The sequence below is a fragment of the Streptomyces sp. NBC_00271 genome (assembly GCF_036178845.1).
In the GTDB taxonomy this organism is placed as follows: Bacteria; Actinomycetota; Actinomycetes; order Streptomycetales; family Streptomycetaceae; genus Streptomyces.
Genome location: NZ_CP108070.1, coordinates 2,863,166 through 3,093,350, shown reverse-complemented (window position 1 = coordinate 3,093,350; position 230,185 = coordinate 2,863,166). Strand labels below are relative to the sequence as shown.

The following is a 230,185-nucleotide window of genomic DNA, read 5'->3' as shown; positions in this document are numbered from 1 at the left end:
GAGATCCGCATCCTCGACGAGCCGTCCTCGCCGCCCGAGATCGAGCTGCGGGACCTCTCCGAGGGGCTGGTGCAGCCAGCGGCCGAGGATCCCGAGGTGGTCGTCGAGGTCGGGCCGGGCGGGCGCTGGGTCGCGGAGTACTACCCGCACGACAGTGCGGATGAGCTGTCGGAGGGCGGGCTGCGTATCACCTTGCGGACCCCCGACCCCGCGTCGCTGCGACGGCTGGCGCTGCGCCTGGGCCGGGACGGCCGGATCGTGTCGCCGCCGGAGCTGGCGGACAGCGCCCGTGAGGCGGCTCGGGAGGCACTCGCGGCCTACGACGGGCTCGAGGGAGATCAGGACGGACCGTACGACAGGCAGGAGCAGGGGCTTTGACCACGTCGGCGATGTCGGGCGCGTCAGGGAATGCCGGTACCTCGCGGAGGGCCGGCGGGTCGGTGAAGGCGGGCGGCGCGGAGCGCGCCGGTGTGTCCTCGGGCGCGGCGGAGATGACGGTCGTCACCGCGTTCGCCGGTATGCGCAGAGTCGCCGACGTGCTGTTCAAGGCCGGCTGCCCCGACTGCCGGGCCGCTCTGGAGCTCAGGGCGAACGCCCTGCTGCTGGCCATCGGCGCCACCAGCCGCACCACGTTCTACTCCTTCACCTGCACCGAGTGCGGCTCGTCCGTCCGCAAGCCCGCGGGCGAGCGCATCGTCGAACTCCTCACCGGTGGCGGGGTGCGCACACTCCGCCTGCACTCCACGACTTAGGCTCGACCTCATGTTCTGGCCGATGTTCGCGATCGCTGTGGGTTTTCTTGGAATCGCCGTTCTCGGCGTCCTCGCTGTCCGTGTCTTCGTGGAAGCGGAACGTCTGGGGAAGCAGGTGACGGACTCCGCGCGCCGGATCAACCAGGCGGCCGACGACCTGGAGCGGGCGGCCGTCGGGGTCGCGCGCTCTGTGGATGCCGTATGACCTTCCGGGGATCCTGGTATGAGTCCGTCGAGGTATACGCAATGAGGCGTTTGAGCCTGTCGACTTGCCAGTGAGGGCGGGTACGCTTCTGATCGTGGTCCGGAGAACGAGGCGCGGGCCGCGAACTGGGAGTACGCACAGGGATTGCCCCGCGTTCACCCCTGAGCGTTACGATCGCTGCCATCACGATCGGTCGGACACATGTCCGACCGATCGGACAGCACCCCGACCCAGCCGCCTCGGTGAGAAGGTAAAGACTTATGTTCGGAAGGCTCGGCGCTCCCGAGATCATTCTCATCCTCGTCGTCATCATCCTGCTGTTCGGCGCGAAGAAGCTTCCGGACATGGCGCGCTCCCTCGGCAAGTCCGCGCGCATCCTGAAGAGCGAGGCCAAGGCGATGAAGGACGAGGGCAGCACCCCCGCCCCGGCCGGTCCGCCCAGCACCGACGAGCAGACCCCGGCTCAGCGCACGATCCAGGCCGCGCCCGGCGATGTGACCAGCTCCCGCCCGGTCACCGAGCCGACGGACACGACCAAGCGCTGACGCAGGGCCGGACGCCTCCGGTCCACCGCACGAGATGAGGACGTGGGTTGCCCAAGTCTGCCCGCAAGAAGGAGAAGGATCCCGAGGGACGGATGCCCCTCGCGGAGCACCTTCGTGAGCTCCGCAACCGGCTCGCGAAGGCGATGCTGGCCATCGTCATCGTCACGGTCGTGGCCGCCTTCTACTACAACGACATCATCAACTTCTTCACCAAGCCGGTGCTGGACTCGGTCGGGTGTCCGTCGGACTTCGCCGAGCTGGCGAAGATGCCCAAGGGCGGGCAGTGCGCGCAGATCACGATCAACGGTCTGCTCGCCCCGTTCACCCTGGCGTTGAAGGTCTCGTTGATGGCCGGCGTCGCGCTCGCCTCGCCGGTGTGGCTCTACCAACTGTGGGCGTTCGTCGCGCCCGGTCTGCACCAGAACGAGAAGAAGTACGCGTACGCGTTCGTCGGGACGGGCGTTCCGCTCTTCTTCGCCGGTGGTTTCTTCGCCTACAAGGTGCTGCCCACCACCGCGAAGGTGCTGATCGACTTCACGCCGGACGGTGTGAACAACCTGCTGCCGCTGGACGATCTGCTCGACCTCGTCACGCGCATGGTGGTCGTCTTCGGCCTCTCCTTCGAGCTGCCGCTGCTGCTGGTCATGCTCAACCTCACCGGCATCCTGACCGGCAAGCGCATGCTCGGCTGGTGGCGCGCCATGATCATGGGCATCACGGTCTTCGCGGCCGTCGCCACGCCGAGCACCGACCCGCTGACGATGCTGGCGCTCGCGGTACCGATCTGGGTCCTGTACTTCGGCGCCGTCGTCTTCTCGCTGATGAACGACCGGCGCAAGCGGCGCCGCGAGGCCGAGGGTCCGGCGGACGACGAGGCCTCCGACCTGGACCTCACGCCCGAGGACATCGGCGAGGTCGAGAGCGTGTCGTCCAGTCGCGCGCTGCCCGGGCAGTCGAGCACGGACCGGGTCAACGGTTATGACGACGTGACCTGACGAAGCCCCGGGATCTCGTAGGGTCAGGGCCGTGACCAGCGAGATCACCCTTTTCGTCAACCCCACCGCGGGACGCGGCCGGGGCGCCCACGCGGCGCAGCCGGCCGCTTTCGCCTTGCGGGCGGCGGGATTCTCCGTCCGTACGGTCCTCGGGGAGAACGCCGAGGACGCCCTCACACGCGCGCGTGCGGCCGTCGAGGGCGGCACCGGCGCCCTGATAGCCGTCGGGGGCGACGGCATGGCGAACCTCGCCCTCCAGGCCGTCGCCGGCACCCGCACCCCGCTCGGCCTGGTCGCCGCCGGCACCGGGAACGACTTCGCCCGCGCCCTCGGACTTCCGGTGCGCGACCCGGCGGCCGCGGGACGGCTGATCGCCGAGTCCCTCAAGGGAGCGCGGCTGCGCGACATCGACCTGGGCCGGGTGAACGGCACCTGGTTCGCCACCGTCCTCGCCTCCGGCTTCGACTCCCGGGTCAACGATCGCGGCAATCGCATGCGGTGGCCGGTCGGCCGCTTCAAGTACGACCTCGCCATGCTCGCCGAACTGGCCGCCCTCAGGCCCCTCCCGTACCGGATCACCCTGGACGACGGTGAGGTCCGGGAGATCGGGGCAACCCTCGTGGCGGTCGGCAACGGATCGTCGTATGGCGGCGGGATGAGGATCTGCGCGGACGCCGACCTGGAGGACGGGCTGTTCGACGTCACGGTCGTCGGGGAGTGCAGCCGTACGACCCTGCTCAAGGTGTTCCCCAGGGTCTACCGGGGCACCCACCTCGACCACCCCGTCGTCACCGTGTACCGGGCCGCCAAGGTCGAGCTCGTCGCAGAGGGTGTCACCGCGTACGCGGACGGGGAGCCGCTGGGGCCGCTGCCGCTCACGGCGGAGTGCGTGCCCGCTGCGGTGCGCGTGGCAATTCCCTGAGCTGCGGGAATCCGGGGTTTGAGATAAACAGATCCGGATATTGATCGTCATGTTGTCAGTGGCTGCCGGTAGTCTCGAAAGCACGATGACAGAGGACCTCTCACCGGCCGAGCGGTATGCGGCAGCACGGAAGCGCGCTGTCGAGCAGGCCACCGCGCTCGCCTCCTTCCGCGAGATGTACGACTTCGGCCTCGACCCCTACCAGATCGAGGCCTGCCAGGCGCTCGAAGCGGGCAAGGGTGTGCTCGTGGCCGCGCCCACCGGCTCGGGCAAGACGGTTGTCGGCGAGTTCGCCGTCCACCTCGCCCTCCAGCAGGGCAAGAAGTGCTTCTACACCACGCCGATCAAGGCGCTCTCGAACCAGAAGTACGCCGATCTGTGCCGCCGTTACGGCGCGGACAAGGTCGGCCTGCTCACCGGCGACAACAGCGTCAACTCCGATGCCCCGGTGGTCGTCATGACCACCGAGGTGCTGCGCAACATGCTGTACGCGGGCTCCCAGACCCTCCTCGGCCTCGGCTATGTGGTCATGGACGAGGTGCACTACCTGTCCGACCGCTTCCGTGGCGCCGTCTGGGAGGAAGTGATCATCCACCTCCCCGAGTCGGTGACCCTGGTGTCACTCTCGGCGACCGTGTCGAACGCGGAGGAGTTCGGCGACTGGCTGGACACCGTGCGCGGCCACACCGAGGTGATCGTCTCCGAGCACCGGCCCGTCCCGCTGTTCCAGCACGTGCTGGCCGGGCGCCGGATGTACGACCTCTTCGAGGAGGGTGAGGGCAACAAGAAGGCGGTCAACCCCGACCTCACCCGCCTGGCCCGGATGGAGGCCAGCCGTCCGTCGTTCCAGGACCGCAGACGCGGCCGCGCCATGCGCGAGGCCGACCGCGAGCGCGAGCGCCGGCAGCGCTCACGCATCTGGACACCGGGCCGCCCCGAGGTCATCGAACGGCTCGACGCCGAGAGCCTGCTGCCCGCGATCACGTTCATCTTCAGCCGCGCCGCCTGCGAGGCCGCCGTCCAGCAGTGCCTGTACGCGGGCCTCAGGCTCAACGACGAGGAGGCGCGCGCGAAGGTCCGCGAGATCGTCGAGGAGCGCACCGCGTCCATCCCCTCCGAGGACCTGCACGTCCTGGGCTACTACGAGTGGCTGGAGGGCCTGGAGCGCGGCATCGCGGCCCACCACGCGGGCATGCTGCCCACGTTCAAGGAAGTCGTCGAGGAACTCTTCGTACGCGGCCTGGTGAAGGCCGTGTTCGCGACCGAGACCCTGGCACTGGGCATCAACATGCCCGCCCGCTCGGTGGTGTTGGAGAAGCTCGTCAAGTGGAACGGCGAGCAGCACGCCGACATCACACCCGGCGAGTACACCCAGCTCACCGGTCGTGCCGGGCGTCGCGGCATCGATGTCGAGGGCCACGCCGTCGTGCTGTGGCAGCGCGGCTTCAGCCCCGACCACCTGGCGGGACTCGCGGGCACCCGTACCTATCCGCTGCGCTCCAGCTTCAAGCCGTCGTACAACATGGCCGTGAACCTGGTCGAGCAGTTCGGCCGGCACCGCTCGCGCGAGCTGCTGGAGACGTCCTTCGCGCAGTTCCAGGCCGACAAGTCGGTCGTCGGGATCTCCCGGCAGGTGCAGCGCAACGAAGAGGGTCTTGAGGGCTACAAGGAGTCCATGACCTGCCACCTCGGGGACTTCGACGAGTACGCGCGACTGCGCCGCGAACTCAAGGACCGCGAGACGGAGCTCGCCAAGCAGGGCGCGGCGCAGCGGCGCGCCGAGGCGGCCGTGGCGCTGGAGAAGCTCAAGCCCGGCGACATCATCCATGTCCCGACCGGCAAGTTCGCGGGCCTGGCGCTGGTCCTCGACCCGGGGCTGCCCGCGGGCCGGTCCAACGGCCACCGCGGCTTCGAGCACCACGACGGACCGCGCCCGCTGGTCCTCACCGCCGAGCGCCAGGTGAAGCGACTGGCCTCGATGGACTTCCCGGTGCCGGTCGAGGCGCTGGAGCGGATGCGCATCCCGAAGTCCTTCAACCCGCGCTCCCCGCAGTCCCGGCGCGACCTCGCCTCCGCGCTGCGCACCAAGGCCGGGCACATCGTCCCCGACCGGCTGCGCAAGCGTCGTTCCGAGGCGGCCGACGACCGTGAGATCGCCCGGCTGCGCACCGCGATCCGCGCCCACCCCTGTCACGGGTGCAACGACCGTGAGGACCACGCCCGTTGGGCCGAGCGCTACCACCGGCTGCTGCGCGACACCAAGCAGTTGGAGAACCGCATCGAGGGCCGGACGAACACCATCGCCCGCACCTTCGACCGGATCGTCGCCCTCCTCACCGAGCTGGACTACCTGCGCGGCGACGAGGCCACGGAGCACGGCAGACGGCTGGCCCGGCTGTACGGCGAACTCGACCTGCTGGCCAGCGAATGCCTGCGCGCCGGGGTCTGGGAAGGTCTCGACCCGGCCGAACTCGCGGCCTGCGTCTCGGCGTTGGTGTACGAGTCGCGGGTCGGTGACGACGCGATGGCACCGAAGCTGCCGTCCGGCAAGGCCAAGGCGGCGCTCGGCGAGATGGTCCGCATCTGGGGCCGTCTCGACGCGCTGGAGGAGGACTTCCGGATCACCCAGTCCGAGGGCGTGGGCCAGCGCGAGCCGGACCTCGGCTTCGCCTGGGCGGCCTACGAGTGGGCTTCCGGCAAAGGCCTCGACGAGGTGCTGCGCGAGGCGGAGATGCCGGCTGGTGACTTCGTCCGCTGGTGCAAGCAGGTCATCGACGTGCTGGGCCAGATCTCGGCCGCCGCGCCGGTCTCCGGCGGTGAGAGGTCGACGGTCGCGAAGAACGCGCGCAAGGCGGTCGACGGTCTGCTGCGCGGAGTGGTCGCCTACTCGTCGGTGGGCTGAGCCGAGCCGGTGGCCCGGGTGCTCGTGGTGCGCCGCCTCCCCGCCGGGGGCGGCGCGCCTTCTTGTCAGCCCCAGCTCGGTGAGGACTCGTGCGGCCCCTCATGAGGCACAGGGCGGCCGGTGTGGGCGTCCAGGAGGATACGGTCGCCGAGCGGGCGTGTCAGCGTCACCGTCACCCGCGCGCGGATCATCTCACTGGTGCAGGGACCTTTCCGTACTCCGAGGACGGACGCGGAAAGCACCACGTCGGTCCCGGTCTCCAGCACGTGCACGGCGGGGCCGGAGTCGCAGGCTCCGTGGTCGGCCAGGACCGTGACGGACCGGCCACCGTCGGCCACCTCGACGAGTCGGTCGAGCGGGACCAGGGTGTCGGCGGGGACATCCCGGCTCGGCCCGATCGGTGACTCGGGGAGCTTCGAGGGGCCGACGGCAGCGCGCTTGAGCGGAGTGTCGTAGCCCTCCAGGGTGAACAGCCAGGCCGGAACGGTCGCCGGGCCGCGGCTGGTGGCCAGGGTCATCTGGCCCGGCTTCGCCTCGGTCACGGTCAGGTGCGGGCCGTCGTTCCCGCCGCGCGCCACCCTCTCGTACGCCGCGCGCGCCTCCATCAGCGGCAGGGTGAGGGAGGCTCCGCTCTTCCACCTCACCTCCCCGTCCCTCCGCGGGAGTGCCGGAAGGGTGCCGCGCAGCACGAAGTTCTGGGTGGTGAAGGCCCGCTGGTCGGCTTTGTCGCGCAGGCCGCCCTCGGGCAGCTGGACCGCGTCCGCCATCGGGTAGTAGCCCTTGTGCCACTGCCGAGCGGCCTCGGACCCGTCCCAGGCGTCGGCGACCTGTCGGGCGCGGTTCTTCGCCTGCGGTTCCTGACCGGTGCCGGGGGCCTTCACCCCGTTGCCGACGGCCTTTTCGCTGCCGCACCCCGTGACGGCACCGGCTCCGGCGGTCAGGAGGGCGAGGGTGACGAGCAGATGGGCGATGCGGGTGGTCTTGGACTGCATGGGTCCCCCCGGGGGCCGGCGCTGACGAACGGAAGGCGAGGTGCGGCGCGAAGCTCGTGCCACGCCTGTGACGCCCCGGCCCCGGGGCACGTTCGGCCCGCGTCCGCTTTCACGATGCCTGTTGCCGCATCGTGACGCGTCGGCCTTCCGGCCCGACCACGGCCGTGTGGTCAGGCGCGGGTCCGGAGGTAGCCGCGCCAGCCGCTGTACTCCGTGATGTCCTCGGCGCCTTCGAGCGCCGCGGGCTCGCACAGGAAGCCGGGCACGTGGGTGCCGTCGGCCAGTTCGACGCGGCCCAGTGCCATCGGCCGGGGCAGGTCGGCGAGCAGTCGGCCGAGGCCCGCCGCGGGCAGTCGCCACACCTCGGCCTCGATGCGGGCTCCGGCGCCCTCGCCGACGTGGACCAGGCCCGGCTTGGGCGGGGTGGTGGACAGTGCGTGCAGACGGTAGGCGGGTGCCGTCGTGGTCGTACGTTCCCACTCCGCGCCCAGGGACAGGAGCTGGAGGTTCAGCGGCTGGCCGGACAGGTGGGCGCCGACCACCGCGATCCGCACGTCCGGCTGGAGCAGCGCGGCGATCCGGGCGAGGCGTTCGTCGGTGAACGCCGGACCGATCAGCATCACGCCGAAGGGCAGAGCGGCGGGCGTGAGACCGGCCGGGACGGCGACCGCCGCCAGGTCGAAGAGGTTCGTGGAGTTGGTGAAGCGGCCCAGCCGGGCGTTGGTGCCGAGCGGGTCGGCGGCGACCTCCGCGAGGGTGGGGTGGCCCGGTGCGGTCGGCAGCAACAGGGCGTCCGCGTCGCCGAGTTCGGCGAGGGCCCGGGTGCGCAGGGCCGCCAGCCGGGCCTGGTCGGCGAAGAGCTGGTGGGCCGGGATGTCCCGGGCGCGGGTGATGATCCCGGCGACGGTCGGGTCGAGCCCCGCACCTCCCTCGCTGATCAATTTGTCGATAAAGCTCCCCACCGCCGTGTAGCGCTCGGCGACGAACGCGCCCTCGTAGAGCATCGCCGCCGCCTCGGTGAACGGGGTGAGGTCGAGCGTGCGCACCTCGGCCCCGGCCGCGACGAGCTGCTCCACGGCGGCCTCGTACGCCTCGGCCCAGCCCTCGTCGAGTTCACCGAGCTGTGCCGTCGGAGGGACGGCGACGCGCCACGGGCCGGGGGCCCGCTGGGGGAGTGCGGGGAGTTCGCGTCCGGCGGGGGACGCCAGGTGCGCGAGGGCCTGCTCGGCCTCCGGGAGCGTACGGGCGAAGACGGTCACGCAGTCGAGCGAGGCGCAGGCCGGGACGACACCGGTGGCCGGGACCAGGCCGCGGGTGGGCTTGAGGCCGACGATGCCGTTGAAGGCGGCGGGGACGCGTCCGGAGCCGGCCGTGTCGGTGCCGAGGGCGAGGTCGACGATGCCGAGGGCCACGGCCACGGCCGATCCCGAGCTGGAGCCGCCGCTGATCCTGGCCGGGTCCAGGGCGCCTCGTACGGCGCCGTGCGGGGAGCGGGTGCCGACCAGGCCGGTGGCGAACTGGTCGAGGTTCGTGGTGCCGAGGACGAGTGCGCCGGCTGCGCGGAGGCGGGCGACCGCGGGGGCGTCGCACTCCGGGGTGTACGCGTAGGCCGGGCAGCCTGCGGTGGTCTTCAGGCCGGCCACGTCGATGTTGCCCTTCGCGGCGAGGAGCTTGCCGGCGAGGGGGAGGTGTTCGCCTGCGGCGAGGCGGGCGTCGATGGCCTGCGCCTCCTTCTCGACCTCCGGCTGGGGGCGGAGGTCGATCCAGACCTCGGGGCGGTCGACTGCCTCGATGCGGGCGTAGGCCGACTGGACTCGGGTCAGGACGGACATGGGTTGCTCCTTGTTCTACGGCTGCCGGCCGGTGGGTGGCCTGTGCCCACCCGTTCCGCCCCTTGCGGAACGCCTGCCCACAGGCCACGGGCGTGTTTTCAGCTCACCGGTGCCAGGACCACCAGTGCTGTGCCCGCTTCCACCTGGGCGCCGGGCTTGGTGAGGACTTGTTGGACCACTCCGTCGATCGGGGCGGGCACCCTGGACTCCATTTTCATCGCCTCCAGCGCCAGCAGGGGCTGGCCTGTCGTCACCCGGTCGCCCGGCTTGACGTTCAGCTGCCATACGGAGGCCGCGAACTCGGCCTCGATCAGGCGGCCACCCGAGGGGACGATCACCTCGGCCGCAGGCGCCACGGGCGCGGACGCGGCGTCCGCGCGGTCGAACTCGCCCGCCGCCTCCCAGGCGTCCCGCTCCGCGGAGAACGCGGCGCCCTGCCCGGCCCGGAACTCCGCGATGGAAGCGGAGTGGGTGGCGAGGAAGGCCTCGTACTCGGCGAGTGAGAAGACGCCCTCCTCGATCCGGGGCACGAAACGGCCCGAGACGATGTCGGCGCGCAGGTCGAGGAGTTCGTCGGGCTCGACGGCGTACCACTTGATGCGGTCGAAGAAGCGCAGCAGCCAGGGCGAGCCCGGCTCGAACGCGCCGCGCTGCTGCCACCCCGACCACACCTGGGTCGTACGGCCCACGAACTGGTAACCGCCGGGGCCCTCCATGCCGTAAACGCACAGGTAGGCGCCGCCGATGCCGACCGAGTTCTCGGCGGTCCAGGTGCGCGCCGGGTTGTACTTGGTGGTCACCAGGCGGTGGCGCGGGTCCAGCGGGGTGGCCACCGGTGCGCCGAGGTAGACGTCGCCCAGGCCCAGGACGAGGTACTCCGCGTCGAACACCGTGCGGTACACGTCGTCCACCGAGTCCAGGCCGTTCACGCGGCGGATGAACTCGATGTTCCACGGGCACCAGGGCGCGTCGTCGCGGACGCCCGCCATGTAGCGGGCGATCGCCTCGCGGGTCGCGGGGTCGTCCCAGGAGAGAGGGAGGTGCACCGTGCGGGAGGGGACGACGAGCTGGTCGCTCGGAGGGAGCGTGCGGACCGTCTCCCGCACCATGGCGAGGAGTTCGCGTTGCGGAAGCCTGCCGGGGTCCGTCTGGATCTGCAGGGAGCGGATGCCGGGGGTCAGGTCCGTGACGCCGTCGAGCGCGGCCTCGGCCACGGCTTCCATCAGGGCGTGGACCCTCATGCGCAGCGCCAGGTCCAGTTGCATGGGCCCGAATTCGACCAGCAGGTTGTCATCGCCGCTGCGGCGGTACGTCACGTCGCCGTCCCGCGCGAGCACCCCGCCGTCCACGATCGCGGGCCGCCGCGAGCCGTCGTCGGCCAGCGGTGCGAAGCGCACGGTGTCACCGGGGCGGAACTGGCCGAGCTTCCAGCGCTCCGTGCTGACGACCGTCGCCGGGCAGACGAAGCCGCCCAGCGAGGGGCCGTCCGGGCCGAGCAGCACCGGCATGTCGCCGGTGTAGTCGACGGCGCCCACGGAGTACGGCGTGTCATGGATGTTGGACGGGTGCAGGCCCGCCTCACCGCCGTCCGTGCGCGCCCAGCGGGGCTTGGGGCCGACCAGCCGTACGCCCGTGCGCGCCGAGTTGAAGTGGACCTTCCAGTCGGCGGCGTAGAAGTCGTGGATGTCGTCCTCGGTGAAGAACTCCGGTGCGGCGTGCGGGCCTTCGAGCGCGCCGACCCGCCAGGTGGAGGAGAACCCGGGGCGGTTGCCGACCGGTACCGGCGCCCCGTGATCCGTCGCCGAGCCGCCGTGCAGCACGTCGCCCGTGCGCAGGGCGCGGCCTCCGTGCCCGCCGAACCGGCCCAGCGTGAACGTGGACGCGCTGCCGAGGAACGCCGGTACGTCCAGGCCCCCGCCCGCGAAGAGCACGTAGGTGCGCAGGCCGTGTTCGGTGGGCGAGCCGACCTCCAGCAGGGCCCCCGCCGGTACCGTCACCGGCTCCCACTGCGCGACCGTCGCACCGTCCACGGTGACCCGCGCCGGTGCGCCCGTGACGCACACCGTCGTGGCATGGGTGAAGCGCAGCGTCGGCCCCTGGAGGGTGCACTCCAGACCGGGCGCCCCCTCGTGGTTGCCGAGGGCGCGGTTGCCGAGCCGGAAGGAGAGGTCGTCCATCGGACCGCACGGGGGCACGCCCACCTGCCAGTAGCCGGTGCGGCCCGGCCAGTCCTGGACCGTGGTGAGGGTCCCGCCGGAGACGACCTCGATGCGCTGCGTGGGATCGCTGACGTCGGCCAGCGTCGCCGTCGAGTGCGTCGCCCGCCGGAAGGACGGTTCGGCGAGCGCGGCCCGCACCAGCCCCAGGTTCGTCTCGATACCGTCCACCCGGGTCCTGGCCAGCGCCTCGTCGAGGCGTTCCAGCGCGTGCGCCCGGTCCGGGCCGTACGCGATGACCTTCGCGAGCATCGGGTCGTACGACGTGGTCACCTCGGTGCCCGTCTCCACCCAGCCGTCGACGCGGACGCCGCCGGGGAACTCGACCCGCGTCAGCAGGCCCGCGCTCGGCCGGTGGTCGCGCGAGGGGTCCTCGGCGTACACCCGGGCCTCGACGGCGTGACCGCGCGGCGCCCCCGGATCGCGTACGACCTCCGACTCCCCGCGCGCGAGCCGCAGCATCCACGCGACGAGGTCGACGCCGTAGATCTCCTCGGTGACCGGATGCTCCACCTGGAGGCGGGTGTTGACCTCCAGGAAGTAGGCCTCCTCGCGGGCGGCGTCGTAGACGAACTCGACGGTTCCGGCCGAGCGGTATCCGACAGCGGCACACAAGTCTCGTGCGGCAGAGGCGAGTCGGGCGCGGACGGAGGGCGGCAGGCCCGGTGCCGGGGCCTCCTCCAGCACCTTCTGGTTGCGACGCTGGAGCGAGCAGTCCCGGTCGCCGAAGGTGACGACCCGGCCCCGGCCGTCACCGAAGACCTGTACCTCGACATGGCGGGCGTGCTCCACCAGCCGCTCCAGGAAGACCCCGGCGGAGGAGAAGGAGGCGGCGGCGACGCGCTGTACCCGCTCCCACGCCTCGGTCAGTTCATCGGCGGAGCGGCATGCCGACATACCGATGCCGCCGCCCCCGCCGGTGGCCTTCAGCATGACGGGATAGCCGATGCGGGTAGCCGCCTCCAGAGCCTCGGTGAGACCGGGGAGAAGTCCCGTGCCCGGCGCCAACGGCACCCCGGCCGCCTCCGCCGCCGCCCGCGCCGTGTGCTTCGCCCCGAACAGCTCGAGCTGCTCCGGCGTCGGACCCACGAACACGATCCCGGCGTCCTCGCAGCGCCGCGCGAAGGCCGCGTCCTCGGACAGGAAGCCGTACCCGGGGTGGATCGCCCCGGCCCCGGTGTCCTTGGCCGCCTTCAGGACGAGGTCGGCGTCGAGATACGACTCCTTCGCGGGCGCGGGCCCCAGCCGTACCGCCTCGTCGGCGAGCCGGACGTGGGGTGTGCCACGGTCGGCGTCGGAGTACACGGCGACCGTGCGCAGGCCGAGTTCGCGGGCCGTGCGGATGATCCGTACCGCGATCTCGCCGCGGTTGGCGATCAGCAGGGTGTCGAAGGTCATCCCGTCGCCCCGCTCGCCTCGATGGTCATCTCCACCGCGGTCGGCTCGAAGCCGTTGCAGGGATTGTTGATCTGGGGGCAGTTGGAGACCAGCACGAGGACGTCGCACTCGGCGCGCAGGGTCAGCGTGAGCCCCGGGGCCGAGATGCCGTCGACGATGCCGAGGGTGCCGTCCTTCTCGACCGGCACGTTCATGTACCAGTTGATGTTCGAGACGAGATCGCGTTTACCGAGGCCGTACTTGGCGCCCTCCGCGAGGAAGTTGTCCACGCAGGCGTGCTGGGACCAGGTGTGGTGGCCGTACCGCAGGGTGTTCGACTCCTTGGAGCAGGCGCCGCCGACCGTGTCGTGCCGGCCGACCTCGTCCGCGACCACGGTCATCAGCGGGGTGTGCTCATTGGACATCAGCACGCTGCCGGTGGTGAGGAAGAGGTTGCCCTGCGCGTGGATCGTGTCGGGCGCGCTGTAGCGGACGGCCGTGTCGTGGGCGTCGTACACCAGGAAGTCGACGGCCTGGTTGCCGTGCAGGTCGGTGACGGTGAGCGTCTGTGCGGTGCGGACGACGGCGGACCAGGCGGCCCGGGCCGGAACCACGGTCTTCATGCGATCCCCCTCGCGGCAAGGAACTCGGCGGTGTTCAGGAAGGCGCGGCGGCCCTCGGGCGTGGCCTCCCACAGCGGGTCGCCGGGCGCGGTCGCGGCCGCGCGCCAGGCGAGGACCTCCAGGGGAGTGCTGACGTACTCCGTACGGGGGTCGGCGGGGTGCGGCACGTTCGCGATCAGCACGGTCACGTCCTGTTCGGCGCGGAGCGTCACGCTGCCGCCGGGGCCCGCCGAACCGGTGAAGTCCAGCGAGCCGTCGTCACGGACCTCCACGCCCTGGAAGAAGGAGAGCGAGGGCGGCAGGTCGCGGGGTTCGAGGCCGTTCTTGGCGGCGGCCAGCTTGAACAGTTCGCGGCCGGCGGGGGAGGCGGACTGCGGGGTTCCGTCGCCGTAGCGCTGGGTGTTGCGTACGAGGGTGGAGGTGCCGCAGAGCGTGTCGTGGCGGCCCGAGGTGTCGGCGACCAGGGAGGCGAGGACGCGGCCCTGGTCGGAGAGGAGCAGCTGCCCCTCGCCGAGGTAGGCGTTCCACTGGACCTTGACCGTGTCCGCCACGTTCAGGCGTTCCCAGGGGCGATCGGCGGCGTACAGGAGCAGGTGTGCGCAGGCGTCGCCCCCGAGGTCGGTGAGCCTGAGTTCCGTGCCGCGGGCCAGCACCTTGTGCGTGTAGTTGCCGGCCGCCACCGTCTCCGCCCACACCAGGTGGCCCGCCTCGCAGGGGGGCTCGGGCCAGGCGCTCGCCGGTACGACGGGCATGGCCTCCGTGCGGGAGCCCTCTTGTGCCCGGGCGTGGGCACGGGCTCCGTAAGTGGTCGCTGTCGCCATCGCGAGTCCTCCGGCTCCTGGGTGATTTCTGTCGCTCGACAGAAATTAGGGGTGGGGAGGGTCGGAGCCGTGTCCCGAGTGTTGCCGGACGGTTACCGACCCCTCACCGGACGCTCCGCGGGTTTGGCGGTACGGGGCGCTCCGCGGGTTCGAGGGTGCGGGTTGGGTGTGGCTGGGCGCGCAGTTCCTCGCGCCCCTGGTGGGTGGGGGCGTTGTGGGTTTGGAGGGGCGGGTTGTGTGGGGCTGGGCGCGCAGTTCCCCGCGCCCCTGGTGGGCGGGGCGCCGTTCCTTGTCCCGCTCGGGGGTGGTCCCGTGTGCGAGGATCGAACGCATGGGAAGTGGTGGTGGGCGACGGGTCGGGCGGCCCCGGGCTGCGCAGCGGCCGGACAGCGGGCTGTCGCCGCGGGACGAACTACTCGACGCCGCCGCCGAGTTGTTCACGACGCGCGGGTACGCCGCGACGACCACCCGCGCCGTCGCCGAGCGGGCCGGGATGCGCCAGGCGTCGATGTACCACTACGTCTCCGGCAAGGAGGAGCTGCTCGCCGAGCTCCTGGAGTCGACCGTCACACCCTCGCTCGCCTTCGCCCGGGAGCTCCTCGCCGACGACGCGACCCCGCCCGAGAACCGGCTGTGGGAGTTGTGCCGCACCGACGTGGAGCTGCTCTGCGGAGGCCCGCACAACCTGGGCGGGCTGTATCTGCTGCCCGAGGTGCGCGCCGAGCGCTTCGCCGGCTTCCATGCCGTACGGGCCGAGTTGAAGGACACCTACCGGCAGTTGCTGGCCGCGACCACGGCGGGTGGCGTGCTCGTCAAGAGTGAACTCGACCTGCGGACGGATCTGCTGTTCGGTCTCATCGAAGGGGTGATCCTCGTGCACCGGTCCGACCCCGAGCGGCCCGTGTCCGCCTTCGCCGAAGCAACCGCCGACGCGGCGCTGCGGATCGCCGGAATCTGACGTACCGCGCTGTGGAGGCGCGGTTTTCGCATGCCCGTACGCCGCTACTCACCGTGTGCGAACGAAGCCTGAGCGTGTAAATGGGCGAGAGTACTCCTGTCGTGCGGGCGATTTCAGGCGGTTGCTGAATATGACACGGCGATGATCCGGTCGGACTAAGCTCGCCCGCAGCGCGCCGAGTTGAGATGTAATCGTGCGCTTGTTCCCAAAAGTTCCGAAGATTCGGTTTGACCACGCAGTTTCCCCACGAACTCCCCCCTACCCCAGCCGATCTGTCTCAGAGGGCATACATGGTGAGTGTTCAATCGCCTCCCGGTGGCCGTGAACTTCCCTACGCGCGCGTGCTGTTGCTGCCGGCCATACTGATGGCCGCGGTGACCGGGGCCGCCGTCGCCTTGGTGACGGGCCCGGCCCGGGCCGCCGTCGGCTGGTGCGGCGGCATCGCGACGCTGCTGGTGATCGCGGTCGCCGCCGAAGCCGTACGCCGTGGCCGCGTCATCCGTGCCGTGCGCGCCGAACTGGCCCGCCGTACCGCGTACCTGGAACAACGCATCGCCGCCCACGATCAGGACATCGTGCGTTTCCACCACGAAGTCCTGCCCGCCGCGATCCGGCGCATGAACCGCGGCATGAACCCCGACTCTGTGGCGCTCCGCTTCGGCGTCGACGACCCCAGCCTGCCGCAGATCTCCGAGGTGGAACGGGACCTGCTGAGCACCTTCCTCCAGTTGTTGGACACCGAGAAGCTGCTGCTCGACTCCTCGCACCGTTCCTTCGTCAACATCGCCCGCCGCGTGCAGGCGATCGTCCACCAGCAGAACAAGGAACTCCGCGAGATGGAGGAGGACCACGGGCGCAACCCCGAGGTCTTCGACGACCTGCTGCGCATCGACCACGGCACCGCGCTGATCGGCCGCCTCGCCGACTCCATCGCGGTGCTCGGCGGCGGCCGCCCGGGCCGCAACTGGCCCAAGCCCGTGCCGTTGTTCAGCGTGATGCGCGGCGCGATGTCCCGGATCCTCGAGTACCGGCGCATCGAGCTGCACTCGATCGCCGACGTCAACGTCAACGGCATCCACGTCGAACCGGTCATCCACGCGGTCGCCGAACTCCTCGACAACGCGACGCGCTATTCGCCGCCGAACAGCAAGGTGCACCTGACCGCCCTCAAGGTGCAGACCGGTGTCGCCATCGAGATCGAGGACTCCGGCGTCAGCTTCAGCGACGAGGCCCGCGGCAAGATGGAGGAACTGCTCCGGCAGGCCGCGGCCGGCACCGACCTCCAGGTTCTCGGCGAGGCCCCCCGGCTCGGCATCTCCGTCGTCGGCCGGCTCTCGAACATGTACGACATGGCGATCGCGCTCCGGCAGTCCGCGTACGGCGGTGTCCGCGCGGTCGTCGTGGTGCCGAGCAACATGCTCACCAAGGACCCCGCAGCCTCCCTCGCCCACGGCATCGGCGCGAACTCCACCGCGACCATGGACACCGACGGGGTCGAGGGGCCCGACCGCAAGCCGAAGAAGCGCCGCCCGACCACCGGACCCCGCCTCCCCGAGCAGGACGACGGGTACAGGGACGACGACGCCCCCCTGGTCACCGAGTGGACGCCCAACGGCCTGCCGCAGCGGCGCAGCCGGGTCAAGATCCCGCTCAGGGAGCGGTACGCCGAGGCCGCCCGGATCGCCGCCGAGGAGGAGGCGGCGGCCGCGGCCGCTTCCGCGGCGCCTTCCTGGGGCACCGCGCCCGCCGCCCCGAAGCAGGAGCAGGAGAAGAAGGAGAAGGAGAAGGAGAAGCCACCGGGGCATTGGGTCGAGGCCTTCTGGGAGGGCCTCAAGCGTGACCCGGACCCCAACGCGTCCACCAGGAAGAACCAGGCGGCCGCGGAGGCCGACGACGAGGGGGACCTCAAGTGATCCATCAGCGGGACAACTTCGACTGGATGCTCAGGGATCTCGCTGACGGCGTACCCGGCATCCAGCAGATCGTGGTGCTCTCCGCCGACGGACTGCGCATCGCACGCTACGGCGGCAACCCGGACGCCGCCGACCGCGTCGCCGCGGCCTGCGCGGGCCTGCAGAGCCTGGCCGCGGCGGTCGCGAGCGAGGTTCCCAGCAGCGACGGCACGATGAAGATGGTCCTCATCGAGATCGACGGAGGCTACTTCTATCTGATGTCCGCCGGGGCCAACGCCTATCTCGCGGTCCTCGCCAACCAGATCGCGGAGCCCGGCCTCATGAGCAACCGCATGAGCGACCTCGTCGCCCGGATCGGCGCCCATCTGACCAGTCCGCCGAGGCGCAACGGGCAGACCGTATGACTCCTCCGCAACGCCGACGGCGATACCCCAAGGAAGAGTTCACCGAGCCTCCCCGGGAGCGGCCTCCCCAAGAGGGTGAGGAAGACGGTGAGGAAGAGGACCCCAAGAATCCCGGGCGCCTGTATCTGCTCACCGGTGGGGGCGAGGCGGGCGAGCGGGCCGATCTGGACCTGGTCACCTTGATCGTGGCGCGCGCCGACGCGCCGACACCCACCACCCAGCCGGAGCAGTCGGTGCTGCTCCGGCTCTGCCAGACCCCGCTGTCCGTGGCCGAGCTCTCGGCCTATCTCAATCTGCCGTTCAGCGTGGTGACCGTCCTGCTCACCGAGCTGCTGGCGGCAGAACTGGTACAGGCACGCGCCCCGATCGTTCGCTCGGCGCTCCCCGACCGTTCCCTCCTCGAAGCGGTGATGCATGGACTTCAAAAGCTCTGAGACGATCACCGGCCCGCGCGCCGAGGACCATCTGCCGCACACGGCGCAAGCCGCCGTGAAGATCGTGATCGTGGGCGGGTTCGGAGTCGGCAAGACGACCATGGTGGGTGCCGTCAGCGAGATCAAACCGCTGACCACCGAGGAGACCATGACGCAGGCCGGCATCGGCATCGACGACAACTACGGCTCGGAGACCAAGACCGCGACCACCGTCGCCATGGACTTCGGCCGCATCAGCATCACGGAGCGGCTGGTGCTCTACCTCTTCGGCACCCCCGGCCAGGAGCGCTTCTGGTTCCTGTGGAACGGCCTCTTCGAAGGCGCGCTCGGCGCGGTCGTGCTGATCGACACCCGACGGCTGGAAGTCAGTTTCGACGTGATCGGCCGTCTGGAGGAGCGCGGTGTGCCCTTCGTCGTCGCCATGAACACCTTCCCGGACGCGCCCAGCTATCCGATCGAGGACCTGCGCGCCGCGCTCGACCTGTCGGAGGACATCCCGATCGTGCAGTGCGACGCGCGCCGCCGGGCCTCCAGCCGGGACGTCCTGATGACGCTGATGCACTTCCTGTACTCGCTCACGATGAGCCAGGCACACACCTGATGCCCGCGGCGGCCGCCATTCCCGTCCCAAGACAGCGGACCACCCCCAAGACAGCGGACCACCCCCAAGAACCCGGACACCCCCAAGACACCGGATCCACTTCAGTTTCGGAGCGATCACCGTGACGTCTGAATCCCACATCCCGGCCGGTACGGACGACCGTACGCTCGCCCCGCCGCCGGGCTGTCCCGCCCACGGCCTCGGTCCCGGCGGACTGCACCGGCTGTACGGCCCCGAGGCGGACGACCTGGGAGACCTGTACGAGAAACTCCGTCAGGAGCACGGCGCGGTCGCCCCCGTCCTGCTCCACAACGACGTGCCGATCTGGGTGGTGCTCGGCCACGCCGAGAACCTGCACCTGGTGAGCACCCCCACACACTTCTCCCGGGACAGCCGGCTGTGGAGGGCCGTCCAGGACGGCACGGCCGGCCCCGACCACCCCCTCGCGCCGCACATCGCCTGGCAGCCCATCTGTTCGCACGCCGAGGGCGACGAACACCTGCGGCTGCGCGGCGCGGTCATGGGTGCCATGTCGACCATCAACCACCGCACCATCCGGCGGCACATCAACCGCGCGACCCAACTGCTCGTCAACCGGTTCTGTGAGAAGGGCCGGGCCGACCTGGTCAGCCAGTTCGCCGAGCACCTGCCGATGGCCGTGCTGTGCGAGATCCTCGGCATGCCCGACGAGTACGACGACCGGCTGGTGCAGGCCACCCGCGACCTGCTCAGGGGCACCGAGACCGCGATCGCCAGCAACGAGTACGTCATGAACATCCTGATCCGGCACACCGCCCGGCGCCGGGCCGAGACCACCGGGGACTTCACCAGCGTCCTGATCAACCACCCGGCCCAGCTCACCGACGACGAGGTCTCCCAGCATCTGCGCCTGGTGCTGCTCGCCGCGTACGAGGCCACGGCCAACCTGCTCGCCAACGTGCTGCGCGTGGTGCTCACCGACCCGCGCTTCCGCGCCCAGCTGAACGGCGGGCAGATGACGGTGCCCCAGGCGGTCGAGCAGTCGCTGTGGGACGAGCCGCCGTTCAGCGCGGTCCTCGGCTACTTCGCCAAGCAGGACACGGAGGTGGGCGGTCGGGAGATCCGTCGGGGCGACGGTCTGATCCTGGGGATCGCACCGGGCAACATCGACCCCAAGGTGCGTCCCGACCTCAAGGCCAACATGATGGGCAACCGCGCCCACCTCGCCTTCGGCGGCGGCCCCCACGAGTGCCCGGGCCAGGACATCGGCCGTGCCATCGCGGACGTCGGGGTCGAGGCACTGCTGATCCGGCTGCCCGATGTCGAACTCGAGGGCGACGAGGACGAGTTGCGCTGGCGCTCGTCGATGTCCTCGCGCCACCTGGTGGAGCTTCCGGTGTACTTCGCGCCGCAGGCGCCCCAGGACGTCGAGGATGTGCCCTCCATCAACCCCGTCCCGCGGCAGCGGCCGAGCCTGGAGGTCACGACGGACGAGCCGGTCGCGGCGCCCGCCCCGGCACCCGTGGCATCGCCCGACCTGTCGGCGGCACCGGAACCCGTGCGCCGACTCGGCGCCTGGCAGCGCTTCCTGCGCTGGTGGCGGGGCTACTGATCCCGGCCGTCGACGATCACGCCTCCTGTGCCCAGTCGTCGTACGAGGACCAGGCCCGCAGTGCCCGCCCGCTGACGAACCGGTGCGCGCGTCCCGTGACCGGATCGGTGAACTCCAGTACCCGCGCGAGCAGTTGGAGCGGTCGCCGGAAGTCGCCGGCCGGCACGGGGCCGGTCACCACCGGGTAGAGCGGATCGCCGAGGATCGGCACGCCCAACGCGTTCATGTGCACCCGCAGTTGATGGGTCTGCCCGGTGCGCGGCAGCAGACGATAGCACCCCAGTCCGTCGCGGTGGTCGGTGAGTTCGACCTCCGTGAGGGCGTTCGGCTCGCCCGCCACCTCGCGCGCGGCCAGCACCCCGCGCTCCTTCACGATCCGGCTGGTGACCGTCCGCGGCAGCGCGAGCCCCGCGTCGTACGGGGCCACCGCCTCGTACTCCTTGCGGACCAGCCGGTCGCGGAACAGCGTCTGGTAGGCGCCGCGCTCCTCGGGCCGCACGGTGAACAGCACGAGCCCGGCGGTGAGGCGGTCCAGCCGATGCGCGGCGCCGATCGCCGGCAGGCCGAGCTCCCGCCGCAGCCGGGCCAGCGCGGTCTCGGCGACATGGCCCCCGCGCGGGGTCGTGGCGAGGAAGTGCGGCTTGTCGGCGACGACGATGTGCTCGTCGCGGTACACCACGTCGAGGGCGAACGGCACCGGTTCCTCGTCGGGCAGCTCCCGGTGGAACCACACGAACATCCCCGGCTCGTACGCCGCGTCGGGCGCCACCGGACGCCCGTCGGCGCCGACGATCAGCCCGTCCCCGAGCATCCCGTCGATCACCCCGGCCCCCGCCGCGAGCCGCTCCACCAGATGCTCCCGCACGGTGGCCCACCCCCCGTCCCGCGGGAGCCTGATCCGCACGGGGTCGACTCCCTCGCGCTGCGGGAGGGGGGAGGGCGGGATCCGGGGTCTGCGTCTCACCTGGTCAAGCGTACGAGGCTCGGGCGGGGGAGAGGTTCAGGCGTACGAGGCCGGGACCGCCTCGGGAGTCTCGGCCACCGGTGTCCGCGCCCGGTAGGCCCGGTAGGCGGCGCCCGCGACCAGCGTCAGGCCCAGGAACAGCACCGTGAACCACTGGAAGTACCAGTGCCCGCCGGCCGGGTCGTACACCGCCGCGCGCGGCCAGGCGAGGTTGACGGTCATGAAGAGGCCGTAGACGAGGGCGATCGCGTTGACGGGGAGGCCCCAGCGGCCCAGCGAGAAGAGCGGGGCACCCCTCTCGTCGGTGCCGTCGGCGGTGAACTGCCCGCGCAGCCGGCGCACCAGCAGCGGACCGGTCACCATCGCGTACGCCAGGTACAGCATCACGATGCAGGTGGTGCCGATCGCCAGGAAGGCGTCGGGGGAGGCGAAGTTGAGCAGCAGCAGAGCGGCGGCGAGGACGCCGACGACCAGGGCGGGGGCGCTCGGCATGCCGGTGCGCGGGTTGACCGCGCGGAGGCGGCGGGAGAAGGGGAGCTGGTGGTCGCGGGCCATCGAGAAGAGCATGCGGCAGGCTGCGGTCTGGATCGCCAGGGTCGCCACCGCGATGGCCACCACGACGTCGGCGAGCAGCGCGCGGCCGACCCCGTCGCCGAGGCTGCTGGTCAGGACATAGCTCAGACCGTCGACGCCGAGACGGCCGTCGGTGAGGCTGGGGGCGGCGAGCAGTCCGCCGAGCACGATCAGCCCGCCGAGCAGACCCGCGGCGCCGAGCGCGGTGAGGATCGTGCGGGGTGCGGTGCGGCGCGGGTGGTGGGTCTCCTCGCTCATCTCGCCGGCGCTGTCGAAGCCGATCATGACGTACGCGGCCATGAACGAGCCCACCATCAGCGCCCCGAACAGGCCGGTGCTGCCCTGGCCGGTGTGGAAGGTGATGCCGGGGGAGCGCTCGGAGTGGGTGAGCAGGAGCACGATGATCAGGACGGCGCCGATGATCTCGGCGGTGACACCGATCCGGTTGATCATCGACATCACACGGTTGTCGATGAGGTTCACCAGTGTGGTCAGCACGAGGAGGATCACGCCGAGGACCGCCGCGTTGGCCGCGCCGTCGGGGCTGGTGGGGGCCGGATCGCTGCCGACCAGCTGGAAGCCGGACCAGATCGCGGGCAGCACCATCTGCAGCGCGAGCGCCGCCGCCGCGACCACCACGATCTGTCCGATCACCATGATCCAGCCGGCGAACCAGCCGAAGGAGAGGTTCGACAGGCGCGAGGACCACTGGTAGATCGCGCCCGAGATCGGATAGCGCGCGGCCAGCTCCGCGAAGCAGGCGGCGACCGCCAACTGGCCCACCAGCACGGCCGGCCAGGTCCAGAAGAAGACGGGGCCGCCGAACGCGTACCCGAAGGCGAAGAACTGGAAGACGGTCGTCAGGACGGAGATGAAGGAGAAGCCGGCGGCGAACGAGGCGTACCGGCCGAGGCTGCGGTGCAGCTCCTGGCGGTAGCCGAACTCGGCCAGGGAGCGGTCGCCGGAGGACTCCGGAGGGTCGGGGCGTACGTCGGAGGGGGCGGTGGTGGTCACGGCGGCACCTGCCTTCGGCGCGGAAGGGTGGGCGGGGTGGGTGTGCTGGACGGCGTGAGTCGGATTCCTGTCGGGTGACAGAAATTAGGGAGTGCCTGTTTCCCTCGCGTGACACGGCCGTGTCGGGGTCGGGCCTAAGTCCTCACGCCCTTGCGGCCCGCGGGGAATCGCGATACATCGTGTGTATTGACGCTCGCGTCGCACACGCGATATGTTCGTCCACGGATATTCGGAGACGAGGTGAGGTCATCATGGCGACGAAACGCCGGAAGCTGAGCAATCCGCTGGCGCTCGCGGTCATGGTGCTGCTCACCGAGAAGCCGATGCATCCGTACGAGATCGCCCAGACCCTGCGCCGACGGGGCAAGGACACCAGCCTGAAGATCAAATATGGCTCGCTCTACACCGTCGTGCAGAACCTGGAGAAGCACGGCTTCGTCGAGGTCGCGGAGGTGCAGCGACAGGGCAACCGCCCCGAGCGCACGCTGTACGGCATCACGGACGCCGGACGTGCGGAGGCCACGGAGTGGCTGTCGGACCTGCTCGCCGTCCCGGCGGAGGAGTATCCGATCTTCGAGGCCGCGCTCTCACTGATGGGTGTGCTCCATCCCGACGAGGTGGCACGCCTGTTGGGGGAGCGGCTCACCATGCTGGAGGTGCGGGCCGCGAGTCTGCGCGGCGGTCTGGAGAAGCTCTACGAGACGCTGCCCCGGCTCTTCCTGATCGAGTCCGAGTTCAAGCTGCACATGATCGAGGCGGAGGCCGAATGGGTCCGCGGCTTCCTGGCGGAGGTCACGGCGGGCACGTTCCCGGGCGTCAAGGAGTGGCGGTCCTTCAGCGAGACGGGGGAGATCCCCGAGGAGTACCTGCAGCTGGAAGCCGGTGAGGCCGAAAGGCCGTAGCCGAACAGAGAGAAGACCCCGGCAGCGCTGTTGCAGCAGCCCCGCCGGGGTCTCGAACCCCGAACCGAACCCGCCGTGAGGCAGCTCCGGGCCGTCGAGGTGCGGCACACCCAGGATAGCCCGGCGCTCTTCACGCGGATCGGCTCGGCACACCCACCCGAGATCACCGCTCACACAGGAGAGCAGTCGTCATGAGTACCCGTGCGCCCGCGGTCGAGGCGCGTCAGCTGATCAAGACCTACCCGGGTGACGTCACCGCGCTCAGCGGCATGGACGTCACCGTCGAGACCGGCACCGTCTTCGGCCTGCTCGGCCCGAACGGCGCCGGCAAGTCCACCACCGTCAAGATCCTCACCACCCTGGCCCGTCCCGACTCGGGCACCGCCACCGTGGCCGGGCACGACGTGCTGCGCCATCCGGACCGGGTGCGCCGCGCGATCGGCGTGGTCGCCCAGAACTCCGGCGCCGACCCGGTGGCCACCGGCCGGGAGAACCTCCAACTCCAGGGCAGGCTCTACAGCTTGAAGGGCGCCGGCTTGAACCGCCGGGTGGACGAACTGCTCGACCGCTTCAAGCTCGCCGACGCGGCGCGGCGCCCGGTCAAGGGCTACTCGGGCGGCATGCGGCGCCGGCTCGACGTGGCGCTCGGTCTCGTCCACCGCCCCGAGGTGCTCTTCCTCGACGAGCCCACCACCGGACTCGACCCCGAGGCGCGCACCGCGATGTGGGACGAGATCGCCCGCCTCGCCGGCGACGAGGGGCTGACCATCCTGCTCACCACGCACTACCTGGAGGAGGCCGACCGGCTCGCCGAGCGCATCGCGATCGTCGACCGCGGGCGTGTCGTGGTCGAGGGCACCCCGGACGCCCTGAAGGGCGAACTCCGCGGTGACGCCGTCCACGTGGAACTGCGCGAAGCCTTGGGAGACGCCGGTCGTACGCTGCTGAACGGCGCCCTCACCGGGCTGCCGGGCGTGCACGAGGCGCTGTTCGACGGCCGCCGTGTCAGTGTCCGCGCCGATGACGGGGCCGCCGCCATGCCCGCCCTGCTCGGGGTGCTGGAGCGGGCCGGGGTCGGGGTCGCCGCCGCGACCGTCGCCCGCCCGTCGCTCGACGACGTCTACCTCCGCTACGCGGGCCGCCGTTACGCGGAGGCCGAAGCGGAAGGCGCCGAGAACCTCGTCCTCGCCGGAGGTGTCCGATGAGCACCGCCGTCTCCCAGACCTGGTACATGACCCAGCGTCAGCTGATGGTGTTCGCACGGCAGCCCGCCTACGCGATCATCACCCTGATCCAGCCGGTGATCTGGCTGTTCCTGTTCGGCAACCTCTTCAAGAAGGTCGTCGAACTCGGAGGCTTCGGCACCACCTCGTATCTGGACTACCTCGTCCCGGGCGTGGTCGTGATGAGCGCGCTCAGCTCCAACATGTGGGCGGGCATGGGCACGCTCGACGAGATCCAGCGCGGCACGCTCAACCGCTTCCTGACCACGCCCGTCAGCCGGGCCGCCCTGATGAACGGCAACGTCGTCAACAACGGCCTGATCACCGCGCTGCAGTCGGTCATCATCGTGCTGCTCGGCCTGCTGGGCGGCGCGGACTACCCGGGCGGCATCGGCGGTATCGCGATCCTGATCGTCGCCTCGGTCCTGCTCGGCACGATCTTCGGAGCGCTGTCCAACGCGCTGGGCATGCTGGTCAGGGAGCGGGAGTCGATCATCGGCATCAACACGTTCCTGCTGCTGCCGCTGACCTTCCTCTCCTCGGCCTTCATGGCCCCGTCCCAGATGCCCGGCTGGATGCGGCACATCGCCGACTTCAATCCGCTCAACTGGGCGATGGTGGCGGGACGTTCGGCGATGTCCGAGCATCCCGACTGGGGTGTCGTGCTCGGCCGCTCGGGCGCGCTGCTCGCACTGGCCGTGGTGGCGGTGTGGCTGTCGATCCGTACGTTCAGGTCCTACCAGCGTTCCGTGTGACCCGAGAGGCCGGGAGTCAGGAGGCGGCCGACGCGGTCGCCTCCTGCTCCGCCTCCACCTGTGCGTTCCAGTCCCTCTTGGAGGCCTGCCAGCCGTCCTCGTTGTGCCCAAGGCGCCAGTAGCCGGAGATCGACAGGTCCTCGCGCGGGATCTCACGCTCGACCCGCAGCAGCCGGCGCAGCTCCTTCACGAAGCCCGCCTCGCCGTGCACGAACGCGTGCACCCGGCCCGCCGGGAAGTCGAGGGCGCGGACGGCCTCCACCAGGGCCTCGCCGAGCGGCCGGTCGCCGCGGTGCAGCCAGACGACCTCCACGTCGGAGTCGATCTTCTGCTCCTCCTCACGCCCGGAGATCTCCACGAAGGCGCGGGCCACGGCGCCCTCCGGCAGTGCCTCCAGGGCGGCACTGATCGCGGGCAGCGCGCTCTCGTCACCGGCGAGCAGATGCCAGTCGGCGCCCGCGTCGGGCGCGTAGGCGCCACCCGGACCCATGAAGCGCACGACCTCGCCCGGTTGGACGTGCGCCGCCCACGGCCCGGCCAGGCCCTCGTCGCCGTGCACCACGAAGTCGAGTGTCAGCTCGCGCAGTTCGGGGTCCCAGGCACGCACGGTGTATGTCCGGGTCACCGGCCATTGCTCGCGCGGGAGTTCCTCGCGGATCCGCTCCACGTCGAAGGGCTCGGGGTAGGTGACACCCTCCGGGGCGAACAGCAACTTCACATAGTGGTCGGTGCTGGTGCCCGCGGTGAACTCGGCGAGGCCCTCGCCGCCCAGCACGACACGCTGCATGTGGGGGGTCAACCGCTCGGTCCGCACGACGTGCGCGGAGTGGGGCTTCCTGGACCTGCGTGCCGGACGCTCTGCCATGACGGCCTCCTCGTTCACTCGCTTAGGCTTACCTAAGTTAGCATCTCTCCCCTAGTTAACACCCCCCGTGTGAGAAGCCCATGAGCCCCCCACGCCAGGGCTTGAGTCGCGCGGTAGCCGGGGTTGAGTCCCACTCTGCAAGTAAGGCTACCCTAATTTGAGAATGTCACTCTTCTGAGTGAGGGCATGACTTCCGCCCGCTTCCGTTCACTCGCCGAGCGTGGTGAGCAACCGCTGCAGCGACCCGCCCAGACCCCAGCGCGCGGCCAGTCCCTCCAGCGCGGCCGGGTCGCGCGGCGCGTGCGGCAACGCCGTGTCGACGTCCGGCAGGGGAACGTCACCGGCGACCCGTACGACCTTGGGCGCGACCGCGACGTACGGCCGTGACTCGTCGAGCCGCTTGCGCTGAGAAGGTGTCAGCTTCGCCTTCGGATCGTCGACCGCCGCCATGATTCCGGCCAGGTCGCCGAACTGGTCGAGCAGCTTGGCCGCCGTCTTCTCACCGATCCCCGGCACCCCCGGCAGACCGTCGCTCGGGTCGCCGCGCAGCAGCGCCAGATCCGCGTAACCGCTGCCGTCGACCCCGTACTTCTCACGCAGCCAGGTCTCGTCGGTGAGCTGGAGCGTGCCCACACCCTTGAGGGGATACAGGACGCGCACCCCCCGCTTGTCGTCGACGAGTTGGTAGAGGTCGCGGTCGCCGGTGACGATGTCGACCGGGCCCTCGGCGCGACCGGTGAAGGTGCCGATCACATCGTCCGCCTCGTACCCCTCGACCCCCACGCGGGCGATGCCCAGCGCGTCGAGGACCTCCTCGATGACCGGCACCTGCGGGGAGAGCGTGTCCGGCACCTCCTCCTCGTCCGGCCGGCCTGCCTCGGTCTCCACGGCGACGCGATGCGCCTTGTACGAGGGGATCAGGTCGACCCGCCACTGCGGGCGCCAGTCCGCGTCCATGCAGGCCACCAGAGCGTCGGGGCGGTGGTCCCTGACCAGCCGGTCGATGAAGTCGAGCAGCCCGCGCACGGCGTTCACGGGCGTGCCGTCCGGGGCCTTCACCGAGTCGGGGACCCCGAAGTAGGCCCGGAAGTACAGGGAAGCGGTGTCGAGCAGCATCAGGCGTCTGGTCACGCCTCGCATCATGCCGTACGCCACTGACAGTGACCTGGACCACTCGTGTGTTTGCTCCGTGTAAGCGTGGGCAGGCGCGGCACCGGGACAACCCCGTTGCTTTTTCAACTGTCCGATCGAGAGGCACCCGTGTCATCCAGGCTTGAGGCCGAGCATTTGTACAAGGTGTTCGGGAGACGACCCGACGCCGCGGTGGAGCGACTCCGTCAGGGAGCCGACCGTGAGGAACTGCGCGCCGACGGCGCGACCGCCGCGGTGATCGACGTGTCCTTCACGGTGGAACCCGGCCAGATCTTCGTCGTCATGGGCCTGTCCGGATCCGGCAAGTCCACCCTCCTGCGCATGCTCAACGGACTCCTGGAGCCCACCGCGGGCCAGGTGCGCTTCGACGGCCAGGACCTGACCGCGCTCAGCGCCCGCGCGCTGCGCGAGGTCCGCTCGAAGAAGATCAGCATGGTCTTCCAGCACTTCGCGCTCTTCCCGCACCGCAGCGTCCTGGAGAACGCGGCCTACGGCCTGGAGGTCCAGGGCGTGCCGAGCGCCGAGCGCAAGGAACGCGCCTCCAGGGCCCTGGAGCTGGCCGGGCTGGCCGGCTGGGAGAAGTCCTGGCCCGACGAGCTGTCCGGAGGTATGCAGCAGCGCGTCGGCCTCGCCCGCGCGCTCGCCACCGACGCCGATCTGCTGCTGATGGACGAGTCGTTCAGCGCGCTGGATCCGCTGATCCGCCGCGACATGCAGGACCAGCTGATCGAACTCCAGAAGAAGCTCAAGAAGACCATCGTCTTCATCACCCACGACCTCAACGAGGCGATGCGCCTCGGCGACCGGATCGCCGTCATGCGCGACGGCCGCATCGTCCAGACCGGCACCGCCGAGGACATCCTCGTGCGTCCCGCGAACGACTACGTCGCCTCCTTCACCCAGGACGTCGACCGCTCCCGGGTCCTGACCGCCGGGGCCGTCATGGACACCGACGTACGCGGCGACGAGGCGGACTGCGACTGCGAGACCGCCACGCCCGGCACCCCCTTCGTGGACCTCTGCGCGATCAGCGCCCGCCTCACGCACCCGGTGGCGGTGCTCGACGAGCGGCGCGCACTCGTGGGCGTCGTCCACCGGCAGCGCCTCGTCGCGTTCCTCGGCGACGAGCAGGGGACCCCCGCACGCTGTGCCAGTCCTCGGGACGAGGCGGTGACGGCCGGTGCCTAGGATTCCCTTCGGCGACTGGGTCAACAGCGCCGTCGACTGGCTGCTGAACCACATGGCGTGGCTCTTCGACTTCTTCAAGACCGTCTTCCAGGGCACGTACGACGGTATCGACGCCGTCCTCCAGGCCCCCCAACCGCTCCTCCTCGCGGGCATCTTCGCGGTGATCGCGTTCTGGCTGCGCGGCACCTCCGCCGGTGTCCTCACCTTCGTGGGATTCGCGTTCATCGACTCCCTCGAACTGTGGGAGGACGCGATGGTGACCCTCTCGCTGGTCCTCGTCGCCACGCTCATCGCGCTCGTCGTCTCGGTACCCGTGGGCATCTGGGCGGCGCGCTCCGACCGGGTCAGCGGCATCGTCCGCCCGGTGCTGGACTTCATGCAGACGCTGCCCGCGATGATCTACCTCATCCCGGCGATCCTGTTCTTCGGCACCGGCGCCCCGGCCGGCATCGTGGCCACCCTGATCTTCGCGCTGGCCCCCGGCGTCCGCATGACCGAGCTGGGCATCCGGCAGGTCGACAAGGACCTCGTCGAGGCCGCCGACGCGTTCGGCACCACGCCCCGCGACACCCTGCTGCGCATCCAGCTGCCGCTCGCGCTGCCCACGGTGATGGCGGGCGTCAACCAGGTCATCATGCTGGGCCTGTCCATGGCCGCCATCGCGGGCATGGTCGGCACCGGCGGCCTCGGCGGCGACGTCAACGAGGCCATCGGGCAGCTGAACGTCGGCCTCGGCTCCGAGGCGGGCGTCGCCATCGTCATCCTGGCGATCTACCTGGACCGCATGACCAGCGCCCTGGGCACCCAGGTCTCCCCGCTCGGCCGCCGCGCCGCCGCCAAACTGCGCGCCGCGCAGGGCCTGAAGATCTGGTCCTACCGCCCCCGCGCGGCCGTCGCCGTCATCGGTGTCGTCGTGCTCGCGCTGGTCGCGGGCGGCATGGGCATGTTCGGCGGGACCGACTCGACGTCCACCGCGGCCGACGGTCAGAACGTCGGCCAGGGCAAGAAGATCACCATCGGCTACATCCCGTGGGACGAGGGCGTCGCCTCCACCTTCCTGTGGAAGGAGATCCTCGAGGAGCGCGGCTTCCAGGTCGACGCCAAGCAGTTCGACGCGGGCCCGCTGTACACCTCCCTCTCCCAGGGCGACATCGACTTCGAGACGGACTCCTGGCTGCCGACCACCCACGAGCAGTACTGGAAGAAGTACGGCAGCAAGCTCGACGACCTGGGCTCCTGGTTCGGCCCCACCTCGCTGGAGCTGAGCGTCCCCTCGTACATGAAGGGCGTCGACTCCCTGGCGGACCTCAAGGGCAAGGCCGGCACCTTCGGTGGCAAGATCACCGGCATCGAGTCCAGCGCCGGAATGATGGGCCTGCTCAAGAGCAAGGTCCTGAAGGACTACGGCCTCGACAAGGAGTACAAGGTCGTCGACAGCTCCACGCCCGCGATGCTGGCCGAGCTGAAGCGCGCGTACGCCAAGAAGGAGCCGATCGTCGTCACCCTTTGGTCGCCGCACTGGGCCTACAGCGACTACGACTTGAAGAAGCTCAAGGACCCGAAGGGCGCCTGGGGCAAGGGCGACGGCGTGCACACCCTCTCCCGCAAGGGCTTCGCGCAGGACAACCCGGTCGTCGGGCAGTGGCTGAAGAACTTCAGGATGACGGAGAAGCAGCTCACCGGTCTCGAGGCCGAGATCAACAAGGTGGGCAAGGGCAAGCAGCAGGACGCGGTGCGCGCCTGGCTGAAGCGGAACCCCGGAGTCGTCGACAAGCTGGCCCCGGTGAAGAACTCCGCGGCCGCTGCCGAGACGAAGCGTCCGCTGGACGTGGCCTGGTTCCCCTGGGACGAGGACGTCGCCGTCAGCTACCTCTGGAAGAACGTCCTGGCGCGGCGCGGCTACACGCTGAACCTCAAGCAGATGGACGTCGGCCCCGTCTACACCGGCCTCGCGTCCGGCGACCTGGACCTCAACTTCGACGCCTGGCTGCCGTACGCCCAGTCGAACTACTGGGACCAGCACAAGAACGACCTGAGAGACCTGGGCACCTGGTACCGGCCGACCTCGCTGGAGATCGCCGTGCCCTCGTACGTGAAGGACGTCAAGTCCCTCGCGGACCTCAAGGGCAAGGCCGGCACCTTTCGCGGCCGCATCATCGGCATCGAGCCGGGCACCGGCGAGATGAACCTCCTGAAGACGAAGGTGCTTCCGGGCTACGGGCTGGACAAGGAGTACAAGGTCGTCGACGGCTCCACGCCCGCGATGCTGGCTGAGCTGAAGCGCGCCTACGCCAAGAAGCAGCCCGTCGCCGTCGTCCTGTGGTCCCCGCACTGGGCGTACAGCGAGTACCAGCTCACCAAGCTCGCCGACGACAAGAAGCTCTTCGGCGAGGGGAACACGATCCGGACCATCTCCAGCAAGAAGTTCCCCGAGCAGTACCCGCAGCTCACCAAGTGGATCAAGAACTTCAGGATGAGTGAGTCCGAGCTCGGCACCCTGGAGAGCGAGATCAAGCAGCGCGGCCAGGGTCATGAGGAGGCGGCCGTCGCCGCATGGCTGACGGAGCACCCGGACGTGGTGGAGCGGATGACGCCGCAGTAGCCGCGAGGACGTTCGGCGAGGGGTGGCCGTCGGTCACGCGGGTGTCGGGACCCGTGTGACCGACGGCCACCCCTTTCGGCGTTCCCGGAGCCCCCTGTTCCGGCCCGCACTCGCGACCGACGACAGCAGTGGCTACGTACTGGCGTACGAGAAGGATCCGGACAACCACATCGCCGTACGCGGCCGAGCCGATCCGGCCGCCCTCCCGCCCGGGAACGCCGCCGAGGCGTTCGACGCGCCGCGCCCCCAGTCGCGCTGCGCCGAGGTACTCCGGACATCACCTCCGTGCCCGACGGCACGGTCGAGCTCACCGGTCACCACGGGGCATGCCGCGCCACCGACCGTGAACTCCGCGCCCCCCTCAAGGACTTCACGACCTGGCACGCAAGCCTGGACCGGCGGCCGGACCGCGCCCTGGAGTCCTGGGGCGTGCGCGGCGACATCGGTGACCGCTCGCTCTTCCAACTAGGCCCGGACAGAATGAATTTGACGGAAAGTCAGCAATGCCGTCGGGCTTCGGGAGGTGACGGACGTACGCCTATGATCCGACGACCGGGCGGGCTGATCGGCTGACCATCCGCACCCACGGCGGCAGTCACGCCCGCGCCGATCCCTCCCTCGCTCCGCTCATCGGTCCGGAGGGGCATCCGGCCCTGCTGGTCAGCCTTTTCGTCCCGCGGGACGGCGTGGCGTTGGGGGAGCCAGGGTGACTCGTCTGTTGGCGCGAATTGTGGCCCTCACCCTCCTCCGATGTGTCAGCGATGTGACGGGTGCATGAAACGGTTTGCCGAACATGCGTAGGGTGCAAACAACTCATCAGAAGTTGTGCGCCGAAGCAGCAGCCTGAGCGGCCGCCGAAGCGACAGACCGAAGCAGTGGACCGACGACGCGTGGGAGGGAGCCGGAGCAATGGGTGACCACAAAGAACAACCCCTTCGGGTGGGTGCGGCCGTCCGGCGGCGGCGCCGGGCACTGGAGCTCACGCTCGCCGTCGTGGCCGAGCGCAGCGGCCTGTCGGTGCCCTTCCTCAGCCAGGTCGAGAACGAACGGGCCCGGCCCAGCCAGAGCTCCCTGGAGAGGGTCGCCGACGCCCTGGGGACCACCGCCGTCGAACTGCTCGCGGCGGCCGACCCGGCGTGCAGTGTCGATGTCGTGCGCGCCGACTCGGGCGCCGAGTTCACTCCCGAAGCCCATATGCGCCCCCTGGTGCGCGGTCACCACCAGTTGCACGCCACGGAGTTCACCGGTGACCACGAGGAGGGCCGCGAACTCCAGCACCGCAACGACAAGTTGATGTACGTCGCCGACGGGGCCGTCGAGGTCGAGGCGGAGGGCCGCGCCCACCGCCTGGGGCGCGGCGACACGCTGTACCTCACCGGTGGGGTGCGCCACCGGTGGAGGGCGACCGTGCGGGACACCCGGGTGGTCGTGGTCGAGGTCGCCGACCACATCGAGGCGGTGGAGGACCGCCAGACCTTCGGCAGGCGCTGAGCCGTTCCCGCGCGGGCCGCGACGATCGCGAGCGGCCACGATCGCGGGCCGCTGCGATACTGGGTGCCATGCCGCCCAAGACCTCCCGTCATGTCTAGCGGGGCCGCCGGAGTGCGTGTCGTGTCCCTCGTGCCCTCACTCACCGAGGCCGTGGCCGCCACCGTCCCCGGTGTCCTGGTCGGCGCGACCGACTGGTGCAGCCGTCCGCCGGACCTCGACGTCGTGCGCGTGGGCGGCACCAAGAACCCCGCGGTCGACAGGATCGTACGGCTCGCCCCGGACCTGGTGATCGCCAACGAGGAGGAGAACCGCGAGCCCGATCTGACGGCCTTGCGGGAGGCGGGGATCGAGGTGCTGGTCACGGAGGTCCGCGAGGTGCCGGGAGCCTTCCGCGAGCTGGCGCGAGTGCTGGGAGCGTGCGGCGCGCGGACCCGCCCCCGCTGGCTGGACGAGGCGGAGGCCGCATGGGCGCGACCCCCCGTTCCCGACCGCCGTACGACCGCGATCGTGCCGATCTGGCGGCGCCCCTGGATGGTCCTAGGCCGGGACACCTTCGCCGGGGACGTCCTGGCGCGCCTGGGCGTCGACAACGCGTACGCCCACCACGCCGACCGCTACCCCCGCGTCCCGCTCCCCGAACTCCGGGCGGCCGCCGCCGATCTCGTGGTCCTGCCCGACGAGCCGTACCGCTTCACCGCCGACGACGGTCCCGAGGCGTTCGAGGGCGTGCCCTGCGTGCTCGTCGACGGCCGCCTGCTGACCTGGTACGGGCCGTCGCTGGCGCAGGCGCCGAGCCTGCTCAGCGCGGCGTTGCGAGCAGGGCCCGCGGACGCTCGATGTCGATGAGGCAGCGGCAGGACGCCAACCTTCGGCCAGGTCGGACTACTGGTTGATGCGGCTCATGTCGGCGTACCGGTCGCCGACCGGCGCCGCCACCTCGGACAGCTGCTCCAGCTGTTCGGCCGAGAGCACCAGCTCGTCCGCCGCCACGTTCTTCTCCAGGTTGGCGACCCGGCGCGTGCCGGGAATGGGCGCGATGTCGTCGCCCTGCGCGAGCAGCCACGCGAGCGCGACCTGAGCGGGCGTTGCGCCGAGCTGCTTGGCGACGTCGTCCACCTGCTCCACGATCCGGATGTTCGCCTCCAGGTTGTCCCCTTCGAAGCGCGGGTTGGACCGGCGCCAGTCGTCGGCGTCGAGTTGGTCGAGCGAGCGGATCGTGCCGGTGAGGAAGCCGCGGCCGAGCGGCGAGTAGGGCACGAAGCCGATGCCGAGCTCGCGCACGGTGGGGAGCACTTCGGCCTCGGGGTCGCGTGTCCACAGCGAGTACTCGGTCTGCAGGGCGGTCACCGGGTGCACGGCGTGCGCGCGCCGGATGGTGGCGGGCGCCGCCTCCGACAGCCCGTAGTGGCGGATCTTGCCTTCCTCGATCAGCTCGGAGAGCGTCCCGACCGTGTCCTCGATGGGCGTCTGCGGGTCTATCCGGTGCTGGTAGTAGAGGTCGATGTAGTCGGTGTTCAGGCGTCGCAGCGAGCCCTCGACCGCCCGCCGCACGTTCTCGGGGGTGCCGTTCAGTCCGAGGACCGGCTGCCCGTTCTCCTCGGGCACGAGGTGGTCGATCTGGCCGAACTTGGTGGCGATGACCACCTCGTCGCGGTGGCCGGCGAACGCCTTGGCCAGCAGTTCCTCGTTCGTGTAGGGACCGTAGATCTCGGCGGTGTCGAAATAGGTGATGCCCAGCTCCATGGCGCGGTGGATCGTGGCGATCGCCCCGGAGTCGTCGGTGCCGGCGCCGGTGTAGCCCCCGGACATGCCCATGCAGCCGAGGCCCAGACGCGAGACCTCGAGCCCCTCGCCTCCCAGGGTGATCTTCTTCATGCGGATGGCGTTTCCTGATAGAGACTGATCTTGTAGCCGATGGCGGTGAGCCGTGCGCCTGCCGCCACGTGGCATATCCGCCGTCGAGTGGGCGAACGCGGCGGGCCGGGTTCACAGGCGCACGATGACCAGGGCGGTGTCGTCGGTGGCGTCACCGGGTGGGGTGAGGTCGGTGAGTACGGCGTCGGCGAGGGTTTCGGGGTCGTCTGCCTGGTGGCGGCCCAGGGAGTCGGCGAGCCGGGCGAGACCCATGTCGATGTCTTCGCCGCGGCGTTCGATCAGACCGTCGGTGTAGAGCACGAGGACGGCGCCCTCGCGGAAGGCCGCGACAGCCTGGATCCGGGGGCCGTGTTGAGGACGGGCGGCCAGGGGTGGGTCGGTGGCCTGGTCCAGGAACTCGACGGTCCCGTCCCCATGCAGGAGCGCTGGTGGGGGGTGGCCGGCGCTGCTGTAGGTGATGGTGTGGTTCTCCCAGTCGATGAATGCCGTGGCCACGGTGGTGTTCTCGGCGCCGTCGACGGTGCGGGCGTACAGCCCGAGGACTTCCAGGGCGCGGGCGGGGCCTTCGGGGACGAGAGAGGCGGCGGTGAGGGCGCTGCGCAGTTGTCCCATGACGCCGGCCGCGTACAGGCCGTGGCCGACGACGTCGCCGACGGCGACGGCGATGCGATCGCCGGGCAGGTCGACCAGGTCGTACCAGTCGCCGGCCACATTCAGCGCTTCGGCGGCGGGCCGGTAGCGAACGGCCGCCGGGTGCCGGCCGACCGGGCGAGGAGCGGGCAGCATGGCTTCTTGCAAGGTCAGCGCGACTTCACGGGCGCGGATGAGTTCGGTGACGTCCTCCACCCGGTGCAGCAGCATCGTCACCCGCCCATCAGTTCCGAATACGGGAATGTTGGTCATGTTGAAATACCGCTCGTGCCATACCCCGGGCTGGTCGGGGTCCTCGCTGTCGTAGCGCTGCAGCGCCACGATGCTGCGCTCACCGGTGGCCGCCGCCCGGCGCAGTGACGCGAGAACTCTGAGCAGGAGAGGCTCGGCGGGGTCCTTGTCGGGGCGGTCCTCGGGCAGGAAGCGACCGACCAATTGCTCGCGGGGCAGGCCCCGCAGACGCAGGAACTCCGCGTTGGCGTCCGCGAAGATCAGCTGCGGAGTCACCAGCGCCACCGCCCCGGGAAGGGCCTGGAACACCGCCGCGTAGTCGACCGCCGGTTCAGCCATGGGTTTCCTGCTCACCGCGTCTCTGTCTGCCTTTTCACGATACGAGCAGGGAGTCACGGCTCGCACCAGGAGATCGCCGCGCTCCCACGCCGTCGGTGCGCCTTGTGTACGGGTCACGCCGGGTGGAAGGCCGTCCCTTGCCCGCCACCCGGCACCGGAACGCTTCCGCTCGGAGCGTGCCGGGGACACGGGGCTCAGGACGCGGGGGCCTCGATGGCGGCGGCGAGGGCGCTGAGCACCTGCCTGAGCTGCGCGACGGCTTCGGTGTCATCGGCCGGGTGGGTCTCGGCGAAGCGGGTCACCGATCCGGGTATCGCGAGTGTGGCGTCCTCCAGGGTCGTGGCGCCCGCGATACCGGCGGACTTGCGGGCGTCGTCCTGGGCCCACACGCCGCCGTACTGACCGAAGGCGGTGCCGACGACGGCGGTCGGCGTACCCGCCAGGGCGCCGGCGCCGAACGGGCGGGACAGCCAGTCGATGGCGTTCTTCAGCACGGCGGGCATGGTGCCGTTGTACTCGGGGGTGACGAGCAGGAACGCGTCGGCGCGCGCGGCGGTCTCGCGCAGGCGGGTGGCGGCGGCGGGACGCCGCTCGTCGGTGTCGATGTCCTCGTTGTAGAAGGGCACCTCGGCCAGGCCCTCGTAGAGGGTGACCTCGACGCCGTCGGGGGCGTGTTTGACGGCGGCCTCGGCGAGCTGACGGTTGTGCGAGCCGGAGCGCAGGCTGCCGACGAGGGCGAGGACTTGGACGTGGCCGGACATGGGTTCTCCAGATATGGACGTGCCGACGGAACTGATGCGTACTGGGGGAGGTGTGGATCTTGGTCCGCGGTGGCGAGCGGCGCTACTCGCGCATGGTCAGGCCGCCGTCCACCGACAGGATCTGGCCGGTGATCCAGCTGGACTCCGCGGACAGGAGGAAGACGATCATGGAGGCGAGGTCCTCGGGCTCACCGAGCCTCGGCAGCGCGGTCTTCTCCGACAGGGCCTCGCGGACCTCGGGGGGCGTCCGGCGCGGACGTTCTCCGTGAGGACGACCCCGGGGGCGACGGCGTTGGCCCGGATGTTCTTTCGGCCCCACGCATGGGCGGTGTGGCGGGTGAGCGCATGCAGGGCGATCTTGGACGAGGCGTACGCGGTGAGCCACGCCTCCCGCTGCCACGCCGCCAGGGAGGAGACGTTGACGATCGAGCCGCCGCCCGCGGCGACCAGGGCCGGCAGGCTTTCGCGGATCACGAGCCCGGTGCCGGTGACGTTGATGCGCATCATGTCGGCCCACACGTCGGGGTCCATGGTGTCGACGCCCTGGTCGCGGGCCATGAGGTCCGCGCTGACGGCGGCGGCGACATTGGCGACGCCGTCGAGTCGGCCGAACCGGTCAGTGGTCCGGGCGACCAGGGAGGCGATGGAGCCCTCGTCCCGAAGGTCGAACTGGACCGTGAGCAGCCGATCGGCCGCTTCCGATGACTGCTCGCGGATCCGCGCGAGCTTCTCGGCGCTGGTACCGGCCGCGGTCACGCGGGCGCCTTCGGCCAGCAGTCGCCGCACGGTGACCGCGCCGATGCCCGATCCGCCGCCGGTGACGATGAAGACCTTGTCCTTGAGCCCTTCCACGGCTGGACACATCCTTTCGGCTTGTGAGGAAGCGGCGTTGGAGCGGCAGGTGGGAACAGTGCCGGAGGCGATGCGGCGGGAATACGCCTGACGTGCCCGGTGGTTGCCGCGCTGTGCGCAGAACGACCGCTTCGACCAGTGCGTTGATGCCTGGTGCGCAGCCCACTGTGCAGGAGCGCGACAAGGGTTACAAAAGGCATGTTTATGTTCCTGAGGAACATCGGAAGGGCGTTTTGGTGAGCAACGATGAGGGCCGGGCGGCTTCCACCGGCGCGTCGCGGGTGAACGTACTGCGCCTCTCGGGCCCGTGTGAGCGCTGGGACGAACGGGACGCGGACTTCATCCGCGAGATCCTCGACCTGGTGGGCGACAAGTGGAGCATGCTGGTCATCGGCGCCCTGGCCGTCCGCGACGCTCGCTACTCGGACCTCGACACCGAGATCCCCGCCATCTCCCGGCGCATGCTCACCCTCACCCTCAAGCGCCTTCAGCGCAGCGGGCTGGTCGACCGCACCGCCTACGCGGAGGTGCCGCCCCGCGTCGAGTATTCCCTCACCGGTCTCGGCTCCTCCCTGCTCTCCGCCATCGAGCCCCTGGCTGCCTGGTCCGCCGGACAGCGCACCGAGATCCGACGCCACCAGGACGCGTACGACAGCGGAGTTGCTTCTACCTAGGTGTTGCGAGCAGTTCGCCGCTGACCAGGCCACGCGCGGTGCGGGCGGCGGCCACGCACCAGGCGGCCACGAGAAGCGCGAACAGGGCGACCGCGAACCAGTCGAACGCGACCAGCCCGGTGTGCCGGGCCAGGCCCTCGGCGCCGGTGACGCAGGTCCCCACCGGGAAGGTGAACGCCCACCAGGTCATCGCGAACCCCATGCCCTGTCGGCGGGCCCGCGCCACCAGCGCGCCTGCGAGGCCCAGCCACAGCAGTGCGAAGCCCAGCACGGGGACGCCGTAGAGGACGGCGAGCATCCCGAAACCCTGGTCGTAGGGGACGGGCACGACGCCCGGTGCGAAGTCCGCGAACTTGCCGACCGCGGTCGTGGACTGGCCGAGCGGACCGAGCACGAGGAACAGCGTCGGAGTGAGCGCGAGCGGCAGCGGTCCCGCGGTGATGAGCCGGGTGAAGATCACCGGCAGCATCACGAAGGTGGCCAGCAGGCTCAGCCCGAACAGCGCGAAGCACCCGAGAAGCAGGGTCTCCCGGGGCTGGCCCGGGGGCAGGTGGGGCACGAGGAGTGGTCCGAGGGCGGCCGACACCATGGGCGCGACGAGGGGGAGCAGCCAGACGGGCGTGGCCTGGTCGGCGCGGATGCGGTGGCGTACGACCATCAGGTACGGGATGGCCAGGGCGGCGGCGAGTCCGACGGCCGTGCCGGCGGTGAACAGTACGGCGTCCACGGCGACCGCCGCCCGCGTCCCGATCCAGTACCGGCCGACGACGAGCGCGCCGCCGCCCACGGCCAGCAGGGCCATCGCCAGGCAGCCGTAGAAGGGGGCCATCGCCGGGTCGAGGAGGTGGGCGCGGGCCTGGTCGCGGTGGTACGTCCAGTGCAGGGCGCGGGCGCCGAGCAGGGTCACGAGCATGAGGGCCGAGAGGGCCCAGACAGCCGTGCAGAGGGTTCGCAGGCCCGGGACGTCGCCGGGGAGTCCGGCGCCCGCCGTCGCCACGATCGCGGTGCCCATGACGGAGGCGTACCAGTTCGGGCCGAGGTACCGGACAACGGTGACGCGTCGGCGTCCGACTTCGGCGGCGGGGGTCGACAGGAGGGGCTGGGCTGCGGTGACCATGCGTCCACGGTCGCGCGCCCGTCGGGTCCCCACCAGGGAGTACGGGTCTATGGGGGCATAAGCTGGCTTTATGGGTGTGAGTGCTGAGGGATCGACGGAGGGTGGCCGGTCGGGGCAACCGGAACCGGTCGCGGTCGGGATCGCGCATCGGGTGCCCGACCTCGGGGCGCTGGAACTGCTGCTCGCGGTGGCGCGGCTCGGGAGTCTCGGGCGGGCGGCGCGGGAGCTGGGCATCACCCAGCCCGCGGCCAGCAGCCGGATCCGTTCCATGGAACGGCAGCTGGGCGTCGCGCTCGTCGACCGCTCGCCCCGGGGCTCGCGGCTCACCGACGCCGGCGCGCTGGTCACGGACTGGGCGCGGCGGGTCGTGGAGGCGGCAGAGGCGTTCGACGCGGGGGCGCAGGCGTTGCGGGACCGGCGGGACTCTCGGCTCAGGGTGGCGGCGAGCATGACCATCGCCGAGTATCTGCTGCCGGGGTGGCTGCTCGCGCTGCGCGCGCAGCGGCCGGACACGGCGGTGTCGCTTCTCGCCGGGAACTCGACGGCGGTGGCGGAACGTCTCCTCGCGGGCGAGGCGGACCTCGGCTTCGTGGAGGGACTGTCCGTGCCGCCCGCCCTCGACTCGACGGTCATCGCGCACGACCGGCTGATCGTGGTGACGGCGCCGGGGCATCCGTGGGCCCGGCGTCGCGCGCCGCTCGCGGGGGCGGAGCTGGCCGCGACGCCGTTGATCCTCCGGGAGGAGGGGTCGGGTACGCGGCAGGTGCTCGACTCGGCGTTGGGTGGGTTGGCGCGGCCGTTGATCGAGCTGTCCTCGACCACGGCGGTGAAGGCGGCGGCGGTGAGTGGGGCGGGGCCCGCCGTCCTGAGCGAGCTGGCCCTCGGTGAGGAGTTGTCGACGCATCGCCTGGTGAGCATCCCGCTGTCCGACGTCCAGCTCCGCCGGGCCCTTAGGGCGGTATGGCCCACGGGCCACCGCCCCACGGGCCCGGCACGGGAACTGCTCTCACTGACACGAGGCTTGTAGGCCACAGCCACGGGTGAGTGTGTCGGGTGCGGGTGGGTGGGGGCTGGTCGCGCAGTTCCCCGCGCCCCTAAAAGCCTTCAGCCCGTCCGGCGTTTGAGGACGAGGCCGTTCAGGCCGACGCGGGGGTCTGGGGGTGCAGCCCCCAGGGACGGGACGGGTAGGGGCGGCGGGGGCGGAGAAATCGGTGGCGGTCGGGGCAGGGGCCCCGCAGGATGCGGGGCATGACTGCGACCGCTCCGCCCGCCGCGGGCCCCCGCACACCCTGGGAAGAACTCCCGCGCACGCTCCGGGACGCCGTCGCGGACGTGCTCGGCGCGCCGGTGCGGACGGCCGTCACGCAGCAGGGCGGCTTCTCACCCGGTGCCGCCGCCCGCGTGACCACCACGGACCACCGCAGTGCGTTCGTGAAGGCGGTCAGCGCAGAGACGAACCCCGACAGCCCCACCCTGCACCGAACGGAGGCGAGGAACGCCTCCGCACTCCCGCCGAACACCCCGGCCCCCAGGCTCCTCGGCACCTACGACGACGGCACCTGGGTCGCCCTCGTCTTCGAGGACGTGGCGGGCCGACAGCCCCATGTGCCTTGGCGGGAAGGTGAGTTCAGACGCGTGCTCGACGCCGTCGAGGAGTTGGGGCGGGCCCTGACGCCGGCACCGTTCGACGCCCCGACCGCAGCGCAGTCCCTGGCCCACGCCTTCCAGGGGTGGCGGCAGCTCATCGACTCCGGGGACACCGGGGGCGAGGGCCTCGACCCGTGGATCGCGGCGCACCTGCACGAACTGGCCGAACTCTCCGCCCCGTGGACCGAGTTCGCCACCGGCGAGACCCTCGCGCACGGTGACCTGCGCGCGGACAACGTCCTGCTCACGGAGGGCGGCGGGGTCGTCTTCGTCGACTGGCCGCACGCCGTGCGTGCCGCCCCGTGGTTCGACCTGCTGCTGATGCTCCCGTGCGTCCGCGCCCAGGGCGGCCCCGACCCGGAAGAGGTGTTCACCGCTCACCCACTGGGCCGCGACGCTGACCCGGAAGGCGTCACCGCCACCCTGGCGGCCCTCGCCGGTTTCTTCGTCCAGCAGTCCCGGCAGCCACCGCCCCCGGGTCTGCCGACCCTGCGCGCCTTCCAGCACGCCCAGGGCGCCGCCGCCCTCGCCTGGCTCAGGAAGCGGCTCGCACCAACGCTCGCATGACCCTCAGGTCCACGCCCATCTCGGGATGCCACTGCACACCCAACACCCAGCGGGAAGAGGGGAGTTCGATCGCCTCCACCGTTCCGTCGAGCGCGTGCGCCGAGGCCGTCAGTCCCTCTCCGAGACGTTCGACCGCCTGGTGGTGATACGTCGGCACGGCGCATGTCTCCGGCGCGACATCCCCGTACAGACTCCCCGCCACCGGCGTCACCTCGTGGCGCCCGAAGACCCCGACGTCCTTCACATGCCCGTCGATGTGCTGGACGAGCGTGCCGCCGAGGGCGACGTTGAGGAGCTGCATGCCCCGGCAGATGCCGAGAAGCGGGGTGCCGGCCGCCAGCGCGGCGTCGATCAGGGCGAGTTCCCAGGCGTCGCGGGCCGCGGCCGGGGGTCCGGTCCGCGGGGAGCGCTCGGCGCCGTAGTGGACCGGGTCGACATCGGGGCCGCCCGCGATCACGAGGCCGTCGAGACGGGCGACGGTCGACGCGGCGTGGGAGGGGTCGTCCGGCGGCAGCATCGCGGCGAGACCCCCCGCCGCCTGGACGAGCCGCGGATAGCCGGCCGGCAGCAGAGCGGCCTCCAGCTCCCACACCCCCCACCGAGCCCCGGCCTCCAGATACGTACTCACGCCGATCAGCGGTCTGCCCACGCCGCTCACACCGTCCACGCCGCCCGCACCGTCCGTACCTCCCACGCCGCGCTCCCTACGGATTCAATGGAATGCAGTCATACCTTTGAAGCCTTTGTACGGTACCGGCAGAGGGCTCACGCCAGGAACCCCCTCAGGAGCGCCGCCGTCCCCGCGCAGTGCTCCCGCATCATCTCCCGAGCCCCGTCCGCGTCCCCGTCGAGCACCGCCTCGACCAGCGCGGTGTGCTGGCGCTGCGAGTGCTCCAAGTTGCGCACCAGGAGCGGGATGCAGTCGAGCAGGTCGTTCACGGAGGCGCGGACGGCCGCGTACTGGGCCGTCAGGGACGGCGAACCGCTCAGCTCGGCGAGGGTGAGGTGGAGCAGGGTGTCCAGGCGCCGGTAGTCCGCCAGCGGCGCCTCGTGCGTGCGGGCCAGCGCCTCGCGCAGTCGCTCCGCCTGCTCCGGGGAGAGCCCGTGCGTCGCGCACAGCCCCGCCGCCCCCACCTCCAGCACCTCACGGAAGCGCAGGACGTCCTCGATGTCGACCTCGGCGAACCGGCGCCGCAGCTCGTCCTCGCCGGGGGTCTCGGCCCTCGGCACCACGAACGTGCCGCCGTAGCGTCCGCGCCGCGACTCGACCAGACCCTGGTCCTGGAGCACCTTCAGCACCTCGCGCAGCGTCACCCGGCTGATCCCCAGCCGCTCCGCCAGCTCCCGCTCCGCGGGCAGCCGTCCACCGCCCGGCACCAGCCCCAGCCTGACCACCTGGAGGATCTGCTCCAGTGCCTCCTCGAAACCGTTGCCCGCCCGCACCGGCCGCAGCACCGGCGTCAGTCGGTCGTCCACACCACCGTCGGCCTCCGCCCGCGTCATCTGGTCGTGCCCCCTTCCCAAGCAATGGTTCTCCGCAATACCTTATGGCTCTCGGCTGACCCAAGGAGGCTTTTCCGGTGGCAGACCGCACACCCCCGCTCGCCGTCGAGGAGCTGCACGCCCTCGTCGCGGGCGGCGAGATCGACACCGTCGTCCTGGCCTTCCCCGACATGCAGGGGCGGCTCCAGGGCAAGCGGTTCGCCGCGCGCTTCTTCCTCGACGAGGTCCTCGAGCACGGCACGGAGGGCTGCAACTACCTCCTCGCCGTCGACACCGAGATGAACACGGTCGACGGGTACGCCATGTCCTCCTGGGACCGGGGCTACGGCGACTTCGCCATGCGCCCCGATCTCAGCACCCTACGGCGGGTGCCGTGGAACGAGGGCACCGCCCTGCTCGTCGCCGACCTCGTCTGGAACGACGGCTCCCCGGTGGTGGCCGCGCCCCGCCAGATCCTGCGCCGCCAGCTCGACCGCCTCGCCGCACTCGGCTACACCGCCCAGGTCGGCACCGAGCTCGAGTTCATCGTCTTCAAGGACACCTACGAGCAGGCCTGGGACGCGAGCTACAAGGGGCTCACCCCGGCCAATCAGTACAACATCGACTACTCGGTCCTCGGGACCGGGCGCATCGAGCCGCTGCTGCGCCGCATCCGCAACGAGATGCAGGCCGCGGGGCTGACCGTCGAGTCCGCCAAGGGCGAGTGCAACCCCGGCCAGCACGAGATCGCCTTCAAGTACGACGAGGCCCTCGTCACCTGCGACCAGCACGCCATCTACAAGACCGGCGCCAAGGAGATCGCCTCCCAGGAGGGCGTCTCGCTCACCTTCATGGCGAAGTACAACGAGCGCGAGGGCAACTCCTGTCACATCCACCTCTCGCTCACGGACGCGGACGGCGCGAACGTGATGGCCGGCTCGGCGCAGGACCCGGGCGGCATGTCCGAGGTCATGCGGCACTTCCTCGCCGGGCAGCTGGCCGCCCTGCGCGACTTCTCGCTCCTCTACGCGCCCAACATCAACTCCTACAAGCGCTTCCAGCCCGGCTCCTTCGCGCCGACCGCCGTCGCCTGGGGACATGACAACCGCACCTGTTCGCTCCGCGTCGTCGGTCACGGGCGCTCGATGCGCTTCGAGAACCGGCTGCCCGGCGGTGACGTCAATCCGCACCTGGCCGTCGCCGGGCTCGTCGCGGCCGGCCTGTACGGCATCGAACAGAAGCTGGAGCTGCCGGAGCCGTGCGCGGGCAACGCGTACACCGCCGAGTACGCGCATGTGCCCACCACCCTGCGCGAGGCCGCCGAGCTCTGGGAGAACAGCCCCATCGCCAAGGCCGCCTTCGGTGACGAGGTGGTCGCGCACTACCGCAACATGGCCCGCGTCGAGCTGGAGGCCTTCGACGCCGCGGTGACCGACTGGGAGCTGCGCCGCTCCTTCGAACGCATGTGAGAGGTCCTTCCTTGTCGAACGAGCTCGATCTCCAGGTACTCAACCCGGCCACCGAAGAGGTCCTCGCCACCGTCCCGGCCGCCACCGCGGCCGACGTGGACGCCGCCGTCGTACGCGCCGTGCGGGCCCAGGCGACGTGGGCGGCCCTCCCGCCCGCCGACCGCGCCCGCCTGCTGCGCCGCTTCGCGGCCGTCGTCGACGAACACCTGGAGGAACTCGCCCGGCTGGAGGTGCGCGAGGCCGGGCACACGGTCGGCAACGCGCGCTGGGAGGCGGGCAACGTCCGAGACCTGCTCGACTACGCGGCCGGGGGAGTGGAGCGGCTCACCGGCCGCCAGATCCCGGTTCCGGGCGGCCTCGACGTGACCATCCTCGAACCGCTCGGCGTCGTGGGCGTCATCGCGCCCTGGAACTTCCCGATGCCGATCGCCGCCTGGGGCACCGCCCCGGCGCTCGCGGCCGGGAACGCCGTCATCCTCAAGCCCGCCGAGACGACCCCCCTGACGGCGCTCCGGCTGGCCGAGCTGGCTCTGGAGGCCGGTCTGCCCGAGGGGCTCTTCCAGGTGCTCCCCGGCCACGGCCCGGTCGCGGGCAACGCGCTCGTCGAGCACCCCGGCGTCGCGAAGATCGTGTTCACCGGGTCAACGGCCGTGGGCAAACAGGTGTTGGCGAAGGGCTCGGCCCTGCTCAAGCGCGTCACCCTCGAACTGGGCGGCAAGAGCCCCAACATCGTCTTCGCCGACGCCGACATCGAGGCCGCCGCGGCCGCTGCGCCCATGTCCTTCCTCGACAACTCCGGCCAGGACTGCTGCGCCCGCACCCGCATCCTCGTCCAGCGCTCCGTCTACGACCGCTTCGTCGACCTTCTCGCCCCGGCGATCGAGTCCGTCGTCGTCGGCGACCCCGCCGACGAGCAGACGCAGATGGGCCCGCTGATCTCCCGGGTGCAGCTGGAGCGCGTGCGCTCGTACGTCCCCGCCGACACCCCCGGTATCCGCGGCAAGGCCCCCGAGGGCCCGGGCTTCTGGTTCCCGCCCACCGTCCTCACCGGTGTCGAGCCCCACGCGCGTGTGGCCGTCGAGGAGGTCTTCGGCCCCGTCGCCGTCGTCCTGCCCTTCGAGGACGAGGCGGACGCGATCCGGCTCGCCAACGCCACCGAGTACGGCCTCTCCGGCTCCATCTGGACCCGTGACGTCGGCCGCGCCCTGCGCGTCTCGGGGGCCGTCCGCGCCGGCAACCTGTCCGTCAACTCCCACTCCAGCGTCCGCTACTGGACCCCCTTCGGCGGCTTCAAGCAGTCGGGGATCGGTCGCGAACTCGGCCCGGACGCGCTCACCGCCTTCACCGAGACCAAGAACGTCTTCATCAGCACGGAGGGCCCCGCACAGTGACCGAAGTCACCGCAGGCACCGCAGGCACCGAAGCCACCGCGGACGCCGAAGGAATCATCTGCCGCCGCCTCGTCGGCCGTACCGCCGTCATCACCGGCGCCGGCAGCGGCATCGGTCTCGCCACCGCCCGTCGGCTCGCCTCCGAGGGTGCCCACGTCGTCTGCGGCGACGTCGACGACGCCCGCGGCAAGGCCGCCGCCGACGAGGTCGGCGGGATCTTCGTCAAGGTCGACGTCACCGACCCCGAGCAGGTCGAGGCGCTCTTCAAGACGGCGTTCGACACCTACGGCTCCGTCGACATCGCCTTCAACAACGCGGGCATCTCGCCGCCCGACGACGACTCCATCCTGGAAACCGGCCTGGAGGCCTGGAAGCGCGTCCAGGAGGTCAACCTCACCTCCGTCTACCTGTGCTGCAAGGCCGCGATCCCCTACATGCGGCGCCAGGGCAAGGGCTCCATCATCAACACGGCGTCCTTCGTGGCCCGGATGGGCGCGGCCACCTCGCAGATCTCGTACACGGCCTCCAAGGGCGGTGTGCTGGCCATGTCCCGTGAACTGGGCGTCCAGTTCGCCCGCGAGGGCATCCGCGTCAACGCCCTGTGCCCGGGACCGGTCAACACCCCGCTGCTCCAGGAACTCTTCGCCAAGGACCCCGAGCGTGCCGCACGCCGGCTCGTCCACATCCCCGTCGGCCGGTTCGCCGAGGCCGAGGAGATCGCCGCGGCGGTCGCCTTCCTCGCCAGCGACGACTCCTCCTTCGTGAACGCCTCCGACTTCCTGGTGGACGGGGGGATCTCGGGCGCGTACGTCACGCCCCTGTAGATCACCCCGGTATATGCACGTTCCATGCGATATCGATCCGTTCGTGCCTCTTTCGCGTGGACCCTGGTCGCGGCCGCCACCCTGGCGGCCGCGCCAACCGCCTCCTCCGGCACCCGCCCCGACTGCCCTCGGCTTTCCGCGCGTTGGTACGGCGACAACCGCGCCCACCTGCAACAGGTGATCGACGAGCGAGGCACCTGCGCCGGGCCGAACCCCTCGGCGGGCCGCCCGGTCGCCGCCTTCGACTGGGACAACACCGTCACCAAGAACGACGTCACCGACGCCACCCTCGCCTGGGCCCTGGGACACGACAAGATCCTGCGCCCCGTGCGCTGGCGGGACACCAGCCAGTGGCTCACGGACACGGCGGACCGGGCACTGACCGCCGCCTGCGGCACCACCACACCCGCGGGCGCACCCCTCCCCACCTCGACCGAGCCCCGCTGCGCCGACGAGATCCTCGAGATCCGCGAGAACGGCCGGACCATGAGCGGCGCCGCCGCCTTCGCCGGTACCTGGAACCACCGGCGCACCGTCCCCCAGTACGCCTGGGTGCCCCAGCTCTTCGCCGGACGCACCGTCGCCGAGCTGACCTCGTACGCCCGCAGCGCCCGTGCGCAGGCACTCGCCGCGCCCCTCGGCTCGACGCGGACCCTGGGCACGCACACCGTCCCGGCGTACGTCCGCTACTACGACCAGCAGCGCGAGCTGATCCGTACCCTCCAGAGGGCCGGATTCGACGTCTACGTCGTCTCCGCGGGCGCCGAACCGGTCACCGAGGTCTGGTCGCGGGGAGTCGGCATCGACGCCCGGCACACGATCGCCATCCGGTCGGTCCTCGACCGGCGCGGCCGGATCACCACCCGGAACGAGGGCTGCGGCGGCGTACCCGCGACCCGGGGCGAGGCCATCCCGTACATCGACGGCAAGCGCTGCTGGATCAACCAGGAGATCTACGGCGTCCACGGCGCCGCGGCCTGGCGGCGGCAGAACCCACGCCACCGCACCGCGCTCGCGGCCGGCGACGCCGACACCGATGTGACCTTCGTCGGGGACGCCACCGGAGCCCACCTCGTCCTCAACCGCAACAAGAGCGAACTCATGTGCCGCGCGTACGACGACGCCGACGGCCGCTGGGTGATCAACCCGATGTTCATCGGGCCACTGCCGCGCAGGCCCGAGCCGTACCCGTGCGCGGCGAGCGCCTACAACGCGACCGGCGGCGGCGGGGAACCCGTCCTCAGGGACGACGGTTCGGTCGTACCCGACCAGAAGGACACCGTCTACGGAACACCCGTGTACTGACGTTCGGGGCGCGCCCTAGAGTGCCGGAATGAGCATGACGCCTCCGCCCGGCTGGTACCGCGACCCCGCGTACCCGCTCGTCGAGCGCTGGTGGGACGGCACCGCCTGGACGGACCACCGGCGAGGACCCGAGGCACCCCAGGTGCCCCTGGCACCGCCGCGACCCGTCGGCGGCGGCTCGGGACGTGCCAAGGCCGTGGCGCTCGTCACCGCCGGAGTCGTCCTGGTCACCTCGATCGTCACGGGCGCCTTCGTGCTCGGCCGGGAGGGCGGCGGGGGCACCGCGGCCACACGGACCACCCCGCCCACCGCACCCGCACAGACCACCGGCTCCCCGGCCGATCCGTCCTCCGGCGACCCGTCCGTCGTCGTGGACGAGCTCAACGGCATCACGCTGCCGCTGTTCGACGGCTGGGTCCGTGCCCATGACGTCGCCGAGGACGACGTCATGATGACCACCCCCGGCACCTACGACTGCCCGGGCGACCCCGGCCTGTGCCGGCACGGGCGGGTCGTCTCGCGCACCGTCACCGCGAACGACGAGAGGTCCCCGAAGGCCCTCGCCGAGCAGGACATCGCGGACGCCGCGAGCAGCGCGTACGACCGCGATCTCCTCGACAACCGGCCCTTCCACGGCGTCACGTCCCACCGGCAGCTGCGGGCGAGCCCGGTCGCCGTCGCGGGCAGCGTCGGATACCTCGTGCGCTGGCAGGTGAAGACGGGGGTGGGACCCGGCGGTTACGTCGAATCGCTGGCGTTCCCCTCCGGCGTGGGCTCACGGGCCCTCGTCATCGTCCGCTTCGTGTTCGACGCGGGTGCGGACGGGCCGCCGCTCACCGACATGGACCGGATCACCGAGGGAATCCGGCCGGTGAGCGCGCGGTGAGCCCCGCTACAGGAAGGTGTGGCCCTCTCCCCGGTACGTCGGGACGGTCGCCGTCACCGTGTCGCCTTCGACCAGGTGCAGCGCGTCGAACCGCTCGCACAGTTCCCCGGCCTTCGCGTGCCGGAACCACACCTTGTCGCCGATGAGCAGGTCGTCCGCCGGAGCGCCGAGCAGCGGCGTCTGCACCTCGCCGGGGCCCTCCTGGGGGTCGTAGCGCAGCCCCTCCGGCAGGTAGGGGACCGGCAGCCGGTCGGGGCCCGGGGCGCCCGAGGCCGGGTAGCCGCCGCCGAGCACCGTGACGACCCCGACACCCGGCCTGCGTACCACCGGCTGCGCGAAGAGCGCGGCCGGACGCCCGCTGAACGACGTGTAGTTGTCGAACAGCCGAGGAACGTACAGCCCGGAGCCCGCCGCGATCTCGGTGACCGCGTCCTCGGCGGCCGTGTGCTGCACACTGCCCGTCCCGCCGCCGTTGACGTACTCGAGGTCCGGCTCCACGGCCCGTACGGCACGGACCACCTCGGCGCGCCGCCGCGCGAGTTCCTTACGGGCGGTGGCCTGCATGAGCCTGACCGCACGCGACCGGAAGGGCCGCCCCGCGACGGCGTCACCGACACCCGCGACATGCCCCTCGTACGCCATGATCCCCACCAGCTTGAACCCGGGCCGGCGGACCACGGCGCGGGCCAGGTCGGCGACCTGGGCGGGCGAGTGCAGCGGCGAGCGCAGCGCCCCGACCCGCACCCGGCCGCCGAGCAGCTTGAGGGAGGTGTCCAACTCCAGGCACACGCGCACCACTTCGGTGCCGTCCCGGCGGGCCTCGTCGATCAGGTGGAGCTGGGCGGGGTCGTCGACCATGACGGTGACGGCGGCGGCGAGCTTGGGGTCGGAGGTCAGCTCGGCGAAGCCCCGGGTGTCCGCCGAGGGGTAGGCGAGCAGGATGTCGTCGAAGCCGGAACGGGCCAGCCAGATCGACTCGGCCAGGGTGAAGGACATGATCCCCGCGAAACCGTCCCGCTCCAGGACGCGCTCGAGCAGGGTGCGGCAGCGCACCGACTTGCTGGCGACCCGGATCGGCTTGCCGCCTGCCCTGTGGACGAGGTCGTCCGCGTTCGCGTCGAAGGCCTCCAGATCCACGATCGCGAGAGGGGCGTCGAGAGGAGCTGTGGCCCGGTCGTAGCGGGCCCGGTCTGCGGCGCGGGCAGTCATGACCGAAGCCTGCCAGACTCGATTACCGCAGGGTAGGGGGACGTTCCGGGCAGAAGCCCCGGGCGCGCGGACTGGTTCCCTCCCTGCCCACGTCAACCCGTAGAGTGACGCGCACGCAGGGAGGAACGACCTTGTCCGGGCGGGTCGTGCCCGGGATGACGGTCCGTCGGCACGGGTATGGGTGCTCGTGACGGGTGAGTCGCCGAGGTGGTTTCTTCCGTACACGTGAGCGGCCCGGCGGATTCCGGGCCGGGTCGGTAGCCCGGGTACGAGGAAACGGGGGGTGCATGAGCACGGAAGCGCGCCGCGCCTCCATCCCGCCGCGCCCGGCCACCCCACCCCGCCCGGCACAGCCGCCGGGAGAGTCCCCCGAGGGGACGGTCTCCCCCGAGGCGGCAGCGTCTCCCGCGCAGGACACCCCACCGCCTCCCACGCAGGGCCGCACCGGCTCCAGGCCCTCCCGCCCGGCGACCCCACCACGGCCCGCACAGTCTCCGGCGAGCGGGGAGGACGTTCCCTCCTGGTCGGCGACCCCGCCCCGGCCTGAACGGTCTGCGAGGAGCGAGGGCGGTGTGCCGTCCCGTGCGGTGACCGCACCGAGGCCCGAGACGTCTCCCGGGCGTGGGAATCCGGTGCCCCCGCAGAGGCCCGAAGCGCCGTCCGCGGGGGGCGTCACGCCGCCGCGTCCGGCGACCCCGCCACGACCCGAGCAGTCCCCCGCGGGTGGGGACGCGGTGCCGCCCCGCCCGAAGTACCTGCCCTCGGGCGCCACTTGGCGGCCGCGTCCGGCCGAGCCGCCCGTGGGTGGCGAGCCCTGGTCGCTGCCGAGCCCGCAGGAACCGCCCGCGGCCACCGCCCCGGTGCCCCGCCGGACGGACCCGTCCGTGGTGGGCGAGCCCTGGACACTCCCCGACTCCGGGGACCTGCCCCCGACCGGCGCCCCGCGCCGCCCGGCGGAGCGGCCCACCACGGCTGACACCCCCGCCGCGCGCGCACCCCGGCAGAGCCGCCCGTCCCCGGCGGACGACACCATGACGCCGCCCCGTGCGGGTGCCGCCTCCCCGTCACCCGGTTCGTCCACCGCCGGGACACCGCGGTCGGGCGGTGAGTCCCGTACCCGGTTGTCGCCCGACGCTGCCGGGGCGTCCCGCGCGGGCGGTGGTTCCCGGCGGCCGGAGTCGGCCGGTTCCCCCGCGGACGCGGTCTCGCGCTCAGGTGAGCCGTCCGACGCCGTCGGCGATGTCATGGCGCGCCCGGACGGCGGCGGTACCCGGGCGGGGCGCCCCTTCCGGCTCTCGCACGACCCGAAACCGTCGGCGGGGTCGTCCTCCGCCGGTGCGGCGTCGCCACCGGCGCCGGGTGCCACCGGCACCCCCGAGCCCCCGCGCCACGAGCCGACGCACCCCCGCTTCCCCGGCCGGCGCACCACCCCCGCGTCCCCGCCCCCGCCGCCGGCCTCCGCCCGCTTTCCCGACGCCCCGCCGGCCGGTCGGCACCCCGGCGTGCCGCACCCCGGCCCGACCCGGCGGACCCCCGTACCCGAGGAGGGGATCACGGAGACGACCACGCGGCTGCGCCCCATCCCCGCGGAGCGGCCCGTCGCACCGTCCGCCCCCGTGAGCCCGGCCCCTGGCACGGCACGCCCGTACGTGTCGTTCGCGGAGCCCGAGACCTACGACGACACCACGCGCCCGCGCCACGTCGGCGCGCGCACTCGGCCCCGGGCGGCGGCGGCCGCGGCCTGCGTCGTGCTGGGCCTCGGCCTCATCGGTGGCGCGGCGGCCGGAAGCTGGCTGACCGGCGGCGGCACGGGCGCGGACGGTGCGCACAGCGCCTTCGTCGCGGCCGGAAGCCTGTGGCACAGCGTGCCCGTGGACCAGCTCTTCCCGCCCACCGTGCAGGGCCAGGGTGCGGGCCCCGGCGGCGCCGACCGCACCTGGACCCGACTGGCCGTCGCCCCGGACAGCGGCTGCGCGAACGCCTTCGATCCGCTTCTGAGCAAGGCGCTCGCCCCGGCAGGCTGTCTGCGGCTGCTGCGGGCCACGTACACGGACGCGACCCGCAGCCAGGTCACCACCGTGGGCCTGCTGTTCACCAAGGCGGACCCGGCGGCCATGACCGCGCTGAAGAACCGTTTCCAGCAGGAAGGCCTCGACCGGCGCACCGATCTGATGCCCAGTCCGTACGCTGCCAAGGGCACCGTCGCCGCCGGGTTCGGCGACGCCCAGCGCGCGTCCTGGACGGTGTCGGTGCTCACCGACGCGCCCGTCGTCGTCTACGCCGTCTCCGGCTTCGCCGACGGCCGTATCATCACCGCCCCGCAGCCCGCCGCGGACGCCATCAAGCCCGCTGCGACCACGGCCCCGGCCCAGGCGGGCCTGGGCCACGACGCACAGGGCCTCGCCGACCGCATCGAGCGCAGCCTGCGCAAGACCGTCGGCTCGGCCACGGAGAAGCCGTCATGATCCGCAGGGCCAGCACCAGCGGGGCCACCACCAGCGGGGCCACCAATGCGGCCGCCCGTAAGGCATCCCGCAGGGCCACCCGGAGGGCCGGAGCCCTGAGCGTCCTGCTGGCCGCCTCCCTCGCCCTGCTCCCGTCCACCGCCGCGCACGCCGACGGCATACGTGCCCAGCAGTGGGCCCTCGACGCGATGCACACCCAGCAGGCCTGGCGCACCACGAAGGGCCAGGGCATCACGGTCGCGGTCCTCGACACGGGCGTCGACGACCAGCATCCGGACCTGGTCGGCAACGTCCTGACCGGAAAGGACATGGTCGGCTTCGGGGCGCAGCGCGGTGACCGCGCATGGGCCCGGCACGGTACCGCGATGGCCGGGATCATCGCCGGTCACGGGCACGGCGTCGGCAACGGCGACGGAGTCCTGGGCATCGCCCCCGAGGCGAAGATCCTCCCCGTCCGCGTCATCCTCGAAGACGGCGACTCGGCCCGTACGAGGGCCCGCAACACCCGTGGCAACGCCCTCGCCGAGGGCATCCGCTGGGCCACCGACCAGGGCGCCGACGTCATCAACCTCTCCCTCGGCGACGACTCCAAGTCCGCCCATCCCGAGCCCGCCGAGGACGCCGCAGTCCAGTACGCCCTGAAGAAGGGCGCGGTCGTTGTCGCCTCGGCAGGCAACGGCGGTGAGAAGGGCGACCACATCTCGTACCCGGCGGCCTACCCGGGCGTGATCGCGGCCACGGCCGTCGACCAGAACGGCACCCGCGCCTCGTTCTCCACCCGCCGCTGGTACGCCACCGTCAGCGCCCCCGGCGTCGACGTCGTCATCGCCGACCCGGACGACAAGTACTACGAGGGCTGGGGCACCAGCGCCGCCTCCGCGTTCGTCTCCGGCGCGGTCGCGCTCATCAAGGCGGCCCACCCGGACCTGTCCCCGGCGCAGATCAAGAAGCTCCTGGAGGACACCGCCCGCAACGCCCCCAGCGGCGGCCGCGACGACTCCCGCGGCTTCGGCTTCATCGACCCCGCGGCGGCCATCGAGGCTGCAGGCCGCCTCAAGCCGGACAGCACGCACGCGGCGGCGTACGGCAAGAAGTACTTCGGTACGGGCCCCGACGCCGCCCCGGACGACAACCAGCCGTCTGGCTGGGTGGGCCCGGCGGCGGGCGGCGCGGGCGTGGTCCTGCTGGCCGCGTCGGTGATCCTGTGGCGAGGCCGCAGGTTCTCAGCGCAGGACGCATCGGGCGACGTGCCCCTTTAGGGCGCGGGGCTGTGACATGTGCGGCTCCGCCGCGTGGGTGCGCCCAGCCACAACGCATCCGCACCCGAACGGACACCCCCGCACCTTTACGGACCCTCAGAACTCACGCGGAGCCGAACGCGGCCACGGCGGCCTTCGCCGCCGCCTCCACCACCGAGATCCCCTTGGCCTTGGTCGTGTTGCCGTTGGACAGCGCCGCCACCAGGTACTGGTCCCCGTCGACAGTGACCCGGCCGATGCTGTTGATGTCCCACAGCCCGGTCGAACTCCGCGCCAGCCACCCGTTCTTGAGGGCCCACTGCGTGCCGTCGGCCGCCGCCGACACCCCCCAGTGCTGATCGGCGGCGATCTCGCCCATCAGCCCCTGGAGATATGTGCGCGAGGCCTCGCTGAGTTCGGAGTCGTCCCCGAACACCTGCTGGAGCAGGGTGAGCTGGTCGGCCGCCGTGGTCTGGGTCAGCCCCCACAGCGCACCGTCCCCGCCGGAGGTACCGGTCAGCCCGAACCGCTCGTTCGCGGCGTCGAGACCGTCCGCCTGCCCGATGATGTCCCACAGCGTGGACGCGGACGCGTTGTCGCTGTTCGTGATCATCTCGGTGGCGTACGTCTTCTCCGCCGCCGTCAGATGCCGGTCCGCGTCCTGCGCCTGGAGCAGCAGCGTCGCGAGGATGTCGACCTTGACGATGCTGGCCGTGTCGAAGGCCCCCTGGCCGTAGGCGGCGCCCTCGCCGGAGTCGAGGTCGAACACCGCGACCGAGACCGCTGCGCCGTTTTCCAGCGCCACGGCCTTCATCGTCTTGGCGAGCAGGGCGTCCCGCTCCACCGTGGGCTCCGTCACAGGTTCCACCGATGCCTCCTGGCTGGGGGACGACGACGCGGCCGACGCCGAGGACGACGTACCCGACGATGCCGAGGGGGAGGATACGAGGCTCCCGCGGTCGTGCGCCTGTGCCTTCACGTACACGGCACCCACCGCCGTACCGCCCACGAGGACGGCGGAAGCCACCACGGTGTAGACGACGGTCCTGCGTCCGGAGCGGCGGATGCGACGCCGACGAGCTCTGTGAGGGGCCATCCCGCGATGCTCGGGGCGGTGCCTGTGCCCGGCGTTAGACGCATGTTAGAGGTGTGTCAGCGAATGCTGAGAATCCCGTGAAAGCTGTCACCGCCAGGTTTCAGGGCCCGCACAAGCCCAGCAGCATCCCCCCGATAGGGTCGGGGACCGTGGCGAACAAGAACATTCCCGACTCCGGCTTCCCCGACGACGACGGCTCGGCCGATCCCCGGCTGAGTGCGGCACTCGCGGCCTGGGCCGAGGACCGCACCGCCGTGGGGCCGGTCCTGGAGGCGCTCAAGGGCGCCCGGCTCCTCGTGCCCGTCGTGGCCGTACTCGGTGAGGTCGAGGAGGACGAGAACGGGCTGCGTCACGAGAAGACCAGCGACATGGCGGTGCCCACCCTGAAGGCGGGCCACCGCACGGCGCTGCCCGCCTTCACCTCCACCGAGTCGCTGGCCCGCTGGGACCCGGCGGCCCGCCCCGTAGCCGTACCCCTGCACCAGGCCCTGCAGGCCGCCGCGCACGAGAAGGCCGACACGGTCGTCCTCGATCTGGCCGGTCCGGTGCCGTACGAACTGACCGGCTCGGCGCTGCTCGCCCTCGCCGAGGGGCGTACGACGGCGGACCCGCTCGCCGATCCCGCCGTGGTCGAGGCGGTACGCGCCGCCGTGGCCGCCGAGCCCGCCGTACTCCGCGCCCACCTGGGCCCCGGCCAGGCCGACGGCACGCTCGCGCTGGTACTGGACCCGACCGCGGCCCCGGCCGAAGCCGCCCGCGCGCTCGCCGGGCGGCTCGCCGCCGACGAAACGCTGAGGGCCCGCCTGGTGCGCGGTCTCGACCTGGCACTGCTGCCGGCCGGGACGACGCCACCGGGCGAGCCCTTGTACGTACGTCAGTAGAAAGCGGGAGCGGGAGAAAGCGGGAGAGGAACCAAGGCCTCTCCGGCGGATCAGGCTCTAGCCGTAGATCGGGCCCGTGTACTTCTCGCCCGGGCCCTGGCCCGGCTCGTCCGGGACGATCGACGCCTCGCGGAACGCCAGCTGCAGCGACTTCAGGCCGTCGCGCAGCGGGGACGCGTGGAAGGAGCTGATCTCGGTCGCGCTCGCGTCGAGCAGTCCGGCCAGCGCGTGGATCAGCTTGCGCGCCTCGTCGAGGTCCTTGTACTTGTCGCCCTCCTCGGTCAGACCGAGCTTCACGGCGGCGGCGCTCATCAGGTTGACGGCGACCGTCACGAGGACCTCGACCGCGGGGACCTCGGCGATGTCGCGGGTCATGCTGTCGAAGTCGGGGTTCTGGGGAGGGGTGTCACTCATGTCCCACACGATAGGCCCCGGCACGCAGGCACCCGTCCGCGGGAGCGCGGAGGCGCTCGGTTAGCGCGGGCCCGGGGGAGCTGCTAACCTTGTGTAACGACCGGCCGGATGCGCCCAGACATATGTCAGCGTGCTCGGCCCACAAGTGGAGGCTCCGATCTCCCACCCGACCGTCCTCAGGGATGGCGGGTCACCCGGTCAGGCGGCCACCACCGTTCCGTACGGACGGTGGAGTCGCCCGAATGTGCGCCCCGCGGTTCACCGCGGCGGTGCTCCGGTATTCCATGGAGCCCCGCCTGTGTACCGTCCGGGGCATTTTTCATGCCCCGCGGTGGTTGGTCCAATGTCATCAGAGACATACGCGGCTGTCCGCCAGACCGCCGTGTGGTGCTACCGAGGAGGATCCATCAGCACCGAGCCCCGCATTAACGACCGGATTCGCGTTCCCGAGGTGCGACTTGTCGGTCCCAGCGGCGAGCAGGTCGGGATTGTTCCGCTTGCCAAGGCGCTGGAGCTTGCGCAGGAGTACGACCTCGACCTGGTCGAGGTGGCGGCGAGCGCGCGTCCGCCGGTCTGCAAGCTCATGGACTACGGGAAGTTCAAGTACGAGTCGGCCATGAAGGCCCGTGAGGCGCGCAAGAACCAGGCGCACACGGTCATCAAGGAAATGAAGCTCCGGCCGAAGATCGACCCGCACGACTATGACACCAAAAAGGGTCACGTCGTCCGGTTCCTCAAGCAGGGCGACAAGGTCAAGATCACGATCATGTTCCGCGGTCGCGAGCAGTCCCGGCCGGAGCTCGGCTACCGACTGCTGCAGCGTCTGGCTTCGGACGTCGAGGACCTCGGGTTCGTCGAGTCGAACCCGAAGCAGGACGGCCGAAACATGATCATGGTGCTCGGTCCGCACAAGAAGAAGACCGAGGCGATGGCCGAGGCCCGTGAGGCCCAGGCGGCTCGTAAGGCGGAAGCGAAGGCCAACCCCGGTCGCTCGCAGAACGCCGCCGACGGTGAGATCGCCGAGGGTGAGTTCGCCGAGGGCGAGACCTCCGAGGCCGAGACCGCCGAGGCCCCGGCCGAGGCTTCCGCCGAGGCCTGATCCCAGGGCGAAGGCTCCGGGGAGTCCGGGACGACAGTCCATGGAGTCCACGGGACGTGAGTCCGGGGATGTCAATCGATACATACATGACGTTCCACTGTGCCCGGTTTAACGACCGGGCATCGGAACGCCACTGACGAGGAGAGAACGGCGCTATGCCGAAGAACAAGTCGCACAGCGGTGCCAGCAAGCGCTTCAAGATCACCGGCTCCGGCAAGGTGCTCCGTGAGCGTGCCGGCAAGCGCCACCTGCTCGAGCACAAGTCGTCGCGCCTGACGCGCCGCCTCACCGGCAACGCCGAGATGGCCCCGGGCGACGCCAAGAAGATCAAGAAGCTTCTCGGCAAGTGACGTCGGGCGCGCACCGCGCGCCTGATCTCCGACCGGGACCCAATCGATTTCGGGCCGTGTGACGACAGCCACGGCCCCGCTACAAGGAGTTAAAAAGTGGCACGCGTCAAGCGGGCAGTCAACGCCCACAAGAAGCGCCGGGCGATCCTCGAGGCGGCCTCCGGCTACCGCGGTCAGCGTTCGCGCCTGTACCGCAAGGCCAAGGAGCAGGTCACCCACTCGCTGGTCTACAACTACAACGACCGCAAGAAGCGCAAGGGCGACTTCCGTCAGCTGTGGATCCAGCGCATCAACGCCGCTGCCCGCGCCAACGGCATCACGTACAACCGCTTCATCCAGGGTCTGAAGGCCGCGAACATCGAGGTCGACCGCAAGATCCTGGCCGAGCTGGCCGTGAACGACGCCGGTGCGTTCGCCGCGCTCGTCGAGGTCGCGCAGAAGGCGCTGCCGTCGGACGTCAACGCGCCGAAGGCCGCGTGACGCTCGCGCTCGCCTGAGCCGTACGTCGCTGTGGACCCGCTTGCCTCACGGCTTGCGGGTCCCGGTGCGTTTGGGCTCCGCCGGCCTGTCGAGACACGCTGCGCGTGGGCGAAGTCGGTTCCGCACCGCCGGATTCCGCCGTCGCGGCTGAGCGCCGCGGCGGCGGGGGAAACGCCCGCGGCGCCGTACGGCACGTCGGCTGTGGTCGAATCCCCGCCCGGATCGACACCGAACGCCCCGCAAGACGTGCCGTGCCCGGTGCCCCCACCGGGGACACAAGGCCCACACGCAACACCGAAGCCTTCCGGCGGCCGATCGGCCCCGGGTCTGGCGGCGGGGCTCCGTCCCGGCCGACGCCTGGCCTCCGGCGGGGACGCCCAGCCGGTCGGCTCGGGTCTGGTGACGAGGTTTCGTCTCGGACGCGGTCTCCGGCGGGGATGTCCAGCTGGTTGGTCCCGGGTCTGGTGCGGGCCTCCGTCTCGGTGGGCGCCTGGCCTTCGGCGGGATGCCCAGCCGGTCGGCCCCGGGCCCGGCGGCGGGGCTCCGTCTCGGCGGACGCGGCCTTCGGCGGGAGCATCCAGCTGGTTGGTCCCGGGTCTGGTGCGGGCCTCCGTTTCGGCGGGCGCCTGGCGTTCGGCGGGATGTCCAGCCGGTCGGCCCCGGGCCCGGCGGCGGGATTTCGTCTCGGCGGACGCGGCCTTCGGCGGGACGCCCAGCTGGTTGGTCCCGGGTCTGGTGGCGGGCCTCCGTTTCGGCGGGCGCCTGGCCTTCGGCGGGATGCCCAGCCGGTCGGTCCCGGGCCCGGCGGTGGGGCTTCGTTCTGGTGGACGTGATGTGCCGGGGCGGCGTCTTCCGTCGAAGCTCTGTCGGACCGACCGTCCGGCCCCGCCAGGACCGCGGTCACCGGACGCCGACCCGGCCCCGGCCGCAGTCGGCATGGACACGCAGATCCCGTTCTCGTCGTCTACTTCGAGGGGACCCGGCCCCGCCCCGCCCCACCCCAAGCCGACCGACCCTCCGTAACCCCCTGAGGTGACCCCATGCCCGCCGACCCCGAGCTGATCTCCCCGCGCTCGCCGCGCGTAGCCGCCGCGCGGCGGCTCGCCCGGCGGAACTTCCGCGGCAAGGAGCGGTTGTTCCTCGCCGAGGGACCGCAGGCCGTGCGCGAGGCGGCGGCGCACCGCGTCGACGGGGCGGCCACGCTCGTCGAACTGTTCGCGACCGTCGAGGCCGCGGAGCGCTACGCCGACATCGTCGGGGACGCCCGGGCCGCCGGAGCCCGGGTGCACCTCGCCGACGAGGAGGTGATCGCCGACATCTCGACCACCGTCACTCCGCAGGGGCTCGTCGGGGTCTGCCGGTTCCTCGACACCCCGTTCGAGGAGATCCTCGCGGCCCGTCCCAAGCTCGTCGCCGTACTCGCGCACGTCCGCGACCCCGGGAACGCCGGCACGGTGCTGCGGTGCGCCGACGCCGCCGGCGCCGAAGCCGTCGTACTCACCGACGCGTCCGTCGACCTGTACAACCCCAAGGCCGTACGGGCCTCGGTCGGTTCCCTCTTTCACCTGCCGGTGGCCGTCGGTGTGCCCGTGGAGGCAGCCGTGCAGGGCCTCAAGGGCGCCGGCGTACGGATCCTCGCCGCCGACGGAGCGGGCGAGGACGACCTCGACGACGAGCTCGACAAGGGGACCATGGGCGGCCCCACCGCCTGGGTGTTCGGCAACGAGGCCTGGGGGCTCCCGGAGGAGACGCGCGCGCTGGCGGATGCCGTCGTGCGCGTACCGATCCACGGAAAGGCCGAGAGTCTGAACCTCGCGACGGCCGCCGCCGTATGTCTCTACGCGTCCGCCCGTGCACAGCGCGCCTCCGGAGGGTGCCGCTCCGTCACCGACAGCTAGTAGGGTGACGGGCTCGGGGGCCCACTGCGCCAGACGAGAGGTGGGGTACGGGGATGGGTGTCGGCACGAGCGGTGCGAAGAGCGCGCCGCGCGCACGGGACGTGCGCGACACACCCGCGCCCCCGCGCGCCGATCAGCACGACGATCGACTCGATGCCGATCATGACGTCGATCACGGTGCCGGTCTCGGGTCGGAACCGGGGGACGAACTCGGTATCGACCCCGACGACCTGCCCGACGGACTCGTCATCGCCGACGAGAACGGCCGGGTCATCCGCTTCAACGCCGCCGCCGCCCGCATCACCGCCGTCCCCGCCGCCGCCGCCCTCGGACGCCACCTGGAGTCCGCCCTTCCCCTGGAGGACCTCGAAGGCCGTCGCTGGTGGCAGCTGACCGACCCGTACGGCGGCCTCGCGATCCGCGTCGGACAGCCCGAGCGGAATCTGCTGCTCCCCGGGGGGCGCGAGGTGCTCGTCACCGCGCGCTACGTACGCACCGCGCCCACCGGGCCCGTCCGCCGCGTCGTCGTCTCGCTGCGCGACACCGAGGCCCGCCGCCGCACCGAGCGCAGTCACGCCGAGCTGATCGCCACGGTCGCCCACGAGCTGCGCTCCCCGCTCACCTCGGTCAAGGGCTTCACCGCGACCCTGCTCGCCAAGTGGGAACGCTTCACCGACGACCAGAAGAAACTCATGCTGGAGACCGTCGACGCCGACGCCAACCGGGTCACCCGGCTCATCGCCGAGCTGCTCGACATCTCCCGCATCGACTCCGGCCGACTGGAGGTGCGCCGCCAGCCCGTCGACATCGGCGCCGCCGTCGGCCGCCACATCCAGGCGTACGTCACCTCGGGCCAGCCCGCCGACCGCTTCCTGCTGCGCATCGAACAGCCCCTGCCGCCCCTGTGGGCCGACCCTGACAAGATCGACCAGGTGCTGAGCAACCTGCTCGAAAACGCGGTGCGACACGGCGAGGGAACCGTCACTATTGACGTCACGCCCTCGGCGTCCCCGCGCGAGCGTGAGGACGGCGAGAACGCGGCCACGTCGGTCACCGTGAGCGACGAGGGCACCGGCATCCCGGAGGAGTCCATGAACCGCGTCTTCACCCGCTTCTGGCGGGGCAGCAAGCGCGGCGGCACGGGCCTCGGGCTGTACATCGTCAAGGGCATCGTCGAGGCCCACGGCGGCACCATCACGGTCGGCCGCGCCCCCGGCGGCGGCGCCGAGTTCCGATTTACGTTGCCCGTGGGCACCCCGGCGTACCTGCTGTAACGCCGACGAGGCCCCACGGGCGCAGTCGTACCGGAGCCACCCCTCGGACTGCGCGTCCGAGGTCGGCTCCCACCCCGTTAGACTCGGCCTTTGGCACCTTTGCGTCCCCGTTTCAGGGACCATGCGTCCCCCGAGTCGGGACGGGGACCATCCGCCAGCCAACGGAAGCACGGGAAGAGATGTCGGCACCGAATAAGTCGTACGACCCTGTAGAGGTCGAGGCCTTGAAACCGGAAGAGATCGAGCGCATGCGGGACGAGGCGCTCGCCGCCTTCGCCGCCGCCGGTGACCTCGACGCGCTCCAGGAGGCCAAGGTCGCCCACACCGGCGGCACCTCGCCGCTGGCCCTCGCCAACCGCGAGATCGGCGCCCTGCCCCCGCATGCCAAGGCAGCCGCGGGCAAGCTGGTCGGCCAGGCGCGAGGCGCGGTGAACAAGGCCCTCGGCGCCCGCCAGGCCGAGCTGGAGGCCGAGCGTGACGCCCGGGTGCTGGTCGAGGAGGCGGTGGACGTCACGCTGCCGTACGACCGCGTACCGGCGGGCGCCCGCCACCCGCTGACCACCATGATGGAGCGCGTCGCCGACGTCTTCGTGTCCATGGGATACGAGATCGCCGAGGGCCCCGAGGTCGAGGCGGAGTGGTTCAACTTCGACGCCCTGAACTTCACGCCCGACCACCCGGCCCGGCAGATGCAGGACACCTTCTTCGTCGAGGGGCCGACGGGCGACCACGGCGAGTCCGGTGTCGTGCTGCGCACCCACACCTCGCCCGTGCAGGCCCGCGCCATGCTCGACCGCGAGCCGCCGGTCTACGTCGTCTGCCCCGGCCGGGTGTTCCGCACGGACGAGCTGGACGCCACGCACACCCCGGTCTTCCACCAGATCGAGCTCCTCGCCGTCGACGAGGGCCTGACCATGGCCGACCTCAAGGGCACCCTCGACCACATGGTCCAGTCGCTCTTCGGCGCCGACATGAAGACTCGGCTGCGCCCGAACTACTTCCCCTTCACCGAGCCGTCCGCCGAGATGGACATGCTCTGCTACGTCTGCAAGGGCGAGTCCGTCGGCAACCCCGACCGCCCCTGCCGGACCTGCTCCTCCGAGGGCTGGATCGAGCTGGGCGGCTGCGGCATGGTCAACCCGCGGGTGCTGGTCGCCTGTGGCGTCGACCCGGAGAAGTACAGCGGATTCGCCTTCGGGTTCGGCATCGAGCGGATGCTGATGTTCCGCCACAACGTCGAAGACATGCGAGACATGGTCGAGGGTGACGTCCGGTTCACCCGGCCGTTCGGGATGGAGATCTGATGCGGGTCCCGCTTTCTTGGCTGCGGGAGTACGTCGACCTGCCGGCGACGGAGACCGGCCGCGACGTCCAGGCCAAGCTCATTTCGGCAGGCCTCGAGGTCGAGACCGTCGAGCAGCTCGGCGCCGACCTCAAGGGTCCCCTGGTCGTCGGCCAGGTGCAGTCCATCGAGGAGCTGGAGGGCTTCAAGAAGCCCATCCGCTTCTGCCTCGTCGACGTCGGCACCGCCAACGGCACGGGTGAGCTCCAGGAGATCGTCTGCGGCGCCCGCAACTTCGCCGTCGGTGACAAGGTCGTCGTGGTCCTGCCCGGCGCCGTGCTGCCCGGCAACTTCGCGATCGCCGCGCGCCAGACGTACGGCAAGACCTCGCACGGCATGATCTGCTCCGGTGACGAGCTGGGCATGGGCGACGACGGCAGCGGCGGCATCATCGTCCTGCCGCCGGAGATCGAGGTGGGCACCGACGCGATCGAGCTGCTCCAGCTCGTCGACGAGGTCCTCGACATCGCCGTCACGCCCGACCGCGGCTACGCCCTGTCGATGCGTGGCGTGGCCCGCGAGGCCGCCATCGCCTACGGCCTGCCGCTGATGGACCCCGCGCTGCTCGACGTACCGGCCCCGAACGCGTTCGGCTACCCGGTGCGGGTCTCCGACCCGATGGGCTGCGACCGCTTCACCGCGCGGACGGTGACGGGCCTCGACCCCGAGACCCTCTCGCCGATCTGGCTGCGCCGCCGCCTCCAGAAGGCGGGCATGCGCCCGATCTCGCTCGCCGTCGACATCACCAACTACGTGATGCTGGAGCTCGGCCAGCCCCTGCACGCGTACGACCGCACCCGCGTCCAGGGTGCGATCGGTGTGCGCCGGGCCGAGCAGGGCGAGAAGCTCACCACCCTCGACGGCGTCACGCGCACGCTGGACGCCGAGGACCTGGTCATCACCGACGACCGCGGCGCCATCGGCCTCGCGGGCGTCATGGGCGGCGCGAACACGGAGATCGACGACACCGAGGGCACCACCACCGAGGTCGTCATCGAGGCCGCGCACTTCGAGGCGCTCTCGATCGCCCGCACCGCCCGCCGTCACAAGCTGGCCTCCGAGGCGTCCAAGCGCTTCGAGCGCGGCGTCGACCCGCAGGCCGCCTCCGCCGCCGCGCAGCGCACGGTCGACCTCCTCGTCCTCCTCGCCGGCGGCACCGCCGACGCCGGGGTCACCGAGGTCATCGCACCCTCCGCGCCGCACAGCATCACCATCCCGGCGAACCACCCGGACAAGGTGGCCGGTGTCGACTACGGCCGCGAGACCGTCGTCCGCCGCCTCCAGCAGGTCGGCTGCGACGTCTACGGGCAGGACGAGCTGATCGTCACCGTGCCGTCCTGGCGGCCCGACCTGACGGACCCGAACGACCTGGCCGAAGAGGTCATCCGGCTCGAGGGCTACGAGAACCTGCCCTCGACCCTGCCGAAGCCCCCCGCGGGCCTGGGTCTGACCGGCCGGCAGCGGCTGCACCGTCGGATCGGCCGCGCGCTGGCCGGCGCCGGATACGTCGAGGCGCTGAACTACCCGTTCATCGGCGAGCACGTCTTCGACCAGCTCGGCCTCGCCGCCGACGACCCGAAGCGCAAGGTCGTCAAGCTGGTCAACCCGCTCTCCGACGAGGAGCCCGCGCTCCGTACGACGCTGCTGCCTGGCCTGCTGCACGCCCTGCGCCGCAACGACGGCCGCGGCAGCCACGACCTGGCGCTCTTCGAGACCGGACTCGTCTTCCAGCCGCAGGACGAACTGCGCGTCGCGGGCCGCCTGCCCGTCGACCGCCGTCCCACCGACGAGGAGATCGCGTCCCTCACGGCCGCGCTCCCCGTCCAGCCCCAGCACGCCGCCGTCGTCCTCGCGGGCGCCCGCGAGCAGGCCGGCTGGTGGGGCAAGGGCCGCCCGGCCGACTGGGCCGACGCGATCGAGGCCGCGCGCTCGCTGGCCCGCGAGGCGGGGACCGAACTCCTCGTCCGCTCCGGCCAGTACGGGCCGTGGCACCCGGGTCGCTGCGCCGAACTGGCCGTCGTCGTCGACGGCCAGGAGAAGGTCATCGGGTACGCCGGTGAGCTGCACCCCGGCGTCCTGAAGACCCTGGGTCTGCCCGCGCGCACCTGTGCGATGGAGCTCGACCTGGACGCGCTGGAGCAGGCGAGCGCGGGCCTCCCCAAGGGCCCGAAGATCTCGACCTTCCCGGTCGCCACCCAGGACGTCGCTCTGGTCGTCGACAAGACCGTCCCGCACGTGGACGTCGAGGCGGCGCTGCGCGAGGGCGCGGGTGAACTCCTGGAGTCCATCCGGCTGTTCGACGTCTACGAGAACAGTGAGCAGCTCGGAGAGGGCAAGAAGTCCCTGGCCTACGCGCTGCGGTTCCGCGCCGACGACCGCACGCTGACCGTCGACGAGGCCTCCGCGGCGCGTGACGTGGCCGTGGCGCTCGCCGCTGAGCGCACGGGGGCGGTGTTGCGGAGCTAGCTCCGTTGGGAGTGCCGGGGAACTGCGGGTTGTCCTTCGGCCGCGCGTATGTCGTGGCTGGGCGCGCAGTTCCCCGCGCCCCTTTCGGGGTGCTTCCCCCCGGCCGACCTGCATAAATGCAGGTCTCCGAAGCTGTGTCACTCATTCGGGTGGCAAGTCGGGGCGATCTGGCCCGATCGGGGCATGCGGTCGACAGAATCGGACCGGCCTCTTGGAGGTCGTCTGCGCTGTCAGGGCCTATTGGGGGGCCAATCGGCATGATCCGTATCAAGGCTGGGGCTCCCCGCAGGGCGACGTCCCGGACGAATTCGCGGGGGTCGGCCCGAGTGGGCCTCCGGGCGCGACCCAGGGGGAGCGGTCTGCGGGCCGGGCTCGTCCGGGCGGTGAGCCGGGGCAGACCGCGTGTGCGACTGGACCGGACGGTCCATGGTGGCGGTCCGCTGGACGGTCTCGACCGGACGGTGCGCCGGGCCGAGCGACGGACCCTGCGGCGGGTACTGAGCCTGGGGCTGCCCACCGCCTGGGGCGCGATCGCCATCACGTACAAAATGACCTGCCCGCTCGCCCAGCGGCACGGCATCGAGGCGCGGATCGTCACCAGCGCCGTCTTCTTCGCCGTCGGCACCGGGCTGATCCTCCACGTCAGACGGGCGCTGCTGCGGGAGCTGAGGCAGATCCGCAAGGTCGCGGGCGCCGCCCAGAGCGTGCTGCTGCGACCGCTGCCTCCACGCATCGACGGTCTCAGCATCGCCGCCGCCCAGCTCTCCGCCGACCATGGCGCGAACATCGGCGGCGACCTGTACGAGGTGATCGCCACCGAGCACGGTGTACGGGTCGTCATGGGCGACGTGCGCGGACACGGCCTCGGCGCCATCGGAACCGTCGCCGCCGTTCTCGGCAGCTTCCGCGAGGCCGCGCACGACGAACCCGAACTCGCCTGTGTGCTCCGGCGGCTGGAACGCGCCCTGGCCCGGCATCTGCGCGAGCGGGCGCGCGCCGAACACCCCTCGGCGGGCCCGGCACCCGACAGCCCGGTCGCCGAGGAGTTCGTCACCGTACTGCTCCTGGAGATCCGCCGTGACGGCGAGGTGTACGCCCTCAACTGCGGTCACCCGTCGCCGTACCGACTCGGCACCGGTCGCGTGGAACCACTCACGGGAGCCGAACCGCTGCCCCCGCTCGGCCCGTTCCCGCTCCCCGCCGAACTGGCGGCCGACCGGTGCGGCCGACTCCTCCCCGGCGAGGCACTGTTCCTGCACACCGACGGCGTGGAGGACGCCCGCGACCCCCACGGCCGCTTCTTCCCCCTGCCCGCCACGCTCGCCGAGGCCGTCCGTACCCAGCCCGTCTCCCCGCAGACCGTGCTGAGGGCGGTCTTCACCCGCCTGCTGCGCCACACCGGTGGCAGACCGGCGGACGACGTGGCCGTACTGATCCTCCGCAACGACCGCAGCCGAGTCCCGACACAGCACGGCTGCACCGTTGCCCGCCACATCGGGTGAACGCCGGCTCTCGCCGCGACCTGACAAGGCCGGGGAGCCGAGCCGCCGCATGGTACGAGGGGGAGCCGGCGGCTCGGCCGGCCTCTTGCGAGGCATTTCAGTCAACCGGCAAGGAACTCTGCGCGACAGCGTGCACACGATACGGATACGGGCATTCGGTTCACACCCCGTGTGAACGGGGACCCACAAGCACAGGGGACGGATTACTCTGACCGCACTGTCGCCACCGAGCCACCCGGGGGCCCGAATGCAGCCCAACACTCTGCTCGACGCGATACTCGACGAGGCCGGCATCTCGCACGCCGGACTCGCCGCGCATGTCAACCAGGCGGGGAGGGCACGCGGCCTCGCGCTCAGATACGAACACACGGCCGTGGCACGGTGGTTGAAAGGGCAACGCCCGCGCGGCCAGGTGCCCGACCTGATCTGCGAAGTGCTCGCGGGGCGCCTGCACCGGCCCGTCACCCTGGACGACATCGGCCTCGGCGTGCCCGGCGAGCCGTCCGCCCCGCACGGCACCTCGCTCTCCGGTTTCGTGGAGCGCGCCACCGCCCTGTGGCGCTCCGACGAACAGCAGCGCCCGCACCTCCTCGGCGCCCCGGCCGTCACCGGAACGCCCGCCGTGATGCCCGTGTGGGAGTGGGAGAACCCGCCCGAGGACGTAGACGTCTCACGCGGCGGCCGCCACCACGTGAGCATGGCCGACATCGAGATGCTGCGCGCGGCCCGCGCCCACTACGAGCAGATGTACCGCAAGGCGGGCGGGGTGGCGACCCGCAGCCGGATCGTCGGTTTCCTCAACGCGGAGACCGCGCCCCTGCTGCGCGGCAGCTACCCCGACGCCACCGGCCGCCAACTCCACCGTGCGACGGGCGGCCTCGTCGCCATCGCGGGGATCTGCGCCTACGACTCCGACGCGCACGGGCTCGCCCAGCGCTACTTCCACCAGGCGCTGCGGCTGGCGAAGGCCAGCGGGGACCGGGGTCTTGGGGCGTACGTCATAGCGCTGCTGGTCAACCAGGCGCTGTTCATGCGCGAGCACCGGCAGGCCGTCGCCTTCGCGGAGGCCGCGCTGCGCGCCGCCGGGCGGCACATCACCCCGGCGCTCGCCTCGGACCTCTACGCCATGCAGGCGAAGGCGTACGCACACCTCGGCGACGGCAGCAGCGCGCTGTCCTGCATCCGGCGTGCCGAACAGGCCGCCGAGCGCATCCGGCGCGGCTACGAACCGGACGAGACCGGCTATGTCCAGCCCGGTCTGGTCAACGTTCAGGTGGCGGAGGCACTGCTGAGCCTCGGTGACCTGGTGGCCGCCGCGGCGCACGCCGAGGCGGCCGTGGACACTCCGGCGCACGACCGGGGGCGCGTGCACCGTCTCGCGATGCTCAGTCAGATCGAGCTGCGGCAGGGGAATGCCGACAAGGCGGTGGCCACCGCCGTCCAAATGGCCGAGCAGGCCCGGGGAATGGAGTCCCAGCGGCTGCGCGACAGACTGCGCGCGGTACGCGACCACCTGGTGCGCAGCGGCTGTGCGGGCACGGCCGAGGCCGCCGAACTCATCGACGGAGCACTGCGCGTACCGCTGTAGACCATCAAGTCCCGCCGCCGCACCGTGCACTGTGCGCTGCTGTGCGCCTGCTGTCAGGACGCTCCTGCTGCGATATTGCCATCTACTCGGCGGAAGGTGGCAGAACCGTGCAGTGGACGAAACAGAACGAACAAACTGTGTACGCAAACCGCTGGTTCAGCGTCAATCTCGCAGATGTCGAGCTGCCGGACGGTCGGCATCTCGATCACTTCTTGATACGGCTGCGTCCCGTGGCCGTGGCCACGGTGGTGAACGAGGCCAATGAGGTGCTGCTCCTGTGGCGGCACCGCTTCATCACCGACAGCTGGGGCTGGGAACTCGCGGCGGGCGTCGTCGAGGACGGCGAGGACATCGCCGTCGCGGCGGCCCGCGAACTCGAGGAGGAGACCGGCTGGCGACCGGGACCCCTGCGCCATCTGATGAGCGTCGAGCCCTCCAACGGGCTCACCGACGCCCGGCACCACATCTTCTGGGCCGACGAAGGCGCGTACATCGGACACCCCGTGGACGACTTCGAGTCCGACCGTCGGGAATGGGTTCCCCTCAAGCTCGTCCCCGACATGGTCGCCCGCGGCGAGGTCCCGGCCGCCAATATGGCTGCCGCGCTACTCCTCCTGCATCACCTCAGGCTCGGGCAGGACGCCTTGCCCCGATCCATCCCCCCACGGCGTCCTGAGCGTTAGGGCCTGTCGTTTGGATCAGGCCTGGGCCGCGGGGTCTGGCACGCACATCTGCGGCGTTGTCGTCGGTCGTCATGGCTCCGCCATGACTCCCTCCTCCGCCTTGCAGCTGCACGCACCAGACCCCGCTCACCGGCACTGATCAGGCGACGTCTCTTGAAACGACCTGATCCAAACGACAGGCCCTAGCGCCCGAGGGCCTGCCAGACCGCCACGGCGAGTGCGCCCACGGCCGTGAGGGCCGCGATCGCGGGCAGTGGCCAGCGGGTGTGTTCCAGGGCGACGACCCGTGCGCTCAGGTCGTCGAGCTCTTTGGCGGTCTGTTCGGCGCGGTGACTGAGCAGGGCATGCCCTCCCTCGACGCGTGCGTATGCCACGTCGAGGCGACGGCGTAACTCTGCGAGTTCCCCATGGACCACGGGATGCTCCGGGTCGGCGGTCACGGGTCCGCTCCTTTCCGTAGTCGTCACATCCCTTGGATGCGCACGGAAAGTCAACTCGCCTGGTGGACACGTGGGGAGCGTGTGCGAGGGGCATATGCGAGCCCGGCGCGCACACGGCGTGTGAATGGCGCGGGCCCGGCGCCGAGAGGGGTGCCGGGCCCGCGTGCGCCTGAGTTTCACCGTACGTAATCAGGTGACGGTGCATCACTTGCCGGCGACGGGGGGCGTCGGCGCGTAGAGCGCTTCGTGCAGGGTTGCCGTGGTCTGGGCGACCGCCTGCTTGTTGGCCTGCGTGTCACGCAGCGCGTTCAGCATCATGAAGTCGTGGGTGACTCCGCTGTAGTGCGACGAGGTCACCTGCACCCCTGCCGACCTCAGCTTCGCGGCGTAGGAGTTGGCCCCGTCCAGCAGCGCGTCGGAGTCGGTGATCACCAGGGCCGGCGGCAGACCGCGCAGCTGTTCGACGGTTGCCTTGAGGGGTGAGGCCAGCGGGTTGGAGCGGTCGGCGACCTTCGGTGCGTAAGCGTTCCAGAACCACTTCATGGCGGGGCGGGCGAGCCAGCAGTTCTCCGCGTATCGGTAGTACGACGCCGTGTCGAAGTTGGCGTCGGTGACCGGGTAGAGCATGACCTGCTGGCGGAAGTGCGGGCCACCGCGCTGCTTGGCCATCAGCGTGACCGCGGCGGTCATGTCGCCACCGACGGAGTCACCGGCGACGGCCAGTCGGCCGGCGTCCAGGCTGATCTCGGCGCCGTGGGCGCCGACCCACTTGGCGACGGTGTAGGCCTGCTCGACCGGGACCGGGAACTGGGCCTCGGGAGAAGGCGTGTAGTCGACGAACACGACCTCGGCGCGGGCGCCGTCGGCGAGTGCGCGGACGAGGCGCTCGTGGGTCTTGAAGTTGCCGAGCACCCAGCCGCCGCCGTGGATGTAGACGATGCCGGGCAGCGTCCCCTTGACGCCCGCGGGGCGCACGATGTGCACGTTGACCGGGCCGGTAGGGCCGCCCGGCACGGTGCGCTGGGTGATCTGCGCGGGCCGCATCGGGACGGGGCCCGCCTGGAGCTTGTTCAGCACGTCCCGGGCGGCCGGGTACGACAGGTCGTACAGCGGCTTGCCGCCGGCGGCCGCGAGCTGGTCCAGGAATTCCTGGTCGATCGTCTCCAGCTTCTGCGGCGGGTTGCCGCACGCCACGTACTTGGCGTCCTTGGCCACCGCCGCCATGTCGCGGTCGGCACCGGAGACGGCACCGTCACGGGCGGTGCCGCAGGCGCTCATCGTGGTGGCTGTCGCGGTCAGGAGTGCTACCACGGCGACGTGGCGCAGGCGGCGGCCCTTGGGCAAGCTGCGTATCGCTCTCATGTCTGCGGATTCCCTACGTGAAGGAGTTGCCCCCTCCGTAACTGTGGCGGCACCGTGCGGCCCACACCACCAGCGTTGGGCCAGACGGGGACGCAACCGCGTCCCGCGCAGGACACCAGTCCGAAGATGGCAGCCCGCCACAGGCTCCTGATCCTGCCCGGGCGGATCCTGCATCTCACCGAGGAGGAGGCATCGCATGACGTGGCGTCGCGCCTTGCGCTCAGTGACGCGTCATTCCACGTAGGCACGGGTTCGGGTGTCCCAGCGCGGGCGGGCCAGGACCCACGGCGTAGGGCGGAGTTGGCCTGGCCGTCGCCGCCGCGGTCGAGTGTGCGGCGCGGGGTCTTGCCGGACGGCGCTTCGACGGGGCTGGCGCCGCACAACACCACGTCGCCCGCGAGATCTACCAGGCCCTCATCACACCCAGTGGGCGCTGTTCCGGGTGAACTCGCCCTTGAACAGCGCCACTTGGCGGCGTTGCCGCACTCGCTAGTACGTGTAGAAGCCCGAGCCGGACTTCCGGCCGAGCCGGCCGGCGTCGACCATGCGCTGGAGCAGCGGGGGAGCGGCGTACAGCGGCTCCTTGTACTCCTCGTACATCGAATAGGCGACCGAGGCCACCGTGTCCAGGCCGATCAGGTCGGAGAGCTTGAGCGGGCCCATCGGGTGGGCGCAGCCCAGCTCCATGCCGTTGTCGATGTCCTCGCGGCTGGCGATGCCCGACTCGAACATCCGGATCGCGGAGAGCAGATACGGGATCAGCAGCGCGTTGACGACGAACCCGGAGCGGTCCTGGGCGCGGATCGCGTGCTTGCCGAGGGCCTTCTCGGCGAACAGCTGAGCCCGGCCGAGGGTGCCCTCGGAGGTGGTCAGCGCCGGGATCAGCTCGACGAGCTGCTGCACCGGCGCCGGGTTGAAGAAGTGGATGCCGACGACCTGGTCGGGGCGCGAGGTGGCGACCGCGAGGCGCACCAGCGGGATCGAGGAGGTGTTGGAGGCGAGGATCGCGTCCTGCCGGGTCACCACCTGGTCGAGCACCTGGAAGATCTCGGTCTTCACCTGCTCGTTCTCGACGACCGCCTCGATCACCAGATCGCGGTCGGCGAACTCGCCGAGGTCGGTGGTGAAGCTGAGCCGCTCCTGGGTGGCGGTGAGCTCGTCCGCGGAGATCTTTCCGCGCTCGGCGGCCTTGGCGAGGGAGTTGAACAGCCGGGTACGGCCGATCTCCAGGGCCTCACCGGTGGTCTCGGCGACCTTGACGTCGAGACCGGCGCGGGCGCAGACCTCGGCGATGCCCGCTCCCATCTGGCCGCAGCCCACCACTCCGACGCGTTCGATGTCGGTCACATCGTCCCCTTCGCTGATCTACGGCTGTCGCAGGGCCCCCGTTGTTCGGTGCCTGCTCCGATCGTGCACGTCCCGTGCACGTTACTCCGAAGTATCGATGATCGATCGCCCGGGTGGGGCATGCTGGCCGAGGACACGATCCGTGACCGGACGGATCCGGAGCGTGGAGGAGCGGGGCGCGGTGGGGCGGCTGACGGCGGGGACGGCAGGGACGGGGCGGGGGTCACGGCGGGCGTTCACCGTGGCGGCGATGGCGACGCTGGCGGGTCTTGTCACGACGGGGGAGCCGGGTCGCGGCTCGGCGGGGGACTCGGCTGCCGTACCCCGTTCCGGCGGAACCCGGGGGCCCGGTCGGCCACGGACGGACTCCGAGCTGCGGGGCATGTGGCTGGCGACCGTCATCAACCGCGACTGGCCCTCGCGGGCCGGCCTGTCCGTCGCCCGGCAGCGCGCCGAACTCCTCGCCCACCTCGACCGGGCCGTCGACCGCCGCCTGAACGCCGTGTTCTTCCAGGTCCGCCCCACGGCCGACGCGTTCTGGCCCTCGTCGTACGAGCCGTGGTCGCAGTACCTCACCGGCGTCCAGGGCAAGGACCCCGGCTGGGACCCGCTCGGCACGGCGGTGCGGGAGGCCCATGCGCGCGGCCTCGAACTGCACGCCTGGTTCAACCCGTACCGCGTCGCGAACCACACCGACCCCGGCAGACTCGTGGCGAACCACCCGGCCCGCAAGCACCCCGACTGGGTCGTCCGCCATGCCGGCAGGCTCTACTACAACCCCGGGCTGCCCGAGGTCCGCGCCTTCGTCCAGGACGCGATGCTCGACGCGGTGCGGTCGTACGAGATCGACGCCGTGCACTGGGACGACTACTTCTACCCGTACCCGGCCGAGGGCCAGGTCTTCGACGACGACGCCGCGTACCGGACGCACGGCGCGGGCTTCGCGGACCGGGCCGCCTGGCGGCGCGACAACATCGACAGACTGGTGCGCGAGACGGCCACCCGCATCCCGCTGATCCGGCCCGGTACCCGCTTCGGCATCAGCCCGTTCGGAGTGTGGCGCAACAGTGCGACCGACCCGCGGGGCTCGGACACCAGGGCCGCCGTGCAGACGTACGACGATCTGCACGCCGACACCAGGAAATGGGTCCGCGAGCGGTGGATCGACTACGTCGTCCCGCAGGTCTACTGGAACCTCGGCTTCGCCGCCGCCGACTACGCGCGCCTCGTGCCCTGGTGGGCCGCGGTCACACAGGGCACGGGCGTGCAGCTGTACATCGGGGAAGCGCTCTACAAGGCCGGTGACCCCGCGCAGCCCGCGGCCTGGCAGGACCCGGCCGAACTCTCCCGGCACCTCACCTTCGCGCGCGAACACACCCAAGTGCGCGGACACGTCTTCTTCTCCGCCAAGGAGGTCGACGGCGACCGCGTCGGAGCGATGGCGCGGGTCGTGGCCGACCACTACCAGCGGCCGACGCGACCCGCGCGCTGAATCTCTGCCCGAATGTCTACAACGGGTCCTCGTGCCCGAATGTCTACAGCGGGTCCTTGTGACGGATTTCCGAGTCGGGGCCCGGCGAGCAGACCGCCTCGTGCCCGTCCGTGAAGCGCACGCGGTACGGGGGCGTGCCCTCCGTTCCTATTACTTCGGTGATCTCCGCGACCTTGTCGTGCTGTCCGACAACCCTGCCGTGCTGCACGAGCTTGTCGCCCACGTCTGCATGCATCTGAAGGGTCTCCTCGTCATCTGCGGGAGTAACGGTCCTGGGGCTCAGCCCCGCGCTCGCTGGGTGAGCGCGATGCAGATCAGCACGGCCGCGGCCGTCAGCGGCGCGGCCGGCGTGAGCTGCTCGCCGAGGAGCAGTACCGACCACACCAGTGTGAGCAGCGGCTGCGCCAGCTGCAACTGGCTGGCCTTGGGAATTCCGATCGCCGCCATCCCGCGGTACCAGACGACCAGACCCAGGAACTGCGATCCGGCGGCCACCCACAGCAGCCCCGCCAGGCTGTGCGCCGACAGGTGGACCGGCTCGTACGACAGCGCCGCCAGCGCGCCCGGCACCGACAGCGGCAGACACAGGACCAGCGCCCAGCCGATGACCTGCCACCCCGGCATGGTCCGGGCGAGCCGGCCGCCCTCGGTGTAGCCGGCCGCGCAGATCAGCAGCGCCCCGAAGAGATAGGCGTCCGCGCTGCTCAGCGCCCCACCGCTCTGCTGCACGGTGAACGCGATCACGGCGGCCGCTCCCGCGAGGGCGGCGCCCCAGAAGGTCCGCGAGGGCCGCGCGCCGGTCCGCAGCGCCGACAGCAGCGCGGTCGTCAGCGGCAGCAGCCCGACGACCACGGCCGCGTGGGCGGTGGTGGACGTCTGCAGTGCGAGCGTCGTCAGCAGGGGGAAGCCGAGCACGACACCGGCGGCCACCACGGCGAGCCCCGCCCAGTGCCGGCGGGCCGGTACGGGCACGCGCAGCGCCAGCAGACAGCTCCCGGCGATGACGGCGGCGAGGACGCTGCGCACGGCCACCAGCGACCAGGGGCCGAAGCCCTCCAGGCCCCAGGCGGTGGCGGGGAAGGTGAGGGAGAAGGCGGTGACGCCGAGCGCGGCCTGGAGGGTGCCGGAACGGCGGTCCGCCTGGGGCACCTGCTCGGGCGTCCTGGGCGTGTTGACCGCTATCCCGATCTGGGCAATAGCGCTACTCTGTGCTCTCATGCAAGAGCGTAGCAGTGTCGGAGATCTGGCGAATCAGCTGCGACAGGAGCTGGACCGCTACTCACCCGGTGGAAAGCTGCCGTCGAGCCGGGCGCTCGTCGAGCGGTTCCGGGTGAGCCCGGTGACGGTGTCGCGGGCACTGGCTCAGCTCGCCGCCGAGGGGCTGCTGGTGACCCGGCCGGGCGCCGGCGCGTTCCGCGCGCACCCGCGTACGTCCGCCGTGCCCGCCGGGGACACCTCTTGGCAGGAGGTCACGCTGAGCGCGGACGCCGCGACGGAACTCGTCCCGCGCACGGTGGACGCCTCCGGGGTCCTCGCCTCGCTCGCCGCCCCGCCGCCCGGCGTCGTCGAGTTCAACGGCGGCTATCTGCACCCCTCGCTCCAGCCCGAGCGGGCCATGGGAGCGGCCCTGTCGCGGGCGGGTCGGCGTCCCGGCGCCTGGTCGCGGCCGCCGATGGAGGGGCTGACGGAGCTGCGCGAGTGGTTCGCGCGGGGGATCGGCGGTGCGATCACCGCCGCGGAGGTGCTCGTCACGGCGGGCGGCCAGTCCGCGCTGACCACCGCGCTCAAGGCCCTCGCCCCGCCGGGGGCACCGGTCCTGGTCGAGTCGCCCACGTACCCGGGCATGCTGGCGATCGCCCGTGCGGCGGGCCTGCGGCCGGTACCCGTACCGGTCGACGCGGACGGGGTGAAACCGGACCTGCTCGCCGACGCCTTCAAGGCGACCGGCGCCCGGGTGTTCGTCTGCCAGCCGCTGTTCCAGAACCCGACCGGCGCCGTGCTCGCCCCCGAGCGGCGCGCCGAGGTGGTGCGGATCGCGCGCGAGGCGGGCGCGTTCGTCATCGAGGACGACTTCGTACGACGTCTGGTGCACGAGGACGCGGGGCCCCTGCCGCGTCCGCTGGCCGCGGAGGATCCCGACGGGGTCGTCGTGCACGTCTCCTCCCTGACCAAGGCGACCTCGCCGAGCTTCCGGGTCAGTGCGCTGGCCGCGCGCGGTCCGGTCCTCGAGCGACTGCGTGCCATTCAGGTCGTGGACACCTTCTTCGTGCCGCGTCCCCTTCAGGAGGCCGCGCTCGAACTGGTCGGCTCGCCCGCCTGGCCCCGTCATCTGCGGGCCGTGTCCGCCGAGTTGAGGAACCGCCGCGACACGATGACGACCGCGCTCCGGCTGACGCTCCCCGAACTCGCCCTGCCCCACATCCCCTCCGGCGGCTACCACCTGTGGCTCCGCCTGCCCGACGGCGCCGACGAGTCCGCCCTGGTCTCAGCGGCCCTCCGCGAGGGCGTGGCCGTCGCCCCCGGCCGTCCCTACTTCAGCGCGGAGCCCCCTGCGGGGCACGTCCGGTTGAGTTTCGCGGCGGTCGGGGGGACGGGGGAGATCACGGAGGGGGTACGACGGCTGAGGGCGGCGTGCGACGGGGTGCTGCGGTGACTGGCGCCGGCACGGATGCGTTGACACCCAAGAGTGTGAGTGGTTGAGTACTCACATGAGGAACGAACGCCCCCGCCAGCTGTCCACCGCCGAGGAACGCCGCGAGACGGTGCTGCGCACCGCCATCGGCGCCTTCGCGGCGCGTGGCTACTGGGGCACCACCACGACCGAGGTGGCGAAGGCGGCCGGCATCTCGCAGGCGTACGTCTACCGCTTGTTCCCGAACAAGGAGCTGCTGTTCACGGCGGTGGTCGAGCACTGCTTCGTGCTGGTCCGGGCGAGTCTGGAGCGGGCGGCGGCCGAGGCGAAGGGCAGCTCCGCAGAGGTGGTGCTGGAGGCCATGGGGGACGCCTACGCGCGGCTGATCAGCGACAACGACCTGATGCTGATTCAGCTGCACGCCCAGGCCGCGGCCGTTTCCGAGCCGGCTGTACGTGAGGTGGTCCGGCAGGGCTACGCCCGGCTGGTGGAGTACGTCCGGGGTGCCTCCGGCGGCACCGAGGGGCAGGTCCAGGAGTTCTTCGCCCGCGGCATGCTGTGCCACCTCATCGTCTCCATGGTGGCCGACGAGGTGGATGCCCCCTGGATCCGAACGCTGGCCGCGGGCATCACGCACTACTGACGCCCGGCGTGGCTGATCGATCTGCGGCTGCTGCGCGGTCGTGCTGACGCCCGGCGCGGTCGAGCGGCCGGGCCTGTCGGCGGGGCACGCGGCCCCGCCATTTTTTGGGCGTCAAGTGTGAGTGGTTGACCACACAAGGAGGATGTCATGAGGATCACGGACACCACCCGCGGCCCCGGAGCGGCGCTCGCGGCTCTGGCGGGGGCGCAGTTCACCGTCATGCTCGCCACCTCGATCGTGAACGTGGCCCTGCCGCAGATCCGCGCCGGCGTCGGGCTGTCGGACAGCGGCACGACGTGGGTGGTCAACGCCTACGGCCTGGCCTTCGGCGCGCTGCTGCTGGCCGGCGGGAGGGCGGCCGATCTGATCGGCCGGCGCCGGGTGCTGCTGGCGGGGCTCGCGGTGTTCGGGGCCGCCTCGCTGGCGGCCGGGCTGGCCGCCTCGTCCTCGGTGTTGATCGTGGCCCGTGCGGTGCAGGGCCTGGGCGCGGCGGCGACGGCCCCGGCGGCGCTGGCCCTGGTGATGGACCTGTTCCCGCCAGGACCCGGGCGGGGGAGGGCACTTGGCGTGTGGGGCGCGGTGTCCGGCGCGGGGGGCGCGGCCGGAGTCCTGCTCGGTGGTGTCCTCACCCAGGCGTGGGGCTGGCAGTGGATCTTCTTCGCCGTCGCCATCGGCACGTTCCTGGTGCTGGTCGGCGCCGCCGTCAGCGTGCCGCGGGCCCCGGTCGCCGGCAGCGGCCGGTTCGACCTGCCCGGCACCGCCACCGTCACCCTCGCGCTGACCGCCCTGGTGTGGGGCCTGACCACCGCCCGCCGTGAGGGCTGGACGGACACCGCCGTCCTCGGGGCCTTCGCCGTCACCGCCGTACTGGGGGCCGCGTTCGTCCTGGTCGAGCGCCGCCACCCGAATCCGCTGTTGCCACCGCGCCTGTTCCGCGCCGGTCGCGTCACCGTCGGCAACGGGCTGATGGCGCTGCTGGGCTCGGTGTGGATGGCCCTCTTCTTCTTCCTTCCGCTCTACCAGCAGCAGGTCCTCGGCTCCAGCCCCCTGGTCACCGGCCTGGGTCAACTCCCGCTCGCGGCGGCCAACATGCTCGGCTCCACCCTTGCCCCGCGGATCTCCCGCCGGGTCGGCGCCACCGCCACGCTGACCGGCGCACTGCTGACCGAGGCGGCCGGGCTGCTGTGGCTGTCCCGGATCGGCGCCCACGGCAGCTACCTCGCCGATGTCCTGGGCCCCAGCATCCTCATCGGGCTGGGCCTGAGCATCGCCTTCGTCCAGCTCACCGCCCTGTCCGTGGAGGGCGTCGCGCGGCAGGACGCCGGGCTGGCCGGCGGCCTGGTGAACACCTCCCGGCAGGTCGGCGGCGCGATCGGCCTCGCCGTCCTGGCCACCCTCGCCGGCACCACCACCGCCCAGGCGGCCGCCCACCATCCGCATCTGGAAGCGCTCACGGCCGGCTACCGCGGCGCCTTCGGCACCTCCGCCGCCGTCCTGGCCGCGGCCGCCGTCCTCGCCGCCCTCCTGACCCGAGGAGGCCGCACCCCGGACGGGGAAACCCCGGCCACCGCCGACCCCGACCCGTCCGCCATCTGTACCCGCTGACCCATCGTCAGATCCATCGAGAGGAAGAAACGCCATGTTCACCATCGACGAGACCGCCCCCGTCGTCGTCCGCCTGTCCACCACGATCGACGCCCCGCTGGAGCGCGTCTGGGCCCTGCACACCGACATCGACGCCTGGCCGAGCTGGAACGCGGACGTCGACCGGGCCGAGCTCGACGGCCCTCTGCTGCCGGGCAACTCCTTCAGCTGGAAGACCCACGGCCTGGACATCACCTCCACGATCCGGGAGATCGTCCCCGGCGAGCGCCTGGTCTGGGGCGGCCCGGCGGGCGGCATCGAGGGCGTCCACGTGTGGACCTTCGGACAGACCGGCAGTCAGGTCACCGTCCACACCGAGGAGTCCTGGAGCGGCGCCCCCGTCGACGCTGCCGCCACGGAACTCGGCCAGGCCCTGCACGAGTCCCTGACCGCCTGGCTCGCCGCTCTCAAGGCCCGCGCCGAGCGGACCGGCTGACACCACTTCGTCCCCGCCCAGCCATCACCACCGATCCGAGAAGCGAGGTTCCTGCCATGACCAGCACCGACAAGCCCTACCTGATCGGCCACTACGCCCCGGCCGTCGACGAGATCACCGCCACCAAGCTGACCGTCGAGGGCTCCCTGCCGCCGGAGCTGACCGGCCGGCTGATCCGCAACAGCCACAACCCCAAGCCCGGCGTCACCCCCGCCCACTGGTTCAAGGGCAGCGGCATGGTCCACGGCATCCGGCTGCGCGAGGGCCGCGCCGAGTGGTACCGCAACCGCTGGGTGCGCACCCCCGCCCTGGACGGCGCCCCCTACATGACCGAGCACGGCCCGGACCTGACGGCCAGCGCCGCGGGCACCCACGTCATCGAGCACGCCGGACGCCTGCTGGCGCTGTGCGAGGCGAACGTCCCCTTCGAGCTCACCCGGGACCTCGACACGCTCGGCGCCCATGACTTCGACGGCAAGCTGCGCGGTGCGATGACCGCGCACCCGAAGACCGACCCGGTCACCGGGGAGCTGCACTTCTTCGGCTCCTCGCCGTTTCCGCCGTACCTGATGTACTACGTGGCCGACACCGAGGGACACATCACCCACAGCGCCGAGGTGCCGGGGGCGACCGCCTCCCTCAAGCACGACTTCGCCGTCACCCGCCACCACGTGGTCTTCGTCGAGGGCACCGTCACTTTCGACCCCGCCGAGCACTCCGGCATCCCCTACGGCTGGAACGACGCGCAGCCGGCGCGGATCGGCGTCATGCCCCGCGGTCCGCAGGGCGCGGCGAAGATCCGCTGGTTCTCCATCGAGCCGGGCAACATGCTGCACGCCGCCAACGCCTACGAGGACGCCCAGGGCCGCATCGTCCTCGAGGGACCGACCGTGGACCGGGAGGGCTTCCAGCTCTCCTGGAACTGGTGGGTCGGCGCTCCCGGCCGCGGCACCGAGCCCAACACCCGCTCCTACAACCGCCGATGGGTCGTCGACCTGGCCGCCGGCAGCGTCGACGAGCAGATCATCGACGACCTCGCCGTCGAATTCCCCACCCTCAACGAGGACTTCCTCGGCGCCGAGCACCGCTACCAGTACGCGGTCTCCTTCCCCGACCAGCACGGCTACGGCGGCTACGGCATCGTCAAGCACGACCGCACCACCGGCGCCCGCCGCGTCCACCGGGCCGGCGACGCCCGCCTGCCCAGCGAGGCGGTGTTCGTCCCCGCCGCGGGCGCCACCCGCGAGGACGACGGCTACCTGCTCACCGTCGTCTCCGACCTCAAGCAGGACGCCTCCCAGCTTCTGGTCCTGGACGCCTCAGGCCTCGACCGGATCGCGACGGTCCACCTCCCACGCCGGGTGACCGGCGGCATCCACGGCTCCTGGATCCCCGACACCGACCTCGACACCTCCGCCGGCTGACCGCCAGTGGCCCCCGGGGGATCGCCCCGGGGGCCCGGCCCCGCACCCTCCGATGGGGCCGCTTCGGCAAGCACACTCCGCCAAGCCTGCGTATACCTTGCGTAACGCCTCTTGACCTGCGGAGTCCCGCACTCCACGATCGCCGCATGCATCTTCGGGTCACTTTCGTCGCCGCCGCTCGCAGCTCCTCGCTGCTGGCCGAACGCTTCGAGGACGACCGGCCGCTGGATCAGGCCGACTGGGACGAAGTGCAGCGCGCCGCCCCGGAACTGGTGCCACTGGCGGCGGCCGAGCTGCGCTACTGCTCGCCGACCCCGCGCAGCCGCGCCACGGGCGACGCCCTCGGGTACGCGCCGCTGGCGCAACCCGCGCTGCGCGACTGCGACATGGGTCGCTGGCGCGGCTTCACGCTGGGTGAGGCGATGGCCCGCGAGCCGTCGGCGGTCGACGCCTGGCTCGCCGATCCGCGCTCCGCCCCGCACGGCGGCGAGTCCCTGACCTCGTTCATCTCCCGCGTCGGCGGCTGGCTCGACACCCGCCCGGCGGACGACGGCAGCCGGATCGTCGCGGTGGCCGAACCGTCGGTGGTGCGGGCCGCGCTCGTCTACGCGCTCAAGGCCCAGCCCTCGACGTACTGGAACATCGACGTCCGCCCCCTGTCGACGATCACCCTCACCGGCGTCAACGGCCGCTGGAACCTGCGCCTGGAAGGCGTGCCGCAGCACGCCTAGGGCAGCCGTGTGTAGTCGGTCGTGAGGACCAGGTCCTTGGCGGGGCCGCCCACCCGCCACACCGTGCGCCAGCGGTTCTCGTCCCGCACCGTGAACTCACCCCGGTAGAGGTCCGCCGCGCACGGGTGGTCGGCGACGTACCGGCCGGTGCTCAGGTCCAGGTCGTGGAAGGGGCGGCCGTCGGAGAACTGGACGAGGGCCGTCGCCGGGCTCGGCCCCGGCAGGAACCGCAGCGTCCGTTCGGCGGGCCGGGGCGTGCCCTGCCACACGAACGTGCCGGATTCCTGGTGCAGAAGTCCCTGTGGAGCTCCAGGGTCCTCCAGCGGGCCGAAAACCGTCGTCCCTGTGAACCGCCCCTCCGCACCGCTCGCGAGATCCCGCACCGAGCGCTCCACCCGCCAGCTCCCGCCCAGGTGGGCGAGCACGTCCGTCACTGGCCAGAACTCGCCCATACCGTTCCGCTCTCCGTCCCGTGCGATGCTGCGCGACCCATTGACGCGCTCTGACCCCCTCTCTATCTTGCCGTTCGAAGTGTTGACCATTGTCCGAAATTCCGAACAATTCAAGACCTCGAACAACTCAACACCACAGAGCCGCGGAGTATCCATGCCACGCACCCGCACCCGTTGGAGACTCGGACTCACGGCCACCGCACTCCTGGTGGCCTCAGCCGTCGTTCCCGGGCCCGCCCACGCCACCGACGTCACCGACTACGCGATCACCGTCGACCCGAAGGGCTCGGGCGCGAAGATCGACGACACCATGTACGGCGTCTTCTTCGAGGACATCAACCGCGCCGCGGACGGCGGACTGTACGCGGAGCTCGTACAGAACCGGTCGTTCGAGTACAGCACCGCCGACAACAGGTCCTATACGCCGCTCACCTCCTGGGCCACCACGGGCACCGCGACGACCGTGGACGACGGCGGCCGCCTCGACGCCCGCAACCGCACCTACCTCGCCCTGGGCGCAGGCTCCTCGGTCACCAACTCCGGTTACAACACCGGGATCAGGGTCGAGAGCGGCAAGACGTACGACTTCTCGGTCTGGGCCCGCGCGGACGCGAGGACGCCGCTCACCGTGACCCTGCACGACGCCGACGGCGCGCTCGCCGAGGCCCGGCAGGTCACCGCGCGCGGCGGCTGGGCCAAGTACCGGGCCAGGTTCACCGCCACCCGCGACAGCACCACCGGGCGCCTCACCGTCGCCGCCGACGCTCCCGTCGCGCTCGACATGATCTCGCTGATCCCCCGGGACACGTACAAAGGCCACGGCCTGCGCAAGGACCTCGCCGAGAAGATCGCCGCCCTGCACCCCGGCTTCGTGCGCTTCCCCGGCGGCTGTTTGGTCAACACCGGCAGCATGCAGGGCTACGACGAGGCCTCGGGCTATCAGCGCCGGCGCTCGTACCAGTGGAAGGACACCATCGGCCCGGTCGAGCAGCGCGCCACCAACTCCAACTTCTGGGGCTACAACCAGAGTTACGGGCTCGGCTACTACGAGTACTTCCAGTTCGCCGAGGACATCGGCGCGATGCCGCTGCCCGTGGTGCCCGCGCTCGTCACCGGCTGCGGCCAGAACAAGGCCACCGACGACGACGCGCTCCTCAAGCGCCACATCCAGGACACCCTCGACCTCATCGAGTTCGCCAACGGGCCGGTGAACAGCGAATGGGGCAGGAAGCGGGCGGCGATGGGCCACCCGAAGCCCTTCCACCTCACCCACCTCGAAGTCGGCAACGAGGAGAACCTCCCCGACGAGTTCTTCGCCCGCTTCAAGCAGTTCCGCGCCGCCGTCCAGGCCAAGTACCCGAACATCGAGGTGATCTCGAACGCCGGACCCGACGACTCCGGCACCACCTTCGACACCGCCTGGAAGCTCAACAAGGAAGCCGACGTCGACATGGTCGACGAGCACTACTACAACAGCACCCAGTGGTTCCTGCAGAACAACGACCGCTACGACTCCTACGACAGGAACGGCCCCAAGGTCTTCCTCGGCGAGTACGCCTCCGGTGGCAACACCTTCAAGAACGCCCTCGCCGAGGCCGCGTACATGACCGGTCTTGAGCGCAACGCGGACGTCGTCAAGCTCGCCTCCTACGCCCCGCTGCTCGCCAATGAGGACTACGTGCAGTGGCGGCCCGACATGATCTGGTTCAACAACCACGCCTCGTGGGGCTCGGCCGACTACGAGGTGCAGAAGCTGTTCATGAACAACGTCGGCGACCGGGTGGTGCCGTCGACGGCCACCACCACGCCCTCGCTGAGCGCGCCCCTCTCCGGCGCCGTCGGCCTGTCGACCTGGGCGACCACGGCGGCGTACGACGATGTGTCGGTGACGGGCGCCGACGGCACCATGCTGCTCAGCGACGACTTCAGCGGTGACGCCTCGCGGTGGACCCACACGGGCGGCGGGAACTGGAGCCTCCAGGACGGGCAGTACGTGCAGACCGACGTGGGCGCCGAGAACACCATGGTGTCGGCGGGCGACCCGGCCTGGCACGACTACGACCTGCGGGTGAAGGCCACCAAGAAGTCCGGCAAGGAGGGCTTCCTCGCCGCCTTCGGCGTCAAGGACACCGGCAACTACTACTGGTGGAACCTCGGCGGCTGGAACAACACCACCACCGCCGTCGAACAGGCCGTGGACGGCGGCAAGTCGACCCTGATCTCCAAGCCCGGCACGATCGAGACGGGCAAGACGTACGACGTCGACATCAAGGTCCGCGGCAGGCAGGTGACCCTCTACCTGGACGGCCAGGAGTGGGGGAGCTTCAAGGACGACAAGCCCGCGGAGCCGTTCCGTCAGGTCGTCACGCGGGACGCGAGGACCGGCGACCTGATCGTCAAGGTCGTCAACGCGCAGGCGGCGGACGCCCGTACCGCGATCGACCTGGGCGGGGCGAAGGCGGGCCGCAAGGCCGCCGTCACCACCCTCCAGGCCGCGCCGGAGGCGGTGAACTCGGAGACGGTGACCGCGGTCGCCCCCGTGCGGTCCACCTTCGACGGCGTCGCCGACAAGTTCACCTACACCTTCCCGGCGAACTCCGTGACCTTCCTGCGGATCAGGCAGCGGTAGCCGGAGGCGTGGGCTGCTGTCCGGCGGGCAGCAGCCCACGCTCGGCGAAGACCTTCTTCGCGACCAGGCTCGCGTTCATCGCCTTCGGTATGCCGCAGTAGACGGCCGAGTGCAGCAGCGACTCCACGATCTCGTCCGGAGAAAGACCCACGTTCAGCGCCGCGTTGACGTGCACCTCCAACTGGACCTCACAGCCGCCGAGCGCGGTGAGCATGCCGAGCGTCACCAACTGGCGGTCGCGCGGGGTGAGTCCGGGCCGGTCGTAGATGTCGCCGAAGGCCCAGGAGACGATCTGGTGGCCGAGTTCGGGATTGATGTCGCCGAGCGCGTCGACGACGCGCTGTCCGGCTTCGCCGTCGACGCGCTTGAGGACCTCCAGGCCGTGCTCGAAGCGCTCCTCGCGCGTGGTGGCGGTGTTCGTGAGCGTCATGAGAGTTCGTCCGATCCCGGCTGGTCGAGCAGCCGTTCGTAGTGATCGATCTTGTCGTCGAGGGAGGCCGCGTTGCGGCGCAGCGCCCGGATACGGTCCGCGAGGTCGGCGCGGTGCTCCCGGAGCATCGCGAGCCGGTCGGGAACCGTTGCGTCGCCGCGCGCCCGCAACTCGGCGAACCGCTGCATGTCCGCGATCGACATGCCCGTCTCGCGCAGCCGGATGAGGAACTCCAGCCAGGCCAGGTCGGCCGCCTCGTAGCGCCGCTGGTTCCCGGTGGTCCGGCCGACCCGTTGGATCAGGCCGGCCTTCTCGTAGTAGCGCAGCGTGTCGTGCGAGAGTCCGGTGCGCTCGACGACCTGGGCGATCGTGAGCGTCGGCTGCTGCGGGAGGGGCTGTTCGCCGGTCATGGAGAAACCGTAGAACCTGGAGTGTGCTCCAGGTCAAGCTTCATCTGTCGGACAGTCCTGGGCTTCATCCGCCGGGCCAGTCCCGGGCTTCATTCGCCGGGCCGTCCTGGACAGGAGCCGGCGGCGTTTCGGCCCGGGTCAGGCCCCGGTCAGGAACGGCGGCGGGGCTTGCCCCGCTTGGCGCCGCCCTTGCCGCCTCCGGAACCGCCGCCGCGGGGGTTCCGGCCGGTCGTCGACTTGCCGGACGACTTGCCCGCGGCGGGCTTGCGCCGTGCGCCGCCGCCCGTCTCGGGACGCTTGGCCTTCGTCGGGGCCGCGGGCGCCGCCGGGGCCTGGGCGCGTCCCCGTGTGCTGTTGACGGTCCGGCCGCGGACGATCCCGATGAAGTCCTCGACCAGGTCGGTGGTCGCGTCCTGTGGCCAGGACAGCGCGACGCGTGACTCCGGTGCGTCCGAGACCGGCCGGTAGGTGAGGTCCTTGCGGTGGTGCAGGCGGGCGAGGGACTGGGGGACGACGAGGAGCCCGATGCCCGCCGCCACGAGTTCGACGGCGTCCTCGGTGGTGGGGGGGCGTTCGAACGCGGGCTGCCCCGGCGGACGCTCCCAGTCGAGGGTGTCGTCGAGGGGGTGCAGCACGATCTCGTCGGCGAGGTCCTCGGCGGTCACCTCGTCGACCGCCGCCACGATGTGGTCCTTGGGGACCACGACCACCGTCGTCTCGGTGTAGAGGGGGATCGCGCTGAGGTCCTCCCGGTCGACCGGCAGCCGGACGAATCCGGCGTCGGCGCCGCGCCCCCGCAGCACGTCGAACGCCTCGGCGGTGGAGACCGCGACGAGGGTGAGGGGGATGTCGGGCAGCCGCTCGTTCCAGATCCGCACCCACTTCGTGGGCGTCACTCCCGGGACATAGGCGAGCCGGAACGAAGGGGGTACTTCCGAGCCTGTCACCTCGCCAGGCTATCGGTCGTGGTCGGAGGTCGCGCACACGCTCGATACCCTGGACGCATGACGTCGCACCAGACCACCCAGACCATGAAGCCCGCCACCGCGGCGAAGAAGCTGGGTGTGTACCTCGAGGCCACCCCCGCCGAGTTCCAGGAGGGCGTCGTCTCGCGCGCCGAGCTGAACGCCCTGCAGGCCGATCCGCCCGCGTGGCTCCAGGAGCTGCGGCGCACCGGCCCGCACCCCCGGCCCGTGGTCGCCGCGCGGCTGGGCATCTCCATCGCCGGGCTCGCCCGCGGCGGGGTCACCGAGGCCCTCACCACGGAGCAGATCGACGCCCTGAAGCAGGAGGACCCGGGATGGCTGCGCCGGGAGCGCGCCACCCAGGCCGAGGTCCGCAAGGAAGAGGTCCGCATCAAGGAGAAGCGCGCGGAGCAGAATCAGGAGCGCGCCGCCCAGCCCCGCACCTCCCGCCCCTGACCCCGCCCCCCACGCGCGTCCACCGCCCGGCGCCACCCACCGCTCACTGTCCCGCCACCGACCCGAACGCGTCGTCCGCCCGCACCCCGCTCTCGCTGAGTCGTCGAGCTCCGCGTCAGGACCGGGCGAGGACGCAGAACTCGTGGCCCTCCGGGTCGGCCAGGCAGGTCCACGGGACGTCGCCCTGGCCGAGGTCGAGGTCGGTGGCGCCGAGGGCCCGCAGCCGGGCCACCTCCGCCTCTTGATCGTCACCGGGGTACGGCAGCAGGTCGATATGGACGCGGTCCGGCACGGTCTTCACGCCGGGCGTGCGGAGGAACTCGAGATACGGGCCGACACCCTTGGCGGAGCGCAACACCGCGTGCTCGTCGGTCACCTCGTGCAGGGTCCAGTCCATCGCCTCACCCCAGAACCGGGCCATGGCCCGCGGATCCTCGCAGTCGACCACCACCGCGGCGATCGGCCCGGTGTCCCGGTAGCTCTCCCGAGGCTCCAGCACACAGAACTCGTTGCCTTCCGGGTCGGCGAGGACCGTCCACGGCACATCGCCCTGGCCCACGTGGGCGGGCGTCGCACCGAGAGCCTTCAGGCGCGCGACCAACTCCGCCTGATGGGCCGCGGAGGTGGTGGCGAGATCGAGGTGCACACGGTTCTTTGTCGTTGTCTTGGGTTCCGGGACGGTCACGACGTCGATGCAGACGGCGACCGGGTCCGGCCAGACGAAGCCGCCGAGGGGTTCGACGTTGGTCACGCCGGGTCCCTCGCTGGAAACACCCCAGCCGAGCGCCTCCGCCCAGAACCGGCCGACCGCCGAGTCGTCAAGAGCCTTTATGTTCACCTGAACAGGTCGCAGCGCCATGTCGGCGATCTTAATACGGCTGGATTGCATAAACGTGCAGCGAAACGTATAGTCATGCCATCTAGGAGGAGGGTTCCATGGTGGTACGCGCAGCAGTGGCGGGAGCGAGTGGGTACGCGGGCGGCGAAGCCCTGCGTCTGCTCCTGGCGCACCCCGAGGTCGAGATCGGCGCCCTGACCGGCAACTCCAACGCGGGCCAGCGCCTCGGCGCACTGCAGCCGCACCTGCTGCCGCTGGCCGACCGAGTCCTCCAGGAGACCACTCCGGACGTCCTCGCCGGCCACGACGTCGTCTTCCTCGCGCTGCCCCACGGGCAGTCCGCCGCCGTCGCCGAGCAGCTCGGCCCCGACGTCCTCGTCGTCGACATGGGCGCCGACTTCCGGCTCAAGGACCCGGCGGACTGGGAGAAGTTCTACGGCTCCGCGCACGCCGGCACCTGGCCGTACGGCCTTCCCGAACTGCCGGGCGCCCGCGCCGCGCTGGAGGGGTCCAAGCGCATCGCGGTGCCCGGTTGCTACCCGACGGCCGTCTCCCTCGCCCTCTTCCCGGCGTACGCGGCCGCACTCGCCGAACCCGAGGCCGTGATCGTCGCCGCGTCCGGGACCTCCGGCGCGGGCAAGGCGGCCAAGCCCCATCTGCTCGCCAGCGAGGTCATGGGCTCCATGTCCCCGTACGGAGTCGGTGGCGTCCACCGGCACACCCCCGAGATGATCCAGAACCTCGGTGCGGCGGCGGGGGAGCCGGTCACCGTCTCCTTCACACCCACGCTCGCGCCGATGCCCCGGGGCATCCTCGCCACGTGCAGCGCGAAGGCGCGTGAAGGGGTCACCGGTGAGTCCCTGCGCGCCGCGTACGAGAAGGCGTTCGCCGACGAACCCTTCGTCCACCTGCTGCCCGAGGGACAGTGGCCCGCCACCGCGTCCGTCTACGGTTCCAACGCCGTTCAGGTCCAGGTCGCGTACGACGCAGCGACGCACCGCATCATCGCGATCAGCGCCATCGACAACCTGACCAAGGGCACGGCCGGCGGGGCCGTGCAGAGCATGAACATCGCCCTCGGGCTTCCCGAGGAAGCGGGTCTTTCCACGATCGGAGTCGCACCGTGAGCGTCACCGCTGCCAAGGGCTTCACCGCCTCCGGCATCGCAGCAGGCATCAAGGAGAACGGCAACCCGGACCTGGCCCTCGTGGTCAACAACGGGCCCCGCCTCGCCGCCGCGGGCGTCTTCACCTCCAACCGTGTGAAGGCCGCGCCGGTCCTGTGGTCCGAGCAGGTCCTCAAGGGCGGTCAGGTCTCCGCCGTGATCCTCAATTCGGGCGGTGCCAACGCCTGCACGGGCCCCAAGGGCTTCCAGGACACGCACGCGACCGCCGAGAAGGTCGCCGAGGTCCTCGACGTCAACGCCGGCGAGGTCGCCGTCGCGTCGACCGGGCTCATCGGCGTACTCCTGCCGATGGACAAGCTGCTGCCCGGGGTCGAGTCGGCCGCCGCCCAACTCTCCGCGCACGGCGGCGAGAAGGCCGCCATCGCCATCAAGACCACCGACACCGTGCACAAGACCTCGGTGCACACGGGCGACGGCTGGACCGTCGGCGGCATGGCCAAGGGCGCGGGCATGCTCGCCCCCGGCCTGGCCACCATGCTCGTCGTGCTGACGACGGACGCGGACCTCGACTCCGAGACCCTCGACAGGGCACTGCGCGCCGCCACCCGCACCACCTTCGACCGCGTCGACTCCGACGGCTGCATGTCGACCAACGACACGGTGCTGCTGCTCGCCTCCGGCGCCTCCGCGGTCACCCCCGAGTACACGGAGTTCGCCGAGGCCGTACGCGCGGTCTGTGACGATCTCGGGCAGCAGCTCATCCGGGACGCCGAGGGCGCCAGCAAGGACATCAAGATCGAGGTCGTGAACGCCGCGAGCGAGGACGACGCCGTCGAGGTGGGCCGCTCCATCGCCCGCAACAACCTCCTCAAGTGCGCGATCCACGGCGAGGACCCCAACTGGGGACGCGTGCTGTCCGCGATCGGCACGACCGACGCCGCCTTCGAGCCCGACCAGCTCAACGTCGCCATCAACGGCGTCTGGGTCTGCAAGAACGGCGGCGTCGGCGAGGACCGCGAGCTCGTCGACATGCGCTACCGCGAGGTCCACATCGTCGCCGACCTCGCCGCGGGCTCCCAGACCGCCACGATCTGGACCAACGACCTCACCGCGGACTACGTCCACGAGAACAGCGCCTACTCCTCATGAGCAATGTGACGCGGAAACACACCGCACTGCCCAAGGCCCGGATCCTCATCGAGGCACTCCCGTGGCTGACCCGCCACAACGGCAAGACGGTCGTCATCAAGTTCGGCGGAAACGCCATGGTGAACGAGGAGCTGAAGGCCGCCTTCGCCCAGGACGTGGTGTTCCTGCGGCAGGCCGGCCTCAAGCCCGTCGTCGTGCACGGCGGCGGCCCGCAGATCAGCGCCGCCCTCGACCGGCACGGCATCATCAGCGAGTTCAAGGCGGGCCTGCGCGTCACCACCGAGGACGCCATGGACGTCGTACGCATGGTCCTGGCCGGTCAGGTGCAGCGCGAGCTGGTCGGACTGCTCAACCAGCACGGGCCGCTCGCCGTCGGCATGACCGGCGAGGACGCGCACACCATCACCGCCACCAAGCACCAGCCCGAGATCGACGGGGAGTTGGTCGACATCGGACGGGTGGGCGAGATCACCGCGATCGACACGGGCGCGATCGAGGCACTGCTCGCCGACGGCCGGATCCCGGTCGTCTCCTCGATCGCCCGGAGCCAGGACGACGGACATGTCTACAACGTCAATGCTGATACGGCGGCTGCGGCTCTCGCTGCGGCACTGGGCGCCGAAACCCTCATGGTCCTCACGGACGTCGAGGGCCTCTACGAGGACTGGCCCGACAGCGACGAGGTGATCAGCCGCCTGACCGCCTCCGAACTGGAGAAGCTGCTGCCCGAGCTGGCCAGTGGCATGGTGCCGAAGATGGAGGGCTGTCTGCACGCCGTGCGCAACGGCGTCACCACGGCCCGCGTCATCGACGGCCGGGTCCAGCACTCGATCCTGCTGGAGATCTTCACCGACGAGGGGATCGGCACGATGGTCGTGCCGGACGCACGGCCCGATGAACAGGGGGACGCCGAATGACCGGGACCAACGCGGAGCTCACCCAGCGCTGGCAGGGCGCGCTCATGGACAACTACGGCACCCCGCGGCTGCCGCTCGTCCGCGGCGAGGGCACCCGGCTGTGGGACGCGGACGGCAAGGAGTACCTCGACTTCGTCGGCGGTATCGCGGTCAACGCGCTCGGCCACGCCCACCCGGCGATCGTCGAGGCCGTGAGCCGGCAGATCGCCTCCCTCGGCCATGTCTCCAACCTCTTCGTCGCCGAGCCGCCCGTCGCGCTCGCCGAACGGCTGCTCCAGCTCTTCGGCCGCGAGGGTCGGGTCTACTTCTGCAACTCGGGCGCCGAGGCCAACGAGGGCGCCTTCAAGATCGGCCGGCTCACCGGCCGGGGCCACATGGTGGCGACCCACGGCGGCTTCCACGGCCGCACCATGGGCGCCCTCGCGCTCACCGGCCAGCCCGGCAAGCAGGAGCCGTTCCTGCCGCTGCCCGGTGACGTCACGCACGTGCCCTACGGTGACGCGCAGGCGCTGGCCGCGGCGGTCACCGAGGACACCGCCCTGGTGATCATCGAGCCGATCCAGGGCGAGAACGGCGTGGTCGTACCCCCGCCCGGCTACCTCAAGGCCGCCCGCGCGATCACGGCCGCCACCGGCAGCCTCCTCGTCCTCGACGAGGTGCAGACCGGCATCGGCCGCACCGGACCCTGGTTCGCCTACCAGGACCACGAAGGTGTCCTGCCGGACGTCGTCACCCTCGCCAAGGGCCTCGGCGGCGGACTGCCGCTCGGCGCGACCGTCGCCTTCGGCCGGGCCGCCGAGCTGCTGAAGCCCGGCCACCACGGTTCGACCTTCGGCGGCAACCCGGTCGTCTGCGCCGCCGCACTCGCCGTCCTCGACACGATCGCCGCCGAGGGGCTCCTCGAGAACGTGAAGGCCGCGAGCGAGAAACTGCGGGGCGGAATCGAGTCACTCGGCAACCCGTTGATCGACCATGTCCGGGGTGCGGGCCTGCTCCTGGGTATCGTGCTCACCGAGCCGCTCGCGCCCCAGGTGCAGCAGGCGGCTCAGGACGCCGGTCTCCTGGTCAACGCGCCCGCCCCCGATGTCGTACGGCTGATGCCCCCGCTGAACCTGAGCGACGACGAGGTGGACGCGTTCCTCCAGTCCCTTCCCGGTGTCCTCGACGCTGTAGCCAACGGGGACGGACGAGCCAAAGAATGAGACGACGACGATGAGTCAGGCGCAGGATCACGAGCACGTCGGGCCTGCCGTGCCGCAGACCCGCACCGCACGCCACCGCCGGATCGTGGACATCCTCAACCGGCAACCGGTGCGCTCCCAGAGCCAGTTGGCGAAGCTCCTCGCCGACGACGGGCTGAGCGTCACGCAGGCGACGCTCTCCCGGGACCTGGACGAGCTGAACGCGGTGAAGATCCGCAACAACGACGGCGACCTCATCTACGCGGTGCCGAGCGAGGGCGGTTTCCGCACCCCGCGCGCGCCGCTGGGGGAGTCGGCGAAGGAGGAGCGGATGCGGCGGCTCTCGGCGGAGCTGCTGATCTCCGCGGAGGCGTCCGCGAACCTCGTGGTTCTCCGTACCCCGCCGGGGGCGGCGCAGTTCCTCGCCTCCGCCATCGACCAGGCCGAGCTGCAGGACATTCTCGGGACGATCGCGGGTGACGACACGTTGCTGTTGATCAGTCGTGATCCGACGGGTGGGCAGGCGCTGGCCGATCATTTGCTGCGGTTGGCTCAGAACAATCATTGAGCTGTACGACGGTGGAGGCGCACCCCCGGTTGGGGCGCGCCTCCACCGTCGTCTTTCGGGTGCGGGTTGTCTGTGGTTGCTCGCGCAGTTCCTCGCGCCCCTGAAAGCCGAACCTCACCCCAGACGTTGAGCCAAGCCCCCGGTGCATCTGACCTCGTCACCCGCCGTGATCAGTAAGGCCTCGATGTCGGGGAGGGACTCCAGCCAGGTCAGGGCCTCTCGGGAGCCCATCGCGAAGGCCGCTGTCGCCCAGGCGTCCACCCAGGTCAGGCGGGGGCCCACCACCGTCACGGCGACCAGGTCGGTGACCGCGGAGCGGCCGGTGCGGGGGTCGACGATGTGCGCGCCGCGCTCGGCGGTGCCGGAGGTGGCCACCGACAGTTCGTCGACACCGGCCGCGGAGACCACGGCCGCGAGTGAACCGGGACGCAGCGGGTCCGAGACGCCGACCCGCCACGGGCGGTGCGTGCCGGGCGCGCCGAGCAGCTGGACGTCGCCGCCGCCGTTCACGCTGACTCCGGTCGCGCCGGCCGCCGCGAGGCGACGGGCCACGCGCTCGGTCGACCAGCCCTTCACGATCCCCGTCGGGTCGAGCCGACCCTCGTACGTCGAGCTGAACCAGCCGTCGCTGACCCGTTCCGCCTCGGCGCACAGGTCGAGCACCTCGGCGACCTCCGGATCGCACTCCTCGACCGTCAGCTCCCCGCGCGCCAGGCGCGAGATCTGGCTGTCCTCCCGATAGGTGCTGAACACCTCGTCCACCCGGTGGAGTTGGGCGACCGCCTCCTCCAACGCGGTCCGCACGGCCGCGGGTTCGCCGCCGCGCACGTCGAAGGAGAAGACGGTGCCCATGACCTCTTCCGCGTGCCGCAGGGCGGGCGGCTCCTGGTCCGGGTCAGCCACCGGCCTTGTCCAGGGCCGACTGCAGGGACTGCTTGTAACCGTTGCTGGTGTAGGTGGCACCGGAGACGGCGTCGATGTTCGCGTTCCCGGCCGCGACCGCCTCCTGGTTGAGTTTGGGCACGGCCAGCGCGGTCTTCTGGTCGCTCAGCCCGCCCTTGGGCGCCTGCACGGCCTCGGACTTGGTGATCTTCCCGCCGCTGACGGTGATACGGACCTGGACCGCCCCGTACTGGGTCTGGGCGACGCTTCCGGTGACCGTCTTGGCCTGTGCGGCGGGCGCCTTGGACGCCGAGGAGCCGGTGGAGCCCGCGCCCCCGGACCCGGTCGATCCCGCGGCTCCCGAGGAACCGCTGCCGCTCGCCTTGGCCTTGTCGAGGGCCGACTGCAGCGACTTCTTGTATCCGGCGCTCGTGTAGCTGGCACCCGACACCGCGTCGATGTTGGCGCTGCCCGCGGCGACGGCCTCCTGGTTCAGCTTGGGCACGGAGGCGTTGCTGACCTCGGTGCTGCGTCCGCCGCTGGGAATCTGGACGACCTCGGACTTGGTGATCTTTCCGCCGCTGACGGTGATACGGACCTGAACGGGCCCGTACTGGGTCTGCGCGACGTCGCCGGTGACCGTCTGGGCCCCCGTGGACGACTGCTGCGCGCTGCCGCCCTGGGGCGACTCCTGTCCCGCCACCGACTGCTGGGGCGCGGCACCCTGTGCCGACGCGGACGCCGGATCGGAGGCGGGCTTCAGCGACAGCAGCAGGACGATTCCGGACACGGTGGCGGCGCCGGCCAGTACGACACGCCGCAAAGGGTGACTCTTCTTCATCGCTCCTGACTCCCGTCGCTCACATCTCGAACGACTCGTGATGGATGCGGCGGGCGGGAACCCCCGCGCCGCGCAGTGCTTCGTAGACCTGCTGCGCGAAGCCGGGCGGCCCGCACATGAAGACGTCGTGGCGGTCGATGTCCGGCAGCTTGCGGCTCAGCGTCTCCGCCGAGATGTCCGGACGCTCGCCCTCAGGGCTGTTCACCGCGTACATCAGCCGGGCCCCGCGCTCCTCGGCGATCGCCGCCAGCTCGTCCCACAGGGCCAGGTCCTGGGTGGTGTTGGCCCGGTAGAGCAGCGTCAGGTCGCCCGCCGCGCCGGGCAGCGTCTCGAACAGCGCCCGCATCGGCGTGATGCCGACCCCGCCCGCCACCAGCAGCACCTTGCCGCGGCTGCGCTTGCCCGCCGTGAGCGCCCCGTACGGGCCCTCGGCCCAGACCCGGGTGCCGGGCTGCAGGTCGCGCAGCGCCGAGCTGTGGTCGCCGATCGCCTTCACCGTAATGCGCAGCATGTTGGGGCGGGGCGCCGCCGACAGCGAGTACGGGTGCGAGCTGAGCCGCATGCCCGGCGCCAGGAAGCGCCAGCGGAAGAACTGCCCGGCCTCGGCACCCATGCGGTGCAGCTTGCGCCCGCTGATCAGCACCGAGACGATCCCGGGGGTCTCCTCGATCACGGCCTCGACCCGCATCCGGTGCTTCAGGTTCAGCCGGATCGGCGAGAGGATGCGGTACCAGATCACCAGGGCCGTCACCGACCCGTACAGCCCGTACCAGACCGTCTTGGCGGTCGGCTCGACGGCGAACTCGTTGCCCGTGGACAGCTGGTGCCAGAACGTCAGGAAGACGGCGGCGTAGGTGAGCAGGTGGATGTGGTACCAGGTGTCGTAGCCCATCCTGCGGCGCACCGGGCCCATGGAGAGCAGGCCGATCAGGAACAGCAGACCGGTGCCGATCGCCGCCTTGCCCATGTCGGGCAGCTGGTTGATCGAGTCGATGGTCTGCTGGACGATGTCGCCGAAGCTCTTGCCCGCCTGCAGCGCGTAGCCCCACATGATCAGCACGAGGTGCGCCAGCACCAGACAGATCGTGTACCGGCCGCTCATGGCGTGCCAGCGCGCCACCCGGTCCGAGCCCACCCGGCGCTCCAGGGCGGGCACCCGGGCCATCTGCAGCACCACCAGCGCCATCAGATACCCCGCGAGCAGCCCGGTGATCCGGCCCGCGTTGAGGATCTTGCTGTTGTCGTCGGCGATGGACGGGGTGTTGCTCCACCACAGCCAGATGACCCCGGCCGCGCCCGCCCCGACGGCGAGCAGCAGTGGGACGGCGGGGGAGCGTCGTGGGCGAATACGGCGCAGGGTCTGGCGCCGCGCGGCGCGGCCACCGGCGATCGTGGACACGGTTCCTCCGTGGTCGTCCGTGGGGACGGGGCTAGGGGAGAGGCCCCTGGCCCAGAGATACGGCGCTCGACGGCCGTGCGTTCAGAGGCCTGCCGAGTCCAATGCCGATTGGAGGGACTGCCGGTATCCGTCGCTGGTGTACGTGGCCCCCGAGACGGAGTCGATCCGGGCGCTCTGCGCGGCCAGCGCCTCCCTCCTGAGCTGGGGAAGGGCGTAACTGTTGATCTCCTGGTCCCGTGGGTTGTCCGAGGGATAGGAGACCGCGGTCACATCGGTGATCTTGCCGTTCTTCAGCGTGACGCGTACCTGGACGGGGCCCCAGCGGGTCTGGATCGTGTCACCGGTGACGGTCTTGGTGCCGGTGCTCTTCGTGCTCCCGGACGAGCCTTCCGAGGAGCTTCCGGAGGTACTTCCCGACGACGGCGACTGTGACTGTGACTGTCCTGCGGACGACGTCGCCTGCGCCACGGTCGGCGCCGTGTGCGGCTTCAGCGACAGCAGCAGGACGAAACCGGTGACGGTGGTGGCGGCCGCCAGCGTCACCCGGCGCAGCGGACGGTGCTTCTTCAGGGCGTGCACGGTGACCTCACAGCTCGAACGACTCGTGGTGGATACGGCGGTCGGGGACCCCGGCCGCGCGCAGCGCCCCGTACAGGTCCCGCGCCATGGCGGGCGGACCGCACAGATAGACGTCGTGCCCGGCGAGATCGGGCACGGAGGCCCGCAGGGAATCGGCGGTGAACCGCGGACGTGTCCCGTCGGCGCCGTTGACCGCGTACAGGACGCGCGCCCCGCGCCACCGGGCTATCGCCTCCAGTTCGGCGCCGAGCGCGAGGTCCTCGGCCGTGCTCGCCCGGTAGAGCAGCGTCACGTCGCCGGGTCCGCCGGGCAGCGTCTCGAACAGGGCGCGCAGCGGTGTGATGCCGACGCCGCCGGCGATCAGCAGCGCCTTGCGTCCGGAGTGCCGCTCGGCGGTCAGCGCGCCGTAGGGGCCCTCCGCCCACACCCGGGTGCCGGGCCGCAGCAGCCCCACGGCGGCACTGTGGTCGCCGAGCGCCTTCACGGTGATCCGCATCCGGTCGGGGTGCGGCGGCGCCGACAGCGAGTACGGCGTCGAGGTCCACCGCATCCCGTCCGCGAGGAACCGCCAGCGGAAGAACTGCCCGGCCTCGGCGCCGAGCTCGTCCAGCCGTTCCCCGTGCACGACGACGGAGAAGACCCCGGGCGCCTCGCGGTGCACGGACTCCACGCGCAGCTGGTGCCGCAGGTTGAGCCGCACCGGGACGAGCAGCCGGAACCACACCACCAGCGCTGCCGTGCCCAGGTAGAGCACGTACCAGGCGGCCTGGGCGGCGGAGTTGCCGACGAAGTCCGAGCCCAGCGCGAGCTGGTGGAAGAAGGTGAGGAACACGGCCACGTACGTGAGCAGGTGCAGGTAGTACCAGAACTCGTGGCTGATCCGGCGGCGGGCCGCGCGCGCCGAGGTGATCCCGACCGCGAAGAGGATGAGCGTGCCGGTCGTGGCCTTGAGCATGTCCGGGTAGTCGAACACCACGCTCAGCGTCTCGTGCACGATGCCCGCCCCGTCCTGGGCGGCGTACCCGAACAGGATCAGCGTGACGTGCGCCACCAGCAGGCTGACCGTGTACCGGCCGGCCATGGCGTGCCAGCGGGCCACCCGGTCGGAGCCGATCCGTCGCTCCAGCAGGGGCACCCGGGCCATCAGCGCCACGAGCACCGCGCAGCTGTAGCCGCACAGCAGCCCGGCGATTCGCCCGGCGTCCGTCAGCCACCCGGCGAGGCCCACCACGGACCGCGTGTCGTACCACCACAGGGCGACGACCGCGCCGGCCCCGGCCCACAGCAGGGCCAGCAGGGGCCCGGCGGGCGAGGGGCGCGGTCGTCCGCGTCCGCGTGACGGGCGAGGGACCGCTGTCCGCTCGTACACCGTAGTCATATGTCCGTCCTTCCGGCTGTCCGGGAGGAAACTGTGCTTCGGCAACTTCTGAGCAGCCTCTGAACGGGCGCCCCCGTCGCGGATTCACAGGAAACGCAGAGCCGCGCGCGCGGCCCACTCAGAGGAAACTCAGAGGCGGGAGGGGCGCCGCCGGCTCCGGCGAGGGGCGATCCTGGAAGACGACATGAACACTCCCCGCTCCCGAGGCACCGGCCTGCCCGCGCTCACCCGCCCCGACGGCACCCCCGTCCGCGTCCTGGTCGTCGACGACGATCCCGACCTGGCCGAGGTCCTCTCCGGCGCGCTGCGCTACGAGGGCTGGGAGGTCCGGACGGCGGGCGACGGGGCCTCGGCCGTCACCGAGGCACGCGAGCTGATGCCGGACGCCGTCGTCCTCGACGTGATGCTCCCGGACACCGACGGCTTCGCCGTGCTGCGCACCCTGCACACCGTGCACCCCGAGGTCTGTGTGCTCTTCCTCACCGCGCGGGACGCCGTCGAGGACCGCATCGCGGGCATCACCGCGGGCGGCGACGACTACGTGACCAAGCCGTTCAGCCTGGAGGAGGTCGTCGCCCGGCTGCGCGGCCTGCTGCGCCGCGCGGGCATGGCCCGACAGCTGGACGAGGGCCCGCGCCTGACCGTCGGCGACCTCGTGATGGACGAGGAGGCCCGCGAGGTGACCCGGGGCGGCGAGCTGGTCGAGCTGTCGCCGACCGAGTTCGAACTGCTGCGCTTCCTGATGCGCAACCCGCGCCGGGTGCTCAGCAAGGCGCAGATCCTCGACCGCGTCTGGTCCTACGACTTCGGCGGTCAGGCCCATGTCGTGGAGCTGTACATCTCGTACCTGCGCAAAAAGGTGGACGCGGGCCGCCAGCCCATGATCCACACGGTGCGGGGCGCCGGGTACGTGATCAAACCGGTGGCCGGACGATGAGCCGGCGCCGATGGTCACGGGCGCGGGCGGTCATAAGCCGGCTGCCGTTCGCGCGCACGATGCGGGCCCGCCTCACCGCCGGGCTCCTGGTGCTGCTCGCCGTCAGCTGCGCCGCCGTCGGCGTGGCCGCGGTGTACGAACTGAACGGCTTCCTCACCGGCCGCGTCGACCAGCAGCTGCACGACGTGGGGGTACGGTTCCCCGCGAGCCTGGAGCACAGCACCGTCAAGCCGTCGGACCATGACGGCGACGAGCACGGCGACACCCGGCGGCAGAGCACCGGCACCTTCGGCGCGCGGCTGGTCGGCCGGGACGTCACCAACGCGGCGGTCGTGCCCTCCGGCCAGAACGTCACCGACCTGAACGTGTCCCTGACCACCTCCGACCGGCAGACCCTGGCCGGCATCCCCACCGACGGCCGCGCCCACACCGTCTGCCTGTCGGCACTCGGCCACTACCGCGTGCTGGCGGCGCGCGGACTGGACGGCGACGTCCTGGTCACCGGGCTGCCGATGGAACCGGTCACGGCCGCCGTGCACCGCCTGGAACTGGTCGCCGGCGGTGTCTTCGGCCTCGCCCTCGTGGTCGCCGGAGTCGCCGGCGCCCTGTGGGTGCGCTGGTCGCTGCGCCCACTGAGCCGGGTCGCCGAGACCGCGACCCGGGTCAGCGAGCTGCCGCTCGCCAGCGGTGAGGTGGCGCTGCCGCCGCGCGCGCCGGAGCAGGACCCACGCAGCGAGGTGGGCCGCCTCGCCAGTGCCTTCAATCGGATGCTCGGCCATGTCGAGGACGCCCTGACCAAGCGGCACGCGAGCGAGGAACGGCTGCGCAGCTTCGCGGCCGACGCCAGCCATGAGCTGCGCACGCCGGTCGCCTCGGTCCGCGGCCACGCCGAGCTGGCGCTGCTGCACCCGGACCCGGTGCCGCCCAAGGTCACCCGGGCCCTCGAACGCATCGCCGCCGAGTCGGCGCGCATGGGCGAGATGGTCGACGACCTGCTCCTGCTCGCCCGCCTCGACGCGGGCCGCCCGTTGGAGCGCCTTCCCGTCGACCTCACCCACCTCGTCCTCGACTCGGTCACCGACGCCCGCGCCGCGGGGCCCGACCACCGCTGGACGCTGGAACTCCCGGAGGAACCGGTCACGGTGACGGGCGACGCCCACCGCCTCCAACAGGTGTTGGCCAACCTGTTGGCCAACGCCCGTTGGCACACGCCCGTCGGCACCAAGGTCACGGTGTCCCTGGAGACCGACGCCGAAACGGCCGTCCTGACGGTCCACGACGACGGCCCGGGAGTTCCGGAGGACGTCCAGCCCGGCGTCTTCGAACGCTTCACCAGAGCCGACCGCCGTCGCACCGGTGGAGCGGGCGGTGGCGCGGGGCTCGGGCTGTCCATCGTGGCGGCCGTGGTGGAGGCCCACGGCGGCACGGTCGAGCTGGAGAGCCGTCCGGGGGCGACGACGTTCACGGTCCGTCTCCCAGGCACTCGTCTTTCCGGGCAACGGTGACGGAGGCGCACCTAGTAACGAGTGATCGCCATATCCCCCCTCGCCGTCCCGATCGCGATACGCGGCCCCCGCGCGGGATCGACCCACGCCAGAACCCGCCGCATCGCATCCTCCGACACCGACACACAACCAGCCGTCGCCCCGGCCCCGTCGGCATGCAGGAAGATTCCCGCCCCGCGCCCCCGCACGGGCCGCTCGTAGTTGAACCCCACGACCAGCGCGTACGCGTACTGCGTCGTGTACGCGATCAGATGCTCGGACTCGGACGCACGGCAGTCGGCCGGCCGCGGCTCGGTCCACCGGTTGTAGGAGCGGGAGTCGTCGTCCTGGCACCACCAGGACTCCTCCCGCACCCGCCGGTAGGGAACCGCGGTGCCGCCCGGCGCGGCCTTGATCCCGAAGGCGAACGGAAGGTCGTACAGCCCCGTGGGTGTCGTGTTCGATCCCTGCTTGCGTGAGCCCCCCTCCGCCAGCCCCTTCGCCCCGAAGCGCGCCGCCGCCGAACCGGCCTTCACCCAGCGCCCGCCCCGCCGGTCCCACCAGGTGAGCGTGCCCGAGGTCGAGTCCCCGCGGGGCGCCTGAGCCGTGATCAGCTGGCTGCCGCCGCCGGTGTCCGCCAGCTGCTCGGGGAGGGTGGGCGGATCGCTCGGGGCCAGGGCGAGCAGGGACGCGGACGCGAGGGCGGCGGCTGCGAGGCGCATGGCTCAGACCGTACGGGGAGGCAGCGGGAGCGGCAGCCCGGGCAGGCCGTTCAGGCTCGTCGCCACGTGGTCCTTCTTGGTGAAGTACTCGCTCAGCGAGGCGTCGTCCTCGCGCGCGAAGCGCTTGCCGTGCAGATCGCGGTCCGCTTCGTACGACATGAAGGGCACCGCGTAGCCGCAGGTGTCCCGGACGAGTTCGGCGGTCACGACGATGATCGCGCGCAGGCCGTGCGGGGTCGGGTCGATGCCCGGGAAGTGCGTGAGCAGTTCCTCGAAGCGGGGATCGTCGCGGAAGACGGGCTCGCCGTGGCCGTGCACCCGGACGATGTTCGGCGGCCCCTGGAAGGCGCACCACATGAGGGTGATCCGGCCGTTCTCCCGGAGATGGGCGATCGTCTCCGCGTTGCTGCCGGCGAAGTCCAGGTAGGCGACGGTGAGTTCGTCGAGGACGACGAACGAGCCCGTGAGGCCCTTGGGGGAGAGGTTGACCGTGCCGTCCCCGGACAGGGGGGCGGTCGCGGTGAAGAAGAGGGGCTGCGCCTCGATGAACGAACGAAGCCTGCCGTCTATGCGTTCATAAGTCTTTCCCATGTCTAATGATTATTGGGCAAGACCATTCGCGTGTCTAAGGAATTCACCCGTCCGGGGCATGGGTTCACGTGGCGGACGGATCCGTGGCCGCCGCGCCCCGGTCGGCAGACGGGGCGTGGCGGCCACGGAAGACGTCACTTGTTGAGCGTGCAGGTCGCGAGGGAGTCCAGACCCGTGGGCTTGGCCGCGGTGCGGCCGATGGAGATGGCGATGCGGTCGATGGTCGACTTCCGCTTGTCCGCGAGGGGGCCGAGGATCGCGTTCTGCACGAAGTTCGGTCCGCCCTGGCCGACGGTGTTCGCCAGTCGGGTGTTCGCCTCGGTGATCTGGGTGTTCAGGAGCGTCAGGTTGCGGGTGACCTCGGCCTGCGCGGAGGCCGGGATCGCGGGCAGCTTCGACGCGACGTCCGGGCAGGTGATGGTGCCGGCGGCGGTGGTGCTGCCGGTGTTGCCCGCGGCGCCCGTGTTTCCGGTGTTCCCCGTGTTTCCGGCCTGCTGGGTGGCCGTCGCGCTCGGGGCCGCGGTGGCCGCGCCGCCGCCCGCGTTCGCGCCGTTCGCGTTCAGGGTGCAGGGCGCGAGCGAGTCGAGACCCGCGGGCTTGGCCGCGGTGCGGCCGATCGCGGTGGCGATGCGGTTGATCGTCGCCACCCGCTTGTCCTTGAGGGGGCCGAGGATCGCGTTCTGGACGAAGTTGGGGCCGCCCTGGCCGACGGTGTCGACGAGCCGCTTGTTGGCCTCGGCGATCTGGGTGTCCAGGAGGGTGAGGTTGCGAGTGACCTCGGCCTGCGCGGAGGCGGGGATCGCGGGCAGGCTCGGCGCGACGGCCGGGCAGTTCACGGTGCCCGGGGAGGTCGCGGCCTTGGTGGTGGCGTTCGTGCTGCTCTTGGACGTCTCCCCGGCCAAGGCGTTGCCGGCGATCACGGCTCCGGAGAGCACCACCGCGGCGGTGCCGCCGATCATCAGGACGCGGCGCTTGTTGTACTTCGGAAGGGCCCTGGACATGCGGAAGCCTCACTCGGTTCGGGGGTGGGGGACCGTCCGGTGGTCGTCCGGGCGGTCCGTTGCTCGTCGCGCCTCGGTCTGCGAAGACCTCGGCGGCAAAACCTCTGTGTACGAAAACCTCGGTGTACGAAAACGCGGCGCCTGCGTTCGGGAAGAGGTACGAGAAAGCGCGTTCCGTCGTTCAAACACCCTCAGACATTTTCGATCAGGGTTCCCCATGACCCTTCGAAGGGGACCCGTGATTGACGAATCATGCAGAGTGCTGCATACTCATGCATATCAGCGAATGCAGTGTGAGGAGAAACCCGTGACCGAGCGCGTCGTACTCGCCTACTCGGGCGGTCTGGACACCTCCGTCGCCATCGGCTGGATCGCCGAGGAGACGGGCGCCGAGGTCATCGCCGTCGCGGTCGACGTCGGTCAGGGCGGCGAGGACCTGGACGTCATCCGCAAGCGCGCCCTCGCCTGCGGTGCCGTCGAGGCCGAGGTCGCGGACGCCAAGGACGAGTTCGCCGAGGAGTACTGCCTCCCGGCGATCAAGGCCAACGCCCTCTACATGGACCGCTATCCGCTGGTGTCGGCCCTCTCCCGGCCGACCATCGTCAAGCACCTCGTCGCCGCCGCCCAGAAGCACGGCGCCACCACGGTCGCCCACGGCTGCACCGGCAAGGGCAACGACCAGGTGCGGTTCGAGGCCGGCATCGTCGCCCTCGCCCCCGACCTCAAGTGCATCGCCCCGGTCCGCGACTACGCGATGACCCGTGACAAGGCGATCGCCTTCTGCGAGCAGAAGAACCTCCCGATCGCCACCACCAAGAAGTCCCCGTACTCCATCGATCAGAACGTCTTCGGGCGCGCGGTCGAGACGGGCTTCCTCGAGGACATCTGGAACGCGCCGATCGAGGACATCTACGAGTACACCTCGAACCCGGCCGAGGCCCGCGACGCCGACGAGGTCGTCATCTCCTTCAAGGAGGGCGTCCCGGTCGCCGTCGACGGCAGGCCCGTCACCGTCCTGCAGGCCATCCAGCAGCTCAACGTGCGCGCCGGCGCCCAGGGCATCGGCCGGATCGACATGGTCGAGGACCGGCTCGTGGGCATCAAGTCCCGCGAGGTGTACGAGGCCCCGGGCGCGATCGCGCTCATCACGGCCCACCAGGAGCTGGAGAACGTCACCGTCGAGCGTGAACTCGCCCGCTACAAGCGGCAGGTCGAGCAGCGCTGGGGCGAACTGGTCTACGACGGCCAGTGGTTCTCCCCGCTCAAGCGCGCCCTGGACGGCTTCATCGACGAGGCCAACCAGCACGTCAACGGCGACATCCGGATGACCCTGCACGGCGGCCGCGCGGTCGTCACCGGACGGCGCTCGGAGACCTCGCTCTACGACTTCGACCTGGCGACGTACGACACGGGCGACACGTTCGATCAGGCCGCCGCCAAGGGCTTCATCGACATCTACAGCCTGTCGTCGAAGATCGCCGCGAAGCGGGACCTGGCGTAACGGCTCGCACGGCGGCTCGCGTACGACGAGGTCCACCCCGAACGCACTAGCCTGACAGCCGCCTCCTCACTCACGGGTGGGGAGGCGGCGGCACATCCAGACCTTCCGAGGAGCAACGCAAGTGAGCAGCAACAGCGGTGACGTCCGGCTCTGGGGCGGCCGTTTCGCCGACGGTCCCGCCGAGGCGCTGGCCAAGCTGTCCGCGTCCGTCCACTTCGACTGGCGGCTCGCGCCGTACGACATCGCCGGATCGCGTGCCCACGCGCGCGTACTGCACAAGGCGAACCTCCTTGACGACGACGAGCTGACGCGGATGCTCGCGGGCCTCGACCAGCTCGAAGCCGACGTGGCGGACGGCTCCTTCGTGGGCACCATCGCCGACGAGGACGTGCACACGGCCCTGGAACGCGGGCTGCTGGAGCGCCTCGGCCCCGACCTCGGCGGCAAGCTGCGCGCGGGTCGCTCCCGCAACGACCAGGTCGCGACGCTGTTCCGCATGTGCCTGCGCGACCACGCCCGTACGATCGGCGGTCTGATCGCCGACCTCCAGGACGCGCTGATCGGCCTCGCGGAGGCGCACCCGGACGTGGCGATGCCCGGCCGTACGCACCTCCAGCACGCCCAGCCGGTGCTCTTCGCCCACCATGTGCTGGCTCACGTCCAGCCCCTGTCCCGGGACGCGGAGCGGCTGCGCCAGTGGGACGAGCGGACGGCGGTCTCGCCGTACGGCTCCGGCGCGCTCGCGGGCAGCAGCCTCGGTCTGGACCCGGAGTCGGTGGCGAGGGACCTCGGCTTCGAACACGGCTCCGTCGCGAACTCCATCGACGGCACGGCATCCCGCGACTTCGTGGCGGAGTTCGCCTTCATCACCGCGATGATCGGCGTGAACCTCTCCCGGATCGCCGAGGAGGTCATCATCTGGAACACGAAGGAGTTCTCCTTCGTCACCCTGCACGACGCCTTCTCCACCGGCTCGTCGATCATGCCGCAGAAGAAGAACCCGGACATCGCCGAGCTGGCGCGCGGCAAGTCGGGCCGTCTGATCGGCAACCTGACCGGCCTGATGGCGACACTCAAGGCGCTTCCGCTCGCGTACAACCGCGACCTCCAGGAGGACAAGGAGCCGGTCTTCGACTCCATCGACCAGCTCGAGGTCCTGCTCCCGGCCTTCACCGGCATGATGGCCACGCTGACCGTGCACCGCGAGCGCATGGAGGAGCTGGCCCCGGCCGGCTTCTCGCTCGCCACGGACATCGCCGAGTGGCTGGTCAAGCAGGGCGTGCCGTTCCGCGTCGCCCACGAGGTCGCCGGCGAGTGCGTCAAGGTCGCGGAGGCCGACGGCAAGGAGCTGAACGACCTCACCGACGAGCAGTTCGCGAAGATCTCGGCCCATCTCACCCCCGAGGTGCGCTCCGTCCTGAACGTCCCGGGTGCCCTCGCCTCCCGCGACGGCCGCGGCGGTACGGCACCCAGCGCGGTCGCCGTCCAGCTCGCCGAGGTGAAGTCGGACGTCGCGGCCCAGCACGCGTGGGCCACGGCCAAGAAGAAGCGGTAAGAAAAGCGCCCCGCAGGGGGGCGCGGGGAACTGCGCGACAAGCCACGACGAACTCGCACGCGCCAAAGCACCGCACGCACCGAGCTCTGAGGCGAGAGCCGAAGGTCATCGCGGGTTACGTTGGTCAGGAGCCGCACCGGAGCCGACCGAACGGAGCCCGCGATGCCCTTCGCCCGTCTCGCCACCGCCACGACGCCCACCTGCCACATCGGCCTGGGCCTCGCCGCCGTCGGCCGCCCGGGTTACATCAACCTCGGCCGGGACCATGACCTCGGAGAGGATCGCAGCGTCGAAACGCTGCGCGCCCGCACCCACGAACTCCTCGACGCCGCCTACGCGCAGGGCGTGCGCTACTTCGACGCGGCTCGTTCCTACGGCCGTTCGGAGGAGTTCCTCGCCGACTGGCTGAAGAGCCGGCCGGACGTCGACGACGTGGTCATCGGCAGCAAGTGGGGCTACACCTACACCGCGGACTGGACCACGGACGCCGAGAAGCACGAGGTCAAGGACCACACCCTCGCCACGTACGAGCGACAGCGCGCCGAGACCGCCGCGCTGCTCGGTGACCGGCTCGACCTCTACCAGATCCACTCGGTGACCCCGGACAGCCCGGCCCTCACCGACAAGGAACTCCACGCGAAACTCGCCGAGGCGGCCGCCCAGGGCCTTTCGATCGGCTTCTCCACGAGTGGACCCGCCCAGGCCGAGGCCATCCGCGCCGCGCTCGCCGTGACGGTCGACGGCGAGCCCCTCTTCCGTACCGTCCAGTCGACGTACAACGTCTTGGAGACCTCGGCGGCTCCCGCCCTCGCCGAGGCGCACGACGCCGGGCTCACGGTGATCGTCAAGGAGGGCATGGCCAACGGCCGCCTGGCCGCCGAGCACGCGCCGGACGCGGTGCGGGCGATCGCCGAGGAGACCGGCCTCGGCGCCGACGCCGTCTCCCTCGCGCTGATCCTGCGGCAGCCCTGGGCCGGAGTCGTCCTCTCGGGCGCGGCCACCTCCGCCCAGCTCGCCTCGAACCTGCACGCGGCGGTCGTCGACCTGGACGAGGACCAGCTGACCCGCCTCGCGGCGCTCGCGGAGGACCCGGACGTGTACTGGGAGCGGCGCGGGCAGCTGCCCTGGCACTGACCGCAGCGGAAATCCCACGCACCACAAAAGTTTACAAAGTAGGTCACGGGTGAGACTCGCACGCTCCTGGTGAGACAAGTATGTCTCACATGGGGTACTGTTGTCTCATGGCCGTCGACCGTGACCACGTGCTGCGCAGCGCAGCCGCCCTGCTCACCCGTAAATCCACCGCCACCATGGACGAGGTCGCCAGGGCGGCCGGGATCAGCCGGGCCACGCTGCATCGCCAGTTCGCCGGACGGGACGCGCTCGTCCGGGCGCTGGAGGCCCTCGGCATCGAGGAGTGCGAGGCGGCGCTCGATGCCACCCGCCTCGACGAGGGCACCGCTCAGGAAGCCCTGCGCCGCCTGGTGAAGGAGCTCGAACGCGTGGCCGGGCTGCTCGCCTTCCTCTACACCGAGAACCAACTGTTCGAGGGTGAGGGGCAGAACGAGGGCTGGGCCCGGCTCGATGCCCGGATGGCCGCCCTGTTCCGGCGCGGCCAGGAGGGCGGCGAGTTCCGCATCGACCTCAGCCCCGCCTGGCTCACCGAGGCGCTCTACGGGCTGATGGCCTCGGGCGCGTGGGCCGTGACCGAGGGCCGTGTCGCCGCCAAGGACTTCCACTACATGATCGTCGAGCTGCTGCTCGGCGGCGCACTACGGAGAGAGTGATCATGACCAGCACCTTGCAGCCGGCGTATAAGGCGGAGGTGGAGAAGCGTACGGGCCGTTGGCTCGCGCTCTGCGTCCTCGTCCTCGCCGTGCTGTTGGTGGCCGTCGACGCGACCGTGCTCGGTCTCGCGACCCCTTACATCAGCGAGGACCTGAAGCCCTCCGGCACCCAGCTCCTGTGGATCGGTGACGTCTACTCGTTCGTCATCGCCGGTCTGCTCGTCTCCATGGGCAGCCTCGGCGACCGCATCGGCCGCAAGAAGCTGCTGCTGATGGGCGCCACGGCATTCGGCGCGATATCGGTGCTCAACGCGTACGCGACGACCCCGGAGATGATGATCCTGGCGCGGGCGCTGCTCGGAGTCGCCGGCGCGACCCTGATGCCCGCCACGCTCGCCCTCATCCGCAACCTCTTCCACGACCCGCGCGAGCGCAGCCTCGCCATCGGCATCTGGGGCGCCACGGCCTCCGCCGGTACGGCGGTCGGGCCCGTCGTCGGTGGCTTCCTGCTCGAACACTTCTGGTGGGGTTCGGTCTTCCTCATCAACGTGCCCGTGATGCTGATCCTCGTCCCCGTCGGCATCAAGCTGCTGCCCGAGTCCCGCAACCCGAACCCCGGCCCCTGGGACCTGGCCAGCGTCGTGCTCTCCCTCGTCGGCATGATCGGCATCGTGTACGCGGTGAAGGAGGCCGCCACGCACGGGTTCACCTGGGAGCCGATGGCCGTCGGCGTGCTCGGCGCCGGGGCCCTGTACGGCTTCGTGCGCCGTCAACTCGCGATGCCCGTACCGCTGCTGGACATGCGGCTGTTCCGCAACCGGGGCTTCTCGGCGGCGGTGCTCGCCGATCTGCTGACCGTCTTCGGCCTGTCCGGACTGGTCTTTTTCCTCTCGCAGTACCTGCAACTCGTCCAGGGCAGGCCGCCGTTCCAGGCGGGGCTCGCCGAACTGCCCGCCGCCATCGGCGCGGTGGGAGCGGGTCTGATCGCGGGCTCGGTCGCGCGCCGCTACTCGGTGCGTGCCGTGGTCTCCGGTGGTCTCGCCGCCGTGGGCCTCGCGCTCGGTGTACTCACCCTGTTGAACCAGTCCACCGGGTACTCGGTGCTCGGCTCGGCGCTTCTGATCGTCGGCGTCGGCGCGGGCTTCTCGTTCACCGTCACCGCCGACGTGATCCTCTCCAGCGTGCCCAAGGAGCAGGCCGGCGCCGCGTCCGCGGTCTCCGAGACGGCGTACGAGCTCGGCGCCGCCCTCGGCATCGCCCTGCTCGGCTCCATCGTCACCGGCGTCTACGCGGGCTTCACCGGCCCCGCGGGCACCCCGGCAGGAGCACACGACTCCCTGGGCGGCGCGGTGGAGGCGGCGGCAACCCTGCCCACCCACACCGCGGAGGCCCTGCTGACCGCGGCCCGCACATCCTTCGTGGACGGCCTGGCACTGGCGTCCGGCATCGGATCGGCGGTACTGCTGGCCACAGCGGCAGCAGCATGGTTCCTGCTGAAGGACCAGAACTTGGAAACCGGGGTCTAGGGAGGCGCCCCTTGAGGGGCGCGGGGAACTGCGCGACAAGCCACGACGCACCCGCACCCGAACAACAAACTGCTACGCGGCCTTGGCCTTCGTGGCGTACATGTCCACGTACTCCTGCCCCGACAACCGCATGACCTCGGTCATCACGGAGTCGGTCACGGCCCGCAGCACATACCGGTCACGGTCCATGCCTTCGTACCGCGAGAACTCCATCGCCTCACCGAAGCGGACCGTGACGCGGCCCGGCCGCGGCATCCCCGCACCGCCGGGCTGCAGCTTGTCCGTGCCGATCATCGCGAACGGGACGACCGGGGCGCCGGTCATCAGGGTGAGGCGGGCGATACCGGTGCGGCCGCGGTAGAGCCGGCCGTCGGGGGAGCGGGTGCCCTCCGGGTAGATGCCGAAGACCTTGCCCTCCTCCAGAATGCGACGGCCGGTCATCAGCGCCGCGACACCACCGTTGGCGCCGTCCCGGTCCACCGGGATCATGCCGACGCCGGTGAAGAACCAGGCCATGAGGCGGCCCTTGAACCCCTTGCCGGTGACGTACTCGTCCTTGCCGATGAAGAGCACCTGCCGGTCGCAGACCAGGGGCAGGATCATCGAGTCGATGAACGTGAGATGGTTGCCGGCCAGGATGACGGGGCCGTCGCCCGGGATGTGCTCCACGCCTTCCACCCGTGGGCGGAACATCAGGCGCATGATCGGTCCGAGCACTGCCTTGATGAGCGCGAAGCGGGACAACGGGCCCTCCGGTGTCAAGGGATCGGTATGAAGTATGTGCAGGTGAGGACGATACTCGCGGCCCCCCGGTGATTGCACATCGGGTTCACCGACTGGATACGGACTGTTGACCAATGTTTACCTGAGGTGGCGGGCTGTTGCGCGTTCGTCACACGGACGGAAGCATGTGACGTATCTCGCGACGGCCCCGGCCGCCACGCCGCACGAGTTGCACAGGTTCGCCGAACGAGTCGCACAGTTCGACCGGGTCGCACGCCTTGCAGGAGTCGAACGGATGGAACGGGGATCGTGAGATACATGATCGTGACGCTCACCGCCTTGGTCCTGATCTTCGGGAGTGCCGCAGTGGTCCTGATCCGCAGGGACCGCCGCCGCGTCTACGACGGACCCGACTCGGCGCGGATAGAGGCGCAGGCGACCAGGGGCCTGCGCGACGCCCGCCGCCGCGCTCACGCGGCCCAGCATGTCAGCGACTCCGGGGCCGTCAGCGCCGCCCGGGACCGGGACCCCGGAATCGGGAACCTCTGACCGCGTACCCGGACCGCGTACCCACCCCCGTCACCCCGAAACTGACGGACCGCCAGCCCACTTGTTCCGTACAGCTGTTTCGTACGCCATCGAGTGGCACCCACGTGTTCCGCCGCAGGTCTCCCTCCCGTCACGGAAGGGAACCTACGATCGACCCGCTTTGACAGGTACGGGGCGGTACGGCGGGAGGAGCGCTCATGGGGACGCAGGGGACGACGCAGGGGACACCGGAGTCGCGGGAGCCGAACGGGCAGGACCGGGGCACCGCGCGACGCGCGCTGCTCGGGGCCGCGGTGCTCGGCGCGGGCGGAGCGGTCCTCGGGCTGCCGGGTGCGGCGAGAGCCGACGAGCGGCACGGGAGCGGCGGGCACGGCGGCGGCTACAAGAGCCTGCCGAAGCCGACCGTCATCGGGCACCGGGGCGCCAGCGGCTACCGGCCCGAGCACACCTTCGGCTCGTACCAGCTGGCCCTCGACATGGGCGCCGACGTCGTCGAGGCCGGTGACCTGGTGCCCACCAAGGACGGCCACCTCGTCTGCCGGCACGAGCCGGAGATCGGCGGCACCACCGACGTGTCGGCGCACCCCGAGTTCGCCGACCGCAAGACCACCAAGACCCTCGACGGCATCCCCACCACGGGTTGGTTCACCGAGGACTTCACCCTCGCCGAGCTGAAGACCCTGCGGGCCGTCGAGCGCATCCCCGCCAACCGCCCGCACAACACGCTCTACAACGGCCGCTGGGAGATCCCCACCTTCGAAGAGGTGCTCCACTGGCAGGACGAGCAGACTCGCAAGCGCGGCAAGCAGGTCTGGATCTACCCCGAGACCAAGCACCCCACCTACTTCCGCGCGCTGGGCCTCGGCCTGGAGGAGCGCCTCGCCAAGGTGCTGCGCAAGCACGGCAAGGACAAGACGAACTCGCCGGTCATCATCCAGTCCTTCGAGCCGACCAGCATCCAGCGCCTCGACAAGCTGGTCGACAACCCGCTCGTCGTGCTGCTCTCCGCCGCGAACACCCGCCCCTGGGACTTCGTCACGACGGGCGACCCGCGCACCGTCGCCGACCTCGTCAAGCCCGAGGGCCTGAAGTGGATCGCCTCGTACGCCCAGGGCATCGGCCCCACGCTCGACCTGGTCATTCCCAAAGACGCGAACGGCGCCCTCACCGCGCCGACCACGCTGGTCGCCGACGCGCACCGCGCGGGCCTGATCCTGCACCCGTACACCATGCGCAACGAGAACGCCTTCCTGCCCGCGAACTTCCGGCAGGGCACCGACCCGAACGCCTACGGCGACGCCTTCGGCGCCTTCAAGACCTACTTCGCCACCGGCATCGACGGCGTCTTCTCGGACAACGCGGACACCGCGCTGCTCGCCCGCGAGGACTTCGTCAACGGATGATCCACTCACCCCGGATGGGGTGACAGTCCCCCGCCCCGGCAACCCTGTGCCGGGGCGGCGGCGTCCCGCCGCATATGACCCACGAGATGGTTGCCACCCTGCGTCCGCTGCTCGCCGCCGAGGCCTCGGCGGAAGGCTTTGCGTCCGGGACCGAACCGAGCGACCTCGAACAGGCCGTCTGGCTGCGCCTGCTGGAGCGCCTCGACTCGGACGGGCCGCCCGTCGACCCGCAGGGCTGGTTGCGCCGCGCCGTGCGCTCCGAGGTCCGCCGCACCCGCCGCACGGCCCGGCACGAACGGCCTTACGTCCGCGAACCCGCCGACGAGAGCGGGCCGGACCCCGAGCAGCAGGTGATGACCGCCGACAGCCGGCGCGCCCTGCACGACGCGGTCCGGCGGCTGCCGGGCCGCTGCCCCGGTCTGATGGCGGCACTGCTCTCCCCGAAGGACCTCACCTATCGGGAGATCGCAGGCGAGTTGGGTATCTCACAGGGCAGTCTGGGTCCGGAACGTTCCAGATGCCTGGGATGTCTGCGTCGATTGCTCTCTCCGGTGGTTGCGGCCCGCGCACCACGGGGATAGGAGTGGGGGACGACCGGTGGAACAGGTGAGCGGGAGGCATGCACACATGGGCATGAGCGTGACCATCTCGGCGGCGACCGAGCAGGACGCAGAGCAGATCCTCAAGCTGCAGTACCTCTGCTACCAGAGCGAGGCCGAGCTGTACGGGGACTACGGCATCGAGCCGCTCACGCAGCCGCTCGACTCCCTCAGGGCGGAGTTGGCGGACGGTACGGTCCTGGTGGCCAGGCTGGGCGAAGAGGTGGTGGCCTCGGTCCGCGGGGCCGTGGACCCGGACGGCACGGCCCGCATCAACAAGCTCATCGTCCATCCGCGCATGCAGCGCCACGGCTTGGGCGGGCGGCTGCTCGCCGCGATCGAGGCCAAGCTCGCGACAGACGGCGCGGCCAAGTCCTTCCAGCTCTTCACCGGCCACCGCAGCGACCGCAACCTGCGGATGTACCGCAAGCACGGCTACGCGCAGGTCTCCACGGAGCGCGTCGACGAGCGGCTCACCCTGGTGACCCTGCAGAAGGGCGCCGACACGGGCGCGTTCGTGACCAGCGCCTGACCAGCGCCCGTGTTCCGGGCCCGAGCGACGGCTACGGGCCCGAGCTACGCCGACCGGTCGGCCGTACGCGCCTTGCGCAACCAGTACATGGCCGACAGCGGCAGCAGCACCGGGATGAACAGATAGCCGATCCCGTAGTCCGACCACACGGTGGCGTCGGGGAAGGCGGACGGCTCGACCAGCGTCCAGGTCCCGACGGTCAGCACGCCCACGAGCTCGGCGGCGCAGCACACCAGCGCCGCCCTGCGGGCCGTTTCGCCGCCGCGCACGAGTGAGTACGTGATGAAGCCGTAGACGAGGCCCGCGACCGCCGACAGCGAGTAGGCGAGCGGGGCCTTGTCGAACTCCGTGGAGATCTGGACGGCGGAGCGCGACACGGCGCCGACGACCATCACGCCGTACAGCCAGAGCAGCAGCATGCCGGGGCCGCTGATCAGCCGGGTGCGCTTCTTCTCCGGACCCTCCTGGCTCTCCCGGCCCTCCTGATTCTCCTGAGGCGTGGTCCCGTTCTCCTCCGTGGCCGTCATCTCAGCCTCCCCAGATGTCATAGAGCCGCACCTCCAGTACGGCGAGGACGACACCGCCGGCCGCCACCGTGATCGATCCCCAGCGGGTGCGCTCCGCCAGCGACATGAAGCCCGCGGCCGGAATGCACGCGAAGGCACCGAGCAGATACGCCACGAAGATCGTCGTGCCCTGGTCGGGCTTCTCGCCGCGCGCCAGCTGGACGATTCCGACCACCAACTGGATCACGGCGAGCAGGGTCACCACGGCCATGCCGATGAAGTGCCAGTCCTTGGTGGGCTGATCACGGTAGGCGGCCCAGCCGCACCAGGCGGCGAGCCCGAGCGCGGCGACGGCGGTCGCGACCGTCAGGGCATCAAGCATGCCGTGACCCTATTACGGGCCAAAAGGCCCGACGCCCTCGCCCCCGGGCTGCCCCGTAGGGTCGAGGGCATGAAGATCCACGCTGATGCCCTGCTGTTCGACAACGACGGGACGCTCGTCTCCTCCCTCGAGTCGGTGAACCGGTGCTGGACACGATGGGCGCGCGAATACGGGATCACCGCGGAGGACTTCGCCCGGATCGAACTGCACGGCCGCCCCGCCGTCGAGATAGCCGCCGACCTGCTGCCCGCCGACCTCGTCCCCGAGGCGCTCGCGCGCATCGAACTGCTGGAGGTCGAGGACGTCCCCGGCGGCGTCGTTCTGCTCCCCGGCACCGCGGCCTTCCTCGACTCGCTGCCGGCCGACCGTTGGGCCGTCGTCACCTCCGCCACCCGGCGACTGGCCGAGGCCCGGCTCGCCGAGGTCGGTATCCGGCCCAAGACGCTGATCTCCGCCGACGACATCACCCGCGGCAAGCCCGACCCCGAGCCCTACCTCCTCGCCGCCCGTGAACTGGGCGTCGACCCCGCCCGCTGCGTCGTCTTCGAGGACGCCCCGGCGGGCCTGCAGGCAGGCCGCGCCGCCGGGATGGCCACCGTGGCGTTGGCCACAACCCACGAGGCGTCCGAGCTGGACGCGGACCTCGTGGTGAAGGACCTCTCGGCCCTGTCCGCACTGGTCACCGACGCGGGAGTGGAGATCTCCACCCGCGGCTGAGATGTGTCCACCGCTGTCCGCAATGCGGACAGCGGTTCTGGGCCCCACCTGTACGTCTGCTTTACTTGATCCCATGACCACGACGAGCAACCGCATCCTTGCGACCGAGGCGACCATGACGCCCGGTGCTCGTTGTATGTGTCGAATGTGCGCCTTCTAGAGGGCCCCCGCACCACCGCCCCGTCTCGCGCCCCGAAGCGAGACCGCCGCGCCCTGTCCGTACCCCGTACGTGAGCGGCGCTGCCCCGCGCGCATGTTCTCCCCGGATTCATCCGGTTCCATCGCCACCGCGAGAACCGTGTCGCGTTCCCGACCGAATGCACCCGTGCCGGCGCACACCCGCGCCCCGCACTCGACAGTGACGGAAACCCCCAGTGATCACGACAACGGGCCTCACCAAGGTCTACCGCTCGCGCGGCCGTGAAGTGACCGCCCTCGACGGCGTCGATCTGCACGTACGCGAAGGCGAGGTGTACGGCGTCATCGGCCAGTCCGGCGCCGGCAAGTCCTCCCTCATCCGCTGCGTCAACCTCCTGGAGCGTCCCACCGCCGGCACGGTCACCGTCGCCGGACAGGACCTCACCGCGCTCGTCGGCCGAGGCCCGCGCGCGGGCAAGGAACTCCGCCAGGCCCGCAGCCGTATCGGCATGGTCTTCCAGCACTTCAACCTGCTGTCCTCGCGCACCGTGCAGGACAACGTCGAGCTGCCGCTCGAAATCCTTGGCCTGTCGGGGAAGGAACGATCCTCCAAGGCGCTCGGGCTGCTCGACCTGGTCGGTCTCTCCGACAAGGCCAAGGCCTACCCGGCCCAGCTCTCCGGCGGCCAGAAGCAGCGCGTCGGCATCGCCCGCGCCCTGGCCGGCGACCCCAAGGTGCTGCTCTCCGACGAGGCCACCAGCGCCCTCGACCCCGAGACCACCCGCTCCATCCTCCAGCTGCTGCGCGACCTGAACCGGCAGCTGGGCCTGACCGTCCTGCTCATCACCCACGAGATGGACGTCGTCAAGACGATCTGCGACTCGGCCGCGCTCATGGAGAAGGGCCGCATCGTCGAGTCCGGCACCGTCAGCGAGCTGCTCGCGACCCCCGGTTCCGAACTCGCCGGGGCGCTCTTCCCGGTGAGCGGCGAACCGTCCGGCGACGACCGCACCGTCATCGACGTCACCTTCCACGGCGAGGCCGCCACCCAGCCCGTCATCTCGCAGCTCTCGCGCACGTACAACATCGACATCTCGATCCTCGGCGCCGCGATGGACACCGTCGCCGGCAAGCAGGTCGGCCGGATGCGCATCGAACTGCCCGGCCGCTACGAGGAGAACGTCGTGCCGATCGGATTCCTGCGCGAGCAGGGCCTGCAGATCGACATCCAGGGCCAGCAGCCCGTGCTCGTGAAGGACGGTGCCAAGTGACCTGGTCGGAGATGCAGCCCCTGCTGTCCCAGGCGTGTTGGGACACGCTCTACATGGTCGGCTGGTCCACGCTGATCGCGATCGTCGGCGGTCTGCCGCTCGGCGTTCTGCTCGTCCTGACCGACCGCGGCGGACTCCTGCAGAACGTCGTCGTGAACAAGGTCATCGGGCAGGTCGTGAACATCGCCCGCTCGCTGCCGTTCATCATCCTGATGGTCGCTCTGATGAACTTCACGCGCACGATCACGGGAACGACCATCGGACGCGAGGCGGCGATCGTGCCGCTCGCCGTCGGCGCGATCCCCTTCTTCGCGCGCCTGGTCGAGACGGCGGTCCGCGAAGTGGACGGCGGTCTCGTCGAGGCCGTGCAGTCGATGGGCGGCAACACCTGGACCGTCGTGCGCAAGGTGCTCGTACCGGAGTCGCTGCCGTCGCTGATCTCCTCCGCGACCACCACGATCGTCGCCCTCATCGGCTACTCCGCGATGGCCGGCACCGTCGGCGCCGGCGGGCTCGGCGACATCGCCATCCGCTACGGCTACCAGCGCTTCGAGACCGGACTGATGTGGATCACCGTGGCGATCCTCGCGGTCGTCATCTCCCTCATCCAGTTCGCCGGCGACTACGCGGCCCGCACCCTGCACCGGCGCGGCGGCCACTCCGGCGCCGCCCCGAAGCTGCGGCTGCTGAAGGCCAAGGAGCCCGCCACCGCGGAGGTCGGCAAGGTCGCCTGACCGCCCGAACACCCCCTCCGCTTCTCTCCCCCCACCCGCAGATTTCCCCGTAACCACCCACCACGGGGTCGTTCCACCCTTAAGGAAAGGCACTTTTCGTGCGTAACACCGCCAAGATCACCACCGCAGTCCTCGCCGCCGGAGCCCTCACCCTCGGCCTCTCCGCCTGCGGCTCGGACAAGAGCAGCAGCGCCTCCGACACCAGCGGTCCGCTGGTCGTCGCCGCGAGCCCCACCCCGCATGCCGAGATCCTCGACTACATCAAGGACAACCTGGCCAAGAAGGCCGGCCTCGACCTGCAGGTCAAGGAGTTCACGGACTACGTCACGCCGAACACGGCGACCGAGGACGGGTCCGTCGGCGCCAACTACTTCCAGAACCAGCCGTACCTCGACGACTTCAACAAGAAGAACGGCACCCACATCGTGCCCGTCGTCACGGTCCACCTGGAACCGCTCGGTCTCTACTCCCACAAGATCAAGAAGACCGACGAGCTCAAGAGCGGTGCGACGGTCGCCGTCCCGAACGACACGGTCAACGAGGCACGGGCGCTCAAGCTGCTCGCCTCCAAGGGGCTCATCACGCTCAAGGACGGCGCGGGCAACAGCGCGACCACCCAGGACATCGCGAAGAACCCGAAGAACCTCAAGTTCAAGGAGTTGGAGGCGGCCCAGACCCCGCGCTCCCTGGACGACGTCGACGCCGCGGTGATCAACGGCAACTACGCCATCTCGTCCGGCCTCAAGCCGGCCAAGGACGCGCTCTTCCTGGAGTCCGCGACGAACAACCCCTACGGCAACTTCCTCGCCGTCAAGAAGGGCAACGAGAGCGACCCGCGGGTGAAGAAGCTCGCCAAGCTCCTGACCTCGCCCGAGGTCAAGAAGTTCATCGAGGACAAGTACGCCGGTTCCGTCATCCCGTCGTTCTAGTTCCGGTCATCCCGTCGTTCTCCTCGGGTCACCGCACGGGGTCCACTCCATCACTCGGAGTGGACCCCGTGGTGCAGTTCGGTGGCCTCATGCTGCATGCTGGGCAGTTCAGCGGGCCCGAAGGATCCGAGGGCCCGACGTCCCCGACGGTTACGGAGCGGCGCATGACCAGCACCTTCCCCGACATCTCCATCAGCACGGAGCGGTTGGTCCTGCGTGCGCTCGACGAGGACGACGTCCCCTCCCTGGCCGCGATGATGAACGACGAGCAGGTCGGGGCCTGGACCGACGTGCCCCAGCCCTACACCGAGGACGCGGCCCGCACCTGGATCACCGAGTACGCGCCCACCGAACGAACGGCGGGCCGGGGACTCGACCTCGCCGTCACAGAGTTCCTCACCCAGCGCCTGGTCGGCATCGTGCAACTCGCCAAGACCAACTGGCATGTGCGCTCCACCGAACTGTCGTACGTCATCGCCCCCTGGGCCCGCGGCGAGGGCTACGCCTCCGAGGCGGCGCTCGCCACCGCCCAATGGCTCTTCCGCGACCAGAAGTTCGAGCGCATCGAACTGCGCACGGCGGCCGACAACACCGCCTCCCAGCAGGTCGCCCAGAAGATCGGCTGCATCAGCGAGGGCGTCCTGCGCAACGCCTGTATAGCGCACACCCGCACCGAGGACGGCCGCTGGGTGGACCTGCGCACCGACTTCATCGTCTGGAGCCTCCTCCCGGAGGACCTCGACGGAGTCGGCGACCAGCTCGCCGACACGGGTGGTTTCACGTCGTTCTCCGACTGGAACTGAACCGGCGGGATTCCCCGCGCCGAATCCGGGGGACGTCCCGCACCGCGCCGGGAAGAACCGCTCCCACCCGGCAGCGACCTGCGCGGCCGCACCCAGCAAGACCAGGTACCCTCACGGAGCCCGCCCGCGGGCTGCCCACCGACGACCTGCGAAAACCTTCTGGAGACTGACGACGATGGCCGATCGGGTCACGGTGATCGGCTGGGACGGCTCGCCCTTGACCGCCGCGGCGCGCTCCGCCCTCGGCGCGGCCACCCTGGTGGCCGGAGCGGCGCACCACCTGGCGCTCCCCGAGGTACCCCGGGCCGCCGAACGCATCCGCCTCGGCAGCGTCTCCCTCGCCGCCCGCCGCATCGCGGGCCACCGCGGCAGCGCCGTCGTCCTCGCCGACGGCGACCCCGGCTTCTTCGGAGTCGTACGCACCCTGCGTGCCCCCGAGTTCGGCCTGGAGGTCGAAGTCGTGCCCGCCGTCTCCTCGGTCGCCGCCGCCTTCGCCCGCGCCGGCATGCCCTGGGACGACGCACAGGTGGTCGTGGCGCACCGCCGCACCCTGCGCCGCGCGGTGAACGTCTGCCGCGCCCACACCAAGGTCGCCGTCCTCACCTCGCCAGGCGCCGGCCCCGCCGAACTCGGTCTGCTCCTCGAAGGAGTCCACCGCACCTTCGTCATCTGCGAGGAACTCGGCACCGCGAGCGAGCGGGTCACCATCCTCACCTCCGACAAGGCCGCCGACCACACCTGGCGCGACCCCAACGTCGTCATCGTCATCGGCGGTTTCGTGGCCGCGGCCGAGGACGGCGGCTGGATCGCCGGACGCGACCCGGGCACCGGACCGCGCGGCTGGGCGCTGCCCGCCCAGGCGTACGGCGGCGCACTGGGCGAAGGCGAAACGGATCTGCTGCGCGCCGCCCAACTCGCCCGGCTGGGCCCGCGCGTCGGAGACCTCGTGTGGGACATCGGCTCCGGCAGCGGCGCCTTCGCCACCGAGGCGGCGCGCACCGGCGCGGCGGTCATCGCCGTCGACCGCAACCCCGGCTCCTGCGCCCGCACCGAGGACTCAGCGCGCCGCTACGGCGTCCAGATGCAGATCGTGCACGGCACCGCGCCGCACATCCTGGAGAACCTCCCCGAACCCGATGTCGTACGCGTCGGCGGCGGGGGAGTGCAGGTCGTCTCGGCCGTCGCCGACCGCCGTCCGCAGCGCATCGTGACGCACGCGGCGACCCGCGACGCGGCCGAACTCGTGGGACGTGATCTCAGCGAGCACGGATATCAGGTCGAATGCGCCCTCATTCAGTCCGTCGAACTCGACACAAGAGCCTGGACGGAGACCGAGCGGAGCGTCGCGTTCCTGCTCACAGGCCGTCTGCCCGATCGCAACCCGTGATCCTGTTGTCGTACTGCGCGCGGTAGGCTGGCCGATCGTTGTACCGCTCCAGGGCGATCGGCCTTTCGTAGGCCAATGTCCGGAAAACGCGCCCGTTTTGAGGCGTGTGTGGTACGGCAGAACCTGAGGACGCGCAACGTGGCGCAGTCCACAGCGGGCCGTCGCGGATCAAGCTGTCGCGAGGGTCGGACGACCGGGACAATGCCTGTTAATGGCTTTGTCGTCTTTGTTTGCCGGTCGTTCGTGCCGCTGGGCACGCACGCTCGTTCTTCACTGCGGGGCGGTCGGTGCGCCGTTCCGGGCGAGCAGGACTTGGAAGCACTAACCGATGGGCGAGGGGTACGCATGACCGACACCGGCCAGGTCCCGGGCGAGGGACTGCCGGAGAACGCAGGCATGGTGGAGCAGCCGGGCGTCTCCGCCCCGGGCGCGTACACCTTCCTCGACCCCTCCGAGAACCCCGCCGAGGACGACGACCTGCTTCTCATGCCGGGCGCACAGGGAGCGTGGGGCAACGAGGTGGCCCCGCCGCCCCCGCAGCCCCTCGTCGAGGAGCAGCCTCTCGTCCATGAGCCGGGTCCGCATGAGACGGCCGGCCGGGACAGCGGTTCGCTCGACCTCAGTGGCGTCCGCGTACCCGGCCCCGCGGCCACCCCGCAGCCGACGGCGCCGCGCCGTCCGCTGCACCTCGGGCCGCCGACTCCGGACGGCTCCGCGAGCCCGGTGCGCTCGCTCGCCGACCGCGGCCCCGCCGCCGCGCCCATGGCCACCCCGATGAACCCCGTGACTCCGCCAACTCCGGTACGGCACGCGGGTCCCCCGACGACCGGTCCCGAGTACCTCGACGTATCGCAGCTCTCCGAGATCCCGCCGCAGGGCGCGGTGCCGTGGGGAGCGCCGTCGGTGGGTCCCGAGGGGACGGCAGCAGAAACGGTCGTCCCGTCGGCCGTCCAGGGCCCCGAGGCCGGAGCGGTCGCCGAGGCGCTGACGGTGCCGGAGGCGGCGCCGGTCGCGGAGGCCGCCGAGCCCGCGGAATTCGCCCCGGTTCCCCAGGCCGCGGAAGCGGTCGAGGTGGTCGAGGCTCAGGGATTCGCGCAGGTGCCCCAGGCTCCGGAGACCGGCCACATGCCCGAGGCGTCGGAGGGTCACTTCGTCCAGCAGGCGGTGGAGGTCGCGCCGAGCCCCGAGGCCGGGCCGAGCTTTGAGGCGGGGCCGAGCTTCGAGGTGGCGCCGGGCCCTGAGGCCGAGCCGAGCCTTGAGGCGGCTGCGGGCCCTGAGGCCGAGCCCGCGCCGGACGGCTTCCCGGCCCCCGAGGACCCGACGGCCGCCGCCGCTTCGACACCTTTCCCGGTCGCCCAGGACCTCCCGCACCTGACCCCGACCGCGGACGACTCCGCCGGGCACCTCGCCGACACCCCGGCACGGGTTTCCGAGGCGGGGGAGCCCTTGGCGACCGAGCAGGTGCTCGAGCCCGCGCAGGACCCGCAGTCGACGCCCGCGGCCGAGCCGCAGGCCACCGAACAGGCCCCCCAACTCGCGGACCAGGCCACCCACCTCGCCGAGTCCGTCGCCCACCCGGTGGACCAGGCGCCCCGGTTCCCGGCTCAGGCCGCTCGGTTCCCGGAAGCAGGTGTCCACACTCCGGAACTCGTGGTCCAGTTGGCGGACACGGGCGTGGAGCCCGCGTCCCTCGCGGAGGCCCCGCAGCCCGAGTTCGCCCCGGAACCCCTCGTGGTGTCCGCCGCCCACGCCGCCGCCGAGGCCCAGGCGCAGGTGGCGCACGCCGCGGACGACTCGTACGGACAGGCACTCCCCGGCGTCGAGGCCTTCCCGGTCCAGGCCGCGCAGTTCGCGGCCCCCGCCGAGGCCCACGCCGCGTTCGCCGAGGCCGGTGCCGGTGTACCGGTCGGCGTCGCCGCCCACGCACAGGCGCCGCACGCGGCCACGAACCAGTCGCACGGTGAGCACCGCCCCGGCGACACGGCAGGCGCACCCGGATTCCAGGGCGCCCCTCTGGACTCCGCCGCGGACCAGTCTTTCGGCCAGTTCGTGCCCGTCGAGGGCACGGTGCCGACGACCCCGCACCTGGCCCCGACCCCGCCGCACGCCATGACCGTGCCGCCGCTGCCCACGGCGGAGCGGCCCCCGGTCGAAGAGCCTCCCGTCGAAGAGCCCCCGGCGATGGCGGAAGCGGTGGCGGTGGAGAGCCAGGAGGCTCCCCTCGCCCCTCTCGCCGAGGCGGAGCCCGCCATCGAGGAGCGGCCCGTCGCCCCGGTTCCCGCGCCCCGCGAGGCCGAAGCCGAGACACCCCCCGTACCGGAGCCGTTCGAGGCGGACCCGGAGCCCGTAGTAGTCGCACAGCAAGCGGACGACCTGGACACCCAGGTCGCCGACCAGGAAGAGAGCACGGCCGCAGTGGAAGACGTACGAGAGTCCACCGGCCCCGCGGCCCCCGGCTACGACGACGCCGAGCGCGAGGCCGTGCTGCGCGTGATGCGCGAGCGCCGCGACATCCGCAACGGCTTCCGCAGCGACCCGATCCCGCACGACGTGCTGCTGCGGGTCCTCGAGGCCGCGCACACCGCGCCGTCCGTGGGCCACTCCCAGCCCTGGGACTTCGTCGTCATCCGCTCCGCCGAGACCCGGCGCACGATGCACGAACTGGCCGCCCGTCAGCGCGAGGCGTACGCCAAGTCGCTGCCCAAGGGGCGCGCGAAGCAGTTCAAGGAACTGAAGATCGAGGCCATCCTCGACACCCCGGTGAACATCGTCGTCACCGCCGACCCGACCCGCGGCGGCCGTCACACCCTGGGCCGTCACACCCAGCCCCAGATGGCCCCCTACTCCTCCGCGCTCGCGGTCCAGAACCTGTGGCTCGCGGCCCGCGCCGAGGGCCTCGGCGTCGGCTGGGTCAGCTTCTTCGACGAGCGCGAGATGGTCCGCGCCCTCGGCCTGCCCGAGCACCTGGACGTGGTGGCGTACCTCTGCGTCGGCTATGTCGACGAGTTCCCCGAGGAGCCGGAGCTGATGCAGGCCGGCTGGTCCAAGCGCCGCCCGCTGTCCTGGGTCGTGCACGAGGAGACGTACGGCCGTCGCGCGCTGCCCGGTGAGGAGCCGCACGACCTGCTCGCCGAGACGGTCTCCAACATCCGCCCGCTGGACGCCAAGGCGCTCGGTGAGGCGTGGGAGCGCCAGAAGCGGATGACCAAGCCCGCGGGCGCGCTCGGCATGCTGGAGATCATCTCCGCGCAGCTGTCCGGCCTGTCCCGGATGTGCCCGCCGCCGATCCCGGAGCCCGCCGCCGTCGCGATCTTCGCGGGCGACCACGGTGTGCACGCCCAGGGCGTCACCCCCTGGCCGCAGGAGGTCACCGGCCAGATGGTGGCCAACTTCCTGGGCGGCGGCGCGGTCTGCAACGCCTTCGCCAACCAGGTGGGTGCCGAGGTCTGCGTCGTCGACGTGGGTGTCGCCTCCGACCTCCCCGCGACCCCGGGTCTCCTCCCGCGCAAGGTCCGCGCGGGCACCGCCGACATGACGACCGGGCCCGCGATGACCCGCGAAGAGGTCACGGCCGCCATCGAGGTGGGCATCGAGACGGCCCGCGACCTCGTGGCGGCCGGCAACAAGGCCTTGCTGACCGGCGAGATGGGCATCGCCAACACGACGGCGTCGGCGGCCCTGATCTCCGTCTTCACGGACAGCGACCCGTCCGAGGTGACGGGCCGCGGCACCGGCATCAACGACGAGACCCTCGCCCGCAAGACCGAGGTCGTGCGCCGCGCCATCGAACTGCACCAGCCGGACCCGGCCGACCCCATCGGGGTCCTCGCCGCGATCGGCGGCCTCGAACACGCCGCCATGGTCGGCCTGCTCCTCGGTGGCGCCTCCCTGCGTACGCCGGTGATCCTGGACGGCGTCAGCGCCGGTGCCGCCGCCCTCGTGGCCCGCGCCATCGCCCCCGAGGTCCTCGCGGCGTGCATCGCGGGTCACCGCAGCGCCGAGCCCGGCCACGTCGCCGCCCTGAACAAGCTGGGCCTGCGCCCCCTGATCGACCTGGACCTGCGCCTAGGCGAGGGCACAGGCGCCCTGTTGGCGCTGCCGGTGGTCCAGAGCGCGGCGAGGGCGATGCACGAGGTGGCGACGTTCGACTCCGCAGGGGTCACCGAGAAGTAGACCGACGACGCACCCGTTCGTGCGGGCGTTCGGGGGCGCAGCCCCCACGCGGCGGAGCCGCACCGTGTCACTGCCGGACGGGACGGGGCGGGCTGGGGGAAGGAGCCCCTCCCGCCCCCGCCGTATCGTGGACCCGCACTCAAAACAGCACGTCAAGGCCGCTCCAGCCGAGCGCAGCGGCCCCGTACGAGGAGCCGCACCGCCATGGCCGAAAACCCCGCCTACCCTGTAGGCCTCCGCCTCACCGGTCGCCGCGTAGTCGTCCTCGGCGGCGGCCAGGTCGCCCAGCGCCGCCTTCCGGCGCTCATCGCGTCAGGCGCGGACATCCACCTCGTGTCACCCGAGGCCACCCCCTCCGTCGAGGCGATGGCGGACGCGGGCGAGATCACCTGGACGAAGCGCCCGTACGAGGACGGCGACCTCGCCGACGCCTGGTACGCCCTGATCGCGACCAGTGACCGGCAGGCGAACACGGACGCCTCCGCGGAGGCGGAGCGCCACCGCGTCTGGTGCGTCCGCTCCGACGACGCCGACGCGGCGACCGCCTGGACCCCGGCCACCGGGCACAGCGAGGGCGTCACGGTCGCCGTCCTCACCACGAACGCCAAGGGCCGCGACCCGCGCCACACCGCCGCGATCCGCGACGCGGTGGTCGAGGGTCTGCGCGACGGGACCCTCGTGGCACCCCACCACCGCACCCGCACCCCGGGTGTCGCCCTGGTCGGCGGCGGCCCCGGCGACCCCGACCTGATCACGGTCCGCGGCCGGCGACTGCTCGCCGAGGCCGATGTGGTCATCGCCGACCGCCTCGGTCCGCGCGACCTGCTCGCCGAACTCCCGCCGCACGTCGAGGTGATCGACGCGGCGAAGATCCCCTACGGCCGCTACATGGCCCAGGAGGCCATCAACAACGCGCTCATCGAGCACGCGAAGCAGGGCAAGTCGGTCGTCCGGCTCAAGGGCGGCGACCCGTTCGTCTTCGGCCGCGGCATGGAGGAGGCCCAGGCGCTCGCCGAGGCGGGCATCGCCTGCACGGTCGTCCCCGGCATCTCCAGTTCGATCTCGGTGCCGGGTGCGGCCGGTATCCCGGTCACCCACCGCGGTGTCGCACATGAGTTCACCGTGGTCAGTGGTCATGTCGCCCCTGACGACGAGCGATCCCTCGTCGACTGGCCGGCCCTCGCCCGGCTGCGCGGCACGCTCGTCGTCCTCATGGGCGTCGACAAGATCGGCCGGATCGCCGAGACGCTGACCGCGCACGGCAAGCCGGCCGACACCCCGGTCGCCCTGGTCCAGGAAGGCACGACCGCCGCCCAGCGCCGCGTCGATGCGACCCTGGCCACGGTCGCCGAGACCGTACGCGCCGAGGACGTGAAGCCCCCGGCGGTGATCGTCATCGGCGAGGTCGTGAACGTGGGTGTGCACAGCCCGCTGAACGCTTCCGAGTAACCACCGGTAACCCAACCCGTGCCCAGCCGTTGGCACCGCACCCAGGACAAGGCAGTATCACCCTGTGGCCGATCTCATCACCGTTGAGAACCCCGACGACCCGCGTCTGCGTGACTACACGGGCCTGACCGACGTGGAGCTGCGCCGCAAGCGCGAACCCGTCGAGGGCCTGTTCATCGCCGAGGGCGAGAAGGTCATCAGACGCGCCAAGGACGCCGGGTACGAGATGCGCTCGATGCTCCTGTCCGCCAAGTGGGTCGACGTCATGCGCGATGTCATCGACGAGCTCCCGGCCCCGGTGTACGCGGTCAGCCCGGAGCTCGCCGAACAGGTGACCGGCTACCACGTGCACCGCGGCGCGCTCGCGTCCATGCAGCGCAAGCCGCTGCCGACGGCCGAGGAACTCCTGCGGTCCGCGCGCCGGGTGGTCGTCATGGAGGCGGTCAACGACCACACCAACATCGGCGCGATCTTCCGCTCCGCCGCGGCACTCGGCATGGACGCGGTCCTGCTCTCCCCGGACTGCGCGGACCCGCTCTACCGCCGCTCCGTGAAGGTCTCGATGGGCGCGGTCTTCTCGGTCCCGTACGCCCGTCTCGAGACCTGGCCCAAGGGCCTGGAGACGGTTCGCGACGCCGGCTTCAACCTGCTCGCCCTCACCCCGGACGAGAAGGCGAGGTCCCTGGACGAGGCGGCCCCGCACCGGATGGACCGGGTCGCGCTGATGCTGGGCGCGGAGGGCGACGGCCTGTCCACGAAGGCCCTGATGGCGGCGGACGAATGGGTCCGCATCCCGATGGCCCACGGCGTCGACTCGCTCAACGTCGGCGCGGCGGCCGCGGTCGCCTTCTACGCGGTCGCAACGGGCCGCCCCCAGCTCTAGGCCCTGTCGTTTGGATCAGGCCTGGGCCGCGCCCGGGTCTGGCGGCGATCAAGCCCCGTCACCTGAAACGACCTGATCCAAACGACAGGCCCCTAGAAACTGTCCAGTCGGCCCCGGTACTGCTCGGCCATCGGATCGCCGGGCGCTGGCGCGTACGACGACTGCCCCTGTCGTACGTCCTCGCGCGTGCCCCCGTCGTCCAGCCCGCGTGCCGGCCCCTGGCAGCCCTGCGCCGCCGCGATGCCCAGCGCGACGAGCAGCGTCACCACGACGAACACGAAGAGCCGCTGACGCAGCAGTCGCGGATTGGCCGGCCGCCGCCCGGTCCCCGTGGTCCGGGGGGCGGGACGCCCGGCGCCGCTGCGGGGCGCGGGCCTGCTGCCGGAGCGTCCGGTACCCCGGGCGGGCGCCGGTCGCGCACCCGACTGTGGCGGCCGCGAGCCCCCGTTGGTGCCGCCCGTGCGCGGCGGCGGTGTGCCCTGCGGGCGGCGCTGGGTGGGCTGCTCGGCGTACTGCTCGGCCAGGCGCCCCGTCGGCCGGTCGGGATCATTGCGCTGCGCGGGCGGGCGGACATCCGCCATGCCCTGCGCCTCGCGGGCCGCGATCTCCTTGAGCCGCAGGGAGAGTTGGAGCGTGCTGGGACGCTCCTCGGGGTCCTTGGCCAGACACGCGCGGACGAGCGGAGCCAACGCGTCCGGAACGCCGTGCAGCTGCGGTTCCTCGTGCACCACTCGGTACAGCATCACCTCGGAACTGCCGTGTCCGAAGGGGGAGTCGTTGGTCGCCGCGTACGCCAGCGTGGCGCCGAGCGCGAACACGTCGGTGGCCGGGGTGACGGCGGCGCCGCGCACCTGCTCGGGCGCGAGGAACCCGGGCGAGCCGACCGCCGTACCGACGTGCGTCAGGGTGCTCGCCCCCGTCGCCCAGGCGATGCCGAAGTCGATGATCCGCGGCCCCTTCGGGGACAGCAGGATGTTGGACGGCTTGAGGTCCCGGTGCACGACACCGGCCTCGTGCACGGCGACGAGCCCCTCGGAGAGCGCGGCCCCGACGGCGGCCACGTCGGCGGCCGACATCGGGCCCTCCTCGGCGACCTTGTCGTGCAGCGAGGGCCCCGGCACGTACTGCGTGGCGAACCACGGCCGGTCCGCCTCGAGATCGGCGGCCACGAGCCGCGCCGTGCACCCGCCCCTGATCCGCCGGGCCGCCGAGACCTCGCGGGCGAACCGTGACCGGAACTCCTGATCCTCCGCCAGATCCGGTCGGATCACCTTCAGCGCGACCCGCTGACCACGGCGGTCGGAGCCCAGGTAGACCACGCCCATTCCACCCGCGCCGAGCCGCCTGTGAAGCCTGAACGAGCCGACGACACGCGGGTCCTCGCGCCTCAGGCGCATCATCGCCATGTCCATCCCCGCTGCCCGGTCCGTTTGACGAGCCACAGCTTACGTTTCCCCGGCCGGGTGCGCGCAGAGGCCGCGCCCTCACGGTCCGATCGATTGTCAGTGCCGGGTGGGAAACTTGAAAGACGGTCAGGGAATGTGAGAACAGGGCTGCTTTGGGCTGCCCGTGATCCCAACCGTCCGTCGCAGAAGGGGGATTGAACCTGTGAAGGGTGATCGCGTGGAGATAGTCGTGGACGCCGGGGACACGACGCGTACGTACGAGGTGGTGGCGAGCAGGGCGGGTCGCAGAGTGGAGACCGCGGTGCGCCGGGGGGTGGTGGAAGTGAGCGAAGTCACCCGAAGCGGATCAGTGGTGCGCACCGCCCGCTTCATGGCGACCCGGGTGCTGGCGCTGGTCGAGCAGCCGGTGCCGAGGGAGGACAGCTCGGAACAGTCCGGGCACACCGGACGCCCCCTCCGGGAAGACCCTGAGACCTAGGTCCTCATCTCCACCCAGGGGAGTACACCGCAGGTCATCGCTCATCCTCCGGGAGGCCCGGCAATCGGTACGAGGGCATGACGACCGATCGCCGCCGCGCCCATAGATTTGAGGTCAAGCGGCGGGTGCAGCACTCGTCCCCCGAGGTCAGACACCCGCCGCTGCCAAACCACATAGATGCTCGGTCAGGAGAGGGACCATGGCCCACACGGCACCGCGGACGGCGATCCGCACAGGACGCAAGGCGTACAGCGCCGCGTTCCGCCCGCGTCGTCAGGGTCAGCGCCACCCCTTGGTGGCGACAGCGATGGTCCTTCCTCTGGCGGCCCTGCTCGTAGTCGTCTTCGGCGGCTGGGACGCAGTGGTCACACAAGCGTCGTCCGTGGGCGTGATGCTGGGGCGCTGAGCGGCGCCCCAGGCCCGGAAGAGCGGTCCGGGCGGGGACATCCGGCCATGAAACCCCGTGGGGACGGGGGTGCGGCGGACGGCACAAATGCCCGCGCAGCTGGGGAGCTGCGCGGGCATTGTTTTGCCCTGACGCGAGGGCGGGCCTGTTTCCCTGATTGCGACAGGACGAGGCCGTTCAGGCCGATGGGGCACCGGGGCGCAGCCCCGTGCCCCAGGGGCGCGGGGAACTGCGCGACCGGCCCCCACCCACCCGCACCCGACGAACCCACCCGGGGTCTGGGGGCGGAGCCCCAGGAACGGGAGGGGACGGCTAGGGACCCCGGGGACGGAGAACGTACGCTCGCGAGGTACCGACCGCACACCCCAGGGGGCCCCGTGACCGCAGACGTGCTTCCCGCCCTGACCGCCGGGGCGCGCACCGCGGCCCACCCCGCCGACACCCCCTGCGCACACCACGACTCCGTCCTCGCCGACCGCCACGACGGCACCGTCGTCCGCCACGGCGACACCGTGGCCAAGGCCCACGCCCCCGGCACGGACCCCGTCGAACTCTCCCCCCGTCTCGAGCTCGCCGCACACCCCGCCCTCACCGGCATCCTCCTCGCCCCGCTCCGCCCGAAGCCCGTCGACCTCCACGGCCGCCTGGTCACCTTCTGGCCGTACGGCACCCCGGTCGACCCGCAGACCCCCGAGGCCGCTCCCTGGGAGGCCGCCGCGACCCTGCTGGCCCGCCTCCACCGGACCCCCGCGCCGGACGGCCTGCCACCCATGCGGGGCCCCGCCAAGGCGGCCCGGGCGATCGCCCGGCTGCGGACGGCGGGTCCGCATCCGGCCACCACCCCGGTGCTGCGCGCCTGGGCGGCCCTGCCCGCCTGGGCCCGCGCCGAGGCCCCCATGCCGCCCGCGGGGACCCTCTGTCACGGAGACCTGCACCTCGGCCAGCTCGTCCGCCACCCCGCGCCGAACGGCCCCTGGCTCCTCATCGATGTGGACGACCTCGGCGTGGGCGTCCCGACCTGGGACCTGGCCCGCCCGGCCGCCTGGTACGCCTGCGGCCTGCTCCCGCCCGACGAGTGGACCCGCTTCCTGACCGCCTACCAACGGGCCGGCGGCCCGGCCGTACCCGCCGACGGCGATCCCTGGCCCGCCCTGGACGTGGCGGCCCGCGCCCTCACCGTGCAGACCGCGGCCCTGGCGATCGCCAAGTCCGTGGGGGAGGAGCGCCCCTTGGACGAGGTGCAGCAGGCCGTGATCGACGCCTGTGACCGAATGGGAGCCGTCCCGCCCGAGTTGGCGCCCGGCTCGACGGCGTAGGGTGCAACCGTTCGAGGCAGGACAGTGTCTGTCCTGGTGGAAGCGGTACCGAACGGCAAGGAGTTGAGCCGAGCATGCAGTGTCCGAAGTGCCATGCGCCGATGCACACGTACAACCGCAATGGCGTCCAGATCGAGCAGTGCAGCGGCTGCCGCGGGATATTTCTGGACTACGGCGAGCTGGAGGCGCTGACGCGCGTGGAGTCCCAGTGGTCGCAGCCCGCGCCGCCCCCGTCCGCCCCGCAGGCCTACCCCTCGGCGCCCGCGCCCGCGTGGGGCGCCCCACAGCACGGCGGACACGGAGGCGGCCATGGCGGCGGTCACTACGGCGGTCACCACCGCCACAAGAGCTTCGGCCACATGCTCTTCTCCTCCTGAGCACGACCGGAGGAACGACCTGACACGACGAAGCCCCCGACCGTACGAGACGGCCGGGGGCTTCGGCTGGTGCGCGATACTGGGATTGAACCAGTGACCTCTTCCGTGTCAGGGAAGCGCTCTCCCGCTGAGCTAATCGCGCAGGTGAACCTGCACATGGTGCGGGTGGTGCGTACTGCGTGCGCGATACTGGGATTGAACCAGTGACCTCTTCCGTGTCAGGGAAGCGCTCTCCCGCTGAGCTAATCGCGCGGGGATCCAGATGGATCGGGTCCTTGCGGACCAGTGGACGATACTGGGATTGAACCAGTGACCTCTTCCGTGTCAGGGAAGCGCTCTCCCGCTGAGCTAATCGTCCTTGGAGGTGGAGACGGGATTTGAACCCGTGTAGACGGCTTTGCAGGCCGTTGCCTCGCCTCTCGGCCACTCCACCAGAAGTGTGGGGGTTCGGGATGATCCCCCTCTTCCTGCGAGCGGACGACCAGGTTCGAACTGGCGACCTCAACCTTGGCAAGGTTGCGCTCTACCAACTGAGCTACGTCCGCGTGTCGTTTCCGTTCGGCTTGCGCGTCCCGGCGACGTGTTGAACTCTAGCGGATTCCCGGGCCAGCACAAAAACGCGTTTGCGCAGCGTGCTGCGGTCTGTCCGGCAAAGGACACGGTCACGGCACCCGCAGGTCACCCGACCTAGACTCGACTGCGTGCTCGACCTCCCTCCTCTCGCCCGTTTCGGTGGCCTCGTCGCGACCGGTCTCCTCGACGTCACCAGCGACCCCGCGGCCCTGGACTCGGCCGGTTTCTGGGCCGTCGCGGCCGACTTCGAGGGCAGCCTGATCTGCGCCCGCTTCGCCGACGTACGCACCGAACCCGTGCCCGCCCCCGCCCCCGGGCAGTGGCAGGGACCCACCCCCGGTGACTGGACGTCCTCCCTCGACCACGCCGCGTACACCGCCGGCGTACGCCGCATCCGCGCCCACATAGCGGCCGGCGAGGTCTACCAGGCCAACCTCTGCCGCGTCCTGTCCGCACCCCTCGCTCCCGACGCCGACATCGACGCCCTCACCGCGCTGCTGGCCCGCGGCAACCCCGCCCCCTACGCGGGAACGATCCGACTGCCCCGCCACGGGGTCGAGATCGCCACCGCCTCCCCCGAACTCTTCCTGCGCCGCACCGGCCCCGTCATCGAATCCGGCCCCATCAAAGGCACCGGACGCACCGAGGCCGACCTCCTCGACAAGGACCACGCCGAGAACGTCATGATCGTGGACCTCGTACGCAACGACCTCGGCCGCGTCTGTGCCACCGGCACCGTCACCGTCCCCGACCTGTGCGTCGTCGAAAAGCACCCCGGGCTCGTCCACCTCGTCTCGACCGTCCGCGGCCACCTGCGCGCCGACACCGGCTGGCCAGAACTGCTGGCCGCCGCGTTCCCGCCCGGCTCCGTCACCGGCGCCCCCAAAACCAGCGCCCTGACCATCATCGAGGCCCTGGAGACCGCACCCCGCGGCCCCTACTGCGGCGGCATCGGCTGGGTCGACGCCGACCGCGCCACCGCACAGCTCGCCGTCGGCATCCGCACCTTCTGGACCGACCGCGCCGAAGGCGTCCTGCGTTTCGGCACGGGCGCCGGCATCACCTGGGGCTCCGACCCCGAAAGGGAATGGCAGGAGACCGAGCTGAAGGCCGCCAGGCTGCTCGGGGTAGCGTCGGGGCAGTACGGAGACGCGTACGAAAGTGGAAGGACTCTCTGACGTGAAGATCTGGCTCGACGGCGGTCTGCAGGACATGGAGTCCGCCCGCGTCTCCGTCTTCGATCACGGGCTGACCGTGGGTGACGGCATTTTCGAGACCGTGAAGGCGGTGGAGGGGCGGCCGTTCGCGTTGACCCGCCACCTCGACCGGCTGGTCCGCTCGGCGCGCGGCCTGGGGCTGCCCGCACCCGACCTCGACGAGGTGCGCCGCGCCTGCGTCGCCGTCCTGGACGCCAACCCGATGCCGCTCGGCCGACTGCGGATCACATACACCGGTGGCTACGGCCCGCTCGGGTCCGACCGCGGCGAACACGGACCGACCCTGCTCGTCGCCCTCGGCGAGTCCACCCGCCGCCCCGACTCCACCGCCGTGATCACGGTGCCCTGGACCCGTAACGAGCGCGGCGCCCTCACCGGCCTCAAGACCACCTCGTACGCCGAGAACGTCGTCGCCCTGGCCCGCGCGCGCGAACAGGGCGCGAGCGAGGCGCTGTTCGCCAACACGGTCGGGCAGCTGTGCGAGGGCACGGGGTCCAACGTCTTCGTCGTCCTCGACGGCGAGATCCACACCCCGCCCGTCGCCTCCGGCTGTCTCGCCGGCATCACGCGCGCGCTCGCCGTCGAGTGGACCGACGCCAGGGAGACCGATCTTCCGCTGGATGTCCTGGAGCATGCGGACGAGGTCTTCCTGACGTCCACGCTGCGGGACGTGCAGGGGGTGCACCGGGTCGACGGGCGCCAACTCCCGGGCGCGCCGGGCCCGGTGACAGCCAAGGCCATGCGGGTCTTCGAGGAGCGGGCCGGAAACGACCTCGACCCGTAGAGGTCGCGCGTGGCACGTCGGCGCGCAAGAACGATGACGGCAAAACAGGATGACGACGGGGCACGGGACGGGTAGAACACCCCTGATGACCACCACCCTGCGGCCGACCGAGCCGCTTCAGCGCGGAGCCGACGGGGCGCTGTCCCGCCGCTACAAGGTGTGCGTGAACAGTCGTCCCGTGGGCGGGATCCACCTCTCCACGCATCCGGAGTACGGCCCCACCGTGGCCCGAGTCGGGGAGCTGTACGTCGAGGAACCCGACCGTGGGCGGGGCCGGGGCACGGTGGCCGTGCTCGCGGCCGAGGAGGTGGCCCGCGGCTGGGGCTGCAAGCGCGTCGAGACGTCGGTGCCCGGGGACGCGGACCGTGTGCTCCGGCTCGCCACGACGCTCGGGTACGTCCTGAGCAACCGCGTCATGACGAAGCCCTTGGACGGCCCCGGCCCCGAACTGCCGGTCGGCAGTGTCGCCCGGCCCATGACCGAGGCCGAGTACGTGCCCTGGCTGGCGAAGGAGCGCGAAGGGTTCGCCGACTCGCAGATCGAGCGGGGCGTGCCCGAGGCCGAGGCGTACCGCAAGACGGACCAGGGGCTCGCCCGGTTCCTGCCGGACGGACTGGCCAGCGAGAACACGGTGCTCAGCGTCCTGGAACACGAGGGGACCCCGGTCGGCACGCTGTGGCTGGGCCTGTGGCCCGACGCGGCGTTCGTGCTCGGGGTCGAGACCGACCCCGAGCACCGGGGCCGCGGTCATGGGCGCACCCTGATGCTGCTGGCCGAGGCCCGGGCGGTGGCCGGCGGGAAAAACCGCGTCGGCCTCAACGTGTTCGCGGGGAACACCCCGGCGGAGAAGCTGTACGAGTCACTCGGCTATACGACGAGCGAGTACCACCTCTACAAGAACCTGCTCTGAACCACTTCGCGAGTACGAGGACTACGCGCCCTCGGCCAGCAGCCGGTCGGCGATCTCCTCGATGCGCTCGCGCAGGCCCTTCTGGCTCTTGCCGCCGTCGAGCCGCTCGCCGCCGATGACGTACGTCGGGGTGCCGGTCACGCCGATGGCCTTGCCCTCGGCCTGGTCGGCGTCGACGATCAGGATGTGCCGGCCGTCGATCAGGGCGGTGTCGAACTCCTCGGCGTCCAGACCGAGTTCGCGGGCCACCTCGATCAGGAAGGGCTCGCCCTTGCGGTCCAGTTCCTCGACACGGTCGAGGACCGCCTCGACGTACGGCCAGGACCGGCCCTGCTCCGTGGCCTCCTCGGCGGCCTGCGCGGCGGCGAAGGCGTGCTTGTGCTTCTCCAGCGGGAAGTGCCGCAGCCGCAGCTCCAGACGGTCGCCGTAGCGGGCGCGCAGCGCGCGCAGGTCGGCGAGGGCGCTGCGACAGTCGGGGCACTGGAGTTCGCACCAGACGTCCAGGACGGCGGTGGCGCGGGCTGCGGAGGAGTCGTTCATGGCACTCAGTCTCCCAGCCCTGCCGACGGCGCCCCAACCGGGACCTGGGGAGGACCCCGACCCGGAGATGTCCCTGAGGTACGCCCGGAGCATGGCATATCGGGCGTGGGGCGGTGCAGGATGGAAGGGACGAACCGACCCGCTCTGGCGAGCCCTGCCCTGGAGGACCGGATGATTGCCGAGACTGTCTGTTCCGCCGTCTCCGCGGCCGGCCTCGGCATCGCCGCGGTGACGGCCTACCGCAAGCGGTTCCTCTCCGCCGCCCGCATCGCCGCCTACTCGCTGGTGCCGGTCGGCCTGGTGATGACCGGAGTCGTCGGCTGGCTGGCCGACACCGCCTTCAGCCCCACGGCGTGGGCGGGCTTCGGTGTGCTGGGCGTGGCCTGGCTGCTGTTCATGACCACGCGGGCGGTGGAGCGGCGTGGCGGCGGGACCCGTAAGGAACGCAAGGCGGCCGCCCGGGCCGCCCAGCGGGAGGCGGTGGCCCCCGCGGCCTCGGCGCCCTCGCTGAGCCAGGGCTCCCGTCCGGCCGCCCGGCCCGCGACGACGCCTCGGGCCGCGGGTTCCGACGACGACTTCAGCGACATCGAGGCCATCTTGAAGAAGCGCGGCATATGACGGGCTGAAACGACACAGAGGATCATGGGAGAGCGCGGAAACGATCACGTTCGTGCCTGCTCATCGCGGATATTGGCGAACTCCCGGTCATTCCGGGCGTGTTGATCGCGGAGCGGGTCGTGGCTGCGTCATCATCGCCGCGAGATGCTGGACACAACACAGAGCGACACCGCCGCCCCTCCCGAGGAGCCGCGGGGTTGTCTCTACGCGCTTTCCCAGCCACCGCTGATGATCTTCCTTGCGGTGATCGGCTGTCTGCTGCTCATGGCTTCGCTGCACGACCTGCTGCTGCTCTGAGCCGTACACGGAGCCCCTGGCGTCACCCGCCGAGGGCTCCGTCAGCCCGCCGCGCGTCCAGCGTCCGTCAGCCCGCCGCTTCCTTGCGGCGCGCCCGGTACGCCGCCACATGAAGCCGGTTTCCGCAGGTCCGGCTGTCGCAGTAGCGGCGCGAGCGGTTCCGGGAGAGATCCACGAAGGCGTGCCGGCAGTCCGGGGCCTCGCAGCGCCGCAGCCGGTCCTGCTCTCCGGCGACCACGAAGAACGCCAGCGCCATCCCGCAGTCGGCCGCGAGGTGGTCGGCGACGGAGGCACCCGGCGCGAAGTAGTGCACGTGCCAGTCGTAGCCGTCGTGGTCGGTGAGCCGGGGCGTGGTGCCCGCGACGGCGACCAGCTCGTTGATGAGGCCCGCGGCGGTACGGGGGTCGTCGGCGGCGAAGACTCCGGCGAACCGGCTGCGGACCTCGCGTACGGCCGCGAGGTCCTGCTCCGACAGCACGCCGACATCACTGATCCCGTGTCTTCGTACGAAACCGTCGAGGGCCGCGACATCCGCGAGCCCGTCCGGCGTGTCGTTCTCCGCCGCGGTATTCACCAGGTCCACCACGGCGTCGAGGGAGCGCCGGGTGTCGTGGGTGATGAGCACGTTTTGCTCCCTGGCCTGGGGGTCGGGCGGGCGCCCTCCGATGCTGGCCGATCGTAGTGGCTTCCTGGCGTGGGGGAGCGGGGGTGGTCGATGTGCACGCGGTCGGCCACGACCCCGGGCCAGTTCACGGGCCGGTCACGGGCCGGTTCACGGGCTCCGAACGGCACTCTGGACACCTCCGAAACGGCCTCGGCCCCTGTCCGGTCCGGCGCTGAGCCCGGTGGGCCGCGTGAGTCCGCCTGGCGTGCCCCGCCCGGCCTGTCGGCCCGACTCAACCCAGCGCCCGCCCCGTGCCCCGGGCGGCGCCGTGATCGGCTCTCATCGGCTCCCATCGGCGTCCCGGCCCGGGCAGGGCAGGAAGGCCCGCCCCGGCCACGCGCGGCGGCGCTGGGGCCGTCGAGGCCTGCCGTCGACCACGCGCACCGGCGCCGCCCCCGCGGGAGTCCGCGGCGACGGCGCCGGTGTTCGTGCCCTTGCGGTTGTGCCCATTGCAGATGTTTAGGCCCGAGCCGTCTCCCCGAGTGGACGGCGCCGGGCGGCTCTATGGGGGTCTCGTCAGCTCTCGGCCAGGATGTGTGAGAGCTCCGTGTCGAGATCGAAATGCCGGTGTTCCGTGCCGGGGGGCACGGCGGCGTCCGTTCGCTTCAGGAACGATTCCAGGGCCCGCGCCGGGGCTTCCAGCAGGGCCTCGCCCTCCGGGGAGCTCAGGGCGATGCATACGACGCCCTGGCCATGGCTCCGGGACGGCCAGACTCGGACGTCGCCGGTACCGGTGGGCCGATGCAGGCCCTCGGCGAGGAGGTCGCGGGCGAACACCCACTCGACGGTTTCCTCGGCTCCGGTGTGGAAGGTGGCGTGCACGGCGTAGGGATCGGCCGTGTCATACCGCAGTCCTGCGGGTACAGGCAGTGAGGACTCGCTCGACACAACGAGGCGCAGGTGCAGCTCGCAGCTGACCGTGGTGTTCATAAGCGCCAGGGCCTTTCGCTCAGTGTGCGCTCGGGGATTCGCACGTCGGCGAAATCGACATGCCACCTACGGTGCCGTTGTAAACCCCTCTGAGTGTTTTGCGTGTCTTTACGTAACTCTTCCGGCCGAGAGCACGTTCGTCGGATAGGGCCATTCCGGTGACTGGTTTCTCTCCGGTAGGGTTTGGCCGTATGAATACGGGGAGTGACGAGCCGGGCGAGGTCGCCACGGCCGAGGGTGAGACGAAGATCGAGGGGCCGCTCGGATCGCGGGCGCCGGAATTCATCAAGGCCCGCCGTGCGCTGCATCTGAGCTGGCAGGTGGGTGTTTTCGTGGTGGGGCTCGCGGTGGTCGGCGCGGGCGTGATCATGCTTCCGCTGCCGGGTCCCGGCTGGCTGGTGATCTTCGGCGGCATGGCGATCTGGGCGACCGAGTTCGTCTGGGCGCAGCTCGTGCTCCGCTGGACGAAGCGCAAGGTCACGGAGGCGACACAGCGGGCACTCGACCCGAAGGTGCGGCGCCGCAACATCATCCTCACGAGTGTCGGTGTCGTCATCGTCGCGGCCCTTGGTGGTGTCTACCTCTGGAAGTTCGGCGTTCAGATGCCGTGGAACATCCAGGAATGACCGACGGGTGAAGGTCCCTCCTGGAGGCTCCTTGGCTGGTCGGAGCCACCCCTGACATGGGGTAATGTTCTCCCTGCGCCCGGGCGATTAGCTCAGCGGGAGAGCGCTTCGTTCACACCGAAGAGGTCACTGGTTCGATCCCAGTATCGCCCACCAGTACGACAGGCGACCCAGTTCCACGCACCACGTGGGCAGGGTCGCCTTCGTCATTTCCGCACCGCCCCGCGGGGGCAGGAGAGCGCGTCACGGCAGCGACGGGCCGCACTCCGTGCCAGTGGCGGAGCCGGTAGCGGTCCCCGTGCGGGCGTCGGGATCGGAGCTGGAGTCACGGTCGCCGCCGCCATCGGAATCGACGCCGGCGCCCCCGCGCGGACCCGGCCCCGCCCACACCTCCGATCTCCCTCCCGCACACGGACTCCGGGCGAGCGGTAAACCTCTCCCAGGCCGCTGACCTCGGTAGATGCCCGTTCCCTCGGGGGGCGCCCGACCCGATCTCCGCCCGCACCGGTGGTGCCCCGTCATGTGGTCCAGACATGTGGACCACGCGGCTCCGCCAGCCCGTCCGGCGCCGGGCACGTTGCATGCAGTGCCCTGCGAAGTCTTGAACTCCGCATCGCGGGCCCCCACGCCGATCCGCCGACCAGGGCGAACACCGGACCAGCCCGAGCCAGCCCCCGTCGGTACGCGCACAACCCGCCCGTCGGAACACCCCACCCAGGCCCATCCAGACCTACCAGGGCCCGTCCAGGCCCCCGAGCCCCCGAAACCCACCCCCTGCCCACCTCCCCACCCCCCACCAACCCCACCCGCACGTAGGCCAGTTCGACCACCGCCCCCTAGTGAAACCACACCCCCCAACCCCCTCACTCTCGGTCCACCCACCCCTCCTCCGCTGCCGCCACGCCCCTCGCATCCCACCCGCGCGGCAGTTGTTTTCGGCCCGGCCCCGCGCTCGCCCGACCCGTCGTTTTCTGTTCGACACCCCGACCGCACGCCCCGGACCTGCACATTCAGGCACCCCGGCGGGGGCGGCGCCCCCAACACCCGTCGCCACGCGGCCGAACCGCGTCACATCAATTCCTGTCCGAATCATTGACGCGCCTGGAAGCCCTCCGTACCTTGTGCCAGCAAGCGCTTACTTGAAACGATTCATGCAGGTGGCAACGACGTCGCGGGGAGGCCCGACTGTGGGTAACAACGGGAGTGTTGAGAGGCGTACGGTCCTCAAGGCGGCCGGAGCTTCACTGGCCACGCTGGGGCTGGCCGCGACGACGGGCTGCGGCGGGGACAGCGGCAGTTCCGGGGACGGGACGGTCACGATCCGGTACGCCTGGTGGGGTGCCGACGAGCGGGCGAAGAGGATCAACCAGTCCATCGCGCTCTTCGAGAAGAAGTACCCGAAGATCAAGGTGAAGACCGACTTCCAGGATTATGTGGCCTTTTGGGAGAAGTTCCAGACCCAGGCCGCCGGAGGAAATCCCCCGGACGTATTCCAGAACGCGGTCGGATTCCTGCGGAAGTACGACAAGAGAGGCATCCTGCTCGACCTCAAGCCTCAGATAGAGGCGGGAAATCTGAGCCTCGACAACTTTCGCGCCGGAGTCGAGAAGGTCGGTCAGGTCGACGGAAAGCAGCTCGGTATTCCGGTCGGATCCAACACCATGTCACTTGTCATCGACGAGAAGGTGTTTGAGAAGGCGGGCATCAAGCCGAAGCAGGGCTGGACCTGGGACGAGTACTTCGCCGCCCTGAAGAAGATCCACGACACCCAGAAGCTGCCCGGCGACACCGGCTACTTCAGCATCATGTATCTGTACGACCTCTACCTCCGGCAGAACGGCAAGGCGTTCTTCACCAAGGACGGACTCGGCTTCGACGAGGCCGACCTGACGGAGTGGTGGACGGACGGCTACAACCGCGTCAAGGCGGGCATCGTCACCGACCCCAAGCGGGTCGAGCAGGACAAGCCCAAGTCCTCGCTCTCGGCGGCCCACGGCGCCTCCGAGTTCACCTGGGACAACTTCACGGTCCGCTACACCGCCGAGGGCACCAGCACCTACGGCCTCGCGCCGATCCCGACCACCGACGGCAAGCAGACCGGTCAGTACCTCGCCTCCCTGATGCTGAGCGCCTCCGCCCGCACCAAGCACCCCAAGGAGGTCGCCCAGTTCATCAACTTCATGGTCCACGACCCCGAGGTCGGCAAGATCATGGGCTACGACCGGGGCATCCTCGCCACCACCGAGCAGTTCGACGCGTACAAGCCGGCCGACGCGCCCAACCAGGCGATCGCGAAGTACGAGACGGATGTCGCCGCGGCCGGAGTGCTCGGCGCCATCACCCCGCACCCGGCGGGCGCCGACACCTGCGAGTCCGCCTTCCTGCGCATCGGCGGTGACATGTCGCAGGGCACGACCAAGGTCGCCGACGCGGTCAAGCAGTTCTTCTCCGAGGCGAAGACCGCCCTCGCCGCCTGATGGGAACCGCCGTGACGCTCGTCAAGGACTCTCCGCCCGACGCCCCGGAGATACGCCCCGAGGCCCCCGCCGCCAAAAAGCGGCGGGGGCGCCGGGAAAACCTCGCCGGCTATCTCTTCATGTCCCCGTGGATCGCGGGCTTCCTGCTGCTGACCGCCGGCCCGATGGCCGCCTCCCTCTACTTCGCGTTCACCGACTACAACCTTTTCAATTCGCCGAAGTGGATCGGCTTCGACAACTTCACCAAGATGTTCCACGATCCGCGGTGGCAGAAGTCGGTCGAGGTGACGGCCAAGTACGTCGTCATCGGCACCCCGCTCAAGCTGCTGCTCGCGCTCGGAGTGGCCCTGCTGCTCGCGCAGAGCCGACGGGGGCAGGCCTTCTACCGGGCCGCCTTCTACGCCCCTTCGCTCATCGGGGCGAGCGTCTCCGTCGGCTTCGTGTGGCGCGCGCTCTTCTCCGACGACGCCATCGTGGACCGCACGCAGTCGTTCCTCGGCTTCCACACGGGAGGGTGGGTCGGCGACCCGAACTGGGTGCTCTACAGCCTGGTCGCGCTCACCGTCTGGCAGTTCGGCGCACCCATGGTGATCTTCCTCGCCGGACTCAAGCAGGTGCCGAGGGAGCTGTACGAGGCCGCCGAGGTGGACGGCGCCGGACCCTTCCGCAGGTTCTGGAGCATCACCCTGCCGATGATCTCGCCGGTGCTCTTCTTCAACGTGCTCCTGGAGACCATCCACTCCTTCCAGATCTTCGGCTCGGCGTACGTGGTCTCCAACGCCACCTGCGGACCGGCGGACGCCACGCTCGTCTACACCTGCTACCTGTACCAGAAGGGCTTCAGGGAGTCCCAGATGGGCTTCGCGTCGGCCATGGCCTGGATGCTGCTGCTCGCCGTGGCGCTGGTGACGGCCGTCCTCTTCTGGTCCCAGAAGCGCTGGGTGCACTACGAGGAGGACGCCCGATGAGCACCACCCTGCGCAAGCCACTGGAGGCCGGTGGCCGCAAGCGTGCCGGCTCGCTGGTCTGGCACATCGGCGCGCTGCTGATCCTCGCGGTCGTCCTCTATCCCGTCATCTGGGTCATCGGCGCCTCGTTCAAGCCCAGCCGGGACATCATCGGCAGCCTGAACCTGTTGCCGACCAGCCCCGTCCTCGGCAACTTCAAGGGCCTGGCCGACGGCATCGCGGACATCTCGATCGCGACCTTCTTCCAGAACTCCCTCTTCTACGCGCTCGGCTCCGTCGTCGGCATCCTCATCTCCTGCTCGCTGACGGCCTACGCCTTCGCCAAGATCCGGTTCGCCGGGCGGAACCTGCTGTTCTCCCTCATGATCGGCACGCTCCTGCTGCCGTATCACGTGCTGCTCATCCCGCAGTACGTGATGTTCCAGAAGATGGAACTGGTCAACACCTACGTTCCGCTGCTGATCGGCAAGTACCTGGCCACCGAGGCGTTCTTCGTCTTCCTCATGGTCCAGTTCATGCGGAACCTGCCGCGCGAACTGGACGAGGCGGCCCGGCTCGACGGCTGTGGCCATCTGCGGATCTACTGGTCGATCGTGCTGCCGCTGTGCCGCCCCGCCCTCATCACCAGCGCGATCTTCACCTTCATCAACGCCTGGAACGACTTCATGGGCCCGCTGATCTACCTCAACGAGCCCAGCAAGTACACGGTCTCGCTCGGCATGATGATGTTCCGCGACCAGGAGGGCGTCGCCAACTACGGCGGCATGATCGCGATGTCGCTGGTCGCCCTGCTGCCCGTGCTCCTCTTCTTCCTCGCTTTCCAGCGCTACCTGATCGACGGTATGGCGACCTCCGGATTGAAGGGCTGAGATGGCCACCAGCCAGCTGCGGGCGCGGGCGGAGCGGAAGAGGCGAGCGAAGGCGCGCAAGGCACCTCGCGAATCCGTGTTCGCCGAGCGTTTCGCCGTGTTCGCCGAGTGCCTGCTCACCGGGGTGTGGATCGCGGTGGCCTCGCTGCCGCTGGTCACCTACCCCGCCGCGTTCGCGGCCGGTGCACGGCATCTGCGGCGGCGTACGTCCCACGAGGCGGGCGGCTTCAGGGAGTTCGTCGCCGACTTCCGGGCGGCCGTCCGGGGCGGGTGGATCGCCGGGGTCGCCGGCTGGGCCGCGGCCGCCGCGGTCTGGGTGGACGTTCAGGCCGTGCGCGCCGGTGTCCCCGGCGGCCCGCTCGTCGGGGCCGTCGGTCTCTTCGCCCTGATCGGCCTCGTCGTGTCCGGGCTGCGCGCGGCGGCCGTCTGGGAACCCGGCGCCTCCTGGCGGGCGCTGCTCGCGGAGGCAGGACGCCGTACGGTCCTCGACCCGGCCGGTTCGTTCCTGCTCGTGGGCGGACTGGCGGTCGTGGCCGCTTCCGCCCTGTTCGTCGCGCCGCTTGCGGTCCCCGTCCTGGGGGCCGTCGCGGCGGCGGCCGTCGCCGTCGAGGCGCGCCGCCGCCGCTGAGCTCCTCGCAGGTCGGCGCCCCCGGCGTCGTACCTCGCTCTGTCATGCCCCTGACTTCCCCGCACGGAAAGGAAAGGCCATGTCCCCCATCCCCCGCAGGTCCCTGCTGAAGGCGGCCGCAGTCGCCGGAGCCGCCGCACAGTTCAGCTGGGCCCTGGGAAGCACGAACGCGCAGGCCGCCGCCAGATCCGAGGCAGCCGACACCGACCCCGTGACCCTGGACTGGCTGGAGGACGGCGCCCTTGGTGCCGCCCCCGGCTCCACCGTCGGCGTGCCCTGGCCGAAGGGCGCGTACCAGCAGGACCAGACCTTCGCGCTCACCGACGCCTCCGGCAAAGACGTGCCGGTGCAGTCCTGGCCGATCGCGTACTGGCCGGACGGCTCCCTCAAGTGGACCGCGCACGCCGTCAGTTCCGGTTCCGGGAAGCTCACGCTCGCCGCCGGTACGCCCACCGCCCCCGACAAGAAGGTGACCGTCGATAAGCACGGCGGCACCATCGACGTCTCGACCGGCGTCATCACCGCGAAGATCGGCAAGAGCGGCTCCACCCTCGTCAAATCGGTGAAGCGCGGCTCCACCGAGATCGCCAAGGACGGCCGGCTGGTGCTGATCCGCCAGCCCGAGATCGAGGACGACGACCAGGGCGCGGAGAAGTACGAGCGGTTCGAGAGCGTCATCGCCGAGGTCACGGTCGAGCAGGAGGGCCCGGTCCGTGCCGTCGTCCGCGTCGACGGCAAGCACCGCAAGGGCAGCCGCAGTTGGCTGCCGTTCTCGATCCGGCTGTACTTCTACGCGGGCGCCGACTCCTTCCGGATGGTGCACACCATCACCTTCGACGGGAAGCAGGAGCCGGGGAAGACGAGCGGCGACTTCATCCGCGGCCTCGGCGTCCGCTTCAACGTGCCGATGCGCGACGCGGCGTACGACCGGCACATCCGCATCGGCGGCGACGGCTCCGGTCTGCTGCGGGAGGCCGTGCAGGGCATCACCGGGCTGCGCCGTGACCCGGGCGCGGCCGTGCAGGCGGCCCAGTTCGCGGGCGAGAAGCTGCCCGACCCGTCCACCTGGGACCAGCGGGTGACGACCCGCCTCCAGTACATCCCCGAGTGGGGCGACTACACCCTCTCCCAGCTCTCCGCCGACGGCTTCACCCTGCGCAAGCGCACCAAGAAGGGCCACGGCTGGATCGGCGCGGGCGGGGGACACCGGGCGAGCGGGTTCGGTTACGTCGGCGGGGCGAGCGGCGGTCTCTCCTTCGGCCTCAGGGACTTCTGGGAGAAGTACCCGGCGCAGCTGGACATCCGCGACGCGGCGACCGACGAGGCCGAGGTCACCCTCTGGCTCTGGTCGCCCGAGGCGCAGCCCATGGACCTGCGCTTCTACCACGACGGCATGGGCCAGGACACCTACGCCGAGCAGCTCGAAGGCCTCAACATCACCTACGAGGACTACGAACCCGAGTTCGGCACGCCCTACGGCATCGCTCGCACCTCCGAACTCCTCTTCTGGGCCAACGAGTCGACGCCCACACCCGAGACGCTCGCCGAACAGGTAGCGGCCGTACGTGTGTTGCCACAACTCGCCGCGCCGCCCAAGCAGCTCATCAAGGCCAAGGTCTTCGGCGGCCTCTTCTCCGAGCCGGACCGCTCCACCGCCGCCAAGGCGAAGATCGAGGACCACCTCGACTTCCTCTTCACCTATTACAAGGACCAGGTGGAGATGCGCCGTTGGTACGGCTTCTGGGACTACGGCGACTTCATGCACTCGTACGACACCGTGCGCCACCAGTGGCGCTACGACGTCGGCGGCTACGCCTGGGACAACTCCGAGCTGTCGCCCGACATCTGGCTCTGGATGGCCTATCTCCGCTCGGGCCGCTCGGACATCTTCCGTTTCGCCGAGGCGCTCACCCGGCACACCGGCGAGGTCGACGTCTACCACCTCGGCCAGTGGGCGGGCCTCGGCACCCGGCACGGCGTGCAGCACTACGCCGACAGCGCCAAACAGCAGCGCATCGCCAACACCACATACCGCCGCTATTACTACTACCTCACCGCCGACGAGCGGGTCGGCGACCTCATGCACGCCAACGTCGACTCCGACGAGACGTTCCTCGTCCTCGACCCGATCCGCAAGATCCGCACCGAGCCGTACACCCCCGACCGGCACGCCCTGTCCATCGGCTTCGGCACCGACTGGAGCGGGCTGGTCTCGGCCTGGCTCACGGAGTGGGAGCGCAAGGGCCCGAAGTGGGAGAAGGCCAAGGCGCGCGTGCTGTCGACGATGGAGACGATCGCCGCCCAGCCCAACGGCTTCGTCCAGGGCAGCGGGCTGTACGACCTCGACACCGGCAGGTTCGCCATCGCCTCCGCGCCGGTCGTCTCGGTCTCGCACCTCTCCGCCGTCTTCGGCCTGAACGAACTGTGCGCCGAGCTGATCGACCTGGTCGACGTGCCGAAGTTCAAGGAGGTCTACCTCGACTACTGCCGCTACTTCAACGCCACCAAGACCGAACAGGCGGCGCGCTACGGCTCCAACTTCGGCTCCCTGCTGCTGTTCCAGGGCCACTCGCGCCTCGACGCGTACGCCGCCTTCCAGACCGGCGACGCGACGCTCGCCAAGCGCGCGTGGACGAAGTTCTACAGCTCCGACGGCTACATGGAGTCCTCGCCCTGGAAGACCGAGCCGCTGAGCGGCCCGGTCACGCTGGTTCCCGGCAGCGAGGCCAACTGGGTCAGTTCGAACGACAGCGCCCTGTACGGCCTCGCCGCCATTGAGAACCTGGCACTGCTCGGCGACAAGATGCCGTAGGGCGAGCGGCGCTGGGCGATTCCGTTGAACCGGGGGTTCTGCCGCGCCCCTTCAGGGGCGCGGGGAACTGTGCGACCGGCCACGACGTGGCCGCAGTTCGGACCGTCCCTTCAGCGCATCCGTCCGAGGACGTCCCGCACGCGTCGCGCGTCCCGGATCCGCTGCTCGTACGTCGCACCGAGTGCGAGCAGCACCAGACCGGCGAGCGCGGGAGGCACCCAACGCGGCAGCGCGCCCGCCATCTGCACGAGGTACGGGGCGAGTTCGTGCAGGGCGTCCAGCGCGAGCACGCCGCCCCCGAGGACGAGCGGGGCCCGCAGCCGGTGCCGGGCACCCACGAGGGTGACCACGAGGGCCGCGACACCGAGCAGCAGGGGGCGCGGCCAGTCGGGGTCGATCCACGCCGCCAGGAGACTCGGCACGAGCGTGACGGACAGCCCCGCTCCGTACGCCGTCCAGGACGAGGTCAGCGGATCCTTGCGGCGCGCGACGGCCCCCACCAGCAGCGCCGGGACGGTCACCGGCAGTGTGTACGCCTCGACGGAGCCGACGCCCCAGCACGCCAGCCGGACCCAGGCGGCGAGCACGAACAGGGCGGTGGCCGCGTAACCGGCGGGCCGCCGGTCCTCTCGTACGGCGGTGCCCGCGGCGATCACCGCGCACAGGGCCAGGACCAGGGCCAGCATCGGGGGGTCGGGCACCGCGAGGCCGACGGCGAGCAGCCCGGCGACGGCGCCCGTCACCTCGAGAGGCACACGCGTGGGGGAGCCGGCGAGGCGTGCCGCGAGCAGGGCCGCGACGACCGGTACGAGGAGGACCAGCAGCGCGATGTACTGCGGCTGCCAGCCGAGGGACCCACCCACGGCACAGGCCAGGGCGGTGGCGTACGTGAGAGCGGCGACCGGGGCGAGGCGCGAGCGCCCGGACACGGCGGCGAACAGCACGGTCAGCGTGGCCAGGACGCCGAGGGTCGTGCCCTCGGCGGCGAGGGAGAGGCATGCGAGGCTCACCGAGCTGACGAGGGCCAGGAGGAAGGGGACCGGGCGCGGCTCCGCCGAGCGGGCGATGTACGCCAGCGCCGCCACGATCGTGAGTCCTTGCGCCGACATCCCGGCCCAGTAAGAGATGTCGAGGGCCGCGGGAAGGACGAGCGCGGCCGCCCAGACGAGGACCGACGCGCCGATCGTCGCCCTGGGGCGCCACTGCGTACCGCGGACGGCCACGGCGAGGACGGCGGCGACGACCACGAGGACGAGCGGGGCCGTGGCCGCGTACGGAGGCCAGGGGACGCCGTCGGTCGCGACCGCCTCGCGCGCGGTCGAGGGGGTCCCGGTCCAGACATGTCCCACCCAGGCCACCGGGCCCAGCAGAGCGACGGCGACCGGCGGCAGCGCCCACACCACGGCGACCGCCTGCACGGAACCGGCCGCCAGGGCGAGGCCGCGCCTCATCGGCTCGGGGAGCCGGGTGCGTACGGCCGCCAACAGGGCCACAGCGCAGACCAGATACCCCGGAACCGTCCACTCGCCCGGCAGCGACGAGCGCGGGACGCCACCGAGCGCGGCGACCGTGAGCAGGCCGCCGGCCGAGGCGACCCAGGTGGCGACGTTCGTGTCCGGCAGCCGCCACGCCGCCGCCAGAGCGATCGCCGCGGCGAAGAGGAGGAGCGCCGCCGCACGGGCGACGGCGCTCGGACCGGTGGCCGTCCAGGACAGCCAGCCGGCCGCGAAGGAGCCCCAGCCGCCCAGGCCGTACGCGCCCACGGCGGCGACGAGACATACGGACCGCACGGGCACCCGGAGCGCGACGGCCGTGTCGAGCGCCGCCGTGACCAGCAGCGCGGCCGTCATGGCGGGGGCGCCCGCGTCGGCCGCCGCCGCCCAGAGGATCAGCGGGAGCTGCGCGGCGGCCAGCGCGGTGGGCAGGGGCAGGCGCAGCGGGAGCCGCGCGGGGGTGGCCGGTTCACCGGTCGTCCGGCGCGGCCCGCCGAGTGCGAGTCCGTACGCCGTCCACAGGGCCGCCAGCAGGGCCGACGCGACGGCCGCGTAGCCCAGGCCGTTCGTGTCGGGGAGCGCGACCTCGTGCACCGCGTACACGTCCAGGACTGTCAGCGCGAGCCCCAGCCCCGCCACGGCCTCCGCCGTCGAGCGCAGCCTGTGCCGGAGCAGGAGCACGGGTGAGCCGAGCGCGCCCAGCGTCACCGCGCCCAGCACCAGCGCCCGCCCGGCGATCCCCATCCGGCCCCAGCTGACCAGCGTGAACGCGATCGCGGCGATGGTCAGGAGGGCGCCGCCGAGAACGAGCAGCACGTTCTGGACGCGGGGCGCCGTGGTCTCGGGCCGGCGTACGGGCGGGGGCGGGAGCGGGAGGGCCACGGGCGGCCGGAGCGCGGTGATCAGCCAGGCGCGGCGCGCCAGCAACAGGGCCCGGCGCGCGTCGAGTTGCCGCAGCTCGGTGTCCAGGAGCCGCAACTCCTCGGCCGGGGGCGGAAGGTGGGTCATATTCCGGGAGTGTGGTCCCGGTCACCTTCTCCGGCATGAGTGCGCGTACTCATGTCGTACTCAGATGCCCGCTCGGGCACACTCCGTCCATGGACTGGAGCCATTACCGCTTCCGCAGTGTGTGGGCCCTGCCCGCGCCGCCCGCCGAGGTCTACCCCGTTCTCGAACAGGCCGAGGACTACCCGCGCTGGTGGCCCCAGGTCCGTGAGGTGACCCGGATCGACGAACGCAGCGGCACCATGCGCATCCGCTCGTTCCTGCCCTACGACCTGGTGTTCACGGCGCGCGAGCTGCGTCGCGACCCGGCGGCCGGGGTCCTGGAGATCGCGATGGCGGGCGACCTCGACGGCTGGGCGCGCTGGACGCTCACCACCGCCGGGTCCGGCACCCGCGCCCAGTACGACCAGGAGGTCGACGTGAGCAAGCCGCTGATGCGGCGGTTCGCGGTGCCGGGACGGCCGGTGTTCCGCGTCAACCACGCCCTGATGATGCGCGCGGGACAGCGTGGACTGGCGGCCCGACTCACGGGTGACTGACGGCTCACCCTGAAGCGGTTTGAACCACACCCGCAGGGACCTGTATTGTTCAGTGCGTTCCCGGGCGATTAGCTCAGTGGGAGAGCGCTTCGTTCACACCGAAGAGGTCACTGGTTCGAACCCAGTATCGCCCACCCGGAGAAGACCGGTCCGTCACAGACGGACCGGTTTTTCGTTGTCCCGCGCGGGCTCAGGCCGCCGCCGGCAGTTCCGGACGCAGCGGCCACGCCGGATCCACCGCCTCCGGTGAACCGCTGCGCGCGAACCACGCCTGAAGGCCGCGCGCCTGTGCCGCGTGCCACACCGACTGCAGGGTGTGCAGCTCGGCGGGGGAGAGCCGCTCCAGCCGGGTGGCGAAACGACGCCCCACGGCTCGTACGACCTCCATGGCGGCCAGTGCGTCCGCCGCCGCGTCGTGCGCGCCCTCCAGCACCACGTCGTAGTGCGCGCACAGGTCGGTCAGGGTGCGGCGGCCCTTGCGATAGCGGTCCAGATGTTTGTCCAGAACCCGCGGATCGAGCACACGCAGCGGCGCCGGCTCGAACCACCGGTCCAGATTGGTGGCGCGATGGCGGCGCAACTCCCGGTCCAGGAGCGTCAGATCGAACGGTGCGTTCATCACGACGAGCGGGCGGCCCGCCGCGGCCTGTTCGCCCAGCACCCTGGCTATCTCGTCCATCACCGGCGACGGCCAGCGGCCGTTGCGCTGAAGGTGTTCGTCTGTCAGCCCGTGCACCGCCGTCGCACCCGCGGGCACCGGCACTCCCGGGTTGACCAGCCAGCGGGTCACCCGGGGCCGGGAACCCGCGGCGTCCTGGACGACGACGGCGGCCGACACGATCCGGTCGGTCTCGACGTCCACGCCCGTGGTCTCCGTGTCGAACGCGGCCAAAGGGCCTTCGTACCAGCACGTCATACGTACACAACTCCTCGTTCACCCACGGCAGCTGACGCACCGTCTTCTGCCCGTTTGGTGATACCCGGGCTGTTTGCGCCGTACGCCGGAAGGAGACAACACAGGTACGGGTCTTTGCAGTTCAGCGGCCCGTCGCGGGGAATCACTTGGCTTGGAAGGCTGTTGGACTCATGGCACTCGCGCAGCCCGAGCGGGGCGGGCTGCTGCCCCAGCGGACGGCACCCCATCGCGGCACACTCGCCACCACCGCCTGCATGGAGACCTTGCAGGTGGGCTACTTGCACGCCGTCGCGGCCGCGGCGGGCTGTTCGCTGTCCCAGCCCTTTCCCGACAACGGCATCGACTGGCACGTCAGCCACAGCGCCCCCGGGCACACGGTCGACGACGAAGTCACCATCAAGGTGCAGCTCAAGTGCACGTACCAGATCCCGCCGAACCCGCCCGGGCCCGCTTTCTCCTTCACGCTCGACAACGAGCACCTGGCGAAGCTCGCCCGCACCCCGGTCTCGGTGCACAAGATTTTGGTCGTGATGCTCGTGCCCAGGTCCCAGGACGACTGGCTGCGCGCCAGCCACGACCGCCTCGACCTGCGGCACTGCTGCTACTGGATCAACCTCGCCGGCCACGCGATCACCGGCCGGCGCCGGACCACCGTGCGTATACCGACCTCGCGCATCTTCGACGACAGGGCGCTCTGCGAGATCATGACGAGGGTCGGGACGGGAGGGAAACCTTGACACACCGCCCCATCGACTCCATCGGCGAACCGCTCCGGCCGGTCAGGCCGCACCCCGTCGAGTCCCACTGGACCGAGCCGCCCGAGCCGGGTCAGGTCGACCCCGCCGTCCTCAGCGCGCTGCTGCACCGCCACGGCTGGCAGCGCCGCGGCGGAGCGGCCGGACGGTACGGCCGGTGGACCCCACCAGGGCCCGGTGGCGGCGGCACGAGCCTGCTCGTGCCGGAGAACCGGGCCTTCCCCGACAGCGACGACCTCCTCGGCGAGGCGCTCCTCGCGCTCTCCCGCAGCGGCGCGCCGTCCGCGCGCGACGTCCTGGTCGCCCTCGCCGTGCCCAGCGACGAGATCCGCTGGTGGCGCGATGTGCCGACCGGACCCGTGGGCGCCACGTCCTGGAGCGTGGAGGAGCGGCTGCGCTCGGCCGCCCGCTCGATGCTGCTCGCGGCGGCGCTCGCCACACGCGCGCGTGCGGGCTATTACGGCGCCCGCCACCGCAGGCCCGCCGCCGCTTCCCTGGAGAACGTCCTCGTCGGCGCCGACCCCGGCGGGCGCCGGCTCACCGCCTTCGTGCCCGTCGACACCGGCCGGCCGCTGTCCGTACGCCTGCACCAGGCGCTGTACGCCGCCCGCGAGGCCATCGACTACCAGCGGGCCACCGGCGGCATGGACGCCTTCGACGCGGCCGTCGAGGCGGGCGTCAGCCATGAACTCACCGAGGCCGTCGTCGCCCTCGTGCGCGGCACGGAGGGCGCCCGGATCGCCGTCGAGTGGGCGCCCGCCGCCGGGGTCCCCGAGGGCTGTGCGGCGCCCGACGAGGCCGTCGAGTTCTCGCCCGGCGACCTGCCCGTCCTGCGCGAGGCCGGGGCCCGCTATCTGCGCGCCGAACCGTCCGTACCGGTGCGCCTCACCGGCGCCGTGGTGCGGATGCGCAGGTCCCAGCCGCGCAGCGAGGGCACCGTACGGCTGCGGGTGATCGCGGGAGCGGAGGTCCAGCACGTCCGTATGACGCTCGACGAGGAGGCGTACCGGATAGCGGGCCACGCCCATCTGGTGGGGCTGCCGGTGCGGGTGCTGGGGCGGCTGGAGAGCCGCGGCGGCTTCCGCAGGCTCACCGACGCCTCCGGGGTCGTACCGGTGCAGGTGGACGAGGCCGAGCGGGACCGGCTGATGAAGTCGCTCCAGGAGAACCTGGACTTCTTCGAGGAGGCGTGCAGCGGGGACTGAGGGCTTTGTGGAGCTTTGCCGGTAACCGTTTCGCGGAGGGCACCCCGGGCTCGGTACGATCGCCCTTGTATTGCGTACGTAAGAGAAGGTGCGCGTCCCCTTCAGTCAGGAGAGACCGGTGTCAGACGTCCGTGTGATCATCCAACGCGATTCCGAGCGGGAAGAGCGCGTGGTGACGACGGGCACTACGGCCGCCGACCTCTTCACGGGCGAGCGCACCATCGTCGCGGCCCGCGTGGCCGGCGAGCTGAAGGACCTCGCGTACGAGGTGCGGGACGGCGAGGAGGTCGAGCCCGTCGAGATCTCCTCCCAGGACGGCCTCAACATCCTGCGCCACTCCACCGCGCACGTCATGGCGCAGGCCGTGCAGGAACTCTTCCCCGAGGCCAAGCTGGGCATCGGCCCGCCGGTCAAGGACGGCTTCTACTACGACTTCGACGTCGAGAAGCCGTTCACGCCCGAGGATCTCAAGGCCATCGAGAAGAAGATGCAGGAGATCCAGAAGCGCGGTCAGCGTTTCTCCCGTCGTGTGGTCACCGACGAGGACGCCCGCGAGGAGCTCGCCGCCGAGCCGTACAAGCTGGAGCTCATCGGGATCAAGGGCTCCGCGTCCTCGGACGACGGCGCGGACGTCGAGGTCGGCGGCGGCGAGCTGACGATCTACGACAACCTCGACGCCAAGACCGGCGAGCTGTGCTGGAAGGACCTCTGCCGCGGTCCCCACCTGCCCACCACCCGCAACATCCCGGCGTTCAAGCTCATGCGCAACGCCGCCGCGTACTGGCGCGGCAGCGAGAAGAACCCGATGCTCCAGCGCATCTACGGCACCGCCTGGCCCTCCAAGGAGGAGCTGAAGGCGCACCTCGACTTCCTCGTGGAGGCCGAGAAGCGCGACCACCGCAAGCTGGGCAGCGAACTGGACCTCTTCTCCATCCCGGACCAGATCGGCTCGGGCCTCGCCGTCTTCCACCCCAAGGGCGGCATCATCCGCCGGGTCATGGAGGACTACTCGCGGCGCCGCCACGAGGAAGAGGGCTACGAGTTCGTCTACACCCCGCACGCGACGAAGGGGAAGCTCTTCGAGACCTCGGGCCACCTGGACTGGTACGCCGACGGCATGTACCCGCCCATGCAGCTCGACGAGGGCGTGGACTACTACCTCAAGCCCATGAACTGCCCGATGCACAACCTGATCTTCGACGCGCGCGGCCGCTCGTACCGTGAACTGCCGCTGCGCCTCTTCGAGTTCGGGACCGTGTACCGGTACGAGAAGTCGGGCGTCGTGCACGGCCTGACCCGCGCCCGTGGCTTCACGCAGGACGACGCGCACATCTACTGCACCAAGGAGCAGATGGCGGAGGAGCTCGACAAGACGCTCACCTTCGTCCTGAACCTGCTGCGCGACTACGGCCTGACCGACTTCTACCTGGAGCTCTCCACCAAGGACCCGGAGAAGTTCGTCGGCTCCGACGAGGTCTGGGAGGAGGCCACCGAGACGCTGCGGCAGGTGGCCGAGAAGCAGGGCCTCCCGCTCGTCCCGGACCCGGGCGGCGCCGCGTTCTACGGTCCGAAGATCTCCGTCCAGACCAAGGACGCGATCGGCCGGACCTGGCAGATGTCGACCGTGCAGCTGGACTTCAACCTGCCGGAGCGCTTCGACCTGGAGTACACCGGCCCCGACGGCTCCAAGCAGCGTCCGGTGATGATCCACCGCGCGCTGTTCGGATCCATCGAGCGCTTCTTCGCGGTGCTCCTCGAGCACTACGCGGGCGCGTTCCCGGCCTGGCTGGCGCCCGTGCAGGCGGTCGGCATCCCGATCGGCGACGCGCACGTGGAGTACCTGCAGAAGTTCGCCACCGAGGCGAAGAAGAAGGGGCTGCGGGTCGAGGTCGACGGATCCTCCGACCGTATGCAGAAGAAGATCCGCAACGCCCAGAAGCAGAAGGTGCCCTTCATGGTCATCGCGGGCGACGAGGACATGGCGGCCGGCGCCGTCTCCTTCCGCTACCGCGACGGCTCGCAGGAGAACGGCATCCCGGTCGACGAGGCGATCGCCAAGATCATGAAGGTCGTCGAGGAGCGCGCGCAGGTCTGACGCGCAGGTCCGACGCGTCCGGTGCCTCTTTGACGCGCAGGTGACGCAAGGCCCCCGGAGAGCTCAGCTCCCCGGGGGCCTTTTCCTGCCCCTGTCCCCGTAGTCCCCGTCGTTCTCGTCCTCGCGCGCGAACACCTGGAGCAGCCAGGACGAGAACGAGCCGGTCACCGCGCCGAGCAGCGCCAGACCGCCCACCATCAGCACCGACGCGATCGTGCGCCCCATCGGGGTCACCGGCACCACGTCTCCGTACCCCACCGTCGTGAGCGTGGTGCAGGTCCACCACACCGAGTCCCCGAACGTCCGGATCGAGGCGCCCGGCGCCCCGCGCTCCTGCTGGTAGACGGCGAGGGAGCCCGCGAAGCCGAGCAGCGCGGCCGACAACCCCGCGTAGAAGACCACGCGCGCATGCAAGGAGAGACGGGGCTCCCCACGATGACGCTGTACGGCCTCGTAGACCTTGACGATGCGCAGCGGACGCAGCAGCGGCAGCAGGAGCGCCACCGTGTCCACCGGGTGCGCGCGGATGAAGCCGAGGCGCTGTCCGCTCAGACCCCAGCGCACCGCGTAGTCGACGCCGAACAGCGCCCATGCGGCCAGCATCGCCGCCACACAGACCTGTCGCCAGACGGCGGGCAGCGTGTGCCCGAGGACCAGGACGGCGTACGCGGCGAGAAACAACGCCGAGGCCAGGCTGAGCGGGACCTCGGTGCGCCTTTCCCACCGGGCCTGTCGGCTGTCGTCGTCCATCGGCCCAGCTTGGCCCGGCGAGCATTCGGCAGAGCCCCGCCGACACGCCGCGAACGGGCGAAGCAATATGCTGCACCACATGACGAGTGAGCCGGAGCAGCAGATCGGAGTGGGAACGCAGGACGCGTTCCAGCGCTTGTGGACGCCCCACCGGATGGCTTACATCCAGGGCGAGAACAAGCCCACCGGCCCGGGGGCCGACGACGGCTGTCCGTTCTGCTCGATCCCCGCCAAGTCCGACGAGGACGGGCTCATCGTGAGGCGCGGTGAGCAGGTGTACGCGGTGCTCAACCTGTACCCGTACAACGGCGGCCACCTCATGGTCGTGCCCTACCGCCATGTCGCGGACTACACCGACCTGACCGACCCGGAGACCGCCGAGCTCGGGGAGCTGACCAAGCAGGCGATGACCGCGCTGCGCACCGCCTCGGGCGCGCACGGTTTCAACATCGGCATGAACCAGGGCACGGTGGCGGGCGCGGGCATCGCCGCCCATCTCCACCAGCACATCGTCCCCCGCTGGGGCGGCGACACCAACTTCATGCCGGTCGTCGGCCACACCAAGGTGCTCCCGCAGCTCCTGGCCGACACCCGCAAGATGCTGGCAGAGGCCTGGCCGACGCACTAGTTCAAACGGGGCGCCTGCTGACAGGCGCCCCGTCGATGCGCCCCTTCAGGAGCGCGGGGAACTGCGCGACCGGCCCCTGACGACCGTCACTCTGCGCACCGGCCCATCCCGCTCCTCCGCCGGAGGCTCACGCATCGTAGAGGTCCGCCTTCCGAGGCGACGGATCCTGCACCGCCGTGCTGAGGAACGCCGACCGGTTACCGAACTTCTCCGTGTCGACCCCGTTCTCGTCCAGCACCTTGATCGCCGCCGCGTGCACGACACGGAGCACCGGCGTGGCCGCCCGCAGCGCGTCGTCGGCCATGAAGCGGTGCCGCCAGGGCTGGTCGGCCCACGCGTGCCGCAGGCCGAACGGCTCGGGGAGCGTCAGCTTGCCGCCGAGCCAGTTCAGCAGCGGCGGGTACCCGGTGAGCGGGGCGCGCGCGGTGAGACGTACGACCTCGTCCGTGGTGACCAGCGGCAGCTTCACCTTGCGGGTCTCCCAGAACTTGACCGCCTTGGCGACCTCTTTCGTCGGGGCCTCGGGCTTGCTGGTGAACAGGGAGTGCACGGGACCCAGGGCGTGCCCGGTGACCTCGATGCGCAGCGTCTCGTGCAGCACGGTCACGGTGATCAGCATGGTGATGATCAACTGGCCGTCCCACAGCGTCCACTGCACGCCGAGGTAGTGCCGCTGGCCGCTGCCGAACTGCTGCTTGTTGCAGATGTCCTGTATGGCGTGGCTCTTGATCGTGTACGCCTCGACGTCCGTGCCGCCCGGCCGGGACACCTCCTTGGCGTTCTCACCGATCGGCGAGACGATCCAGTGCTTGATCGAAGGGGTGGGGAAACCACCGGTGTTGAGCGGGCCGCGCTCCAGCATGCGGAGCTTGTCGTGGATGTTGCGGACGACGTCCCAGCTGCGGAAGGGGTGGATCTCCTTGTCCGGGTCCTTGGGGACGAGGTCCTCGGCGAGCTGCCAGCTGCCCCAGCGGGTGCCCATGCCGAGTATGCCCTTGGGTCCGGCGTAGAACACCGAGTTGGACTGCTGCTCGGCGCTGAGGGCGGCCAGGGCCTGGCGCAGCCGCTCGGCCGCCGTCTCGCCCGGGCTGCCGGGCACCGCCTCCGGGATCTTGGCGCCGAGGCCGCCGCCGGACAGCAGGCTGTCCCAGCGCGCGCGCAGGTCCTTGGCGGTCCGCTCGCAGATCTGCTTGGCCCAGAGCCAGCCGATCACCGGGAGGACCACCGACGCACGCGCGTACCAGGCCCAGAAGCCGGTGAAGGGCATGCGGACGAGGAAGACCACGGCGAGGGCGCCAAAGGCGACCAGGAGCGTGGTGCCGAGGGCGCCGGCGCGCTTGTTCGTCTGCTTGGCGATCATGGACCGGAGCTGGAAGACCAGCAGCCACACCAGCAGCCCGGGCAGAAACAGCACACCGCACAGCACCATGACGGCCGACAGCCAGTTGTCCCGCTCCCGGCGGATGCGGTTCGCCGCGAGGCAGTGCTCGACGACGACCTGCGGCTCGGTGCCGAACGACTGGATGAGGGGCTTGCGGCCGGCGCCCAGCATGCGGTCCACCACCGCCCGCCCGAAGGCCTCGCCGAGGTTGGGCCTGAAGATCGTGGCCCACTTGCGGCCCGGGTTGACGGTGGACTCGTGCCACTGGTTGTTCGCCTTGAGGATCTCGCCGACATCGCTGTCCCGGTACGCCGCCGAGGCCAGGGCGAAGGTCGCCGCCGTCTGTCCCGCGGAACCCGAGAGCGGCACCTGCGCCCCGGGAGTGAAATCGAAACCGTCGAACGCCACTTCCGCCCCCATCGCCGCCGCCCCCGCTCCTGCGGCTTTCCCGACTTCCCTGCCCCGCACACCTGTTGATCAGGTCATCGTCTTGATCAGTTCCCAGAGTATCGGCCGCGACCGACATTCGTCGGCGGACGGCCGAAGCCGCCCGCCGAGGGTGAAGGGAGTCGAACTGTCAGGCGTTCTGGGCTTGTTCGCGCATCCTTTCGGCGATCTGTGACGGCATCGGCTCGTGCCGTGCGTAGGTGCGGTTGAAGCGTGCGGTGCCGTGCGAGAGGGAGCGCAGATCCACGGCGTACCGCCCGATCTCGATCTCCGGGACCTCGGCCCGTACGAGCGTGCGTCCGCCGCCCGCCTGCTCGGTGCCGACCACCCGGCCGCGCCGCCCCGACAGGTCGCTCATCACGGCGCCCACGTACTCGTCGCCGACCAGGACCGTCACCTCGGCCACCGGCTCCAGCAGATGGATCCTGGTGTCGGTGGCCGCCTCACGCAGGGCGAGCGCGCCCGCGGTCTGGAACGCCGCGTCGGAGGAGTCCACGGAGTGCGCCTTGCCGTCGAGCAGGGTGATCCGTACGTCGATGAGGGGATAGCCCGCGACCACGCCCTTGGCGGCCTGGGCCCGCACCCCCTTCTCGACGGAGGGGATGAACTGCCGGGGCACGGCCCCGCCGACGACCTTGTCCACGAACTCGATTCCCGAGCCGTTCGGGAGGGGCTCGACCTCGATCTCGCAGATCGCGTACTGCCCGTGCCCGCCGGACTGCTTCACATGGCGGCCGCGCCCCGCGGCCCTGTCCGCGAACGTCTCCCGCAGGGAGACCTTGTGCGGGACCACGTCGACCTGGACGCCGTACCGGTTGCGCAGCCGCTCCAGGGCGACGTCGGCGTGGGCCTCGCCCAGGCACCACAGAACGACCTGGTGGGTGTTCTGGTTCTGTTCCAGGCGCATGGTGGGGTCCTCGGCGACCAGCCGGCCCAGGCCCTGCGAGAGCTTGTCCTCGTCGGCCTTGCTGTGTGCCTGGATGGCGAGCGGCAGCAGCGGGTCCGGCATCTGCCAGGGCTCCATCAGCAGCGGGTCGTCCTTGGCTGAGAGCGTGTCACCGGTCTCGGCCCGGTTGAGCTTGGCCACGCAGGCCAGGTCGCCCGCGATGCAGTGCGTCAAGGAGCGCTGCTGTTTGCCGAACGGCGCGGACAGGGCGCCGACGCGCTCGTCGACGTCGTGGTCCTCGTGCCCGCGGTCGCCGAGGCCGTGCCCGGAGACGTGCACCGTCTCGTCGGGTCGCAGGGTGCCCGAGAAGACGCGGACGAGGGAGACCCGGCCCACATAGGGGTCGCTGGCCGTCTTCACGACCTCCGCGACCAGCGGTCCGTTCGGATCGCAGGCCTTGACCTCGCGTTCCAGGCCTTCCAGTGTCGTCACGGTGGGCGCCGGGCGCTCCAGCGGGGTCGGGAAGCCGCCCGTGACGAGTTCCAGGAGCTCGACGGTGCCGAGCCCCTGGCGGGCGCCCTCGGCGGCGGGTGCGGCCGCCAGGACCGGGAAGAAGGCCCCGCGCGCCACGGCCCGCTCCAGGTCCTGCACGAGCGTCTTGACGTCGATCTGCTCGCCGCCCAGATAGCGGTCCATGAGGGTCTCGTCCTCGCTCTCGGCGATGATCCCCTCGATCAGCCGGTTGCGCGCCTCCTCGATCAGCGGCAGCTGCTCCGGTCCCGGCTCGGCCTCCTTGCGCTCCCCGGAGGAGTAGTCGAACAGCCGCTGTGTGAGGAGCCCGATCAGCCCGGTGACAGGGGCGTGCCCGTCGGGCCCCTCCGCGCCGTGCAGCGGCAGGTACAGCGGCAGTACGGCGTCGGGGTCGTCCGCGCCGAAGGCCTCGGCGCAGATCCGCGTCATGTCGTCGAAGTCGGCGCGCGCCGACTCGAGGTGGGTGATCACGATGGCGCGCGGCATGCCGACCGCCGCGCACTCCTCCCACACCATCCGGGTCGAGCCGTCCACCCCGTCCGAGGCCGAGACGACGAAAAGGGCCGCGTCCGCGGCGCGCAGACCGGCCCTGAGTTCCCCGACGAAGTCGGCGTATCCGGGGGTGTCGATGATGTTGATCTTGTATCCGTCCCAGTCGACGGGTACCAGGGACAGCTGCACCGAGCGCTGCTGCCGGTGCTCGATCTCGTCGTAGTCGGAGACGGCGGTGCCGTCCTCCACCCTGCCCGCCCGGTTCACTGCTCCCGCCGTCAGCGCGAGAGCTTCCACCAATGTCGTCTTGCCGGATCCGCTGTGGCCGACCAGCACCACATTCCGTACGGACGCGGGGTGGTCGGCCGCTGTAGCCCTGCCGGCGGCTCCGGGGTGTGCGTTCGCCTTGTCGCCCATGGTCTTGCCTCCCGTGCACGGTGAGGTCTCTTTGGGCGCGGGCGTGGCCGGATCCGCGTGCGGTGCGGCTCCGATGACGCCCGCGGTGTCTTCGAGCTTTGCACTCGCGTCACGGTGCGTCCATACGGGGGACGCGATCCCGCCGTGACATCGATGGCATCCCACCGTGACACGGGGTGCGGGTGCCCGGCCGTCGCACAAGCGCGCGCGTGGCTACGATGGGCCAGCCGGTGGCCAGCAGGGGCCGCGCGGCGACACCGACCCTCGGGAAGGCCATGCTGAACAAGTACGCGCGTGCATTCTTCACGCGTGTCCTCACACCGTTCGCCGCGTTTCTCATCCGTCGGGGGGTAAGCCCCGACACGGTCACCCTCCTGGGTACGGCCGGAGTCATGGCGGGCGCGCTGGTCTTCTACCCCCGGGGGGAGTTCTTCTGGGGCACGATCGTCATCACGCTCTTCGTCTTCTCCGACCTGGTCGACGGAAACATGGCGCGCCAGCTCGGCCGCTCCAGCCGCTGGGGCGCCTTCCTGGACTCCACGCTCGACCGGGTCGCCGACGGCGCGATCTTCGGCGGTTTCGCGCTCTGGTACGCGGGCGGCGGCGACAACAACGCCCTGTGCGCCGTCTCGATCTTCTGTCTGGCCAGCGGCCAGGTGGTCTCGTACACCAAGGCCCGTGGCGAGTCGATCGGCCTGCCCGTCGCCGTGAACGGCCTGGTCGAGCGCGCCGAGCGCCTGGTGATCTCCCTGGTCGCGGCGGGCCTCGCGGGGCTGCACAAGTTCGGGGTGCCTGGCATCCAGTGGCTGCTGCCCGTCGCGCTGTGGATCGTCGCCGTCGGCAGCCTCGTCACGCTGATCCAGCGCGTCGTCACGGTGCGCCGGGAGTCCGCAGAGGCGGACGCCGCGGCCGCGGCGCAGAACAGCGGGGCCACGTCGTGACCCGTCTCCAGGAGAGGCTGGTGGACGGGGCGTACGCGCTCGGCTGGAGCACGGTCAAGAAGCTTCCGGAGCCGGTCGCGGTGCGCCTGGGCCGCACGATCGCGGACATCGCCTGGAAACGGCGCGGCAAGGGCGTACAACGGCTGGAGAGCAACTACGCGCGCGTGCTGCCCGACGCGACCCCGGAGCGGCTCGCCGAGCTCTCCCGGGCGGGCATGCGCTCGTACCTGCGCTACTGGATGGAGTCCTTCCGCCTCCCCGCCTGGAGCAAGGAGCGCGTACGCACGGGCTTCGACTGCAAGGACGTGCACCATCTGACGGACGGGCTCGCCTCCGACCAGGGCGTCATCCTGGCCCTGCCGCACATGGGCAACTGGGACCTCGCCGGCGCCTGGGTCACCACCAAGCTGGAGACCCCGTTCACGACCGTCGCCGAGCGCCTCAAGCCGGAGTCGCTGTACGACCGTTTCGTCGCCTATCGCGAGGGTCTCGGCATGGAGGTCCTGCCGCACAGCGGCGGCACCGCGTTCGGCACGCTGGCGCGGCGGCTGCGGGACGGCGGACTGATCTGCCTGGTCGCCGAGCGTGATCTGTCGGCCTCGGGCGTCGAGGTGGAGTTCTTCGGCGAGACGACCCGGATGCCCGCGGGCCCGGCGCTGCTCGCCCAGCAGACCGGAGCCGTCCTTCTGCCGGTCACGCTCTGGTACGACGACTCACCCGTGATGCAGGGCCGTGTGCATCCCCCCGTCGAGGTCCCCGAGACAGGCACCCGGGCCGAGAAGACGTCTGTCATGACACAGGCGCTGGCCGACGCCTTCGCCACGGGTATCGCCGAACATCCGGAGGACTGGCACATGCTGCAGCGCTTGTGGCTCAAGGATCTCGATCCAGGGAAGGATCCTGACAACAGGGATTCCGACAACGCCCAGAAGGATTCCGAGAAGAGGACTCCGTGAGGATCGGCATCGTCTGCCCCTACTCCTGGGACGTGCCGGGCGGCGTCCAGTTCCACATCCGTGACCTGGCCGAACACCTCATCCGCCGCGGGCACGAGGTGTCCGTGCTCGCTCCCGCGGACGACGAGACACCGTTGCCGCCGTACGTCGTCTCGGCGGGCCGCGCGGTTCCGGTGCCCTACAACGGCTCCGTGGCGCGCCTGAACTTCGGCTTCCTGTCGGCGGCCCGGGTGCGGCGCTGGCTGCACGACGGCACCTTCGACGTGATCCACATCCACGAGCCGGCCTCCCCCTCGCTCGGCCTGCTCGCGTGCTGGGCCGCGCAGGGCCCCATCGTCGCCACCTTCCACACCTCCAACCCGCGCTCCCGGGCCATGGTCGCCGCGTACTCGATCCTGCAGGCGGCCCTGGAGAAGATCAGCGCGCGGATCGCGGTGAGCGAGTACGCCCGCCGCACCCTCGTCGAGCACCTGGGCGGCGACGCGGTCGTCATCCCGAACGGCGTCGACGTCGACTTCTTCGCCCGCGCCAAGCCCAAGCCCGAGTGGCAGGGCGACACCCTCGGCTTCATCGGCCGCATCGACGAGCCCCGCAAGGGCCTGCCCGTCCTCATGAAGGCCCTGCCCAAGATCCTCGCCGAGCGTCCGGGGACCCGGCTCCTGGTCGCCGGACGCGGTGACGAGGAGGAGGCCGTCGAGTCCCTGCCCGCCGAGATGCGCTCGCGCGTCGAGTTCCTCGGCATGGTCAGCGACGAGGACAAGGCCCGCTTCCTGCGCAGCGTCGACCTGTACGTGGCGCCCAACACCGGCGGCGAGAGCTTCGGCATCATCCTCGTGGAGGCGATGTCGGCGGGCGCGCCGGTGCTGGCCTCCGACATCGACGCGTTCGCGCAGGTCCTCGACCAGGGCGCGGCCGGCGAACTCTTCGCCAACGAGGACGCGGACGACCTGGCCGCCGCGGCCCTGCGGCTGCTCGGCGACCCCGAGCGCCGGGCCGAACTCCGCGCGCGGGGCAGCGCCCACGTACGGCGCTTCGACTGGTCGACCGTCGGCGCGGACATCCTGTCCGTCTACGAGACGGTGACGGATGGTGCGGCGGCGGTCGCCGCGGACGAACGCACGGGGCTGCGGGCGAGGTTCGGACTGGCCCGGGACTGAGCGCGCTGGGGCACGTCGACGCCGGGCGGGGGAGAGGCGTGCTGGGCACCCGCGCGCGGGGAGGCCGGTTCGCACGGGAGGCCGGTTCACGCGGAGAGGTCGGTTCACACGGAGAGGTCGGTTCGCTCTTCCAACTCTCCGTCTGCCGGGCGGCCGTTGGACTCCTACGAGCCCAACGGCTTCGGCCTGTACAACACTTCGGGCAACGTGTGGGAGTGGTGCGCGGACGCCTTCACCGCGCCCTCCGGGACTTCGGCCGGCGGTTTCCGTTGCGCGTGGGACGTGAGGGAGGGGTGAGCACACCCGGGTAGCCTTGCCGCCCGTGACCGCAACCCTCATCTGGATCCTCGTCGGCCTCGTCGCGATCGGCCTCTACCTGAGCTGGACCGCGGGGCGTCTCGACCGGCTGCACGCCCGGATCGACGCCGCCCGTGCCGCGCTCGACGCGCAGTTGTTGCGCCGTGCCTCGGTCGCCCAGGAGTTGGCGACCTCCGGGGTGCTCGATCCCGCCGCCTCGATCGTGCTCTACGAGGCCGCGCATGCCGCGCGGCAGGCGGAGGAGGAGCAGCGCGAGGTGGCCGAGAGCGACCTCAGCCAGGCCCTGCGGGCCGTCTTCGGAGAGGTGCAGCAGGTGGAGGCGGTGCGGGAGGCGCCTGGTGGGGACGCGGCGGCGACCGAGCTGGCGCAGGCGGTGCGGCGGGTGCCGATGGCTCGGCGGTTCCACAACGACGCGGTACGTGCCGCCCGCGCTCTTCGTCGTCACCGCAAGGTCCGCTGGTTCCGCCTCGCCGGTCACGCGCCCTTCCCCATGGCCTTCGAAATGGACGACGAGCCGCCCACCGCACTGGCGGACCGCCCCACTACCTGACGACGGGGGTTGCTCTCGCCCGCGGGTGGGTGTTGCCGCAGGGCGTCGCCGCGGATCCCCGCCTGCGCGTTGCCTTTTGGCAGACGGCCGGTGGGGGCTGGTCGCGCAGTTCCCCGCGCCCCTGAGGCGGGGGCTGCGCCCCGCGTCCCCCGCCCGCCCGGTTGGTTTGGCTGCGGGTCCGGTGGGGGCTGGTCGCGCAGTTTCCCCGCGCCCCTGAAGGGGCGCTGCGCGCATCTTCAGCCCGTCCGGCGTTTGAGGACGAGGCCGTTCAGGCCGATGCGGGGGGCTGGGGGCGGCAGCCCCCAGGGACGGGACGGGTAGGGGCGGCGGGGGCGAAAAGGATCCACCGGCTCCCCATTGGCCCTTGCTGTGGACTGGTCCACTCACGTTTCCTCGGTGCTGCAGAAACCCTCTTTCACCGAGTGAGGTCAACCCGTGTCCAGCACGCTCTCCAACACCGCCCAGCCCGCCGAGAACACCGCAACCGGCACCGCCCGCGTCAAGCGCGGAATGGCCGAGCAGCTCAAGGGCGGCGTGATCATGGACGTGGTCAACGCCGAGCAGGCGAAGATCGCCGAGGACGCCGGCGCCGTGGCCGTCATGGCCCTGGAGCGGGTGCCCGCCGACATCCGCAAGGACGGCGGCGTGGCCCGTATGTCGGACCCGAACATGATCGAGGAGATCATCGACGCGGTCTCCATCCCCGTCATGGCCAAGTCCCGCATCGGCCACTTCGTCGAGGCCCAGGTCCTCCAGTCCCTCGGTGTCGACTACATCGACGAGTCCGAGGTCCTCACCCCGGCCGACGAGGTCAACCACTCCGACAAGTGGGCCTTCACGACCCCCTTCGTCTGCGGTGCGACCAACCTGGGCGAGGCCCTGCGCCGCATCGCCGAGGGCGCCGCCATGATCCGCTCCAAGGGTGAGGCCGGCACCGGCAACGTCGTCGAGGCCGTCCGTCACCTGCGCCAGATCAAGAACGAGATCGCCCGTCTGCGCGGCTTCGACAACAACGAGCTGTACGCCGCCGCCAAGGACCTGCGCGCCCCGTACGAGCTGGTCAAGGAGGTCGCCGAGCTCGGCAAGCTCCCGGTCGTGCTGTTCTCCGCCGGTGGTGTCGCGACCCCCGCCGACGCGGCTCTCATGCGTCAGCTCGGCGCCGAGGGCGTCTTCGTGGGCTCCGGCATCTTCAAGTCCGGCGACCCGGCCAAGCGCGCCGCCGCCATCGTGAAGGCGACCACCTTCTACGACGACCCGAAGATCATCGCGGACGCCTCCCGCAACCTGGGCGAGGCCATGGTCGGCATCAACTGCGACACCCTCCCCGAGACCGAGCGCTACGCCAACCGCGGCTGGTAAGAGACCGGACCGACGAGACCGGACAAAGGCATCACGTACATGACTGACGTACCTGTCATAGGCGTCCTGGCTCTCCAGGGCGACGTACGGGAGCACCTCATCGCCCTGGCCGCGGCCGACGCCGTGGCCAGGCCGGTGCGGCGTCCCGAGGAGCTCGCCGAGGTGGACGGCCTGGTCATCCCCGGCGGCGAGTCCACCACCATCTCCAAGCTGGCCGTCCTGTTCGGATTGATGGAGCCCCTCCGCGCGCGCGTGCGCGCAGGCATGCCCGTCTACGGCACCTGCGCCGGCATGATCATGCTCGCCGACAAGATCCTCGACCCGCGCTCGGGCCAGGAGACGATCGGCGGCATCGACATGATCGTGCGCCGCAACGCCTTCGGACGTCAGAACGAGTCCTTCGAAGCGGCGGTCGACGTCCGGGGCGTCGAGGGCGATCCTGTAGAGGGCGTCTTCATCCGCGCCCCCTGGGTCGAGTCCGTGGGAGCCGCGGCCGAAGTGCTCGCCGAGCACGAGGGTCACATCGTCGCCGTACGTCAGGGAACCGCGCTCGCCACGTCGTTCCACCCGGAACTGACCGGTGACCACCGCGTGCACGGCCTGTTCGTCGACATGGTGCGCGCGAACCGGATACCGGAGTCCTTGTAGGATCTGGGGGTCCCCCAGATCCTCAAGGTCTGGGGGAGTTCGTACAGGATGGGTTACGCGAAGGAGACAGGCAGATGTCCGGCCACTCTAAATGGGCTACGACGAAGCACAAGAAGGCCGTGATCGACGCCAAGCGCGGCAAGCTCTTCGCGAAGATGATCAAGAATATCGAAGTCGCGGCCCGCACCGGTGGCGCCGACCCGGGCGGCAACCCGACGCTGTTCGACGCCATCCAGAAGGCCAAGAAGAGCTCGGTCCCGAACAAGAACATCGACTCCGCGGTCAAGCGCGGCGCCGGTCTCGAGGCCGGTGGCGCCGACTACGAGACGATCATGTACGAGGGTTACGGGCCGAACGGTGTCGCGGTGCTCATCGAGTGCCTCACCGACAACCGCAACCGCGCCGCCTCGGACGTCCGCGTCGCCATGACGCGCAACGGCGGCAACATGGCCGACCCGGGCTCCGTCTCGTACCTCTTCAACCGCAAGGGCGTCGTCATCGTCCCCAAGGGCGAGCTGACCGAGGACGACGTCCTGGGTGCCGTGCTCGACGCGGGTGCCGAAGAGGTCAACGACCTGGGCGAGTCCTTCGAGGTCATCTCCGAGGCCACCGACCTGGTCGCGGTCCGCACGGCCCTCCAGGACGCCGGCGTCGACTACGACTCCGCCGAGGCCAACTTCGTCCCGACCATGCAGGTCGAGCTCGACGAAGAGGGCGCCCGGAAGATCTTCAAGCTGATCGACGCCCTGGAGGACAGCGACGACGTGCAGAACGTCTTCGCCAACTTCGACGTGAGCGACGACGTGATGGCCAAGGTCGACGCCTGAGCTGCCAAGGATTCACTTCGGCGGGCCCGCGGGACACGTCCTGCCGGCCCGCCGTCGTTGTCAGTGGCAGCGGTTAGCCTGTCGAGGACGGATGATGATCGCAGTCCCTCGGACCGCAACCATCGATTGAGGAACCACGACGGCGATCGGCCACTTCCGCGAGAGCGGCGGCGGCTTGGCCGCAAAGGGGGGTTTGGGGTGCGGGTGCTGGGCGTTGACCCGGGGCTGACCCGATGCGGTGTCGGGGTGGTCGAAGGAGTCGCGGGCCGACCCCTGACCATGCGCGGCGTCGGGGTCGTACGCACTCCGGCGGACGCCGAGTTGGGCCTGCGCCTCGTCGCCATCGAGCAGGGCATCGAGCAGTGGCTCGACGAGTACGAGCCCGAAGTCGTCGCCGTGGAGCGGGTGTTCAGCCAGCACAATGTGCGGACGGTGATGGGCACGGCCCAGGCAAGCGCCGTCGCCATGCTCTGCGCCGCGCGCCGCGGCCTGACGGTCGCCCTGCACACCCCGAGCGAGGTCAAGGCCGCCGTCACCGGCAGCGGACGCGCGGACAAGGCCCAGGTGGGTGCCATGGTCACCAGGCTGCTCAGGCTCGACGCGCCGCCCAAACCCGCCGACGCGGCGGACGCCCTCGCCCTGGCCATCTGTCACATCTGGCGCGCCCCCGCGCAGAACCGACTCCAGCAGGCCGTCGCGCAGAACCGGCTCCAGCAAGCCGCCGCCCTGCACGCGTCGAAACCCGCATCGCACCACGCTTCGAAAGGCCGTACCGCATGATCGCCTTCGTCAGCGGCCCGGTCGCCGCCCTCGCCCCGGACTCCGCGGTCGTCGAGGTCGGCGGCATCGGCATCGCCGTCCAGTGCTCGCCCAACACGCTCTCCGGGCTCCGGATGGGACAGCAGACCAAGCTCGCCACCTCCCTCGTCGTGCGCGAGGACTCCCTGACGCTGTACGGCTTCGCGGACGACGACGAGCGCGGAACCTTCGAGCTGCTCCAGACCGCCAGCGGTGTCGGCCCCCGCCTCGCCCAGGCCATGCTCGCCACGCACTCGCCCGACGCCCTGCGCCGCGCGATCGCCACGGGTGACGAGAAGACGCTCACGGCCGTACCCGGCATCGGCAAGAGGGGAGCTCAGAAGCTCCTGCTGGAGCTCAAGGACCGGCTCGGCGAGCTCCTCGGCACGAGCACCGGCATCGGCGCCCCGGTCAGCACCGGCTGGCGCGACCAGCTGCACGCCGCGCTGATCGGCCTCGGGTACGCCACGCGCGAGGCCGACGAGGCCGTCTCCGCCGTCGCCCCGCAGGCCGAGGCCGCCGAGGGCACACCCCAGGTGGGCCAGCTGCTCAAGGCCGCCCTCCAGACCCTCAACCGCGCCCGCTGAACCACCGGCCGCCCGACCACCAGACCGCGAGGCACCCATGCGCGCTGTGTCTTCCCGGGGAGCACCCCCGGACCCCCGGCCGGATGACACAGCCGACATGCCACGGCTAGGAGAACTTCAGTGAACTGGGACCACACGACCGACGAGAGCGACGCCGAGCGGCTCGTCGGCGCGTCCGCCGACCGTGAGGACCAGGCCGTCGAGGCGGCCCTGCGCCCCAAGGACCTGGACGAGTTCATCGGCCAGGAAAAGGTCCGCGAGCAGCTCGACCTCGTCCTGCGCGCCGCCCGCGCGCGCGGCGCCACCGCCGACCACGTGCTGCTCTCCGGCGCCCCCGGCCTCGGCAAGACCACCCTCTCGATGATCATCGCCGCCGAGATGGGCGCCCCCATCCGCATCACCAGCGGCCCCGCCATCCAGCACGCCGGTGACCTGGCGGCGATCCTCTCCTCGCTCCAGGAGGGCGAGGTGCTGTTCCTCGACGAGATCCACCGCATGTCCCGGCCCGCCGAGGAGATGCTCTACATGGCGATGGAGGACTTCCGCGTCGACGTGATCGTCGGCAAGGGCCCCGGCGCCACCGCGATCCCACTGGAGCTGCCGCCGTTCACGCTGGTCGGCGCCACCACGCGCGCGGGTCTGCTGCCACCCCCGCTGCGCGACCGCTTCGGCTTCACCGCGCACATGGAGTTCTACGAGCCCGCGGAGCTCCAGCGCGTCATCCACCGTTCCGCGCATCTCCTCGACGTGGAGATCGGCTCGGAAGGCGCCGCCGAGATCGCGGGGCGCTCCCGCGGCACGCCCCGTATCGCCAACCGTCTGCTGCGCCGCGTCCGGGACTACGCGCAGGTCAAGGCGGACGGGATCATCACGCGCGAGATCGCCGGGGCCGCGCTCAAGGTCTACGAGGTCGACGCCCGTGGCCTCGACCGGCTCGACCGCGGTGTTCTGGAGGCCCTGCTCAAGCTGTTCGGCGGCGGCCCGGTCGGTCTGTCCACGCTCGCGGTCGCGGTGGGGGAGGAGCGTGAGACCGTCGAGGAGGTCGCCGAGCCCTTCCTCGTACGGGAGGGACTGCTCGCCCGTACACCGCGCGGCCGGGTGGCGACCCCGGCCGCATGGGCCCATCTCGGTCTGACGCCGCCGCGCCAGTCAACGGGGGGAAACGGACAAGGGGACCTGTTCGGGGCGTGACGGCGTGCGCACTCGCGGGGTCAGGAACCCCGGTGCCATGCTGAGCGTTGTTCCCTGAGTGCGGACTCGCTTAGACTCCGCCGATGCCGCCCTTGTCGACGGCATACATACCCCCATCCAGCAGGCCGCTCACCAATCGCGGTCGAAGAAGGAAGTTCCGACCCGTGAGTCTCGTGACCCTCCTCCCGTTCATCGTGCTCATCGGGGCCATGTTCCTGATGACCCGGTCGGCCAAGAAGAAGCAGCAGCAGGCCGCTTCCATGCGCAATGAGATGCAGCCCGGCTCCGGCGTGCGCACGATCGGTGGCATGTACGCCACTGTCAAGGAGGTCAACGAGGACTCGGTCCTCCTTGACGCCGGCCCGGGCGTCGACCTGCTGTTTGCGAAGAACGCGATCGGCGCGGTGCTCTCCGACGACGAGTACAACCGCATCGTCCACGGCGCCGAGCACGACCTGGATGCGGACGGGTCGGTCGTCCCCGACGACGCCTCCTCCCTCACCGAGACCGACGAGCCCGCCGCCGACGCCTCTTCCGACGCCTCCGACGACAAGCCCCTCGACCTCAGCAAGAAGGACGCGGCCGCCGAGCCGTCCGACAAGCCCGCCGAGGCGAAGGCCGACGAGGCCGACGAAGCAGAGCCGAAGAAGACCGACGGCGAGTCCGACGCGAAGTAGTCACGCCCCGGGGACGCGGCGCGATCCGTTCGCGCTCCGCACCTCCGGGACCTGCGTTTTCGCACGGAATCCCGACACCATGTCATGGCCGCCCCCGCGCTGACCCCGCGCACGGCGGCCCGAGAGGGAGTACGAGAAGGTGGCAGCACCGAAGAAGGGCCGGAGCGCGAGCGCCCAGAGCAGGCCGGGGCGCTCGCTGGCCTTCATCCTGATCGCCATCGCGGCGCTCACGGGGGGGATGTTCCTCTCCGGGCATCCCACCCCGCGTCTCGGCATCGACCTCGCCGGCGGCACGAGCATCACGCTCACGGCGAAGAACGAGCCGGGCCAGCCGAACGCGATCAACAAGACCAACATGAACACCGCGGTCGACATCATGAACCGCCGTGTCAACGGTCTCGGCGTTTCTGAGGCCGAGGTGCAGACCCAGGGATCCGACAACATCATTGTCAACATCCCCAAGGGCACGAATTCCAAGGAAGCCCGGGCCCAGGTCGGCACCACCGCGCAGCTCTACTTCCGCCCGGTCCTGGCCACCGAGGTCTCCGGTTCGGCCGCGTCGGCCAGCCCGTCCCCCAGCGCTTCGAGCAGCTCCTCCTCGAAGGCCACGGACAAGGCCACCGACAAGGCGACCTCGTCGAGCTCCGCGAGCCCGACGGCCTCCGCCACGTCCCAGGGCCGCGCGGTCACCGACGCCCTGAAGGCCGACTCCACGCCGTCCGCGAGCAGCTCCGCGAGCTCCTCGGCCAGCCCCTCGGCCTCCTCCAGCGCCTCGCCGTCGGCGAGCAGCAGCGCGAGCGCCAGTGCCGCGGCCACCAAGCTCCAGGCTCAGTACGCCGCGCTCGACTGCACCGACGAGGCGCAGCGCGCCAAGGCCGGCGAAGGCTCCAAGGCCACCGACCCCACCGTGGCCTGTGGCAAGAACTCCTCGGGCCAGTGGCAGAAGTACGTCCTCGGCCCCGCCGAGGTCAAGGGCACGGACATCAAGAGCGCCGCGGCGGTCTTCGACACCCAGAGCGCGGCGGGCTGGAAGGTCACCATGGAGTTCACCTCCGGTGGCTCCAAGAAGTTCGCCGACATCACCGGCAAGCTCGCGAAGAACCAGTCCCCGCAGAACCAGTTCGCGATCGTCCTCGACGGTGATGTCGTCTCCGACCCGTTCGTCCAGCAGGCGCTGACCGGCGGCAGTGCGGAGATTTCCGGCAGCTTCGACCAGACCGAGGCGCAGAGCCTGGCGAACATGCTGAAGTACGGCGCGCTGCCGCTCACCTTCAAGGAGTCGAGCGTCACCACGGTGACCGCCGCGCTCGGCGGCGAGCAGCTGCACGCCGGTCTGATCGCGGGCGCCATCGGCCTCGGCCTGGTCGTCATCTACCTGGTGGTCTACTACCGGGGCCTGTCGATCATCGCCATCCCCTCCCTGCTGGTCTCGGGCGCCCTCACCTACGTGATCATGGCGCTGCTCGGCCCCACCATCGGCTTCGCACTGAACCTGCCTGCGGTCTGTGGTGCGATCGTCGCGATCGGCATCACAGCGGACTCGTTCATCGTGTTCTTCGAGCGCATCCGGGACGAGATCCGCGAGGGCCGCTCCCTGCGCCCGGCCGTCGAGCGTGCCTGGCCGCGCGCCCGGCGCACCATCCTGGTCTCCGACTTCGTGTCGTTCCTCGCCGCCGCGGTGCTCTTCATCGTCACCGTCGGCAAGGTCCAGGGCTTCGCGTTCACGCTCGGTCTGACCACGGTGCTCGACGTGGTCGTCGTGTTCTTCTTCACCAAGCCGCTGATGACGCTCCTCGCCCGCCGGAAGTTCTACGCGAGCGGCCACAAGTGGTCCGGCCTCGACCCCAAGGCCCTGGGCGCCAAACCACCACTGCGCCGTACGCGCCGTCCCTCCGCCCCCGTCGACCCGAAGGAGGCGTGAGATGTCGAAACTCGGCACCCTCGGCGCCCGGCTCCACCGCGGCGAGATCGGCTACGACTTCGTCGGCAAGCGCAAGATCTGGTACGGCATCTCGATCCTGATCACCATCACGGCCATCCTCGGCCTGACGGTGCGCGGCCTGAACATGGGCATCGAGTTCCAGGGCGGCGCCGTCTTCACCACCGAGAAGACCAGCGTCTCGGTGTCCCAGGCCGAGACGTACGCGCAGGAGGCGTCCGGCCACGACGCGGTCGTCCAGAAGCTCGGCAACGGTGGTCTGCGCATCCAGATCGCCGGCATCGACACGGACAAGTCCGACAAGATCAAGGACGAGCTCGCCAAGGACCTGAACGTCAACTCGGAGAAGATCAACGCCGACCTGGTCGGCCCCAGTTGGGGTGAGCAGATCGCCAACAAGGCCTGGGAGGGCCTGGCGATCTTCATGGTCCTCGTCGTGATCTACCTGGCGATCGCCTTCGAGTGGCGCATGGCCGTGGCCGCGCTCGTCGCCCTGATCCACGACATCACCATCACGGTCGGCATCTACGCCCTGGTCGGCTTCGAGGTCACCCCGGGCACCGTGATCGGTCTGCTCACCATCCTCGGTTACTCGCTGTACGACACGGTCGTCGTCTTCGACAGCCTCAAGGAGCAGACGAAGGACATCACCAAGCAGACCCGCTACACGTACAGCGAGATCGCCGACCGCTCGATCAACGGCACCCTGGTCCGTTCGATCAACACCACGGTCGTCGCGCTGCTGCCGGTCGCGGGCCTGCTGTTCATCGGTGGCGGTGTGCTCGGCGCGGGCATGCTCAACGACATCTCGCTGTCGCTGTTCGTCGGCCTCGCGGCCGGTGCGTACTCCTCGATCTTCATCGCCACGCCGCTCGTCGCCGACCTCAAGGAGCGCGAGCCGCAGATGAAGGCCCTCAGGAAGCGCGTCCTCGCCAAGCGGGCCCAGGCCGCCGCGAAGGGCGAGCCCCTGGAGTCCGAGGTCACCGAGGTGATGCTGGACGACGAGCCGGAGGACGACGGGCCCATGGTCGTCGGCCCGCGCAACCAGCCCGCGTCCCGCAACCGCGGTCGCGGCCGACCCTCGGGGAAGCGCCGATGACCGAGCTCACGGACATCACGACGCTGCTGCTCAGCCGTATCCGCGACGTGGCCGACTACCCGGAGCCGGGTGTGATGTTCAAGGACATCACCCCGCTCCTGGCGGACCCGGCGGCCTTCACGGCGCTCACCGACGCCCTGGCGGAGATCGCCGTGCGCGCCGAGGCCACGAAGATCGTCGGTCTGGAGGCCCGTGGCTTCATCCTCGGCGCCCCGGTCTCCGTCCGCGCCGGGATCGGCTTCATCCCCGTACGCAAGGCGGGCAAGCTCCCCGGAGCGACCCTGTCGCAGGCGTACGACCTGGAGTACGGCTCGGCCGAGATCGAGATACACGCCGAGGACCTGAGCGCGGCCGACCGCGTCCTGGTCGTCGACGACGTCCTCGCCACCGGCGGCACCGCCGAGGCCTCGCTCCAGCTCATCCGCCGGGCGGGCGCCGAGGTCGCGGGCGTCGCCGTGCTCATGGAGCTCGGGTTCCTCGGCGGCCGCGGCCGTCTGGAGCCGGCTCTCGCGGGCGCTCCGCTGGAGGCGCTCCTCAAGATCTGAGGGCCGCGTTCGCGACACCTGGGGGAAAGCCCCCGGGAAAGGCCTGGGAAGGCCCTGAGACACCCGTAGGACAGCGTGGAGGCGGGCCCGGAGGAATCCGGAGCCCGCCTCTCGCGTTCTTCCTGTACGAGGCCGTCCCAGCGGCCGAAAGCGAGCCCGGCGCCCAGGATCGCTACCATGGGGTTTCCGGAGCCTGACCGGGGGACCCGGAACGCGCACGAGGAGCCCTCTTGCCAGACGAGGCCCAGCCACTCACCGCCGCCAAGCCCGAGCCTGCCTCGGCCCCTGCGGCGAAGCCCGCCAAGAACGCCACGAGCGGGCCGGTCGAGCACGCCCAGTCCGCGCCTGACGACAAGGCGGCCGAGCAGCCACGCCCCAAGCCGGCCCCTTCCGAGCGCCCCGCGAAGACTCCGGCGGTCCGTTCCGCGGCCGCCCCGTCCGGCCGCCCCAGCTCCTCCTCCAACCGCGTCCGCGCCCGCCTGGCCCGGCTCGGCGTGCAGCGCTCGAACCCGTACAACCCGGTCCTGGAGCCGTTGCTGCGGATAGTGCGCAGCAACGACCCGAAGATCGAGACGTCGACGCTGCGGCAGATCGAGAAGGCCTACCAGGTCGCCGAGCGCTGGCACCGCGGTCAGAAGCGCAAGAGCGGCGACCCGTACATCACGCACCCGCTCGCCGTCACGACGATCCTCGCCGAGCTGGGCATGGACCCCGCCACGCTGATGGCCGGCCTCCTGCACGACACCGTCGAGGACACCGAGTACGGCCTGGACACGCTCAGGCGCGACTTCGGCGACCAGGTCGGCCTGCTCGTCGACGGCGTCACCAAGCTCGACAAGGTCAAGTTCGGCGAGGCCGCGCAGGCCGAGACCGTCCGCAAGATGGTCGTCGCCATGGCCAAGGACCCCCGCGTCCTGGTCATCAAGCTCGCCGACCGCCTGCACAACATGCGCACCATGCGCTACCTCAAGCGCGAGAAGCAGGAGAAGAAGGCGCGCGAGACCCTGGAGATCTACGCGCCGCTCGCCCACCGCCTGGGCATGAACACCATCAAGTGGGAGCTGGAGGACCTCGCGTTCGCGATCCTCTACCCCAAGATGTACGACGAGATCGTGCGCCTGGTCGCCGAGCGCGCCCCCAAGCGCGACGAATACCTCGCCATAGTGACCGACGAGGTCCAGGGCGACCTGCGCGCCGCCCGCATCAAGGCGACGGTGACCGGCCGCCCGAAGCACTACTACTCCGTCTACCAGAAGATGATCGTACGAGGCCGTGATTTCGCGGAGATCTACGACCTGGTGGGCATCCGCGTCCTCGTGGACACCGTCCGCGACTGCTACGCGGCCCTCGGCACCGTGCACGCGCGATGGAACCCGGTCCCCGGCCGGTTCAAGGACTACATCGCGATGCCCAAGTTCAACATGTACCAGTCGCTGCACACGACGGTCATCGGGCCCAACGGCAAGCCGGTCGAACTCCAGATCCGCACGTTCGACATGCACCGCCGTGCCGAGTACGGCATCGCCGCGCACTGGAAGTACAAGCAGGAGACCGTCGCCGGTTCCTCCAAGATCCGTACGGACGTGCCCCGGGCGGCCAAGGGCAGCGCGGGTCAGGACACCGTCAACGACATGGCGTGGCTGCGCCAGTTGCTCGACTGGCAGAAGGAGACCGAGGACCCGAGCGAGTTCCTGGAGTCCCTGCGCTTCGACCTGTCCCGCAACGAGGTCTTCGTCTTCACGCCCAAGGGTGACGTCATAGCGCTCCCGGCCGGCGCGACACCGGTGGACTTCGCGTACGCGGTCCACACGGAGGTCGGCCACCGGACGATAGGCGCACGGGTCAACGGACGCCTCGTCCCGCTCGAATCCACCCTGGACAACGGCGACTTGGTGGAGGTCTTCACCTCCAAGGCGGCCGGTGCGGGCCCCTCCCGCGACTGGCTGGGCTTCGTGAAGTCCCCGCGCGCCCGCAACAAGATCCGCGCCTGGTTCTCCAAGGAGCGCCGCGACGAGGCGATCGAGCAGGGCAAGGACGCCATCGCCCGGGCGATGCGCAAGCAGAACCTGCCGATCCAGCGCATCCTCACCGGCGACTCCCTGGTCACCCTCGCGCACGAGATGCGCTACCCCGACATCTCCTCGCTGTACGCGGCGATCGGCGAGGGCCATGTCACCGCGCAGAGCGTCGTGCAGAAGCTGGTGCAGGCCCTCGGCGGCGAGGAGGCGGCCACCGAGGAGATCGACGAGAGCGTTCCGCCCGCGCGCGGGCGTGGCCGCAAGCGCCGCTCGAACGCCGACCCCGGTGTCGTCGTCAAGGGCGTCGAGGACGTGTGGGTCAAGCTCGCCCGCTGTTGTACGCCCGTCCCCGGCGACCCGATCATCGGCTTCGTCACCCGCGGCAGCGGCGTATCGGTGCACCGCAGCGACTGCGTCAACGTCGACTCGCTCTCCCGCGAGCCCGAGCGCATCCTCGAGGTCGAGTGGGCACCCACCCAGTCCTCGGTCTTCCTGGTGGCCATCCAGGTCGAGGCCCTGGACCGCTCCCGGCTCCTGTCGGACGTCACCCGCGTCCTGTCCGACCAGCACGTCAACATCCTGTCCGCGGCCGTCCAGACGTCCCGCGACCGCGTCGCCACCTCTCGCTTCACCTTCGAGATGGGCGACCCCAAGCACCTGGGGCACGTCCTGAAGGCGGTCAGGGGCGTGGAGGGCGTGTACGACGTGTACCGGGTGACCTCGGCGCGCAGGCCCTCCGACGGGTCCTGACCTCCCTGGCCCGTCAACGGGCCACTACGTAGAGGGGCTCCCGTACGAACCGTACGGGAGCCCCTCTACGTAGTGGCGGGAAAACCCAGCCGCCTCGGCAGCCTCAGCCGCCGAACTCCTGGAGACCCTTCAACGCCTGGTCCAGCAGCGCCTGACGGCCATCGAGCTCCTTCTGGAGCTTGTCGGCCCGCGAAGCGTTGCCAGCGGCGCGCGCCGTCTCGATCTGGCCCTGGAGCTTGTCCACGGCGGCCTGCAGCTGACCGGTCAGACCCTCCGCACGCGCGCGTGCCTCCGGGTTGGTCCGGCGCCACTCGGCCTCCTCGGACTCCTGCAGAGCCCGCTCCACCGCGTGCATCCGGCCCTCGACCTTCGGGCGGGCGTCGCGGGGCACGTGGCCGATGGCCTCCCAGCGCTCGTTGATGGAACGGAAGGCAGCGCGGGCGGCCTTCAGATCCTGCACCGGGACGAGCTTCTCGGCCTCCTCGGCCAGCTCCTCCTTGAGCTTCAGGTTCTCCGACTGCTCGGCGTCCCGCTCGGCGAAGACCGAGCTGCGCGCCGCGAAGAACACGTCCTGGGCGCCGCGGAAGCGGTTCCACAGGTCGTCCTCGTGCTCACGCTGCGCGCGGCCCGCGGACTTCCAGTCCGCCATCAGCTCGCGGTAACGCGCCGCCGTCGGACCCCAGTCCGTGGAGGCGGACAGCGACTCGGCCTCCGCGACCAGCTTCTCCTTGGTCTTGCGGGCGTCCTCGCGCTGCGCGTCCAGCGAGGCGAAGTGCGCCTTGCGGCGCTTGGAGAACGCCGAGCGCGCGTGCGAGAAGCGGTGCCACAGCTCGTCGTCCGACTTGCGGTCGAGTCGCGGCAGCCCCTTCCAGGTGTCCACCAGGGAGCGCAGCCGCTCACCGGCCGCCCGCCACTGGTCGCTCTGCGCCAGCTCCTCCGCCTCGACGACCAGCGCCTCCTTGGAGTGCCGCGCCTCGTCGGACTGCTTCGCACGCTGGACCTTGCGCTCCTCACGGCGCGCGTCGACCGTCTCGACGAGCTTGTCCAGCCGCTTCTTCAGCGCCTGCAGATCGCCGACCGCGTGGTGGGCGTCCACCTGTTCGCGAATATGGTCGATCGCGATCTGGGCGTCCTTCGCCGACAGGTCGGTGGTTTTCACTCGTCGCTCGAGGAGGCCGATCTCGACAACCAGGCCTTCGTACTTGCGCTCGAAGTAGGCCAGCGCCTCATCAGGGGAGCCGGCCTGCCAGGAACCGACGACCTGCTCGCCATCGGCCGTACGCACGTACACGGTCCCCGTCTCGTCGACGCGGCCCCACGGGTCGCTGCTCACAGCGCCTCCTCCACATGATGCCTGCGAGGGGCTTCAGGGCCCCTGGGCATCGTCCACAGTTTCGTCACGGCCAACATAGGCGACCAGCCCGGCGGCTGTCCGCATCCAGCGCGACCGAAATTTCGCAGTTGACGGTCAGGATTTCGTCACGGTCAGCTTGTTGACCACGACCGTCGCGTTGGGCGCCCCGTCGCCCTGGCCTGTGCTCTCTCCGGCCGCGGCGATCTTCTTGAGAACCGTGAGGCCGGACTTGGAAATAGTTCCGAACGGTGTGTAGTCGGCCGGTAGCTGACTGTCCTGGTAGACGAGGAAGAACTGGCTGCCACCCGTGTTGCGTCCCTGCTGCGTCTGGGCGTTGTACTGGTTCGCCATCGCAAGGGTGCCCGCCGGGTAGATGCCGCCCTTGAGGCTGGTGTCCTTCAGGTTCTCGTCCGGGATCGTGTACCCGGGACCGCCGCTGCCGGTGCCCTTCGGGTCACCGCACTGCAGCACGTAGATGCCGTTCGTGGTGAGCCGGTGGCACTTGGTGTGGTCGAAGAACCCCTTGCCCGCGAGGAAGTCGAACGAGTTCACCGTGTGCGGGGCCGCGGCCGTCTTCAGCGCGACGTCGATGTCGCCGCAGGTCGTCGCCAGCTTCATCGTGTAGTCCGCCGACTTGTCGATGGTCATCGCCGGCTCCGTCTTCCAGCTCAGCGACTTCACCGCGCCTTCGGCGGGCTTGGCGCACGGGTCCGGCGCCTTGCTGGTCGGGGAGGCGCTCGGCGTGACCTCCGCGCCCGCGTTGGCCTTCTTGCCGTCGTCCTTGAAGACCCCGGTCGCGTACGACACCACACTGCCGACGACGATCACGCCGAGGACCGACGCGACCACCGTATTGCGCATGTGTGACTTGCGCCGCGCGGCCGTACGCCGCTGCTGCTGCCGCAAGAACTTCTCCCGGGCGAGCTGACGCCGCCGCTGTTCCTGGGTGACCACCGGGTTATCTCCTCATGCGTCTCGTACGTCAAGTGGGACGCGTGCGTCTTGTGAGCCGACCGCCTGCGTGTGCCCCGTACCGTATATGGGTTAGCTGAGGAATCGGCAGCGCCGGTAGGCTCTGATCCACAGCCACCCACCCCGTACGGCATCACGCGTACGCCACCACGAAGGACGATCGTGCTCATTGCCGGGTTCCCCGCCGGGGCCTGGGGCACCAACTGTTACCTGGTCGCCCCCGCCGCCGGTGAGGAGTGCGTGATCATCGACCCGGGCCATCAGGCCGCCCAGGGAGTCGAGGACGCACTCAAGAAGCATCGGCTCAAGCCCGTCGCCGTCGTCCTCACCCATGGCCACATCGACCACGTGGCCTCGGTCGTGCCCGTCTGCGGTGCCCACGACGTACCGGCCTGGATCCACCCCGACGACCGGTACATGATGAGCGACCCGGAGCGGGCGCTCGGCCGCTCCATCGGCATGCCGCTGATGGGCGAGCTGACCGTGGGGGAGCCGGACGACGTGCGGACGCTCACCGACGGCACGCGGCTGGAGCTGGCCGGTCTGGAGCTGTCCGTCGCGCACGCGCCCGGCCATACGAAGGGGTCGGTGACCTTCCAGATGCCCGAGACGGCGGACATTCCGTCGGTCTTCTTCTCGGGCGATCTGCTCTTCGCCGGCTCCATCGGACGCACCGACCTGCCCGGCGGTGACATGGACGAGATGCTCGGCTCGCTGGCCCGTGTGTGCCTGCCGCTCGACGACTCGACCGTGGTGCTGTCCGGCCACGGCCCCCAGACGACCATCGGCCAGGAGCGAGCCACCAACCCGTATCTGCGGCAGGTGGCGGCGGACCGCCAAGCGCGCGGCGCCGAACCCGCTCCCCGACGAGGAATGTGACGAGAGACTTTCGTGAGCACCTTCAAGGCCCCCAAGGGCACGTACGACCTGATCCCGCCCGAGAGCGCCAAGTACCTCGCCGTGCGCGAGGCGATCGCCGCGCCGCTGCGCAACTCCGGCTACGGCTACATCGAGACGCCCGGCTTCGAGAACGTCGAGCTCTTCGCGCGCGGTGTCGGTGAGTCCACCGACATCGTGACCAAGGAGATGTACGCCTTCGAGACCAAGGGCGGCGACCAGCTCGCCCTGCGCCCCGAGGGCACGGCCTCCGTACTGCGCGCCGCGCTGGAGGCCAACCTGCACAAGGCCGGCAACCTCCCCGTCAAGCTCTGGTACTCGGGCTCCTACTACCGCTACGAGCGTCCCCAGAAGGGCCGTTACCGCCACTTCTCGCAGGTCGGCGCCGAGGCGATCGGTGCGGAGGACCCGGCGCTCGACGCCGAGCTGATCATCCTGGCGGACCAGGCGTACCGGTCGCTGGGGCTGCGGGACTTCCGCATCCTGCTGAACTCGCTGGGCGACCAGGAGTGCCGTCCGGTGTACCGGGCCGCCCTGCAGGACTTCCTGCGCGGCCTCGACCTGGACGAGGACACGCTGCGCCGTGCCGAGATCAACCCCCTCCGGGTCCTCGACGACAAGCGCGACGACGTGCAGAAGCAGCTGGTGGGCGCGCCGTTGCTCCGTGACTACCTCTGCGACGCGTGCAAGGCGTACCACGAGGAGGTGCGCGAGCTGATCACGGAGGCGGGGGTTGCCTTCGAGGACGACCCGAAGCTGGTGCGCGGCCTGGACTACTACACGCGGACCACCTTCGAGTTCGTCCACGACGGTCTGGGCTCCCAGTCCGCGGTGGGCGGCGGCGGGCGCTACGACGGCCTGTCCGAGATGCTCGGCGGGCCCGCGCTGCCCTCGGTGGGCTGGGCGCTCGGTGTCGACCGCACGGTGCTCGCCCTGGAGGCGGAGGGTGTTTCGCTCGAACTCCCCGCGGCCACGAGCGTGTTCGCCGTTCCGCTCGGTGAGGAGGCCCGTCGGGTGCTCTTCGCCAAGGTGACCGAGCTGCGCAAGCTCGGTGTCGCCGCCGACTTCTCCTACGGGGCCAAGGGGCTCAAGGGGGCGATGAAGAACGCGAACCGGTCGGGGGCGCGGTACACGGTCGTCGCCGGTGAGCGGGATCTCGCCGAGGGTGTGGTGCAGCTCAAGGACATGGAGTCCGGTGAGCAGGTGGCGGTCGGGGTGAACGAGATCGTGGCGGAGCTCGAGACGCGACTGGGCTGAGGACCGGGTTTCTCGCCCCCGCCGCCCCTACCCTCCCCCAAGCTCTCGGCTTCGCTCGAGCAGGGGGGACCCCCATCATCCCTTCCTGGGGGCTCCGCCCCCAGACCCCCGGGTGGGTTCTTCGGGTGCGGGTGGGTGGGGGCTGGTCGCGCAGTTCCCCGCGCCCCTTGGGCCGGGCTGCGCCCCGGAAAGCCTCGGGGTCGGCGTCAGTCCAGTAGGCCGGAGCGCATCGCGCTCGTCACCGCCGCGGTTCGGTCGTCCACCCCCAGTTTGGTGAAGGCCCGCAGCAGGTGGGTCTTCACGGTGGACTCGCCGATGAACAGGCGGCGCCCGATCTCGGCGTTCGTGCAGCCCTCCGCCACCAGCCGCAGCACCGCCGTCTCACGCTCGGACAACCTCGGCCGCTCCGGCTTCGTACGGAGCTGGTCGACGAGTCGGGCGGCGACGGACGGGGCCAGCACGGTCTCGCCGCGCGCGGCGGAGCGGACGGCGTCGGCGAGTTCGGCGCGAGGGAGGTCCTTCAGGAGATAGCCCGCGGCTCCGGCCTCGACCGCCCGCAGAATGTCCCGGTCCGTCTCGTACGTCGTCAGCACGATGACCCGGCAGCCCAACCCCGCCTCGGTCATCCGCACGATCGAGTCGACACCCCCGCCCCCCGGCATCCGCAGGTCCATCAGGACGATGTCCGGCCGGAGTTCGGCCGCCAGCGCCTCCGCCTGCGGGCCGCTCGACGCGTCGGCGATCACATCGAGGTCGGGCTCGGCACTGAGCATCGCGCGCAGCCCTTCCCGTACGACGGGATGGTCGTCGGCCAGCACGATGCGGATCACGAGTCACTCCTTGGAACGGGCAGACAGACGGTGATGGTCGTGCCCTCGCCGGGCGCGCTGCGCACACGGGCCCTGCCGCCCACTTCCGCGGCCCGGGCACGCAACCCGGTCAGACCGTAACCGCCGACCGGCGCGCCGGGGTCGAAGCCGGGGCCGTCGTCCCGTACGGAGAGCGTCAGCGAATCGTGGGCGTACGTCAGGGCGACCGCGATCGTCGACGAACTCCCCGCGTGTTTGCGGGCGTTGGCGAGCGCTTCCTGGCAGGAACGCAGGACCACGACCTCGGGCCCGGCGGGCAGCGCGCGCACGGGGCCGGTGACGTCGACCGTCGCCTCGTGGCGCGCGGCCAGCCGGCGCAGCGCGTCGGGCAGCGAGGCCCCGTCGAGATCGGCGGGCGCGCCCCCGGCGACCAGGGCCCGCGCCTCGGCGAGGTTCTGCCGGGCCGTCTCCGCCATCAGGGACAGGTGGCGGCGGGCCTGCGGGACGTCGTGGTCGAGTTCGGCCTCGACCGCCTGCACCAGCATCAGCAGGCTCGTGAAGCCCTGCGCGAGCGTGTCGTGGATCTCCCGGGAGAGCCGTTCCCGCTCGGCCAGCGCGCCGTGCGCCGACGAGAGCCGGGAGAGCTCGTGGCGACTGGCGTCCAGTTCGGCGATCAGCTCGGCCCGTTCCTGGCTCTGCTCGATGATGCGGATGATCCAGCTGCCGACAGCCGCCGAGAAGACGAGGGTGACCACGGCGAAGAGCGAGTTGAAGAAGACGTCCTGGTCGCTCGGCCACCACAGCAGCGCCCAACCCACCACCGGCGCGATGTTGATGACCGTCACGGCCGTCAGCGCCCAGCGCAGGCGCAGCGCGATGAAGCACTGGGGGACGAGCGCGAAGGTCATCAGCCGGGTCTCACCGACGAGGATCCCCGACGGCAGGAACAGCACGATCGTCCCCGCGAGATAGCCGAGGGCCCGACGTTCGTCGGGCGGGTCGCCGCCGAGGACGGGGCGCCCCACCATCACGTACCAGGGAATCAGCGCCACCAACAGCGCCGCCGAGACGAGGCGCAGGTGCCACCCCGGATGCCCCGTGCCGAGCACGAACACCAGGGTGGCCACGCACACGAGGGCGAAGTACGAGTCCCAGAGCCGGAAGGAGCGGTCCCAGGTGTACGAGCTCATCGTGCCGCCCGGTCCGGCGATCCGTTCGGTCATCCGGCGCGGCGGTTCTTCCAGCGGAAGGTCAGCAGACACAGCAGCAATCCTCCGACGCACCAGGCCCCCAGCACCAGGGCGATCCGCCCGAACTCCCAGCCGCCCGCCTGTTCCAGGACCTTCGCCGACTCGGGCAGGAACACCCCGCGCAGCCCCTGGCACATCCACTTCAGCGGGAACAGGGCGCCGATGTTCAGCATCCAGTCGGGGATCGTGTCGATGGCGATGTAGACCCCGGAGATGAACTGCAGCACGAGGAAGGGGAGTACGACGACGGACGTGGCGCTCTTGCCGGACTTCGGCACCGAGCTGATCGCGATGCCGAGCAGGGCGCAGGCCGTCAGGCCCAGGACGAAGATCCAGGCGAAGTCGGCCCACTTGGCGGGATCCGAGGGCAGCTTCACGTCGTACAGCGACGTGCCGACGACGAGCAGGATCGCCGTCTCCATGAGGCCGGTGACCAGGACCAGCCAGATCTTGCCCAGGAAGTACGCGGCCGGTGGCATCGGAGTGCCGCGCAGCCGCCGCAGCACCTTCTCGTCCCGCTCGATCGCGATGGAGATGCCGAGGGACTGGAAGCTGGTGGACATGATGCCCGCGGCCATCATCGCGGGGACGTACAGCTGGGAGGCGGTGATGCCCGCGCCCCGCACGTCGTCGCTGAAGATCGACGCGAAGAGGAACAGGAAGACGACGGGGAAGGCGAAGGTGAACACCACCTGGTCGCGCTGACGGAAGAACTGCTTGATCTCCAGGGCGCCCCGTCGCAGGCCGAGGCCCCAGGCTCCGGGCAGTCGCACGGAGGAGGCCTCCCCGCGTACGCGTACGGTCGTCAGGGTCATCGCGCGTTCTCCTGTCCGGTCAGGCGGAGATAGACGTCCTCCAGGGTCGGGCGGGTCATGCTCAGTCCGGGTATCTCGCCGTCGAAGCGGCGGGTGAGCTCCGCGACCGTGCGCGTGGGGGTGTCCGTGCGCTCGCTGCGCGTCGTGCCGTCGGCCTCCGTCCACTCGACGGTCGCCTCGGTCCCGAAGCGTTCGCGGAGCGCGGCGGGTTCGCCTTCCGCGACGACGCGGCCCCGCGCGACGACCGCGAGCCGGTGCGCCAGCGCCTCCGCCTCCTCCAGGTAGTGCGTGGTGAGCAGGATGGTCGTGCCCTCGTCGGCCAGTTTCCGGATCAGGTCCCAGAACTGGCGGCGGGCGGCCGGGTCGAAGCCGGTCGTCGGTTCGTCCAGGAGCAGCAGCTCGGGGCCGCCGATCACCCCGAGCGCCACGTCCAGACGCCTGCGCTGGCCGCCCGAGAGCGCCTTGATGCGGCTGCCCGCCTTCGCCTCAAGACCGACGAGCCCGATGACCTCCTCGGGGTCGCGGGGCCGCGGGTAGTAGCGGGCGAAGTGCCGTACGGTCTCGTCGACCGTCAACTCCGCGGGCGCCGATTCGTCCTGCCAGACGATGCCGACCCGCGAGCGCCACGCGCGTGTGCCCGTCGCCGGGTCCGCGCCGAGCACGGACACCTCGCCCGCGTCCCGCCCGCGGTTGCCCTGGAGGATCTCCACCGTGGTGCTCTTGCCCGCGCCATTGGGTCCGAGCAGGCCGAACACCTCGCCGCGGCGGATGCCGAGGTCGATGCCGTCGACGGCGGTCACGTCTCCGTACTGCTTGCGCAGCCCCCGCACGTCCACCGCGAGTTCGTTCGCGTGTGTTGTCATGCCGACGAGCCTGCCGCCGAAACGAACGTTCCGGGACGACCGTGCGTACCTCCTTATGTCCATCGAACGGTGGACACACACGTGGGTGCGGCACAATGTCGGTTGCCCGCAGGCCCTTCGAGACTACGGAAACGGCGTGATGAGCAAGACGACGACAGTCATCTCCATCGACCAGGAACGCGCGGCCGGTCCCCGGACGGTCGGCGGCAGCCGTGCGCTCGCCCTGTTGCTGGTGATCACCGGTGCGGCCGGTCTGCTCGCCGCGTGGGTCATCACGATCGACAAGTTCAAGCTGCTGGAGAACCCGAACTTCGTGCCGGGGTGCAGCCTGAACCCGGTCGTCTCCTGCGGCAACATCATGAAGAGCAAGCAGGCCGCGGCCTTCGGGTTCCCCAACCCGATGCTCGGCCTGGTGGCGTACGGCATCGTGATCTGCGTCGGGATGAGCCTGCTCGCGCGGGCCACCTACCCGCGCTGGTACTGGCTGACCTTCAACGCCGGCACCCTCTTCGGTGTCGGATTCTGCACCTGGCTGCAGTTCCAGTCGCTGTACCGGATCAACTCGCTGTGCCTGTGGTGCTCGCTGGCCTGGGTCGCCACGATCATCATGTTCTGGTACGTGACCTCGTCGAACATCCGCAACGACTTCCTGCCCGCCCCGCGCTGGCTCAAGAGCTTCTTCGGCGAGTTCACCTGGGTCCTGCCCGTCGTGCACATCGGGATCATCGGGATGCTGATCCTGACCCGCTGGTGGGACTTCTGGACCAGCTGACAGCCCTGCGGGGATTGTCAGTGGCGTGACATAGGGTTTTGGACGTGGAGCCCGACCTGTTCACCGCCGCAGCAGAAGCACGCCAGGAGAAGGACCCGTCCAGCAGCCCCCTGGCCGTACGGATGCGCCCGCGTACCCTCGACGAGGTCGTGGGCCAGCAGCATCTGCTGAAGCCGGGCTCACCCCTGCGCAGACTCGTCGGCGAGGGGAACGGCGGTCCGGCCGGACCGTCCTCGGTGATCCTCTGGGGCCCGCCCGGCACCGGCAAGACGACCCTCGCGTACGTCGTCTCCAAGGCCACCAACAAGCGCTTCGTGGAGCTCTCCGCGATCACCGCGGGCGTCAAGGAGGTCCGCGCGGTCATCGACGGCGCCCGCCGCGCCACCGGCGGCTTCGGCAAGGAGACCGTCCTCTTCCTGGACGAGATCCACCGCTTCAGCAAGGCCCAGCAGGACTCCCTGCTCCCGGCCGTCGAGAACCGCTGGGTGACGCTGATCGCCGCCACGACCGAGAACCCGTACTTCTCGGTGATCTCCCCGCTCCTGTCCCGCTCCCTCCTCCTCACCCTCGAACCGCTCACCGACGACGACCTGCGCGGCCTGCTGCGCCGGGCCCTCACCGACGAGCGCGGCCTCAAGGAGGCCGTCACCCTCCCCGAGGACACCGAGCGGCACCTGCTGCGCATCGCCGGGGGAGACGCCCGGCGCGCCCTGACCGCCCTGGAGGCCGCCGCCGGCGCGGCGCTCGACAAGGGCGAGCCGGAGATCACCCTCCAGACCCTGGAGGAGACCGTCGACCGCGCCGCCGTGACGTACGACCGCGACGGCGACCAGCACTACGACGTGGCGAGCGCCCTCATCAAGTCCATCCGCGGCTCCGACGTGGACGCCGCGCTGCACTACCTGGCCCGGATGATCGAGGCGGGCGAGGACCCCCGCTTCATCGCCCGCCGCCTGATGATCTCCGCCAGCGAGGACATCGGCCTCGCCGACCCGAACGCGCTGCCGATAGCCGTGGCCGCCGCCCAGGCCGTCGCCATGATCGGCTTCCCCGAGGCCGCGCTGACCCTCAGCCACGCCACCATCGCCCTCGCCCTGGCCCCGAAGTCCAACGCCGCGACCATGGCCATCGGCGCCGCGATGGAGGACGTACGCAAGGGGCACGCGGGCCCGGTGCCGATGCATCTGCGCGACGGGCACTACAAGGGCGCGGCCAAGCTCGGGCACGCCCAGGGGTATGTGTATCCGCACGACCTGCCCGAGGGCATCGCCGCCCAGCAGTACGCCCCCGAAGAGCTCAGGGACCGGGAGTACTACACACCGACCCGGCACGGCGCCGAGGCGCGCTACGCGGACGCGGTGGAGTGGACCAGGAAGCACCTCGGTAGAGGGCGGTCCTGACCACCCTGTAACATGACGCGAAGCGCTGCGTCCCGTGTCCGGCTCCGGTCGGCACCACCAGAACGGGACATCCAGCCGGAGCCCCTGCCGTCACGGAGGGATTCCAGGAGCGTCGCGCACCGTCGAAGGTGTCGCGGGCAGCCCACCACCACCCGGTCTCCGGGAACGGTCGGTGGGCCACTCGCGTGCTGCACGTATGTGCCCAGACCCAGGAGCGGCTGCCCAGCAGGTCCCCCGAGGACCCGCGGGGTTTCCCGGGCTGCGGATTGCGACCTCCCTTAACTCTGGTGAGCCGAAATCACGGAAAGAGAAAAAGTGGCGAATCAGTCCCGCCCCAAGGTCAAGAAGTCGCGTGCCCTCGGCATCGCGCTGACCCCGAAGGCCGTCAAGTACTTCGAGGCCCGCCCCTACCCGCCGGGCGAGCACGGCCGTGGCCGCAAGCAGAACTCGGACTACAAGGTCCGTCTGCTCGAGAAGCAGCGTCTGCGCGCGCAGTACGACGTGTCCGAGCGTCAGCTCGTCCGCGCCTACGAGCGTGCCTCCAAGGTCCAGGGCAAGACCGGTGAGGCCCTGATCATCGAGCTCGAGCGCCGTCTCGACGCGCTGGTCCTGCGTTCGGGCATCGCCCGCACGATCTACCAGGCCCGCCAGATGGTCGTTCACGGCCACATCGAGGTCAACGGCCAGAAGGTCGACAAGCCGTCCTTCCGCGTCCGTCCCGACGACGTCGTGATGGTCCGCGAGCGCAGCCGCAGCAAGACGCTGTTCGAGGTCTCCCGCGCCGGTGGCTTCGCCCCCGACGGCGAGACCCCGCGCTACCTCCAGGTGAACCTCCCGGCCCTGGCGTTCCGCCTGGACCGCGAGCCGAACCGCAAGGAGATCCCGGTGATCTGCGACGAGCAGCTCGTCGTCGAGTACTACGCCCGCTGATCGTCTTACAGCGGACGTAGCACCACCTGCGCGTCAGCCCGTCGTCTCCCCGCCCTTCGAGGTGGGCGAGACGGCGGGCTTCCGCGTGTCCGGGGGCAGCCCGCGCGGCGAGGGCACCGCGCCCAGCGGCCGGGGACCGGGCCGCCGCAGTGCCCGCGCCACCGCCGCCTCCCGCCCGAGCCGAGACCCCGCCCGTACGCACTCCTCGTACCGCTCGTCGCCCAGCCCCCGCCGGGCCCCGGCCTCGCACCGCTCGTGCGGCACGTTGTAGTACGCCGAGCCGAACAGCGGCAGGCCCACCGAGGGCCACAGCCGGGCCGCCGCCCCCTGCAGCAGCGCGGCCTCGGCCGGATCGCCCTCCGCCTCCGTGACCAGCGCCAGCAGCTCGAGCGCGAGGACCGTGCCGAGCAGGTCGTGGAAGGCGTGCGCGATGTCCAGGCTCTGTTCCAGGAGCTCCCGGGCGCGCCCCGGATCGCCCGCGGTCTGGGCCTCGTACGCCAGCACATACAGCGCGTAGGCGAGCGCCCAGCGCTCCCCGTGGTCCTCGCAGACCCGGCGGACGTCCTCGCACAGCCGCACCGCGCCCGGCAGATCGCCCCGGAACGCCAGCGCCATCGCCAGCTCCACCTGGGCCATCAGCACGTTGCTGTTGAGCTCGCCGATCGCGTGGTAGCGGTCGAGCGCCGAGCGCAGCAGGGTTTCCGCGCGTGCCATGTCGTCGCCGACCAGCGCCAGACAGCCGGTGCGGTGCTCGGCATAGGCGATCGCGGTGGGGTTGCCGGTGCGTTCGGCCTCCTCGCGGCACTCCTGGAGCGCGGTGAGCGCGGGCACCATGTCGCCCTGGAGGATCGCCACGTAGCCGAGCACCCACAGGGCCTTCAGCCGCGACTGGTCGCGGTCGCTGTCGAGCTCCACCCCGCGCTCCAGCCAGTGCCGCCCCTCCGCGAGCCGGCCGCAGCCGACCCAGTAGAACCACAGGCTGCCCGCCAGGTACTGGCCCAGATGCGTCTCGCCCGGCTCGGTCAGGCTGTACTCCAGGGCGCAGCGCAGATTCGGCAGCTCCGTCTCGATGCGCGCGGCCACCTCGCCCTGCCGTGGTGAGAACCAGTCCAGCTCGCACCAGGTGGCCAGGCCCATGTACCAGTCGCGGTGGCGGCGGCGCAGCCGGCCCGCGTCGCCCGCCGCCACCAGCCAGTCCGCGCCGTACGCCCGCACCGTGTCCAGCATCCGGTAGCGCAGGCCGGCCGCCGTCTCCTCGCGCGCCAGCACCGACTGCGCGAGCAGCTCGCCCAGCACGTCGAGGACGTCGTCGGCGTGCAGTCCGTCACCGCTGCACACGTACTCGACGGCCTCCAGGTCGAACGGTCCGGCGAACACCGAGAGCCGCGACCACAGCAGCCGCTCCTCGGGTGTGCACAGCTCATGGCTCCAGCCGATCGCCGTCCGCAGTGTCTGGTGGCGTGGCAGGGCGTCACGCCCGCCGCCGGTCAGCAGCCGGAAGCGGTCGTCGAGCCGGGACAGCAATTGCCCGGGGGAGAGGGCGCTCAGCCGGCCGGCGGCCAGTTCGACGGCGAGCGGGATCCCGTCCAGGCATCGGCACAGCTCCAGGACGTCCGCCCGGTTGGCGTCGTCCAGCGCGAACCCGGGCACCCGGGCCGCCGCCCGGTCCGTGAACAGCTCCGCGGCCTCCCGCTCGGGCAGCGGGGCCAGCGGGAACAGCAGCTCGCCCTCGACCTCCAGCGGCCTGCGGCCCACGGCGAGCACCCGCAGCCCCGGCGCATGCCGCAGCAGCTCGCCCACCAGCGCGGCGCACGCGTCCACCAGATGCTCGAACCCGTCCACGACCAGCAGGAGTTGACGCTCGGCGAGATGGTCGAGGAGCAGCGTGCGGGGCGGCCTCGACGTCTGGTCCGTCAGCGCGAGGGCCTCCACGAGCGCGTACGCGACGAGATCCGGATCGCGCACGGAGGCCAGTTCCACCCGCCATGATCCGTCGCGCGGCCGGGTGTGTGCCGCGGTCCGTGCCGCGAGGCGTGACTTGCCCACGCCGCCCACGCCCGTCACCGTCACCAGCCGGGCCTGCCCCAGCGCCTCCGCCAGCCGTGCGAGTTCGGCCGTGCGCCCCACGAACGCGTTGAGTTCCAGGGGCAGATTGCCGGGTGTGGACCGGTCGGAGCACTCAGAAGCTCGCATGGGACACGGAGCGTACTGACCCGTATGCGGTCCGTACAGTCGCTTCGCGCAAGTCCGGCCCGGCAGCCGGTAATGCGGTACGGAGCGGCGGCCCCGGCGCGATAGGCTCGGGGGACGACTTTTTGATGTTCAGACACGATGTTCAGACGCGATGTCCAGGCATGTATCGGACACGGTGTCCGGACATGTACTGGCAGGCACGTACTAGGGAGCGGGTGCGCACAGTGTCCGGTGGAGAGGTGGCCGGGATCCTGGTGGCCGTCTTCTGGGCGATCCTGGTCTCCTTCCTCGCCGTCGCACTGGCGAGGCTGGCCCAGACGCTCAGGGCGACCACCAAGCTCGTGGCGGACGTGACCGACCAGGCCGTCCCGCTGCTGGCCGACGCCTCCGCGGCGGTGCGTTCCGCGCAGACCCAGATCGACCGGGTCGACGCCATCGCGTCGGACGTCCAGGAGGTCACCTCGAACGCGTCGGCACTCTCCACGACCGTCGCGTCCACCTTCGGTGGCCCGCTCGTGAAGGTCGCGGCGTTCGGCTACGGCGTCCGCCGGGCCATCGGCGGCCGCAAGGACAATGTGCCCCCCAAGGCCTCCCGTCGTACCGTGATCGTGGGCCGCACCGTCCCGTCCGCGCGACGGGGAAAGCGGAAGAAGGACTGACGCAGCGATGTTCCGTCGTACGTTCTGGTTCACCGCCGGCGCAGCCGCGGGTGTGTGGGCCACCACCAAGGTCAACCGCAAGCTCAAGCAGCTGACGCCCGAGAGCCTCGCGGCCCAGGCCGCGAACAAGGCGATCGAGGCCGGGCACCGGCTCAAGGACTTCGCGCTCGACGTCCGCGACGGCATGGCCGAGCGGGAGGCCGAACTCGACGAGGCGCTCGGGCTCGATCGCCACCCCGAACTGCCCGCGCCCCGGCGTGTCGCCGCGATCGAGAACACTCCGAAACACAGCAAGAACCCGACGTACGTCGAGAGGTCGACGTACTCGTACAACCGGAATGAGGACCACTGATGGAGTCGGCCGAGATTCGCCGCCGCTGGTTGAGCTTCTACGAGGAGCGCGGTCACACTGTCGTTCCCTCGGCGTCGCTCATCGCGGACGACCCGACTCTGCTCCTGGTCCCCGCGGGCATGGTGCCCTTCAAGCCGTACTTCCTCGGTGAGGTCAAGCCGCCGTGGTCGCGCGCCACCAGCGTGCAGAAGTGCGTGCGTACGCCCGACATCGAAGAGGTCGGCAAGACCACCCGGCACGGCACGTTCTTCCAGATGTGCGGCAACTTCTCCTTCGGCGACTACTTCAAGGAAGGCGCGATCACCTACGCCTGGGAGCTGCTCACCTCGCCCCAGGACAAGGGTGGTTACGGACTCGACCCCGAGCGCCTGTGGATCACGGTCTACCTCGACGACGACGAGGCCGAGTCCATCTGGCGCGACAAGATCGGTGTCCCGGCCGAGCGCATCCAGCGCCTGGGCAAGAAGGACAACTACTGGTCCATGGGCGTCCCGGGTCCCTGCGGCCCGTGTTCCGAGATCAACTACGACCGCGGCCCCGAGTTCGGCGTCGAGGGCGGCCCGGCCGTCAACGACGAGCGGTACGTGGAGATCTGGAACCTGGTCTTCATGCAGTACGAGCGCGGTGAGGGCACTTCGAAGGAGGACTTCGAGATCCTCGGCGAGCTGCCCAGCAAGAACATCGACACCGGCCTCGGCATGGAACGCCTCGCCATGATTCTGCAGGGCGTGCAGAACATGTACGAGATCGACACCTCCATGGCCGTCATCAAAAAGGCCACCGAGCTGACGGGCGTCGAGTACGGCGCCGCCCACGACTCCGACGTCTCGCTGCGCGTGGTCACCGACCACATGCGCACCTCCGTGATGCTCATCGGCGACGGCGTGAGCCCCGGCAACGAGGGCCGCGGCTACGTGCTGCGCCGGATCATGCGCCGCGCCATCCGCAACATGCGGCTGCTCGGCGCCACCGGTCCGGTCGTCAAGGACCTCATCGACGTCGTGATCGAGATGATGGGCCAGCAGTACCCGGAGCTCGTCACCGACCGGCAGCGCATCGAGACCGTGGCCCTCGCCGAGGAGGCCGCCTTCCTCAAGACGCTGAAGGCCGGCACGAACATCCTCGACACGGCCATCTCCGACACCAAGGAGTCCGGCGGCACGGTGCTCGCCGGCGACAAGGCCTTCCTGCTCCACGACACCTGGGGCTTCCCGATCGACCTCACCCTCGAAATGGCCGCCGAGCAGGGCCTTTCGGTGGACGAGGACGGCTTCCGGCGTCTGATGAAGGAGCAGCGGGACAAGGCCAAGGCCGACGCCCAGGCCAAGAAGACGGGCCACGCCGACCTCGGCGCCTACCGTCAGATCGCCGACGCCGCGGGTGAGACCGAGTTCATCGGCTACGACCGGACCGACGGCGAGTCGCGCATCGTGGGCATCCTGGTCGACGGTGTCTCCTCGCCCGCCGCCACCGAGGGCGACGAGGTCGAGATCGTCCTCGACCGCACTCCGTTCTACGCCGAGGGCGGCGGCCAGATCGGTGACACCGGCCGCATCAAGGTCGACACCGGTGCCGTCATCGAGATCCGCGACTGCCAGAAGCCCGTCCCGGGTGTGTACGTCCACAAGGGCGTCGTCCAGGTCGGCGAGGTCACCGTCGGTGCCCAGGCCCAGGCCACCATCGACTCCCGTCGCCGGACGGCCATCGCCCGCGCCCACTCGGCCACGCACCTCACCCACCAGGCGCTGCGCGACGCCCTCGGCCCGACGGCCGCCCAGGCCGGCTCCGAGAACCAGCCCGGCCGCTTCCGCTTCGACTTCGGTTCCCCCTCGGCCGTTCCGACGACCGTCATGACCGACGTCGAGCAGAAGATCAACGAGGTGCTCGCCCGTGACCTGGACGTGCACGCCGAGATCCTGAGCCTCGACGAGGCCAAGAAGCAGGGCGCCATCGCCGAGTTCGGCGAGAAGTACGGCGAGCGCGTCCGCGTCGTGACCATCGGCGACTTCTCCAAGGAGCTGTGCGGCGGCACGCATGTGCACAACACCTCCCAGCTCGGCCTGGTCAAGCTGCTCGGCGAGTCCTCGATCGGCTCCGGCGTACGGCGTATCGAGGCCCTGGTGGGCGTCGATGCCTACAACTTCCTCGCCCGCGAGCACACGGTCGTCGCCCAGCTCCAGGAGCTGATCAAGGGCCGTCCCGAGGAGCTTCCGGAGAAGGTCTCCGCCATGCTCGGCAAGCTGAAGGACGCCGAGAAGGAGATCGAGAAGTTCCGCGCGGAGAAGGTCCTGCAGGCCGCCGCCGGTCTCGTGGAGTCCGCCAAGGACGTTCGCGGCGTGGCTCTGGTCACCGGCCAGGTCCCGGACGGCACGAGCGCCGACGACCTGCGCAAGCTGGTCCTCGACGTGCGCGGCCGCATCCAGGGCGGACGGGCCGCCGTGGTGGCCCTGTTCACCACCGCGGGCGGCAAGCCGCTCACGGTCATCGCCACCAACGAGGCCGCCCGCGAGCGTGGCCTCAAGGCCGGTGACCTGGTCCGTACGGCCGCCAAGACCCTCGGCGGCGGCGGTGGCGGCAAGCCGGACGTCGCCCAGGGCGGCGGCCAGAACCCGGCCGCCATCGGCGAGGCCGCCGACGCGGTCGAGCGGCTCGTCGCCGAGACGGCCAAGTGAGCACGGACGATCAGCAGGGGAGCGAGGACGGCCGGGGCATGCGCCGCGGCCGTCGGCTCGCGATCGACGTCGGGGACGCCCGGATCGGGGTCGCCTCGTGCGACCCCGACGGGATCCTCGCGACTCCGGTCGAGACCGTGCCGGGGCGCGATGTCCCGGCCGCTCAGCGCCGGTTGAAGCAACTCGTCGAGGAATACGAGCCGATCGAGGTCGTCGTCGGGCTCCCTCGCTCCCTCAAGGGGGGCGAGGGCCCCGCCGCCGTGAAGGTGCGCGCCTTCGCCCAGGAGCTGGCCCGGGCGATCGCGCCCGTCGGCGTCCGGCTCCTCGACGAGAGGATGACCACAGTGACGGCCAGTCAGGGGCTACGCGCGTCGGGCGTGAAGTCCAAAAAGGGCAGGTCCGTCATCGATCAGGCGGCCGCCGTCATCATCCTGCAGCAGGCTCTCGAGTCCGAACGGGCGTCTGGCAACGCACCGGGCGAGGGCGTCGAAGTGGTCATCTGATCGCGATACGGTAACGTTCCGCGCGATGTGGTGGTGTTCGAACAGCCACCGCACAGCGAAGAGGCGGACGGGAGCCGAGCCACCAGCGACAGCAGCCACCGCCTCGCGGCTCTAGGGGATCGATGACTGAGTATGGCCGGGGCGCAGGCTCCGAACCGTGGAATCCGGAGGACCCGTTGTACGGGGACGGCGGATGGGGAGGACAGGCCGCCGACGGCCAGTCCCCCTACGGCGGCCAGCCGCAGCACTACCCGCAGCAGCCGCAGCAGCAGCACCAGCAGTCCCAGTACGGCGAGTGGAGCCCCGACCAGCAGGGCGGCTACGGCCAGGAGCAGCAGTACGGCGCCCAGAACCAGCAGCAGTACGAGGGCCAGGGCGGGCAGCAGTATCACGACCAGGGCCGGCAGCACTTCCACGGTCAGGGGCAGCAGCAGTACCCGCAGCAGTACCCCGGCCAGGAGCAGCAGCAGTACGTCGATCAGGGTCAGCAGCAGTACAACGGTCAGGACCAGCAGCAGTACCACGATGGCGGCTGGGACAACGGGACGCAGCACCAGGTCACCTACGCCGCCGACCCGAACGATCCGTACGGGAACCAGGCCGCCGGGTACACCGGTGAGCAGCCCGACTTCTACGGCACTCCCGACGCGTATCCGCCGCCGGAGCCGCCCGCCCGTCGCCGCGCCGAGCCCGAACCGGAGATCGACTGGGATCCGGGACCCGACCAGGGCGAACATGCCTTCTTCGCGGGCGGTGACGACGATGACGACCTCGACGACGACGATCCGAAGGCCGGCCGCGGCGACCGGAAAGGCCGCGGTGGCAAAGGTGACAAAGGCAAGAAGCGCCGCAGTGGCTGCGCCTGCCTGCTCGTGGTGATGGTGTTCGGCGGCGGTATCGCCGGTGTCGGATATTTCGGGTATCAGTTCTACCAAAATCGTTTCGGCCCGGCTCCGGACTTCGCGGGCGAAGGCAGTGGCAAGGTCACGGTCGAGATCCCCAAGGGCGCGGGTGGCCTCGCGATCGCCCGGGTGCTGAAGGAGAACGGCGTCGTCAAGAGCATCGACGCCTTCGTGTCCGCGCAGCAGAACAACCCCAACGGGAACAGCATCCAGGCGGGCGCTTATGTGCTGAGGAAGGGCATGTCGGCCGCCAGTGCGGTCAAGCTGATGCTCGATCCCAGGAGCCAGAACAACGTGATCGTCGCCCCTGGGCAGCGCAATGTCGTTGTCTATCAGGCGATCGACAAGAAGCTCGATCTCGCGGACGGCACCACCGGGAAGATCGCCCAGAAGGAATACAAGACTTTCGGACTTCCCAGCTGGGCGAACGACAGCAAGGACATAAAGGATCCGCTGGAAGGATTCCTCTATCCGGCGACCTATCCCGCCGCCAAGGGCATGAAGCCCGAGGCGATCCTGAAGCAGATGGTGACGCAGGCCAAGGAGAGGTACGCGGCGTACAACCTCACGGCCAAGGCCAAGGAACTGAACCTGCAGAACCCGCTCCAGGTCGTCACGGTCGCGAGCCTCGTCCAGGCCGAGGGCAAGACGCACGACGACTTCCGCAAGATGGCCGAGGTGGTCTACAACCGTCTCAAGACCACGAACACGGAAACCAACAGGCTGCTCCAGTTCGACTCGACCTTCAATTACCTGAAGGGCCAGAGCAACATCCACATCAGCGAGTCCGAGATCAACAGCAACAAGGACCCGTACAACACCTATACGCGGAAGGGTCTGCCGCCCGGACCGATCGGCAACCCCGGTGACGACGCGCTGAAGGCGACGTTGAACCCGACCAGCGACGGCTGGGTCTATTTCGTGGCGACCGACGGCCAGAGCAACACCGAATTCGCCAAGACCTATGCGGAATTCCAGAAGCTCAAGGACAAGTTCAATGAGAGCTCGGGCAACTGACGCCCGAAGGGCCGCGGTACTCGGCTCCCCGATCGCCCATTCCCTCTCCCCGGTGCTGCACCGCACCGCGTACCGGGAGCTGGGACTCGGCGACTGGTCCTACGACCGTTTCGAGATCGACGAGGAGGCGCTGCCGGGCTTCTTCGGGGACCTCGGTCCCGAGTGGGCGGGTCTGTCGCTGACCATGCCGCTCAAGCGGGCCGTCATCCCGCTGCTCGACGAGGTCAGTGAGACGGCGGCCTCGGTCGAGGCCGTCAACACGGTCGTGTTCACCGAGGACGGCCGTCGCGTCGGCGACAACACCGACATCCCCGGGATGGTCGCCGCGCTGCGCGAGCGCGGGATCGAGCAGGTGGACTCCGCCGCGATCCTCGGCGCGGGCGCCACCGCCTCCTCCGCGCTGGCCGCGCTCGCCCGGATCTGCACCGGCGAGGTCGTCGCCTACGTCCGCAGCACGGAGCGGGCCGCCGAGATGCGGCAGTGGGGCGAGCGGCTCGACGTGGAGGTCCGTACGGAGGACTGGGCGCACGCCGCGCAGGCCCTGCGCGCCCCGCTCGTGATCGCCACCACCCCTGCGGGTACGACGGACGCCCTGTCCGCCGCGGTCCCGGAACGGCCCGCGACGCTCTTCGACGTGCTGTACGACCCGTGGCCCACCGACCTCGCGGCCCGCTGGTCCGGCTACGGCGGCGCCGTGGTCAGCGGACTCGACCTGCTCGTGCACCAGGCGGTGCTCCAGGTCGAGCAGATGACCGGGCGCGCCCCCGCGCCCCTCGACGCCATGCGGAAGGCGGGCGAGCAGGCCCTCGCGAGCCGCTGAGCACCGCCGCGGCGAGCCGGGCGCCGTCCCGCCTGATGGACCTGCGGCGGGGCACCGCGCCCGGACGTGGGAGGATCGGAGGTGGCGGGCCCGGGCCGCGCACCCGGTCGCGCCGTCGCCGTACACGAGGACGCGTGTACGCAGCAGCAGTACCAGGGCGCGAGCATGAGGAGCACCGTTGAGCAGGTTGCGCTGGCTGACCGCGGGGGAGTCCCACGGTCCCGCACTTGTCGCGACGCTGGAGGGTCTTCCCGCCGGCGTGCCGATCACCACGGAGATGGTGGCGGACCACCTCGCCCGGCGGCGCCTGGGCTATGGACGCGGTGCCCGGATGAAGTTCGAGCGCGACGAGGTCACCTTCCTGGGCGGTGTCCGGCACGGTCTCACCCTCGGCTCGCCGGTGGCCGTCATGGTCGGCAACACCGAGTGGCCCAAGTGGGAGCAGGTCATGGCGGCCGACCCGGTCGCCCCGGAGATCCTCGCCGAGCTGGCCCGCAACGCCCCGCTGACCCGGCCCCGGCCCGGCCACGCCGACCTCGCGGGCATGCAGAAGTACGGCTTCGACGAGGCCCGGCCGATCCTGGAGCGCGCCTCCGCCCGGGAGACCGCGGCCCGTGTCGCGCTGGGCGCCGTGGCCCGTTCGTACCTGAAGGAGACGGCCGGGATCGAGATCGTCTCGCACGTCGTCGAGCTGGCCGCGGCGAAGGCCCCGTACGGCGTCTACCCCAAGCCCTCGGACGTCGAGAAGCTCGACGCCGACCCGGTGCGCTGCCTCGACGCCGACACGTCGAAGGCGATGGTCGCGGAGATCGACCAGGCCCACAAGGACGGCGACACGCTCGGCGGCGTCGTCGAGGTGCTCGCGTACGGCGTGCCGGTCGGCCTCGGCTCGCACGTGCACTGGGACCGGCGCCTCGACGCCCGGCTCGCGGCCGCGCTCATGGGCATCCAGGCGATCAAGGGCGTCGAGGTCGGCGACGGCTTCGAACTGGCCCGCGTGCCCGGCTCCAAGGCCCACGACGAGATCGTCCACACCGAGGACGGCATCCGCCGCACCTCCGGCCGCTCCGGCGGCACCGAGGGCGGTCTGACCACCGGCGAGCTGCTGCGCGTACGCGCCGCGATGAAGCCGATCGCGACCGTGCCGCGCGCGCTGGCCACGATCGACGTGGCGACCGGCGAGGCCGCCAAGGCCCACCACCAGCGCTCCGACGTCTGCGCGGTCCCGGCCGCCGGAATCGTCGCCGAGGCCATGGTCGCCCTCGTCCTCGCGGACGCGGTGGCCGAGAAGTTCGGCGGCGACAGCGTGCCCGAGACGCGGCGCAACGTCGAGTCCTACCTCGAGAACCTGGTCGTGCGGTGACCGCTGGACCGCTGGTCGTCCTCGTCGGGCCGATGGGTGTCGGCAAGTCCACCGTCGGCGCGCTGGTCGCAGGCCGGCTCGGCTGCGCCTACCGCGACACGGACGACGACATCGTGGCCGAGCAGGGCCGCACCATCGCCGACATCTTCGTCGACGAGGGCGAGCCGGCCTTCCGCGCCATCGAGAAGAGCGCCGTGCACAAGGCGCTGGGCGAGCACGAGGGGGTGCTGGCGCTGGGCGGCGGCTCGATCCTCGACGCCGACACCCGCGCGCTGCTCGCCGGGCACCGGGTCGTCTACCTCTCGATGGACGTCGAGGAGGCGGTCCAGCGCACCGGCCTGAACGCGGCCCGTCCGCTGCTCGCCGTCAACCCGCGCCGGCAGTGGCGCGAGCTGATGGAGGCCCGCCGCCACCTGTACACCGAAGTCGCCCGCGCGGTCGTGCCCACCGACGGCCGCACCCCCGAAGAGGTCGCCCAAGCCGTCCTCGACGCACTGGAGTTGAAGGAAGCATGAGCGAGGCAGTGACGCGTATCCAGGTCGGCGGCACCGCGGGCACCGACCCGTACGAGGTCCTGGTGGGCCGTCAACTCCTCGGTGAACTGGGCGCGTTGATCGGCGACAGAGCCCAGCGCGTCGCGATCATCCACCCCGAGGCGCTCGCCGAGACCGGGGACGCGCTCCGCGCCGACCTGGCCGGACAGGGCTTCGAGGCCGTCGCCATCCAGGTGCCCAACGCGGAGGAGGCCAAGACCGCGGAGGTCGCCGCCTACTGCTGGAAGGCGCTCGGCCAGTCCGGCTTCACCCGCACCGACGTCATCGTCGGCGTGGGCGGCGGCGCCACCACCGACCTCGCCGGGTTCGTGGCGGCGACCTGGCTGCGCGGGGTGCGGTGGATCGCCGTTCCCACCACCGTGCTCGGCATGGTGGACGCGGCGGTCGGCGGCAAGACCGGCATCAACACCGCCGAGGGCAAGAACCTCGTCGGCTCCTTCCACCCGCCCGCGGGCGTGCTCTGCGACCTGGCCGCGCTCGACTCGCTGCCGGTCAACGACTTCGTCTCCGGGCTCGCGGAGATCATCAAGGCCGGCTTCATCGCGGACCCGGTGATCCTGGAGCTCATCGAGTCCGACCCCGAGGCGGCACGGACGCCCGCGGGCCCGCACACCGCCGAGCTCATCGAGCGCTCCATCAAGGTGAAGGCCGAGGTCGTCTCCGGCGACCTCAAGGAGTCGGGGCTCCGCGAGATCCTCAACTACGGCCACACCCTCGCGCACGCCATCGAGAAGAACGAGCGCTACAAGTGGCGGCACGGCGCGGCCGTCGCCGTCGGCATGCACTTCGCCGCCGAACTCGGCCGACTGGCGGGCCGGCTGGACGACGCGACCGCCGACCGCCACCGCACGATCCTGGAGTCCGTCGGCCTCCCGCTCAGCTACCGCTACGACCAGTGGCCCAAGCTGCTGGAGAACATGAAGGTCGACAAGAAGTCCCGCGGCAACCTGCTGCGCTTCATCGTCCTCGACGGGCTGGCCAAGCCGACCGTCCTGGAGGGCCCCGACCCGGCGGTGCTCCTCGCCGCTTACGGCGAAGTGGGGGAGTAGCTCCCAACGGGCCCCTACTTGGCCCTGTTTGCCCTCCGTTCACGGGCACTCCCCAGCTTCCCCGGCCGTTCACACAACGACGGCCGGGGAAGGTACCGTTCGGTAGCGGGCGAGCGGGAGGCTCCGCTCGCCGGCGTCAATCGCCTGCCGCGAGCGAATGGGCGAAAAGATTCACGAGACGGAGTGGCACCGGATGCAGCACGCAGTGGGGGCTCCGCTGCCGCCGCCCCACCAGCCGGGGCAAGGACCCGCCGCCGGCTGGTCGCCGGCCGCACAGCACCCGGGACACCCGGGCGGACCCCCCGGTCCGGCGCCCACGAGCCCACCCGCCCCCGGCTTCACCGGTCCGCCGCCGGGACATCCGGCGCCGCCCTCGCACCTGCCGCATCCCGCGCCCCCGCAGCACGCCCCCGCGGCGCCGATCCCCGACACGACGGGCCATGTGCAGCTGCCCCCGGGCGGCCCGGTCGCCATGCCCAGCGCCCCCGGCGCCCCCGACCCCGCGGCGACCACCCTCGCCGTGCTGCTCATCGGGCCCGCGGGCGCGGGCAAGACGAGCGTCGCCAAGTACTGGGCGGACCACCGCCGGGTGCCGACCGCCCACATCAGCCTCGACGACGTACGGGAATGGGTGCGCTCGGGCTTCGCCGATCCGCAGTCGGGGTGGAACGACCATTCGGAGGCGCAGTACCGCCTGGCCCGCCGCACCTGCGGCTTCGCCGCGCGGAACTTCCTGGCGAACGGCATCTCCTGCATCCTCGACGACGCGGTCTTCCCGGACCGCCCGGTCGTCGGCCTCGGCGGCTGGAAGCGACACGTCGGGCCGGGGTTGCTGCCCGTGGTGTTGTTGCCGGGCCTGGAGATAGTCCTGGAGCGCAACGCCGAGCGCTCCGGAAACCGCCGCCTGACCGACGAGGAAGTCGCCCGTATCCACGGCCGGATGGCGGGCTGGTACGGCTCCGGGCTCCCCATCATCGACAACTCCCAGCTCGACGTCCCGTCCACGGCCCGCGTCCTGGACGAGGTCCTGGCCCGCTCCCTCGCGAGCCCACCGCAGTGGTAGCCCCGCGGCACCGGCGGTAACGCGTCGGCCACACGGCACCGGCGGAGGAACGCCGGGCGGCCGGCAGCACAGCGCCGTCGGGGACCCCGTCGGGGTGTGCCGCATCCTTGGTGCTGCCCGCCCCGCCGATGTCCGGACGGTCATGGCGTGGCGCGCACCGGCCTCCGGTGGCAGCGCGGTGCGGCCGACGGCCCCCAGGACTACCGCCGGGGTACTTGCCTCCGACGTGCCGGCCCCCTGGGGCGGCGCCCCGCGAATCAGGTCGTGCCGCCTGCCGGGCCCCGCTGATAGCAGTCGCGGAACCAGCGTCCTGGCTTCTCGTCCGCGGTGCCTCCGTCTCACCGCCGACCGCCTACCGCCCATCCGGCCCCGCTGGAACGGCGACATCGCGTCGACGCTCGTAGGCTCGATTTATGTCAGAGGTGTACGCGGCGCGACGCGAGCGGCTTCGGGAGCGCTGTGCGGCGGGCGGCAGCGCGACCGCGCTCGTCACCCGCCCGGCCAACGTGAGGTACCTCGCGGGCGCGGCCCCGCGCGGTGCCGCCCTCCTGCTGGGCAGCAGTGAGGACCTGCTGCTCTGCGGCGCTCCGCCGAGCGGCGAGGCCGACGAGGGGCGTCCCGACGAGGCGCTGCGCGTCCAGGTGCTGCCGCGCGCCGGGGGCGACGCGGCCGTGGCCGCCGCCGACGCCGCCATCGTCCAGGGCGCCGACTCCCTGGCGGTCGAGGAGCACCACCTCACCGTGACCCGGCACCGGGCCATCGGCGCGGTGGCGCCCCGGCTGCGCCTCGCCGACCTGGGCGGTGCGGTGGAGCAGCTGCGGGTGATCAAGGACGAGGAGGAGATCTCCTGTCTGCGGATCGGCGCCGAGATCGCCGATCAGGCGCTCGGAGAGCTCCTCGAATCGATCCTCGTCGGCCGCACCGAGCGGCATCTCGCGCTGGAGCTGGAGCGCAGGCTCGTCGACCACGGCGCCGACGGCCCCGCCTTCGCGACCTCCGTCGGCACCGGCCCGAACTCCGGGCGGCGCGGGCACCGGCCCACCGACCGGCGCGTCGAGGAGGGAGATTTCCTTTCCGTCTGCCTCGGCGCGACCTACCGCGGCTACCGCTGCGAAATCGGCCGTACCTTTGTGATCGGGACCTCGCCGGCCGACTGGCAGATCGAGCTGTACGACCTCGTCTTCGCCGCCCAGCGGGCCGGACGCGAGGCGTTGGTACCCGGCGCCGCCTACCGTGACGTGGACCGGGCCGCACGCCAGGTGCTCGACTCCGCGGGCCACACGGAAGGCCTTCCCGCACTGACCGGGCACGGTGTGGGGCTCGAAATCGACGAGGACCCGCAGCTGGCCCCCGCGGCCATGGGTAAACTGGACACTTGCGTGCCGGTCACCGTCGAACCGGGGGTCCACCTCCCGGGCCGGGGCGGTGTCAGGATCGATGACACGCTCGTCGTACGCCCCGAGGCGGACGGCGGACCCGAGCTACTCACCATCACGACCAAGGAACTGCTCGCGCTGTAGCCAATCGCTACGCGCGTGTCCCGGGGTCGTCCACGTCAGTCCAGGAGATTCCGCAACCGTGGCTTCCACGAACGACCTCAAGAACGGCCTGGTGCTCAAGCTCGACGGAGGCCAGCTCTGGTCCGTCGTCGAGTTCCAGCACGTCAAGCCCGGCAAGGGCCCGGCCTTCGTGCGCACCAAGCTGAAGAACGTGCTCTCCGGCAAGGTCGTCGACAAGACGTTCAACGCCGGCGTCAAGGTCGAGACGGCCACGATCGACAAGCGCGACATGCAGTTCTCGTACATGGACGGCGAGTACTTCGTCTTCATGGACATGGACACGTACGACCAGCTGATGGTCGACCGCAAGTCCGTCGGCGACGCCGCCAACTTCCTGATCGAGGGCTTCACCGCCACCGTCGCGCAGCACGAGGGCGAGGTGCTCTTCGTCGAGCTGCCGGCCGCCGTCGAGCTCGTCATCCAGGAGACCGAGCCGGGTGTCCAGGGCGACCGCTCCACCGGTGGCACCAAGCCCGCCACCCTGGAGACCGGTCACCAGATCCAGGTCCCGCTCTTCATCACCACCGGTGAGAAGATCAAGGTCGACACCCGCACGAGCGACTACCTCGGCCGGGTGAACAGCTAACCGTGGCTGCCCGCAACACGGCCCGCAAGCGCGCCTTCCAGATCCTCTTCGAGGGCGACCAGCGCGGCGTGGACGTCCTGACGGTCCTCGCGGACTGGATCCGGCACTCCCGGACCGACACCCGGCAGCCGCCGGTCAGCGAGTACACGATGGAGCTGGTCGAGGGCTACGCCACCAAGGCGAAGCGCATCGACGAGCTCATCGCGACATACGCCGTCGACTGGACGCTGGACAGGATGCCGGTCGTCGACCGCAACATCCTGCGCCTCGGCGCCTACGAGCTGATCTGGGTCGACGGGACCCCCGACGCCGTGGTCCTCGACGAGGCGGTGCAGTTGGCGAAGGAGTTCTCCACGGACGAGTCGCCCTCGTTCGTGAACGGCCTGCTGGGCCGTCTGAAGGACCTGAAGCCGTCGCTGCGCCGCGACGAGGCCTAGCGCGTACGGCGCGGTGGTCCGTACGCGCCCGTAGACGACGTACGAAAACGCCGGAGGGCCCGCAGCACGTCCGCTGCGGGCCCTCCGGCGTTCCCGTACCCATGGGGCTTCCGAGGCCCGCACAAAGCCGCCGGGGTGGCCGGAACACATGGTTCCGGCCACCCCGGCGGCACGTTTCTGCTGAACTCCCCGAAGGGATCAGCCCTCGTCGTGGGAGACGGCGCGGCGCGCGTCCGCGTCCAGCACGCCCCAGCTGATCAGCTGCTCGGTGAGGACCGAGGGCGACTGGTCGTAGATGACGGCGAGGGTGCGCAGGTCGTCCTGGCGGATCGACAGCACCTTGCCGTTGTAGTCACCGCGCTGGGACTGGATCGTCGCGGCGTAACGCTGCAGCGGACCCGCCTTCTCGGCCGGCACGTGGGCCAGCCGCTCCAGGTCGAGGACGAGCTTCGGCGGCGGCTCGGCGGCCCCGCCAGGGGTGGTGCCGGGCAGCAGCTCCTGCACGGGAACCCCGTAGAAATCCGCCAGCTCGGCGAGGCGCTGCACGGTGACGGCGCGGTCGCCGCGCTCGTACGACCCGACCACGACCGCCTTCCAGCGTCCCTGTGACTTCTCCTCGACTCCGTGGAGGGAAAGGCCCTGCTGGGTGCGGATGGCCCGGAGCTTGGCCCCGAGCTGTTTGGCGTATTCGCTGGACATATAGCTCCCCGGACGCTGTATCAACGTGCGGCTCCGCCGCGCGGCTGGTGACTCTGGTGACTCACTGTGAGGTTACGCAGCGTTACTCTCCCCCGTCAAGCCGAATGGTCCGGACCGACCCTCGCGCGGGAGTCACCGGCGGTGGCCCACGGGGTGGTGATCAGGCGCGTTGCCGGGCTGGTACCGTGGATGGCGCAAATCCGACGTCCTTTAATGATCCGTCCCGTGAGGCGGAGAAGGAGGTCCGTTTCGTATGGACACCGAGCAGGACAAACAGCAGTACGAAGCCGATGCGCGGCCCGTTCTGGAAGCCCCCGACATCGCGCGGGTGCTGACCCGCATCGCCCACGAGATCGTCGAACGCGCCAAGGGTGCCGACGACGTGGTGCTCCTCGGCATCCCGACCCGGGGCGTCTTCCTGGCCCGCAGACTGGCCGACAAGCTCGAAGAGATCACCGATCGCAAGATCCCGGTCGGCTCGCTCGACATCACCATGTACCGCGACGACCTGCGCATGCACCCGCCGCGTGCGCTGGCCCGCACCGAGATCCCCGGTGACGGCATCGACGGCCGCCTCGTCGTCCTCGTCGACGACGTGCTCTTCTCCGGCCGCACCATCCGCGCCGCGCTCGACGCGCTGAACGACATCGGCCGGCCGCGCGCCGTGCAGCTCGCGGTCCTCGTCGACCGCGGCCACCGCGAACTGCCCATCCGCGCCGACTACGTCGGCAAGAACCTCCCCACGTCGTTGCGGGAGACGGTCAAGGTCCAGCTCGCCGAGGAGGACGGTCGCGACACCGTGCTGCTCGGTGCGAAGCGGACCTCCCCGGGCGCACCGCACTAGCACTCCGGAGTACGTCAGTGCCGTACGTCCCCGAGTGCGCCTCCGCGCGCGCCCGCCTGCCCGAATTCTCCTGAACTGCCTTACGGAGCCTGACAGATGCAGCGTCATCTCATCTCGGCCGCCGACCTCACCCGCGACGACGCCGTCCTGATCCTCGACACCGCCGAGGAGATGGCCCGGGTCGCCGACCGGCCGATCAAAAAGCTGCCGACCCTGCGCGGCCGCACCGTCGTCAACCTCTTCTTCGAGGACTCGACCCGTACCCGGATCTCCTTCGAGGCCGCCGAGAAGCGCCTCTCCGCGGACGTCATCAACTTCACCGCCAAGGGTTCCTCGGTGTCCAAGGGGGAGTCCCTGAAGGACACCGCCCAGACCCTCGAAGCCATGGGCGTCGACGCCGTCGTCATTCGGCACGGCGCCTCCGGAGCCCCGTACCGGCTCGCCACCTCCGGCTGGATCGACGCCGCCGTCATCAACGCGGGTGACGGCACCCACCAGCACCCCACGCAGGCCCTGCTCGACGCCTTCACCATGCGCCGCCGCCTGGTCGGCCGCGACGCCGGGATCGGTCAGGACCTGTCCGGCAAGCGCATCACGATCGTCGGCGACATCCTGCACAGCCGGGTCGCCCGCTCCAACGTCGACCTGCTGCACACCCTCGGCGCCGAGGTCACCCTCGTCGCCCCGCCCACCCTGGTGCCGGTCGGCGTCGGGTCCTGGCCCTGCGAGATCTCGTACGACCTCGACAGCACCCTCTCCAAGTCCGACGCGGTGATGATGCTGCGCGTCCAGCGCGAGCGGATGAACGCGGCGTTCTTCCCCACCGAGCGCGAGTACTCGCGGCGCTACGGCCTCGACGGCGACCGCATGGCGAAAATGCCCGAGCACGCCATCGTGATGCACCCCGGCCCGATGGTCCGCGGCATGGAGATCACCGCCGAGGTCGCCGACTCCGACCGCTGCACCGTCGTCGAGCAGGTCGCGAACGGCGTCTCGATCCGCATGGCCGTGCTCTACCTGCTCCTGGGCGGCAACGAGCCCGCCGTCACCCACACCCGTACCGAGGAGAAGTAAGAACATGAGCAAGATCCTGATCCGCGGTGCGAAGGTGCTCGGGGGCGAGCCGCAGGACGTACTGATCGACGGCGCCGTGATCGCGGCGGTCGGTACCGGTCTCCCGGACGAGGGCGCCGAGGTCGTCGAGGCCGAGGGCAAGGTCCTCCTGCCGGGCCTCGTCGACCTGCACACCCATCTGCGGGAGCCCGGGCGCGAGGACTCCGAGACCGTCCTGACCGGTACGCGAGCGGCGGCGAGCGGCGGCTACACCGCCGTGTTCGCCATGGCCAACACCTTCCCCGTAGCCGACACCGCCGGTGTGGTCGAGCAGGTCTACCGGCTCGGCCAGGAGCACGGCTACTGCGACGTGCAGCCCATCGGCGCCGTCACGGTCGGCCTGGAGGGCAAGAAGCTCGCCGAGCTGGGCGCGATGCACGAGTCCGCGGCCGGCGTCACGGTCTTCTCCGACGACGGCAAGTGCGTGGACGACGCGGTGATCATGCGGCGGGCCCTGGAGTACGTGAAGGCCTTCGGCGGTGTGGTCGCGCAGCACGCGCAGGAGCCCCGCCTCACCGAGGGCGCCCAGATGAACGAGGGCGTCGTCTCCGCCGAGCTGGGACTCGGGGGCTGGCCCGCGGTGGCCGAAGAATCGATCATCGCCCGGGATGTCCTGCTCGCCGAGCACGTCGGCTCACGCGTCCACATCTGCCACCTGTCGACCGCCGGCAGCGTCGAGATCGTGCGCTGGGCCAAGTCCCGCGGCATCGACGTCACCGCCGAGGTCACCCCGCACCACCTCCTCCTCACCGACGAGCTGGTCCGCACGTACAACCCGGTCTACAAGGTCAACCCGCCGCTGCGCACCGAGCGCGACGTGACGGCGCTGCGCGAGGCGCTCGCCGACGGCACGATCGACATCGTCGCCACCGACCACGCGCCGCACCCGCACGAGGACAAGGACTGCGAGTGGGCCGCAGCCGCCATGGGCATGGTGGGGCTCGAGACCGCGCTCTCCGTCGTCCAGCAGACGATGGTGGAGACCGGGCTGCTGGACTGGGCCGGCGTCGCCGACCGTATGTCCTTCAAGCCCGCCCGCATCGGGCGGGCCGCGGGCCACGGCCGTCCCGTCTCGGCAGGTGAGCCCGCCAACCTCACGCTCGTCGACACGGCATACCGTGGGTCCGTGGACCCCGCGGGCTTCGCCTCGCGCAGCCGCAACACCCCCTACGAGGGCCGTGAGCTGCCGGGCCGGGTCACGCACACCTGGCTGCGGGGCAAGGCCACCCTCGTCGACGGGAAGCTCGCGTGACACCTCTCATCCCGATGGCCGCCTCCATGGCTGCCGAACAGAAGTCGGCCGACGTGACCGACTGGGCCGCCCGGATCGGCTGGCTCGTCGGCCTCGTGCTGTTCGTCGCCCTCGTCTACTGGCTGATGCGCGAGGGCTGGAAGTGGCGCGGCACCCTTCAGAGTGACCTGCCGGAGCTGCCCACCGCGCCGGAAGACACGGGCCCGGCGAAACTGAGCATGAGCGGCCGTTACCACGGCTCCACCACCGCCGGGCAGTGGCTGGACCGCATCGTGGCGCACGGCCTGGGCACCCGAAGCCGGGTCGAGCTCACGCTGACGGACGCGGGCCTGGACGTCGTACGCCCCGGCGCCACCGACTTCTTCATCCCGGCCGAGGCACTGCGCGAGGCCCTGCTCGGCAAGGGCATCGCCGGGAAGGTCCTCAGTGAGGGCGGTCTGCTCGTCGTCACCTGGGCGCACGGCGACAAGCTGATCGACTCCGGTTTCCGCTCGGACCGCGCGGCCGAGCACACCGAGTGGGTCGACGCACTGAACAACATGATCAACAAGAGCACCAAGACGGAAGGCGCACGATGACGACCTCCAACCAGGGAGCCGCCTCGCAGAGGCACAAGGCAGCTCCCGCCGTACTCGTCCTGGAGGACGGCCGGACCTTCCGTGGCCGCGCCTACGGGGCCGTGGGGGTGACCTTCGGCGAGGCCGTGTTCTCCACCGGGATGACCGGCTACCAGGAGACCCTCACCGACCCGTCGTACCACCGCCAGGTCGTCGTCATGACCGCCCCGCACGTCGGCAACACCGGCGTCAACGACGAGGACCCCGAGTCGAAGCGGATCTGGGTCGCCGGCTACGTCGTCCGCGACCCCGCGCGCGTGTCCTCCAACTGGCGCGCCCGGCGCTCGCTGGACGAGGAACTGCGCAGCCAGGGCGTCGTCGGCATCAGCGGTATCGACACCCGCGCCCTCACCCGTCACCTGCGTGAGCGCGGCGCCATGCGCGTCGGCATCTTCTCCGGCAACGCGCTGCCCGACGAGGGCACCATGCTCGCCGAGGTGCGCCAGGCGCCCGAGATGAAGGGCGCGAACCTCGCCGCCGAGGTCGCCACCAAGGAGACGTACGTCGTCCCCGCCATCGGCGAGAAGAAGTTCACCGTCGCCGCCGTCGACCTGGGCATCAAGGGCATGACCCCGCACCGCATGGCCGAGCGCGGCATCGAGGTGCACGTGCTGCCCGCCACGGCCACGGCCGAGGACGTGTACGCCGTGAACCCCGACGGGGTCTTCTTCTCCAACGGCCCCGGTGACCCGGCGACCGCCGACGGACCGGTGTCCGTCATGCAGGAGGTCCTCGCCCGCAAGACGCCGCTCTTCGGCATCTGCTTCGGCAACCAGATCCTGGGCCGCGCCCTCGGCTTCGGCACGTACAAGCTGAAGTACGGCCACCGCGGCATCAACCAGCCGGTGCAGGACCGTACGACCGGCAAGGTCGAGGTCACCGCGCACAACCACGGCTTCGCCGTCGACGCGCCGCTCGACAAGGTCTCCGAGACCCCCTACGGCCGCGCCGAGGTCTCCCACGTCTGCCTGAACGACCAGGTCGTCGAGGGGCTCCACCTCCTCGACCAGCCGGCCTTCAGCGTCCAGTACCACCCCGAAGCGGCAGCCGGCCCACACGACGCCGCCTACCTGTTCGACCGCTTCGTTTCCCTGATGGAGGGCCAGCGTGCCTAAGCGCACCGATATCCAGTCCGTCCTGGTCATCGGCTCCGGCCCGATCGTCATCGGCCAGGCCGCCGAGTTCGACTACTCCGGCACCCAGGCGTGCCGCGTCCTGCGCGCCGAGGGCCTGAGGGTCATCCTGGTCAACTCCAACCCGGCGACGATCATGACCGACCCGGAGATCGCCGACGCCACGTACGTCGAGCCGATCACCCCCGAGTTCGTCGAGAAGATCATCGCCAAGGAGCGCCCGGACGTCCTGCTGCCGACCCTCGGCGGCCAGACGGCCCTCAACACCGCGATCTCCATGCACGAGCAGGGTGTGCTGGCGAAGTACGGCGTCGAGCTCATCGGCGCCAACGTCGAGGCGATCAACAAGGGCGAGGACCGCGACCTCTTCAAGGGCGTCGTCGAGGCCGTGCGCGAGAAGATCGGCCACGGCGAGTCCGCCCGGTCCGTCATCTGCCACTCCATGGACGACGTCCTCAAGGGCGTCGACACGCTCGGCGGCTACCCCGTCGTCGTCCGCCCCTCCTTCACCATGGGCGGCGCCGGCTCCGGCTTCGCGCACGACGAGGAGGAGCTGCGCCGCATCGCCGGCCAGGGCCTCACGCTCTCCCCGACCACCGAGGTGCTCCTGGAGGAGTCCATCCTCGGCTGGAAGGAGTACGAGCTGGAGCTGATGCGCGACAAGAACGACAACGTCGTGGTCGTCTGCTCCATCGAGAACTTCGACCCGATGGGCGTCCACACCGGCGACTCCATCACCGTCGCGCCGGCGATGACGCTGACCGACCGCGAGTACCAGCGGCTGCGCGACATCGGCATCGCGATCATCCGCGAGGTCGGCGTCGACACCGGCGGCTGCAACATCCAGTTCGCGGTGAACCCCGACGACGGCCGCATCATCGTCATCGAGATGAACCCGCGCGTCTCACGTTCCTCGGCGCTCGCCTCCAAGGCGACCGGCTTCCCGATCGCCAAGATCGCCGCGAAGCTCGCCGTCGGCTACACGCTCGACGAGATCCCGAACGACATCACGGAGAAGACCCCGGCCTCCTTCGAGCCGACGCTCGACTACGTGGTCGTGAAGGCCCCGCGCTTCGCCTTCGAGAAGTTCCCGTCCGCCGACTCCACCCTGACGACCACGATGAAGTCGGTCGGCGAGGCCATGGCGATCGGCCGCAACTTCACCGAGGCGCTGCAGAAGGCGCTGCGGTCGCTGGAGAAGAAGGGCAGCCAGTTCACGTTCGTCGGCGAGCCCGGTGACAAGGCTCTTCTCCTGGAAGAGTCCGTGCGGCCCACCGACGGCCGGATCAACTCCGTCATGCAGGCCATCCGCGCGGGCGCCACGCCCGAGGAGGTCTTCGAGTCGACGAAGATCGACCCGTGGTTCGTCGACCAGCTCTTCCTGATCAAGGAGATCGCGGACGAGCTGGCCGCCGCCGACAAGCTCGACCCCGAGCTGCTCGCCGAGGCCAAGCGGCACGGCTTCTCCGACGCCCAGATCGCCGAGATCCGCGGGCTGCGCGAGGACGTGGTGCGCGAGGTGCGGCACGCGCTGGGCGTGCGCCCGGTGTACAAGACGGTCGACACCTGCGCCGCCGAGTTCGCGGCGAAGACGCCGTACTTCTACTCCTCCTACGACGAGGAGACCGAGGTCGCGCCGCGCGAGAAGCCCGCGGTGATCATCCTGGGCTCCGGCCCGAACCGCATCGGCCAGGGCATCGAGTTCGACTACTCCTGCGTCCACGCCTCCTTCGCGCTCAGCGACGCGGGCTACGAGACCGTGATGGTCAACTGCAACCCCGAGACCGTCTCCACGGACTACGACACCTCCGACCGTCTGTACTTCGAGCCGCTGACGCTCGAGGACGTGCTGGAGATCGTCCACGCCGAGTCGCTGGCCGGCCCGATCGCCGGTGTCATCGTCCAGCTCGGCGGGCAGACCCCGCTGGGCCTGGCCCAGGCGCTCAAGGACAACGGCGTGCCGGTCGTCGGCACGTCCCCCGAGGCGATCCACGCCGCGGAGGACCGCGGCGCCTTCGGACGCGTCCTCGCGGAGGCCGGGCTCCCGGCCCCCAAGCACGGCACCGCCACCACCTTCGCCGAGGCCAAGGCCATCGCGGACGAGATCGGCTACCCGGTCCTCGTACGGCCGTCGTACGTCCTCGGCGGGCGCGGCATGGAGATCGTGTACGACGAGACCCGGCTGTCGTCCTACATCGCCGAGTCGACCGAGATCAGCCCCTCCCGGCCGGTCCTGGTCGACCGCTTCCTCGACGACGCGATCGAGATCGACGTCGACGCCCTGTACGACGGCGAGGAGCTGTACCTCGGCGGCGTGATGGAGCACATCGAGGAGGCCGGCATCCACTCCGGCGACTCGGCGTGCGCGCTGCCGCCGATCACGCTGGGCGGCTTCGACATCAAGCGCCTGCGGGCCTCGACGGAGGCCATCGCCAAGGGTGTCGGGGTGCGCGGCCTGATCAACATCCAGTTCGCGATGGCCGGCGACATCCTGTACGTCCTCGAAGCCAACCCGCGCGCCTCGCGCACGGTCCCCTTCACCTCGAAGGCGACCGCGGTGCCGCTGGCGAAGGCCGCCGCCCGGATCTCGCTGGGCGCGACCGTCGCCGAGCTGCGGGCGGAGGGGCTGCTCCCCGCGCACGGTGACGGCGGCGAGCTGCCGCTCGACGCGCCGATCTCCGTCAAGGAGGCCGTCATGCCGTGGTCGCGCTTCCGTGACATCCACGGACGCGGCGTCGACACCGTCCTCGGCCCGGAGATGCGCTCCACCGGTGAGGTCATGGGCATCGACTCCGTCTTCGGCACGGCGTACGCCAAGTCCCAGGCGGGTGCCTACGGTCCGCTGCCGACCAAGGGCCGCGCCTTCATCTCGGTCGCCAACCGCGACAAGCGCTCGATGATCTTCCCGGCGCGTGAGCTGGTCGCGCACGGCTTCGAGCTGATGGCCACCTCCGGCACGGCCGAGGTGCTCAAGCGCAACGGCATCAACGCGACGGTCGTGCGCAAGCAGTCCGAGGGCACGGGACCGAACGGCGAGCGGACCATCGTCCAGCTGATCCACGACGGCGAGGTCGACCTCATCGTCAACACGCCGTACGGCACCGGTGGCCGCCTCGACGGCTACGAGATCCGTACGGCCGCGGTGGCACGCTCCGTGCCGTGCCTGACGACCGTTCAGGCACTCGCCGCCGCCGTCCAGGGCATCGACGCGCTCAACCACGGCGACGTGGGCGTGCGTTCACTCCAGGAACACGCCGAACATCTGACAGCGGCCCGCGACTAGCAGCCCTGAGGGGGACACCGGAAACGGTGTCCCCCTCTTCATGAGGCTTCAGAGGACACTGAGACATGTACAAGCTTTTCTTCCGGCTGGTCTTCAAGCGGATGGACCCCGAACAGGCCCATCACCTCGCCTTCCGCTGGATCCGGCTCGCCGCCCGTATCCCCGTGCTGCGTACGTTCGTCGCCGCCGCGCTCGCGCCCCGCCACAAGGAGCTGCGGACCGAGGCGTTCGGCCTGCGGATGCACGGTCCCTTCGGGCTCGCGGCGGGCTTCGACAAGAACGCCGTCGCGATCGACGGGATGTCGATGCTCGGCTTCGACCACATCGAGATCGGCACGGTCACGGGGGAGCCGCAGCGGGGCAACCCCAAGAAGCGGCTGTTCCGCCTTGTGCCGGACCGGGCGCTGATCAACCGCATGGGGTTCAACAACGAGGGCTCCGCGGCCGTCAGCGAGCGCCTGGCGGCCCGCACGCCCGTCTTCAGGACCGTCGTGGGCGTCAACATCGGCAAGACCAAGGTCGTCCCCGAGGAGGAGGCCGTCGGCGACTACGTGAAGTCGACCGAGCGGCTCGCCCGGCACGCGGACTACCTCGTGGTGAACGTGAGCTCGCCGAACACGCCCGGCCTGCGCAACCTGCAGGCCACCGAGGCACTGCGGCCGCTGCTGAGCGCCGTCCGCGAGGCCGCCGACCGCGCGGTCACCGACCGGCGCGTGCCGCTGCTCGTCAAGATCGCGCCCGACCTCGCGGACGAGGACGTCGACGCGGTCGCCGACCTCGCCGTCGAGCTCGGCCTGGACGGGATCATCGCCACGAACACCACCATCGCGCGCGAGGGACTCGGTCTGAAGTCCGAACCCTCGCTCGTCAAGGAGGCTGGCGGACTCTCGGGCGCGCCGCTGAAGGCACGCTCCCTGGAGGTGCTGCGCCGCCTCTACGCGCGCGTGGGCGACCGGATCACCCTGGTGGGCGTCGGTGGCATCGAGAACGCCGAGGACGCCTGGCAGCGCATCCTGGCCGGCGCCACGCTGGTCCAGGGGTACAGCGCGTTCATCTACGAGGGCCCCTTCTGGGGCCGGGCGATCCACAAGGGGCTCGCCGCCCGCCTCCGTACCAGCCCGTACGCCACCCTCGCCGACGCGGTCGGCGCCGACGTGAGGAAGTCCGCATGAGCCTGGAACCCTTTGGCGCACGTCTTCGCCGTGCCATGGACGAGCGCGGCCCGCTGTGCGTCGGCATCGACCCGCACGCCTCGCTGCTCACCGACTGGGGTCTGAACGACGACATCGCGGGCCTGGAGCGGTTCAGCCGCACCGTCGTCGAGGCGCTGGCCGAGCGGGTCGCGGTCCTCAAGCCGCAGAGCGCGTTCTTCGAGCGGTTCGGGTCGCGGGGCATCGCCGTCCTGGAGAAGTCGGTCGAGGAGGCGCGGGCGGCCGGGGCGCTGGTCGTGATGGACGCCAAGCGCGGCGACATCGGCTCCACCATGGCCGCGTACGCGGAGACCTTCCTGCGCAAGGACGCACCGCTCTTCTCGGACGCGCTGACCGTGTCGCCGTACCTGGGCTACGGCTCGCTGAAGCCCGCGGTGGACCTGGCGCGCGAGAGCGGGGCCGGGCTCTTCGTCCTCGCGCTCACCTCGAACCCGGAGGGCGGCGAGGTGCAGCACGCGGTCCGCGGGGACGGCCGTGACGTCGGAGCGACCATGCTGGCCCACCTCGCCGCCGAGAACGCGGGAGGGACGCCGCTGGGGTCCTTCGGCGCGGTCGTCGGCGCCACGCTGGGCGATCTCTCCTCCTACGACCTGGACATCAACGGACCGCTCCTGGCACCCGGCATCGGCGCCCAGGGAGCCACGGCGGCCGATCTGGCGGGTGTCTTCGGGGCGGCGGTGCGCAATGTCGTGCCGAACGTGAGCCGGGGTGTTCTTCGTCACGGTCCCGACGTGGTCGCGCTGCGAACGTCCGCGGAGCGCTTCGCGGACGAGATCAGAGCCGCTGTGGGCGCCGCCTGAGCTCTTCAAGGGGCGGTCGGCGGTTCTTCGACGAGTGGCTCCGGAGCGGTTCGAGTCTGAATACATCCTCAAATCCGGGGCACTATGTCGCAAATGTCCGTCTCCAGGGAGGCTGACCAGGACTTTTCCGCTGTTCTCGCTGACTCCGGCGCACTTGCCCGCTAGTCTCCGTCGAGAGCGAATGGGCAAGCGTGTTGCTCTTAGCTCCCCAGGTGTGGGGCGACTAGGTTCCTCACCGGTCCGTATCCGACAGTTCGACATCCGAGGTGACGTAGGCGTGGCTCTTCCGCCCCTTACCCCTGAACAGCGCGCAGCCGCGCTCGAAAAGGCCGCCGCGGCTCGCCGGGAGCGGGCCGAGGTCAAGAATCGACTCAAGCACTCCGGCGCCTCCCTTCACGAGGTCATCAAGCAGGGCCAGGAGAACGACGTCATCGGCAAGATGAAGGTCTCCGCTCTCCTGGAGTCCCTGCCGGGCGTGGGCAAGGTCCGCGCCAAGCAGATCATGGAGCGACTCGGTATCTCCGAGAGCCGCCGCGTACGCGGCCTCGGCTCGAACCAGATCGCTTCTCTGGAGCGTGAGTTCGGCGGCTCCGGCGCCTGAGTCCTGGGCATACCGGGATTGCTGGAATAATCGCTGCATGAGTGAACGACCGCGGCTGACCGTGCTCTCCGGCCCCTCTGGGGTCGGCAAGAGCACGGTCGTCGCCCATATGCGCAAGGAACACCCCGAGGTCTGGCTCTCGGTGTCGGCGACGACCCGCAAGCCGCGCCCCGGTGAGAAGCATGGAGTCCACTACTTCTTCGTCTCCGACGAGGAGATGGACAAGCTGATCGCCAACGGCGAGCTGCTGGAGTGGGCCGAATTCGCCGGCAACCGCTACGGGACGCCGCGTGCCGCCGTCCTGGAGCACCTGGAGTCGGGTGTGCCCGTCCTCCTGGAGATCGACCTCCAGGGTGCACGGCAGGTCCGTGAGTCCATGTCGGAGGCCCTGCTCGTGTTCCTGGCTCCGCCCTCCTGGGACGAGCTGGTGCGCAGGCTCACCGGACGGGGCACCGAACCGCCCGAGGTGATCGAGCGCCGCCTGGAGGCGGCCAAGATCGAACTGGCGGCCGAGCCGGAGTTCGATGTCACCCTGGTCAACACCTCCGTCGAGGACGTGGCGCGTGAGCTGCTAGCCTTGGTGGAAGTTGTTTGATCTATCAGGTCACTTTTAGGTCATTTCCACCTTTCGGAAGGCAGAGCGTGTCCTCTTCCATTACCGCTCCCGAGGGCATCATCAACCCTCCGATCGACGAGCTCCTCGAGGCCACCGACTCGAAGTACAGCCTCGTGATCTACGCGGCCAAGCGCGCCCGTCAGATCAACGCGTACTACTCGCAGCTCGGCGAGGGTCTCCTCGAGTACGTCGGTCCGCTCGTCGACACCCACGTCCACGAGAAGCCGCTGTCGATCGCCCTGCGCGAGATCAACGCGGGTCTGCTGACGTCCGAGGCCGTCGAGGGCCCCGCGCAGTAGTCGTTCAATCGCTCATCCCAGGCCCGGCGGCGCGACCGCCGGGCCTGTGGTGTGTCATGGAGTCGTACGTTTCCGAGCTCGGGGAGAGACGGTGGACAAGCCCAAGGTCGTGCTGGGGGTCAGCGGTGGCATCGCCGCGTACAAGGCCTGTGAGCTGCTGCGCAGGCTGACGGAGTCGGGCCACGACGTGCGCGTCGTGCCCACCGCCTCCGCGCTGCACTTCGTCGGCGCCGCCACCTGGTCCGCGCTCTCCGGCCACCCCGTCTCCACCGAGGTCTGGTCGGACGTCCACGAGGTCCCGCACGTCCGCATCGGCCAGCACGCGGACCTGGTGGTGGTCGCTCCCGCGACGGCCGACATGCTCGCCAAGGCCGCCCACGGCCTGGCCGACGACCTCCTCACCAACACCCTGCTCACGGCCCGCTGCCCGGTCGTCTTCGCGCCCGCCATGCACACCGAGATGTGGGAGCACCCCGCCACCCAGGAGAACGTGGCGACGCTGCGCCGCCGCGGCGCCGTCGTCATCGAGCCCGCGGTGGGGCGCCTGACCGGTGTCGACACCGGCAAGGGGCGGCTGCCCGACCCCGCGGAGATCTTCGAGGTCTGCCGCCGGGTGCTCGCCCGAGGGGTGACCGAGCCCGATCTGGCCGGGCGTCACGTCGTCGTCAGCGCCGGCGGTACCCGAGAGCCCCTCGACCCCGTCCGCTTCCTCGGCAACCGCTCCTCCGGCAAGCAGGGGTACGCCCTGGCGCGCACCGCGGCCGCGCGGGGCGCCCGGGTCACGCTGATCGCCGCGAACACCGGACTGCCGGACCCGGCGGGCGTGGACGTGGTGCGGGTCGGGACGGCCGTGCAACTGCGCGAGGCGGTCCTCAAGGCGGCCTCGGACGCCGACGCCGTGGTGATGGCGGCGGCGGTGGCGGACTTCCGCCCGGCCGCCTACGCGGCCGGGAAGATCAAGAAGAAGGACGACCAGGAGCCGGAGCCGATCGTTCTGGTCCGCAATCCGGACATCCTCGCGGAGATCTCGGCGGACCGTCCCCGCCCCGGCCAGGTGGTCGTCGGTTTCGCCGCCGAGACGGACGACGTGCTCGCCAACGGTCGTACGAAGCTGGCGCGCAAGGGGTGCGACCTTCTCGTCGTGAACGAGGTGGGGGAGCGCAAGACCTTCGGTGCCGAGGAGAACGAGGCCGTGGTATTGGGGGCCGACGGCAGCGAGACCCCGGTGCCGTACGGACCCAAGGAAGCTCTGGCCGAGATGGTGTGGGACCTGGTGGGACGCCGCCTGATGTGAATGTCTCATTAACCCCGGCAGTAGCGTCCATCAGCGTGAAATCGCCCGTGGTGACCCTGGTGGAGAGCGATCGTCATGACGCAGAATGCCCGTGCCGCAGGTCACAGCGCTTCCGAGAAGCGAGACAGGGGGGCCTGTGGGCGAGTGCGACCGATAAACTGTTCTCGGACGACGCCGAGCGCAGCTCTCGTCCCGTCCACCAATGATCAGCCAGCAGCCGCTGCAACCACAGGGAGCGTAGTGTCCCGTCGCCTGTTTACCTCGGAGTCCGTGACCGAGGGTCACCCCGACAAGATCGCTGACCAGATCAGCGACACCATTCTCGATGCGCTTCTGCGCGAGGACCCGACGTCCCGGGTCGCCGTGGAGACGCTGATCACGACCGGCCTGGTGCACGTGGCCGGCGAGGTCACGACCAAGGCTTACGCGCCGATCGCCCAGCTGGTCCGCGACAAGATCCTGGAGATCGGTTACGACTCGTCGAAGAAGGGCTTCGACGGAGCTTCCTGTGGTGTCTCGGTGTCGATCGGCTCGCAGTCGCCCGACATCGCGCAGGGTGTCGACACGGCGTACGAGAACCGGGTCGAGGGCGACGAGGACGAGCTCGACAAGCAGGGCGCCGGCGACCAGGGCCTGATGTTCGGGTACGCGACGGACGAGACCCCGGAGCTGATGCCGCTCCCGATCCACCTCGCGCACCGCCTGTCGCGCCGCCTCTCCGAGGTCCGCAAGAACGGGACGATCCCCTACCTCCGTCCCGACGGCAAGACCCAGGTCACCATCGAGTACGACGGCGACAAGGCGGTCCGCCTGGACACGGTCGTCGTCTCCTCGCAGCACGCGTCGGACATCGACCTCGACTCCCTCCTCGCCCCCGACATCCGCGAGTTCGTGGTCGAGCCGGAGCTCAAGGCCCTCCTCGACGACGGCATCAAGCTGGAGACCGAGGGCTACCGCCTCCTGGTGAACCCGACCGGCCGTTTCGAGATCGGTGGCCCGATGGGCGACGCCGGCCTCACCGGCCGCAAGATCATCATCGACACGTACGGCGGCATGGCCCGCCACGGCGGCGGCGCCTTCTCCGGCAAGGACCCGTCCAAGGTCGACCGCTCCGCCGCCTACGCCATGCGCTGGGTCGCCAAGAACGTCGTCGCCGCGGGCCTCGCCTCCCGCTGCGAGGTCCAGATCGCCTACGCCATCGGCAAGGCCGAGCCGGTCGGTCTCTTCGTCGAGACCTTCGGCACCGCCAAGGTCGACGCCGAGAAGATCGAGACCGCCATCGCCGAGGTCTTCGACCTCCGCCCGGCGGCCATCATCCGCGACCTCGACCTGCTGCGCCCGATCTACTCCCAGACGGCTGCCTACGGCCACTTCGGCCGCGAGCTGCCCGACTTCACGTGGGAGCGCACGGACCGCGTGGAGGCCCTGCGCAAGGCCGTCGGTCTGTAAGCAATGCCTGCACGGTGAGGCCCGGTACCCCTTCGGGGGCGCCGGGCCTCACCGTTTCCCGGCGGGAGTCCGCGAGGGGCCGGTCGCGGCTGGTGGGTAAATCGGTGGTGCGGGTGGGGTCGGGGTTCGTAGGGTCGAGGTCTCCCGGTGCGATGGCCGCGGTTACTTCGGTGGAGTGCGCCCAAGGCGCGCGGTGAATCTGGATCATGGTCCGCTGCCGCTTGGAACTCGGGAGAACTGACGTCGTGGCGTCCGGTGCGATGGTCGCGGGTACTTCCGGGTGATTCCCTCGCAGGTTCGAATCCTGCTGCCGGTCCTTGGACCGGTATGGCCGAGTGGCCCATGGCAGAAGCGCCCTCAGGGCGTTCGTGATCCGTGGCCGGTCTGATCTCGGGCGCGCGGCGGTGTCAGTGGGGTCTGGTAGGAATGTTGCTGTGAGCAGCGCGAACGGGTGGGGTGAGGGTGGCGCGGAGGGTGCGCCGCCCGAGCAGCTTGCGTTGATTCGGGAAGGGGTGCGGCAGGCCAGGGCGCCCAAGGCGAAGCCGCGCACGTGGCGGGGGGCGAAGCTCGCCGAGGAGCTGCCTGTCGCACGGGTCCTCGTCGACAAGGGTGTGCTGCACCTCGACCGGTATTTCGACTACGCCGTGCCCGAGGAGCTGGACGCCGAGGCACAGCCGGGCGTGCGGGTCCGGGTGCGGTTCGGGGCCGGGCGGCACCGGGTGCGGGAGGGACGCCGGGAGGGCGGAGGTCTGATCGACGGGTTCCTCGTCGAGCGGCTCGCCGAGTCCGACTACTCCGGGCCGCTCGCCGCGCTCGCGCAGGTCGTGTCGCCCGAGCCCGTGCTCGGGCCCGAGCTGCTGGGACTGGCGCGCGCCGTCGCCGACCGGTACGCGGGGAGCCTCGCGGACGTGCTGCAGCTAGCGGTCCCGCCGCGCAACGCGCGGGCCGAACAGAAGCCCTCGCCCGCGCCGCTTCCTCCGCCCGGCATACCCGCGACCGGTTCCTGGACGCGATACGGGCGGGGGGCGGCCTTTCTCGAGTCGCTCGCCGCGGGCGGGGCACCGCGGGCCGTGTGGAACGCGTTGCCGGGGCCCGGCTGGGCCGAGGAGATCGCCAGAGCCGTGGGCGCGACGCTCGCCTCGGGGCGGGGCGCGCTCGTCGTCGTGCCGGACGGCCGGGCCGTCACACGGGTGGATGCCGCGCTGTCCGCCGTGCTGGGGGAGGGGCAGCACGCGGTGCTCACGGCCGAGGCCGGGCCCGAGAAGCGCTACCGGGAGTGGCTGGCCGTGCGGCGTGGGTCCGTGCGGGCCGTCGTGGGGACCCGGGCCGCCATGTTCGCGCCCGTACGGGATCTGGGACTCGTCGTCATCTGGGACGACGGCGACGACAGCCACAGCGAGCTGCACGCTCCGCAGCCGCATGCCCGGGAAGTGCTGCTGCTGCGGGCCGCCCATGACAAGTGCGCTTTTCTGTTGGGGAGTTGGGGCTGCACGGTCGAGGCGGCGCAGCTGGTCGAGAGCGGGTGGGCGCTGCCGCTGGTCGCCGAGCGGGAGCAGGTGCGGGCGAGCGCGCCGCTCGTGCGGACCGTGGGGGACGGGGATCTCGCGCGGGACGAGGCGGCGCGGGCCGCCCGGCTGCCGACGCTCGCCTGGCAGGTGGTGAGGGACGGCCTGCGGCACGGGCCCGTACTGGTGCAGGTGCCGCGGCGTGGGTACGTACCGCGGATGGCCTGTGCGCAGTGCCGGGCTCCGGCTCGCTGCCGGCACTGCGCGGGACCGCTGGAGGCGCGGGACGCCGGGGCGCTGCTGTGCACGTGGTGCGGGCGGGACGAGGCGGCCTGGCACTGTCCCGAGTGCGGTGGGTTCCGGCTGCGGGCCCAGGTCGTGGGCGCGCGGCGGACCGCGGAGGAGCTGGGGCGGGCGTTTCCGGCCGTGCCCGTGCGGACGTCGGGACGCGAGCAGGTGCTCGACACGGTCCCGGGTGCGCCCGCGCTCGTCGTGAGCACGCCGGGGGCCGAGCCCGTCGCCGAGGGCGGGTACGCGGCCGCGTTGCTGCTCGACGGCTGGACGATGCTGTCGCGGCCCGATCTGCGGGCCGGCGAGGACGCGCTGCGCCGGTGGATCGGCGCGGCGGCGCTGGTCCGTGGGCAGGGGGCGGGGGGCACGGTCGTGGTCGTCGCGGAGCCGACCCTGCGGCCCGTGCAGGCGCTCGTACGGTGGGATCCCGTCGGGCACGCGGTGCGGGAGCTCGCCGAGCGGGCCGAGCTCGGGTTTCCGCCGGTGTCCCGGATGGCTGCCGTGTCGGGTACGACGGAGGCGCTCGCCGGGTTCCTCGCCGTGGTCGAGCTTCCGGGCGACGCGGAGGTGCTGGGGCCGGTGCCGCTGCCCGTCACGCAGGCCGGGGGGCCGCGGCGGGTGGGGGCGCCGCCGCCGGGGGAGCAGTGGGAGCGGGCGCTCGTTCGGGTGCCGCCGGGGAGCGGGGCGGCGCTGGCGGCCGCGCTGAAGGCCGCCCAGGCGGCGCGGATGGCGCGGGGCGGAAGTGAGCCCGTACGGATTCGGATCGATCCGCCGGACATCGGGTGACGAGCGTCGGTCCACCCCCGTCCGGGCCGCCCCGACCTGGGCCGCCTCCCGGCTTCGATGGTGCCGGGAGGCAGGCGAGAGGTGGGGTCAGCCGTTGCGGGGGCCCGGGAACGCCGTGGGCCTGACCTCGTCGCGGAGGGTGGGGCTGCCCGCGGTCGGCTGGGTCGGCATGGAGCGGGCGGCGGGGACCGTCGGCACCGTGGGGATGCCCGTGTTGACGGCGACCGTGCGGGTGCCCGAGGTCTCCGTGGAGCGCTCGGCCTCGGCGGCGGCCTGCGCGGCGGCGCGGCGGGCGCCGTAACGGCGGTGCACCGCCTGCTTGGTGACCCCGAGCGCGGAGCCCACCGCGTCCCAGGAGAAGCCCAGGGAGCGGTCGAAGTCCACGGCGGCCGTGACCAGGGTCTCGACGCTGTCCCGCAGCTCCTGGGCGAGGCGGACGGTCGGGGCGGGGGCGCGTCCGTAGACGACGAAGCCCGCGGAGGGGCCGGAGCGGCGCGGGCGGTAGACGTTGCCCAGTTGTGCGGTGAGCGTGCGCAGTGCGTCCACCTGCCGGCGGACCCGCTCGATGTCCCGCACCAGCAAGTGCAGGCTGGCCCGAGCCTGGGCGTCGTGGGTTGCGTGGTCGGCCATGAACAAGCCTCTCGAACCGGCGTTGAAAAGGATCGGGCCGTGATCGCGGCCCGCTGTGGTCAACTCTCTCTTGACCAACGCGTTTGCGGGTGAGTGGTCACGCTGCGGGGGCGTAAGGGCATATGCACAGGGCGCGTCCGGGGGCGTACGCCCCCGGTGCGCCGTTCTCTCGCCTCGGTCCTCGGTCCTCGGTGCTTGTTCGTGTGTTCGTCTGTTCGAGGTGTCGCCCGTCGAACCCCCGGGCCGCCGAGCCGTCGCGCCGCATAGACTGGTGCGCTGCCCCGTACCCCGTCCGGACCGGCGGGTGTGCAGGGCCCTGAAGCGTTCCCGCCCGAGAGGCCAGCCGCCACCCATGAAGCTCGTCTTCGCAGGTACCCCCGAGGTCGCCGTTCCCGCACTGGACGCCTTGATCGCCTCCGGGCGGCACGAGGTGGCCGCCGTGGTCACGCGGCCCGACGCGCCCGCCGGCCGGGGACGGCGGCTTGTCGCGAGTCCGGTCGCCGAGCGGGCGGAGGAGGCAGGCATCGAGGTGCTGAAGCCGGTCAAGCCGCGGGACGAGGACTTCCTGGCCCGGCTGAGGGAGATCGGGCCCGACGCCTGCCCCGTGGTGGCGTACGGGGCGCTGCTGCCCCGGGTCGCCCTCGACGTGCCCGCCCACGGATGGGTCAATCTGCACTTCTCCCTGCTGCCCGCCTGGCGCGGCGCCGCCCCCGTGCAGCACGCGGTCATGGCGGGGGACGAGATCACCGGAGCCTCCACCTTCCTCATCGAGGAGGGGCTCGACTCGGGGCCGGTGTACGGGACCGTCACCGAGGAGATCCGGCGCACCGACACCAGCGGTGACCTGCTCACCCGGCTCGCCTTCGCCGGTGCCGGCCTGCTCGTCGCGACCATGGACGGCATCGAGGACGGCACCCTGAAGGCTGTACCGCAGCCTGCCGACGGCATCACCCTGGCGCCGAAGATCACCGTCGAGAACGCCCACGTCGACTGGTCCGCACCGGCGCTGCGTGTCGACCGGATGGTGCGCGGGTGCACGCCCGCGCCCGGCGCCTGGACCGTCTTCCGCGGCGAGCGGCTCAAGCTCATCCACGCCACACCCGTGCCCGAGCGCACCGACCTCGCCCCGGGCGAGCTGTCCGTGGGCAAGAACAACGTGTACGTCGGGACCGGCTCGTACGCCGTGGAACTGCTCTGGGTCCAGGCCCAGGGCAAGAAGCCGATGCGCGCGGCCGACTGGGCCCGTGGGGTGCGGATCGCCTCCGGTGAGCGGCTCGGGGCCTGACACGCGGTCGTACGGCGATGGCCCGCACCTCCCCGTGGGTGCGGGCCATCGGGCTCCCGGTCGGCAGGGAGGGATCAGAAGGCGTGGGCGCGCAGCACCGGCCAGGTCTTCGGGCCGACCTTGCCGTCCACCGTGAGGGTGACCCCGTAGTACTTGTTGGCCAGCCGCTGGAAGTCCGCGGCCGCCGCCTGGGACTTGGTGCCGAAGACCCCGTCGATGGTGCCGGGGCTGAAGCCCGCAAGGTCGAGCAGGCACTGTGCCTCGATGCCCGCGGACGACACCCCGGTGCTCGAAGGCTGCACGGTGGTCCCCGAGTAGTAGCCGGCGTATGCCCAGTAGCCGTCGGTGCTGTAGTCGCAGGTGTACGTCGTCGCCGACGCCCCGGTCGCGGGCAGTACGGCGAGGCCGCTGCCCAGGGCGAGGGCGGCCGTGGCCAGGGCGATGTGCTTGCGCAGGGTCATGCGGGCTCCTTCAGGCCCTGGGCCGGGTCCCCGGCCGGGAACCCCGAACAGCCCACGGGCCGTGTGACTCCGCTCGATCGGCGGTGCCGCTGTGCCTGACGGTAGGAGCGGTGCCACGGCCGCCGCGTCCCGCGGCGGGTGGAACTCCCGCCCCACCGAGCGCGGTAGTCGTGAGCTTGTACAACTCCCTTGGTAGCAAAAGAAGTTGACGCACCGTCCGGGATCCGGGACTAGGCTGCGGCGATGCGCCTGAGGACGCCTCGGCCGTTCGTCGTCGACACACTGATCGCGCTCGCCATGACCGGGGTGGCCATGCTGCTGGGGCATGTGTCGAGGGCGGCGCAGGGCTGGCCCGAACCCGACGGGCGTGCCCACGTCCTGATCGCCCTCGCGCAACTGCCGGTCGCCCTGCGCGGCAGGTGGCCGCTCACCGTCTTCGCCGCCGTACAGGCCGCCTCGGTCGCCTATGTCACCTTCGGCTACTGGCTCGTGGCGTGCTTCTTCGGCCCCATGCTCGCCCTCTACACGGTCGCGGCGCACCGTCCGCCCCGGATCGCCGTCGCCTGCGCGGCCTGCGCGGTCGCCGTCTGGGGCTACGGCGGACTGGTCGGCCACAGCCCGTCGATGGCGGTCGTCCTGGGGCAGGCGCTGCTGTACTGCTCGGTGCTGGTCCGGTTCGGCACTCTGACCCGGCACTCCGCCGAACTCACGCGCAGACTGCGTGAGGAGCAGATCGAGCGGGCCCGGCGCGCGGTCGCCGACGAGCGTGGGCGGATCGCGCGGGAGCTGCACGACGTGGTCGCCCACCACATGTCGGTCATCTCCGTGCAGGCGGGCCTGGACCGGTTCGTCTTCGACTCCGATCCGGCCAAGGCCCGTGGCGCGCTGGGCACCATCGCGGACAGCAGCGGCGAGGCGCTGGAGGAGCTCAGACGCATGCTCCAGTTGCTCCGCGAGGAGGACCCGCGGGCACCCGACGGGGCTCCGATGCCCACCCTGGCCCGGCTGGTGGAGCTGGTCGACCGGGTCAGGGCCGGCGGCGTCCCGGTCGAGCTGGCCGTCGAGGGCACACCCCGCCCGCTCGCGCCGGGGGTCGAGCTGTGCGCCTACCGCGTCGTCCAGGAGGCCCTCACCAACGTCCTCAAGCACGCCGGACGGGCACACGCGCGCGTGGCACTCGGTTACGGGCAGCACGAGTTGACGGTCTCCGTCACGGACGACGGGGAGGGGGTGATTTCGGACAAGGTCCCGAGGGGCGCCGGGCACGGCTTGATCGGCATGCGCGAGCGGGCCAAGCTCTACGGCGGGACACTCAGCCTCGGCCCGCGCGCCGAGGGAGGCTTCGCGGTCGAGCTGGCCCTGCCGACCTCGGCATCGGCCACCCGGCGGGGGGACGACCGTACGAGATGACCAGAGTGCTCGTCGTCGACGACCAGTTCCTCATTCGCGCCGGGCTCGTGGACCTGCTGGACGCCGCGCCCGGCTTCGAGGTCGTGGGGGAGGCGGCGGACGGGGCGGAGGCCGTGCGGCTGGCCGCCAGGACCCGACCCGACGTGATCCTCATGGACATCCGCATGCCCGGTGTGAACGGCATCGAGGCCACCGAGCGCATCCTCGCCGAGGCCCCCGACCGGGCGCCGCGCATCCTGATCCTGACCACCTTCGACCTCGACGAGTACGTGTACGGAGCCCTGCGGGCCGGGGCCTGCGGGTTCCTGCTGAAGGACTCCGGGCCCGAGCGGCTGCTCGCCGCGGTGGCCGCGGTCGACGGCGGCGACGCCCTCTTCGCGCCCAGCATCACCCGTCGCCTGATCGAGGCCTTCGCCCGGCAGCACGGGCCCGCGCGGGACGCCGCGCCACCCGACCTGGGCGTGCTGACCTCGCGCGAGGTCGAGGTGCTGAAGCTGACCGGCCGGGGCCTGTCCAACCTGGAGATCGCCCATCGCCTCGGCATCAGCGAGGCCACCGTCAAGACCCACCTCAACCGCACCATGACCAAGCTCGGCCTGGACAGCCGGGCCCAGGCGGTCGTCATCGCGTACGAGACGGGACTGGTGATCCCGGGCGGCTGAGCGGCGGGCGGCCGGCCGACCAGGACACGTGGGCCGTCCGGCCGGCGACGTCCGTCCGGAAGTAGGCTGGAGGGGTCGAACCATCCAGGATCCGGAGCACCTTTTTCGTGACTGAGCAGTCCCGCGGGCCGCGCAAGCCCGGCAAGCCCTACCGCCGCCCCCAGAAGGACCCGGTCCGCATGCTCGCCTTCGAGGCGCTGCGGGCCGTGGACGAGCGCGACGCGTACGCGAACCTCGTGCTGCCGCCGCTGCTGCGGAAGGCCCGCGAGAAGGCAGGACCGGAAAAGTTCGACGGGCGGGACGCGGCGCTTGCCACCGAGCTGGTGTACGGGACGCTGCGTCGGCAGGGGACGTACGACGCCGTCATCGCGGCCTGCGTGGACCGGCCGCTGCGAGAAGTCGATCCGCCCGTACTCGATGTGCTCAGCCTCGGTGTGCACCAGCTGCTCGGGACGCGCATCCCCACGCACGCCGCCGTGTCCGCCTCCGTCGAACTCGCCCGCGTCGTACTCGGCGACGGGCGTGCCAAGTTCGTCAACGCCGTGCTGCGCAAGGTCGCCCGGCAGGATCTCGACGCCTGGCTGGAGCAGGTCGCGCCGCCCTACGACGAGGACCCCGAGGACCACCTCGCCGTCGTGCACTCGCACCCGCGCTGGGTCGTCTCGGCGCTGTGGGACGCGCTGGGCGGCGGCCGTGCCGGGATCGAGGACCTGCTCGAGGCCGACAACGAACGGCCCGAGGTGACGCTCGTGGCGCGGCCCGGGCGTTCCACCGCCGACGAACTCCTCGGCGTCCTCGGGGAGGAGTCCGCGCTGCCGGGACGCTGGTCGCCGTACGCCGTGCGGCTCAGCGAGGGCGGCGAGCCCGGTGCCATCGACGCCGTACGGGAGGGGCGTGCGGGCGTCCAGGACGAGGGCAGCCAGCTGGTGGCGCTCGCGCTCGCGAACGCGCCCCTCGACGGCCGGGACAAGGCGTGGCTGGACGGCTGCGCGGGCCCCGGCGGCAAGGCCGCCATGCTCGCCGGACTGGCCGCCGAGCGCGGCGCCGCGCTGCTCGCCGCGGAGAAGCAGCCGCACCGGGCGGGCCTGGTGGCCAAGGCACTCGCGGGCAATCCCGGCCCCTACCAGGTCATCGCCGCCGACGGCACCCGTCCGCCGTGGCTGCCCGGCACCTTCGACCGGGTGCTCATGGACGTGCCCTGCACGGGTCTTGGCGCCCTGCGCCGCCGTCCCGAGGCCCGCTGGCGGCGCCGTCCCGAGGACCTGGACGGCTTCGCGCCCCTCCAGCGCGGGCTGTTGCGGACGGCGCTGGACTCCGTACGGGTCGGCGGCGTCGTCGGGTACGCGACCTGCTCGCCGCACCTCGCCGAGACCCGCGCGGTCGTGGACGACGTCCTCAAGCACTACGACACGGGCTCCGCCGAACTCCTCGACGCCCGCCCGCTCCTGCCCGGCGTACCGGCGCTGGGCGACGGCCCCGACATCCAGCTGTGGCCGCATCTGCACGGTACGGACGCCATGTATCTGGCGCTGATCCGCCGGACGGCGTGACCTCTCCCAGCGCCGAGAACAGCCCGAAGGCGTACCCTTTCTCGTATTCGGAGAAAAGGCCGGAGCGGAGTAGGGCGAGGAGTGGTAACCCCCGTCCGAGCGCAATACGAGAGCCATCGCCGAATCCTCCGAGTTCACCATTCTCGTAATTGAGGGCGTGAATGATGGCAGCGCGTGTGGATCCCGATCGTTCCGAGTGGGACGTCATCGTCCTGGGCGGCGCCGCGGCTGGGGAGAACGCGGCTCAGTACGCCACGCAGTTCTCCGGTCTGGACGCGGTGCTGGTCGAGGCGGAGTTGCTGGGCGGCGAGTGCTCGTACTGGGCCTGCATGCCCAGCAAGGCCCTGTTGCGCCCGGCCGAGGTGCTGGACGGCGGACGGCATGTGCCGGGTGTGTCCTCGCTGTTGACCGGGCGCGAGCTGGACGTGCGGGCGGTACTGGCCCGCCGGGACACCGTCGTGAACGGCCTCGACGACTCCTCGCAGATCGACTGGGCGCTCGGCGTCGGCATCGATGTGGTGCGCGGGTACGGGCGGCTCGCCGGGGAGCGCGCGGTGGCGGTTCAGACGGCGGCCGGTGCCACCCGGGTGCTGACCGCACGGCACGCGGTGGTGATCGACACGGGCTCCTGCACCACCGTGCCGACGATCCCCGGCATGAGCGAGGCACGCCCCTGGACCTCCCGCGACGTCACCAATCTGCAGGAGGTGCCACGCCGGGTCGTGGTGCTGGGCGGTGGGGTGGTCGCGTGCGAGGCGGCGACCTGGCTGAAGCCGCTGGGCGTCGAGGAGTTGAGCATCGTGTACCGGCGCGCCGGCCTGCTGGCCCGGGCGGAACCCTTCGCCGGGCGCATGGTGGGTGACCAGTTGACGGCCGCGGGGGTGCGGCTGCTTCCCGGCAGGTCGGTCACCGAGGTGCGGCGCGACGAGCCCCGCGACACGGGAGTCGGGCTGCCGCACGGCGGCGAGGTCACCGTCCGGCTGGACGACGGGAGCACGCTCGTCGCCGACGAACTGGTGCTCGCCACCGGCCGTACGCCGAACACCCAGGACATCGGCCTGTCGTCGGTGGGATGCCCCGACGGCGGCTTTCTGGAGGTCGACGACGAGCAGGCCGTACGGGCGGTGGACGGGCACTGGCTGTACGCGGTCGGTGATGTCTGCGGACGCGCGCTGCTGACCCACATGGGCAAGTACCAGGCGCGGATCGCCGGTGAGGTGATCGCCGCCCGTGCCACGGAAGGGCGGGTGGACGGAGCGGGCAGCGGCGTGCCGGGCTCCGCCGACGGACACCGGGGCAACCCGCAGGTGACCTTCACCGACCCGGAGGTCGGATCGGCCGGCATGACCGAGCGGGAGGCGCGTGCGGCGGGACTCGACGTGGCGACGGTCGAGTACGACATGGCCGCGCTGGCCGGCACGTACGTGCTGCGCGAGGACTACCTCGGGCGCGCCAAACTGGTCGTCGACCGGGGTACCGACACGGTGGTGGGCGCGACGTTCGTCGGCTCGGGCGTCGCGGAACTCGTCCACTCCGCCACGACGGCCATCGTCGCGAGAGTGCCGCTTCCCGTGCTGTGGCATGTCGTGCCCAGCTACCCCACCGCGAGCGAGGTGTGGCTCCGCCTGCTGGAGGCGTACCGCGCGGAAAAGCGGCGTGTCGGGTAGCGTGAAATTCCCGTCATGCATTTCAGCCGATCAGGGATCCCGCACGTAACTCGATCGAAAGAAATATGCCCATGCCTTTCATTTCCACGAAGGATGACACGGAAATCTATTACAAGGACTGGGGTACGGGGCAGCCGGTCGTGTTCAGCCATGGCTGGCCGCTGAACGCCGACGCCTGGGATCCCCAGGTCCGCATGATGGCCGAAAACGGCTTCCGCGCGATCGCGCACGACCGCCGCGGCCACGGACGCTCGGGTCAGCCGTGGGACGGAAACGACCTGGACACGTACGCGGACGACCTGGCGCAGTTGATCGAGGACCTCGATCTGCGCGACGTGATCCTGGTCGGCCACTCCACCGGTGGCGGCGAGGTGACGCGCTACATCGGCCGCCACGGCACCGGACGGGTCGCCAAGGCCGTCCTCCTCGGCGCGATCCCGCCGCTGATGCTCAAGACGGAAGCGAACCCCGAGGGGCTGCCGTTGGAGGCCTTCGACGAGATCCGCAAGGGCGTCGCGACCGACCGCTCGCAGTACTACAAGGACCTCAGCGCGCCCTTCTACGGTGCCAACCGGCCCGGTTCGCAGGTGTCCCAGGGCACGCGGGACGCGTTCTGGCTGTGGTCCCTGCAGGTGGGGATCAAGGGCTCGTACGACTGCGTCAAGGCGTTCTCCGAGACCGACCTCACCGAGGACCTGAAGCGGTTCGACGTCCCCACCCTGATCGCGCACGGCGACGACGACCAGATCGTGCCCATCGTCGCGGCCGCGGAGAAGTCCTCGAAAATCGTCAAGGACGCCACGCTGAAGGTGTACCCCGGTGCCCCGCACGGCCTGTCGATGGTCGCCCCGTTCAAGGACGTCTTCGACGCCGACCTGCTGGCCTTCGCCCGCAGCTGAAGGACCCGGCGGCACCCGGACCGTGCGGGGCGCGACACCCGCGCAACGGTCCCGGTGCCGCCCCGGTGCGGTTCGGGCACGCATGTATGGCGCATGTATGGCGCAGGCAGGGCGCCGGTATGTCTCAGGTACGGTCCAGGAGTCGGACCGAGGAGAGCAACCGGCCCGGGGCATGGCAGGCTTGGGGCATGGCCGTGCAGATCAACCCCAGCATTCTGTCCGCGGACTTCGCCCGTCTTGCCGAGGAGGCACAGGCGGTGGAGGGCGCGGACTGGCTCCATGTCGACGTCATGGACAACCATTTCGTCCCGAACCTCACGCTCGGTGTGCCGGTCGTAGAGTCCCTGGCCCGTGCGACGGACACGCCGCTGGACTGCCATCTGATGATCGCGGACCCCGATCGGTGGGCACCCCAGTACGTGGAAGCGGGTGCCGGTTCCGTCACCTTCCACGTCGAGGCGGCCGCCGCGCCGGTGCGGCTCGCCCGCGAGATCCGGGCCAAGGGTGCCCGCGCCTCCATGGCGCTCAAGCCCGCGACCCCCATCGAGCCGTACGAGGATCTGCTTCCCGAGCTCGACATGCTGTTGATCATGACGGTCGAGCCGGGTTTCGGCGGCCAGGCGTTCCTGGACATCATGCTGCCGAAGATCCGCCGCACCCGAGAGTTGATCAGCAAGCACGGCCTCGAGCTCTGGCTTCAGGTCGACGGCGGTGTGTCGGCGTCCACCATCGAGCGGTGCGCGGAGGCGGGCGCGGACGTCTTCGTCGCCGGTTCGGCCGTGTACGGGGCGGCGGACCCGGCTCAGGCGGTACGTGCATTGCGCACCCAGGCTCAGGGCGCGACGGCCCATGCGGCGTGGGCGTGCGACCACTGACCAAAGGGAACGTGAACGCCGCCCATCAGGGCTGATCAAGTACGCCGGATCTGCGAGGATGAACGGCGAATCCAGAGTGTGAACAGCAGTGAGGAGATCGCCGTGTCGGGTATGTCGGCGGGCCGGTCAGCCATGCGGATGGGACCCGCTGAGCTGGTGCAGGCGGCGGCCATGGCCCGCCGCTTCTACCTCGAGGGCAAATCCAAGATCCAGATCGCCGAGGAGTTCGGCGTCAGCCGCTTCAAGGTGGCCCGGGTCCTGGAGACCGCGCTCGAACGGGATCTCGTGCGTATCGAGATCCGGGTGCCCGCCGAGCTGGACGCGGAGCGCTCCGACGCGCTGCGCGCCCGCTACGGCCTGCGGCACGCCGTCGTGGTCGAGTCCCCGGCGGATGCCGAGGAGTCGCCCGACCCCGAGAACCTCGGTGAAGTCGCCGCCGACCTGCTCGGTGAGCTGGTCAACGAGGGCGATGTGCTGGGCCTGGCCTGGGGCCGCTCCACCATCCACATGGCGGCGGCGCTCGACCGGCTCCCGCCGTGCACGGTGGTGCAGCTGACGGGCGTGTACGACGCCGGGACCGCGGAGCGCGGGTCGGTGGAGGCGGTACGCCGCGCCGCGCAGGTGTCGGGCGGCGACGCCCACCCCATCTACGCGCCGATGCTGCTGCCCGACGCGGCCACCGCGGCCGCGCTGCGCAGCCAGACCGGGATCGCCCGTGCCTTCGAGTACTTCGACAAGGTCACGGTCGCCTGCGTGTCGATCGGCTCCTGGGAGCCCGGCATCTCGACGGTGCACGACATGCTCACCGAGGAGGAGCGCGCCCACTACGCCACCCTCGGTGTCGCCGCCGAGATGTCCGCGCACCTCTTCGACGCCGAGGGGCGGCGGGTCGGCCGTGACCTGGGCGAGCGGTGCATCACCGTCGAGGCCGACCGGCTGCGGCGCATCCCCGAGGTCGTGGCGATCGCGGGCGGACAGCGCAAGGCCGCCGCCATCGACGCGGTACTGCGGTCCGGGCTCGTCACCAGCCTGGTGACGGACACGTCCGCCGCGGACTACCTGATGACAGCGGGCGCGACTCCCCGCCCGGCCCTGAACCGGGCGGACCCGGACGGTCCGTGACGCGCCGGGGATGACGCGGTGCGCCGTCCGGCGTGGCGCGAGCGCCCTCACCGCCGCGCCGGTCCCGGTCGGCGGGCCGTGGCGTACGCGCGGCGTGCCTTCCGGGACGGTGAGCCGGGCCCGGCAAACGCGGCGAGTGCGCCGTCCTCGAGGCGACGGCGGGCCTTGCGGGGCCTTCTCGAGCCCCGGGGGGCGAGCGGCAGCACCCGCCCGAGCGGGACGGCCGGGACTCCGCGGGGCAAGCGGACGCGGCCGCCAGGTCGGATACCCCGGTCCCGGCGGGGCCGATGTCGTGGGGACTGCCTCGCGGATGTGGGCATACCGCGGGCCGAGCCGGCCGTGTTCGGACCGGTCGCCTCCGACCCGACGGTGTCCCGGCTGATTCGACGTGCTCGCCGGTAGCGGGAAGCGGGTGCCGGCCGCACTTCGGTCGGCCGGCCGGTACCCGACGCGGGCGGGCAGGTGACCGTGGACCTCGACGGCGTC

The 230,185-nt window shown here is 70.9% G+C and carries 210 protein-coding genes, 7 tRNA genes and 2 pseudogenes (2 of these 219 cut by a window edge); 154 read left to right on the top strand and 65 right to left on the bottom strand.

Features of this window, described 5'->3' with window-relative positions; all coding sequences use genetic code 11:
* From OG798_RS14560 to OG798_RS14530, 7 genes are all read left to right on the top strand, one after another.
* A protein-coding gene (locus OG798_RS14560) for a helix-turn-helix transcriptional regulator (RefSeq protein WP_328757172.1) crosses the window boundary here: on the top strand, positions 1–378 show its 3' portion. Its footprint begins 639 nt before the window's first position; the window shows 378 of its 1,017 coding nt (coding positions 640–1,017); the start codon falls outside the window, past its left edge; its stop codon occupies positions 376–378.
* Positions 379–491: 113 nt separating this feature from the next.
* Positions 492–752, top strand: a complete 261-nt coding sequence (locus OG798_RS14555; RefSeq protein WP_179857292.1) for a hypothetical protein — start codon at positions 492–494, stop codon at positions 750–752.
* A 10-nt stretch (positions 753–762) separates the two neighbouring features.
* Positions 763–957: a hypothetical protein gene (locus OG798_RS14550; RefSeq protein ID WP_095855586.1), complete on the top strand. Its 195-nt coding sequence runs from the start codon at positions 763–765 to the stop codon at positions 955–957.
* A 260-nt stretch (positions 958–1,217) separates the two neighbouring features.
* On the top strand, positions 1,218–1,502 hold the full coding sequence (tatA, locus tag OG798_RS14545) for a Sec-independent protein translocase subunit TatA (protein WP_054231175.1): 285 nt from the start codon (positions 1,218–1,220) through the stop codon (positions 1,500–1,502).
* A gap of 47 nt (positions 1,503–1,549) precedes the next feature.
* On the top strand, positions 1,550–2,497 hold the full coding sequence (gene tatC / locus OG798_RS14540) for a twin-arginine translocase subunit TatC (RefSeq protein WP_095855587.1): 948 nt from the start codon (positions 1,550–1,552) through the stop codon (positions 2,495–2,497).
* 31 nt (positions 2,498–2,528) lie between these two features.
* Complete coding sequence (locus tag OG798_RS14535; RefSeq protein ID WP_095855588.1) at positions 2,529–3,419, top strand: diacylglycerol kinase; 891 nt, start codon at positions 2,529–2,531, stop codon at positions 3,417–3,419.
* Positions 3,420–3,459: 40 nt separating this feature from the next.
* Positions 3,460–6,321: a DEAD/DEAH box helicase gene (locus OG798_RS14530; RefSeq protein WP_095855589.1), complete on the top strand. Its 2,862-nt coding sequence runs from the start codon at positions 3,460–3,462 to the stop codon at positions 6,319–6,321.
* Positions 6,322–6,386: 65 nt separating this feature from the next.
* Here OG798_RS14530 and OG798_RS14525 read toward each other — a convergent pair whose 3' ends face one another.
* The 5 genes from OG798_RS14525 to OG798_RS14505 all read right to left on the bottom strand — a co-directional run bounded on the left by OG798_RS14525 (position 6,387) and on the right by OG798_RS14505 (position 14,182).
* Positions 6,387–7,313 (bottom strand): hypothetical protein, encoded by a 927-nt coding sequence (locus tag OG798_RS14525; protein WP_095855590.1) that lies wholly within the window; start codon positions 7,311–7,313, stop codon positions 6,387–6,389.
* Between the two features lie 170 nt (positions 7,314–7,483).
* The gene (gene atzF / locus OG798_RS14520) at positions 7,484–9,145 is read right to left on the bottom strand and encodes an allophanate hydrolase (RefSeq protein WP_328757168.1); all 1,662 of its coding nucleotides are present in this window, start codon (positions 9,143–9,145) and stop codon (positions 7,484–7,486) included.
* A 98-nt stretch (positions 9,146–9,243) separates the two neighbouring features.
* Entirely contained in the window at positions 9,244–12,759 is a 3,516-nt protein-coding gene (locus OG798_RS14515) for a 5-oxoprolinase/urea amidolyase family protein (protein ID WP_328757166.1), read from the bottom strand.
* On the bottom strand, positions 12,756–13,361 hold the full coding sequence (locus OG798_RS14510; RefSeq protein WP_095855593.1) for an urea amidolyase associated protein UAAP2: 606 nt from the start codon (positions 13,359–13,361) through the stop codon (positions 12,756–12,758). The genes OG798_RS14515 and OG798_RS14510 overlap by 4 nt, the downstream gene beginning before the upstream one ends.
* The gene (locus tag OG798_RS14505) at positions 13,358–14,182 is read right to left on the bottom strand and encodes an urea amidolyase associated protein UAAP1 (RefSeq protein WP_328757163.1); all 825 of its coding nucleotides are present in this window, start codon (positions 14,180–14,182) and stop codon (positions 13,358–13,360) included. The genes OG798_RS14510 and OG798_RS14505 overlap by 4 nt, the downstream gene beginning before the upstream one ends.
* A gap of 331 nt (positions 14,183–14,513) precedes the next feature.
* Here OG798_RS14505 and OG798_RS14500 point away from each other — a divergent pair, with 331 nt between their 5' ends.
* The 6 genes from OG798_RS14500 (at position 14,514) to OG798_RS14475 (ending at position 20,083) form a co-directional block, all read left to right on the top strand.
* Positions 14,514–15,140, top strand: coding sequence for a TetR/AcrR family transcriptional regulator (locus OG798_RS14500; RefSeq protein ID WP_121416655.1), 627 nt, complete (start codon positions 14,514–14,516; stop codon positions 15,138–15,140).
* Positions 15,141–15,430: 290 nt separating this feature from the next.
* Positions 15,431–17,053, top strand: a complete 1,623-nt coding sequence (locus tag OG798_RS14495) for an ATP-binding protein (protein WP_267061342.1) — start codon at positions 15,431–15,433, stop codon at positions 17,051–17,053.
* A complete protein-coding gene (locus tag OG798_RS14490) occupies positions 17,050–17,457 on the top strand; it encodes a roadblock/LC7 domain-containing protein (protein ID WP_054231184.1) in 408 nt (135 codons plus the stop codon). Before OG798_RS14495 ends, OG798_RS14490 begins: the two co-directional genes overlap by 4 nt.
* The gene (locus tag OG798_RS14485) at positions 17,454–17,891 is read left to right on the top strand and encodes a DUF742 domain-containing protein (protein WP_060899893.1); all 438 of its coding nucleotides are present in this window, start codon (positions 17,454–17,456) and stop codon (positions 17,889–17,891) included. The genes OG798_RS14490 and OG798_RS14485 overlap by 4 nt, the downstream gene beginning before the upstream one ends.
* Positions 17,872–18,492 carry a GTP-binding protein gene (locus OG798_RS14480; RefSeq protein ID WP_054231186.1) on the top strand — a complete coding sequence of 207 codons (621 nt, stop codon included), beginning with the start codon at positions 17,872–17,874 and terminating at the stop codon, positions 18,490–18,492. The genes OG798_RS14485 and OG798_RS14480 overlap by 20 nt, the downstream gene beginning before the upstream one ends.
* A 121-nt stretch (positions 18,493–18,613) precedes the next feature.
* Positions 18,614–20,083, top strand: a complete 1,470-nt coding sequence (locus tag OG798_RS14475) for a cytochrome P450 (RefSeq protein WP_121416656.1) — start codon at positions 18,614–18,616, stop codon at positions 20,081–20,083.
* 16 nt (positions 20,084–20,099) lie between these two features.
* On the opposite strand, the gene OG798_RS14470 is transcribed toward OG798_RS14475, so the two are convergent.
* Together OG798_RS14470 and OG798_RS14465 are read right to left on the bottom strand one after the other, a co-directional pair.
* Positions 20,100–21,047, bottom strand: coding sequence for an RluA family pseudouridine synthase (locus OG798_RS14470; protein ID WP_267061341.1), 948 nt, complete (start codon positions 21,045–21,047; stop codon positions 20,100–20,102).
* Between the two features lie 36 nt (positions 21,048–21,083).
* On the bottom strand, positions 21,084–22,634 hold the full coding sequence (locus tag OG798_RS14465) for an amino acid permease (protein ID WP_328757156.1): 1,551 nt from the start codon (positions 22,632–22,634) through the stop codon (positions 21,084–21,086).
* A gap of 251 nt (positions 22,635–22,885) precedes the next feature.
* Between OG798_RS14465 and OG798_RS14460 the strand changes: the two genes are divergently transcribed.
* The 3 genes from OG798_RS14460 (at position 22,886) to OG798_RS14450 (ending at position 25,514) form a co-directional block, all read left to right on the top strand.
* Positions 22,886–23,536, top strand: coding sequence for a PadR family transcriptional regulator (locus tag OG798_RS14460; RefSeq protein WP_095855621.1), 651 nt, complete (start codon positions 22,886–22,888; stop codon positions 23,534–23,536).
* Positions 23,537–23,727: 191 nt separating this feature from the next.
* A complete protein-coding gene (locus tag OG798_RS14455; protein ID WP_095855622.1) occupies positions 23,728–24,741 on the top strand; it encodes an ATP-binding cassette domain-containing protein in 1,014 nt (337 codons plus the stop codon).
* Positions 24,738–25,514 (top strand): ABC transporter permease, encoded by a 777-nt coding sequence (locus OG798_RS14450; protein ID WP_267061339.1) that lies wholly within the window; start codon positions 24,738–24,740, stop codon positions 25,512–25,514. The genes OG798_RS14455 and OG798_RS14450 overlap by 4 nt, the downstream gene beginning before the upstream one ends.
* 16 nt (positions 25,515–25,530) lie before the next feature.
* Here OG798_RS14450 and OG798_RS14445 read toward each other — a convergent pair whose 3' ends face one another.
* Both OG798_RS14445 and OG798_RS14440 read right to left on the bottom strand, forming a co-directional pair.
* Positions 25,531–26,379, bottom strand: coding sequence for a siderophore-interacting protein (locus tag OG798_RS14445; protein ID WP_095858194.1), 849 nt, complete (start codon positions 26,377–26,379; stop codon positions 25,531–25,533).
* A gap of 207 nt (positions 26,380–26,586) precedes the next feature.
* Positions 26,587–27,519, bottom strand: coding sequence for a 5'-3' exonuclease (locus OG798_RS14440; RefSeq protein ID WP_257017373.1), 933 nt, complete (start codon positions 27,517–27,519; stop codon positions 26,587–26,589).
* A gap of 120 nt (positions 27,520–27,639) precedes the next feature.
* On the opposite strand from OG798_RS14440, the gene OG798_RS14435 reads away from it, so the two are divergent.
* The 4 genes from OG798_RS14435 (at position 27,640) to OG798_RS14420 (ending at position 33,658) form a co-directional block, all read left to right on the top strand.
* On the top strand, positions 27,640–28,719 hold the full coding sequence (locus tag OG798_RS14435; RefSeq protein ID WP_267061338.1) for a quaternary amine ABC transporter ATP-binding protein: 1,080 nt from the start codon (positions 27,640–27,642) through the stop codon (positions 28,717–28,719).
* Positions 28,712–31,321: an ABC transporter permease/substrate binding protein gene (locus OG798_RS14430; protein WP_328757151.1), complete on the top strand. Its 2,610-nt coding sequence runs from the start codon at positions 28,712–28,714 to the stop codon at positions 31,319–31,321. The genes OG798_RS14435 and OG798_RS14430 overlap by 8 nt, the downstream gene beginning before the upstream one ends.
* Positions 31,322–32,230: 909 nt before the next feature.
* A complete protein-coding gene (locus tag OG798_RS14425) occupies positions 32,231–32,812 on the top strand; it encodes a helix-turn-helix domain-containing protein (RefSeq protein ID WP_121416661.1) in 582 nt (193 codons plus the stop codon).
* A 111-nt stretch (positions 32,813–32,923) separates the two neighbouring features.
* Entirely contained in the window at positions 32,924–33,658 is a 735-nt protein-coding gene (locus OG798_RS14420) for a helical backbone metal receptor (RefSeq protein WP_267063792.1), read from the top strand.
* A gap of 36 nt (positions 33,659–33,694) precedes the next feature.
* On the opposite strand, the gene OG798_RS14415 is transcribed toward OG798_RS14420, so the two are convergent.
* From OG798_RS14415 to OG798_RS14400, 5 genes are all read right to left on the bottom strand, one after another.
* Positions 33,695–34,687 carry an aldo/keto reductase gene (locus OG798_RS14415; protein WP_267061336.1) on the bottom strand — a complete coding sequence of 331 codons (993 nt, stop codon included), beginning with the start codon at positions 34,685–34,687 and terminating at the stop codon, positions 33,695–33,697.
* A gap of 111 nt (positions 34,688–34,798) precedes the next feature.
* Entirely contained in the window at positions 34,799–35,908 is a 1,110-nt protein-coding gene (locus OG798_RS14410) for a PP2C family protein-serine/threonine phosphatase (RefSeq protein ID WP_267061335.1), read from the bottom strand.
* Positions 35,909–36,102: 194 nt separating this feature from the next.
* Positions 36,103–36,669, bottom strand: coding sequence for an NAD(P)H-dependent oxidoreductase (locus tag OG798_RS14405; RefSeq protein ID WP_267061334.1), 567 nt, complete (start codon positions 36,667–36,669; stop codon positions 36,103–36,105).
* A gap of 82 nt (positions 36,670–36,751) precedes the next feature.
* Positions 36,752–36,874 carry an SDR family oxidoreductase gene (locus OG798_RS56550; protein WP_353962282.1) on the bottom strand — a complete coding sequence of 41 codons (123 nt, stop codon included), beginning with the start codon at positions 36,872–36,874 and terminating at the stop codon, positions 36,752–36,754.
* Positions 36,835–37,521 carry an SDR family NAD(P)-dependent oxidoreductase gene (locus tag OG798_RS14400; protein ID WP_267061333.1) on the bottom strand — a complete coding sequence of 229 codons (687 nt, stop codon included), beginning with the start codon at positions 37,519–37,521 and terminating at the stop codon, positions 36,835–36,837. The genes OG798_RS56550 and OG798_RS14400 overlap by 40 nt, the downstream gene beginning before the upstream one ends.
* A gap of 236 nt (positions 37,522–37,757) precedes the next feature.
* On the opposite strand from OG798_RS14400, the gene OG798_RS14395 reads away from it, so the two are divergent.
* Positions 37,758–38,195, top strand: coding sequence for a winged helix-turn-helix transcriptional regulator (locus OG798_RS14395; protein ID WP_267061332.1), 438 nt, complete (start codon positions 37,758–37,760; stop codon positions 38,193–38,195).
* On the opposite strand, the gene OG798_RS14390 is transcribed toward OG798_RS14395, so the two are convergent.
* On the bottom strand, positions 38,188–39,312 hold the full coding sequence (locus OG798_RS14390) for a TDT family transporter (RefSeq protein ID WP_328757145.1): 1,125 nt from the start codon (positions 39,310–39,312) through the stop codon (positions 38,188–38,190). The two genes, OG798_RS14395 and OG798_RS14390, sit on opposite strands and share 8 nt — an antisense overlap.
* Before the next feature lie 70 nt (positions 39,313–39,382).
* On the opposite strand from OG798_RS14390, the gene OG798_RS14385 reads away from it, so the two are divergent.
* Together OG798_RS14385 and OG798_RS14380 are read left to right on the top strand one after the other, a co-directional pair.
* The gene (locus tag OG798_RS14385; RefSeq protein ID WP_097226395.1) at positions 39,383–40,339 is read left to right on the top strand and encodes a LysR family transcriptional regulator; all 957 of its coding nucleotides are present in this window, start codon (positions 39,383–39,385) and stop codon (positions 40,337–40,339) included.
* Positions 40,340–40,560: 221 nt separating this feature from the next.
* Complete coding sequence (locus tag OG798_RS14380) at positions 40,561–41,526, top strand: phosphotransferase (RefSeq protein WP_121416665.1); 966 nt, start codon at positions 40,561–40,563, stop codon at positions 41,524–41,526.
* On the opposite strand, the gene OG798_RS14375 is transcribed toward OG798_RS14380, so the two are convergent.
* Complete coding sequence (locus OG798_RS14375; RefSeq protein WP_328757142.1) at positions 41,495–42,220, bottom strand: gamma-glutamyl-gamma-aminobutyrate hydrolase family protein; 726 nt, start codon at positions 42,218–42,220, stop codon at positions 41,495–41,497. The genes OG798_RS14380 and OG798_RS14375 overlap by 32 nt on opposite strands.
* 71 nt (positions 42,221–42,291) lie before the next feature.
* Positions 42,292–43,029, bottom strand: coding sequence for a FadR/GntR family transcriptional regulator (locus OG798_RS14370; RefSeq protein ID WP_060902306.1), 738 nt, complete (start codon positions 43,027–43,029; stop codon positions 42,292–42,294).
* A gap of 77 nt (positions 43,030–43,106) precedes the next feature.
* On the opposite strand from OG798_RS14370, the gene OG798_RS14365 reads away from it, so the two are divergent.
* Genes OG798_RS14365 through OG798_RS14345 form a run of 5 tightly spaced genes read left to right on the top strand, consistent with a single transcriptional unit; the run spans position 43,107 to position 48,883 of the window.
* Positions 43,107–44,477, top strand: coding sequence for a glutamine synthetase family protein (locus OG798_RS14365; protein ID WP_095855636.1), 1,371 nt, complete (start codon positions 43,107–43,109; stop codon positions 44,475–44,477).
* 11 nt (positions 44,478–44,488) lie between these two features.
* Positions 44,489–45,868 carry an aldehyde dehydrogenase family protein gene (locus OG798_RS14360; RefSeq protein WP_328757137.1) on the top strand — a complete coding sequence of 460 codons (1,380 nt, stop codon included), beginning with the start codon at positions 44,489–44,491 and terminating at the stop codon, positions 45,866–45,868.
* The gene (locus OG798_RS14355) at positions 45,865–46,692 is read left to right on the top strand and encodes a 3-oxoacyl-ACP reductase (RefSeq protein WP_373559007.1); all 828 of its coding nucleotides are present in this window, start codon (positions 45,865–45,867) and stop codon (positions 46,690–46,692) included. The genes OG798_RS14360 and OG798_RS14355 overlap by 4 nt, the downstream gene beginning before the upstream one ends.
* A gap of 24 nt (positions 46,693–46,716) precedes the next feature.
* Positions 46,717–47,997: a haloacid dehalogenase-like hydrolase gene (locus OG798_RS14350; protein WP_328757135.1), complete on the top strand. Its 1,281-nt coding sequence runs from the start codon at positions 46,717–46,719 to the stop codon at positions 47,995–47,997.
* 28 nt (positions 47,998–48,025) lie between these two features.
* Positions 48,026–48,883: a DUF2510 domain-containing protein gene (locus OG798_RS14345; protein WP_328757133.1), complete on the top strand. Its 858-nt coding sequence runs from the start codon at positions 48,026–48,028 to the stop codon at positions 48,881–48,883.
* 6 nt (positions 48,884–48,889) lie between these two features.
* On the opposite strand, the gene OG798_RS14340 is transcribed toward OG798_RS14345, so the two are convergent.
* The gene (locus tag OG798_RS14340; protein ID WP_328757131.1) at positions 48,890–50,092 is read right to left on the bottom strand and encodes an amino acid deaminase/aldolase; all 1,203 of its coding nucleotides are present in this window, start codon (positions 50,090–50,092) and stop codon (positions 48,890–48,892) included.
* 734 nt (positions 50,093–50,826) lie between these two features.
* On the opposite strand from OG798_RS14340, the gene OG798_RS14335 reads away from it, so the two are divergent.
* Both OG798_RS14335 and mycP read left to right on the top strand, forming a co-directional pair.
* Positions 50,827–52,557 (top strand): hypothetical protein, encoded by a 1,731-nt coding sequence (locus tag OG798_RS14335; RefSeq protein WP_328757129.1) that lies wholly within the window; start codon positions 50,827–50,829, stop codon positions 52,555–52,557.
* Positions 52,554–53,816, top strand: coding sequence for a type VII secretion-associated serine protease mycosin (mycP, locus tag OG798_RS14330; protein WP_328757127.1), 1,263 nt, complete (start codon positions 52,554–52,556; stop codon positions 53,814–53,816). Before OG798_RS14335 ends, mycP begins: the two co-directional genes overlap by 4 nt.
* A gap of 103 nt (positions 53,817–53,919) precedes the next feature.
* Here mycP and OG798_RS14325 read toward each other — a convergent pair whose 3' ends face one another.
* Complete coding sequence (locus OG798_RS14325) at positions 53,920–54,891, bottom strand: serine hydrolase (protein WP_328757126.1); 972 nt, start codon at positions 54,889–54,891, stop codon at positions 53,920–53,922.
* Between the two features lie 149 nt (positions 54,892–55,040).
* On the opposite strand from OG798_RS14325, the gene OG798_RS14320 reads away from it, so the two are divergent.
* Positions 55,041–55,772, top strand: a complete 732-nt coding sequence (locus OG798_RS14320; RefSeq protein ID WP_054236134.1) for an SseB family protein — start codon at positions 55,041–55,043, stop codon at positions 55,770–55,772.
* Between the two features lie 57 nt (positions 55,773–55,829).
* Here the strand turns inward: OG798_RS14320 and OG798_RS14315 are convergent, their stop codons facing one another.
* Positions 55,830–56,186 carry a DUF1844 domain-containing protein gene (locus tag OG798_RS14315; protein WP_054236133.1) on the bottom strand — a complete coding sequence of 119 codons (357 nt, stop codon included), beginning with the start codon at positions 56,184–56,186 and terminating at the stop codon, positions 55,830–55,832.
* A gap of 382 nt (positions 56,187–56,568) precedes the next feature.
* On the opposite strand from OG798_RS14315, the gene infC reads away from it, so the two are divergent.
* From infC to OG798_RS14265, 10 genes are all read left to right on the top strand, one after another.
* Positions 56,569–57,285 (top strand): translation initiation factor IF-3, encoded by a 717-nt coding sequence (infC, locus tag OG798_RS14310; protein WP_218836029.1) that lies wholly within the window; start codon positions 56,569–56,571, stop codon positions 57,283–57,285.
* Positions 57,286–57,440: 155 nt separating this feature from the next.
* Positions 57,441–57,635, top strand: coding sequence for a 50S ribosomal protein L35 (gene rpmI / locus OG798_RS14305; protein ID WP_003947156.1), 195 nt, complete (start codon positions 57,441–57,443; stop codon positions 57,633–57,635).
* A gap of 96 nt (positions 57,636–57,731) precedes the next feature.
* Positions 57,732–58,115 carry a 50S ribosomal protein L20 gene (gene rplT / locus OG798_RS14300; RefSeq protein ID WP_054236131.1) on the top strand — a complete coding sequence of 128 codons (384 nt, stop codon included), beginning with the start codon at positions 57,732–57,734 and terminating at the stop codon, positions 58,113–58,115.
* A gap of 1,040 nt (positions 58,116–59,155) precedes the next feature.
* Complete coding sequence (locus OG798_RS14295; protein ID WP_095855644.1) at positions 59,156–60,013, top strand: TrmH family RNA methyltransferase; 858 nt, start codon at positions 59,156–59,158, stop codon at positions 60,011–60,013.
* A gap of 53 nt (positions 60,014–60,066) precedes the next feature.
* Positions 60,067–61,287, top strand: a complete 1,221-nt coding sequence (locus OG798_RS14290) for a sensor histidine kinase (RefSeq protein WP_121416672.1) — start codon at positions 60,067–60,069, stop codon at positions 61,285–61,287.
* A 179-nt stretch (positions 61,288–61,466) separates the two neighbouring features.
* The gene (gene pheS / locus OG798_RS14285; RefSeq protein WP_095855645.1) at positions 61,467–62,591 is read left to right on the top strand and encodes a phenylalanine--tRNA ligase subunit alpha; all 1,125 of its coding nucleotides are present in this window, start codon (positions 61,467–61,469) and stop codon (positions 62,589–62,591) included.
* The gene (pheT, locus tag OG798_RS14280; RefSeq protein WP_121416673.1) at positions 62,591–65,095 is read left to right on the top strand and encodes a phenylalanine--tRNA ligase subunit beta; all 2,505 of its coding nucleotides are present in this window, start codon (positions 62,591–62,593) and stop codon (positions 65,093–65,095) included. Before pheS ends, pheT begins: the two co-directional genes overlap by 1 nt.
* Before the next feature lie 548 nt (positions 65,096–65,643).
* Positions 65,644–66,597 (top strand): PP2C family protein-serine/threonine phosphatase, encoded by a 954-nt coding sequence (locus OG798_RS14275; RefSeq protein ID WP_121418562.1) that lies wholly within the window; start codon positions 65,644–65,646, stop codon positions 66,595–66,597.
* Between the two features lie 247 nt (positions 66,598–66,844).
* Positions 66,845–68,185 (top strand): transcriptional regulator, encoded by a 1,341-nt coding sequence (locus OG798_RS14270; protein WP_095855648.1) that lies wholly within the window; start codon positions 66,845–66,847, stop codon positions 68,183–68,185.
* 107 nt (positions 68,186–68,292) lie between these two features.
* Positions 68,293–68,868 (top strand): NUDIX hydrolase, encoded by a 576-nt coding sequence (locus tag OG798_RS14265; RefSeq protein WP_067365642.1) that lies wholly within the window; start codon positions 68,293–68,295, stop codon positions 68,866–68,868.
* A gap of 182 nt (positions 68,869–69,050) precedes the next feature.
* Here OG798_RS14265 and OG798_RS14260 read toward each other — a convergent pair whose 3' ends face one another.
* The 3 genes from OG798_RS14260 to OG798_RS14250 form a co-directional block, all read right to left on the bottom strand.
* The gene (locus tag OG798_RS14260; RefSeq protein WP_054236124.1) at positions 69,051–69,308 is read right to left on the bottom strand and encodes a hypothetical protein; all 258 of its coding nucleotides are present in this window, start codon (positions 69,306–69,308) and stop codon (positions 69,051–69,053) included.
* A gap of 204 nt (positions 69,309–69,512) precedes the next feature.
* The gene (locus OG798_RS14255) at positions 69,513–70,670 is read right to left on the bottom strand and encodes an alpha/beta hydrolase (protein ID WP_328757122.1); all 1,158 of its coding nucleotides are present in this window, start codon (positions 70,668–70,670) and stop codon (positions 69,513–69,515) included.
* A gap of 489 nt (positions 70,671–71,159) precedes the next feature.
* Complete coding sequence (locus tag OG798_RS14250; protein WP_179436634.1) at positions 71,160–72,017, bottom strand: 3-hydroxybutyryl-CoA dehydrogenase; 858 nt, start codon at positions 72,015–72,017, stop codon at positions 71,160–71,162.
* Between the two features lie 250 nt (positions 72,018–72,267).
* Here OG798_RS14250 and OG798_RS14245 point away from each other — a divergent pair, with 250 nt between their 5' ends.
* On the top strand, positions 72,268–73,509 hold the full coding sequence (locus OG798_RS14245; protein WP_267063791.1) for a glycoside hydrolase family 10 protein: 1,242 nt from the start codon (positions 72,268–72,270) through the stop codon (positions 73,507–73,509).
* 43 nt (positions 73,510–73,552) lie between these two features.
* Here the strand turns inward: OG798_RS14245 and OG798_RS14240 are convergent, their stop codons facing one another.
* Together OG798_RS14240 and OG798_RS14235 are read right to left on the bottom strand one after the other, a co-directional pair.
* Positions 73,553–73,744, bottom strand: coding sequence for a DUF1918 domain-containing protein (locus OG798_RS14240; protein WP_067365648.1), 192 nt, complete (start codon positions 73,742–73,744; stop codon positions 73,553–73,555).
* Positions 73,745–73,788: 44 nt separating this feature from the next.
* The gene (locus OG798_RS14235) at positions 73,789–74,727 is read right to left on the bottom strand and encodes a DMT family transporter (protein WP_267061324.1); all 939 of its coding nucleotides are present in this window, start codon (positions 74,725–74,727) and stop codon (positions 73,789–73,791) included.
* Between OG798_RS14235 and OG798_RS14230 the strand changes: the two genes are divergently transcribed.
* The 6 genes from OG798_RS14230 (at position 74,726) to OG798_RS14205 (ending at position 81,019) form a co-directional block, all read left to right on the top strand.
* Complete coding sequence (locus OG798_RS14230; RefSeq protein WP_095855651.1) at positions 74,726–76,162, top strand: aminotransferase-like domain-containing protein; 1,437 nt, start codon at positions 74,726–74,728, stop codon at positions 76,160–76,162. The two genes, OG798_RS14235 and OG798_RS14230, sit on opposite strands and share 2 nt — an antisense overlap.
* Positions 76,163–76,217: 55 nt before the next feature.
* Complete coding sequence (locus tag OG798_RS14225; protein ID WP_095855652.1) at positions 76,218–76,784, top strand: TetR/AcrR family transcriptional regulator; 567 nt, start codon at positions 76,218–76,220, stop codon at positions 76,782–76,784.
* A gap of 147 nt (positions 76,785–76,931) precedes the next feature.
* Positions 76,932–78,389 carry an MFS transporter gene (locus OG798_RS14220; protein ID WP_267061322.1) on the top strand — a complete coding sequence of 486 codons (1,458 nt, stop codon included), beginning with the start codon at positions 76,932–76,934 and terminating at the stop codon, positions 78,387–78,389.
* A gap of 34 nt (positions 78,390–78,423) precedes the next feature.
* Positions 78,424–78,864 (top strand): SRPBCC family protein, encoded by a 441-nt coding sequence (locus OG798_RS14215; RefSeq protein ID WP_095855654.1) that lies wholly within the window; start codon positions 78,424–78,426, stop codon positions 78,862–78,864.
* A 56-nt stretch (positions 78,865–78,920) separates the two neighbouring features.
* The gene (locus OG798_RS14210) at positions 78,921–80,288 is read left to right on the top strand and encodes a carotenoid oxygenase family protein (RefSeq protein ID WP_328757120.1); all 1,368 of its coding nucleotides are present in this window, start codon (positions 78,921–78,923) and stop codon (positions 80,286–80,288) included.
* 146 nt (positions 80,289–80,434) lie between these two features.
* Complete coding sequence (locus OG798_RS14205) at positions 80,435–81,019, top strand: histidine phosphatase family protein (protein WP_095855656.1); 585 nt, start codon at positions 80,435–80,437, stop codon at positions 81,017–81,019.
* Here the strand turns inward: OG798_RS14205 and OG798_RS14200 are convergent.
* Positions 81,016–81,471 carry a DUF6314 family protein gene (locus OG798_RS14200; protein WP_095855657.1) on the bottom strand — a complete coding sequence of 152 codons (456 nt, stop codon included), beginning with the start codon at positions 81,469–81,471 and terminating at the stop codon, positions 81,016–81,018. The genes OG798_RS14205 and OG798_RS14200 overlap by 4 nt on opposite strands.
* A 154-nt stretch (positions 81,472–81,625) precedes the next feature.
* On the opposite strand from OG798_RS14200, the gene OG798_RS14195 reads away from it, so the two are divergent.
* Entirely contained in the window at positions 81,626–84,100 is a 2,475-nt protein-coding gene (locus OG798_RS14195; RefSeq protein ID WP_328757117.1) for an alpha-L-arabinofuranosidase C-terminal domain-containing protein, read from the top strand.
* On the opposite strand, the gene OG798_RS14190 is transcribed toward OG798_RS14195, so the two are convergent.
* The 3 genes from OG798_RS14190 to OG798_RS14180 all read right to left on the bottom strand — a co-directional run bounded on the left by OG798_RS14190 (position 84,087) and on the right by OG798_RS14180 (position 85,887).
* Positions 84,087–84,530 (bottom strand): carboxymuconolactone decarboxylase family protein, encoded by a 444-nt coding sequence (locus OG798_RS14190; RefSeq protein ID WP_267061319.1) that lies wholly within the window; start codon positions 84,528–84,530, stop codon positions 84,087–84,089. The genes OG798_RS14195 and OG798_RS14190 overlap by 14 nt on opposite strands.
* Positions 84,527–84,940, bottom strand: coding sequence for a MerR family transcriptional regulator (locus OG798_RS14185; protein ID WP_095855659.1), 414 nt, complete (start codon positions 84,938–84,940; stop codon positions 84,527–84,529). The genes OG798_RS14190 and OG798_RS14185 overlap by 4 nt, the downstream gene beginning before the upstream one ends.
* 149 nt (positions 84,941–85,089) lie before the next feature.
* On the bottom strand, positions 85,090–85,887 hold the full coding sequence (locus OG798_RS14180; protein WP_328757115.1) for a LysR family substrate-binding domain-containing protein: 798 nt from the start codon (positions 85,885–85,887) through the stop codon (positions 85,090–85,092).
* A 57-nt stretch (positions 85,888–85,944) separates the two neighbouring features.
* On the opposite strand from OG798_RS14180, the gene OG798_RS14175 reads away from it, so the two are divergent.
* The gene (locus tag OG798_RS14175) at positions 85,945–86,361 is read left to right on the top strand and encodes a DUF5997 family protein (RefSeq protein ID WP_095855661.1); all 417 of its coding nucleotides are present in this window, start codon (positions 85,945–85,947) and stop codon (positions 86,359–86,361) included.
* A gap of 115 nt (positions 86,362–86,476) precedes the next feature.
* Here OG798_RS14175 and OG798_RS14170 read toward each other — a convergent pair whose 3' ends face one another.
* Positions 86,477–87,220, bottom strand: a complete 744-nt coding sequence (locus OG798_RS14170; protein WP_121416683.1) for a VOC family protein — start codon at positions 87,218–87,220, stop codon at positions 86,477–86,479.
* Positions 87,221–87,297: 77 nt separating this feature from the next.
* Here OG798_RS14170 and argC point away from each other — a divergent pair, with 77 nt between their 5' ends.
* From argC to OG798_RS14145, 5 genes are read left to right on the top strand one after another with little or no spacing between them, the layout of a single operon-like run.
* Positions 87,298–88,326 (top strand): N-acetyl-gamma-glutamyl-phosphate reductase, encoded by a 1,029-nt coding sequence (argC, locus tag OG798_RS14165; protein ID WP_121416684.1) that lies wholly within the window; start codon positions 87,298–87,300, stop codon positions 88,324–88,326.
* On the top strand, positions 88,323–89,474 hold the full coding sequence (gene argJ / locus OG798_RS14160; protein WP_121416685.1) for a bifunctional glutamate N-acetyltransferase/amino-acid acetyltransferase ArgJ: 1,152 nt from the start codon (positions 88,323–88,325) through the stop codon (positions 89,472–89,474). Before argC ends, argJ begins: the two co-directional genes overlap by 4 nt.
* Positions 89,471–90,391 (top strand): acetylglutamate kinase, encoded by a 921-nt coding sequence (gene argB / locus OG798_RS14155; RefSeq protein ID WP_095855722.1) that lies wholly within the window; start codon positions 89,471–89,473, stop codon positions 90,389–90,391. Before argJ ends, argB begins: the two co-directional genes overlap by 4 nt.
* The gene (locus tag OG798_RS14150) at positions 90,388–91,593 is read left to right on the top strand and encodes an acetylornithine transaminase (RefSeq protein WP_095855723.1); all 1,206 of its coding nucleotides are present in this window, start codon (positions 90,388–90,390) and stop codon (positions 91,591–91,593) included. Before argB ends, OG798_RS14150 begins: the two co-directional genes overlap by 4 nt.
* A 10-nt stretch (positions 91,594–91,603) precedes the next feature.
* Positions 91,604–92,140, top strand: coding sequence for an arginine repressor (locus OG798_RS14145; protein ID WP_067365722.1), 537 nt, complete (start codon positions 91,604–91,606; stop codon positions 92,138–92,140).
* 114 nt (positions 92,141–92,254) lie between these two features.
* On the opposite strand, the gene OG798_RS14140 is transcribed toward OG798_RS14145, so the two are convergent.
* From OG798_RS14140 to OG798_RS14120, 5 genes are all read right to left on the bottom strand, one after another.
* A complete protein-coding gene (locus OG798_RS14140; RefSeq protein WP_328760028.1) occupies positions 92,255–92,992 on the bottom strand; it encodes an FAD:protein FMN transferase in 738 nt (245 codons plus the stop codon).
* A 43-nt stretch (positions 92,993–93,035) separates the two neighbouring features.
* Positions 93,036–93,863 (bottom strand): FMN-binding protein, encoded by an 828-nt coding sequence (locus OG798_RS14135; RefSeq protein WP_121416686.1) that lies wholly within the window; start codon positions 93,861–93,863, stop codon positions 93,036–93,038.
* Positions 93,864–93,882: 19 nt separating this feature from the next.
* Complete coding sequence (locus tag OG798_RS14130; protein WP_075027619.1) at positions 93,883–95,262, bottom strand: ferredoxin reductase family protein; 1,380 nt, start codon at positions 95,260–95,262, stop codon at positions 93,883–93,885.
* An 81-nt stretch (positions 95,263–95,343) separates the two neighbouring features.
* Positions 95,344–95,841, bottom strand: a complete 498-nt coding sequence (locus OG798_RS14125; RefSeq protein ID WP_095855725.1) for an FMN-binding protein — start codon at positions 95,839–95,841, stop codon at positions 95,344–95,346.
* Positions 95,842–95,848: 7 nt separating this feature from the next.
* Positions 95,849–97,219 carry a ferredoxin reductase family protein gene (locus OG798_RS14120; RefSeq protein ID WP_328757110.1) on the bottom strand — a complete coding sequence of 457 codons (1,371 nt, stop codon included), beginning with the start codon at positions 97,217–97,219 and terminating at the stop codon, positions 95,849–95,851.
* A gap of 184 nt (positions 97,220–97,403) precedes the next feature.
* On the opposite strand from OG798_RS14120, the gene OG798_RS14115 reads away from it, so the two are divergent.
* Positions 97,404–98,156 (top strand): response regulator transcription factor, encoded by a 753-nt coding sequence (locus OG798_RS14115; protein WP_121416689.1) that lies wholly within the window; start codon positions 97,404–97,406, stop codon positions 98,154–98,156.
* Complete coding sequence (locus tag OG798_RS14110) at positions 98,153–99,661, top strand: sensor histidine kinase (protein WP_121416690.1); 1,509 nt, start codon at positions 98,153–98,155, stop codon at positions 99,659–99,661. Before OG798_RS14115 ends, OG798_RS14110 begins: the two co-directional genes overlap by 4 nt.
* Positions 99,662–99,672: 11 nt before the next feature.
* Here OG798_RS14110 and OG798_RS14105 read toward each other — a convergent pair whose 3' ends face one another.
* The 3 genes from OG798_RS14105 to OG798_RS14095 all read right to left on the bottom strand — a co-directional run bounded on the left by OG798_RS14105 (position 99,673) and on the right by OG798_RS14095 (position 101,954).
* Complete coding sequence (locus tag OG798_RS14105; RefSeq protein ID WP_328757108.1) at positions 99,673–100,362, bottom strand: L,D-transpeptidase family protein; 690 nt, start codon at positions 100,360–100,362, stop codon at positions 99,673–99,675.
* A 3-nt stretch (positions 100,363–100,365) separates the two neighbouring features.
* The gene (locus tag OG798_RS14100; protein WP_267061316.1) at positions 100,366–100,953 is read right to left on the bottom strand and encodes a pyridoxamine 5'-phosphate oxidase family protein; all 588 of its coding nucleotides are present in this window, start codon (positions 100,951–100,953) and stop codon (positions 100,366–100,368) included.
* A gap of 134 nt (positions 100,954–101,087) precedes the next feature.
* Positions 101,088–101,954, bottom strand: a complete 867-nt coding sequence (locus tag OG798_RS14095) for a hypothetical protein (RefSeq protein WP_121416693.1) — start codon at positions 101,952–101,954, stop codon at positions 101,088–101,090.
* Positions 101,955–102,261: 307 nt separating this feature from the next.
* Here OG798_RS14095 and OG798_RS14090 point away from each other — a divergent pair, with 307 nt between their 5' ends.
* The 5 genes from OG798_RS14090 (at position 102,262) to OG798_RS14070 (ending at position 108,323) form a co-directional block, all read left to right on the top strand.
* Positions 102,262–103,455 carry an argininosuccinate synthase gene (locus tag OG798_RS14090; protein ID WP_261686270.1) on the top strand — a complete coding sequence of 398 codons (1,194 nt, stop codon included), beginning with the start codon at positions 102,262–102,264 and terminating at the stop codon, positions 103,453–103,455.
* Between the two features lie 121 nt (positions 103,456–103,576).
* Complete coding sequence (gene argH, locus OG798_RS14085) at positions 103,577–105,010, top strand: argininosuccinate lyase (RefSeq protein ID WP_067365756.1); 1,434 nt, start codon at positions 103,577–103,579, stop codon at positions 105,008–105,010.
* 162 nt (positions 105,011–105,172) lie between these two features.
* Positions 105,173–106,144, top strand: a complete 972-nt coding sequence (locus tag OG798_RS14080) for an aldo/keto reductase (RefSeq protein ID WP_328757107.1) — start codon at positions 105,173–105,175, stop codon at positions 106,142–106,144.
* A gap of 107 nt (positions 106,145–106,251) precedes the next feature.
* The gene (locus OG798_RS14075) at positions 106,252–106,797 is read left to right on the top strand and encodes a TetR/AcrR family transcriptional regulator (RefSeq protein WP_180293076.1); all 546 of its coding nucleotides are present in this window, start codon (positions 106,252–106,254) and stop codon (positions 106,795–106,797) included.
* 2 nt (positions 106,798–106,799) lie between these two features.
* Positions 106,800–108,323 (top strand): MFS transporter, encoded by a 1,524-nt coding sequence (locus OG798_RS14070; protein WP_121416697.1) that lies wholly within the window; start codon positions 106,800–106,802, stop codon positions 108,321–108,323.
* Between the two features lie 72 nt (positions 108,324–108,395).
* On the opposite strand, the gene OG798_RS14065 is transcribed toward OG798_RS14070, so the two are convergent.
* Positions 108,396–109,067: a lysophospholipid acyltransferase family protein gene (locus tag OG798_RS14065; RefSeq protein WP_054230621.1), complete on the bottom strand. Its 672-nt coding sequence runs from the start codon at positions 109,065–109,067 to the stop codon at positions 108,396–108,398.
* 288 nt (positions 109,068–109,355) lie between these two features.
* On the opposite strand from OG798_RS14065, the gene OG798_RS14060 reads away from it, so the two are divergent.
* The 4 genes from OG798_RS14060 to OG798_RS14045 all read left to right on the top strand — a co-directional run bounded on the left by OG798_RS14060 (position 109,356) and on the right by OG798_RS14045 (position 112,129).
* Entirely contained in the window at positions 109,356–109,595 is a 240-nt protein-coding gene (locus tag OG798_RS14060; protein WP_095855734.1) for a hypothetical protein, read from the top strand.
* A gap of 197 nt (positions 109,596–109,792) precedes the next feature.
* Positions 109,793–110,998 carry a glycerophosphodiester phosphodiesterase gene (locus tag OG798_RS14055; RefSeq protein WP_267061313.1) on the top strand — a complete coding sequence of 402 codons (1,206 nt, stop codon included), beginning with the start codon at positions 109,793–109,795 and terminating at the stop codon, positions 110,996–110,998.
* Positions 110,999–111,072: 74 nt separating this feature from the next.
* Positions 111,073–111,579 (top strand): sigma-70 family RNA polymerase sigma factor, encoded by a 507-nt coding sequence (locus tag OG798_RS14050; protein WP_095855736.1) that lies wholly within the window; start codon positions 111,073–111,075, stop codon positions 111,577–111,579.
* A 46-nt stretch (positions 111,580–111,625) separates the two neighbouring features.
* Positions 111,626–112,129 carry a GNAT family N-acetyltransferase gene (locus OG798_RS14045; protein ID WP_095855737.1) on the top strand — a complete coding sequence of 168 codons (504 nt, stop codon included), beginning with the start codon at positions 111,626–111,628 and terminating at the stop codon, positions 112,127–112,129.
* Between the two features lie 44 nt (positions 112,130–112,173).
* On the opposite strand, the gene OG798_RS14040 is transcribed toward OG798_RS14045, so the two are convergent.
* Together OG798_RS14040 and OG798_RS14035 are read right to left on the bottom strand one after the other, a co-directional pair.
* Positions 112,174–112,548 carry a hypothetical protein gene (locus tag OG798_RS14040; RefSeq protein WP_097288849.1) on the bottom strand — a complete coding sequence of 125 codons (375 nt, stop codon included), beginning with the start codon at positions 112,546–112,548 and terminating at the stop codon, positions 112,174–112,176.
* Between the two features lie 109 nt (positions 112,549–112,657).
* On the bottom strand, positions 112,658–113,017 hold the full coding sequence (locus OG798_RS14035) for a hypothetical protein (RefSeq protein ID WP_095855739.1): 360 nt from the start codon (positions 113,015–113,017) through the stop codon (positions 112,658–112,660).
* A 69-nt stretch (positions 113,018–113,086) separates the two neighbouring features.
* On the opposite strand from OG798_RS14035, the gene OG798_RS14030 reads away from it, so the two are divergent.
* From OG798_RS14030 to OG798_RS13990, 9 genes are all read left to right on the top strand, one after another.
* The gene (locus OG798_RS14030) at positions 113,087–113,734 is read left to right on the top strand and encodes an HAD family hydrolase (protein WP_267061312.1); all 648 of its coding nucleotides are present in this window, start codon (positions 113,087–113,089) and stop codon (positions 113,732–113,734) included.
* Positions 113,735–114,108: 374 nt separating this feature from the next.
* Complete coding sequence (locus tag OG798_RS14025) at positions 114,109–115,143, top strand: methionine ABC transporter ATP-binding protein (protein WP_067365799.1); 1,035 nt, start codon at positions 114,109–114,111, stop codon at positions 115,141–115,143.
* Positions 115,140–115,877 carry a methionine ABC transporter permease gene (locus OG798_RS14020; RefSeq protein ID WP_095855741.1) on the top strand — a complete coding sequence of 246 codons (738 nt, stop codon included), beginning with the start codon at positions 115,140–115,142 and terminating at the stop codon, positions 115,875–115,877. Before OG798_RS14025 ends, OG798_RS14020 begins: the two co-directional genes overlap by 4 nt.
* A gap of 98 nt (positions 115,878–115,975) precedes the next feature.
* Positions 115,976–116,806: a MetQ/NlpA family ABC transporter substrate-binding protein gene (locus OG798_RS14015; protein ID WP_075027598.1), complete on the top strand. Its 831-nt coding sequence runs from the start codon at positions 115,976–115,978 to the stop codon at positions 116,804–116,806.
* A 164-nt stretch (positions 116,807–116,970) separates the two neighbouring features.
* Positions 116,971–117,609 (top strand): GNAT family N-acetyltransferase, encoded by a 639-nt coding sequence (locus OG798_RS14010; RefSeq protein ID WP_075027597.1) that lies wholly within the window; start codon positions 116,971–116,973, stop codon positions 117,607–117,609.
* Positions 117,610–117,784: 175 nt separating this feature from the next.
* Entirely contained in the window at positions 117,785–118,996 is a 1,212-nt protein-coding gene (cbiE, locus tag OG798_RS14005; RefSeq protein ID WP_095855742.1) for a precorrin-6y C5,15-methyltransferase (decarboxylating) subunit CbiE, read from the top strand.
* 345 nt (positions 118,997–119,341) lie between these two features.
* Positions 119,342–123,169, top strand: coding sequence for a nicotinate-nucleotide--dimethylbenzimidazole phosphoribosyltransferase (gene cobT, locus OG798_RS14000; protein ID WP_328757104.1), 3,828 nt, complete (start codon positions 119,342–119,344; stop codon positions 123,167–123,169).
* A 204-nt stretch (positions 123,170–123,373) separates the two neighbouring features.
* Complete coding sequence (cobA, locus tag OG798_RS13995) at positions 123,374–124,618, top strand: uroporphyrinogen-III C-methyltransferase (RefSeq protein ID WP_097226419.1); 1,245 nt, start codon at positions 123,374–123,376, stop codon at positions 124,616–124,618.
* 64 nt (positions 124,619–124,682) lie between these two features.
* Positions 124,683–125,501 (top strand): TrmH family RNA methyltransferase, encoded by an 819-nt coding sequence (locus tag OG798_RS13990; protein ID WP_060902351.1) that lies wholly within the window; start codon positions 124,683–124,685, stop codon positions 125,499–125,501.
* Positions 125,502–125,593: 92 nt separating this feature from the next.
* On the opposite strand, the gene OG798_RS13985 is transcribed toward OG798_RS13990, so the two are convergent.
* Positions 125,594–126,913 carry a serine/threonine-protein kinase gene (locus OG798_RS13985; RefSeq protein WP_183127774.1) on the bottom strand — a complete coding sequence of 440 codons (1,320 nt, stop codon included), beginning with the start codon at positions 126,911–126,913 and terminating at the stop codon, positions 125,594–125,596.
* Between the two features lie 196 nt (positions 126,914–127,109).
* On the opposite strand from OG798_RS13985, the gene OG798_RS13980 reads away from it, so the two are divergent.
* The 4 genes from OG798_RS13980 (at position 127,110) to OG798_RS13965 (ending at position 129,484) form a co-directional block, all read left to right on the top strand.
* Positions 127,110–127,385: a hypothetical protein gene (locus tag OG798_RS13980; RefSeq protein ID WP_060902353.1), complete on the top strand. Its 276-nt coding sequence runs from the start codon at positions 127,110–127,112 to the stop codon at positions 127,383–127,385.
* Between the two features lie 199 nt (positions 127,386–127,584).
* Positions 127,585–127,791, top strand: coding sequence for a hypothetical protein (locus OG798_RS13975; RefSeq protein WP_054230606.1), 207 nt, complete (start codon positions 127,585–127,587; stop codon positions 127,789–127,791).
* A gap of 377 nt (positions 127,792–128,168) precedes the next feature.
* Complete coding sequence (locus OG798_RS13970) at positions 128,169–129,107, top strand: phosphotransferase family protein (RefSeq protein ID WP_095855747.1); 939 nt, start codon at positions 128,169–128,171, stop codon at positions 129,105–129,107.
* Positions 129,108–129,181: 74 nt separating this feature from the next.
* Positions 129,182–129,484 (top strand): TFIIB-type zinc ribbon-containing protein, encoded by a 303-nt coding sequence (locus OG798_RS13965; protein WP_095855748.1) that lies wholly within the window; start codon positions 129,182–129,184, stop codon positions 129,482–129,484.
* 67 nt (positions 129,485–129,551) lie between these two features.
* Here OG798_RS13965 and OG798_RS13960 read toward each other — a convergent pair.
* The 5 genes from OG798_RS13960 to OG798_RS13940 all read right to left on the bottom strand — a co-directional run bounded on the left by OG798_RS13960 (position 129,552) and on the right by OG798_RS13940 (position 130,029).
* Positions 129,552–129,626, bottom strand: a tRNA-Val gene (locus tag OG798_RS13960).
* A gap of 38 nt (positions 129,627–129,664) precedes the next feature.
* Positions 129,665–129,736, bottom strand: a tRNA-Val gene (locus OG798_RS13955).
* Positions 129,737–129,770: 34 nt separating this feature from the next.
* Positions 129,771–129,842, bottom strand: a tRNA-Val gene (locus OG798_RS13950).
* Position 129,843: 1 nt separating this feature from the next.
* A tRNA-Cys gene (locus OG798_RS13945) sits at positions 129,844–129,917 on the bottom strand.
* A gap of 39 nt (positions 129,918–129,956) precedes the next feature.
* A tRNA-Gly gene (locus tag OG798_RS13940) sits at positions 129,957–130,029 on the bottom strand.
* A gap of 156 nt (positions 130,030–130,185) precedes the next feature.
* Between OG798_RS13940 and OG798_RS13935 the strand changes: the two genes are divergently transcribed.
* From OG798_RS13935 to OG798_RS13925, 3 genes are all read left to right on the top strand, one after another.
* Positions 130,186–131,235: a chorismate-binding protein gene (locus tag OG798_RS13935; protein WP_267061310.1), complete on the top strand. Its 1,050-nt coding sequence runs from the start codon at positions 130,186–130,188 to the stop codon at positions 131,233–131,235.
* Position 131,236: 1 nt separating this feature from the next.
* Complete coding sequence (locus OG798_RS13930) at positions 131,237–132,058, top strand: aminotransferase class IV (protein ID WP_267061309.1); 822 nt, start codon at positions 131,237–131,239, stop codon at positions 132,056–132,058.
* An 85-nt stretch (positions 132,059–132,143) separates the two neighbouring features.
* A complete protein-coding gene (locus tag OG798_RS13925) occupies positions 132,144–132,968 on the top strand; it encodes a GNAT family N-acetyltransferase (protein ID WP_097226423.1) in 825 nt (274 codons plus the stop codon).
* Positions 132,969–132,989: 21 nt separating this feature from the next.
* Here OG798_RS13925 and OG798_RS13920 read toward each other — a convergent pair whose 3' ends face one another.
* Positions 132,990–133,508, bottom strand: coding sequence for a DsbA family protein (locus tag OG798_RS13920; protein WP_095855752.1), 519 nt, complete (start codon positions 133,506–133,508; stop codon positions 132,990–132,992).
* A gap of 171 nt (positions 133,509–133,679) precedes the next feature.
* Here OG798_RS13920 and OG798_RS13915 point away from each other — a divergent pair, with 171 nt between their 5' ends.
* Together OG798_RS13915 and OG798_RS13910 are read left to right on the top strand one after the other, a co-directional pair.
* Entirely contained in the window at positions 133,680–134,126 is a 447-nt protein-coding gene (locus OG798_RS13915; protein ID WP_095855753.1) for a hypothetical protein, read from the top strand.
* A 144-nt stretch (positions 134,127–134,270) separates the two neighbouring features.
* A complete protein-coding gene (locus tag OG798_RS13910) occupies positions 134,271–134,423 on the top strand; it encodes a hypothetical protein (RefSeq protein ID WP_168490065.1) in 153 nt (50 codons plus the stop codon).
* Between the two features lie 67 nt (positions 134,424–134,490).
* On the opposite strand, the gene OG798_RS13905 is transcribed toward OG798_RS13910, so the two are convergent.
* Both OG798_RS13905 and OG798_RS13900 read right to left on the bottom strand, forming a co-directional pair.
* The gene (locus tag OG798_RS13905; protein ID WP_328757099.1) at positions 134,491–135,048 is read right to left on the bottom strand and encodes a CGNR zinc finger domain-containing protein; all 558 of its coding nucleotides are present in this window, start codon (positions 135,046–135,048) and stop codon (positions 134,491–134,493) included.
* Positions 135,049–135,603: 555 nt separating this feature from the next.
* The gene (locus OG798_RS13900; RefSeq protein WP_003959770.1) at positions 135,604–136,017 is read right to left on the bottom strand and encodes an SsgA family sporulation/cell division regulator; all 414 of its coding nucleotides are present in this window, start codon (positions 136,015–136,017) and stop codon (positions 135,604–135,606) included.
* A gap of 191 nt (positions 136,018–136,208) precedes the next feature.
* Between OG798_RS13900 and OG798_RS13895 the strand changes: the two genes are divergently transcribed.
* The 7 genes from OG798_RS13895 (at position 136,209) to OG798_RS13865 (ending at position 144,397) form a co-directional block, all read left to right on the top strand.
* Complete coding sequence (locus OG798_RS13895) at positions 136,209–136,643, top strand: TIGR02611 family protein (protein ID WP_095855755.1); 435 nt, start codon at positions 136,209–136,211, stop codon at positions 136,641–136,643.
* 81 nt (positions 136,644–136,724) lie between these two features.
* Positions 136,725–136,799 (top strand) — tRNA-Val (locus OG798_RS13890).
* A gap of 1,031 nt (positions 136,800–137,830) precedes the next feature.
* The gene (locus OG798_RS13885; protein WP_095855756.1) at positions 137,831–139,120 is read left to right on the top strand and encodes an ABC transporter substrate-binding protein; all 1,290 of its coding nucleotides are present in this window, start codon (positions 137,831–137,833) and stop codon (positions 139,118–139,120) included.
* A complete protein-coding gene (locus tag OG798_RS13880; RefSeq protein ID WP_254649031.1) occupies positions 139,120–140,088 on the top strand; it encodes a carbohydrate ABC transporter permease in 969 nt (322 codons plus the stop codon). The genes OG798_RS13885 and OG798_RS13880 overlap by 1 nt, the downstream gene beginning before the upstream one ends.
* Entirely contained in the window at positions 140,085–140,957 is an 873-nt protein-coding gene (locus OG798_RS13875; RefSeq protein WP_097226424.1) for a carbohydrate ABC transporter permease, read from the top strand. The genes OG798_RS13880 and OG798_RS13875 overlap by 4 nt, the downstream gene beginning before the upstream one ends.
* 1 nt (position 140,958) lies before the next feature.
* Positions 140,959–141,585: a hypothetical protein gene (locus OG798_RS13870; RefSeq protein WP_267061308.1), complete on the top strand. Its 627-nt coding sequence runs from the start codon at positions 140,959–140,961 to the stop codon at positions 141,583–141,585.
* Positions 141,586–141,664: 79 nt separating this feature from the next.
* Positions 141,665–144,397 carry an exo-rhamnogalacturonan lyase family protein gene (locus OG798_RS13865; protein WP_328757095.1) on the top strand — a complete coding sequence of 911 codons (2,733 nt, stop codon included), beginning with the start codon at positions 141,665–141,667 and terminating at the stop codon, positions 144,395–144,397.
* Between the two features lie 110 nt (positions 144,398–144,507).
* Here OG798_RS13865 and OG798_RS13860 read toward each other — a convergent pair whose 3' ends face one another.
* Positions 144,508–146,898 (bottom strand): SCO7613 C-terminal domain-containing membrane protein, encoded by a 2,391-nt coding sequence (locus OG798_RS13860; protein ID WP_328757094.1) that lies wholly within the window; start codon positions 146,896–146,898, stop codon positions 144,508–144,510.
* An 89-nt stretch (positions 146,899–146,987) separates the two neighbouring features.
* On the opposite strand from OG798_RS13860, the gene OG798_RS13855 reads away from it, so the two are divergent.
* Positions 146,988–147,434: an SRPBCC family protein gene (locus tag OG798_RS13855; RefSeq protein ID WP_267061306.1), complete on the top strand. Its 447-nt coding sequence runs from the start codon at positions 146,988–146,990 to the stop codon at positions 147,432–147,434.
* A 62-nt stretch (positions 147,435–147,496) separates the two neighbouring features.
* Positions 147,497–147,568 (top strand) — tRNA-Val (locus tag OG798_RS13850).
* A gap of 56 nt (positions 147,569–147,624) precedes the next feature.
* On the opposite strand, the gene OG798_RS13845 is transcribed toward OG798_RS13850, so the two are convergent.
* Positions 147,625–148,350: a 3'-5' exonuclease gene (locus OG798_RS13845; protein ID WP_060902366.1), complete on the bottom strand. Its 726-nt coding sequence runs from the start codon at positions 148,348–148,350 to the stop codon at positions 147,625–147,627.
* A 170-nt stretch (positions 148,351–148,520) separates the two neighbouring features.
* Between OG798_RS13845 and OG798_RS13840 the strand changes: the two genes are divergently transcribed.
* The 3 genes from OG798_RS13840 to thrS all read left to right on the top strand — a co-directional run bounded on the left by OG798_RS13840 (position 148,521) and on the right by thrS (position 152,405).
* The gene (locus OG798_RS13840; protein WP_054233932.1) at positions 148,521–149,087 is read left to right on the top strand and encodes a DUF4365 domain-containing protein; all 567 of its coding nucleotides are present in this window, start codon (positions 148,521–148,523) and stop codon (positions 149,085–149,087) included.
* Positions 149,084–150,310 (top strand): hypothetical protein, encoded by a 1,227-nt coding sequence (locus OG798_RS13835; protein WP_328757091.1) that lies wholly within the window; start codon positions 149,084–149,086, stop codon positions 150,308–150,310. The genes OG798_RS13840 and OG798_RS13835 overlap by 4 nt, the downstream gene beginning before the upstream one ends.
* Positions 150,311–150,428: 118 nt before the next feature.
* Complete coding sequence (gene thrS / locus OG798_RS13830; protein ID WP_095855762.1) at positions 150,429–152,405, top strand: threonine--tRNA ligase; 1,977 nt, start codon at positions 150,429–150,431, stop codon at positions 152,403–152,405.
* A 63-nt stretch (positions 152,406–152,468) separates the two neighbouring features.
* Here the strand turns inward: thrS and OG798_RS13825 are convergent, their stop codons facing one another.
* The gene (locus tag OG798_RS13825) at positions 152,469–153,155 is read right to left on the bottom strand and encodes a potassium channel family protein (protein WP_267061305.1); all 687 of its coding nucleotides are present in this window, start codon (positions 153,153–153,155) and stop codon (positions 152,469–152,471) included.
* A 67-nt stretch (positions 153,156–153,222) separates the two neighbouring features.
* Between OG798_RS13825 and OG798_RS13820 the strand changes: the two genes are divergently transcribed.
* Positions 153,223–153,783, top strand: coding sequence for an HIT family protein (locus tag OG798_RS13820; protein WP_095855764.1), 561 nt, complete (start codon positions 153,223–153,225; stop codon positions 153,781–153,783).
* Between the two features lie 127 nt (positions 153,784–153,910).
* Here OG798_RS13820 and OG798_RS13815 read toward each other — a convergent pair whose 3' ends face one another.
* Both OG798_RS13815 and OG798_RS13810 read right to left on the bottom strand, forming a co-directional pair.
* On the bottom strand, positions 153,911–155,584 hold the full coding sequence (locus tag OG798_RS13815) for a hypothetical protein (protein WP_095855765.1): 1,674 nt from the start codon (positions 155,582–155,584) through the stop codon (positions 153,911–153,913).
* 157 nt (positions 155,585–155,741) lie between these two features.
* The gene (locus OG798_RS13810) at positions 155,742–157,937 is read right to left on the bottom strand and encodes an elongation factor G-like protein EF-G2 (RefSeq protein WP_328757088.1); all 2,196 of its coding nucleotides are present in this window, start codon (positions 157,935–157,937) and stop codon (positions 155,742–155,744) included.
* A 218-nt stretch (positions 157,938–158,155) separates the two neighbouring features.
* Here OG798_RS13810 and pgsA point away from each other — a divergent pair, with 218 nt between their 5' ends.
* From pgsA to OG798_RS13730, 16 genes and pseudogenes are all read left to right on the top strand, one after another.
* Positions 158,156–158,878, top strand: a complete 723-nt coding sequence (gene pgsA / locus OG798_RS13805; RefSeq protein WP_079064919.1) for a phosphatidylinositol phosphate synthase — start codon at positions 158,156–158,158, stop codon at positions 158,876–158,878.
* The gene (locus OG798_RS13800) at positions 158,875–159,834 is read left to right on the top strand and encodes a phosphatidylinositol mannoside acyltransferase (RefSeq protein ID WP_095855767.1); all 960 of its coding nucleotides are present in this window, start codon (positions 158,875–158,877) and stop codon (positions 159,832–159,834) included. Before pgsA ends, OG798_RS13800 begins: the two co-directional genes overlap by 4 nt.
* Positions 159,831–160,991, top strand: coding sequence for a glycosyltransferase family 4 protein (locus OG798_RS13795; protein ID WP_095855768.1), 1,161 nt, complete (start codon positions 159,831–159,833; stop codon positions 160,989–160,991). Before OG798_RS13800 ends, OG798_RS13795 begins: the two co-directional genes overlap by 4 nt.
* Before the next feature lie 90 nt (positions 160,992–161,081).
* Positions 161,082–161,288: pseudogene (locus tag OG798_RS13790) on the top strand (SUMF1/EgtB/PvdO family nonheme iron enzyme); the annotation flags it as partial.
* Positions 161,289–161,313: 25 nt separating this feature from the next.
* Positions 161,314–161,859, top strand: coding sequence for a hypothetical protein (locus OG798_RS13785; RefSeq protein WP_054233941.1), 546 nt, complete (start codon positions 161,314–161,316; stop codon positions 161,857–161,859).
* Positions 161,860–162,294: 435 nt separating this feature from the next.
* Positions 162,295–163,218 (top strand): pyridoxal 5'-phosphate synthase lyase subunit PdxS, encoded by a 924-nt coding sequence (gene pdxS, locus OG798_RS13780; protein ID WP_054233942.1) that lies wholly within the window; start codon positions 162,295–162,297, stop codon positions 163,216–163,218.
* A 39-nt stretch (positions 163,219–163,257) separates the two neighbouring features.
* Positions 163,258–163,866, top strand: a complete 609-nt coding sequence (gene pdxT / locus OG798_RS13775) for a pyridoxal 5'-phosphate synthase glutaminase subunit PdxT (protein ID WP_261686302.1) — start codon at positions 163,258–163,260, stop codon at positions 163,864–163,866.
* A 74-nt stretch (positions 163,867–163,940) separates the two neighbouring features.
* Complete coding sequence (locus OG798_RS13770; protein WP_054233944.1) at positions 163,941–164,693, top strand: YebC/PmpR family DNA-binding transcriptional regulator; 753 nt, start codon at positions 163,941–163,943, stop codon at positions 164,691–164,693.
* 198 nt (positions 164,694–164,891) lie between these two features.
* A complete protein-coding gene (gene ruvC, locus OG798_RS13765; protein WP_060902372.1) occupies positions 164,892–165,473 on the top strand; it encodes a crossover junction endodeoxyribonuclease RuvC in 582 nt (193 codons plus the stop codon).
* Complete coding sequence (ruvA, locus tag OG798_RS13760; RefSeq protein WP_328757085.1) at positions 165,470–166,078, top strand: Holliday junction branch migration protein RuvA; 609 nt, start codon at positions 165,470–165,472, stop codon at positions 166,076–166,078. The genes ruvC and ruvA overlap by 4 nt, the downstream gene beginning before the upstream one ends.
* A gap of 120 nt (positions 166,079–166,198) precedes the next feature.
* Positions 166,199–167,269 (top strand): Holliday junction branch migration DNA helicase RuvB, encoded by a 1,071-nt coding sequence (gene ruvB / locus OG798_RS13755; protein ID WP_095855771.1) that lies wholly within the window; start codon positions 166,199–166,201, stop codon positions 167,267–167,269.
* A gap of 164 nt (positions 167,270–167,433) precedes the next feature.
* On the top strand, positions 167,434–167,946 hold the full coding sequence (gene yajC / locus OG798_RS13750; RefSeq protein ID WP_095855772.1) for a preprotein translocase subunit YajC: 513 nt from the start codon (positions 167,434–167,436) through the stop codon (positions 167,944–167,946).
* Positions 167,947–168,085: 139 nt separating this feature from the next.
* Positions 168,086–169,867: a protein translocase subunit SecD gene (gene secD / locus OG798_RS13745; RefSeq protein ID WP_121416711.1), complete on the top strand. Its 1,782-nt coding sequence runs from the start codon at positions 168,086–168,088 to the stop codon at positions 169,865–169,867.
* 1 nt (position 169,868) lies between these two features.
* Positions 169,869–170,984 (top strand): protein translocase subunit SecF, encoded by a 1,116-nt coding sequence (secF, locus tag OG798_RS13740; protein WP_095855774.1) that lies wholly within the window; start codon positions 169,869–169,871, stop codon positions 170,982–170,984.
* A complete protein-coding gene (locus OG798_RS13735; protein ID WP_121416712.1) occupies positions 170,981–171,529 on the top strand; it encodes an adenine phosphoribosyltransferase in 549 nt (182 codons plus the stop codon). Before secF ends, OG798_RS13735 begins: the two co-directional genes overlap by 4 nt.
* Before the next feature lie 230 nt (positions 171,530–171,759).
* Entirely contained in the window at positions 171,760–174,297 is a 2,538-nt protein-coding gene (locus OG798_RS13730) for a RelA/SpoT family protein (protein WP_121416713.1), read from the top strand.
* A gap of 103 nt (positions 174,298–174,400) precedes the next feature.
* Here OG798_RS13730 and OG798_RS13725 read toward each other — a convergent pair whose 3' ends face one another.
* Together OG798_RS13725 and OG798_RS13720 are read right to left on the bottom strand one after the other, a co-directional pair.
* Positions 174,401–175,630, bottom strand: coding sequence for a DUF349 domain-containing protein (locus OG798_RS13725; protein ID WP_095855777.1), 1,230 nt, complete (start codon positions 175,628–175,630; stop codon positions 174,401–174,403).
* A gap of 135 nt (positions 175,631–175,765) precedes the next feature.
* Positions 175,766–176,605 (bottom strand): peptidylprolyl isomerase, encoded by an 840-nt coding sequence (locus OG798_RS13720; protein WP_267061303.1) that lies wholly within the window; start codon positions 176,603–176,605, stop codon positions 175,766–175,768.
* A gap of 180 nt (positions 176,606–176,785) precedes the next feature.
* Here OG798_RS13720 and OG798_RS13715 point away from each other — a divergent pair, with 180 nt between their 5' ends.
* Together OG798_RS13715 and hisS are read left to right on the top strand one after the other, a co-directional pair.
* Positions 176,786–177,502 carry an MBL fold metallo-hydrolase gene (locus OG798_RS13715; protein WP_121416715.1) on the top strand — a complete coding sequence of 239 codons (717 nt, stop codon included), beginning with the start codon at positions 176,786–176,788 and terminating at the stop codon, positions 177,500–177,502.
* 12 nt (positions 177,503–177,514) lie between these two features.
* Positions 177,515–178,777, top strand: a complete 1,263-nt coding sequence (gene hisS, locus OG798_RS13710; RefSeq protein ID WP_095855780.1) for a histidine--tRNA ligase — start codon at positions 177,515–177,517, stop codon at positions 178,775–178,777.
* A gap of 206 nt (positions 178,778–178,983) precedes the next feature.
* Here the strand turns inward: hisS and OG798_RS13705 are convergent, their stop codons facing one another.
* The 4 genes from OG798_RS13705 to OG798_RS13690 are packed head-to-tail and all read right to left on the bottom strand — an operon-like array spanning position 178,984 to position 182,514.
* The gene (locus OG798_RS13705) at positions 178,984–179,607 is read right to left on the bottom strand and encodes a response regulator (RefSeq protein ID WP_121416716.1); all 624 of its coding nucleotides are present in this window, start codon (positions 179,605–179,607) and stop codon (positions 178,984–178,986) included.
* Positions 179,604–180,809, bottom strand: coding sequence for a sensor histidine kinase (locus tag OG798_RS13700; protein ID WP_095855782.1), 1,206 nt, complete (start codon positions 180,807–180,809; stop codon positions 179,604–179,606). Before OG798_RS13700 ends, OG798_RS13705 begins: the two co-directional genes overlap by 4 nt.
* On the bottom strand, positions 180,806–181,651 hold the full coding sequence (locus OG798_RS13695) for an ABC transporter permease (protein ID WP_095855783.1): 846 nt from the start codon (positions 181,649–181,651) through the stop codon (positions 180,806–180,808). The genes OG798_RS13700 and OG798_RS13695 overlap by 4 nt, the downstream gene beginning before the upstream one ends.
* A complete protein-coding gene (locus OG798_RS13690) occupies positions 181,648–182,514 on the bottom strand; it encodes an ABC transporter ATP-binding protein (RefSeq protein WP_267061301.1) in 867 nt (288 codons plus the stop codon). Before OG798_RS13690 ends, OG798_RS13695 begins: the two co-directional genes overlap by 4 nt.
* A gap of 139 nt (positions 182,515–182,653) precedes the next feature.
* Between OG798_RS13690 and OG798_RS13685 the strand changes: the two genes are divergently transcribed.
* The 3 genes from OG798_RS13685 (at position 182,654) to rpsD (ending at position 185,616) form a co-directional block, all read left to right on the top strand.
* The gene (locus OG798_RS13685) at positions 182,654–183,286 is read left to right on the top strand and encodes a vitamin K epoxide reductase family protein (RefSeq protein ID WP_067365965.1); all 633 of its coding nucleotides are present in this window, start codon (positions 182,654–182,656) and stop codon (positions 183,284–183,286) included.
* A 44-nt stretch (positions 183,287–183,330) separates the two neighbouring features.
* The gene (locus OG798_RS13680) at positions 183,331–184,686 is read left to right on the top strand and encodes a replication-associated recombination protein A (RefSeq protein WP_097227675.1); all 1,356 of its coding nucleotides are present in this window, start codon (positions 183,331–183,333) and stop codon (positions 184,684–184,686) included.
* A 315-nt stretch (positions 184,687–185,001) separates the two neighbouring features.
* Positions 185,002–185,616 carry a 30S ribosomal protein S4 gene (gene rpsD / locus OG798_RS13675; RefSeq protein WP_054233962.1) on the top strand — a complete coding sequence of 205 codons (615 nt, stop codon included), beginning with the start codon at positions 185,002–185,004 and terminating at the stop codon, positions 185,614–185,616.
* Positions 185,617–185,649: 33 nt separating this feature from the next.
* Here rpsD and OG798_RS13670 read toward each other — a convergent pair whose 3' ends face one another.
* Positions 185,650–187,809: an ATP-binding protein gene (locus OG798_RS13670; protein ID WP_121416719.1), complete on the bottom strand. Its 2,160-nt coding sequence runs from the start codon at positions 187,807–187,809 to the stop codon at positions 185,650–185,652.
* Between the two features lie 215 nt (positions 187,810–188,024).
* On the opposite strand from OG798_RS13670, the gene OG798_RS13665 reads away from it, so the two are divergent.
* The 13 genes from OG798_RS13665 to nusB all read left to right on the top strand — a co-directional run bounded on the left by OG798_RS13665 (position 188,025) and on the right by nusB (position 201,345).
* Positions 188,025–188,468, top strand: coding sequence for a DUF948 domain-containing protein (locus tag OG798_RS13665; protein ID WP_075027554.1), 444 nt, complete (start codon positions 188,025–188,027; stop codon positions 188,466–188,468).
* Positions 188,469–188,475: 7 nt separating this feature from the next.
* The gene (locus tag OG798_RS13660) at positions 188,476–188,820 is read left to right on the top strand and encodes a DUF6167 family protein (protein ID WP_121416720.1); all 345 of its coding nucleotides are present in this window, start codon (positions 188,476–188,478) and stop codon (positions 188,818–188,820) included.
* Positions 188,820–191,492 (top strand): alanine--tRNA ligase, encoded by a 2,673-nt coding sequence (alaS, locus tag OG798_RS13655; RefSeq protein WP_095855787.1) that lies wholly within the window; start codon positions 188,820–188,822, stop codon positions 191,490–191,492. Before OG798_RS13660 ends, alaS begins: the two co-directional genes overlap by 1 nt.
* Before the next feature lie 38 nt (positions 191,493–191,530).
* Positions 191,531–191,995 (top strand): Holliday junction resolvase RuvX, encoded by a 465-nt coding sequence (gene ruvX / locus OG798_RS13650; protein ID WP_054233989.1) that lies wholly within the window; start codon positions 191,531–191,533, stop codon positions 191,993–191,995.
* 122 nt (positions 191,996–192,117) lie between these two features.
* Positions 192,118–193,914, top strand: a complete 1,797-nt coding sequence (gene mltG / locus OG798_RS13645) for an endolytic transglycosylase MltG (RefSeq protein WP_267061300.1) — start codon at positions 192,118–192,120, stop codon at positions 193,912–193,914.
* Positions 193,895–194,734: a shikimate dehydrogenase gene (locus OG798_RS13640; protein WP_121416722.1), complete on the top strand. Its 840-nt coding sequence runs from the start codon at positions 193,895–193,897 to the stop codon at positions 194,732–194,734. The genes mltG and OG798_RS13640 overlap by 20 nt, the downstream gene beginning before the upstream one ends.
* Positions 194,735–194,912: 178 nt before the next feature.
* Complete coding sequence (gene aroC / locus OG798_RS13635; protein WP_067365989.1) at positions 194,913–196,097, top strand: chorismate synthase; 1,185 nt, start codon at positions 194,913–194,915, stop codon at positions 196,095–196,097.
* The gene (locus tag OG798_RS13630; RefSeq protein WP_095855790.1) at positions 196,094–196,612 is read left to right on the top strand and encodes a shikimate kinase; all 519 of its coding nucleotides are present in this window, start codon (positions 196,094–196,096) and stop codon (positions 196,610–196,612) included. Before aroC ends, OG798_RS13630 begins: the two co-directional genes overlap by 4 nt.
* The gene (gene aroB / locus OG798_RS13625) at positions 196,609–197,700 is read left to right on the top strand and encodes a 3-dehydroquinate synthase (RefSeq protein WP_099923777.1); all 1,092 of its coding nucleotides are present in this window, start codon (positions 196,609–196,611) and stop codon (positions 197,698–197,700) included. The genes OG798_RS13630 and aroB overlap by 4 nt, the downstream gene beginning before the upstream one ends.
* A 193-nt stretch (positions 197,701–197,893) precedes the next feature.
* Complete coding sequence (locus OG798_RS13620; protein ID WP_095858219.1) at positions 197,894–198,763, top strand: Pro-rich N-terminal domain-containing protein; 870 nt, start codon at positions 197,894–197,896, stop codon at positions 198,761–198,763.
* A 413-nt stretch (positions 198,764–199,176) separates the two neighbouring features.
* A complete protein-coding gene (locus OG798_RS13615; RefSeq protein ID WP_095855792.1) occupies positions 199,177–200,283 on the top strand; it encodes an aminopeptidase P family protein in 1,107 nt (368 codons plus the stop codon).
* Positions 200,284–200,341: 58 nt separating this feature from the next.
* On the top strand, positions 200,342–200,908 hold the full coding sequence (gene efp, locus OG798_RS13610) for an elongation factor P (protein WP_010988257.1): 567 nt from the start codon (positions 200,342–200,344) through the stop codon (positions 200,906–200,908).
* Positions 200,909–200,910: 2 nt separating this feature from the next.
* Positions 200,911–201,345, top strand: a complete 435-nt coding sequence (gene nusB / locus OG798_RS13605) for a transcription antitermination factor NusB (protein WP_067366002.1) — start codon at positions 200,911–200,913, stop codon at positions 201,343–201,345.
* A gap of 198 nt (positions 201,346–201,543) precedes the next feature.
* On the opposite strand, the gene bldD is transcribed toward nusB, so the two are convergent.
* On the bottom strand, positions 201,544–202,044 hold the full coding sequence (gene bldD, locus OG798_RS13600; RefSeq protein WP_067366005.1) for a transcriptional regulator BldD: 501 nt from the start codon (positions 202,042–202,044) through the stop codon (positions 201,544–201,546).
* 253 nt (positions 202,045–202,297) lie between these two features.
* On the opposite strand from bldD, the gene pyrR reads away from it, so the two are divergent.
* The 14 genes from pyrR to OG798_RS13530 all read left to right on the top strand — a co-directional run bounded on the left by pyrR (position 202,298) and on the right by OG798_RS13530 (position 219,138).
* On the top strand, positions 202,298–202,888 hold the full coding sequence (gene pyrR, locus OG798_RS13595; protein ID WP_095855793.1) for a bifunctional pyr operon transcriptional regulator/uracil phosphoribosyltransferase PyrR: 591 nt from the start codon (positions 202,298–202,300) through the stop codon (positions 202,886–202,888).
* Positions 202,889–202,984: 96 nt separating this feature from the next.
* Positions 202,985–203,962 carry an aspartate carbamoyltransferase catalytic subunit gene (locus OG798_RS13590; protein WP_095855794.1) on the top strand — a complete coding sequence of 326 codons (978 nt, stop codon included), beginning with the start codon at positions 202,985–202,987 and terminating at the stop codon, positions 203,960–203,962.
* Between the two features lie 4 nt (positions 203,963–203,966).
* Positions 203,967–205,253, top strand: a complete 1,287-nt coding sequence (locus OG798_RS13585; protein WP_121416723.1) for a dihydroorotase — start codon at positions 203,967–203,969, stop codon at positions 205,251–205,253.
* Between the two features lie 14 nt (positions 205,254–205,267).
* Positions 205,268–205,831, top strand: a complete 564-nt coding sequence (locus OG798_RS13580; protein ID WP_382141936.1) for a PH-like domain-containing protein — start codon at positions 205,268–205,270, stop codon at positions 205,829–205,831.
* The gene (gene carA, locus OG798_RS13575; protein ID WP_121416724.1) at positions 205,828–206,985 is read left to right on the top strand and encodes a glutamine-hydrolyzing carbamoyl-phosphate synthase small subunit; all 1,158 of its coding nucleotides are present in this window, start codon (positions 205,828–205,830) and stop codon (positions 206,983–206,985) included. The genes OG798_RS13580 and carA overlap by 4 nt, the downstream gene beginning before the upstream one ends.
* Positions 206,978–210,286, top strand: a complete 3,309-nt coding sequence (gene carB, locus OG798_RS13570; protein WP_121416725.1) for a carbamoyl-phosphate synthase large subunit — start codon at positions 206,978–206,980, stop codon at positions 210,284–210,286. Before carA ends, carB begins: the two co-directional genes overlap by 8 nt.
* A gap of 65 nt (positions 210,287–210,351) precedes the next feature.
* Complete coding sequence (locus tag OG798_RS13565) at positions 210,352–211,458, top strand: quinone-dependent dihydroorotate dehydrogenase (protein WP_328757080.1); 1,107 nt, start codon at positions 210,352–210,354, stop codon at positions 211,456–211,458.
* Positions 211,455–212,297, top strand: coding sequence for an orotidine-5'-phosphate decarboxylase (gene pyrF, locus OG798_RS13560; protein WP_328757078.1), 843 nt, complete (start codon positions 211,455–211,457; stop codon positions 212,295–212,297). Before OG798_RS13565 ends, pyrF begins: the two co-directional genes overlap by 4 nt.
* Before the next feature lie 277 nt (positions 212,298–212,574).
* Positions 212,575–212,898, top strand: a complete 324-nt coding sequence (locus OG798_RS13555; RefSeq protein ID WP_016638838.1) for an integration host factor — start codon at positions 212,575–212,577, stop codon at positions 212,896–212,898.
* A gap of 37 nt (positions 212,899–212,935) precedes the next feature.
* Complete coding sequence (gmk, locus tag OG798_RS13550) at positions 212,936–213,493, top strand: guanylate kinase (protein WP_054233983.1); 558 nt, start codon at positions 212,936–212,938, stop codon at positions 213,491–213,493.
* Between the two features lie 47 nt (positions 213,494–213,540).
* Positions 213,541–213,813, top strand: coding sequence for a DNA-directed RNA polymerase subunit omega (gene rpoZ / locus OG798_RS13545; protein WP_003982715.1), 273 nt, complete (start codon positions 213,541–213,543; stop codon positions 213,811–213,813).
* Positions 213,814–213,904: 91 nt separating this feature from the next.
* Complete coding sequence (gene coaBC, locus OG798_RS13540; protein ID WP_179436643.1) at positions 213,905–215,107, top strand: bifunctional phosphopantothenoylcysteine decarboxylase/phosphopantothenate--cysteine ligase CoaBC; 1,203 nt, start codon at positions 213,905–213,907, stop codon at positions 215,105–215,107.
* Between the two features lie 240 nt (positions 215,108–215,347).
* Complete coding sequence (metK, locus tag OG798_RS13535; RefSeq protein ID WP_328757076.1) at positions 215,348–216,556, top strand: methionine adenosyltransferase; 1,209 nt, start codon at positions 215,348–215,350, stop codon at positions 216,554–216,556.
* 434 nt (positions 216,557–216,990) lie between these two features.
* Positions 216,991–219,138: a primosomal protein N' gene (locus OG798_RS13530; RefSeq protein ID WP_095855801.1), complete on the top strand. Its 2,148-nt coding sequence runs from the start codon at positions 216,991–216,993 to the stop codon at positions 219,136–219,138.
* 87 nt (positions 219,139–219,225) lie between these two features.
* Here the strand turns inward: OG798_RS13530 and OG798_RS13525 are convergent, their stop codons facing one another.
* Positions 219,226–219,768 carry a hypothetical protein gene (locus OG798_RS13525; RefSeq protein WP_067366048.1) on the bottom strand — a complete coding sequence of 181 codons (543 nt, stop codon included), beginning with the start codon at positions 219,766–219,768 and terminating at the stop codon, positions 219,226–219,228.
* 352 nt (positions 219,769–220,120) lie between these two features.
* Between OG798_RS13525 and fmt the strand changes: the two genes are divergently transcribed.
* On the top strand, positions 220,121–221,053 hold the full coding sequence (fmt, locus tag OG798_RS13520; RefSeq protein ID WP_097226437.1) for a methionyl-tRNA formyltransferase: 933 nt from the start codon (positions 220,121–220,123) through the stop codon (positions 221,051–221,053).
* Positions 221,054–221,127: 74 nt separating this feature from the next.
* On the opposite strand, the gene OG798_RS13515 is transcribed toward fmt, so the two are convergent.
* Positions 221,128–221,514: a peptidoglycan-binding domain-containing protein gene (locus OG798_RS13515; RefSeq protein WP_097226438.1), complete on the bottom strand. Its 387-nt coding sequence runs from the start codon at positions 221,512–221,514 to the stop codon at positions 221,128–221,130.
* Positions 221,515–221,757: 243 nt separating this feature from the next.
* Between OG798_RS13515 and OG798_RS13510 the strand changes: the two genes are divergently transcribed.
* The 8 genes and pseudogenes from OG798_RS13510 to OG798_RS13475 form a co-directional block, all read left to right on the top strand.
* Positions 221,758–222,924, top strand: coding sequence for a sensor histidine kinase (locus OG798_RS13510; RefSeq protein ID WP_328757072.1), 1,167 nt, complete (start codon positions 221,758–221,760; stop codon positions 222,922–222,924).
* Positions 222,921–223,586 (top strand): response regulator, encoded by a 666-nt coding sequence (locus OG798_RS13505; protein ID WP_267061294.1) that lies wholly within the window; start codon positions 222,921–222,923, stop codon positions 223,584–223,586. Before OG798_RS13510 ends, OG798_RS13505 begins: the two co-directional genes overlap by 4 nt.
* Positions 223,587–223,693: 107 nt before the next feature.
* Positions 223,694–225,136 (top strand): RsmB/NOP family class I SAM-dependent RNA methyltransferase, encoded by a 1,443-nt coding sequence (locus OG798_RS13500; protein ID WP_095855806.1) that lies wholly within the window; start codon positions 223,694–223,696, stop codon positions 225,134–225,136.
* A gap of 161 nt (positions 225,137–225,297) precedes the next feature.
* The gene (locus tag OG798_RS13495) at positions 225,298–226,803 is read left to right on the top strand and encodes a dihydrolipoyl dehydrogenase family protein (RefSeq protein WP_373561071.1); all 1,506 of its coding nucleotides are present in this window, start codon (positions 225,298–225,300) and stop codon (positions 226,801–226,803) included.
* A gap of 71 nt (positions 226,804–226,874) precedes the next feature.
* Positions 226,875–227,702 (top strand): alpha/beta fold hydrolase, encoded by an 828-nt coding sequence (locus OG798_RS13490; RefSeq protein WP_095855807.1) that lies wholly within the window; start codon positions 226,875–226,877, stop codon positions 227,700–227,702.
* Positions 227,703–227,890: 188 nt separating this feature from the next.
* Positions 227,891–228,577, top strand: a complete 687-nt coding sequence (rpe, locus tag OG798_RS13485) for a ribulose-phosphate 3-epimerase (RefSeq protein WP_067366072.1) — start codon at positions 227,891–227,893, stop codon at positions 228,575–228,577.
* 78 nt (positions 228,578–228,655) lie between these two features.
* Positions 228,656–229,699 (top strand): sugar-binding transcriptional regulator, encoded by a 1,044-nt coding sequence (locus OG798_RS13480; protein ID WP_075027530.1) that lies wholly within the window; start codon positions 228,656–228,658, stop codon positions 229,697–229,699.
* A gap of 294 nt (positions 229,700–229,993) precedes the next feature.
* Positions 229,994–230,185, top strand: a pseudogene (locus OG798_RS13475) (transposase); its annotated part runs 559 nt beyond the window's last position; the annotation flags it as partial.

Coding starts and splice junctions, on each gene's coding strand:
- OG798_RS14555 (WP_179857292.1), top strand. CDS start 492: ATGACGGTCGTCACCGCGTTCGCCGGTATGCGCAGAGTCGCCGACGTG.
- OG798_RS14550 (WP_095855586.1), top strand. CDS start 763: ATGTTCTGGCCGATGTTCGCGATCGCTGTGGGTTTTCTTGGAATCGCC.
- tatA (WP_054231175.1), top strand. CDS start 1,218: ATGTTCGGAAGGCTCGGCGCTCCCGAGATCATTCTCATCCTCGTCGTC.
- OG798_RS14525 (WP_095855590.1), bottom strand. CDS start 7,313: ATGCAGTCCAAGACCACCCGCATCGCCCATCTGCTCGTCACCCTCGCC.
- atzF (WP_328757168.1), bottom strand. CDS start 9,145: ATGTCCGTCCTGACCCGAGTCCAGTCGGCCTACGCCCGCATCGAGGCA.
- OG798_RS14515 (WP_328757166.1), bottom strand. CDS start 12,759: ATGACCTTCGACACCCTGCTGATCGCCAACCGCGGCGAGATCGCGGTA.
- OG798_RS14510 (WP_095855593.1), bottom strand. CDS start 13,361: ATGAAGACCGTGGTTCCGGCCCGGGCCGCCTGGTCCGCCGTCGTCCGC.
- OG798_RS14505 (WP_328757163.1), bottom strand. CDS start 14,182: ATGGCGACAGCGACCACTTACGGAGCCCGTGCCCACGCCCGGGCACAA.
- OG798_RS14500 (WP_121416655.1), top strand. CDS start 14,514: ATGGGAAGTGGTGGTGGGCGACGGGTCGGGCGGCCCCGGGCTGCGCAG.
- OG798_RS14495 (WP_267061342.1), top strand. CDS start 15,431: ATGGTGAGTGTTCAATCGCCTCCCGGTGGCCGTGAACTTCCCTACGCG.
- OG798_RS14485 (WP_060899893.1), top strand. CDS start 17,454: ATGACTCCTCCGCAACGCCGACGGCGATACCCCAAGGAAGAGTTCACC.
- OG798_RS14480 (WP_054231186.1), top strand. CDS start 17,872: ATGGACTTCAAAAGCTCTGAGACGATCACCGGCCCGCGCGCCGAGGAC.
- OG798_RS14460 (WP_095855621.1), top strand. CDS start 22,886: ATGGCGACGAAACGCCGGAAGCTGAGCAATCCGCTGGCGCTCGCGGTC.
- OG798_RS14455 (WP_095855622.1), top strand. CDS start 23,728: ATGAGTACCCGTGCGCCCGCGGTCGAGGCGCGTCAGCTGATCAAGACC.
- OG798_RS14450 (WP_267061339.1), top strand. CDS start 24,738: ATGAGCACCGCCGTCTCCCAGACCTGGTACATGACCCAGCGTCAGCTG.
- OG798_RS14445 (WP_095858194.1), bottom strand. CDS start 26,379: ATGGCAGAGCGTCCGGCACGCAGGTCCAGGAAGCCCCACTCCGCGCAC.
- OG798_RS14440 (WP_257017373.1), bottom strand. CDS start 27,519: ATGCGAGGCGTGACCAGACGCCTGATGCTGCTCGACACCGCTTCCCTG.
- OG798_RS14425 (WP_121416661.1), top strand. CDS start 32,231: ATGGGTGACCACAAAGAACAACCCCTTCGGGTGGGTGCGGCCGTCCGG.
- OG798_RS14415 (WP_267061336.1), bottom strand. CDS start 34,687: ATGAAGAAGATCACCCTGGGAGGCGAGGGGCTCGAGGTCTCGCGTCTG.
- OG798_RS14410 (WP_267061335.1), bottom strand. CDS start 35,908: ATGGCTGAACCGGCGGTCGACTACGCGGCGGTGTTCCAGGCCCTTCCC.
- OG798_RS14405 (WP_267061334.1), bottom strand. CDS start 36,669: ATGTCCGGCCACGTCCAAGTCCTCGCCCTCGTCGGCAGCCTGCGCTCC.
- OG798_RS14390 (WP_328757145.1), bottom strand. CDS start 39,312: ATGGTCACCGCAGCCCAGCCCCTCCTGTCGACCCCCGCCGCCGAAGTC.
- OG798_RS14385 (WP_097226395.1), top strand. CDS start 39,383: ATGGGTGTGAGTGCTGAGGGATCGACGGAGGGTGGCCGGTCGGGGCAA.
- OG798_RS14380 (WP_121416665.1), top strand. CDS start 40,561: ATGACTGCGACCGCTCCGCCCGCCGCGGGCCCCCGCACACCCTGGGAA.
- OG798_RS14370 (WP_060902306.1), bottom strand. CDS start 43,029: ATGACGCGGGCGGAGGCCGACGGTGGTGTGGACGACCGACTGACGCCG.
- OG798_RS14350 (WP_328757135.1), top strand. CDS start 46,717: ATGCGATATCGATCCGTTCGTGCCTCTTTCGCGTGGACCCTGGTCGCG.
- OG798_RS14345 (WP_328757133.1), top strand. CDS start 48,026: ATGAGCATGACGCCTCCGCCCGGCTGGTACCGCGACCCCGCGTACCCG.
- OG798_RS14340 (WP_328757131.1), bottom strand. CDS start 50,092: ATGACTGCCCGCGCCGCAGACCGGGCCCGCTACGACCGGGCCACAGCT.
- mycP (WP_328757127.1), top strand. CDS start 52,554: ATGATCCGCAGGGCCAGCACCAGCGGGGCCACCACCAGCGGGGCCACC.
- OG798_RS14325 (WP_328757126.1), bottom strand. CDS start 54,891: ATGGCCCCTCACAGAGCTCGTCGGCGTCGCATCCGCCGCTCCGGACGC.
- OG798_RS14315 (WP_054236133.1), bottom strand. CDS start 56,186: ATGAGTGACACCCCTCCCCAGAACCCCGACTTCGACAGCATGACCCGC.
- rpmI (WP_003947156.1), top strand. CDS start 57,441: ATGCCGAAGAACAAGTCGCACAGCGGTGCCAGCAAGCGCTTCAAGATC.
- OG798_RS14295 (WP_095855644.1), top strand. CDS start 59,156: ATGCCCGCCGACCCCGAGCTGATCTCCCCGCGCTCGCCGCGCGTAGCC.
- OG798_RS14290 (WP_121416672.1), top strand. CDS start 60,067: ATGGGTGTCGGCACGAGCGGTGCGAAGAGCGCGCCGCGCGCACGGGAC.
- pheS (WP_095855645.1), top strand. CDS start 61,467: ATGTCGGCACCGAATAAGTCGTACGACCCTGTAGAGGTCGAGGCCTTG.
- pheT (WP_121416673.1), top strand. CDS start 62,591: ATGCGGGTCCCGCTTTCTTGGCTGCGGGAGTACGTCGACCTGCCGGCG.
- OG798_RS14275 (WP_121418562.1), top strand. CDS start 65,644: ATGACCTGCCCGCTCGCCCAGCGGCACGGCATCGAGGCGCGGATCGTC.
- OG798_RS14270 (WP_095855648.1), top strand. CDS start 66,845: ATGCAGCCCAACACTCTGCTCGACGCGATACTCGACGAGGCCGGCATC.
- OG798_RS14255 (WP_328757122.1), bottom strand. CDS start 70,670: ATGAGAGCGATACGCAGCTTGCCCAAGGGCCGCCGCCTGCGCCACGTC.
- OG798_RS14245 (WP_267063791.1), top strand. CDS start 72,268: ATGGCGACGCTGGCGGGTCTTGTCACGACGGGGGAGCCGGGTCGCGGC.
- OG798_RS14240 (WP_067365648.1), bottom strand. CDS start 73,744: ATGCATGCAGACGTGGGCGACAAGCTCGTGCAGCACGGCAGGGTTGTC.
- OG798_RS14230 (WP_095855651.1), top strand. CDS start 74,726: ATGCAAGAGCGTAGCAGTGTCGGAGATCTGGCGAATCAGCTGCGACAG.
- OG798_RS14235 (WP_267061324.1), bottom strand. CDS start 74,727: ATGAGAGCACAGAGTAGCGCTATTGCCCAGATCGGGATAGCGGTCAAC.
- OG798_RS14225 (WP_095855652.1), top strand. CDS start 76,218: ATGAGGAACGAACGCCCCCGCCAGCTGTCCACCGCCGAGGAACGCCGC.
- OG798_RS14220 (WP_267061322.1), top strand. CDS start 76,932: ATGAGGATCACGGACACCACCCGCGGCCCCGGAGCGGCGCTCGCGGCT.
- OG798_RS14215 (WP_095855654.1), top strand. CDS start 78,424: ATGTTCACCATCGACGAGACCGCCCCCGTCGTCGTCCGCCTGTCCACC.
- OG798_RS14210 (WP_328757120.1), top strand. CDS start 78,921: ATGACCAGCACCGACAAGCCCTACCTGATCGGCCACTACGCCCCGGCC.
- OG798_RS14205 (WP_095855656.1), top strand. CDS start 80,435: ATGCATCTTCGGGTCACTTTCGTCGCCGCCGCTCGCAGCTCCTCGCTG.
- OG798_RS14200 (WP_095855657.1), bottom strand. CDS start 81,471: ATGGGCGAGTTCTGGCCAGTGACGGACGTGCTCGCCCACCTGGGCGGG.
- OG798_RS14195 (WP_328757117.1), top strand. CDS start 81,626: ATGCCACGCACCCGCACCCGTTGGAGACTCGGACTCACGGCCACCGCA.
- OG798_RS14190 (WP_267061319.1), bottom strand. CDS start 84,530: ATGACGCTCACGAACACCGCCACCACGCGCGAGGAGCGCTTCGAGCAC.
- OG798_RS14185 (WP_095855659.1), bottom strand. CDS start 84,940: ATGACCGGCGAACAGCCCCTCCCGCAGCAGCCGACGCTCACGATCGCC.
- OG798_RS14175 (WP_095855661.1), top strand. CDS start 85,945: ATGACGTCGCACCAGACCACCCAGACCATGAAGCCCGCCACCGCGGCG.
- OG798_RS14170 (WP_121416683.1), bottom strand. CDS start 87,220: ATGGCGCTGCGACCTGTTCAGGTGAACATAAAGGCTCTTGACGACTCG.
- argC (WP_121416684.1), top strand. CDS start 87,298: ATGGTGGTACGCGCAGCAGTGGCGGGAGCGAGTGGGTACGCGGGCGGC.
- argB (WP_095855722.1), top strand. CDS start 89,471: ATGAGCAATGTGACGCGGAAACACACCGCACTGCCCAAGGCCCGGATC.
- OG798_RS14150 (WP_095855723.1), top strand. CDS start 90,388: ATGACCGGGACCAACGCGGAGCTCACCCAGCGCTGGCAGGGCGCGCTC.
- OG798_RS14145 (WP_067365722.1), top strand. CDS start 91,604: ATGAGTCAGGCGCAGGATCACGAGCACGTCGGGCCTGCCGTGCCGCAG.
- OG798_RS14140 (WP_328760028.1), bottom strand. CDS start 92,992: ATGGGCACCGTCTTCTCCTTCGACGTGCGCGGCGGCGAACCCGCGGCC.
- OG798_RS14135 (WP_121416686.1), bottom strand. CDS start 93,863: ATGAAGAAGAGTCACCCTTTGCGGCGTGTCGTACTGGCCGGCGCCGCC.
- OG798_RS14120 (WP_328757110.1), bottom strand. CDS start 97,219: ATGACTACGGTGTACGAGCGGACAGCGGTCCCTCGCCCGTCACGCGGA.
- OG798_RS14115 (WP_121416689.1), top strand. CDS start 97,404: ATGAACACTCCCCGCTCCCGAGGCACCGGCCTGCCCGCGCTCACCCGC.
- OG798_RS14110 (WP_121416690.1), top strand. CDS start 98,153: ATGAGCCGGCGCCGATGGTCACGGGCGCGGGCGGTCATAAGCCGGCTG.
- OG798_RS14105 (WP_328757108.1), bottom strand. CDS start 100,362: ATGCGCCTCGCAGCCGCCGCCCTCGCGTCCGCGTCCCTGCTCGCCCTG.
- OG798_RS14100 (WP_267061316.1), bottom strand. CDS start 100,953: ATGGGAAAGACTTATGAACGCATAGACGGCAGGCTTCGTTCGTTCATC.
- OG798_RS14095 (WP_121416693.1), bottom strand. CDS start 101,954: ATGTCCAGGGCCCTTCCGAAGTACAACAAGCGCCGCGTCCTGATGATC.
- OG798_RS14080 (WP_328757107.1), top strand. CDS start 105,173: ATGCCCTTCGCCCGTCTCGCCACCGCCACGACGCCCACCTGCCACATC.
- OG798_RS14075 (WP_180293076.1), top strand. CDS start 106,252: ATGGCCGTCGACCGTGACCACGTGCTGCGCAGCGCAGCCGCCCTGCTC.
- OG798_RS14070 (WP_121416697.1), top strand. CDS start 106,800: ATGACCAGCACCTTGCAGCCGGCGTATAAGGCGGAGGTGGAGAAGCGT.
- OG798_RS14055 (WP_267061313.1), top strand. CDS start 109,793: ATGGGGACGCAGGGGACGACGCAGGGGACACCGGAGTCGCGGGAGCCG.
- OG798_RS14050 (WP_095855736.1), top strand. CDS start 111,073: ATGACCCACGAGATGGTTGCCACCCTGCGTCCGCTGCTCGCCGCCGAG.
- OG798_RS14045 (WP_095855737.1), top strand. CDS start 111,626: ATGGGCATGAGCGTGACCATCTCGGCGGCGACCGAGCAGGACGCAGAG.
- OG798_RS14040 (WP_097288849.1), bottom strand. CDS start 112,548: ATGCTGCTGCTCTGGCTGTACGGCGTGATGGTCGTCGGCGCCGTGTCG.
- OG798_RS14035 (WP_095855739.1), bottom strand. CDS start 113,017: ATGCTTGATGCCCTGACGGTCGCGACCGCCGTCGCCGCGCTCGGGCTC.
- OG798_RS14030 (WP_267061312.1), top strand. CDS start 113,087: ATGAAGATCCACGCTGATGCCCTGCTGTTCGACAACGACGGGACGCTC.
- OG798_RS14010 (WP_075027597.1), top strand. CDS start 116,971: ATGACCAGCACCTTCCCCGACATCTCCATCAGCACGGAGCGGTTGGTC.
- cbiE (WP_095855742.1), top strand. CDS start 117,785: ATGGCCGATCGGGTCACGGTGATCGGCTGGGACGGCTCGCCCTTGACC.
- cobT (WP_328757104.1), top strand. CDS start 119,342: ATGACCGACACCGGCCAGGTCCCGGGCGAGGGACTGCCGGAGAACGCA.
- cobA (WP_097226419.1), top strand. CDS start 123,374: ATGGCCGAAAACCCCGCCTACCCTGTAGGCCTCCGCCTCACCGGTCGC.
- OG798_RS13985 (WP_183127774.1), bottom strand. CDS start 126,913: ATGGACATGGCGATGATGCGCCTGAGGCGCGAGGACCCGCGTGTCGTC.
- OG798_RS13975 (WP_054230606.1), top strand. CDS start 127,585: ATGGCCCACACGGCACCGCGGACGGCGATCCGCACAGGACGCAAGGCG.
- OG798_RS13965 (WP_095855748.1), top strand. CDS start 129,182: ATGCAGTGTCCGAAGTGCCATGCGCCGATGCACACGTACAACCGCAAT.
- OG798_RS13925 (WP_097226423.1), top strand. CDS start 132,144: ATGACCACCACCCTGCGGCCGACCGAGCCGCTTCAGCGCGGAGCCGAC.
- OG798_RS13920 (WP_095855752.1), bottom strand. CDS start 133,508: ATGAACGACTCCTCCGCAGCCCGCGCCACCGCCGTCCTGGACGTCTGG.
- OG798_RS13915 (WP_095855753.1), top strand. CDS start 133,680: ATGATTGCCGAGACTGTCTGTTCCGCCGTCTCCGCGGCCGGCCTCGGC.
- OG798_RS13910 (WP_168490065.1), top strand. CDS start 134,271: ATGCTGGACACAACACAGAGCGACACCGCCGCCCCTCCCGAGGAGCCG.
- OG798_RS13900 (WP_003959770.1), bottom strand. CDS start 136,017: ATGAACACCACGGTCAGCTGCGAGCTGCACCTGCGCCTCGTTGTGTCG.
- OG798_RS13895 (WP_095855755.1), top strand. CDS start 136,209: ATGAATACGGGGAGTGACGAGCCGGGCGAGGTCGCCACGGCCGAGGGT.
- OG798_RS13880 (WP_254649031.1), top strand. CDS start 139,120: ATGGGAACCGCCGTGACGCTCGTCAAGGACTCTCCGCCCGACGCCCCG.
- OG798_RS13875 (WP_097226424.1), top strand. CDS start 140,085: ATGAGCACCACCCTGCGCAAGCCACTGGAGGCCGGTGGCCGCAAGCGT.
- OG798_RS13870 (WP_267061308.1), top strand. CDS start 140,959: ATGGCCACCAGCCAGCTGCGGGCGCGGGCGGAGCGGAAGAGGCGAGCG.
- OG798_RS13865 (WP_328757095.1), top strand. CDS start 141,665: ATGTCCCCCATCCCCCGCAGGTCCCTGCTGAAGGCGGCCGCAGTCGCC.
- OG798_RS13860 (WP_328757094.1), bottom strand. CDS start 146,898: ATGACCCACCTTCCGCCCCCGGCCGAGGAGTTGCGGCTCCTGGACACC.
- OG798_RS13855 (WP_267061306.1), top strand. CDS start 146,988: ATGGACTGGAGCCATTACCGCTTCCGCAGTGTGTGGGCCCTGCCCGCG.
- OG798_RS13845 (WP_060902366.1), bottom strand. CDS start 148,350: ATGACGTGCTGGTACGAAGGCCCTTTGGCCGCGTTCGACACGGAGACC.
- OG798_RS13840 (WP_054233932.1), top strand. CDS start 148,521: ATGGCACTCGCGCAGCCCGAGCGGGGCGGGCTGCTGCCCCAGCGGACG.
- OG798_RS13825 (WP_267061305.1), bottom strand. CDS start 153,155: ATGGACGACGACAGCCGACAGGCCCGGTGGGAAAGGCGCACCGAGGTC.
- OG798_RS13820 (WP_095855764.1), top strand. CDS start 153,223: ATGCTGCACCACATGACGAGTGAGCCGGAGCAGCAGATCGGAGTGGGA.
- OG798_RS13815 (WP_095855765.1), bottom strand. CDS start 155,584: ATGGGGGCGGAAGTGGCGTTCGACGGTTTCGATTTCACTCCCGGGGCG.
- OG798_RS13810 (WP_328757088.1), bottom strand. CDS start 157,937: ATGGGCGACAAGGCGAACGCACACCCCGGAGCCGCCGGCAGGGCTACA.
- pgsA (WP_079064919.1), top strand. CDS start 158,156: ATGGGCCAGCCGGTGGCCAGCAGGGGCCGCGCGGCGACACCGACCCTC.
- pdxT (WP_261686302.1), top strand. CDS start 163,258: ATGACTGACGTACCTGTCATAGGCGTCCTGGCTCTCCAGGGCGACGTA.
- OG798_RS13770 (WP_054233944.1), top strand. CDS start 163,941: ATGTCCGGCCACTCTAAATGGGCTACGACGAAGCACAAGAAGGCCGTG.
- ruvA (WP_328757085.1), top strand. CDS start 165,470: ATGATCGCCTTCGTCAGCGGCCCGGTCGCCGCCCTCGCCCCGGACTCC.
- secF (WP_095855774.1), top strand. CDS start 169,869: ATGTCGAAACTCGGCACCCTCGGCGCCCGGCTCCACCGCGGCGAGATC.
- OG798_RS13735 (WP_121416712.1), top strand. CDS start 170,981: ATGACCGAGCTCACGGACATCACGACGCTGCTGCTCAGCCGTATCCGC.
- OG798_RS13700 (WP_095855782.1), bottom strand. CDS start 180,809: ATGACCGAACGGATCGCCGGACCGGGCGGCACGATGAGCTCGTACACC.
- OG798_RS13695 (WP_095855783.1), bottom strand. CDS start 181,651: ATGACCCTGACGACCGTACGCGTACGCGGGGAGGCCTCCTCCGTGCGA.
- OG798_RS13690 (WP_267061301.1), bottom strand. CDS start 182,514: ATGACAACACACGCGAACGAACTCGCGGTGGACGTGCGGGGGCTGCGC.
- OG798_RS13685 (WP_067365965.1), top strand. CDS start 182,654: ATGAGCAAGACGACGACAGTCATCTCCATCGACCAGGAACGCGCGGCC.
- OG798_RS13670 (WP_121416719.1), bottom strand. CDS start 187,809: ATGCGAGCTTCTGAGTGCTCCGACCGGTCCACACCCGGCAATCTGCCC.
- OG798_RS13660 (WP_121416720.1), top strand. CDS start 188,476: ATGTTCCGTCGTACGTTCTGGTTCACCGCCGGCGCAGCCGCGGGTGTG.
- alaS (WP_095855787.1), top strand. CDS start 188,820: ATGGAGTCGGCCGAGATTCGCCGCCGCTGGTTGAGCTTCTACGAGGAG.
- ruvX (WP_054233989.1), top strand. CDS start 191,531: ATGCGCCGCGGCCGTCGGCTCGCGATCGACGTCGGGGACGCCCGGATC.
- mltG (WP_267061300.1), top strand. CDS start 192,118: ATGACTGAGTATGGCCGGGGCGCAGGCTCCGAACCGTGGAATCCGGAG.
- OG798_RS13640 (WP_121416722.1), top strand. CDS start 193,895: ATGAGAGCTCGGGCAACTGACGCCCGAAGGGCCGCGGTACTCGGCTCC.
- aroB (WP_099923777.1), top strand. CDS start 196,609: ATGAGCGAGGCAGTGACGCGTATCCAGGTCGGCGGCACCGCGGGCACC.
- OG798_RS13620 (WP_095858219.1), top strand. CDS start 197,894: ATGCAGCACGCAGTGGGGGCTCCGCTGCCGCCGCCCCACCAGCCGGGG.
- OG798_RS13615 (WP_095855792.1), top strand. CDS start 199,177: ATGTCAGAGGTGTACGCGGCGCGACGCGAGCGGCTTCGGGAGCGCTGT.
- bldD (WP_067366005.1), bottom strand. CDS start 202,044: ATGTCCAGCGAATACGCCAAACAGCTCGGGGCCAAGCTCCGGGCCATC.
- pyrR (WP_095855793.1), top strand. CDS start 202,298: ATGGACACCGAGCAGGACAAACAGCAGTACGAAGCCGATGCGCGGCCC.
- OG798_RS13590 (WP_095855794.1), top strand. CDS start 202,985: ATGCAGCGTCATCTCATCTCGGCCGCCGACCTCACCCGCGACGACGCC.
- OG798_RS13585 (WP_121416723.1), top strand. CDS start 203,967: ATGAGCAAGATCCTGATCCGCGGTGCGAAGGTGCTCGGGGGCGAGCCG.
- OG798_RS13580 (WP_382141936.1), top strand. CDS start 205,268: ATGGCCGCCTCCATGGCTGCCGAACAGAAGTCGGCCGACGTGACCGAC.
- carA (WP_121416724.1), top strand. CDS start 205,828: ATGACGACCTCCAACCAGGGAGCCGCCTCGCAGAGGCACAAGGCAGCT.
- OG798_RS13565 (WP_328757080.1), top strand. CDS start 210,352: ATGTACAAGCTTTTCTTCCGGCTGGTCTTCAAGCGGATGGACCCCGAA.
- pyrF (WP_328757078.1), top strand. CDS start 211,455: ATGAGCCTGGAACCCTTTGGCGCACGTCTTCGCCGTGCCATGGACGAG.
- gmk (WP_054233983.1), top strand. CDS start 212,936: ATGAGTGAACGACCGCGGCTGACCGTGCTCTCCGGCCCCTCTGGGGTC.
- OG798_RS13525 (WP_067366048.1), bottom strand. CDS start 219,768: ATGGCCGACCACGCAACCCACGACGCCCAGGCTCGGGCCAGCCTGCAC.
- fmt (WP_097226437.1), top strand. CDS start 220,121: ATGAAGCTCGTCTTCGCAGGTACCCCCGAGGTCGCCGTTCCCGCACTG.
- OG798_RS13515 (WP_097226438.1), bottom strand. CDS start 221,514: ATGACCCTGCGCAAGCACATCGCCCTGGCCACGGCCGCCCTCGCCCTG.
- OG798_RS13510 (WP_328757072.1), top strand. CDS start 221,758: ATGCGCCTGAGGACGCCTCGGCCGTTCGTCGTCGACACACTGATCGCG.
- OG798_RS13505 (WP_267061294.1), top strand. CDS start 222,921: ATGACCAGAGTGCTCGTCGTCGACGACCAGTTCCTCATTCGCGCCGGG.
- OG798_RS13495 (WP_373561071.1), top strand. CDS start 225,298: ATGATGGCAGCGCGTGTGGATCCCGATCGTTCCGAGTGGGACGTCATC.
- OG798_RS13490 (WP_095855807.1), top strand. CDS start 226,875: ATGCCTTTCATTTCCACGAAGGATGACACGGAAATCTATTACAAGGAC.
- rpe (WP_067366072.1), top strand. CDS start 227,891: ATGGCCGTGCAGATCAACCCCAGCATTCTGTCCGCGGACTTCGCCCGT.